The organism is Streptomyces asiaticus, from assembly GCF_018138715.1.
In the GTDB taxonomy this organism is placed as follows: Bacteria; Actinomycetota; Actinomycetes; order Streptomycetales; family Streptomycetaceae; genus Streptomyces; species Streptomyces asiaticus.
Genome location: NZ_JAGSHX010000006.1, coordinates 8916495 through 9147180 on the forward strand (window position 1 = coordinate 8916495; position 230686 = coordinate 9147180).

167 protein-coding genes and 7 pseudogenes (2 of these 174 only partly in view) are annotated in these 230686 nt (G+C 71.6%); 84 read left to right on the forward strand and 90 right to left on the reverse strand.

Annotated elements, in window-relative coordinates:
• Positions 1 to 1399, reverse strand: the 5' portion of a protein-coding gene (locus tag KHP12_RS45625) for a beta-L-arabinofuranosidase domain-containing protein (protein WP_086881568.1). 1001 nt of this gene lie to the left of the window's left edge; the window shows 1399 of its 2400 coding nt (coding positions 1-1399); the start codon lies at positions 1397 to 1399; its stop codon lies beyond the left edge, outside the window.
• A gap of 138 nt (positions 1400 to 1537) precedes the next feature.
• On the opposite strand from KHP12_RS45625, the gene KHP12_RS45630 reads away from it, so the two are divergent.
• A complete protein-coding gene (locus KHP12_RS45630; RefSeq protein ID WP_086881569.1) occupies positions 1538 to 2275 on the forward strand; it encodes a class I SAM-dependent methyltransferase in 738 nt (245 codons plus the stop codon).
• Between the two features lie 134 nt (positions 2276 to 2409).
• Here KHP12_RS45630 and KHP12_RS45635 read toward each other — a convergent pair whose 3' ends face one another.
• Positions 2410 to 3156, reverse strand: coding sequence for an SDR family NAD(P)-dependent oxidoreductase (locus KHP12_RS45635; protein WP_211834579.1), 747 nt, complete (start codon positions 3154 to 3156; stop codon positions 2410 to 2412).
• On the reverse strand, positions 3153 to 3470 hold the full coding sequence (locus tag KHP12_RS45640; protein WP_211834580.1) for a hypothetical protein: 318 nt from the start codon (positions 3468 to 3470) through the stop codon (positions 3153 to 3155). The genes KHP12_RS45635 and KHP12_RS45640 overlap by 4 nt, the downstream gene beginning before the upstream one ends.
• Positions 3471 to 3540: 70 nt before the next feature.
• Here KHP12_RS45640 and KHP12_RS45645 point away from each other — a divergent pair, with 70 nt between their 5' ends.
• Both KHP12_RS45645 and KHP12_RS45650 read left to right on the forward strand, forming a co-directional pair.
• A complete protein-coding gene (locus tag KHP12_RS45645; protein WP_086881572.1) occupies positions 3541 to 4464 on the forward strand; it encodes a LysR family transcriptional regulator in 924 nt (307 codons plus the stop codon).
• Positions 4465 to 4500: 36 nt separating this feature from the next.
• Positions 4501 to 5046 (forward strand): annotated as a pseudogene (locus KHP12_RS45650) (hypothetical protein); the annotation flags it as partial.
• A 47-nt stretch (positions 5047 to 5093) separates the two neighbouring features.
• On the opposite strand, the gene KHP12_RS45655 reads toward KHP12_RS45650, so the two are convergent.
• Positions 5094 to 5489: a hypothetical protein gene (locus KHP12_RS45655; RefSeq protein ID WP_086881573.1), complete on the reverse strand. Its 396-nt coding sequence runs from the start codon at positions 5487 to 5489 to the stop codon at positions 5094 to 5096.
• Here KHP12_RS45655 and KHP12_RS51950 point away from each other — a divergent pair.
• On the forward strand, positions 5484 to 5816 hold the full coding sequence (locus KHP12_RS51950) for a hypothetical protein (RefSeq protein ID WP_086881574.1): 333 nt from the start codon (positions 5484 to 5486) through the stop codon (positions 5814 to 5816). The two genes, KHP12_RS45655 and KHP12_RS51950, sit on opposite strands and share 6 nt — an antisense overlap.
• A gap of 13 nt (positions 5817 to 5829) precedes the next feature.
• Here KHP12_RS51950 and KHP12_RS45665 read toward each other — a convergent pair whose 3' ends face one another.
• Positions 5830 to 7032, reverse strand: coding sequence for an FAD-dependent monooxygenase (locus KHP12_RS45665; protein ID WP_211835000.1), 1203 nt, complete (start codon positions 7030 to 7032; stop codon positions 5830 to 5832).
• Between the two features lie 151 nt (positions 7033 to 7183).
• On the opposite strand from KHP12_RS45665, the gene KHP12_RS45670 reads away from it, so the two are divergent.
• Positions 7184 to 7696: a MarR family winged helix-turn-helix transcriptional regulator gene (locus KHP12_RS45670; protein WP_244202755.1), complete on the forward strand. Its 513-nt coding sequence runs from the start codon at positions 7184 to 7186 to the stop codon at positions 7694 to 7696.
• 40 nt (positions 7697 to 7736) lie between these two features.
• Here the strand turns inward: KHP12_RS45670 and KHP12_RS51955 are convergent, their stop codons facing one another.
• The 3 genes and pseudogenes from KHP12_RS51955 to KHP12_RS51965 form a co-directional block, all read right to left on the reverse strand.
• Positions 7737 to 7997 carry a hypothetical protein gene (locus KHP12_RS51955; protein ID WP_086881575.1) on the reverse strand — a complete coding sequence of 87 codons (261 nt, stop codon included), beginning with the start codon at positions 7995 to 7997 and terminating at the stop codon, positions 7737 to 7739.
• A 275-nt stretch (positions 7998 to 8272) separates the two neighbouring features.
• Positions 8273 to 8854, reverse strand: a pseudogene (locus tag KHP12_RS51960) (FAD-dependent monooxygenase); the annotation flags it as partial.
• Between the two features lie 112 nt (positions 8855 to 8966).
• Positions 8967 to 9143: pseudogene (locus KHP12_RS51965) on the reverse strand (FAD-dependent oxidoreductase); the annotation flags it as partial.
• Between the two features lie 74 nt (positions 9144 to 9217).
• Here KHP12_RS51965 and KHP12_RS45680 point away from each other — a divergent pair.
• Positions 9218 to 9769 carry a TetR/AcrR family transcriptional regulator C-terminal domain-containing protein gene (locus KHP12_RS45680; RefSeq protein WP_210608957.1) on the forward strand — a complete coding sequence of 184 codons (552 nt, stop codon included), beginning with the start codon at positions 9218 to 9220 and terminating at the stop codon, positions 9767 to 9769.
• Positions 9770 to 9781: 12 nt separating this feature from the next.
• On the opposite strand, the gene KHP12_RS45685 is transcribed toward KHP12_RS45680, so the two are convergent.
• The 5 genes from KHP12_RS45685 to KHP12_RS45705 all read right to left on the reverse strand — a co-directional run bounded on the left by KHP12_RS45685 (position 9782) and on the right by KHP12_RS45705 (position 14600).
• Positions 9782 to 10255 (reverse strand): SRPBCC domain-containing protein, encoded by a 474-nt coding sequence (locus tag KHP12_RS45685; protein ID WP_037962286.1) that lies wholly within the window; start codon positions 10253 to 10255, stop codon positions 9782 to 9784.
• A gap of 186 nt (positions 10256 to 10441) precedes the next feature.
• Positions 10442 to 11188 (reverse strand): succinate dehydrogenase/fumarate reductase iron-sulfur subunit, encoded by a 747-nt coding sequence (locus KHP12_RS45690; protein WP_086886482.1) that lies wholly within the window; start codon positions 11186 to 11188, stop codon positions 10442 to 10444.
• Positions 11185 to 13152, reverse strand: a complete 1968-nt coding sequence (locus KHP12_RS45695; RefSeq protein WP_086886481.1) for a fumarate reductase/succinate dehydrogenase flavoprotein subunit — start codon at positions 13150 to 13152, stop codon at positions 11185 to 11187. Before KHP12_RS45695 ends, KHP12_RS45690 begins: the two co-directional genes overlap by 4 nt.
• Positions 13153 to 13154: 2 nt before the next feature.
• Positions 13155 to 13883: a succinate dehydrogenase gene (locus KHP12_RS45700; RefSeq protein ID WP_078559621.1), complete on the reverse strand. Its 729-nt coding sequence runs from the start codon at positions 13881 to 13883 to the stop codon at positions 13155 to 13157.
• Positions 13884 to 14018: 135 nt separating this feature from the next.
• Positions 14019 to 14600: a TetR/AcrR family transcriptional regulator gene (locus KHP12_RS45705; protein ID WP_086886480.1), complete on the reverse strand. Its 582-nt coding sequence runs from the start codon at positions 14598 to 14600 to the stop codon at positions 14019 to 14021.
• Positions 14601 to 14825: 225 nt separating this feature from the next.
• Here KHP12_RS45705 and KHP12_RS45710 point away from each other — a divergent pair, with 225 nt between their 5' ends.
• Positions 14826 to 16652, forward strand: coding sequence for a flavin-containing monooxygenase (locus KHP12_RS45710; protein WP_210608956.1), 1827 nt, complete (start codon positions 14826 to 14828; stop codon positions 16650 to 16652).
• Positions 16653 to 16687: 35 nt separating this feature from the next.
• Complete coding sequence (locus tag KHP12_RS45715) at positions 16688 to 18295, forward strand: NHL repeat-containing protein (protein WP_086879684.1); 1608 nt, start codon at positions 16688 to 16690, stop codon at positions 18293 to 18295.
• A gap of 30 nt (positions 18296 to 18325) precedes the next feature.
• On the opposite strand, the gene KHP12_RS45720 is transcribed toward KHP12_RS45715, so the two are convergent.
• Positions 18326 to 19288 (reverse strand): zinc-dependent alcohol dehydrogenase, encoded by a 963-nt coding sequence (locus tag KHP12_RS45720; protein WP_086879685.1) that lies wholly within the window; start codon positions 19286 to 19288, stop codon positions 18326 to 18328.
• A gap of 235 nt (positions 19289 to 19523) precedes the next feature.
• Here KHP12_RS45720 and KHP12_RS45725 point away from each other — a divergent pair, with 235 nt between their 5' ends.
• Together KHP12_RS45725 and KHP12_RS45730 are read left to right on the forward strand one after the other, a co-directional pair.
• A complete protein-coding gene (locus tag KHP12_RS45725) occupies positions 19524 to 20153 on the forward strand; it encodes a malonic semialdehyde reductase (protein WP_086879686.1) in 630 nt (209 codons plus the stop codon).
• Between the two features lie 601 nt (positions 20154 to 20754).
• Positions 20755 to 23643 (forward strand): helix-turn-helix transcriptional regulator, encoded by a 2889-nt coding sequence (locus tag KHP12_RS45730; protein WP_167442345.1) that lies wholly within the window; start codon positions 20755 to 20757, stop codon positions 23641 to 23643.
• Positions 23644 to 23660: 17 nt separating this feature from the next.
• On the opposite strand, the gene mhpA is transcribed toward KHP12_RS45730, so the two are convergent.
• Positions 23661 to 25259, reverse strand: coding sequence for a bifunctional 3-(3-hydroxy-phenyl)propionate/3-hydroxycinnamic acid hydroxylase MhpA (gene mhpA, locus KHP12_RS45735; RefSeq protein WP_086879688.1), 1599 nt, complete (start codon positions 25257 to 25259; stop codon positions 23661 to 23663).
• Between the two features lie 202 nt (positions 25260 to 25461).
• Here mhpA and KHP12_RS45740 point away from each other — a divergent pair, with 202 nt between their 5' ends.
• The 8 genes from KHP12_RS45740 to KHP12_RS45775 all read left to right on the forward strand — a co-directional run bounded on the left by KHP12_RS45740 (position 25462) and on the right by KHP12_RS45775 (position 72382).
• A complete protein-coding gene (locus tag KHP12_RS45740) occupies positions 25462 to 41820 on the forward strand; it encodes a type I polyketide synthase (protein ID WP_211834581.1) in 16359 nt (5452 codons plus the stop codon).
• A gap of 27 nt (positions 41821 to 41847) precedes the next feature.
• Entirely contained in the window at positions 41848 to 48435 is a 6588-nt protein-coding gene (locus KHP12_RS45745; RefSeq protein ID WP_211834582.1) for a type I polyketide synthase, read from the forward strand.
• A gap of 79 nt (positions 48436 to 48514) precedes the next feature.
• The gene (locus KHP12_RS45750) at positions 48515 to 54043 is read left to right on the forward strand and encodes a type I polyketide synthase (protein ID WP_211834583.1); all 5529 of its coding nucleotides are present in this window, start codon (positions 48515 to 48517) and stop codon (positions 54041 to 54043) included.
• An 18-nt stretch (positions 54044 to 54061) separates the two neighbouring features.
• Complete coding sequence (locus tag KHP12_RS45755) at positions 54062 to 60583, forward strand: type I polyketide synthase (protein WP_211834584.1); 6522 nt, start codon at positions 54062 to 54064, stop codon at positions 60581 to 60583.
• 26 nt (positions 60584 to 60609) lie between these two features.
• Positions 60610 to 69006, forward strand: a complete 8397-nt coding sequence (locus tag KHP12_RS45760; RefSeq protein WP_211834585.1) for a type I polyketide synthase — start codon at positions 60610 to 60612, stop codon at positions 69004 to 69006.
• Between the two features lie 65 nt (positions 69007 to 69071).
• The gene (locus KHP12_RS45765) at positions 69072 to 69830 is read left to right on the forward strand and encodes an arylamine N-acetyltransferase family protein (protein WP_086884454.1); all 759 of its coding nucleotides are present in this window, start codon (positions 69072 to 69074) and stop codon (positions 69828 to 69830) included.
• Positions 69831 to 69875: 45 nt separating this feature from the next.
• A complete protein-coding gene (locus KHP12_RS45770; RefSeq protein WP_086884453.1) occupies positions 69876 to 71102 on the forward strand; it encodes an LLM class flavin-dependent oxidoreductase in 1227 nt (408 codons plus the stop codon).
• Positions 71103 to 71179: 77 nt separating this feature from the next.
• Complete coding sequence (locus KHP12_RS45775; protein WP_086884452.1) at positions 71180 to 72382, forward strand: cytochrome P450; 1203 nt, start codon at positions 71180 to 71182, stop codon at positions 72380 to 72382.
• Here the strand turns inward: KHP12_RS45775 and KHP12_RS45780 are convergent.
• The 6 genes from KHP12_RS45780 to KHP12_RS45805 all read right to left on the reverse strand — a co-directional run bounded on the left by KHP12_RS45780 (position 72358) and on the right by KHP12_RS45805 (position 81833).
• The gene (locus KHP12_RS45780) at positions 72358 to 73056 is read right to left on the reverse strand and encodes an alpha-ketoglutarate-dependent dioxygenase AlkB family protein (protein ID WP_086884451.1); all 699 of its coding nucleotides are present in this window, start codon (positions 73054 to 73056) and stop codon (positions 72358 to 72360) included. The genes KHP12_RS45775 and KHP12_RS45780 overlap by 25 nt on opposite strands.
• A 38-nt stretch (positions 73057 to 73094) precedes the next feature.
• Positions 73095 to 73823 (reverse strand): 2OG-Fe(II) oxygenase, encoded by a 729-nt coding sequence (locus KHP12_RS45785; RefSeq protein WP_037955985.1) that lies wholly within the window; start codon positions 73821 to 73823, stop codon positions 73095 to 73097.
• Positions 73824 to 73925: 102 nt separating this feature from the next.
• A complete protein-coding gene (locus KHP12_RS45790) occupies positions 73926 to 74432 on the reverse strand; it encodes a methylated-DNA--[protein]-cysteine S-methyltransferase (RefSeq protein WP_086884450.1) in 507 nt (168 codons plus the stop codon).
• Positions 74433 to 74599: 167 nt separating this feature from the next.
• Positions 74600 to 78085, reverse strand: a complete 3486-nt coding sequence (locus tag KHP12_RS45795; RefSeq protein WP_308289536.1) for an NACHT domain-containing protein — start codon at positions 78083 to 78085, stop codon at positions 74600 to 74602.
• 310 nt (positions 78086 to 78395) lie between these two features.
• Positions 78396 to 79016 carry a hypothetical protein gene (locus KHP12_RS45800; protein ID WP_143678321.1) on the reverse strand — a complete coding sequence of 207 codons (621 nt, stop codon included), beginning with the start codon at positions 79014 to 79016 and terminating at the stop codon, positions 78396 to 78398.
• 123 nt (positions 79017 to 79139) lie between these two features.
• Positions 79140 to 81833: a SpoIIE family protein phosphatase gene (locus KHP12_RS45805; protein WP_211834587.1), complete on the reverse strand. Its 2694-nt coding sequence runs from the start codon at positions 81831 to 81833 to the stop codon at positions 79140 to 79142.
• A gap of 225 nt (positions 81834 to 82058) precedes the next feature.
• Between KHP12_RS45805 and KHP12_RS45810 the strand changes: the two genes are divergently transcribed.
• Positions 82059 to 82925: a S1 family peptidase gene (locus KHP12_RS45810; RefSeq protein ID WP_308289559.1), complete on the forward strand. Its 867-nt coding sequence runs from the start codon at positions 82059 to 82061 to the stop codon at positions 82923 to 82925.
• 37 nt (positions 82926 to 82962) lie between these two features.
• On the opposite strand, the gene KHP12_RS45815 is transcribed toward KHP12_RS45810, so the two are convergent.
• Both KHP12_RS45815 and KHP12_RS45820 read right to left on the reverse strand, forming a co-directional pair.
• Positions 82963 to 83994 (reverse strand): NAD(P)/FAD-dependent oxidoreductase, encoded by a 1032-nt coding sequence (locus KHP12_RS45815; protein ID WP_208653171.1) that lies wholly within the window; start codon positions 83992 to 83994, stop codon positions 82963 to 82965.
• Between the two features lie 100 nt (positions 83995 to 84094).
• Positions 84095 to 85585: a PepSY-associated TM helix domain-containing protein gene (locus KHP12_RS45820; protein ID WP_086884444.1), complete on the reverse strand. Its 1491-nt coding sequence runs from the start codon at positions 85583 to 85585 to the stop codon at positions 84095 to 84097.
• A 216-nt stretch (positions 85586 to 85801) separates the two neighbouring features.
• On the opposite strand from KHP12_RS45820, the gene KHP12_RS45825 reads away from it, so the two are divergent.
• Together KHP12_RS45825 and KHP12_RS45830 are read left to right on the forward strand one after the other, a co-directional pair.
• On the forward strand, positions 85802 to 86497 hold the full coding sequence (locus KHP12_RS45825) for a hypothetical protein (protein ID WP_244203198.1): 696 nt from the start codon (positions 85802 to 85804) through the stop codon (positions 86495 to 86497).
• A 289-nt stretch (positions 86498 to 86786) separates the two neighbouring features.
• Positions 86787 to 87440, forward strand: a complete 654-nt coding sequence (locus tag KHP12_RS45830) for a sigma-70 family RNA polymerase sigma factor (RefSeq protein ID WP_208653170.1) — start codon at positions 86787 to 86789, stop codon at positions 87438 to 87440.
• 134 nt (positions 87441 to 87574) lie between these two features.
• Here the strand turns inward: KHP12_RS45830 and KHP12_RS45835 are convergent, their stop codons facing one another.
• The 3 genes from KHP12_RS45835 to KHP12_RS45845 form a co-directional block, all read right to left on the reverse strand.
• Positions 87575 to 88258 (reverse strand): HAD-IA family hydrolase, encoded by a 684-nt coding sequence (locus KHP12_RS45835; RefSeq protein ID WP_211834589.1) that lies wholly within the window; start codon positions 88256 to 88258, stop codon positions 87575 to 87577.
• A 139-nt stretch (positions 88259 to 88397) separates the two neighbouring features.
• Entirely contained in the window at positions 88398 to 89528 is a 1131-nt protein-coding gene (locus tag KHP12_RS45840) for a Gfo/Idh/MocA family protein (RefSeq protein WP_211834590.1), read from the reverse strand.
• A complete protein-coding gene (locus KHP12_RS45845) occupies positions 89525 to 90691 on the reverse strand; it encodes a DegT/DnrJ/EryC1/StrS family aminotransferase (RefSeq protein ID WP_037956011.1) in 1167 nt (388 codons plus the stop codon). The genes KHP12_RS45840 and KHP12_RS45845 overlap by 4 nt, the downstream gene beginning before the upstream one ends.
• 227 nt (positions 90692 to 90918) lie before the next feature.
• Here KHP12_RS45845 and KHP12_RS45850 point away from each other — a divergent pair, with 227 nt between their 5' ends.
• The 3 genes from KHP12_RS45850 to KHP12_RS45860 all read left to right on the forward strand — a co-directional run bounded on the left by KHP12_RS45850 (position 90919) and on the right by KHP12_RS45860 (position 93195).
• Positions 90919 to 91353, forward strand: coding sequence for a type II 3-dehydroquinate dehydratase (locus tag KHP12_RS45850; RefSeq protein ID WP_037956014.1), 435 nt, complete (start codon positions 90919 to 90921; stop codon positions 91351 to 91353).
• A gap of 76 nt (positions 91354 to 91429) precedes the next feature.
• Positions 91430 to 92317, forward strand: a complete 888-nt coding sequence (locus KHP12_RS45855; protein ID WP_308017031.1) for an ROK family protein — start codon at positions 91430 to 91432, stop codon at positions 92315 to 92317.
• A 53-nt stretch (positions 92318 to 92370) separates the two neighbouring features.
• Positions 92371 to 93195: a MerR family transcriptional regulator gene (locus KHP12_RS45860; protein WP_086884440.1), complete on the forward strand. Its 825-nt coding sequence runs from the start codon at positions 92371 to 92373 to the stop codon at positions 93193 to 93195.
• A gap of 38 nt (positions 93196 to 93233) precedes the next feature.
• Here KHP12_RS45860 and KHP12_RS45865 read toward each other — a convergent pair whose 3' ends face one another.
• From KHP12_RS45865 to KHP12_RS45880, 4 genes are all read right to left on the reverse strand, one after another.
• A complete protein-coding gene (locus KHP12_RS45865) occupies positions 93234 to 94622 on the reverse strand; it encodes a hypothetical protein (RefSeq protein WP_211834591.1) in 1389 nt (462 codons plus the stop codon).
• 76 nt (positions 94623 to 94698) lie between these two features.
• Entirely contained in the window at positions 94699 to 96225 is a 1527-nt protein-coding gene (locus tag KHP12_RS45870) for a hypothetical protein (RefSeq protein WP_086884438.1), read from the reverse strand.
• Positions 96200 to 96991, reverse strand: coding sequence for a hypothetical protein (locus KHP12_RS45875; RefSeq protein ID WP_086884437.1), 792 nt, complete (start codon positions 96989 to 96991; stop codon positions 96200 to 96202). The genes KHP12_RS45870 and KHP12_RS45875 overlap by 26 nt, the downstream gene beginning before the upstream one ends.
• Positions 96988 to 97674 (reverse strand): hypothetical protein, encoded by a 687-nt coding sequence (locus KHP12_RS45880; protein ID WP_086885651.1) that lies wholly within the window; start codon positions 97672 to 97674, stop codon positions 96988 to 96990. The genes KHP12_RS45875 and KHP12_RS45880 overlap by 4 nt, the downstream gene beginning before the upstream one ends.
• 334 nt (positions 97675 to 98008) lie before the next feature.
• Here KHP12_RS45880 and KHP12_RS45885 point away from each other — a divergent pair, with 334 nt between their 5' ends.
• Positions 98009 to 98716, forward strand: a complete 708-nt coding sequence (locus KHP12_RS45885) for a 4Fe-4S cluster-binding domain-containing protein (protein ID WP_086885654.1) — start codon at positions 98009 to 98011, stop codon at positions 98714 to 98716.
• A gap of 259 nt (positions 98717 to 98975) precedes the next feature.
• Here KHP12_RS45885 and KHP12_RS45890 read toward each other — a convergent pair whose 3' ends face one another.
• Positions 98976 to 100115 (reverse strand): macro domain-containing protein, encoded by a 1140-nt coding sequence (locus KHP12_RS45890; RefSeq protein ID WP_244203364.1) that lies wholly within the window; start codon positions 100113 to 100115, stop codon positions 98976 to 98978.
• 246 nt (positions 100116 to 100361) lie between these two features.
• Here KHP12_RS45890 and KHP12_RS45895 point away from each other — a divergent pair, with 246 nt between their 5' ends.
• The 4 genes from KHP12_RS45895 to KHP12_RS45910 are packed head-to-tail and all read left to right on the forward strand — an operon-like array spanning position 100362 to position 107234.
• On the forward strand, positions 100362 to 102857 hold the full coding sequence (locus KHP12_RS45895; protein ID WP_211834592.1) for a protein kinase domain-containing protein: 2496 nt from the start codon (positions 100362 to 100364) through the stop codon (positions 102855 to 102857).
• Positions 102854 to 104500, forward strand: coding sequence for a hypothetical protein (locus tag KHP12_RS45900; protein WP_086885653.1), 1647 nt, complete (start codon positions 102854 to 102856; stop codon positions 104498 to 104500). The genes KHP12_RS45895 and KHP12_RS45900 overlap by 4 nt, the downstream gene beginning before the upstream one ends.
• The gene (locus KHP12_RS45905; RefSeq protein WP_210608955.1) at positions 104497 to 106569 is read left to right on the forward strand and encodes an AAA family ATPase; all 2073 of its coding nucleotides are present in this window, start codon (positions 104497 to 104499) and stop codon (positions 106567 to 106569) included. The genes KHP12_RS45900 and KHP12_RS45905 overlap by 4 nt, the downstream gene beginning before the upstream one ends.
• The gene (locus KHP12_RS45910; RefSeq protein ID WP_210608954.1) at positions 106566 to 107234 is read left to right on the forward strand and encodes an FHA domain-containing protein; all 669 of its coding nucleotides are present in this window, start codon (positions 106566 to 106568) and stop codon (positions 107232 to 107234) included. Before KHP12_RS45905 ends, KHP12_RS45910 begins: the two co-directional genes overlap by 4 nt.
• Positions 107235 to 107283: 49 nt before the next feature.
• Here KHP12_RS45910 and KHP12_RS45915 read toward each other — a convergent pair whose 3' ends face one another.
• From KHP12_RS45915 to KHP12_RS45930, 4 genes are all read right to left on the reverse strand, one after another.
• On the reverse strand, positions 107284 to 107910 hold the full coding sequence (locus tag KHP12_RS45915) for an RES family NAD+ phosphorylase (protein ID WP_086884349.1): 627 nt from the start codon (positions 107908 to 107910) through the stop codon (positions 107284 to 107286).
• A gap of 26 nt (positions 107911 to 107936) precedes the next feature.
• Complete coding sequence (locus KHP12_RS45920; protein WP_086884350.1) at positions 107937 to 108623, reverse strand: hypothetical protein; 687 nt, start codon at positions 108621 to 108623, stop codon at positions 107937 to 107939.
• Positions 108620 to 112417, reverse strand: a complete 3798-nt coding sequence (locus KHP12_RS45925) for a CHAT domain-containing protein (protein WP_211834593.1) — start codon at positions 112415 to 112417, stop codon at positions 108620 to 108622. Before KHP12_RS45925 ends, KHP12_RS45920 begins: the two co-directional genes overlap by 4 nt.
• 137 nt (positions 112418 to 112554) lie before the next feature.
• Entirely contained in the window at positions 112555 to 112797 is a 243-nt protein-coding gene (locus KHP12_RS45930) for an alpha/beta fold hydrolase (RefSeq protein ID WP_086884352.1), read from the reverse strand.
• Positions 112798 to 112991: 194 nt separating this feature from the next.
• On the opposite strand from KHP12_RS45930, the gene KHP12_RS45935 reads away from it, so the two are divergent.
• Entirely contained in the window at positions 112992 to 113882 is an 891-nt protein-coding gene (locus KHP12_RS45935) for an oxidoreductase (protein WP_208653164.1), read from the forward strand.
• Positions 113883 to 114127: 245 nt separating this feature from the next.
• Positions 114128 to 115090, forward strand: coding sequence for an MHYT domain-containing protein (locus KHP12_RS45940; RefSeq protein WP_211834594.1), 963 nt, complete (start codon positions 114128 to 114130; stop codon positions 115088 to 115090).
• 98 nt (positions 115091 to 115188) lie between these two features.
• On the opposite strand, the gene KHP12_RS45945 is transcribed toward KHP12_RS45940, so the two are convergent.
• Positions 115189 to 116325 (reverse strand): carboxylesterase family protein, encoded by a 1137-nt coding sequence (locus KHP12_RS45945; RefSeq protein ID WP_211834595.1) that lies wholly within the window; start codon positions 116323 to 116325, stop codon positions 115189 to 115191.
• Positions 116316 to 117212 carry an MBL fold metallo-hydrolase gene (locus KHP12_RS45950; protein ID WP_211834596.1) on the reverse strand — a complete coding sequence of 299 codons (897 nt, stop codon included), beginning with the start codon at positions 117210 to 117212 and terminating at the stop codon, positions 116316 to 116318. The genes KHP12_RS45945 and KHP12_RS45950 overlap by 10 nt, the downstream gene beginning before the upstream one ends.
• Before the next feature lie 72 nt (positions 117213 to 117284).
• Between KHP12_RS45950 and KHP12_RS45955 the strand changes: the two genes are divergently transcribed.
• Positions 117285 to 120104, forward strand: coding sequence for a helix-turn-helix transcriptional regulator (locus tag KHP12_RS45955; protein ID WP_244203183.1), 2820 nt, complete (start codon positions 117285 to 117287; stop codon positions 120102 to 120104).
• A gap of 31 nt (positions 120105 to 120135) precedes the next feature.
• Here KHP12_RS45955 and KHP12_RS45960 read toward each other — a convergent pair.
• A pseudogene (locus KHP12_RS45960) lies at positions 120136 to 120846 on the reverse strand (sensor histidine kinase); the annotation flags it as partial.
• Positions 120847 to 121060: 214 nt separating this feature from the next.
• Here KHP12_RS45960 and KHP12_RS45965 point away from each other — a divergent pair.
• Entirely contained in the window at positions 121061 to 121498 is a 438-nt protein-coding gene (locus tag KHP12_RS45965; RefSeq protein ID WP_167442673.1) for a TIGR03618 family F420-dependent PPOX class oxidoreductase, read from the forward strand.
• Positions 121499 to 121674: 176 nt separating this feature from the next.
• Here KHP12_RS45965 and KHP12_RS45970 read toward each other — a convergent pair whose 3' ends face one another.
• From KHP12_RS45970 to KHP12_RS46005, 8 genes are all read right to left on the reverse strand, one after another.
• Positions 121675 to 121890, reverse strand: a complete 216-nt coding sequence (locus KHP12_RS45970) for a hypothetical protein (RefSeq protein ID WP_210608953.1) — start codon at positions 121888 to 121890, stop codon at positions 121675 to 121677.
• A 112-nt stretch (positions 121891 to 122002) separates the two neighbouring features.
• Positions 122003 to 122458, reverse strand: coding sequence for a PaaI family thioesterase (locus tag KHP12_RS45975; protein ID WP_086885600.1), 456 nt, complete (start codon positions 122456 to 122458; stop codon positions 122003 to 122005).
• Between the two features lie 31 nt (positions 122459 to 122489).
• Complete coding sequence (locus KHP12_RS45980; RefSeq protein ID WP_138912705.1) at positions 122490 to 123161, reverse strand: enoyl-CoA hydratase-related protein; 672 nt, start codon at positions 123159 to 123161, stop codon at positions 122490 to 122492.
• A gap of 93 nt (positions 123162 to 123254) precedes the next feature.
• Positions 123255 to 123884 carry a TetR/AcrR family transcriptional regulator gene (locus KHP12_RS45985; protein ID WP_245010024.1) on the reverse strand — a complete coding sequence of 210 codons (630 nt, stop codon included), beginning with the start codon at positions 123882 to 123884 and terminating at the stop codon, positions 123255 to 123257.
• A gap of 95 nt (positions 123885 to 123979) precedes the next feature.
• Positions 123980 to 125035 carry a lipoate-protein ligase LplAB gene (gene lplAB / locus KHP12_RS45990; RefSeq protein ID WP_210608952.1) on the reverse strand — a complete coding sequence of 352 codons (1056 nt, stop codon included), beginning with the start codon at positions 125033 to 125035 and terminating at the stop codon, positions 123980 to 123982.
• Between the two features lie 125 nt (positions 125036 to 125160).
• The gene (locus tag KHP12_RS45995) at positions 125161 to 125628 is read right to left on the reverse strand and encodes a DUF2269 family protein (protein ID WP_086884715.1); all 468 of its coding nucleotides are present in this window, start codon (positions 125626 to 125628) and stop codon (positions 125161 to 125163) included.
• A gap of 185 nt (positions 125629 to 125813) precedes the next feature.
• Positions 125814 to 126200, reverse strand: coding sequence for a tautomerase family protein (locus KHP12_RS46000; RefSeq protein ID WP_086884714.1), 387 nt, complete (start codon positions 126198 to 126200; stop codon positions 125814 to 125816).
• 45 nt (positions 126201 to 126245) lie between these two features.
• The gene (locus tag KHP12_RS46005; RefSeq protein ID WP_086884717.1) at positions 126246 to 126809 is read right to left on the reverse strand and encodes a TetR/AcrR family transcriptional regulator; all 564 of its coding nucleotides are present in this window, start codon (positions 126807 to 126809) and stop codon (positions 126246 to 126248) included.
• Between the two features lie 118 nt (positions 126810 to 126927).
• Here KHP12_RS46005 and KHP12_RS46010 point away from each other — a divergent pair, with 118 nt between their 5' ends.
• The 5 genes from KHP12_RS46010 to KHP12_RS46030 all read left to right on the forward strand — a co-directional run bounded on the left by KHP12_RS46010 (position 126928) and on the right by KHP12_RS46030 (position 130988).
• On the forward strand, positions 126928 to 127488 hold the full coding sequence (locus KHP12_RS46010) for a GNAT family N-acetyltransferase (protein WP_086884713.1): 561 nt from the start codon (positions 126928 to 126930) through the stop codon (positions 127486 to 127488).
• On the forward strand, positions 127488 to 128138 hold the full coding sequence (locus tag KHP12_RS46015) for a hypothetical protein (protein WP_211834597.1): 651 nt from the start codon (positions 127488 to 127490) through the stop codon (positions 128136 to 128138). Before KHP12_RS46010 ends, KHP12_RS46015 begins: the two co-directional genes overlap by 1 nt.
• 19 nt (positions 128139 to 128157) lie before the next feature.
• Positions 128158 to 128631, forward strand: a complete 474-nt coding sequence (locus KHP12_RS46020) for a DUF4186 domain-containing protein (RefSeq protein WP_211834598.1) — start codon at positions 128158 to 128160, stop codon at positions 128629 to 128631.
• A gap of 210 nt (positions 128632 to 128841) precedes the next feature.
• Entirely contained in the window at positions 128842 to 129888 is a 1047-nt protein-coding gene (locus KHP12_RS46025; RefSeq protein ID WP_086884710.1) for a tetratricopeptide repeat protein, read from the forward strand.
• Positions 129885 to 130988 carry a polyprenyl synthetase family protein gene (locus KHP12_RS46030; RefSeq protein ID WP_372455278.1) on the forward strand — a complete coding sequence of 368 codons (1104 nt, stop codon included), beginning with the start codon at positions 129885 to 129887 and terminating at the stop codon, positions 130986 to 130988. Before KHP12_RS46025 ends, KHP12_RS46030 begins: the two co-directional genes overlap by 4 nt.
• A gap of 26 nt (positions 130989 to 131014) precedes the next feature.
• On the opposite strand, the gene KHP12_RS46035 is transcribed toward KHP12_RS46030, so the two are convergent.
• Positions 131015 to 131176: a hypothetical protein gene (locus tag KHP12_RS46035; RefSeq protein WP_211834599.1), complete on the reverse strand. Its 162-nt coding sequence runs from the start codon at positions 131174 to 131176 to the stop codon at positions 131015 to 131017.
• 62 nt (positions 131177 to 131238) lie between these two features.
• Between KHP12_RS46035 and KHP12_RS46040 the strand changes: the two genes are divergently transcribed.
• The 8 genes and pseudogenes from KHP12_RS46040 (at position 131239) to KHP12_RS46075 (ending at position 139227) form a co-directional block, all read left to right on the forward strand.
• The gene (locus KHP12_RS46040; RefSeq protein ID WP_211834600.1) at positions 131239 to 132174 is read left to right on the forward strand and encodes a fumarylacetoacetate hydrolase family protein; all 936 of its coding nucleotides are present in this window, start codon (positions 131239 to 131241) and stop codon (positions 132172 to 132174) included.
• 132 nt (positions 132175 to 132306) lie between these two features.
• Complete coding sequence (locus tag KHP12_RS46045; protein ID WP_086884707.1) at positions 132307 to 132933, forward strand: alpha-ketoglutarate-dependent dioxygenase AlkB; 627 nt, start codon at positions 132307 to 132309, stop codon at positions 132931 to 132933.
• Positions 132934 to 133511: 578 nt separating this feature from the next.
• A pseudogene (locus KHP12_RS46050) lies at positions 133512 to 134056 on the forward strand (chitinase).
• Positions 134057 to 134078: 22 nt separating this feature from the next.
• Positions 134079 to 134876 (forward strand): thaumatin family protein, encoded by a 798-nt coding sequence (locus tag KHP12_RS46055; RefSeq protein ID WP_086884706.1) that lies wholly within the window; start codon positions 134079 to 134081, stop codon positions 134874 to 134876.
• Positions 134877 to 134887: 11 nt separating this feature from the next.
• Positions 134888 to 135700: a glycoside hydrolase family protein gene (locus tag KHP12_RS46060; protein ID WP_241787843.1), complete on the forward strand. Its 813-nt coding sequence runs from the start codon at positions 134888 to 134890 to the stop codon at positions 135698 to 135700.
• An 86-nt stretch (positions 135701 to 135786) separates the two neighbouring features.
• Positions 135787 to 136221, forward strand: a complete 435-nt coding sequence (locus KHP12_RS46065; RefSeq protein ID WP_086884705.1) for a septal ring lytic transglycosylase RlpA family protein — start codon at positions 135787 to 135789, stop codon at positions 136219 to 136221.
• Between the two features lie 214 nt (positions 136222 to 136435).
• The gene (locus KHP12_RS46070) at positions 136436 to 138376 is read left to right on the forward strand and encodes a serine/threonine-protein kinase (RefSeq protein WP_211834601.1); all 1941 of its coding nucleotides are present in this window, start codon (positions 136436 to 136438) and stop codon (positions 138374 to 138376) included.
• Positions 138373 to 139227: an FHA domain-containing protein gene (locus KHP12_RS46075; RefSeq protein WP_245010023.1), complete on the forward strand. Its 855-nt coding sequence runs from the start codon at positions 138373 to 138375 to the stop codon at positions 139225 to 139227. The genes KHP12_RS46070 and KHP12_RS46075 overlap by 4 nt, the downstream gene beginning before the upstream one ends.
• A 144-nt stretch (positions 139228 to 139371) precedes the next feature.
• On the opposite strand, the pseudogene KHP12_RS53085 reads toward KHP12_RS46075, so the two are convergent.
• Together KHP12_RS53085 and KHP12_RS51980 are read right to left on the reverse strand one after the other, a co-directional pair.
• Positions 139372 to 139482, reverse strand: a pseudogene (locus KHP12_RS53085) (hypothetical protein); the annotation flags it as partial.
• A 337-nt stretch (positions 139483 to 139819) separates the two neighbouring features.
• The gene (locus tag KHP12_RS51980; RefSeq protein ID WP_246648905.1) at positions 139820 to 140272 is read right to left on the reverse strand and encodes an ABC transporter permease; all 453 of its coding nucleotides are present in this window, start codon (positions 140270 to 140272) and stop codon (positions 139820 to 139822) included.
• Between the two features lie 262 nt (positions 140273 to 140534).
• Between KHP12_RS51980 and KHP12_RS46085 the strand changes: the two genes are divergently transcribed.
• Both KHP12_RS46085 and KHP12_RS46090 read left to right on the forward strand, forming a co-directional pair.
• Complete coding sequence (locus tag KHP12_RS46085; protein WP_086882348.1) at positions 140535 to 141782, forward strand: sensor histidine kinase; 1248 nt, start codon at positions 140535 to 140537, stop codon at positions 141780 to 141782.
• Positions 141775 to 142500 (forward strand): response regulator transcription factor, encoded by a 726-nt coding sequence (locus KHP12_RS46090; protein ID WP_372455279.1) that lies wholly within the window; start codon positions 141775 to 141777, stop codon positions 142498 to 142500. The genes KHP12_RS46085 and KHP12_RS46090 overlap by 8 nt, the downstream gene beginning before the upstream one ends.
• Before the next feature lie 29 nt (positions 142501 to 142529).
• Here KHP12_RS46090 and KHP12_RS46095 read toward each other — a convergent pair whose 3' ends face one another.
• Positions 142530 to 143486 carry a LysR family transcriptional regulator gene (locus KHP12_RS46095; RefSeq protein WP_086882358.1) on the reverse strand — a complete coding sequence of 319 codons (957 nt, stop codon included), beginning with the start codon at positions 143484 to 143486 and terminating at the stop codon, positions 142530 to 142532.
• 205 nt (positions 143487 to 143691) lie between these two features.
• Between KHP12_RS46095 and KHP12_RS46100 the strand changes: the two genes are divergently transcribed.
• A complete protein-coding gene (locus KHP12_RS46100; protein ID WP_086882350.1) occupies positions 143692 to 144387 on the forward strand; it encodes a type 1 glutamine amidotransferase domain-containing protein in 696 nt (231 codons plus the stop codon).
• A 24-nt stretch (positions 144388 to 144411) separates the two neighbouring features.
• Here KHP12_RS46100 and KHP12_RS46105 read toward each other — a convergent pair whose 3' ends face one another.
• Positions 144412 to 145437, reverse strand: coding sequence for a LacI family DNA-binding transcriptional regulator (locus KHP12_RS46105; protein ID WP_086882359.1), 1026 nt, complete (start codon positions 145435 to 145437; stop codon positions 144412 to 144414).
• A gap of 238 nt (positions 145438 to 145675) precedes the next feature.
• On the opposite strand from KHP12_RS46105, the gene KHP12_RS46110 reads away from it, so the two are divergent.
• From KHP12_RS46110 to KHP12_RS46125, 4 genes are all read left to right on the forward strand, one after another.
• A complete protein-coding gene (locus KHP12_RS46110; RefSeq protein ID WP_086882351.1) occupies positions 145676 to 146458 on the forward strand; it encodes a TIM barrel protein in 783 nt (260 codons plus the stop codon).
• 101 nt (positions 146459 to 146559) lie between these two features.
• Complete coding sequence (locus tag KHP12_RS46115; protein ID WP_211834602.1) at positions 146560 to 147579, forward strand: Gfo/Idh/MocA family oxidoreductase; 1020 nt, start codon at positions 146560 to 146562, stop codon at positions 147577 to 147579.
• 253 nt (positions 147580 to 147832) lie between these two features.
• The gene (locus KHP12_RS46120) at positions 147833 to 150400 is read left to right on the forward strand and encodes an ATP-binding SpoIIE family protein phosphatase (RefSeq protein WP_246643294.1); all 2568 of its coding nucleotides are present in this window, start codon (positions 147833 to 147835) and stop codon (positions 150398 to 150400) included.
• A 110-nt stretch (positions 150401 to 150510) separates the two neighbouring features.
• The gene (locus tag KHP12_RS46125) at positions 150511 to 151608 is read left to right on the forward strand and encodes a LacI family DNA-binding transcriptional regulator (protein ID WP_086882354.1); all 1098 of its coding nucleotides are present in this window, start codon (positions 150511 to 150513) and stop codon (positions 151606 to 151608) included.
• On the opposite strand, the gene KHP12_RS46130 is transcribed toward KHP12_RS46125, so the two are convergent.
• From KHP12_RS46130 to KHP12_RS46180, 11 genes are all read right to left on the reverse strand, one after another.
• Positions 151602 to 152540, reverse strand: a complete 939-nt coding sequence (locus KHP12_RS46130; protein WP_211834604.1) for a carbohydrate ABC transporter permease — start codon at positions 152538 to 152540, stop codon at positions 151602 to 151604. The two genes, KHP12_RS46125 and KHP12_RS46130, sit on opposite strands and share 7 nt — an antisense overlap.
• Positions 152541 to 152547: 7 nt before the next feature.
• On the reverse strand, positions 152548 to 153498 hold the full coding sequence (locus tag KHP12_RS46135) for a carbohydrate ABC transporter permease (protein ID WP_086882355.1): 951 nt from the start codon (positions 153496 to 153498) through the stop codon (positions 152548 to 152550).
• A 34-nt stretch (positions 153499 to 153532) separates the two neighbouring features.
• Positions 153533 to 154840, reverse strand: coding sequence for an extracellular solute-binding protein (locus KHP12_RS46140; RefSeq protein WP_086882356.1), 1308 nt, complete (start codon positions 154838 to 154840; stop codon positions 153533 to 153535).
• A complete protein-coding gene (locus tag KHP12_RS46145; protein WP_211834605.1) occupies positions 154837 to 156750 on the reverse strand; it encodes a glycoside hydrolase family 2 protein in 1914 nt (637 codons plus the stop codon). Before KHP12_RS46145 ends, KHP12_RS46140 begins: the two co-directional genes overlap by 4 nt.
• Before the next feature lie 122 nt (positions 156751 to 156872).
• Positions 156873 to 157106, reverse strand: a complete 234-nt coding sequence (locus KHP12_RS46150; protein ID WP_037956115.1) for a hypothetical protein — start codon at positions 157104 to 157106, stop codon at positions 156873 to 156875.
• 86 nt (positions 157107 to 157192) lie between these two features.
• Positions 157193 to 159577, reverse strand: coding sequence for a family 43 glycosylhydrolase (locus KHP12_RS46155; protein WP_086879659.1), 2385 nt, complete (start codon positions 159575 to 159577; stop codon positions 157193 to 157195).
• On the reverse strand, positions 159578 to 161044 hold the full coding sequence (locus KHP12_RS46160) for a sulfatase family protein (RefSeq protein WP_086879660.1): 1467 nt from the start codon (positions 161042 to 161044) through the stop codon (positions 159578 to 159580). It lies immediately after the preceding gene.
• Positions 161041 to 162021, reverse strand: coding sequence for an aliphatic sulfonate ABC transporter substrate-binding protein (locus KHP12_RS46165; protein ID WP_086879661.1), 981 nt, complete (start codon positions 162019 to 162021; stop codon positions 161041 to 161043). The genes KHP12_RS46160 and KHP12_RS46165 overlap by 4 nt, the downstream gene beginning before the upstream one ends.
• Positions 162022 to 162077: 56 nt before the next feature.
• The gene (locus KHP12_RS46170; RefSeq protein WP_037956125.1) at positions 162078 to 162857 is read right to left on the reverse strand and encodes an ABC transporter ATP-binding protein; all 780 of its coding nucleotides are present in this window, start codon (positions 162855 to 162857) and stop codon (positions 162078 to 162080) included.
• Entirely contained in the window at positions 162854 to 163663 is an 810-nt protein-coding gene (locus KHP12_RS46175; protein WP_086879662.1) for an ABC transporter permease, read from the reverse strand. The genes KHP12_RS46170 and KHP12_RS46175 overlap by 4 nt, the downstream gene beginning before the upstream one ends.
• Before the next feature lie 53 nt (positions 163664 to 163716).
• Positions 163717 to 164907: an ROK family transcriptional regulator gene (locus tag KHP12_RS46180; protein ID WP_211835003.1), complete on the reverse strand. Its 1191-nt coding sequence runs from the start codon at positions 164905 to 164907 to the stop codon at positions 163717 to 163719.
• Between the two features lie 232 nt (positions 164908 to 165139).
• On the opposite strand from KHP12_RS46180, the gene KHP12_RS46185 reads away from it, so the two are divergent.
• Positions 165140 to 165907, forward strand: a complete 768-nt coding sequence (locus KHP12_RS46185; RefSeq protein WP_086879663.1) for an NPP1 family protein — start codon at positions 165140 to 165142, stop codon at positions 165905 to 165907.
• Between the two features lie 84 nt (positions 165908 to 165991).
• Here KHP12_RS46185 and KHP12_RS46190 read toward each other — a convergent pair whose 3' ends face one another.
• The 4 genes from KHP12_RS46190 to KHP12_RS46205 all read right to left on the reverse strand — a co-directional run bounded on the left by KHP12_RS46190 (position 165992) and on the right by KHP12_RS46205 (position 169264).
• Positions 165992 to 166462, reverse strand: a complete 471-nt coding sequence (locus KHP12_RS46190) for a hypothetical protein (RefSeq protein WP_086879664.1) — start codon at positions 166460 to 166462, stop codon at positions 165992 to 165994.
• 58 nt (positions 166463 to 166520) lie between these two features.
• Positions 166521 to 167582, reverse strand: a complete 1062-nt coding sequence (locus KHP12_RS46195) for an alpha/beta fold hydrolase (protein ID WP_211834606.1) — start codon at positions 167580 to 167582, stop codon at positions 166521 to 166523.
• Between the two features lie 209 nt (positions 167583 to 167791).
• Positions 167792 to 168325 carry a DoxX family protein gene (locus KHP12_RS46200; protein ID WP_086879666.1) on the reverse strand — a complete coding sequence of 178 codons (534 nt, stop codon included), beginning with the start codon at positions 168323 to 168325 and terminating at the stop codon, positions 167792 to 167794.
• Positions 168326 to 168400: 75 nt separating this feature from the next.
• Positions 168401 to 169264, reverse strand: a complete 864-nt coding sequence (locus tag KHP12_RS46205) for a polysaccharide deacetylase family protein (RefSeq protein ID WP_211834607.1) — start codon at positions 169262 to 169264, stop codon at positions 168401 to 168403.
• A 173-nt stretch (positions 169265 to 169437) separates the two neighbouring features.
• Between KHP12_RS46205 and KHP12_RS46210 the strand changes: the two genes are divergently transcribed.
• Positions 169438 to 171048, forward strand: a complete 1611-nt coding sequence (locus KHP12_RS46210; protein WP_086879667.1) for an APC family permease — start codon at positions 169438 to 169440, stop codon at positions 171046 to 171048.
• Here the strand turns inward: KHP12_RS46210 and KHP12_RS46215 are convergent.
• Positions 171029 to 173590: a polysaccharide lyase family 8 super-sandwich domain-containing protein gene (locus KHP12_RS46215; protein ID WP_086879668.1), complete on the reverse strand. Its 2562-nt coding sequence runs from the start codon at positions 173588 to 173590 to the stop codon at positions 171029 to 171031. The genes KHP12_RS46210 and KHP12_RS46215 overlap by 20 nt on opposite strands.
• Before the next feature lie 197 nt (positions 173591 to 173787).
• Here KHP12_RS46215 and KHP12_RS46220 point away from each other — a divergent pair, with 197 nt between their 5' ends.
• The gene (locus KHP12_RS46220) at positions 173788 to 174438 is read left to right on the forward strand and encodes a GntR family transcriptional regulator (RefSeq protein WP_086879669.1); all 651 of its coding nucleotides are present in this window, start codon (positions 173788 to 173790) and stop codon (positions 174436 to 174438) included.
• Between the two features lie 57 nt (positions 174439 to 174495).
• Positions 174496 to 174687 (forward strand): annotated as a pseudogene (locus tag KHP12_RS46225) (4-carboxy-4-hydroxy-2-oxoadipate aldolase/oxaloacetate decarboxylase); the annotation flags it as partial.
• A 2-nt stretch (positions 174688 to 174689) separates the two neighbouring features.
• On the opposite strand, the gene KHP12_RS46230 reads toward KHP12_RS46225, so the two are convergent.
• The 3 genes from KHP12_RS46230 to KHP12_RS46240 form a co-directional block, all read right to left on the reverse strand.
• Positions 174690 to 175340, reverse strand: coding sequence for a TetR/AcrR family transcriptional regulator (locus tag KHP12_RS46230; protein WP_211834608.1), 651 nt, complete (start codon positions 175338 to 175340; stop codon positions 174690 to 174692).
• Between the two features lie 170 nt (positions 175341 to 175510).
• Positions 175511 to 175681, reverse strand: a complete 171-nt coding sequence (locus tag KHP12_RS46235; RefSeq protein WP_167442341.1) for a hypothetical protein — start codon at positions 175679 to 175681, stop codon at positions 175511 to 175513.
• An 82-nt stretch (positions 175682 to 175763) separates the two neighbouring features.
• A complete protein-coding gene (locus KHP12_RS46240) occupies positions 175764 to 175973 on the reverse strand; it encodes a hypothetical protein (RefSeq protein WP_211834609.1) in 210 nt (69 codons plus the stop codon).
• A gap of 29 nt (positions 175974 to 176002) precedes the next feature.
• Here KHP12_RS46240 and KHP12_RS46245 point away from each other — a divergent pair, with 29 nt between their 5' ends.
• The 3 genes from KHP12_RS46245 (at position 176003) to KHP12_RS46255 (ending at position 179358) form a co-directional block, all read left to right on the forward strand.
• Positions 176003 to 176545 carry a tetratricopeptide repeat protein gene (locus tag KHP12_RS46245; protein WP_244202508.1) on the forward strand — a complete coding sequence of 181 codons (543 nt, stop codon included), beginning with the start codon at positions 176003 to 176005 and terminating at the stop codon, positions 176543 to 176545.
• A 119-nt stretch (positions 176546 to 176664) separates the two neighbouring features.
• The gene (locus tag KHP12_RS46250; protein ID WP_211834610.1) at positions 176665 to 177873 is read left to right on the forward strand and encodes a glycoside hydrolase family 64 protein; all 1209 of its coding nucleotides are present in this window, start codon (positions 176665 to 176667) and stop codon (positions 177871 to 177873) included.
• An 18-nt stretch (positions 177874 to 177891) separates the two neighbouring features.
• On the forward strand, positions 177892 to 179358 hold the full coding sequence (locus KHP12_RS46255; protein ID WP_086884501.1) for a glycoside hydrolase family 76 protein: 1467 nt from the start codon (positions 177892 to 177894) through the stop codon (positions 179356 to 179358).
• A 73-nt stretch (positions 179359 to 179431) separates the two neighbouring features.
• On the opposite strand, the gene KHP12_RS46260 is transcribed toward KHP12_RS46255, so the two are convergent.
• A complete protein-coding gene (locus KHP12_RS46260) occupies positions 179432 to 180343 on the reverse strand; it encodes an NADP-dependent oxidoreductase (RefSeq protein ID WP_211834611.1) in 912 nt (303 codons plus the stop codon).
• A gap of 156 nt (positions 180344 to 180499) precedes the next feature.
• Between KHP12_RS46260 and KHP12_RS52635 the strand changes: the two genes are divergently transcribed.
• From KHP12_RS52635 to KHP12_RS46275, 3 genes are all read left to right on the forward strand, one after another.
• Positions 180500 to 181792, forward strand: a complete 1293-nt coding sequence (locus KHP12_RS52635; RefSeq protein ID WP_211834612.1) for a helix-turn-helix transcriptional regulator — start codon at positions 180500 to 180502, stop codon at positions 181790 to 181792.
• 95 nt (positions 181793 to 181887) lie between these two features.
• Entirely contained in the window at positions 181888 to 182493 is a 606-nt protein-coding gene (locus KHP12_RS46270) for a GOLPH3/VPS74 family protein (RefSeq protein WP_086884504.1), read from the forward strand.
• 179 nt (positions 182494 to 182672) lie between these two features.
• Positions 182673 to 184250 carry a class I adenylate-forming enzyme family protein gene (locus KHP12_RS46275; RefSeq protein WP_086884505.1) on the forward strand — a complete coding sequence of 526 codons (1578 nt, stop codon included), beginning with the start codon at positions 182673 to 182675 and terminating at the stop codon, positions 184248 to 184250.
• Positions 184251 to 184329: 79 nt separating this feature from the next.
• On the opposite strand, the gene KHP12_RS46280 is transcribed toward KHP12_RS46275, so the two are convergent.
• The 11 genes from KHP12_RS46280 to KHP12_RS46330 all read right to left on the reverse strand — a co-directional run bounded on the left by KHP12_RS46280 (position 184330) and on the right by KHP12_RS46330 (position 196278).
• Positions 184330 to 185607, reverse strand: coding sequence for a cation:proton antiporter (locus KHP12_RS46280; RefSeq protein WP_086884506.1), 1278 nt, complete (start codon positions 185605 to 185607; stop codon positions 184330 to 184332).
• Positions 185608 to 185611: 4 nt separating this feature from the next.
• On the reverse strand, positions 185612 to 187054 hold the full coding sequence (locus KHP12_RS46285) for a cytochrome P450 (protein WP_086884507.1): 1443 nt from the start codon (positions 187052 to 187054) through the stop codon (positions 185612 to 185614).
• The gene (locus KHP12_RS46290) at positions 187051 to 188169 is read right to left on the reverse strand and encodes an alpha-hydroxy acid oxidase (RefSeq protein WP_086884508.1); all 1119 of its coding nucleotides are present in this window, start codon (positions 188167 to 188169) and stop codon (positions 187051 to 187053) included. The genes KHP12_RS46285 and KHP12_RS46290 overlap by 4 nt, the downstream gene beginning before the upstream one ends.
• 9 nt (positions 188170 to 188178) lie before the next feature.
• A complete protein-coding gene (locus tag KHP12_RS46295; RefSeq protein ID WP_086884509.1) occupies positions 188179 to 189783 on the reverse strand; it encodes an NAD(P)-binding domain-containing protein in 1605 nt (534 codons plus the stop codon).
• A gap of 135 nt (positions 189784 to 189918) precedes the next feature.
• Positions 189919 to 190683 (reverse strand): SDR family NAD(P)-dependent oxidoreductase, encoded by a 765-nt coding sequence (locus KHP12_RS46300; RefSeq protein ID WP_208653172.1) that lies wholly within the window; start codon positions 190681 to 190683, stop codon positions 189919 to 189921.
• 162 nt (positions 190684 to 190845) lie between these two features.
• A complete protein-coding gene (locus KHP12_RS46305; RefSeq protein WP_211834613.1) occupies positions 190846 to 191040 on the reverse strand; it encodes a ferredoxin in 195 nt (64 codons plus the stop codon).
• Positions 191041 to 191057: 17 nt separating this feature from the next.
• A complete protein-coding gene (locus tag KHP12_RS46310; protein ID WP_211834614.1) occupies positions 191058 to 192287 on the reverse strand; it encodes a cytochrome P450 in 1230 nt (409 codons plus the stop codon).
• A 126-nt stretch (positions 192288 to 192413) separates the two neighbouring features.
• Positions 192414 to 193058, reverse strand: a complete 645-nt coding sequence (locus KHP12_RS46315) for a TetR/AcrR family transcriptional regulator (RefSeq protein ID WP_086884513.1) — start codon at positions 193056 to 193058, stop codon at positions 192414 to 192416.
• A 2-nt stretch (positions 193059 to 193060) separates the two neighbouring features.
• On the reverse strand, positions 193061 to 194281 hold the full coding sequence (locus KHP12_RS46320; protein WP_211834615.1) for a cytochrome P450: 1221 nt from the start codon (positions 194279 to 194281) through the stop codon (positions 193061 to 193063).
• Positions 194282 to 194412: 131 nt separating this feature from the next.
• Positions 194413 to 195072 carry a response regulator transcription factor gene (locus tag KHP12_RS46325; RefSeq protein ID WP_211834616.1) on the reverse strand — a complete coding sequence of 220 codons (660 nt, stop codon included), beginning with the start codon at positions 195070 to 195072 and terminating at the stop codon, positions 194413 to 194415.
• A gap of 15 nt (positions 195073 to 195087) precedes the next feature.
• On the reverse strand, positions 195088 to 196278 hold the full coding sequence (locus KHP12_RS46330; protein WP_210608951.1) for a sensor histidine kinase: 1191 nt from the start codon (positions 196276 to 196278) through the stop codon (positions 195088 to 195090).
• A 158-nt stretch (positions 196279 to 196436) separates the two neighbouring features.
• On the opposite strand from KHP12_RS46330, the gene KHP12_RS46335 reads away from it, so the two are divergent.
• The gene (locus KHP12_RS46335) at positions 196437 to 196676 is read left to right on the forward strand and encodes a hypothetical protein (protein ID WP_210608950.1); all 240 of its coding nucleotides are present in this window, start codon (positions 196437 to 196439) and stop codon (positions 196674 to 196676) included.
• Positions 196677 to 196720: 44 nt separating this feature from the next.
• On the opposite strand, the gene KHP12_RS46340 is transcribed toward KHP12_RS46335, so the two are convergent.
• Complete coding sequence (locus tag KHP12_RS46340) at positions 196721 to 199297, reverse strand: alpha-L-arabinofuranosidase family protein (protein WP_211834617.1); 2577 nt, start codon at positions 199295 to 199297, stop codon at positions 196721 to 196723.
• 106 nt (positions 199298 to 199403) lie between these two features.
• Complete coding sequence (locus KHP12_RS46345) at positions 199404 to 200411, reverse strand: LacI family DNA-binding transcriptional regulator (RefSeq protein ID WP_211834618.1); 1008 nt, start codon at positions 200409 to 200411, stop codon at positions 199404 to 199406.
• A gap of 111 nt (positions 200412 to 200522) precedes the next feature.
• Between KHP12_RS46345 and KHP12_RS46350 the strand changes: the two genes are divergently transcribed.
• The 4 genes from KHP12_RS46350 (at position 200523) to KHP12_RS46365 (ending at position 204753) form a co-directional block, all read left to right on the forward strand.
• A complete protein-coding gene (locus KHP12_RS46350; protein WP_086880270.1) occupies positions 200523 to 201677 on the forward strand; it encodes a Gfo/Idh/MocA family protein in 1155 nt (384 codons plus the stop codon).
• 128 nt (positions 201678 to 201805) lie between these two features.
• On the forward strand, positions 201806 to 202819 hold the full coding sequence (locus KHP12_RS46355; protein WP_086880269.1) for a permease: 1014 nt from the start codon (positions 201806 to 201808) through the stop codon (positions 202817 to 202819).
• Positions 202816 to 203610: a TIGR03943 family putative permease subunit gene (locus KHP12_RS46360; protein WP_211834619.1), complete on the forward strand. Its 795-nt coding sequence runs from the start codon at positions 202816 to 202818 to the stop codon at positions 203608 to 203610. Before KHP12_RS46355 ends, KHP12_RS46360 begins: the two co-directional genes overlap by 4 nt.
• Before the next feature lie 132 nt (positions 203611 to 203742).
• Entirely contained in the window at positions 203743 to 204753 is a 1011-nt protein-coding gene (locus KHP12_RS46365; RefSeq protein ID WP_086880267.1) for an alpha/beta hydrolase fold domain-containing protein, read from the forward strand.
• 49 nt (positions 204754 to 204802) lie between these two features.
• On the opposite strand, the gene KHP12_RS46370 is transcribed toward KHP12_RS46365, so the two are convergent.
• Positions 204803 to 206467 carry an IlvD/Edd family dehydratase gene (locus tag KHP12_RS46370; RefSeq protein WP_244202581.1) on the reverse strand — a complete coding sequence of 555 codons (1665 nt, stop codon included), beginning with the start codon at positions 206465 to 206467 and terminating at the stop codon, positions 204803 to 204805.
• Between the two features lie 121 nt (positions 206468 to 206588).
• Complete coding sequence (locus KHP12_RS46375) at positions 206589 to 207122, reverse strand: SDR family NAD(P)-dependent oxidoreductase (RefSeq protein ID WP_308036206.1); 534 nt, start codon at positions 207120 to 207122, stop codon at positions 206589 to 206591.
• A 214-nt stretch (positions 207123 to 207336) separates the two neighbouring features.
• Between KHP12_RS46375 and KHP12_RS46380 the strand changes: the two genes are divergently transcribed.
• On the forward strand, positions 207337 to 208077 hold the full coding sequence (locus KHP12_RS46380; RefSeq protein ID WP_086880266.1) for an SDR family NAD(P)-dependent oxidoreductase: 741 nt from the start codon (positions 207337 to 207339) through the stop codon (positions 208075 to 208077).
• A gap of 65 nt (positions 208078 to 208142) precedes the next feature.
• Here the strand turns inward: KHP12_RS46380 and KHP12_RS46385 are convergent, their stop codons facing one another.
• Positions 208143 to 211112 (reverse strand): SpoIIE family protein phosphatase, encoded by a 2970-nt coding sequence (locus KHP12_RS46385; protein ID WP_244202578.1) that lies wholly within the window; start codon positions 211110 to 211112, stop codon positions 208143 to 208145.
• Between the two features lie 160 nt (positions 211113 to 211272).
• On the opposite strand from KHP12_RS46385, the gene KHP12_RS46390 reads away from it, so the two are divergent.
• Both KHP12_RS46390 and KHP12_RS46395 read left to right on the forward strand, forming a co-directional pair.
• Positions 211273 to 212469 (forward strand): acyl-CoA dehydrogenase family protein, encoded by a 1197-nt coding sequence (locus tag KHP12_RS46390; RefSeq protein ID WP_086880273.1) that lies wholly within the window; start codon positions 211273 to 211275, stop codon positions 212467 to 212469.
• A 33-nt stretch (positions 212470 to 212502) separates the two neighbouring features.
• Positions 212503 to 212961 carry an RrF2 family transcriptional regulator gene (locus KHP12_RS46395; protein WP_086880265.1) on the forward strand — a complete coding sequence of 153 codons (459 nt, stop codon included), beginning with the start codon at positions 212503 to 212505 and terminating at the stop codon, positions 212959 to 212961.
• Positions 212962 to 212988: 27 nt separating this feature from the next.
• Here KHP12_RS46395 and KHP12_RS46400 read toward each other — a convergent pair whose 3' ends face one another.
• Positions 212989 to 213735: a TetR/AcrR family transcriptional regulator C-terminal domain-containing protein gene (locus tag KHP12_RS46400; RefSeq protein ID WP_211834620.1), complete on the reverse strand. Its 747-nt coding sequence runs from the start codon at positions 213733 to 213735 to the stop codon at positions 212989 to 212991.
• Positions 213736 to 213945: 210 nt separating this feature from the next.
• Here KHP12_RS46400 and KHP12_RS46405 point away from each other — a divergent pair, with 210 nt between their 5' ends.
• The gene (locus tag KHP12_RS46405; protein WP_246644115.1) at positions 213946 to 215550 is read left to right on the forward strand and encodes a CocE/NonD family hydrolase; all 1605 of its coding nucleotides are present in this window, start codon (positions 213946 to 213948) and stop codon (positions 215548 to 215550) included.
• Positions 215551 to 215614: 64 nt separating this feature from the next.
• Here KHP12_RS46405 and KHP12_RS46410 read toward each other — a convergent pair whose 3' ends face one another.
• A complete protein-coding gene (locus KHP12_RS46410) occupies positions 215615 to 216586 on the reverse strand; it encodes a D-2-hydroxyacid dehydrogenase (RefSeq protein WP_211834622.1) in 972 nt (323 codons plus the stop codon).
• 479 nt (positions 216587 to 217065) lie between these two features.
• Between KHP12_RS46410 and KHP12_RS46415 the strand changes: the two genes are divergently transcribed.
• From KHP12_RS46415 to KHP12_RS46435, 5 genes are all read left to right on the forward strand, one after another.
• Positions 217066 to 218445, forward strand: coding sequence for an MFS transporter (locus KHP12_RS46415; protein ID WP_211834623.1), 1380 nt, complete (start codon positions 217066 to 217068; stop codon positions 218443 to 218445).
• A gap of 39 nt (positions 218446 to 218484) precedes the next feature.
• A complete protein-coding gene (locus KHP12_RS46420; RefSeq protein ID WP_086880260.1) occupies positions 218485 to 219150 on the forward strand; it encodes an HAD-IA family hydrolase in 666 nt (221 codons plus the stop codon).
• Positions 219151 to 219221: 71 nt separating this feature from the next.
• Positions 219222 to 220616 (forward strand): NAD(P)/FAD-dependent oxidoreductase, encoded by a 1395-nt coding sequence (locus KHP12_RS46425; RefSeq protein WP_086881532.1) that lies wholly within the window; start codon positions 219222 to 219224, stop codon positions 220614 to 220616.
• Positions 220617 to 220712: 96 nt separating this feature from the next.
• The gene (locus tag KHP12_RS46430) at positions 220713 to 222317 is read left to right on the forward strand and encodes a PucR family transcriptional regulator (protein WP_086881529.1); all 1605 of its coding nucleotides are present in this window, start codon (positions 220713 to 220715) and stop codon (positions 222315 to 222317) included.
• Positions 222314 to 223120 carry a methyltransferase gene (locus KHP12_RS46435; protein ID WP_372455280.1) on the forward strand — a complete coding sequence of 269 codons (807 nt, stop codon included), beginning with the start codon at positions 222314 to 222316 and terminating at the stop codon, positions 223118 to 223120. Before KHP12_RS46430 ends, KHP12_RS46435 begins: the two co-directional genes overlap by 4 nt.
• Positions 223121 to 223215: 95 nt before the next feature.
• On the opposite strand, the gene KHP12_RS46440 is transcribed toward KHP12_RS46435, so the two are convergent.
• Positions 223216 to 224676 carry a PucR family transcriptional regulator gene (locus tag KHP12_RS46440; protein ID WP_086881527.1) on the reverse strand — a complete coding sequence of 487 codons (1461 nt, stop codon included), beginning with the start codon at positions 224674 to 224676 and terminating at the stop codon, positions 223216 to 223218.
• Positions 224677 to 224786: 110 nt separating this feature from the next.
• Between KHP12_RS46440 and speB the strand changes: the two genes are divergently transcribed.
• The 7 genes from speB to KHP12_RS46475 all read left to right on the forward strand — a co-directional run.
• Positions 224787 to 225749, forward strand: a complete 963-nt coding sequence (speB, locus tag KHP12_RS46445; protein WP_037960149.1) for an agmatinase — start codon at positions 224787 to 224789, stop codon at positions 225747 to 225749.
• Entirely contained in the window at positions 225742 to 227283 is a 1542-nt protein-coding gene (locus KHP12_RS46450; protein ID WP_086881526.1) for a purine-cytosine permease family protein, read from the forward strand. Before speB ends, KHP12_RS46450 begins: the two co-directional genes overlap by 8 nt.
• 7 nt (positions 227284 to 227290) lie before the next feature.
• Positions 227291 to 227935, forward strand: coding sequence for a cyclase family protein (locus tag KHP12_RS46455; RefSeq protein WP_086881531.1), 645 nt, complete (start codon positions 227291 to 227293; stop codon positions 227933 to 227935).
• A 26-nt stretch (positions 227936 to 227961) separates the two neighbouring features.
• Positions 227962 to 228405 (forward strand): YybH family protein, encoded by a 444-nt coding sequence (locus KHP12_RS46460; protein WP_086881525.1) that lies wholly within the window; start codon positions 227962 to 227964, stop codon positions 228403 to 228405.
• Positions 228402 to 229850: a gamma-aminobutyraldehyde dehydrogenase gene (locus tag KHP12_RS46465; protein ID WP_086881524.1), complete on the forward strand. Its 1449-nt coding sequence runs from the start codon at positions 228402 to 228404 to the stop codon at positions 229848 to 229850. The genes KHP12_RS46460 and KHP12_RS46465 overlap by 4 nt, the downstream gene beginning before the upstream one ends.
• 100 nt (positions 229851 to 229950) lie before the next feature.
• On the forward strand, positions 229951 to 230463 hold the full coding sequence (locus KHP12_RS46470) for a GNAT family N-acetyltransferase (RefSeq protein ID WP_086881523.1): 513 nt from the start codon (positions 229951 to 229953) through the stop codon (positions 230461 to 230463).
• Positions 230464 to 230613: 150 nt separating this feature from the next.
• Positions 230614 to 230686 carry the 5' end (the start) of an SGNH/GDSL hydrolase family protein gene (locus KHP12_RS46475; RefSeq protein ID WP_086881522.1) on the forward strand. Its footprint extends 692 nt past the window's final position, so the window shows 73 of its 765 coding nt (coding positions 1-73); its start codon is at positions 230614 to 230616; its stop codon lies beyond the right edge, outside the window.

Here is a 230686-nt window from a genome sequence, read left to right on the forward strand (position 1 = left end):
GCGGGAAGGCCACCTTCTCGGGGGTGGACAGCGTGAGTGTGACGGTCTCGTCGAACGGATAGTCGGTGTCCTCGGTGACGGTGACCGTCGTACCGCCCGCCACCTTCGCGGTCACCTCACAGGCGGCGTACAGGGAGGCGGCGAGCCCCTTGTCGGGCGTGGCCAGCCACAGCTCCTCGCTGAAGTACGGCCAGCCCATGCCGTAGTTGTGCGGACAGCAGCGGTACTGGTCGACGCCCGGCTGGTACGACTGCATCGCGAAGCCGTTCTGGAACTGCCCCTGCGACTTCACCGCGTTGTTGAGATCGATGCTGTTCGCGCTGGTGATGTAGTGGGTGCCGGTGCCCTGGGGGTCGAGTGCGGCGGGCAGCATGTTGAACGCCAGGTCCTCGCAGCGGTCGGCCCACACCGGGTCGCCGGTGATCCGGGTCAGCAGCTCATGGCTGGCCATGAACTCGACGATGCCGCAGGTCTCGAACCCCTGCCGGGGGTCTCCGAAACCCGGGCGGTAGTTCTCGTCCCCGGCGAAGCCACCGCCCGGGAACTGGCCGTATGCGCCGAGCACCGACGCATAGGCGCGGTAGGTCGCCTGTCTGAGCTCGGCGGAGCCGGTCAACTGGGCGTACTGGGCGGGCTCGCGGAAGCCCTGGGCGATATTGACGTTGTGCGGGGTCGGGATGGTGTCGACCCAATTGGCGCCGTACGTGTGCATCTTCCGGACGAGGTCGAGAAGGAACGCCTCGCCGGTGCGGCGGTGGAGCCATATCGCGGTGTCGATTCCGTCGCCCCAGCGGTAGGAGACCCAGCTGGAGTCGAAGGCGCCCGGCCCCTGTGCGTTCATGAAGCGCAGGAAGCGGGTGAGGAAGGGGACGACGCGCTGGTCGCCGGTGAACTCCTCATGGGTGCGCAGAGCCATCAGGAGGGGGAGGAACGGCCAGAAGTCGGGGCCGCCGTTCAGCTTTGTCCGCAGGGAGCGCGGCCCGAAGGAGCCGTCGCTCTGCTGGGTGGCGAGGATGGCGTCGATCCATCGGCGGGCGTTGGCGAGCGCCGCCTGGTCGCGCGTCGCCACCGCCAGCGGGACATAGCCGCGCAGCCAGTAGGGCACCTCCTCCCAGCCGTCCCGGTCCGGGTGGGTCCACCCGGTGGCGTTGATGTCGAGGAAGTGCGAGCGCTCCTCGTACCGGCCGCAGAGGCCGTGGAGTTGGAGGCGCAGCTGCTCGGCCAGCCAGCCGCGCGGGGTGATGCTCCCGGACGGGAGCCGGTCGAAGGCGTCGGGCAGCGGGGCCCTTGGCCGCCGGGCCGGGGATGCGGCGGCGTCCGTGGCCAGGTGCCCGGCGAGCGCGGGGGCGCCGAGGGTGAGGACGCTGGTGCGGAGGAAGCGACGTCGGTCGAGGGGCATCGTGCGGCTCCTGTCGGTGGGGTGCCGAGGAAGACGGGTGGTGCCTGACATCGTTGTCGCGCATCACAGCACGCCATCGGCGCGCTGTCCATAAGTTCGACAGGCCGCCCTGCCCCGGTGGGCTCTATGCTGAGCGCGATGTCCGCACCTCAGGGCCAGGGCCCCACCTTCCCCGAACTCGTCGTCCAGGCGCTGTCCTCCGTCGAGCGCGGCTACGATCTGCTGGCCCCGAAGTTCGACCACACCGCGTACCGGACACCGGCCTCGGTGCTGGACTCCGTGACCGGCGCCCTGCGCCCGCTCGGCCCCTTCGGCAGCGGCCTCGACGTGTGCTGCGGGACCGGCGCGGGCATGGGCGTACTGCGCCAGGTGTGCCGGGAGCGGATCACCGGCGTCGACTTCAGCGCGGGCATGCTGGCCGTGGGCCGGGAGCGTACGCGGACGGTGCCGGACGCCCCGCGCACGGACTGGGTACGCGCCGACGCGCGCGCCCTTCCGTTCGGGCCGGTCTTCGACCTGGCGGTGAGCTTCGGGGCGTTCGGCCACTTCCTGCCGCGCGAGCGGCCCGGGCTCTTCGCCCAGGTCCACTCCGTGCTCCGCCCGGGCGGCCGGTTCGCCTTCCCGATCGTGGCACCGGCCCGCCCGGGGTCCCGGCCCTACTGGTCGCTCCTGGCGTTCGACACCGCGATGCGGGTGCGCAACGCGGTGTGGCGGCCGTCCTTTGTGATGTACTACCGGACCTTTCGGCTCGGGGATGTGTGGAAGGAGCTGCTCGGGGCCGGGTTCGAGGTCGAGCTGCGAGCCCTGGAGGACCTCGGCCGCCGGGCGGACGGCAGCCCGCGCTGCCGGCTGGTGGTGGCCACCCGGCCGGTGTGAGCGGGCCGCACGCCACGGTTGTTGCCCGGCGCGATGTCCAGGCCGTGGGGGAGCCGTCGCACGGCCTGGCCTCCAGGCCGTGCGCGACGGGTCGGAACGCCTCGGTGGCCGTGTGCTCCTCGACCCCGAGGCTCCTATGCCCGGCGCCCGCCGTCGACCGACAGCGCGATCCCGGTGATGTAGGACGCGGCGTCCGAGCAGAGCCAGATCGCCGCGGCCGCGGCCTCCCGAGGGGTGGCCAGCCGGCCGAGTGGTGTGATCGCCTCCTGCGTGGCGAGCATGTCGGTGCCCGCCGCCACCTTTTCGAGCCCGGGTGTGCGGGTCGGGCCGGGGCAGACGGCGTTCACCCGGATGTCGCGCGGCGCGTAGTCGACCGCGGCGACCTTGGTGAGCCCGACGATGCCATGTTTGGCGGCCACGTAGGCGGGAGCGGTCGGGATCGCGTACAGGCCACCGTTGGAAGCGATGTTGACGATCGCGCCACCGCCTTCGAGCAGGGGCAGCTCGTACTTCATGCACAGGAAGGTGCCGGCCAGGTTGACGTGGACCACGCGCTCGAACTCGTCCAGGGGCATCCGGTCGAGCTGCCGGTGGTGCGAGGCCAGACCGGCGTTGTTCACGGCGAAGTCGAGCCCACCGTAGGCCTCGACCGTGCGCTCGACGGCCGCCCGCACGGAGTGTTCGTCGGCGATGTCGACGGCGACGGACAGCGCCTGTCCGCCGTCCTTCCTGATCATCTCGGTGGTCTCGGCCGCCGTGCTCTCGTCGATGTCGAGCACGGCGACCGCGGCGCCGGACCGGGCGAACTCCAGCGCCGTCGCGCGGCCGATCCCACTTCCGGCGCCGGTGACCAGACCCACCTTCCGGGCCATGTCGCTCATACCAGCGGCTCGTGGTTCGCCCAGGCGACCTTGTACGGGTGCCGTGACTGCCAGTGCTCGATGACCTCGTGCATGCCGGGCTCGGCGAACGCCTTCGCCAGCGCCTCGGTGTCCGCCACGGCCACCTGCACGATCGCGGTCGCGATCAGCGCCGGGATGGCCTCCTCGCCGGGGATGGGAAGGTGGCGCCGGGTCACGACCGACCGTACGAGACCGGAGTCGAGCATGACTCGTTCGATGTCCGTGAGGTATCGGTCGAGTTCGGTTTCTGGCAGCGGCTGATCGAAGGAAACGATCATCGTGTGGTAGATCATGCCTCGATTCTTCGGGGCGCACGCCGCCGGTGTCCAAGACCGGTTCGGAATCCGGCGATAACCTGGAGGCATGATCGAACTGGAGACCCGTGAGCTCGAGTACTTCCTGGCGGTCGCCGACGAGTTGCACTTCGGCCGGGCCGCCGTCCGGCTCTCGATCGCCCAGCCGGCGCTGTCGAAGGCGATCCGGCGGATCGAGACCCGGCTCGGTGTCCCGCTGTTCCTCCGCTCCAGCCGGCGCGTCGAGCTCACCCCGGCCGGGGAGTCGCTGCGGGAACACGGGCGGCATGCGCTCAACGCGGTCGGCGCCGCCGTCCGGAACGCCCGGCGCGCCGGGGACACCCAGGCCCATCTGCGGTTCGTGATCAAGCCCGGTGGCGATGCCGGTCTGCTGTCCGGGATCCTGGCCGGGTACGCCCACCAGCCCGACGCACGCCGGGTGGACATCCTGTTCAGCGGCCCCGCCGACCGCTCCGACTTCCTGCGCGACGGCCGGGCCGATGTCGGCCTGCTCTACGCGCCGTTCGACGATCTCGAGGGCCTGGCCCACGAGACGTTGTACACCGAGGACCGCGTGGTCATCGTCCCGTCAGCGCACCGGCTGGCCGGGCGCGCAGAGGTACACCTGTCCGATCTGGAGGGTGAGACGCTGCCGCGCTGGAAGGGGGTTCCCGGAGGCGACGGCACCGGGCCCGAGGTCGCCGACGTGGTCCAGATGCTGCATATGATCAGGGTGAGCCGGATGATCGGGGTGCTGCCCCGCTCGCTGGTCGATCCGGCCCCGGATGGCCTGGTCTGCGTCCCGGTGACCGACGCGCCGCCCAGCCGCCTCCTGCTCGCCTGGAACAAGCAGGACCGCCGGCCGCTGGTCGCGTCGTTCGTGGCCGCCGCGCTCACCGCTCAGGCCCGTTCCGACACTCCCCGAGGGCCGCACACGACTACTCCCCGAGGGCCGTACACTGCGGCAACCGAAGCGGCCGTGGCGGCGACCTGAGGCTGACAACCTGCCAGCTGCTCAAGGGAGTTCACAGTGCGCTCATTCCTCGCGCGCCTGGCCGCCGTGCCGGCCGCCCTGGCCGCACTGGTCGCCGCGCCCGGTGTCGCGACGGCCGCCCCGTCGCGCGTCGCCGACGACTGGAACCCGCCCGCGAACCTCGTACAGCCGCTGGGCGAGGTGTGGAACCACGTCGAGTCGACCTATCCGGACCTCTACGGCTTCCGCAACTACGGCTGGGACCAGGTCATGGCCAACAGGGGAAGCGTCAACTACTGCGTCCGCTGGGAGTCCGACGCCCCGGTCAGCGCCGCGCTGCGCGACCAGATCCACGCCGCGCTGAAGAAGCAGTTCGCCAAGTGGATGGCGGCCATGGTGGAGAACGGCAAGGGCCACAACGCCTGGCCGTACACCAGTGTCCCGGTCAACATCGTCGGCTGGGCGGTGAAGAACCGCTCGACGCTCCAGTGGACCGACAACTCGGTCGACATCTACGCCGGGAACCTCGACAGCGGCGGCGCCCCGCAGTGTTCCCCTGGCTGCGGCCGCTTCTTCCACCAGGACGGCAACTACGCACGCTGCCTCTGAGCGCTTCCCCTGCCCTTGACGGGCAGGGGAAGCCGGCCCGCTCAGAAGTCGCATTCGCCGCGCCAGGTGAGGCTGGTGATGGTGGCGTGGTCACCGATGATCAACTTGTAGTCGCCGGGGCCGGGGTTGAAGTGGAGGCACCTGTCGTACAGCCGGCCGTTGAAGACCCAGGTGGCCTGGATGTGATCGTGGCCCGGCTGACGGGTGCCGTTGTTGAAGATCGTGCTGCCGACGATGCCGGTCTGGTGGGAGCCCCTCCAGTTGCCGGTCGTCTTGATCACGGCCGGACCGTCGGTGCCCACGTTGCTGTCGAACACGCAGACGTTCCCTGCGGGGCAGTCGGGCGGACTGGGCTCGGCCCACGCGGTGGGCGCACTGGCGAGTACGGCGACGAGGGCCGCGGACATGGCTGCCGTGGCGGCGAGGCGCTCGTGCATGGTGTTCCTCCCGGCTTCCGCGGGGCGCCCTCCTGGGCGCCCCTTCCGGCAGACAGGGCACCACAATCCGCGGGGACTGGTCCCGAACCGCCCGTCATCGGCCATCTGGGAGAAAATCGGACCCACCCGGAACCAGTCGAACTCCGCCGCACCGCCCGTGCGTCCCGTCGCCACATCGTCCGTGCCGCCGGTGGCCGCAACGAGAGCGGTGGCACCGCGTTCGACCCGAAGGCGTACTACTCCTACTCCCTCGACCCCGCCGACCGGGTGCCGTCCATCGTGGGCTCCGGCTCGGGCCCCACCTCGGCCATCGGCGCCACCAGCTGACGCGGCACTGTCCTCACGAGGCGTCGTGGCCGTCGTAGCCGGGGAGGGCCAGCGCCGAATGCACGTCCCGGCCGGCACTGCTGAGCACGGCGGACGGCTCGCGCAGCGCCTTGTTGCGCCGGGCCAGGTCCTCGGCGGTGCGAGGGGAGACACCGGCGCTTCCTTCGTCGGCGAGGGCCTGGTTCAGCTCCACGAACGACCGCAGGGTGCGCTCGTACCCCTCGAAGGCGTCGTCGTGGTGGGCGTGTGCGGCCAGTTCACCGGCGAGGACGTACGCGCCGACCAGCGCCAGGCTCGAACCCTGGCCGGAGAAGAACGACGGCGCGTAGGCGGCGTCGCCGACCAGCGCGACCCGGCCCGTGGACCACCGTGGCATATGGATCTGGCTGACCACGTCGAAGAAGAGGTCGTCGCTGTCGCGCATGGCGGCGACCATCCGCGGGACCTCCCATCCGTATCCGGAGAACACCCCGGCCACGAGTTCGCGCTGGGCGGCGGGGTCGCGGAAGGCGGTGAAGGGCGGGTCGGGGCGCAGGAAGCTGAGGAAGGCGTGGACCCGGTCGTCGTCGCGGGGCGCGTAGAGGACGGCGGTCCGGCCCGGGACGTTCCAGCTGAGCCCCTCGTGTGCGAGCCCCAGGTGGTTGGGCATGGTGAATCCGGCGAAGCAGTGATCGAGGTAGCGGTGGTAGCCCTCCTCGGGGCCGAAGGCCAGGCTCCTGGTGTGCGAGTGGATGCCATCGGCGCCGATGACCAGGTCGAAGGTGCGCCGGGCGCCGCCGCGGAAGGTCACGTCCACTCCGCCGTCGTGGTCGTGAAGGGTGGCGATGGAGTCGTTGAAGAGGATCTCGACGTCGTCCCGGATGGCGCCGTAGAGGATCTCGGCCAGCTCTCCGCGCGGGATTTCGAGGTCATGTCCTTCCACACCGCCGGAGATGGCCTCGGGCCGGATGGCGGCTATCGGGTCGCCCTGCTCGTCGAGGAAGGAGATCCGGCGGATGCCGACGTGGGCGTCCCGGAGCCGGGGGAGCACCCCCATCCGCCGGACGACCTCGACGGCGGTGCCGCGGATGTCGATGGGGTAGCCGCCACCGCGCAGCGCGGCCGCCTTCTCGACGAGGGTGACCGCGAAGCCGTACCGGCGGAGCCAGTAGGCCAGCGCGGGACCGGCGATGCTGGCGCCGGAGACCAGGACCGTACGCCGCGGCGTGATGTTCATGGCGCCCATGGGCGCTCCTCTCCGGCCCTCCCGGGGAAGGGCCCGTCGTATACCTAACTCAGGTATCCTTTTTCATGGCGTGAAAAGCCCCGGGGGTTCGGGGTCGATGAGAAGACTATATACCTAACTTAGGTAGATGTGGAGGCCGGGTATGACCGCCGAGGGACCGGAGGCCGGGCAGGGCGGCGGCGGTGAACACGACCTGCTGGCCATGCTGCCCCGTCTGACGCAGCTCAGCGGCGCCGTGAACCGGGGCCGGGTGACCGAGCGCGCCATGGAGGCCGCCGGTGTATCCGTGGACCGCCCCGCGATGTCGGTGCTGGTCGCCCTGCACGTGGCGGGCACCCCACTGCGCGTGGGGGAGATCGCCGCGCGGATGCAGGTGGTCGGGCCCCATGTCACCCGGCAGATCAACGAGTTGGCGCGGCGGGGGCTGGTCCGCCGGGTCACCGATCCGGACGATCAGCGCGCCCGGCTCATCGAGCCGACCGCCGAGGGAGCCGCCGCGACCGACCGTTATATGCGGACCGTACTCGGCTGGTTCAGCGACGCCCTCGCCGGCTGGAGCCCCCAGGACCGCGAGGTCTTCGGCCGCCTGCTCGCGCGCTTCGTGGACGACCTCACCGCCCATCTGAACGGCTTCGACGACGATCGGGCCGGCTGAGCGGAGGCCCGTGACCCGGATGAGCTGGGCTGACACCGGCTTACGGGGCCTGGGGCAGGGCGGGGCGCAGGTAGGCGTCGATGGCTGCCTGATCGTGGGTGCGGATGGCGATGTGCCCGTCGGGGCGGACCAGGGCGCACTCGCCGTCGGTGGCGGCGTACGCCCGCCGGGCGTGGCCGCCGGTGTCGGTGATCTCGCCGCCGATGGCCACGGCGCGGACCGAGGGGTGCGGTGGCCGGGGCCGTACCCCGAATCCGTAGAGGGTCCAGTGACCGCCGCGCTGGAGGTCGAACAGCCGCACCCGCCGCGCTGGAGGTCGGACAGCCGCACCCGCCGCCCGTCGGCCCCGTGGCAGGGGGCGTCGGGTGCGCGGTCCCCGGCGATCGGTCCCTCCGCCTCGGCGGGCCCGGCAGGGGCGAGCGGCCCGCCACGGTAGGTGTGGCCCATCTGTAGCATCCGCTCGGTGTCCTCGCCATGCTCGCCGATGCCCTGTCCCATGAGGCGGGAGGACAGACCGAGTACGGCCGCCGCCACCGGAAGCCGCTCGGCCTGGTAGGTGTCCAGGAGGGACTCGTCGCCGCCGTGGAGCACGGCGGCCAGCTTCCAGCCGATATTGACGGCGTCCTGGACACCGGTGTTCATGCCCTGGCCGTCGGCGGGGGAGTGGATGTGTGCGGCGTCCCCGGCGAGGAAGACCCGGCCCACGCGGTAGTGGTCGACCATGCGGACGTTCAGTCGCCAGCGGGAGAGCCAGGTGGCCTCGCGCAGCCGCACCGCGTACGGCCCGATCAGCGTGTCCACGATGCGCTGGAAGGTCTCGAGGGTCGGTTCGCCGGTGTCGCCGGGGGCGACGGGCGCCTGGATCTGGAAGGTGTCGGTGGCCGGCAGCGGGCACAGCGCGACCGAACCGCCCTGGGGGCCCTGCCAGATGTGCCAGTGGTCGCGGTCCAGGCCGTCCAGCCGGACATCGCCGAGCAGCATCCGCTCGTCCTCGTCGGTCTCGCCGAGGAACGCGACATCCAGAAGGCGCCGGACCGCCCCGGAGCCGCCGTCGGCGCCGATCACATAGCGGGCCGTGGCACGCGCACTGTCGGCGAACACCGCCTCGACATGTCCGGTGTGCCGCACCAGATCGGCGACCGGTCTGTTCCACTCCACCGCTGAGGTCAACGTCCTGGAAGGTGCCGTCGGCGTTGTGGAACCGGACCGGCATTCGGAAGCGGCCGAGGGCGATCAGGCGCCAGGCCACCCCGAGGTTGTCCAGGACTTCCAGGGTGCGTGGTTGCAGACCCTTGCCGCGTGAGCCGTTGAAGGGGGCGGTGGCCTTGTCGACGACGCGGACGCTGACGCCGCGTCGGGCGAGTTCGCAGGCGGCGGTGAGGCCGGTCGGACCGGCGCCCACGACCAGCACATCACAGTCGGGGGCGGGGGCGGTGGTGTTGTCCATGGTGGCGCTCCGGGGGTCGGGGCGGTGCGGGGCCGTGGAGGGCACGCGTCGCCGAGCACATCGGCGCGGGCGCCATGTCTCTCTACCGCTGTGTCGACAGCCGTGACGACGACCCGATCACCCTCATGGTCGACCGGGTCAGCGCCGAGGCCACCGCCCCGCCCCCGACCGGCGACTGGCGTGCCGATCTCACCGAAGCGGCCTACCGAATCCGCCAGGTGACCCTGCGCCACCCTTGGCTGGCCCGACACGCCCTCAACGCCGAGGACTTCGGACCGGGCACGCTGGCGATGACGGAGTCCACCCTGGCCCTCCTGGACGGCCATGGGCTGGACACCGGAGACATGCCTCACGCCTGGCGGACCCTGCTCGCGTTCGTCCAGGGGCATGCCTTCGCCGAGGCCCGCCGGCACGAGGCCCGACAGCGCCGAGCCGACGAGAGCGAGACCGGAGCGCCCGGGCCGTCGTTCTTGGACAAGGCCGCCGAGAGCGGCGAGTACCCGCTCTCCACACGTGCCCTGCGGGAGGCACCCCGGCCCACCGATCCGCGGGACGCCTTCGACCGCCGCCTGGGCCATGTGCTCGACGGTCTGGCCCAGGCGTTCTTCGAGCGCGACCGGCGGTAGCCGCGGGACCTCTTACCGAGGCGCCCGGCCCGTCTCGACCAGCTCGGCCAGCTTGTCCAGGGCCATACGCTGCCCCAGCTCGTTGTCGGCGGCCGGTACGGCGTCGGGGATCCCCTCGTGCAGGAGGTGGACGTCCGTGCCGCCGCCCTCCGCGTCGGTGAGCGTGGTCGTCATCGTCATCGTGGAGCGCAGGGCGGGATCCGCGGTCTCGAACTCGAGCACCTCGACCACCTGCTCGTCCGGCACCAGCCGGGTGAAGCGGCCGTGGTAGGTGTCCGTATGGCCGCCCGACTTGCCGGCGCTCGCCGGGTCGTCGTAGACGAGGGAGATACGGAAGGTGCCCCCTTCGCGGGGGTCGAACTCGTGCACCCGGCTGGTCATGCCCTCGGGCACCCGCCAGGCCGCGACGGCGCTCGCGTCGAGGAGCGCCCGGTAGACGGCGGAGCGCGGGGCGTTCACCCGGCGGGAGAGTCGCATGGTGTACATGCGCTCAACCTAGCGGCCCGGTGGCGGGTATGTGATCCCCTGGCACCGGAGCCACCGCCCCGGATGTGCGGGCGGCGGCGGAGGTCTAGCGTCCGGAAAGACCTCCGCCGCCTGGACACCCCATCCACGGAGCGTTGTCGAGGGGTGCCGTTCTGGGGGAGTGGGGTCAGCCCTTGACCTTGCGGGTCAGCGCTTGACCTTGCGGGTCGCCCGCAGCCACTCCTTGTTCATCGCGGTGATGGAGAACAGCGGGATGCCCTTGGGGCAGGCCGTGGCGCACTCACCGGTGAGGGTGCAGCCGCCGAAGCCCTCGGCGTCCATCTGGGCCACCATGTCCAGCACCCGGGTCTCCCGCTCCGGAGAGCCCTGGGGCAGCACATTGAGGTGGTTGACCTTGGCCGAGGTGAACAGCATCGCAGCGCCGTTGGGGCAGGCCGCCACGCAGGCGCCGCAGCCGATGCACTCGGCGTGCTCGAACGCGTAGTCCGCGTCCGCCTTGGGCACCGGAGTGGCGTGTGCCTCCGGCGCGGCCCCGGTGGGGGCGGTGATGTAGCCACCGGCCTGGATCACCCGGTCGAACGCGGAGCGGTCCACCACCAGGTCCTTGATGACCGGGAAGGCGGAGGCGCGCCACGGCTCGATGTCGATGGTGTCGCCGTCCTGGAAGGACCGCATATGGAGCTGGCAGGTGGTGGTGCGCTCCGGACCGTGGGCGTCACCGTTGATCACCAGGCTGCACGCACCGCAGATGCCCTCACGGCAGTCGTGGTCGAAGGCCACCGGCTCATCGCCCTTGACGATGAGCTCCTCGTTGAGGACGTCGAGCATCTCGAGGAAGGACATGTCCTGGGAGACGCCGTCGAGCTCGTAGGTGGCCATGGCGCCGGGGGTGTCGGGGTTCTTCTGGCGCCAGACGCGCAGGGTGAGCTTCATGCGTAGCTCCGCTGAGTGGGGTGGACGTACTCGAAGGTCAGCTGCTCCTTGTGGAGCACGGGGGCGGCGCCGGTGTCGGTGAACTCCCAGGCCGCCGCGTAGGAGAACTCCTCGTCCCGGCGGGCTGCCTCACCGTCGGGGGTCTGGGACTCCTCGCGGAAGTGGCCGCCGCAGGACTCGGCCCGGTGCAGGGCGTCCAGGCACATCAGCTCGGCCAGCTCCAGATAGTCCACGATCCGGTTGGCCTTCTCCAGCGACTGGTTGAACTCCTCACCGGTGCCCGGCACCTTGAGCCGCCGCCAGAACTCCTCGCGGATCTGCGGGATGCGGTCCAGCGCCTTGCGCAGCCCCTCGTCGGTGCGGGCCATGCCGCAGAACTCCCAGACCAGCTCGCCGATCTCGCGGTGGAAGGAGTCGGGGGTGCGGTCGCCGTCCACGGCCAGCAGCCGGGCCAGCCGGTCCTCGGTCTCGCGCACGGCCTCGACGGCCGCCGGGTGCGAGGCGTCGACCTCGTCCTTGTGCGGGTTGCGGGCCAGATAGTCGTTGATGGTCGACGGCAGGACGAAGTAGCCGTCGGCCAGGCCCTGCATCAGCGCGGAGGCGCCGAGCCGGTTGGCGCCGTGGTCGGAGAAGTTGGCCTCGCCGATCGCGAACAGCCCCGGCACGGTGGTCTGGAGGTCGTAGTCGACCCACAGCCCGCCCATCGTGTAGTGGATCGCGGGGTAGATGCGCATCGGGACCTCGTACGGGTTCTCCGCCGTGATCCGCTCGTACATGTCGAAGAGGTTGCCGTACTTCTCCTCGACCGCCTTGCGCCCCATCCGGGCGATGGCGTCGGCGAAGTCCAGATACACGCCCTGGCCACCGGGGCCGACGCCACGGCCCTCGTCGCAGACGTTCTTCGCGGCGCGGGAGGCGATGTCGCGCGGCACCAGATTGCCGAACGACGGATAGATCCGCTCCAGGTAGTAGTCGCGCTCGTCCTCGGGGATCTCGGCCGCCGGACGGGTGTCGCCCTTCGCCTTGGGCACCCAGATCCGGCCGTCGTTGCGCAGCGACTCGCTCATCAGGGTCAGCTTCGACTGGTGGTCCCCGGAGCGCGGGATGCAGGTCGGGTGGATCTGGGTGAAGCAGGGGTTGGCGAAGTACGCGCCGCGCCGGTGCGCCCGCCAGACGGCGGTCGCGTTGGAGTTCATGGCGTTCGTCGACAGGTAGAAGACGTTGCCGTAGCCACCGCTGGCCAGCACCACCGCGTCGGCGAAGTACGTGGAGATCTTGCCGGTCACCAGATCGCGGGCGACGATGCCGCGCGCCCGCCCGTCGACCACGATCAGGTCCAGCATCTCGGTGCGGGCGTGCATCTCCACATTGCCCGCCGCGATCTGGCGGGACAGCGCCTGGTAGGCGCCGAGCAGCAGCTGCTGGCCCGTCTGGCCGCGGGCGTAGAAGGTGCGGGAGACCTGCACACCGCCGAAGGAGCGGGTGTCCAGCAGACCGCCGTACTCCCGGGCGAAGGGCACGCCCTGGGCCACACACTGGTCGATGATCTCCACCGAGATCTGCGCCAGGCGGTGGACATTGGACTCGCGGGCGCGGAAGTCGCCGCCCTTGACGGTGTCGTAGAACAGCCGGTGGATCGAGTCGCCGTCGTTGCGGTAGTTCTTCGCCGCGTTGATCCCGCCCTGGGCGGCGATGGAGTGGGCCCGGCGCGGCGAGTCCTGGTAGCAGAACTGGACCACGTGGTAGCCCTGCTCGGCCAGGGTGGCGCCGGCGGCGCCACCGGCCAGCCCGGTGCCCACCACGATGATGGTGTGCTTGCGGCGGTTGGCGGGGTTGACCAGCTTGGCCTCGAAGCGGCGGGTGTCCCAGCGCTCGTTGACCGGCCTCGAGGGGGCGCGCTCGTCCTGGATCGGCTCGCCGACGGTGTACTCGGTGTATTCGCTGTACTCGCTGTACGAGGTCATGGTCAGCTCACCACTCCGGTCATGACACCGACGGGTATGGAGATGAACCCGGCGGTGAGAACGACGGCCAGGGCGTTGGCGATGGCCTTGAGGGCACGGTCACGGGTGTGGTTGCCCGCGCCGAGGGTCTGTGCGGCGCTCCAGAAGCCGTGCCGGACGTGCATGCCCATGGCCAGCATCGCCACGATGTAGATGACGTTCCCGTACCAGGTGGAGAAGGTGTCCACCACGTTCTGGTACGGATGGCCCTCCTGGAATCCGCCGGAGTGCGTGGTGCCGGTGGTGAGGTCCAGGATGTGCCAGACGATGAACAGGCCCAGGATCACCCCGCCCCAGCGCATGGTCCGGGTGGCATAGCTCATCCGTGGCTTGGTGTGGACGTACTTCTGCGGGCGGGCCTTGATGTCGCGCCGACTCAGCTGGTAGGCGGACACGGCGTGCAGGACCACCGCGGCCAGGAGGACGAGCCGGGCGATCCACAGGCCCCACTCATGGTGCAGAACGGGGGCTCCCATGACCCGCAGCCAGTGTCCGTAGGCGTTGAACTCCCCGGGGCCGAAGAAGATCTTCATGTTCCCCAGCAGGTGGGCGCAGAGATAGCCGATCATGATCAGACCGGTCACGCCCATGACGATCTTCTTGCCGAGGGTCGATTGCCAGAAATTGAGCGCCATGGACGGCCGCCGCTCCGCCCGCGTCGGACGCTGCTCCGGCCGCGTTGTCAATGCCATGAACACGACGGTAGAGCCGGGCGGGTCAAAAGGGCCAAGATATGATGCTGATCATCTCGATAGGCAATGCCTATCGAAGGCCGCTCGGATCCGGCCATGCTTGCCGTTGTCGCCCGCGCGGCCAGGGAAAACCGGTCAGCGGAAGCCCTCGCGGGTGATGGTGAGCGCCTGCCGGAGGAGGTCCACGACGTCGCGCTCGTGGCGCTCGAGAGCCGTCTGCCCGACGACGCGGAAGGCGGCGAGGAGGGTCGCGGCGAGGATCTGGGCCCGCAGGGGAGTGTCCGGTCCGGCGGGGAGGCGTTCCTCGACGGCCACGGCGAGGTCGCGTTCGGCGGCGGCGTAGGTGGCGACCAGCTCGGGCAGCAGCGCCGGGTGCAGGCGCAGGGTCCGGTAGCGCTCCTCCTGCTCCGGGTCGGCCGCGAACTCGGTGCAGTGCTGCTCGGCGGCGCCGATGACCGCCGCCATCAGGGATTCCCGGGCCGGGCGGGCGCGGATGAGCTCGACCAGCCGGACCGTGCGCGCCCGGTCGTGGTGCAGCAGTGCCTGCTCCTTGCTGGCGAAGTAGTTGGAGAAGGTGCGCCGGGAGACGGTGGCGGCATCGGCGATGGCCTCCACCGTGAGGCTCTCGACGCCGTGCTCGGCGGCGAGGAGCACGGCGGCGTCGTGGAGTGATTGGCGGGTCGCCGCCTTCTTGCGCTCACGCAGACCGGTAGTCATCGCCGCTGAGCATAAGGGAGAAGGCCGATTCCTTCCCGTTGGGCAATCTTGCGCACTGGGAACGTTTCTGTGAGGCTGAGCCCGCGCCGCCGATCAGTCGCCGTCGCCGGACGGTCAGTCGCCGACCGATCAGCCGCCGGTCAACGCCACCCCGGATGGCATCCGAGCTCCGGACGGCATCCGAGCCCCGCACACCTTCCGACGCCAGAGGCCCGAGGACGCCCTATGCCCACCCCCCAACGCCCGCCCACCGCCACCACCTCCATGGACACCGAGGAGCTGGGATTCGACCCGGACGCCTTACGGACGAAGTACCGGGCCGAGCGCGACCGCCGGATCCGCCCCGACGGCAACAAGCAATACCGGCGCATGGCCGGGGAGTTCGGCTCGTACGCACAAGACCCTTACGTGGAGCCGGGGTTCACCCGGGAGCCGCTGCACGACCGGGTCGAGGTGCTGATCATCGGGGGCGGATTCGGCGGTCTGCTCGCCGGTGCGCGGCTGCGGCAGGCCGGTGTGCGGGAGATCCGCGTGATCGAGCAGGGCGGGGACTTCGGCGGGACCTGGTACTGGAACCGCTATCCAGGTGTCCAGTGCGACATCGAGTCCTACGTCTATATGCCCCTGCTCGAGGAGGTCGGCTACGTACCGCGGTGGCGCTATGCGCCCGGCGAGGAGATCAGGCAGCACGCACGGGCGATCGGACGTCACTTCGACCTCTACCGCGATGTCCACTTCCAGACCCAGGTGACCGAACTCCGCTGGGATGACAGCGAGTTGGCGTGGACCGTGCACACCGACCGGGACGACCGCATCCGGGCGCGCTATGTGGTCATCTCCAGCGGAACACTCAGCCGGGCCAAACTCCCCGGCATCCCCGGGATCGAGACCTTCCAGGGGCATACGTTCCACACGAGCCGCTGGGACTACGACTACACCGGCGGCGACGCGAGCGGTGGTCTGCGCAAACTGGCCGACAAGCGCGTGGCCCTCATCGGCACCGGCGCGACCGCCATCCAGGTCGTGCCACATCTGGGGCGTGACGCCGAGCAGCTGTATGTGTTCCAGCGCACGCCGTCCTCGGTCGATGTGCGCGGCAACCGCCCCACCGATGAGGGCTGGGCCGCGTCGCTCACACCCGGCTGGCAGCGGCGCCGCAGGGACAACTTCCTCGCCGTCGTCACCGGTGGCCAGGCGGACGAGGACCTGGTGGGCGACGGCTGGACGAGCACCGCGCGGTTGCAGCAGAAGCTCATCCCGACCGACAGCTACGCCGACCTCCCGCCCCAGGAGCGCGAACGCCTCTACGAGCTCGCCGACTTCCAGAAGATGAACGGGATCCGCGACCGGGTGGACTCCATCGTCGAGAACACGGCGACGGCCGAGGCCCTCAAGCCCTGGTACCGCTATATGTGCAAGCGCCCCACGTTCAGCGACACCTATCTGGACACCTTCAACCGGCCCAATGTCACGCTGGTGGACACCGCCGACCACGGGGGAGTCGAGCGCATCACCGAGAAGGCGGTCGTGGTCGGCGGGACCGAGTACGAGGTCGACTGCGTCATCTTCGCCACCGGCTTCGAGGTCGGTGTCTCCGGGGTCACCTCCGGACTCCTCCCGGTGCACGGCCGGGGCGGTGTCACCCTGACCGAAGCCTGGAGCGGCGGCCCGAAGACACTGCACGGCTTCTACAGCCACGGCTTCCCCAACCTCTTCCAGCTCGGCCCGCTACAGAACGCCAGCTCCGTCAACTATGTGCACATCCTCGATGAGCAGGCGACTCATGTCGCCGAGGTGCTCGCGGAGGCGCGCAAGCGCGGGGCCCGCTATGTCGAGCCGACCGCCGAGGCCGAGTCGGCGTGGCGCGCCACCATCCGTGAGAAGGCGGCGGACCTGTACGCCTTCCATGCCGAGTGCACCCCGGGCTACTACAACAACGAGGGCATGCCGAGGGAGCGCAGCGAGTCCTTCGGCGACGGGCCCATCGCCTTCCATGAACTGCTCAGGCGCTGGCGCGCGGACGGCGGCATGGACGACGTCCTGGTCCCCTGACGCCGATGTGTGCCACTTACCTACAAGGAGCGACGATGCACCCCAGCCGGTTCGACGACACCGGCCGTACGCAGGCCACGAGCGACCGCCTGGAGGTGCGACGACTCACCCGGGCGAACCGGCTGTGGGGTTCCAACGGCGTCACCTTCGGCCCCGACGGGCGGCTGTACGTGGCGCAGTTCCTCGCCGGGCAGATCAGCGCCGTGGACCCGGCCTCGGGTGACATCGAGGTGGTGGTGCCGCTCGACGGTCCGGTGGAGGCCCCGGACGATCTGGCCTTCGGGGCGGACGGCTCGATGTACATCGCCGATCTGACCCCCGGCCGGGTGTGGCGGCGCGGCTCCGAGGGCGAGTACACGCTCGTCTCCGACCAGGTGTCGGTGCCCAACGGCATCACCTGCGTCGGCGACCGCCTCTTCGTCAACGAGATGAGGATGAACGGCCGGCTGATGGAGCTCTTCCCGGACGGCGGCGACCCTGCGGTGCTGACCGACGGCCTCGCCCTGGGCAACGCGATGCAACTCGGCCCGGACGGCTGTCTGTACTACCCGCAGATGATGCGCGACCAGGTCTGGCGGATCCCGCCCGACGGCGGGGTGCCCGAGCTGGTGGCCGAGGAGGTGGACGACCCGGTCGCGGTGCGGTTCGACCGGGGTGGCGTCCTCGTCGTCCTGTCCCGTGGCAGGGCCGGGCTGGTGACCCGTATCGATCTCGACACCGGGGCCCGGTCGGTCGTCGCCACCGGCGTCGTGGGGCTGGACAACGCCGCGTTCGACCACGAGAACCGCATGTTCGTGTCCAGCTTCGCCAGCGGCGGGATCGCGGAGGTGCACACCGACGGCCGGACCCGGGTGGTGGTCCCGCAGGGGTTCGACGGACCCTTCGGCATCACGGTCGACCTCGGTGGCACGGTGTACGCGGCCGACCATTTCCGGCTGGCGAGCCCCGATGCCACCGGCCATGACGGGCAGGAGCCCGGTGTCACCACCCATGAGCTGATGTACGCCGTGCACAACGTCACCGCCGCCGACGGGCTGTTGCACCTCACCTCACAACTCGGCGATGTACGCACCCACGACCCGGTGAGCATGACCACGCGGGTGCGCGCGACCGGGCTGGACCAGCCCACCGGAATCGCCGTAGCGCCGGACGGCGCCCTCGTGGTCGCCGAGACCGCTACCGGCCGCATCCTGCGCATCGATGACACCGACACGGTCAGCGTGCTCGCCGAGGGACTCGGCCACCCCTTGGACATCGCCTTCGACGGCCAAGGGCGCTGCTACGTGAGCGACGACCGGCGTGGTGCGGTGCTCCGGCTGGAGGACGGCGAGGCCGTGGTCGTGGCGGACGGGCTCGGCGAACCGCAGGGGCTGGCCGTGCGTGGCGACGAGCTGTTCACGGTGGAGGTCGCGCACCGGCGGCTGCGGGCGATCTCGCTCGCCACGGGCGACAGCAGGATCGACGCCGAGGATCTGGCGGTCGGCCTGCCGCCCGGGATCACGCGCACCGAACCCGACCCGATTCCCGGAGTCCCCGGCCGTCCGCGCCAGTTCGCCGGGCTCGCCGTCGCACCGGACGGGGCCCTCCTCGTATCGGCCAACGGGGAGGGGAGTGTACTGCGCCTGGACGCGCCTGCCGGGTGAGCCGGCCGGTCCGGCCGCCGCTCGGGCGCCTCAGGACAGATCGACCCACACCTTTCCCGACGCGGTGTACGCCGCGGTGAATGCCTCCTGGACGTCGTCGAGGGGGTAACCGTCGCTGACCACCGCGCCGAGCCGGGGTGGGGTCGGGGACTCCAGGGCGCTGACGGTCTGTGCGAAGTCCACCGGGTGGTCGTAGATCATGCTCCCGATGAGGGTGATCTGGCCTGCCACCAGATCGCGCGGCGAGACCCCGAGCGGGGCGGTGTTCATCCCGATCAGTACGGCGGTGCCGTGTTTGGCGAGCCGTCGCAGCCCCTGCTCGACGACGCCGGGGGCTCCGGAGGTCTCGAAGAGACAGGGGAGTTCGTCCACGTCCGGCGGCAGGGGCGTGGCGCCGAGGGAGCGCGCGCGGTCGAGCCGGGCCTTGTTGGGCTCCTGGACGAACACCGTCACCCCGTGGCCGACCAGCGCCTGGCACAGCAGCAGCCCCTGGGAACCGGCCCCGATCACCAGGCAGCTCTGCCCCGGTGCGATCCCCGACCGCCGCATCGCGGCCCGTGCCACCGTCGCGGGTTCCACACAGACCAGGTCCTCGAGGGGCAGATGCGCGGCGACCGGCCATACGAACGCGGCCGGGGCGACCACGTAGTCACTCAGCAGACCGGGCACGGTCAGTCCCACGGCGGCCCGTCCCGCACAGGCCGACGTCCGCCCGGCGCGGCAGGGTTCGCACGTCAGACAGCAGTAGTCCGGCTCGATGACCACGTCCTGGCCGATGCGCGGACCGCTGACCTCACGGCCCAGCTCGACGATCCGCCCCGTCCCCTCGTGGCCCAGGATCCAGGGCAGACTCGGTGGCCGCCGGCGTCCCGTGTGCACCGCGAGATCGGAGCCGCACAGCCCCGTGCCCCGCATACGGATCAGGACATCCCCCGGTCCGCAGGACGGCTCCGGCACGGACACCACGGACAGCGCGCCGGGCTCGGTCAGCACGGCGGCCCTCAAGGGGCGGCCCTCAAGGGAACGCCTGCTTTCCGATGGGACGCGCAGTCGGCATCATGCCAAGAGCGTGCCACACATGATCCGCGCGGCGGTAGACCACACCACCTGCCCCACACCACCTGGCCCGCGAGACCGGCCCACCTGACCGAGTCCCCGGCCACCGCACACCTCGTACGCGTACGCTGTGGGCGCAATCGCCCTACCCGAGTAAGGAGTTGGAACGGTCATGTCGGACAGCACCCTGGCCCCCGATATCGATCAGGCCCTGTACGCGCTCTCACCCGAGGGGCGGGAACTTCTCTTCACCGAGGCCAAGACGGCCTATGACTTCAGCGACAAGCCGGTGGGCGACGACCGTCTGCGGGCCATCTACGAACTGTTCAAATGGGCCCCGACGTCGGCGAATATCAATCCGCTGCGCATTCTGTACGTACGCACCGAGGAAGGAAAGCAGCGGCTGCTGCCGGGGGTGGCGCAGCCCAATCAGGAGCAGACCGCCTCGGCCCCGGTCACCGCGGTGCTGGCCGCGGACACCCGTTACCCGGAGTATGTGCCGTTCCTCGCGCCGTCCAACCCGCAGTTACAGCAGATGCTGGAGGCCAACCAGGAACTGCGCGAGTCCCACATGGACTTCAACGCGGTACTCCAGGCGGGCTACTTCGTACTGGCCGTCCGCGCGGCGGGGCTGGCGGCCGGGCCGATGAAGGGATTCAACGCCGAGGCGGTGGACAAGGAGTTCTTCCCCGATGGCCGGTGGCGGTCGCTCCTGTTGGTCAACATCGGCTACCCGAGCCCCGAAGCCTTCCGGGACCGGCTGCCGCGCCCCTCGTACGAGCAGGCGGTCCAGCTGGTCTGACACCAGCGGAGTGATGTGAGGCGCCCACCTCCATGGGATCAGGCCACCTCAGCCGCGGTGACCTGATCCCCCTTCGCGCCGGGCGGGGAGCCCGTCCGCACAGGCCGGTCTCGCCCAGCGGCGGCACGCCGACCCCCCGTACGCGGAACCCAGCAAGCACCGTCGACTTTCGGCCCCATCACCGACCCCACCCCCTCGCCCACACCGCCCGTACGGTGCCTTCCCATGGCGACGAGGGCCACGTAGCATCGGCCGAAAAGCGCGGCGTGATCGTTTCGTGATATACAACTCACTCGCTTGACAGTGCGGTGCGCCGGGACCTACGCATAGGACCCGAAAGTGCCCCCTACTCGGTGCATGTCGCCCCCCTACTCGGTGCATGTCACAGCCACCACGCGCTGTTCGCATGCTGTTGAAACACAAGACTCCGGCCGGCTCGCGTCTTTCCCTGATCCATTTCTCTCCCCCTGGCGGTAGGCCATGGGCATCAAGGGTGGACAACGCACCTGTGCCACTGAGGAGTTCTGCCTGCTCGTCATGCGCTTTCGCGCGGGCACGCCCCATGAGCGGCCGCGCGCATGGAGGAATGTCAGAAAGCGGGATGCCTGTGAGCTTGTTGGAATGCCACGATTCCACGGCCGGCGCCGGTCGGTCGGCGATCGGTTTCCGGAGGGACCAGGGGGACCGGGAGAACGAGGGGGACCGCGCGCCCGGCGGGGCGCTCCCCGATGTGGTCGAGCGCGATGACATCCTGGCGGGCCTGAACCGGCTGCTCGCCGATGCCACGAGGGGCAAGGGGCAGCTGGCCGTCGTGGACGGGCCGCTGGGAAGTGGCAAGAGCCGGCTGGTGCACGAGTTCCTCGAGTCCCTCGAACCGGGCGGCGCCCGCGTGCTCAGGGCCACCGCCTCGCTCCGCGAGCACCTACTGCCGTTCGGCGTGGTGACGCAGCTCTTCCACGGCATGACGATTCCGCCGCCCAGCCGGGACCGGGTGCGCGCGCTGCTCGCCTCGGCGGTCGCACACACCGTCATCGACGGGCGGTTAGCCGAGGGCGGCTGGGAGACGCAGGTCGTCGACGTCTTCCAGAAGCTCACCATGGAGCTGGCCCATCTGGCCGAGACCACCCCCTTGGTGATCTGCGTCGACAACGCCCACTACCTGGACCCGCCCTCGCTGCACTTCCTCGCCGGCCTCGTCCCCTGGCTGCATTCCGCCCGCATCCTGGTACTCCTCACCGATGACCACACCCTGCGGTGGCCGCGTTCGCCCCTGCTGGCCGGGCTGCTCTCGCAGAGCCCCAACGCCCACCGGATCGCCGTGCGGCCGCTGAGCCGCAGCGGAGTCGACGCCCTGGCCGTCCGGCTGCTCGGCCCGCACACCGCCTCGCCCCGGCTCACCGCGGAGCTCCATCGCATCAGCGGCGGCAACCCGCTGGCCGTGCAGGCCCTGATCATCGATCAGCAGGCGGGCGGCGCCTGCTATCCCGAAGGCTATGGGCGGGCGCTGCTCGAGCTCGTGGCGCACTCCCGGCCGTCGATGCTGTCCGTGGTGCGCGCCCTCGCCGTGCTCGGCGGTGCGGCGCCGGTGGCGGACGTGGCCCGGCTGGCCAGGGTGGATGCCACGGTGACCGGCTGGGCCCTGCACGCCCTGGTCAGCGCCGGACTGCTCACCGAGGGCCAGGCGTTCCGCCATCCGGTGGCCGCCACCGCCGTACTGGACGACATGCCCGCCGACCGCCGGGCCGCACTGCACCGGGCGGCCGCCGAGCTGCTGCACGAGGCCGGGGCACCCGCGCTGACGGTGGCCGGGCAGTTGCTGAGCGCCGGGGACCCCGGTGTCGACTGCGCCACCGAGGTGCTGATCACGGCCTCCGACGAGGCGCTGGCGACCGGCGATGTGAGCACCGCGCTCAGATGCCTGGACCTCGCCCAGCACACCCGGGCCGACGACCCCACCGCGGCCCGCATCCGCGCCCGGCTCAGCAGGCTGGAATGGCAGCTGAAACCGCAGGTCGCCGTCCGCCATCTCCACCCCCAGCTACGCGACTTCACCGCGGGCCACCTGGACCGCCGGGAGGTCTCGGAACTGGTGCTGGGCCTGGCCGAGGCCGGTGCGCTCGATGAGCTGACCGCCCTGCTGGACGCCCTGCGCACCCGCGCCCACCGGGGCGCCGGATCCGGAACCGAGGACATCCGCCCCCTGACGAACTGGGCGGCGATGGCGTATCCCCTCCACACCGGGCTGCGGAAACTGGCCCACTCGGTGGCCGCCGCCACCCCGGAGGCGGCCCCCTGCCACGACCCATGGCTGCCCTCGGCGGTCACCCTGGCCGAGGACCTGACCCGCGGACGCGACGAGCAGCTGACACACCGCGCCGAACTGCTGCTGCGCACCTTCCACCTCGACCACGGCTCGCTGTGGAACGCCGAATCCGGGGCGCTCGCCCTGCGGGCGCTGCTGTACGCGGGCCGCCTGGAGGAGGTCCTGGCCTGGTGCGAGAAGCTCGAGACCGCGGCCGCCGCCCACCAGGCCGTCGCCTGGCAGGGGAGGTTCCTGGCCATCCGCGCCGAGGCCCATCTGCGGCAGGGGCACCTGATCTCCGCGCACGACCTGGCGGCCCGCGCCATGGCCCTCGTACCGCCCAAGGGCTGGGGAGTCGGCCTGGCCGGAGTGCTGGGCTGCGCCATCCTGGCCGCCACCCGCTCCGGCAGGCTGGAGCAGGCGGAGAAGTATGTGGCGCAGCCGATCCCCGAGCAGGCCCTGCACAGCCGCCACGGCGCGCACTATCTGCACGCCCGGGGCCACTACCGGCTGGCCACCCACCATCCCCAGGCCGCGCTCGCGGACTTCCTGGCCTGCGGCAGATTCGCCGAGACCTGGCAGCCACCCGGCGCCGACGTGGTCCCGTGGCGCACCAGCGCGGCCGAGGCATGGCTGGCACAGGACGACCAGGACCAGGCCAAGCGGCTGGTACGGGAGCAGATGGCCCGGTTGCTCCCGGGGCCCTCGCGGGCCCGCGGGTTGTCCCTGCGCACCCTGGCGGCGGTCAGCCGGGTCACCCGCCGCCCGCAACTGCTCACCGAGGCCGTCGACATGCTCAAGGACAGCGGCGACGACTACGAGCTGGCCCGTGCGCTGATCGACCTCAGCATCGCCTTCAAGGACACCGGCGACCAGCGCAACGCCCGCCGGGTGGCCCATCGCGCCTGGCACCTGGCGAAGCAGACCGGAGCCGAGCACCTGTGCCGGGAAGCCGCGCTCGACCCCATCGACCCCGAGGCCGCGATGTCCGCGGATCAGCGCCAGGACGGGCTGTCCGCGCTCACCACACAGGAGCGGAGGATCGCACTACTGGCGGCCAAGGGCTACACCAACCGCGAGATCGCCGCCAAGCTCTACATCACCGCCAGCACGGTCGAGCAGCACCTCACCCGGGTGTTCCGTAAAGTCAACGTCAAGCGGCGGCAGGATCTGCCGCACTTCCTCTAGCCGTCTTCCCGATCCGGTCACCTCAACAGCCCGGACCTGAACCGGTCCACCAGCGCGGTGAGTTCACGGGAGGTGCGGGCCGCGCCGTAGATGTGGTGGTCCGGGCGCACCAGCAGGAAACGCGCCCGCGCCGCCTTCATGAGCGGCAGATACACCTCGTCGACGTCGACGGCGGCGCCCGGTGCCGCCTCGGCACCCTCCGCCACCAAGTGCACCACACGCGTACCGAGTCCGGTGAGGAAGGTGAGCTGGGACTCCTCCAGCGCCACGGCCGGATCCGCCGACCCCAGCAGCACCAAACCGGTGCCCACGACCTCGTCGAACAGACCGGTCACGCCCTCGTGCCGCACCCGGCCCTGGGGCATCACCTCCCCGGCCGGTGGCACCGGCACCGTGCCGATCCCGGTGTACAGCAGCCCGGTCCGCAGCGGTGGACCCGCGACGCCGTGCTGCCCGCCCCGGCCGGTGTCGGTGCCGCCCGCGAGCAGCGAGGCGTCCCGGCTCGCGGCGGTGGCGGCATCGGTCACACACAGCACTCTGCCCAGCCGTACCGCGGTGTCGATGGCCTCCCGCACATGGTCGACGCGCTCACGCGGATAGGTGTCCAGCAGCGGCTCACCGGCGGCGCCCCGCAGCACCAGATCAAGCTTCCAGGACAGATTGAGCACGTCCCGGATACCCGCGCACATGCCCTGACCGGTGAAGGGCGGCATCAGATGGGCGGCGTCCCCGGCCAGCAGCACCCGCCCCCGCCGCCACTCGTCCGCCCACGCGGCCTGGAAGCTGTAGACGGTGTGCCGGTGCAGGGTGGCGTTCTCCGGGGTGACATCGAAGCGTTCCAGCAGCCGCCAGGCCGTCTCCGCCCGGTTCAGCTCGGCCACGCTCTCCCCGGGCAGCCGCATGAACTCCCAGCGCCGGCGCCCCGGTCCGCTGCCCACCGCCGTCGTCGGCCGGGCCGGATCGCAGTGCTGCACATTGAGCGGGGAGAACACCCGCGGTTCGTGGAGCACCACATCGCACAGCAGCCAGTCGAAGGAGAAGCCGAGATCCGTCCGGCGCACCCCGATGTGGTCGCGGACGAAGCTGTTCGCCCCATCGCACCCGACCACCCAGGAGGCGCCGCACCGCAGCCGCCCGCCCGCCGCATCCGTCGCCGTGAGCTCCACCCCGGTGCCGCTGTCCACCAGGCCCGTCGCCTCGTAACCGCGCAGTACCCGCAGGTTGGGCAGCCGCTCGGCGCGGGCGCACAGCACCGCCTCCAGCGCGGGCTGGTGCATCGTGGTCGTCTCCGGCCAGCCGTGCGCCCCCCGCTCGGCCAGCTCGACCCGCAGCAGGGACCTGCCCTCGGCGTTCCGCCAGTCATAGGCGTCGGCCGGCAGACCGATCTCCGCGAATGAACCGCCCACCCCCAGCGATGCCAGGGTCCTGGCCGTCTCACCGTCGAAGCTGGTCGCCCGCGGCAGTGTGTACGGCTTCTGCCACCGCTCCACGACCAGCACCCGCCACCCCCGGGTGGCCAGCAGGATGGACAGCACCTGACCGATGGGTCCGTAGCCCACGATGAGCACATCCGCGTCCGGCGTGTCCGGCCCCCGCCCAGAGCCCGCAGAGCACATCCGCTCCTCCCTCCTCCGGTGCCGCGAAGCTATCAGCGGCGGCCGAACGGACCGGGACAAAGGGGGTTTGGTGATCACGAAGTAAGGGGGGATGAGGGGGGTGAATCAGGGGATTCTCCTAGTTTTCCGGTGTGAAGCTGGAAGCGGGTGAAGCCGTTGACGCGTCACCTGGAACCCTGACCGCAGGGAGGGGAGAGGTGGCATGCTGCGCGCCGAACTGATCCGCCCGATCCAGGACCTCCTCACCGAACAGAGCCGCCGCTTCGGAACCAAGACCGCCTACGCCGACGCCCGGCGCGCCATCAGCTACGCCGAGCTGGAGGCGCGCACCCGCCGGCTCGCCGGCCATCTGGCCGGGCTGAGCCTGCTGCCGGGCGACCGCGTGGCCATGTACCTCGGCAACCGCGTCGAGATGGTGGAGAGCTACTTCGCCACTGTCCGCGCCGGGGGGATCGGCGTCCCGGTCAATCCGCATGTCTCGCAGGCCGAGCTGGACCATCTGCTCACCGCCAGCGGCAGTCAGGTCGTCATCACGGACTCCGCCCACCTGCCGCTGCTGCGCCGGCTGCGACCCGGGGCGAGCCCACAGACCGTGCTGGTGGTGGGGGAGGACCCGGCACCCGCGGGCAGCCTGTCCTACGAGCGGTTCGCCACCACCGAGCCGGACACACCGGCCCGCGACGACCACGGCCTCGACGACATCGCCTGGATGCTCTTCACCTCCGGCACCACCAGCAAGCCCAAGGGCGTGCTCGCCACCCAGCGCAACTGCCTCTGGTCGGTCGCCGCGTCGTACGTACCCGCGCTCGGCCTCACCGCCGAGGACCGTGTGCTCTGGCCGCTGCCCCTGTTCCACAGCCTCTCCCACATCGTGTGCGTGCTCGCCGTGACCGCCGTCGGGGCGACCGCCCGGATCACCGACGGACACTCCGCCGAAGATGTGCTGGAGCTCTGGGGCCAGGAGCGCTCCACGGTCATCGCGGGAGTCCCCACGCTGTACCACTACCTCGTCCGCGCCTCCAAGGCGCCCGGATCCACCACCCCTGACCTGCGGGTGGGCCTGGTCGGCGGGGCCGTGACCACGGCGGCGCTGCGGCGCTCGGTCGAGGACGTCTTCGGGGCTCCGCTCATCGACGCGTACGGCAGCACCGAGACCTCCGGTTCGATCGCCATCAACTGGCCCACCGGGCCCAGGGTCGAGGGCTCCTGCGGACTCCCCGTCCCCGGCCTCGCCCTGCGGGTGGTCGACCACCGCACCGGCCTGGACGTGCCCGACGGGACCGAGGGCGAGGTGTGGGTCCGCGGCCCGAACATCATGGCGGGCTACCACAACCAGCCCGAAGCCACCGCCGAGGCGCTGCGGGACGGCTGGTTCCACACCGGCGACCTCGCCCGCCGCGACCGGGACGGCTATCTGACGGTCACCGGGCGGCTCAAGGAACTCATCATCCGCGCCGGGGAGAACATCCACCCCGTCGAGGTGGAGGACGTCCTGCGGATGGCGCCCGGCGTGGCCGACGCCGCCGTGGTGGGCAAGCCGCACGACGTCTTCGGCGAAGTCCCGGTGGCCTTCGTCGTCCCCGCACCCGGCGGCTTCGACCCGGCCCAGGCGCTCGCCCTGTGCCGGGAGCGGCTCTCGTACTTCAAGGTGCCCGAGGAGCTGTACGAGATCGAGCGGATCCCGCGCACCGCGACCGGCAAGGTCACCCGGCACCGGCTGCTGGACGGCCCGGCACGGCTGCGTGCGGTCGGCAACGCCCACCATGACGCGCTCTTCCGTACGAGGTGGATCCCACAACCGTCGGCCCCTCAGCCATGGCCCGGCCGCTGGGCCCTGCTCGGACGGCAGGCCCCCGGGCTCGACGGTCCGCTGCGGGCCTCGGGCGGTACCGAGTTGGGCGAGTACATCGACACGGCCGACCTGAGAGCGGCGGTGGCCGCCGGAAGTCCTCCGCCCGCCGTGGCTCTGCTGTCGGCCCTCACGGACACCACCGAGGGTGTCCTGAGGGACGTCGAGGCGTGGCTGGCCTCCGCCGAGCTGTCCGATGCGCTGCTGGTGGTGGCCACCCAAAGCGCCGTGGCGACGACCACGGGCGAGGACGTGCCGAACCCGGAGCGGGCCGCGCTGTGGGGGCTGGTGCGCTCCCTACAGGCCGCTCATCCCGGTCGTATCGCCATCGTCGACCTCGACGAGCCGGGTGACGAGGCGTGCGTGGGCGGACTGTTGGCGGCGGTGGCGTCGGGCGAGCCCCAGAGCGCGGTGCGCTCGGGCGTCGTACTGCTGCCACGGCTTGAACGCGTGGCCTTGGACGTGGGTCTGGGCACGGGGCCGGATGCCGAGCGGGATGCGTCCGTGGCCTTCGACCCCCAGGGCACCGCCGTCGTCACCGGAGTGGACACCCGGCGCGGTGCGGCGATCGCCCGGCATCTGGTGGCCGGTTACGGAGTCCGCCGACTGCTGCTGATCGCCCCGCCCGGGCAGGGTGGCCTGGCCAACGAGCTGTGTACCCAGCTCACCGATGCCGGAGCCGATGTCCGACTGGTCGAATGCGAGCTGGACAACCGCACCAAACTGCGGCGGGCGCTGGCCAAGGCGATCAGGCCCTTGAGCGTGGTCGTCCACGCCTGGGAGGCCGTGGACGAGCCGTCGGACGGGCGCGTGGCCGCCGAGGCCAGGACGCTGTACGAGCTCACCCGGAACGCCGACCTCGCCGCGCTCGTGCTGTCCTCCTCGACCAAGGGGGTGCTGGGCGCGGCGGGGGAGACCACCGAGGCCGCCTCCGCCGCCTTCCTCGACGCCTATGCCCAGCATCTGCGTGTGCGAGGGGTACCGGCTCAGTCCATCGCCTGGGGGCCGTGGGAGGAGGAGACCGACGAGACGGCCGGCGCCCTGAGCTCTCGGGAGTCGCTCGCGGCGCTGGACGCCGCCCTGGCCGTGGACGAGGCCCAACTCGTCGCGATGAAACTCGACCCGACCGCCGTGCCGACCGGGACCGGGACGACCTCCCCGCTGCTCCAGGACCTGATCGACATCCCGGCGCGTACCGCCACCGTGGACGAGGCCGTCACGGTCGCCCTGCGGGAGCGGCTGATGGGCGCGCACGAGGCCGACCGGGACCGGCTGCTCACCGATCTCGTCCGCGAACACCTGGCCGACCTGCTGGGCCTGGCCGACAAACAGGCCGTCGAGCCCGAGCGGGCCTTCACCGACCTGGGCCTGACCTCGGTCACGGTGGTGGAGCTGCGCAACCGGCTGAGCGAGGCCACGGGGCTCCGTCTGCCCGCCACCTCCGCCTTCGACCACCCCACACCGGTGGCGTTGGGGAGCCTGCTGCGGCGGGAACTGCTGGGCGGTACGGGAGTGCCGACCGTCCCGGTTTCGGCCCCGGGCTCCACCCCGGTTTCGGCCCCGGACTCGGCTCTGGGTTCGGCCGTGGTCGCGGGGCCGGGTCTGGTCGATGACCCGATCGCGATCGTCGGGATGGCCTGCCGGTTGCCGGGTGGGGTCGGCTCACCGGAGGAGTTGTGGGAGCTGGTTCTGGCAGGTGGTGAGGGTATCGGGGAGTTCCCGGCGGATCGGGGGTGGGATCTGGAGAACCTCTTCGATCCGGATCCGGATCACGCGGGGACGAGCTATGCGCGTCGGGGCGGGTTTCTGCATGACGCGGGGGAGTTCGACGCGGAGTTCTTCGGGATCTCGCCGCGTGAGGCGTTGGCGATGGATCCGCAGCAGCGGTTGCTGCTGGAGACGTCATGGGAGGCGTTGGAGCGGGCCGGGATCGATCCGGTCTCGTTACGAGGCCAGGACGTGGGCGTCTTCGCCGGGATGATGCATCAGAACTACGGAGTCGGCTCCACCGAGGGGGCAGATGCCCCCGCCGGTCTGGAAGGCCACTTGATGACCGGCACCTCGGCGAGCGTGGTGTCGGGTCGGGTGTCGTATGTGCTGGGGTTCGAGGGTCCTGCGGTGACGGTGGATACGGCGTGTTCGTCGTCGTTGGTGGCGTTGCATTTGGCGGGGCAGGCGTTGCGGGCGGGGGAGTGCTCGATGGCGCTGGCCGGTGGGGTGACGGTGATGGCCGGGCCGGACGCCTTTGTGGAGTTCTCCCGTCAGCGTGGGCTTGCTGCCGATGGGCGGTGCAAGTCGTTCGCGGCCTCGGCGGATGGCACGGGGTGGGCCGAGGGTGTGGGTGTGGTGGTTTTGGAGCGGTTGTCGGATGCGGAGCGGCGTGGGCATCGGGTGTTGGCGGTGGTGCGGGGCAGTGCGGTGAATCAGGATGGTGCGTCGAATGGGTTGACGGCGCCGAACGGTCCGTCGCAGCAGCGTGTGATTCGGCGGGCGTTGGCGGGTGCGGGGCTGGTGGCGGGCGATGTGGATGCGGTGGAGGCCCATGGGACGGGTACGCCGTTGGGTGATCCGATCGAGGCGCAGGCGCTGCTTGAAACGTATGGGCAGGATCGTCCTGAGGGGCGGCCGTTGTGGTTGGGGTCGTTGAAGTCGAATATTGGTCATGCGCAGGCGGCTGCGGGTGTGGCTGGTGTGATCAAGATGGTGTTGGCGTTGCGGTATGGGGTGTTGCCGAGGACGTTGCATGTGGATGAGCCTTCGCCGGAGGTGGATTGGTCGGCGGGTGCGGTGGAGTTGTTGACGGAGGAGCGGGTGTGGCCGGAGGTGGGGCGTCCGCGTCGGGTGGGGGTGTCGGGGTTTGGGGTGAGTGGGACGAATGCGCATGTGATTTTGGAGCAGGCGCCGGAGTCGGCGGTTGATGTGGTGCCGGTGTCGGAGGTTCCGGGTGGTGTGGTGCCGTTGGTGGTGTCGGGGCGTGGTGGTGCGGGGTTGCGGGGGCAGGCGCGGAGGTTGCTGGAGTACGTCCAAGCTCGTCCAGGGTTGGGCGTTGGGGAGCTGGGGGCGGCGCTGGCTTCTGGTCGGGCGGGGTTGTCGGATCGTGCGGTGGTGGTGGCGGGGGGCCGGGAGGAGGCGTTGGCGGGGTTGGCGGCGGTGGTGGAGGGCGGTGGGGTGGGCAAAGCCGATGTTCGGGGTCGGGTGGCGTTTGTTTTTCCTGGTCAGGGGGCGCAGTGGGTGGGGATGGGTGCGGAGTTGTTGGAGTCGAGTGTGGTGTTTGCGGAGGGGCTTCGGGAGTGTGCGGGGGTGTTGGATCCGTTGACGGGGTGGTCGTTGGTGGATGTGGTGCGGGGTGTTGGGGGTGGTGTGTCGTTGGATCGGGTGGATGTGGTGCAGCCGGTGTCGTTTGCGGTGATGGTGGGGTTGGCGCGGGTGTGGTTGGCGGCTGGTGTGGTGCCGTCGGTGGTGGTGGGGCATTCGCAGGGGGAGATTGCGGCGGCGTGTGTGGCGGGTGGGTTGTCGTTGGGGGATGCGGCGCGGGTGGTGGTGTTGCGGAGTCGTGCGATCGCGGCGGGGTTGTCGGGCTTGGGTGGGATGGTGTCGCTGGCTGTGGGTGTGAGCGAGGCGGAGTTGTTGGTGTCCCGTTGGGTCGGTCGGGTTGAGGTTGCGGCGGTCAATGGGCCGTTGTCGGTGGTGGTGGCTGGTGAGCCGGAGGCGTTGGGGGAGTTGGTGGTGGAGTGTGAGGGCGTGGGGGTGCGGGCGCGGTGGGTGGATGTGGATTATGCCTCGCATACGGCGCAGGTGGAGGCGATCGAGGGTGAGCTGGCTCGGTCGTTGTCGCAGGTCCGGCCGGTGTCTTCGCGTATTCCGTTCTTCTCCACGGTGGAGGGGGAGTGGCTGGACACGGCTGAGTTGGATGCCGGGTACTGGTATCGGAATCTGCGGAGCACGGTCCGGTTCGCCCCGTCCATTGAGCGGCTGCTGGAGGAGGGCTTCCGGGCGTTTGTTGAGGTGAGTGCGCATCCGGTGCTGACGATGAGCATGGAGGCGGCGGCGGAGCGGGTGGATGCCGGACCGGTGGTGGTGACCGGGACACTGCGCCGGGACGAGGGTGGTATGCGCCGTGTGCTCACCTCCGTGGCCGAGGCGTATGTACGTGGTGTCCCCGTCGACTGGACCGCCCTGCTTGGCAACGTCCCCGCGCACACCGCGTGTGACCTCCCCACCTACGCCTTCCAACACCAGCACTACTGGCTCAAGAGCGGCCCCCGGAGCGGTGAGGTGACCGCCGTCGGCCTCGCCGGTGCTCAGCATCCTCTGCTGGGCGCTTGGGTGGAACTGCCCGATACGGACGGGGTGTTGTTCACCTCCCGATTGTCGTTGAGCACCCACCCTTGGCTGGCCGACAACACGGTGGCCGGTACGGCCGTCCTCCCCGGATCGGCCTTCGTGGAGCTGGCGGTCCGCGCCGGTGACGAGGTCGGCTGCGGCGCCGTCGACGAGCTGCTGATCGAGGCCCCTCTCGTGCTGCCCCAGGGCAAGAGTGTGCAGCTCCAGGTGGTCGTCGGTGGGGCGGATGAGGCCGGTCGACGACGCCTCACCGTCCACTCCCGCCAGCAGGGCAACGCGTCGCGCGGTACGGACTGGACCCGACACGCCACGGGCATGCTCGCCCAGGCCACCACCGCGCCCGATGTCGACCTCGCGACATGGCCTCCGCCCGGAGCCACCCCCGTCGATGTGGACCAGGTGTACGAGGATCTGGCACGGGCCGGACGTGGCATCGGCCCGGCGTTCCGTCTGCTGCGCTCGGCGTGGGCCCGTGGCACCGACGTGTTCGCCGAGGTGGAGCTGGCCGAAGGCCAGCAGGCCGAAGCCGTGCGCTACACACTCCACCCCGCGTTGCTGGAAGCCGTATGCCACGCCGACACGCACGCCGAGGCAATGGCACTGCCCGTTGCCTACCGCACGGTGTCCCTGTCCGCCACCGGCGCGACCGCACTGCGTACGCGCGTCAGCCCGGACGGCCAGGGCGGCGTGAAGGTGCAGCTGGCGGACTCCACCGGGAGGGCGGTCGGGTCCGTGGGCTCGGTGACGTCGCGGCCGCTTCCGGACGACGTATGGGTGTCGGCAGCCGGGACGGACCCGCAGGACGCGCTGTTCGAGGTGGAGTGGTTTCCCCTCCCTGCCCCCTCCGCCTCCTCGGATCCGCCGGTGGTGACGGTGACGAGCCCGGCCGAGTTGACAACGTTGGCCGACCACGGCGACGTACCGCCCTTCGTACGTGTGGACCTGACGGACACCGCGCACGGCCTCCGAGAGCTCACCTCGCGGGCGCTGGAGTGGGTCCAGGCGTGGCTGGCCGCGCCGGAGATGGACGCGCGGCTGGTCATCGTCACGCGCGAGGTCACCGACCCGATCTGCGCGGCGGTCTGGGGGCTCGTGCGCTCGGCACAGTCCGAGGCCCCGGGCCGGCTGGTCCTGGTGGCGATGGATGAGGACGGCGCCTCCGGCGCGTTGCTGCCCGCCGCCCTGGCCACCGGCGAACCGCAGATCGCCATCACCGCCGGGGCGGCATCCATACCGAGGCTGGTGCGCGCCACGCCGAGCGGGGACGAGCCACCGCGAGCGCTGGACCCGACCGGCACGGTGGTCATCACCGGTGGCACCGGTGCACTGGGCCGGCTGCTCGCCCGGCACCTCGCGGCCGAGCACGGCGTACGCAACCTCCTGCTGGTCAGTCGCCGTGGCCGCGCGGCCGAAGGCGTGGCGGAGCTGGAGTCCGAACTCGGTACGCTGGGCGCGTCCGTACGCACCGTGGCCTGCGACATCGCGGACCGCACCGCAGTGGCGGACCTGCTGGCCTCGCTCCCCGCCGAAGCGCCCCTCACGGCGGTCGTGCACACCGCTGGGGTCCTGGACGACGGCGTGGTCACCGCCATGACACCCGAACGGCTGGACACCGTCCTCCGCCCCAAGGCGGACGCGGCCCTCATCCTGCATGAGCTGACGCGCGACATGGACCTCGCGGCCTTCGTGGTGTTCTCCTCGGCCGCGGGCGTCTTCGGCAACCCCGGACAGGCCAACTACGCCGCGGCCAACGCCTTCCTGGACGCCCTCGCTCAGCGGCGCAGGGCGGAAGGGCTCCCGGCCACCTCCCTCGCCTGGGGCCACTGGGCGCTCAGCAGCGAGATGACCGCGCATCTCACCGCGGCCGACCTGCGGCAGCACACCCGGCGCTTCGGTGTGACCGCCCTGTCGGAGGAGACCGGTCTGGCGCTGTTCGACGCCGGTCTGCGCAGTGCCACGCCCGCGCTGGTGGCGGCCCGGCTGGACCTCGCGGACTTGCGCACCAGCGCGGCCGCCGCTCCGGTCCTCCCTCTGTTGCACAAGTTGGTGCCACCGGGCCGCCGGGTCGTGAGTCGTACGGCAGCGTCGCGGACCGACCTCGTACGGCGGCTGGAGTCGGTGGACGCCGCCGAGCGGGAGCAGACGCTGCTGGACCTGGTCACCCACCACGCTGCCGAGGTGCTCGGACACTCGTCGACGGACGGCATCGCCGCCGAACGGGCCTTCCGGGAGCTAGGGTTCGACTCACTGACATCCGTGGAACTGCGCAACCGGCTCAACGCCGCCACCGGCCTCCGGCTGCCCTCGACCCTGCTCTACGACCACCCCAGCCCACGGGCCCTGACCCGGCATCTGCGCACCGAGCTGCTGGGGTCGCCGAGCGCCCCCGCCGCCCCGGTACCTGCGCGCGGGACTCCGGACGATGGCATCGCCATCGTGGCAATGAGCTGCCGCTTTCCGGGTGGGGTGAACAGCCCCGAGGACTTCTGGCGGCTGATCAGTGAAGGCGGTGACGCCGTCGGCGACTTCCCGGACGACCGTGGCTGGGATCTGTCCGCGCTCTACGATCGCGACCCGGACCACCCCGGTACCTCCTACGTCCGGCACGGCGCCTTCCTGCCCGACGCCGCCGGGTTCGACGCCGAGTTCTTCGGCATCTCGCCGCGTGAGGCGCTGGCGATGGATCCGCAGCAGCGGCTGTTGCTGGAGACCTCATGGGAGGTGTTCGAGCGGGCCGGGATCGACCCGACAACGTTGGCCGGCAGTGCCATCGGTGTGTTCACCGGAATGAACACCCAGGACTACGCGATCCGCCTGCGCCACGTTCCGGACGAGGTCGAGGGGCACCGGATCACCGGGGTCTCCGCGGCCGTCCTGTCCGGACGCGTGGCCTACACCCTGGGGCTGGAAGGACCCGCGGTGACGGTGGACACGGCGTGTTCGTCGTCGTTGGTGGCACTGCATCTGGCCGCGCAGGCCCTGCGGTCGGGGGAGTGCTCGATGGCGCTGGCCGGTGGGGTGACGGTGATGGCCGGGCCCGACGCCTTCGTGGACTTCTCCCGCCAGCGCGGACTGTCGGCCGACGGCCGGTGCAAGCCCTTCGCCGCCTCGGCCGATGGCACGGGGTGGGCCGAAGGCGTGGGTGTGCTGCTCCTGGAGCGGCTGTCGGACGCGGAGCGTAACGGTCACCAGGTGCTGGCGGTGGTGCGGGGCAGCGCCGTGAACCAGGACGGCGCGTCCAACGGGCTGACGGCGCCGAACGGCCCGTCACAGCAGCGTGTCATCCGTCAGGCGCTGGCCGGCGCGGGTGTGTCGGCCGCCGAGGTGGACGTGGTCGAGGCGCATGGCACGGGTACGGCACTGGGCGACCCCATCGAGGCGCAGGCCATCCTCGCCACGTACGGCCAGGACCGTGACCGGCCGCTGTGGCTGGGCTCGGTGAAGTCCAACATCGGTCATGCCCAGGCCGCCGCGGGTGTGGCCGGTGTGATCAAGATGGTCATGGCGATGCGGCACGGTGTGCTGCCGCGGACGCTGCATGTCGACGCCCCCACCCCGGAGGTGGACTGGTCGGCGGGGTCGGTAGAGCTGCTGACTGAAGGGCGTGCGTGGCCGGAGGCGGGGCGTCCGCGCCGGGCCGGGGTGTCCGCGTTCGGCGTCAGCGGCACCAACGCCCATGTGATCGTGGAGCAGGCACCGGCCACCGCCGTCGAGCCCGCCACGGAGGACCCGGACGCGATCCCCGCCGTACCGTGGGTGATCTCGGCCAGGAGTGCCGACGGGCTGTACGGCCAGGCGGCCCGGCTCGCGGAATTCGCCCGCAGCCACCCGGAGCTCGACCCGAGCGACATCGCGCATTCCCTGATCACCACACGGGCCACATTCGACCACCGGGCCGTGGTCGTGGGCTCGGGGCGTGCGGAGCTGCTGAGCGGGCTGGATGCCATCGCCGGGCCGAGCGATGGCCCCGTGGCGCGAGGCGTGACGAGCCCCGGCCGGCTCGCGGTGCTGTTCACCGGGCAGGGCAGCCAGCACCCGGGGATGGGCCGGGAACCGCACGCACGGTATCCCGTGTTCCGCGACGCTTTCGACGCGGCCTGCGCGCAATTGGACCGCCATCTGGTCGACGCGGGGCATGTCGCACACCCCGTCCGGGACATCGTGTTCGCCCAGCCTGGTTCCCCCGAAGCGGAGTTGCTCGACCGCACGGTGTTCGCGCAGGCGGGGCTGTTCGCGCTGGAGACCGCGCTGTTCACGCTGTACGAGTCCTGGGGAGTGCGCCCGGACTTCCTCGCCGGCCACTCCGTGGGTGAGCTGACCGCGGCCCATGTGGCGGGTGTGCTGTCCCTCGAGGACGCGGCCGCGCTGCTGGCCGCGCGGGGGCGGCTGATGCAGGCCCTGCCCGGTGGCACGATGGTGGCGCTCAACGTTCCCGAGTCGGTGGCTCGCTCTCTGCTGGCCGACGCACCGGGCGCCGTGGACATCGCCGCGGTCAATGGGCCCGCCTCCGTCGTCGTCTCCGGCGACCAGGACGCCGTGGTGGCCGTCGAGCGGATATGCGCGAGCAGGGGGCACCGGACCAAGCGCCTGCGCGTGAGCCATGCCTTCCACTCGGCGCACATGGATGGCATGCTCGACGAGTTCCGCGCAATCGCCGCCGGGCTGTCGTACGCGCCTCCGGCGGTCCCGATCGTCTCCAACGTGACGGGCGAGTTGGCCACTGCCGACCAGCTGTGCTCCCCGGACTACTGGGTCGAGCACGCACGCAGGACCGTCCGTTTCCTCGATGGCGTCACCACACTCCACGCCCAGGACGTCACGACCTTCCTCGAACTCGGCCCCGATGGTGTCCTGACCGCCATGGCGCAGGAAGCGCTGGGCGACGGTGCCGACCCGGCCATGTTCGTGCCCACGTTGCACGGCGGCGAACGGTCCGATCCGGTCGCCGCCGTGGCCGCGCTCGCTCGGCTGCATGTCCGTGGTGTCCCGGTCGGCTGGAACGCGCTGCTCCCGGGAGCCTCGCGGCGCGGGGTCGACTTGCCGACGTACGCCTTCCAACACCGGCGGTACTGGCCGGACGTCCCCGTATCGGACGCTCTTGTAGTGGGTGAGCCGGGTCCTCGCCCGCTGCCGGAGCCCACGGCCCCCAAGGGCGGCGGCACGGCCTTCGTCGAACGGCTGATCTCCGGCACCGAGGCCGAGCGGCACCGGCTGGTCCTGGACCTGGTGCTGAGCAGCGTGGCAGCCGTGCTGGGGCACGACGACGCGTCGGCGATCGACGGCGAACGGGCCTTCCAGAGCCTCGGCTTCGACTCCCTGAACGTGGTCCGGCTCCGCAACCGCCTGCGAGACCTGACCGGCGCCGAACTGCCCACCACGCTCGCCTTCGACCATCCGACACCGGCCGCGCTCGCGTCGTTCCTGCACGCCCGGCTGCTCGGACAGGAGACCGGACGAACCGGATCGGCGTGGACGGCGGGCGATCCCACCGAGCCGATCGCGATCGTGGGGATGGCCTGCCGGTTGCCGGGCGGCGTGGCCTCGCCGGAGGACCTGTGGGAACTGGTCCTGGCGGGGGCCGAGGGCATCGGGGAGTTCCCGGTGGACCGTGGCTGGGATCTGGAGAACCTGTTCGACCCGGACCCGGACCACGCGGGGACCAGCTACGCGCGGCGGGGTGGCTTCCTCTACGACGCGGCCGAGTTCGACGCGGAGTTCTTCGGGATCTCGCCGCGTGAGGCGCTGGCGATGGATCCGCAGCAGCGGTTGCTGCTGGAGACGTCATGGGAGGCGTTGGAGCGCGCGGGGCTCGACCCGGCCTCGCTGCGTGGCCAGGACGTCGGTGTCTTCGCGGGAATGGTCAACTACGACTACACCAGCCGTCTCGACACAGTCCCCGACGGTTCCGAGGGCTACCTCATGACCGGCGGCGCGGGCAGTGTGCTGTCGGGTCGGGTGTCGTATGTGCTGGGGTTCGAGGGTCCCGCCGTGACGGTGGACACGGCGTGTTCGTCGTCGTTGGTGGCGTTGCATTTGGCGGGGCAGGCGTTGCGGGCGGGGGAGTGCTCGATGGCGCTGGCCGGTGGAGTGACGGTGATGGCCGGGCCGGACGCCTTTGTCGAGTTCTCCCGCCAGCGTGGGCTCGCCCCTGACGGCCGATCCAAGTCGTTCGCGGCCTCGGCGGACGGCACGGGATGGGCCGAGGGCGCAAGCGTGCTGCTGGTGGAGCGGTTGTCGGATGCGGAGCGCAACGGTCATCGGGTGTTGGCGGTGGTGCGGGGCAGTGCGGTGAATCAGGATGGTGCGTCGAATGGTCTGACGGCGCCGAACGGTCCGTCGCAGCAGCGGGTGATCCGGCGGGCGCTGGCGGGTGCGGGGCTGGTGGCGGGCGATGTGGACGCGGTGGAGGCCCATGGGACGGGTACGCCGCTGGGCGATCCGATCGAGGCGCAGGCGGTGTTGGCCACGTATGGCCAGGACCGTGATCGGCCGTTGCTGATGGGGTCGTTGAAGTCGAACATCGGTCATGCGCAGGCGGCTGCGGGTGTGGCCGGTGTGATCAAGATGGTGCTGGCACTGCGGCATGGGGTGTTGCCGCGGACGTTGCATGTGGATGAGCCTTCGTCGCAGGTGGATTGGTCGGCGGGTGCGGTGGAACTGCTGACGGAGCAGCGGGCGTGGCCCGAGGTGGGGCGTCCGCGCCGGGCCGGGGTGTCCGCGTTCGGAGTGAGCGGCACCAACGCCCACGTCATCCTGGAGCAGCCCTCGGACATCCCCGACCCGGCCCTGCCCGCACCGCAGCAGCCGGGCGGCCTGGCGCTTCTTCCGGTGTCCGCGCGAGGCGAGGGCGCGCTACGTGCTCAGGCGCAGCGGCTGTTGTCCTTCCTGGATCGACGGCCGGACCAGGATCTGGGTGAGTTCGCCCTTGCGTTGGGTGGTGGTCGGGCGGGGTTGTCGGATCGTGCGGTGGTGGTGGCGGGGGATCGTGAGGAGGCTCTGGCGGGGTTGGGTGTGGTGGCGCGGGGTGAGTCGGGTGTGGGGGTGGTGTCGGGTTCGGTGGTGCGTGGTCGGTTGGGGGTGTTGTTCGCTGGTCAGGGGTGTCAGCGGGTGGGGATGGGGCGTGGGTTGTATGAGGTGTTCCCGGTCTTTCGGGATGCCTTCGATGCGGTGTGTGAGGTGTTGGACCGGGAGCTGAACGCCGGGGGTGTATCGGGTTCGGTGCGGGAGGTGGTGTTCGGGGACGGTGAGTTGTTGGAGCGGACGGTGTTTGCTCAGGCCGGGCTGTTCGCGCTGGAGACCGCGTTGTTCCGGTTGGTGGCGTCCTGGGGCGTTGTGCCGGATGTCGTGGGTGGGCATTCGGTGGGTGAGGTGACGGCGGCGCATGTGGCGGGTGTGTTGTCGCTGGAGGATGCGGCGGTGTTGGTGGCGGCGCGGGGTCGGTTGATGGAGGCGTTGCCGGAGGGTGGCGCGATGGTGGCGGTGGGTGCGGGTGAGGAGCAGGTGCGTCCGTTGCTGGTGCCGGGGGTGAATATCGCGGCGGTGAATGGTCCTGCGGCGGTGGTGCTCTCCGGCGATGAGGAGCCGGTGCTGCGGGTGGCGCGGGAGTTGGCGGGGCAGGGGTGTCGGACGAGGCGTCTGGCGGTCTCCCACGCGTTCCACTCCGCTCGGATGGAGCCCATGCTTCAGGAGTTCCAGGAAGCGATCGCCGATCTGTCCTTCGCCGCACCCCTGATCCCTCTGGTCTCCAACGTGACCGGCCGGCTGGTGGACACAGAGGCGGTGCGTTCCCCCGAGTACTGGGTGGAGCACGTGCGCTCCGCCGTGCGCTTCGCGGACGGTGTGCGGGCGCTTGCCGACCACGGCGTGAGCACCTATCTCGAACTGGCTCCGGATGCCGTGCTGTCCGCGATGGTCGGGGACTGTGTGCCGGACGAGACGGCCGAACGGCCCGTGGTCGTGCCGTCGCTACGGCGGGAGGGCAATGAACCCCGCGCGCTGATGTCCGCCGTCGCGCAACTGCATGTGGCGGGCGTACACATCGACTTCAGCGCTCTGTTCGGCGGCGCCCTTCCGCCCGCCCACCTCCCCGATCTGCCCACGTACGCCTTCCAGCGCACGCACTACTGGCTCCATGACACTCGGCCCGCCTCTGACCAGAGCCCCGCCGGTGTCCCCAGCGACACCGAGGCCGTCGACGCCCGGTTCTGGGCCGCGGTCGAACGCGGCGACCTCGGCTCGGTGGCCGAGGCGCTGGACCTGGCCGACGGCGAAGAGAACCGTGCCGCGCTGGACGCCATGGGCGGCGCGCTGGGCGTGCTGTCGGACTGGCGGCGCAAGCGCGGTGAGAAGTCCGCGGCGGACCGGCTGCGCTATCAGGTCACCTGGAAGCCACTCCCCGGCGCCAGCTCCGGCGTACCCGCCGGCACCTGGCTGGTCGTCCTGCCGTACGGCTGCCAGGACGAGGAGTACGCGGCCCAGGTGGCCCCGGTGCTGAATCGCCAGGGTCTGCGCACCACGACCCTGCGGCTCGACGGACCGGAACCACCCGACCGTGCCGCCTTCACCGAAATGCTGCGCGGCGCGCTGGCGGACCACGACGACGTCAGCGGTGTGCTGTCCCTGCTCGCTCTCGACCAGCGCGTACGTCCCGGCTCCGCGACGCTCACCGAGGGGGTCGCGGCCACATTGGCGCTGGTCCAGGCCCTCGGCGACCTGGGCTCGGCAGGTTCGGCTGGCTCGGGACCCCGCCTGTACTGCGCCACCCAAGGCGCGGTGACCGTCGGCGCGGCGGACCGGCTCAGCGCCCCGGAACAGGCGGCGGTGTGGGGGCTCGGTCTGGCCGTGGCGCTGGAGCAGCCGGACCGATGGGGGGCGCTGGTGGACCTCCCGGACGTGTTCGACGACCGGGCCGCCCGGACCCTGCTCGCCGCGCTGGCCGATCCGGGCGATGAGGACCAGCTCGCGATCCGCGCCACGGGCGCGTTCGTACGCAGGCTGCGAGGCCATCCCCTGCCCACCGGCGTGTCCAAGCCGGAGTGGCGGCCGCGTGGCACCGTCCTGGTCACCGGCGGTACGGAGGGTCTCGGCAGGCATGCCGCGCGCTGGCTGGCCGGTGCCGGTGCCGAGCACCTGGTGCTGACCGTCGACTCGGAACCGGAGGCGCCGCATGTGGTGGCCCTGCGGGACGAGCTGAGCGGCCTGGGCGCGAAGGTGACGGTGTGCCCGACCGACCTCACCGACCGGGACGCGGTGGAGCGGCTGCTCACCGGCCCCGCCGCGTACCCCGAGCTCTCCGGTGTCGTCCACACCGCCGACCTGGCACGGATCGCGCAGACCGATGCCACCAGCGCCGATGAACTGGCGGAGACGCTGGCAGCCAAGGTCGACGGTCTGTTGCATCTCGACACGCTCCTCGCCGATCGGGAGCTGGACCTGTTCGTGGTCTTCTCATCGGTCGCCAGCGTGTGGGGCGGTGGTGGCCAGGGGCTGATCGGCGCGGCCAACGCCCAGCTCGACGCCCTGATCGAGCGGCGCCGGGCCAGGGGCCTGGTGGCCACCTCGGTGGCCTGGGGTGTGATCGACGGCTTCGGCGTGGCCGCCGATGCCACGGCCCAGGAGCAGCTGCGCCGTCGTGGTGTGCTGCCCATGGCGCCCGAGGCGGCCATGGCGGCCCTGACACACGCCGTCCGCCATGACGACACCCTCGTGGCCGTGGTGGACATCGACTGGTCGGCGTTTGTCCCGGCGTTCACCTCGCTGCGGCCCAGCCCGCTGATCGGTGATCTGCCGGGCGTTCAGGAGATCGTCGACAGCCTTCGTACGGACGACGCCACCGACGAGTCCGCCTCGGAGTTCCTGCGCGAACTGGCCGCGGGCTCCGACGCCGAGCGGGAACGCGCCCTGATGAAGGTGGTGCGCGAGAACACGGCCATCGCGCTGGGCCACAGCGGTGTCGAGGCCGTCAAACCGCAGCGCGCCTTCCAGGAGATGGGCTTCGACTCCCTCGCGGCCGTGAACCTGCGCAATACCCTCGGCGCCGCTCTGGGCACCCGGCTGCCGGCCACCCTCGTCTTCGACTACCCCACGCCCGCCGCGCTGGTGGAGTACCTGCGCACCGAGCTCCTGGGAGACCAGGGCGACGACGAGGCCACCGAGGCCGATGAGGAGGAGATCCGCCGCGTACTGGCCGCCGTGCCGTTCAGCCGGTTCCGCGAGGCCGGAGTGCTCGCTGCACTGCGGTCACTGGCCAGGACCGAAGCGGCCGCACAGGACGGCAGCCGGCCGTCCGCCGATGAGGAGCTCGACCTGATCGATGGAATGGATATCGCCGGACTGGTCCAACGGGCGTTCGACGGAACCCAGTTGTGAACGCACTCGACGCGGTGGGAGGCAGCCATGAGCAGTAGCCAGAGCGAACAGATCGTCGAAGCCCTGCGCGCCTCGCTGAAGGACAACGCCCGGCTGAAGCACGAGTACGACAAGGCGGTCGCGGCCACCTCCGCCCCCATCGCCATCGTCGGGATGGCCTGCCGGCTGCCGGGCGGGGTGAGCACACCGGAAGACCTGTGGGAGCTGGTGTCCACCGGCGGTGACGGCATCTCCGGCTTTCCGGTGAACCGCGGCTGGGACCTGGACAACCTCTTCCACCCCGATCCGGACCACCCCGGCACCAGCTATGCCACGGAAGGGGGCTTCCTGCACGACGCCGGTGAGTTCGACGCGGGCTTCTTCGGCATCTCGCCCCGGGAGGCCGTGGCGATGGACCCCCAACAGCGGATCATGCTGGAGCTGTCCTGGGAGGTGTTCGAGCGCGCCGGGATCGACCCGACCAGCAAGCGGGGCAAGGACGTCGGCGTCTACTCCGGTATCGCGTTCCACGACTACGGCGCCGGCCTCGCCGAGGTCCCCGAAGGGCTCGAGGGCTTCATCCTCACCGGTGGCGCGGGAAGTGTGCTGTCCGGACGGGTCTCCTACGCACTCGGCCTCGAGGGCCCCGCCGTGACGATCGACACGGCGTGCTCCTCGTCGCTGGTGGCGCTGCATCTGGCGGCGCAGGCGCTGCGGGCGGGTGAGTGCTCGATGGCACTGGCCGGCGGGGTCACCGTGATGGCGGCCTCCGACGCCTTCGTGGGCTTCTCCCGGCAGCGCGGACTGGCCCCCGACGGCCGGTGCAAGGCGTTCGCGGCCTCGGCGGACGGCACCGGGTTCTCCGAAGGCGCCGGTGTGCTTCTGCTGGAGCGCCTGTCCGACGCCGTCGACGCGGGACACCCGGTACTGGCGGTGGTGCGCGGCTCGGCGGTGAACCAGGACGGCGCCTCCAACGGCCTCACCGCGCCCAACGGCCCCTCACAGCGGCGTGTCATCCGCCGGGCACTGAGCGGCGCGCGGCTGTCGGGCGCCGATGTGGACGTGGTGGAGGCACACGGCACGGGTACGGCGCTGGGCGATCCCATCGAGGCCCAGGCCCTGCTGGCCACGTACGGCCGGGACCGCGACCGCCCGCTGTGGCTGGGGTCGGTGAAGTCCAACATCGGCCACACCCAGGCCGCCGCCGGTGCGGCCGGTGTGATCAAGATGGTGATGGCGATGCGGCACGGCGTACTGCCGAAGACGCTGCATGTGGACGCGCCCACGCCCCAGGTGGACTGGTCGGCCGGTGCCGTGGAGCTCCTGACCAGCGAACAGCCGTGGCCGGAGACGGGACGGCCACGCCGGGCCGCCGTATCGGGCTTCGGCATCAGCGGCACCAACGCCCATGTGATCCTCGAAGAGGCCCCGGCCCTCCAGCCCGGCGAAGCCGGCCCCGCGACCGGCTCGACCGACGCATCGGGCGCGGCCGGCGAACCGGCGTCCTCGCCACCGGTACTGGATGACGCCCCGGTGCTCGACGATGCCCGGGTGCTCCACGACGCCCCGGTGCCACTTCTGGTGTCCGGGCGGGGCGAGCCGGGGCTGCGCGCTCAGGCCCAGCGCCTGCTGTCGTTCCTGGACGCACACCCCGACGTGGCCCTGCCTGACCTCGGCTGGTCGCTGGCCTCCGGGCGCGCCGCGCTGGAGCAACGCGGCGTGGTGCTGGCCACCGACCGGGACGCCGCACTGCGCGGCCTGACCGCACTGGCCCAGAACACCCCCGCCCCCGATGTGGTCCGCGGCACCGGCCCGGCCACCGGTCACATCGCCTTCGTCTTCCCCGGACAGGGCTCGCAGTGGCAGGGCATGGCGGCCGAACTGCTGGCCTCCTCACCGGCGTTCGCCGCCCGGTTCGCCGAATGCGACGACGCGTTGGGCCGCCTCCTGGACTGGTCCGTCACCGATGTGATCCAGGGGGTCGACGGCGCGCCTTCCCTGGACCGCATCGAAATCCTGCAACCCGCGCTGTTCGCGGTGCATGTGTCCTTGGCGGCGGTGTGGGCGGCGGCCGGGGTCGAACCGGCGGCGGTGGTCGGCCACAGCCAAGGCGAGATCGCGGCGGCGTACGTGGCGGGGGCGCTGTCGCTGGAGGACGCGGCCAGGATCGTGGTCCTGCGCAGCGCCCTGTTCGCCGAGGAACTGGTGGGCAAGGGCGCGGTGGCCTCCGTGGCGGTGTCGCCCGACGCCGTGGAGAAGCGGCTGGCGGACTGGGGCGAACGGCTGGTGATCGCCGGACGCAACGGCCCCTCGGCGGTGACCGTCGCGGGTGAGGTGGCCGCGCTGGAGGAGTTCGTGGCCGGGTGCAAGGCCGACGGGATCCGGGCGCAGGTCGTGGGCTCGACGGTGGCCTCGCACTGCGCCCAGGTCGATCCGTTGCGGGACCGCATCCTCGCGATGTTCGCCGACATCACGCCGCGCCGTGGCCACATCCCGTTCTACTCGACGGTCACCGGCGGTGTGCTCGACACCGGCGAACTGGACGCCGAGTACTGGTTCCGCAACGCGCGCCACCCGGTCGACTTCGAGGGCGCCGTCCATGAACTCCTCGCCGACGGCTTCGGCTTCTTCGTCGAGTCCAGCGCCCATCCCGTGCTGGTGACGGCCATGCAGCAGATGTTCGAGGACGCCGGGGCCGACGCGGTGGCCGTGGGCTCCCTGCGGCGCGACGAGGGCGGTGCGCGACGGTTCCTGACCTCCCTCGCAGAGGGCCATGTGGGCGGGCTGCCGGTGGACTGGGCCACGGTGTTCGCGGGTTCGGACCCGCGCCGGATCGATCTGCCGACGTACGCCTTCCAACGGCACCACTACTGGCTGGAGTCGACCGACACCTTCGGCGACGCCTCCGGGCTCGGCCTGGAACCGGCCCAGCACCCCCTGCTGGGCGCGGTCACCGAATTCCCCGAGTCCGGCGGGGTGTTGTTCACCTCCCGGCTGTCGCTGCGTACGCATCCGTGGCTGGCCGACCACGCGGCGGCTGGCACCGTGCTGCTGCCCGGGGCCGCGTTCGTGGAGCTGGCGGTGCGCGCCGGTGACGAGGTCGGCTGCGGTGTCGTCGAAGAACTCGTCATCGAGGCACCACTCACCCTGGCCGACGGCGACGGCGCACGCCTCCAGGTGTACGTGGGCGAGGCGGGCGACTCCGGGCGGCGCCCGCTCTCCGTGCGCTCCCGCGCGGAGGGAAGCGGGCCGGGGGCGGCCTGGACACGGCACGCCACCGGTGTCCTCGCACCGGCCGCCGTCGCCACTCCACCCGACACCGGCCTCGCCCAGTGGCCACCGGCCGGCGCGGTCGCGGTGGACGGCGAGCGGGTGTCCGAGGCGTACGAGGACATGGCCGCCGCCGGTTACGGCTACGGACCGGCCTTCCAGGGGCTGCGCGCGGTGTGGACCCGGGGCGATGAGGTGTTCGCCGAGGTCGCACTGGCCGACGACCAAGGACTCTCGGCGGACGGCTTTGGCCTGCACCCGGTGCTGCTCGACTCCGCCATGCACGCGATCGCCTTCCGCGACCTCGGCGCCGCCCAGGCCACGCTGGCGCTGCCGTTCGCCTACCGCGACATCGCCCTGCACGCCGCCGGGGCGTCCGCGCTACGCGTCCACATCACACCGAACGGCCCCGAGGAAGTGACGCTTCGACTGGCGGACACCGGTGGCGCGGCCGTCGCCACCGTCGGCTCCGTGGTGTCCCGGCCGGTGGCCACCGAACTGCTGGACACTGGCACCAGCCCCGCCCGGGAGCGGATGTTCCGCGTCGGCTGGGACGAGCTCCCGGCACCGGCGGCGGACACCACACCGGACACCCCGCACCCCGTACCGGTGGCGACCGCCGAGGACATCCGCGAACTGGTCGAGACGGCCGACCTGGGCGTGCCCGAGGCACTGCTCCTCGACCTGGCCGGCGACGGCCAGGAGCCGAGCGCGAGCGGCGTACGGGAGGTGACCGGCCGGGTGCTGGAACTGCTCCAGACCTGGCTGGCCGCACCCGAACTCGAGGACACCCGGCTGCTCGTGCTCACCCACGGCGCGGTGGCCGTGCACCACGACCGTGAGCTCACCGACCCCGCCGCCGCCGCCGTATGCGGTCTGCTCCGGTCCGTCCAGGCCGAGAACCCCGGGCGGATCACACTGGTGGACACCGACCGGGCCCAGGCGTCCCTGGCCCTGCTGTCCGGCGCGTTCACCGGCGGAGAGCCACAACTCGCCCTGCGCGACGGCATCCGCTACGCCCGCCGCCTCACCCGCGCGGACACCACCGGCGCGCTGGCCCCACCCGCGGGCGCGGCGGCCTGGCGGCTGGAGCCCGGCACCGACGGCACCCTCGAAGGTCTGGCGCTGCGCCCCGCACCCGCCGCGCTGGAGCCGCTGGCCGCCGGTCAGGTCCGGATCGAGGTCCGGGCGGCGGGGCTGAACTTCCTGGACGTCCTGGTGGCGCTGGACATGAACCGGGTCGACGCCACCATCGGCAACGAGGGCTCCGGAGTGGTCACCGAGATCGGCCCCGGAGTGACCGGGCTCACCGTCGGCGACCGGGTGATGGGGCTGTTCCCCGACGCCGTCGGCCCGCTGGCCGTGGCCGACCACCGCACCGTGGTCGGGATCCCGCACGGCTGGTCGTTCCAGCAGGCCGCCACCGTGCCGATGGCGTTCCTCACCGCCTACTACGGACTGCGCGACCTCGCCGGTCTGCGATCCGGTGAGTCCGTACTGATCCACGCCGCCGCCGGCGGTGTCGGCATGGCCGCCGCGCAGCTCGCCCGGCACTGGGGCGCCGAGGTGTTCGCCACCGCCGCCCCCGCCAAATGGGACGCCGTACGCGCCACCGGAATCAGCGAGCAGCGGCTCGACAACTCGCGCACCGTGGACTTCGCAGCACACTTCCTGGACGCCACCCAGGGCCGGGGTGTCGATGTGGTGCTGGACAGCCTGGCCGGGGAGTTCGTGGACGCCTCGCTGCGGCTGCTGCCCCGAGGCGGCCGGTTCCTGGAGATGGGCAAGACCGACCTGCGAAGCCCCGAGGAGGTGGCGACCGCCCATCCCGGCGTCTCCTACCAGGCGTTCTCCCTCTACGAGGCGGGCAACGAACGCATCGGGGAGATGCTCCGCGAACTGGTCGAGCTGTTCGGCCGGGGAGCGCTGCACCCGCTGCCGCTGAACACCTGGGACGTACGCCACGCCCCGGCCGCCTTCCGCTACATGAGCCAGGGACGGCACATCGGCAAGAACGTGTTCACCCTGCCCCGCACCCCCGACGCCACCGGCACCCTCCTGGTCACCGGTGGCACCGGCTCGCTGGGCCGCCTGGTGGCCCGGCGCATGGTCACCGAACACGGAATGCGCAATGTGGTCCTGGCCGGACGACGCGGCAGGGACGCCACGGGGATACCCGAGCTGGAGGACGAGCTCAGCGCGCTGGGCGCCACCGTGCGCACGGTGGCCTGCGACCTCGCCGACCGCGAGGCGGTGGTCGCACTGCTCGGCGCGATCCCCGAGGACACCCCGCTGACCGCCGTGGTGCACACCGCCGGGCTGCTGGACGACGGCGTGATCACCACCCTGACCCCGGAACGCCTGGACACGGTGTTCCGCCCCAAGGTGGACGCGGTGCTCAACCTGCACGAGCTGACCCGCGACCTCGACCTCGCCGCGTTCGTCCTCTTCTCCTCCGGCGCGGGCACCTTCGACTCCCCGGGCCAGGGCAACTACTCCGCCGCCAACGCGTTCCTCGACGCGCTCGCCCGCTACCGCCACGCCAGCGGACTGCCCGCCGTCTCCCTCGCCTGGGGCCTGTGGGGGCAGGTCACCGACATGAGCGCACACCTGGACGACTCCGACCAGCGGCGCATGGCCCAGGGCGGCATGCTCGGCCTCTCCGTACCCGAGGGCATGGAGCTGTTCGACACCGCGGTGCGCGGCCCCGACACCGTCCTGGTCCCCGCCCACATGGACTTCGCCGCCCTGCGCGCCCTGGCTGCCTCCGGCTCGCTGCCCGCACTGCTGCGGGCCCTCGTCCGTACCCCGCGCCGGGCCGTCGACAACGCGGCGGCGGACACGGACGACCTGGTGAGCAGGCTGGTCAGGGCAACCTCCGGCCAGCAGGAGAAGATCCTGCTCGACCTCGTCCAGCAGGAGGCCGCCGCTGTCCTCGGCCACGCCTCGGCCGATCTGATCGAGCCCAACCAGCCCTTCAAGGAGATCGGCTTCGACTCGCTCACCGCCGTGGAGCTGCGCAACCGGCTCTCCCGCCGGGCCGGGGTACGGCTGCCCGCCACACTCATCTTCGACCACCCCGCCCCCGCGTCCCTCGCCCGCTACCTCCTGGCCGAACTGGGCCAGGAGGTCGACACCTCCGAGGTGCTGATGGCCGAGCTCGACACCATGGCCACGACCCTGGCCGAGGTGACCCCCGACCCCACGACCCACGCCACGGTGCTGGCCCGTCTCCACCTGCTGGTCGAGCAGTGGGAGACCACGGCGGGCGCCACAACCGCCGACCAGGACGAGGAGTTCGACGTGGACACCGCGACCGACGAGGCCATGTTCGAGCTCATCGACCGGGAGTTCGGCACCTCGTGACCGCCCGGTCCCGCTACGACTCGCCACATGCCGCCGACCCTCCAGCAGACGCCACCGTTTCCATCGGGAGTGAACACTCATGGCAGATGACGGGAAGCTGCGCGACTACCTCAAGCGCGTGCTGGCGGACGCCCGCCGCTCCCAGAAGCGGGTCCGCGAGCTGGAGGCCGAGAAGACGGAGCCGATCGCGATCGTCGCGATGGCCTGCCGGCTTCCGGGCGAGGTGTCCTCCCCGGAGCAGCTGTGGGAGCTGGTGCTGGACGGGCGGGACGGCATCACCGGCTTCCCCGTGAACCGTGGCTGGGATTTGGCGAACCTCTTCCATCCGGACCCCGACCACCGGGGCACCAGCTATGTCCGGGAGGGCGGATTTCTGCATCACGCCGGGGAGTTCGACCCGGGCTTCTTCGGGATATCCCCGCGCGAGGCGGTCACGATGGATCCGCAGCAGCGCATCATGCTCGAACTCTCCTGGGAGGTGTTCGAACGAGCGGGTATCGACCCGACCACGTGGCGAGGCAAGGACGTCGGTGTCTTCTCCGGCTTCGCGGGCAGCGACTACGGGGCCGGGCTGCCGGAGCTGCCCGAGGCCCTGGAGAGCTATCTGACGACCTCCGACGCCGGAAGTGTGCTCTCCGGCCGGATCTCCTACACCTTCGGGTTCGAGGGCCCCGCCGTCACGGTCGACACCGCCTGCTCCGCGTCCCTGGTCGCCCTCCACTTGGCGGCGCGGGCCCTCCGGGCGGGGGACTGCTCGATGGCGCTGGCCGGTGGCGTCACCGTCCTGGGCACACCACGGGCGTTCATCGGCTTCTCACGCCAGCGCGGACTCGCCGCCGACGCCCGCTGCAAGGCATTCGCCGCGACGGCGGACGGCACCGGCTTCTCCGAGGGCGCGGGGGTGCTCCTGCTGGAGCGGTTGTCGGATGCGGAGCGGAACGGTCATCGGGTGTTGGCGGTGGTGCGGGGCAGTGCGGTGAACCAGGACGGTGCGTCGAATGGATTGACCGCCCCGAACGGTCCGTCGCAGCAACGTGTCATCCGGCAGGCGCTGGCCCATGCGCGCCTTGGCCCGTCCGAGGTGGACGCGGTGGAGGCCCATGGGACGGGGACCGCGCTCGGCGACCCGATCGAGGCGCAGGCGCTGCTCGCCACGTACGGCCAGGGGCGGCCGGAGGACCGCCCGCTGTGGCTGGGCTCCCTCAAGTCCAACATCGGCCATACCCAGGGCGCGGCGGGCGTGGCCGGAGTCATCAAGATGGTGATGGCGCTGCGGCATGGGGTGTTGCCGCAGACGTTGCACGTGGACGAGCCCACGCCGCAGGTGGATTGGTCGGCGGGTGCGGTGGAACTGCTGACCGAGCGGCGGGCGTGGCCGGAGGCGGGGCGTCCGCGTCGGGCGGGGGTGTCGGGTTTCGGGGTGAGCGGGACGAACGCCCACGTGATTCTGGAGCAGGCTCCGGAGACGGCGGTTGACGTGGCGCCGGAGGTTCCGGGTGGTGTGGTGCCGTTGGTGGTGTCGGGGCGTGGCGATGCGGGGTTGCGGGCCCAGGCGCGGCGGCTGCTGGACTTCGCCGAAGGCCACCCGGAGGTGGGGGTGACGGAGCTGGGTTTTGCGTTGGGTGGTGGTCGGGCGGGGTTGTCGGATCGTGCGGTGGTGGTGGCGGGGGATCGTGAGGAGGCTCTGGCGGGGTTGGGTGTGGTGGCGCGGGGTGAGTCGGGTGTGGGGGTGGTGTCGGGTGCGGTGGTGCGTGGTCGGTTGGGGGTGTTGTTCGCTGGTCAGGGGTGTCAGCGGGTGGGGATGGGGCGTGGGTTGTATGAGGTGTTCCCGGTCTTTCGGGATGCCTTCGATGCGGTGTGTGAGGTGTTGGACCGGGAGCTGAACGCCGGGGGTGTATCGGGTTCGGTGCGGGAGGTGGTGTTCGGGGACGGTGAGTTGTTGGAGCGGACGGTGTTTGCTCAGGCGGGGTTGTTCGCGGTGGAGACGGCGTTGTTCCGGTTGGTGGAGTCGTGGGGTGTGGTGCCGGATGTGGTGGGTGGGCATTCGGTGGGTGAGGTGGCGGCGGCGCATGTGGCGGGTGTGTTGTCGCTGGAGGATGCGGCGGTGTTGGTGGCGGCGCGGGGTCGGTTGATGGAGGCGTTGCCGGAGGGTGGCGCGATGGTGGCGGTGGGTGCGGGTGAGGGGCAGGTGCGTCCGTTGCTGGTGCCGGGGGTGGATATCGCGGCGGTGAATGGTCCTGCGGCGGTGGTGCTCTCCGGGGATGAGGAGCCGGTGCTGCGGGTGGCGCGGGAGTTGTCGGGGCAGGGGTGTCGGACGAGGCGTCTGGCGGTTTCGCACGCGTTCCACTCCGCCCGGATGGAGCCGATGCTGGAGGAGTTCCGGCGGGTGGTTGAGGGCCTGTCGTTCGCGGCTCCCGAGATTCCCGTGGTGTCGAACGCAACCGGGGAGTTGGTGGATGCGGAGGTGGTGTGTTCGCCGACGTACTGGGTGGAACATGTGCGTTCGGCGGTGCGGTTCGCGGATGGTGTGCGGGCGCTTGCGGAATACGGGGTGAGTACGTATCTGGAGCTGGGCCCCGATGGCACGCTGTCCGCGATGGGCCGCGAGTGCCTGGACGAGGGGCAGGCCGCCTTCGTACCGGCCCTCCGCCGGGAGGGCGACGAGACCCGGGCCCTTGTCACGGCCCTGGCCACCTGCCATACGCGTGGTGTGCACGTGGACTGGGCGACTGCCATGGGCGGAACGCGTACCGGTTCGGTCGATCTGCCGACGTACGCCTTCCAGCGGGAGCATTACTGGTTGGTGGGGGAGCACCGGGGTGTGGGTGATGTGGCGTCTGCCGGGCTGGCGGGGGTGGAGCATCCGTTGTTGGGTGCGGTGATGGAGGTGCCGGGGTCGGGTGAGGTGGTGTTCACTTCCCGGCTGTCGCTGCGTTCGCATCCGTGGCTGGCTGATCATGTGGCTGCGGGTGCGGTGTTGTTGCCGGGGGCGGCGTTTGTGGAGTTGGTGGTGCGGGCCGGCGATGAGGTCGGTTGCGGTGGGGTGGAGGAGTTGGTGATGGAGGCTCCGCTGGTGTTGGCGGAGGGCGGGGCGGTCCAGGTGCGGGTGAGTGTGGCGGAGGCCGATGAGAGTGGTCGGCGTGTGGTGCGGGTGTATTCGAGGGCGGAGGACGCGGGCGTGGGTGCTGCGTGGGTGCGGCACGCGAGCGGGACGGTGCGTGCCGCGGCGGGGCTCTCCGCTGCTGATGTGGGGCTGTCGGCGTGGCCTCCGCCGGGTGCGGTGGCGGTGGATCCGGGCGACGTGGAGGGCCTGTACGACGGGCTGGAAGAGGTCGGCTACCGGTATGGGCCGGTGTTCCAGGGGGTGCGGGCGGCGTGGCGGCTGGATGGCGCGGTGTACGCGGAGGTGGCGCTGCCGGAGGAGCATCGGGCGCAGGCGGCGGGGTTCGGACTGCATCCGGCACTTCTCGACGCGGCCATGCACGCCGCCGCGTTCCAGCACCGTGCGGAGCGTGCCGACCAGCGGACAGCGTTGCCCTTCGTCTGGCGCGATGTGGCGCTCCACGCCACGGGTGCCACGGCCTTACGGGTACGGGTGATGCCCGTCGGCGAGGACACCCTGACTCTGGAGTTGGCCGATGAGACCGGCGCCCCGGTGGCTTCGGTGGGTTCGATGGTGTCCCGCCCGGTCGAGCCCGGGCAGTTCAAGGCCCCCTCGACACATGACCGTCTGCTCCGCCCGGGATGGGAGAAGACGGCGCTGACGTCGGATGGCACCCCACTGGGCGCGGTGCGGGTGGCCACGGCCGAGGATGTGCGCGCGCTGGCCGAGCGAGGTGACCGGTTCGACGCCGTAACGGTCGAGGTGGCCGAGACCGGTAGTGTGCGCGAGTTGACCAGCCGCGTACTGGAAGTCATCCAGGCGTGGTCGACCGAACCGGCGCTGGACAGCACGCGGATGGTCGTGCTGACCACGGGCGCGGTCGCCGTGGACCCGGGTGAGGCGGTCGACCCCGCCATCGCCGCCGTATGGGGGCTGGTCGGCACCGCGCAGTCGGAGAACACCGGCCGGATCCTCCTGCTGGACGTCGACGACGAACCGTCTTCGTACGCCACGCTGAGCACCCTCGTCCCCGCCCTGTTCGCCGCCGACGAGACCCAGGCCGCGGTCCGCGCGGGTGCGTGTTTCCTACGGCGGCTCATCCGTGTGGTGGAGCCGCCCGAGGCCGAACTGAGCGGTGTGGACGCAGACGGGACGGTGTTGGTGACGGGCGGTACGGGGGCGCTGGGCGGGGTGGTGGCACGGCATCTGGTGGCCGTGCATGGGGTGCGGAGCCTGGTGTTGGCCAGTCGGAGCGGGCCTGGTGCGCACGGTGCTGCCGCATTGGAGGCGGAGCTGGTGGGGGCGGGTGCACGGGTGCGGATCGTCGCGTGTGATGTGGCGGACCGGGGCGAGGTGGCCGAGCTGCTGGATGCCGTTCCGGACGATGCTCCGCTGTCGGCGGTGGTGCATACGGCCGGTGTCCTGGATGACGGTGTGCTGACCGCGTTGACCCCGGAGCGTATGGATGAGGTGTTCCGGCCGAAGGTGGACGGGGCGCTCCATCTGCATGAGCTGACCCGGGACCTGGGCCTGTCGGCCTTCGTCCTGTTCTCCTCGGCCGCCGGTACGTTCGGCAGCTCCGGACAGGGCAACTATGCCGCCGCCAACGCCTACCTCGACGCGCTGGCACAGCACCGGGCCGCCCAAGGGCTTCCCGCGATCTCCCTCGGCTGGGGCATGTGGTCCCAGGACGCGGGGATGACCGCCCAGCTCGGCGACACCGACCACCGACGACTGGCCCGCGACGGACTCGCCGCGCTGACCTCTGCCGAGGGCATGGAGCTCTTCGACACCGCGTTGCGTACCGGCGAACCCACGGTCCTCCCCATCAAACTGGACCTCGGCGCACTGCGGGCCCAGGCCGCCACCGGGGCGGTGCCGCCACTGCTGCGCGGGCTGGTCCCCCAGCCCCGGCGGATCCGGCAGAAGGCCCGGTCGGCGCATGCGCACGACGCCGACGCGCTCACCGAACGACTGGCGGGGGCGGGCCCCGCGGACCGTCAGGCGATCCTGCTCGACCTGGTCCGGCAGGAGGCGGCGTATGTGCTCGGCTACGCCTCGGTCGGCCGTATCGGCCCCGATGCGGCATTCACCGACGTCGGCTTCGACTCGCTCACGGCGATAGAGCTAAGGGACCGGCTCCTCGCCCGTACCGGGCTGCGGCTCCCCGCCACGTTCGCCTTCGACTTCCCCACGCCGCTGACACTGGCGGACCACCTGAACACCCGCCTGGGCACCGAGGCCACGCGGGACCCGGTGCTGGCCGAAGTGGCGAGGCTCGAAGAACTGGTGGCCGCCCGGCCACCGGACACTGCCAAGAACACCGGCGCCGCCGCCCGGCTCCGGGCTCTGGCGGCCAAGCTCGGCACCGATGCCCCCGGGCCGGCCGGAGGCGCCGACATCGAAGCGACGCTCGAGGCGGCGTCGGTCGACGACGTACTGGCCTTCATCGACGACGAGTTCGGAATCGTGGACCCGGCGGATTCCGACCGCGCCTACGAGTGAAGGGGAAGGTGACCTCCGGTGGACAACGACGAGAAGCTGGTCCGATACCTCAAGCGGGTGACCGCCGATCTGCACCAGGCGCGGCAGCGGCTCACCGAGATCGAGGAAGCGCGGTCGGAGCCGATCGCGATCGTGGGGATGGCGTGTCGGTTGCCGGGTGGGGTGACCACGCCGGAGGAGCTGTGGGACCTGGTGGTGTCCGGTGGTGACGCGGTCGGTGGGTTTCCGGAGGACCGTGGCTGGGATCTGGAGAACCTCTTCGACCCGGATCCGGATCACCCGGGTACCAGCTATGTCCGCGAGGGTGGCTTTCTGCGCGATGCGGGGGAGTTCGACGCGGGCTTCTTCGGGATCTCGCCGCGCGAGGCGCTGGCGATGGATCCGCAGCAGCGGCTGTTGCTCGAGACGTCATGGGAGGCGTTGGAGCGCGCCGGGATCGATCCAACGGCCCTGCGTGGCAAGGACATCGGTGTCTACTTCGGCACCCTCAACCAGGACTACGCCACGGACGTGGACACGGTCCCCGAGGGCGTCGAGGGCTATCTGATGACGGGCAGTTCGGCGAGTGTGCTCACTGGCCGGGTGGCCTACGAGCTGGGGTTCGAGGGCCCTGCGATGACGATCGACACGGCGTGCTCCTCCTCCCTGGTGGGCCTGCACCTGGCCGCGCAGGCGCTGCGGTCGGGCGAGTGCTCGATGGCGCTGGCCGGAGGGGCCACCGTCATGTCCACTCCCAGCGCCTTCGTCGGCTTCTCGCGACAGCGCGGCATGGCCGAAGACGGCCGCTGCAAGTCGTTCGCGGCCTCGGCGGATGGCACGGGGTGGGCCGAGGGTGTGGGTGTGCTGGTGGTGGAGCGGCTGTCGGATGCGGAGCGGCGTGGGCATCGGGTGTTGGCGGTGGTGCGGGGTAGTGCGGTGAACCAGGACGGTGCGTCGAATGGTCTGACGGCGCCGAATGGTCCGTCGCAGCAGCGGGTGATTCAGCAGGCGTTGGCGGGTGCCGGGTTGGTGGCGGGCGATGTGGATGCCGTCGAGGGCCATGGCACGGGCACCACGCTGGGTGATCCGATCGAGGTCCAGGCATTGATGGCGACCTACGGCCAGGATCGGCCTGCGGGGCGTCCGTTGTGGTTGGGATCGTTGAAGTCGAATATTGGTCATGCGCAGGCGGCTGCGGGTGTGGCTGGTGTGATCAAGATGGTGTTGGCGTTGCGGCATGGGGTGTTGCCGAGGACGTTGCATGTGGATGAGCCTTCGCCGCAGGTGGATTGGTCGGCGGGTGCGGTGGAGTTGCTGACGGAGGAGCGGGTGTGGCCGGAGGTGGGGCGTCCGCGTCGGGTGGGGGTGTCGGGGTTTGGGGTGAGTGGGACGAACGCTCACGTGATTTTGGAGCAGGCGCCGGAGTCGGCGGTCGAGGTGGTGCCGGTGTCGGAGGTTCCGGGTGGTGTGGTGCCGTTGGTGGTGTCGGGGCGTGGTGGTGCGGGGTTGCGGGGACAGGCACGGCGGCTGCTGGACTTTGTGGAGCGACGGCCGGAAGTGGAACTGGGCCATCTGGCACGTTCCCTGGCGACATCACGGGCAGGGCTGTCGGAACGTGCGGTGGTGCTGGCGGGGGACCGGAGTGAGGCGCTGGCGGGGTTGGCGGCCGTGGCCGGGGGCGAGGTGGTCGGTAGCGATGTGGTGGGACGGGCGGATGCGCAGGGTCGGGTGGCGTTTGTCTTTCCTGGTCAGGGGGCGCAGTGGGTGGGGATGGGTGCGGAGTTGTTGGAGTCGAGTGTGGTGTTTGCGGAGGGGCTTCGGGAGTGTGCGGGGGTGTTGGATCCGTTGACGGGGTGGTCGTTGGTGGATGTGGTGCGGGGTGTTGGGGGTGGTGTGTCGTTGGATCGGGTGGATGTGGTGCAGCCGGTGTCGTTTGCGGTGATGGTGGGGTTGGCGCGGGTGTGGTTGGCGGCTGGTGTGGTGCCGTCGGTGGTGGTGGGGCATTCGCAGGGGGAGATTGCGGCGGCGTGTGTGGCGGGTGGGTTGTCGTTGGGGGATGCGGCGCGGGTGGTGGTGTTGCGGAGTCGTGCGATCGCGGCGGGGTTGTCGGGCTTGGGTGGGATGGTGTCGCTGGCTGTGGGTGTGGAGGAGGCGGGGCGGTTGGTTGAGGGGTGGTCGGGTCGGGTTGAGGTTGCGGCGGTCAATGGGCCGTTGTCGGTGGTGGTGGCTGGTGAGCCGGAGGCGTTGGGGGAGTTGGTGGTGGAGTGTGAGGGCGTGGGGGTGCGGGCGCGGTGGGTGGATGTGGATTATGCCTCGCATACGGCGCAGGTGGAGGCGATCGAGGGTGAGCTGGCCCGGTCGTTGTCGCAGGTCCGGCCGGTGTCTTCACGTATTCCGTTCTTCTCCACGGTGGAGGGGGAGTGGCTGGACACGGCTGAGTTGGATGCCGGGTACTGGTATCGGAATCTGCGGAGCACGGTCCGGTTCGCCCCGTCCATTGAGCGGCTGCTGGAGGAGGGCTTCCGGGCGTTTGTTGAGGTGAGTGCGCATCCGGTGCTGACGATGAGCATTGAGGCGGCGGCGGAGCGGGTGGATGCCGGACCGGTGGTGGTGACCGGGACACTGCGCCGGGGCGAGGGTGGTATGCGCCGTGTGCTCACCTCCCTGGCCGAGGCGTACGTACGTGGTGTCCCCGTCGACTGGACCGCCCTGCTCGGCGACATTCCCGCGCACGTCGCGGTGGATCTGCCGACCTACGCCTTCCAACACCAGCACTACTGGCTGGGACGGCGAGGCGAATCAGTGGACGCGGCCGCGCTCGGGCTTGCGCGGGCCGAGCACCCACTGCTGGGCGCCGTGACCGAACTGCCCGAGTCAGGGGGCTTGTTGTTCACCTCCCGCCTGTCGCTCCGTACGCATCCATGGCTGGCCGACCACGCGGCGGCGGGCACGGTGTTGCTGCCCGGGGCGGCGTTCGTGGAGCTGGCGGTGCGCGCCGGTGACGAAGTCGGCTGTGGTGTCGTCGAAGAGCTCGTCGTCGAAGCACCGCTCACCCTGCCAGAGCGCGACGGTGTGCAGCTGCGGGTGAGCGTCGGCGTGGAGGACGATTCCGGCCGACGCCCCGTGGCAGTGCACTCACGCGGCCAGGACGGCGGCATCGACACCCCCTGGACCCGCCACATCAGCGGCACCCTGGCCCAGGACACCCCCGATGACCTGGACGCGGGCCTGACACAGTGGCCCCCCGCCGGGGCGGTGGCGGTCCCGGAGGAGCGGGTGCTCGGCATCTACGAGGAGCTGGAGGCGAACGGTTACGGATACGGCCCGGCCTTCCGCGGTCTGCGTGCCGCGTGGACGCGGGGCGACGAGATCTACGCCGAGGTGGCCCTGTCGGAGGAGCTGTCGGCCGAAGCCACCGCGTTCGGGCTGCATCCCGCACTGCTCGACGCGGCCCTGCACGCCACCGCGTTCCGCGACCGTACTGATGACCAGGTGGGGCCCGCGTTGCCGTTCGCCTATCGCGGAGTGTCCCTGCACGCTTCCGGCGCTTCGGCACTTCGCGTGCGTATCACACCCAACGGCAAGGATGGCGTGGGCCTTCGGCTGGCTGATCCCAGTGGGGCGGCGGTGGCGGTGGTCGAGTCGTTGGTGTCGCGGCCGATGCCTGCGGCGCTGCTGGACGCCGCCACACAGGCCACGACCGACCAGATGTTCCTCGTAGGGTGGGAGCAGTTGCGGGTCGACGCCGCCGACGTACCGCTTGACACCGTCTCCGTACACACCGCGCAGGACGTACGGCAGTTGGCCACTCGAACCGACGCGTCGGCCGAGTCGCCGCCGGTGCTGCTGTACGAGATCGGCCCCGGTGATGCCGTAAGCGACGACACCGGCGCGGCCCGCGCGCATGAGCTGGCGGGCCAAGTGCTGGACGTGCTCCGGGTGTGGCTGACCGAGCCCACGCTGGAGGACTCGCGTTTGGTGATGCTGACGCGGGGTGCCGTAGGAGTGCGGGACACCGACCCGGTCGATCCGGCGGTCGCCGCGGCCTGGGGGCTGGTCGGCACCGCGCAGTCGGAGAACCCCGGGCGGATCCTGCTCCTCGACGCGGACGACACACCGGCCTCCACTGAGGCCCTGCCCATCCTTCTACCCGCCCTGCTCGCCGGAGACGAACCACAGCTCGCACTACGCGCGGGCGTCTGCCACCAACGCCGTCTGACCCGGGCGACGGCCGATGAGGCGCTGGTGGCGCCCGAGGGAGAACCCGCGTGGCAGCTGGGCACCCGCGGCCCGGGGACACTGGAGGGCCTGGCGCTGCTGCCGTCGCCGGATGCCTTGGCGCCACTGCCACCCGGCCATGTCCGGATCGAGACACGTGCCGCGGGACTCAACTTCCGCGATGTGCTGATGGCGCTGGGCATGTACCCCGGCGAGATCAGCATCGGCAACGAGGGCGCGGGCGTGGTCAGGGAGGTCGGCCCGGGTGTCACCCGCTTCGCTCCGGGCGACCGGGTCATGGGACTCTTCGAGGGCGCGGGCGGCCCCCTCGCCGTCGCCGACTGCCTCACCCTCGTCCACATGCCCGAGGGGTGGTCCTTCGAGCAGGCGGCCGCGGTCCCCTGCGTGTTCCTCACCGCCTACTTCGGGCTGCGGGACCTGGCACGGCTGGAGCGCGGGGAGTCGGTCCTCATCCATGCGGCAGCCGGCGGCGTGGGCATGGCCGCGGTGCAGCTGGCGCGGCATTGGGGCGCCGAGGTCTACGGAACGGCGAGCCCGGCCAAGTGGGACGCCGCACACACCGCCGGTGTCCCGGACGGCCGACTGGCCAACTCCCGGACGCTGGAGTTCGAGCAGCGGTTCTTCGAGATGACCGGTGGCCGTGGCTTCGATGTGGTGCTGGACGCCCTCGCCGGAGACTTCGTGGACGCCTCACTCCGGTTGCTGCCCAGGGGCGGGCGGTTCATCGAGATGGGCAAGAGCGATATCCGGGATGCCGAAGAGGTGGGCACTCAGCACCCCGGCGTTGCCTATCGGGCATTCGACCTGGCCGAAGCCGGCGGCGAGCGCATCCAGCGGATGCTGACCGAGCTGGTCGACCTCTTCGAGAAGGGGGTGCTGACCCCGCCACCGGTGACCGTATGGGACATCCGGCGCGCTCCGGCCGCATTCCGCTTCATGAGCCGGGCACAGCACATCGGTAAGAACGTGTTCACCGTGCCGCGTCGACTCGACCCGGACGGCACTGTGCTCATCACGGGTGGCACCGGATCGCTGGGGAAGGTGGCCGCTCGGCGCCTGGTGACCGAGCACGGCGTACGGAATCTGGTGCTGACCAGCCGGAGCGGACCCCAGGCCGCCGGCGCCGCCGAACTGGAGCGGGAACTGACCTCGCTCGGCGCACGAGTACGGATCGCCGCCTGCGATGTCGCGGACCGCGACGCCCTGGCGGGGTTGCTGTCCTCGCTGCCCGAAGACGCGCCACTGACTGCCGTGGTGCACAGCGCGGGAGCACTGGACGACGGAGTGATCACCGCCTTGACCAGGGAGCGGCTGGACACGGTCTTCGCCCCGAAGGTGGACGCCGCACTCCATCTGCACGAGCTGACCCGGCGGCTGGATCTGGCGGCCTTCGTCCTGTTCTCCTCGGCCGCGGGGACGCTCGGCAGCTCGGGGCAGGGGAGCTATGTGGCGGCCAACGCCTTCCTGGATGCCTTGGCACATCGGCGCCGCGCCGAGGGGCTCCCGGGCATCTCCCTGGGATGGGGGCTCTGGGCACAGGGCGCGGGGGTCGGGCTGACCGGCCACCTCACCGACGCCGACCAGCAGCGCATGGCACGCGGGGGCGTGGCCGGGCTGTCGGAGGGCGAAGGCGGGGCGCTGTTCGACACCGCACTGCGGATGCCCCAGTCGGTGGTGCTTCCGATGAAGCTGGATCTGGGCGCACTGCGAACCCAGGCCGCCACCGGACCGGTGCCACCGTTGCTCCGTGGCCTCGTCCGGCAGAGCCGGCGCATCGCTCGGACGGCCGCCGATCTGGATGCCTTCACCCAGCGCCTGACCAGGGCCACGCCCGAGGAACAGGAGCAGATCCTGCTCGGCCTGGTCTGCCGCGAGGCGGCTCGGGTACTGGGCCACGCCTCCACCCATGCCATCGGGCCGGACCTGGCGTTCAACGAAATCGGCTTCGACTCCCTCACGGCGGTGGAACTGCGCAACCGGCTGGGCAACCACACCGGGATACGGCTCCCGGCCACGCTGGTCTTCGACTATCCGACGCCCATCGCCCTGATGCGCCACTTGCGGACGAAGCTCTGCCCGGACGCGCCACCTGCGCAGAGTCTCGCTGGGAGCGAGGAGGAGCTGCGCCGTGTGCTGGCCGGCACACCGCTGAGCCGCTTCCAGGAGCTGGGCATCCTCGACACCCTCATGGCGCTGGTCCGAGAGCCCGAAGCGGCGCAGCAGGCGGATGGGCAGGCGGCGGACGGGCAACCGGCTGCCGCGATCGCCGATATGGATGTCGCCAGTCTGGTGCAACGAGCCATGAGCAAGGCCGGGAAGTAATGTCGGTTCGGAATGCGGAGGCCGGGATGACCACTCCCGAAGCGAAGGTCGTCGAAGCGCTGCGTGTCACGCTCATGGAGAACGAGCGGCTCGAGCGGGAGAACGCCGACATACGCCGCGGCCTGTCGGAGCCGATCGCGATCGTGGGGATGGCGTGTCGGCTGCCGGGTGGGGTGACCACGCCGGAGGAACTGTGGGACCTGGTGGTGTCCGGCGGTGATGCGATCGGTGGGTTTCCGGAGGACCGTGGCTGGGATCTGGAGAACCTCTTCAACCCGGATCCGGATCACCCGGGCACCAGCTATGTCCGCGAGGGTGGCTTTCTCCACGACGCGGGGGAGTTCGACGCGGGCTTCTTCGGGATCTCGCCGCGCGAGGCGCTGGCGATGGATCCGCAGCAGCGCATCATGCTCGAGACCTCCTGGGAGGCGTTCGAACGCGCCGGAATTGACCCGACCGCGTTGCGGGGCAAGGACATCGGCGTCTTCTCCGGGGTGACCTACCACAGCTACGGTTCCGGAGCGCGGGTCCCCGAGGAACTCGAGGCGGTCATGGGCACGGGCACCTCGGCGAGCGTCCTGGCGGGGCGGGTGTCGTACGCGCTTGGCTTCGAGGGCCCGTCGGTCGCGGTGGATACGGCGTGTTCGTCGTCGTTGGTGGCGTTGCACCTGGCCGTACAGGCGCTGCGGTTGGGCGAGTGCTCGATGGCACTGGCCGGAGGTGTGACCGTCATGGCCAACCCCGGTATCTTCGTCGGCTTCTCGCGCCAGCGCGGGATGTCGAAGGACGGCCGTTGCAGGGCCTTCGCGGCCGCTGCGGACGGCACCGGCTTCTCCGAGGGCGCGGGAGTGCTGCTGGTGGAGCGGTTGTCGGATGCGGAGCGGCGTGGGCATCGGGTGTTGGCGGTGGTGCGGGGCAGTGCGGTGAATCAGGATGGTGCGTCGAATGGGTTGACGGCGCCGAACGGTCCGTCGCAGCAGCGTGTGATTCGGCGGGCGTTGGCGGGTGCGGGGCTGGTGGCGGGCGATGTGGATGCGGTGGAGGCCCATGGGACGGGTACGCCGCTGGGTGATCCGATCGAGGCGCAGGCGCTGCTTGAAACGTATGGGCAGGATCGGCCTGCGGGGCGTCCGTTGTGGTTGGGGTCGTTGAAGTCGAATATTGGTCATGCGCAGGCGGCTGCGGGTGTGGCTGGTGTGATCAAGATGGTGTTGGCGTTGCGGTATGGGGTGTTGCCGCGGACGTTGCATGTGGATGAGCCTTCGCCGGAGGTGGATTGGTCGGCGGGTGCGGTGGAGTTGTTGACGGAGGAGCGGGTGTGGCCGGAGGTGGGGCGTCCGCGTCGGGTGGGGGTGTCGGGGTTTGGGGTGAGTGGGACGAATGCGCATGTGATTTTGGAGCAGGCGCCGGAGTCGGCGGTTGATGTGGTGCCGGTGTCGGAGGTTCCGGGTGGTGTGGTGCCGTTGGTGGTGTCGGGGCGTGGTGGTGCGGGGTTGCGGGGGCAGGCGCGGAGGTTGCTGGAGTACGTCCAAGCTCGTCCAGGGTTGGGCGTTGGGGAGCTGGGGGCGGCGCTGGCTTCTGGTCGGGCGGGGTTGTCGGATCGTGCGGTGGTGGTGGCGGGGGGCCGGGAGGAGGCGTTGGCGGGGTTGGCGGCGGTGGTGGAGGGCGGTGGGGTGGGCAAAGCCGATGTTCGGGGTCGGGTGGCGTTTGTTTTTCCTGGTCAGGGGGCGCAGTGGGTGGGGATGGGTGCGGAGTTGTTGGAGTCGAGTGTGGTGTTTGCGGAGGGGCTTCGGGAGTGTGCGGGGGTGTTGGATCCGTTGACGGGGTGGTCGTTGGTGGATGTGGTGCGGGGTGTTGGGGGTGGTGTGTCGTTGGATCGGGTGGATGTGGTGCAGCCGGTGTCGTTTGCGGTGATGGTGGGGTTGGCGCGGGTGTGGTTGGCGGCTGGTGTGGTGCCGTCGGTGGTGGTGGGGCATTCGCAGGGGGAGATTGCGGCGGCGTGTGTGGCGGGTGGGTTGTCGTTGGGGGATGCGGCGCGGGTGGTGGTGTTGCGGAGTCGTGCGATCGCGGCGGGGTTGTCGGGCTTGGGTGGGATGGTGTCGCTGGCTGTGGGTGTGAGCGAGGCGGAGTTGTTGGTGTCCCGTTGGGTCGGTCGGGTTGAGGTTGCGGCGGTCAATGGGCCGTTGTCGGTGGTGGTGGCTGGTGAGCCGGAGGCGTTGGGGGAGTTGGTGGTGGAGTGTGAGGGCGTGGGGGTGCGGGCGCGGTGGGTGGATGTGGATTATGCCTCGCATACGGCGCAGGTGGAGGCGATCGAGGGTGAGCTGGCTCGGTCGTTGTCGCAGGTCCGGCCGGTGTCTTCACGTATTCCGTTCTTCTCCACGGTGGAGGGGGTGTGGCTGGACACGGCTGAGTTGGATGCCGGGTACTGGTATCGGAATCTGCGGAGCACGGTCCGGTTCGCCCCGTCCATTGAGCGGCTGCTGGAGGAGGGCTTCCGGGCGTTTGTTGAGGTGAGTGCGCATCCGGTGCTGACGATGAGCATGGAGGCGGCGGCGGAGCGGGTGGATGCCGGACCGGTGGTGGTGACCGGGACACTGCGCCGGGGCGAGGGTGGTATGCGCCGTGTGCTCACCTCCGTGGCCGAGGCGTATGTACGTGGTGTCCCCGTCGACTGGACCGCCCTGCTTGGCAACGTCCCCGCGCACACCGCGTGTGACCTCCCCACCTACGCCTTCCAACACCAGCACTACTGGCTCAAGAACTCCGCCCCCGCCGATGCGGGATCCGAAGCCGATCTGCTTCCGGGCATGGCAGAACTGCCCGAGGACACCGGGGCGTTGACCGCTCGCCTTCGTGGGGAGTCCGCACAGGAGCAGGAGCGCATCCTGCTGGAGACCGTCCGCCAGGAGACCGCAGGCGTCTTGGGCCATCCCTCGCTGGATGCCATTGAACCGGACATGGTGTTCAACCAGATCGGGTTCGACTCGGCCACCGCCGTGCAGTTGCGCAACCGTCTGAACGCACTCACCGACCGGACTCTGCCGACCACCCTGCTCTTCGACTACCCCACACCCCTGGTTCTCGCCGACTTTCTCCGTGACGAGCTCATCGGGGACACGGCTGCCCCGGCCCCGGAGGAGCCAGCGGGGCCGACATCAGCGCCTGGGGCCGTGTCGACCGAGCCGGTGGCGATCGTGGGCATGGCGTGTCGACTGCCGGGAGGAGTCTCCACGCCCGACGAGCTGTGGGAGCTGGTGCTTCACGGGCGGGACGGCATCAGCGACTTCCCGGTGAATCGTGGCTGGGACCTGGAGAACCTGTTTCATCCGGACCCGGACCACCCCGGCACCAGCTACGCCCACCAAGGCGGGTTTCTGCACGATGCCGGGGAGTTCGACGCGGGCTTCTTCGGGATCTCGCCGCGTGAGGCGCTGGCCGTGGACCCGCAACAGCGTCTGATGCTGGAGACCTCGTGGGAGGCGCTGGAACGGGCCGGGATCGACCCGACCACCCTGCGGGGCAAGGACGTGGGCGTTTTCTCCGGTGTCACGTACCACAACTACGGCTCGGGCGTAGAGCCGGTGCCCGCCGAGCTCGAGGGCATGCTGGGCCTCGGCGCCTCGGCCAGTGTGCTGTCGGGACGGGTGTCCTATGCGCTTGGCTTCGAGGGCCCGTCGGTCGCGGTGGACACGGCATGCTCCTCGTCCCTGGTGGCGTTGCATCTGGCGGCTCAGGCGCTGCGAGCCGGCGAGTGCTCGATTGCGCTGGCCGGTGGTGTCACGGTGATGCCCACGCCCGGCATCTTCATTGCCTTCTCGCGGCAGCGCGGCATGTCGGCCGATGGCCGATGCAAGTCCTTCGCCGCCTCGGCTGACGGTACGGGGTGGGCCGAGGGCGTGGGTGTGTTGGCGCTGGAGCGGTTGTCGGACGCGGAGCGGAATGGCCATCGGGTGTTGGCGGTGGTGCGGGGTAGTGCGGTGAACCAGGACGGTGCGTCGAATGGTCTGACGGCGCCCAATGGCCCGTCGCAACAGCGTGTCATTCGGCAGGCCCTGGCCAGTGCCGGTGTGTCGGCCGCCGAGGTGGATGTGGTCGAGGCGCATGGCACGGGCACGGCACTGGGCGATCCGATCGAAGCGCAGGCGGTACTGGCCACGTACGGTCAGGGCCGTGATCGGCCGTTGCTGATGGGGTCGTTGAAGTCGAACATCGGCCATGCGCAGGCGGCAGCGGGTGTGGCCGGTGTCATCAAGATGGTGCTGGCGCTGCGGCATGGCATCGCGCCTCGGACATTGCACGTGGAGGAGCCAACGTCGCAGGTGGATTGGTCGGCGGGTGCGGTGGAGCTGCTGACCGAGGAGCGCGTGTGGCCGGAGGTGGGGCGTCCGCGCCGGGCCGGTGTGTCCGCGTTCGGAGTCAGCGGGACCAACGCCCACGTCATCCTGGAGCAAGCGGCGACCGAGGCGAGCAACCCGGCCATGTCGTGGCCGAAGGGCGTTCCTGTGCCGCTGGTGGTGTCCGGGCGGGGGGACGTGGCCTTGCGGGCCCAGGCGCGACGCCTGCGGTCGTTCCTTGCGGACGAGCCGCAGCCGGACGTGAGCGAACTTGGTTTTGCGTTGGGTGGTGGTCGGGCGGGGTTGTCGGATCGTGCGGTGGTGGTGGCGGGGGATCGGGAGGAGGCTCTGGCGGGGTTGGCGGCGGTGGCGCGGGGTGAGTCGGTTCCGGGGGTGGTGTCGGGTTCGGTGGTGCGTGGTCGGTTGGGGGTGTTGTTCGCTGGTCAGGGGTGTCAGCGGGTGGGGATGGGGCGTGGGTTGTATGAGGTGTTCCCGGTCTTTCGGGATGCCTTCGATGCGGTGTGTGAGGCGCTGGATCGGGAGTTGGGCGCGGGCGGGGTCTTTGGTTCGGTGCGGGAGGTGGTGTTCGGGGATGGTGAGTTGTTGGAGCGGACGGTGTTTGCTCAGGCGGGGTTGTTCGCGGTGGAGACGGCGTTGTTCCGGTTGGTGGAGTCGTGGGGTGTGGTGCCGGATGTGGTGGGTGGGCATTCGGTGGGTGAGGTGGCGGCGGCGCATGTGGCGGGTGTGTTGTCGCTGGAGGATGCGGCGGTGTTGGTGGCGGCGCGGGGTCGGTTGATGGAGGCGTTGCCGGAGGGTGGCGCGATGGTGGCGGTGGGTGCGGGTGAGGAGCAGGTGCGTCCGTTGCTGGTGCCGGGGGTGGATATCGCGGCGGTGAACGGTCCTGCGGCGGTGGTGCTCTCAGGCGATGAGGAGCCCGTGCTGCGGGTGGCGCGGGAGTTGTCGGGGCAGGGGTGTCGGACGAGGCGTCTGGCGGTTTCGCACGCGTTCCACTCCGCCCGGATGGAGCCGATGCTGGAGGAGTTCCGACGGGTGGTCGAGGGGCTGTCGTTTGCCGCTCCGGTGATCCCTCTGGTGTCCAACGTGACCGGGCGACTAGCGGACACGGAGACGGTGCGTTCTCCCGAGTACTGGGTGGAGCATGTGCGTTCGGCGGTGCGGTTCGCGGATGGTGTGCGAGCGCTTGCCGACTATGGCGTCAGCACGTATCTGGAGTTGGCGCCGGATGCGGTGCTGTCCGCGATGGTCGGGGACTGTCTGCCGGAGGAGTCGGCCGAAGGGCCCGTGGTCGTGCCGTCGCTGCGGCGGGAGGGCGACGAGCCCCGGGCATTGATCTCCGCCGTCGCTCAACTGCATGTGGCAGGCGTGCGTATCGACTTCGGAGCGCTGTTCGGTGCCACGGCTCTGCCCGCCCACATCTCGGATCTGCCGACGTATGCCTTCCAGCGGGAGCATTACTGGTTGGTGGGGGAGCACCGGGGTGTGGGTGATGTGGCGTCTGCCGGGCTGGCGGGGGTGGAGCATCCGTTGTTGGGTGCGGTGATGGAGGTGCCGGGGTCGGGTGAGGTGGTGTTCACTTCCCGGCTGTCGCTGCGTTCGCATCCGTGGCTGGCTGATCATGTGGCTGCGGGTGCGGTGTTGTTGCCGGGGGCGGCGTTTGTGGAGTTGGTGGTGCGGGCCGGTGATGAGGTCGGTTGCGGTGGGGTGGAGGAGTTGGTGATGGAGGCTCCGCTGGTGTTGGCGGAGGGCGGGGCGGTCCAGGTGCGGGTGAGTGTGGCGGAGGCCGATGAGAGTGGCCGGCGCGGCGTGCGGGTGTATTCGAGGTCGGAGGATGCCGGTCTGGGTGCCGCGTGGGTGCGGCACGCGACCGGGACGTTGTGCCGTGCGGATGAGATCTCCGTTCCCGACACACGGTTGTCGGTATGGCCTCCGGTGGGTGCCGTAGCGGTGGATCCGGGCGACGTGGAGGGCCTGTACGACGGGCTGGAAGAGGTCGGCTACCGGTATGGGCCGGTGTTCCAGGGGGTGCGGGCGGCCTGGCGGCTGGATGGCGCGGTGTACGCGGAGGTGGCGCTGCCGGAGGAGCATCGGGTCCAGGCGGCGGGGTTCGGGCTTCACCCGGCACTCCTCGACGCCGCCATGCACACCATCGCCTTCCACGACCGCGCCGAAGCCGACGCGGAGCTCGTGTTGCCGTTCGCCTATCGAGAGGTGGCGCTGCATGCCTCCGGGGCCTCAGCGCTGCGGGTACGTGTGACACCGTCCGGCCCGAACACCATGTCCCTGGAACTGGCCGATGGGAGCGGCGCCCCCGTGGCTTCGGTGGGTTCGGTGGTGTCCCGCCCGGTCAGCGCCGAGCAGTTCGGCACGGCGGCGACGGTGGACCGGATGTTCCGCGTCGCATGGGAGGAACTGCCGGCTCGGGCGGGCGGTGCGACCGTGGCACCCGTAGCGGTGGGCGACGCCGAGGACGTACACCACCTGGCCACGACGCCGGAGACCGCCCAACCGGACGTGCTGCTGCTGGACCTCGGCGGCGGTACGGCCGATGTGCGGGAGATGACCGGGAGGGTGCTCCGGGTCGTACAGGCGTGGCTGGCCGAGCCGTCACTGGCGTCCAGCCGGCTGGTCGTGGTGACGAGGGGTGCCGTCGCCGTCCGGGAGGCCGATCCGGTCGATCCAGCGGCGACCGCCGTATGGGGCCTGGTGGGGTCCGCACAAGCGGAGAACCCCGGGCGGATTCTCCTCCTCGACATCGACCAAGCGACGATGCCCACCACGTCGCTGTCCGCGCTGCTCGCCGGTGACCAGCGCCAACTGGCCCTACGCGACACCACCTGCTTCGCCCGGCACCTCACCCGTGCCGCTGAGGTGTCCCAAACCAGTCCGGGTGGTTTGGGTTCCGGCGGGACGGTGCTGGTCACGGGTGGTACGGGGGCGTTGGGCGGGGTGGTGGCGCGGCATCTGGTGGCCGTGCATGGGGTGCGGAGTCTGGTGTTGGCCAGTCGAAGCGGGCCCGAGGCCATCGGCGCCGCCGAGTTGGAGGCGGAGCTGGCCAAGGCAGGGGCGCGGATACGGATCGTCGCGTGTGATGTGGCCGACCGGGGCGAGGTGACCGGGCTGCTGGACGCCGTCCCAGAGGATGCTCCGTTGTCGGCGGTGGTGCATACGGCCGGTGTTCTGGATGACGGTGTGCTGACCGCGTTGACCCCGGAGCGTATGGACGAGGTGTTCCGGCCGAAGGTGGACGGGGCGCTCCATCTGCATGAGCTGACCCGGGACCTGGACCTGTCGGCCTTCGTCCTGTTCTCCTCCGCCGCCGGCACCCTGGGCAACGCGGGACAGGGCAACTACGCCGCCGCCAACGCCTACCTCGACGCACTGGCCCATCAGCGCCGGGCCCAGGGGCTGCCCGCCGTGTCCCTGGCCTGGGGCATGTGGCAGCAGGCCGCCGGTACGGGGATGACCGGCCGCCTCGGCGATGCCGACCAGCGCCGTATGACACGCGGCGGTGTCGCCCCCTTGTCCCCGGCCGAGGGCATGGAACTCTTCGACACGGCGCTGCGCACGGCCGAACCCACGGTCCTCCCCATCAAGCTGGACCTCGGCGCGCTCCGCGCCCAGGCCGCCGGTGGGGCGGTCCACCCGCTGCTGCACAGGCTCGCCCCGACCGCCCGCCGAGCCGCTGCCCCTCGGGCCACGGCCGACCAGGGCCTGGTGACCGATCGGCTGGCCGGGGTGACCCCCGAGGAGCGGGAGCGGATCCTGCTGGACATGGTGCAGCAGGAGGCCGCCCGGGTGCTGGGACACTCGGCGGCCGCCACCCTCGACCCCGATGTGCTGTTCACCGAGATCGGTCTGGACTCACTCATGGCGGTGGAACTACGCGACCGCCTGGCCAAGCGCACCGCGCTGCGGCTGCCTCCCAGCTTTGTCTTCGACCACCCGACTCTCCGGATGCTGGCCTGGCAACTGCGGGACGAGCTGGAGAAGGCGGACGCGGACGCTCCCCCCGGATCCGCCCCGGCTCCCGAGGCCGAGGCCCCGGCCCCCGGAGCCGCCGGGGAGTGACTCCGCCCAGCACACCCGGTTCAGCCGGACCGGCACCGACCGAAGCGGCAAGAAAGGGATCGCACATGTTCAGCACGGACACGTACCTGGCGCATCTGGGGTTCTCCCAGCGGCCCGCCCCCACCCTGCCGAACCTGCGGCAGTTGCACCGCAGCCATCTGATGACGGTCCCCTACGACACCAACCACACGCACCGCCTCAGCGCCGAGAACATGGCCGACATCGATATCGACAAGGCGTTCGCGGCCATCGTGCCGACCGGCGACGGTGGCATGTGTCTGGAGCTGAACACCCTCTTCGCCCGGCTGCTCCGCGACCTGGGCTACGACCTGGACGTCATCAGCGGAGGCACATATCTGCCCGGTGACACCTTCGCCCCCGACCCCGAACACATGCTGATGCTCGTCCGTATCGAGGGGCAGGAGTGGCTGGCCGACGTGGGACACGCCGGGCTCTGCTTCACCGAGCCGCTGCGTCTGTCCGAGGAGGAGGTGCAGTGGCAGTACGGCTGCGCGTTCCGGCTGATCCGGCGGGACGGCTATCTCGTGTTGCAGGCCAAGACCCTGGACCACGACTGGCGGACCACCTATCGCTTCACCACCGAGCCCAGGACCTATGACGCCTGGACCGGTGTCGGTGAGGGCAATGGCCCGGCCATCCTGGCGGGGATGCGCCGGCGCAGGCGCGCCATCGACAAGGGGCAGGTCTTCCTCACCAACAACATGTTCACGATCGTGGAGGACGGCCATGAGAAGGTCACCCTCCTCGTCGATCCGGAACAGCGCGCCCAGGTGCTCGACACGTACTGGGACGGCCGCGACTGACCGAGCCCGCCGCCGACGACCAGCAGATGAGAGTGATGAGGGGCCATGAAATTCGGCTTGCTGTACGGGGCCCAGCTGCCCCGCCCCTGGACCCAGGACTCCGAACACCGCCTGTTCAGGGAGATGTTGGAGGAGATCGAGCTGGCCGATCGGCTGGGCTTCGACCATGTGTGGTGCCCTGAGCACCACTTCCTGGAGGAGTACTCGCACATGTCCGCGCCGGAGGTGTTCCTCGGCGCGGTCAGCCAGCGCACCAGCCGCATCCGCATCGGCCACGCGGTCGCCCTGATGCCCCCGGGGTTCAATCCGACGGCACGGGTGGCCGAACGGATCGCCACGCTGGATCTGCTCTCCGACGGACGTGTGGACTTCGGCACGGGCGAGTCCACCACCCCCACCGAACTGGGCGGTTTCGGTGTGGAGCGCTCCGTCAAACGGGACCAGTGGGCGGAGGCGGTGGACGCCGTCGCCCGCATGTTCGTCGAGGAGCCCTTCGCCGGGTGCGAGGGAAAGTACGTGTCCGCTCCCATCCGCAATGTGCTGCCCAAGCCGCGGCAGAAGCCACATCCGCCGATGTGGATGGCCTGCGGAAACCGTGACGCGATCCGCATCGCGGCCACCAAGGGCCTGGGCGCGCTGAACTTCTCCTTCTTCGGACCGGCGGAGACCAAGAAGTGGGTCGACGCCTACTACTCGGGCATCGAGTCGGCGGACTGCGTGCCCGCCGGGTTCGCGGTCAATGCCCAGATCGCCGCGACCATTCCGATGTTCTGCCACGAGGACGAGACCACGGCGGTGGAACGTGCCGTCGACGGCGTCCAGTTCTTCAACTTCGGCCTCGGCTTCTACGCGGGCTTCGGCACCGCCGCACCGGGCCGCACCCGGCTGTGGGAGGAGTTCCAGCGCGACCGCGACAAGCACGGCATGGGCCGCTCCTCCTTCGGCAAGCCCGGTATGCCACTGGGCAATCCGGCCCGGGGCGCGGTGGGCACTCCGCGCCAGATACGCGACTTCCTGCGGCTCCACGAGGAGGCCGGACTGGACCAGGCGATCTTCCTCGTCCAGGGCGGCGGCACCCGGCACGAGCACATCTGCGAGTCGCTGGAGCTCTTCGCCAACGAGGTGATGCCGGAGTTCAAGGAGCGCGACGAGACCGCCGAACGGCTGAAGGCGGCCCGGCTCCGGCCCGCCATCGACGCCGCCATGGCGCGGCGCGAGCCGGCACGGACGGCCGACCCCGACTACATCATCCCCGCCCGGAGCCAAAGCTGACGCCACAGCTGACACCGGCATCGGCATCGGCATCGGCATTGGCATTGGCCCAAGCAGAAGGAGAACGTGGTACTGCCATGGCTGACACCCCCGAAGAAGAACTTCGGATCCTCGACCCGCAGACCGTCGCCCAGGAGTTGCGCAAACACGGCCCGCCGCGGCAGATCACGATGAACGGCACCACGGCGTGGCTCGTCTCCCGCTACGAGGACGTCCGGGACTGTCTCGGACACCCCGGCATGAGCCCGGCCGCCGCCTACGCCGCCTCCCAGGGCCAGACCACTCCGGTGAGCGGGCTGTTCGAGGACACGCTGCCCGGCACCAACCCACCCCAGCACACCCGGCTGCGCAGGCTGCTCGCCAAGGCGTTCACAACACGCAGGGTGGAGAGCCTGCGGCCGCGGGTGCAGGAGATCACCGACACACTGCTGGACCGGATCGCCGTCGACGGCCGGGCCGATCTCGTCACCGCGCTGGCCATCCCGCTGCCCATGCAGGTGATCTGTGAACTCCTCGGCGTGCCCATCGCCGACCGCACCGAATTCCACCAGTGGGCCGATCTGATGCTCATGCCCCCGCTGGACCCGGACACCGCCGCGCGTTCCCAGGACGCCGCCGCCAAGTTGTGGACGTATATGGAGGACCTCGCCGAGGCCCGGCGGCAGGCCCCCGAGGACGACCTGATCAGCGATCTGATGTCCGCACACGAGGACGACCGGCTCAGCCACCGCGAGGTGGTCGCCACCGCCCGGATGATGCTGATCGCCGGATACGAGCTCACCGGCAGCTTCATCAGCAACGCGGTCTTCTCACTGCTGTCCCAGCCGGACCAGATGGAGCTGCTGCGCAAGGACCCCGAGCTGGCCGGGCGCGGCCTGGAGGAGCTGCTCCGGCACGCCGGGCCGGGCATCCTCGTCGTGCGTTTCGCCAACGAGGACGTGGAGATCGGCTCCGTACCCATCCGCGCCGGCGACCAGGTGCTCCTGGACATGGACGCCGCGCACTCCGACCCGGCACACTTCACCGACGGCGAGCGGCTGGACCTGACGAGGGACTCCGCCGTGCATCTCCAGTTCGGCCACGGCATCCACTACTGCATCGGTGCGCCACTGGCCAGGGTGGAGGGTCAGATTGCCCTGGAAAGCCTGGTCCGGCGGTTCCCCGGCCTTCGGCTCGGCGTTCCCGCCTCCGAGATCGGCCACAGCAAGAACCCGTTCATCCGCTCGCTGACCACGCTCCCCGTCGAGTTCGAGGCTCAGCAGCCCGCGGGCGCGGGGTGATCGCTGGACGGCGTCGGACCGGCCAGGCCGGTGACCCGCATGGTGATGTTCAGCCGTCCGGACTTCAGTCCGGTGGCCGGGTCGCCGGTTCCGGGCAGGATCTTGGGGACGGCGTGGTACGCGTAGCGGGAGGCGCCGCCGAAGACGAACAGATCCCCGGAGGCGAGTTCGAGATCGGTGTACGGCTTGGTACGGGTCTCGGTGTTGCCGAAGCGGAAAACGCAGCTGTCGCCGATGGTGAGCGAGACCACCGGGGCGGAGGACCGCTCGTCCTTGTCCTGGTGCATGCCGAGTTTCGCCTCGGCGTCGTAGAAGTTGATGAGTGCGGTGTCGGGGGTGTAACCCTCACCTGCCGTCTCGTCGTCGTATGCGTCGGCCAGGGCGCTGCGGCCCAACTCGACCATCCAGTGCGGGAATTCGGCGACCCGGGCGCCGTTCACGTCGTCGGCGGTGCGGGTGTACGCATAGGGCTGCCAGTGCCAGCCGATGCACACCGTCCGCACCGACATGACGCCCCCGCGCGGCAGCTTGGTGTGCCGGATCGGGACCGGGCCGGTGGCCCAGGCCCGGCAGGCGACGACCAGCTCCCGCTGCTGCTCGAGGCTGAGCCAGCCCGGCACATGGACGGCGCCGGGGGCCACCTCGAGACGTGGGCGGGGGATCAGGGCGTTCATACGGGAATTCTCCGCGGACGAGGAGTGGACACGAGACATCAGGTGGCGTCGTGGAAGACCAGCCCCAGCGCGTGGCGCCGCCCGGACCGCACCGTGCTGACCCCGTGCCGCATCACCCCGGCCGACCAGCCGCGCTTGGTGGCCACGGGACGGTCACGGGTGGTGAAGATCAGGCCGTGGCCCTGCTGGAGGACGGTCGTGGTGCCCCGGGACTGGGCTCGGGGCCGCTGCTCGACCAGCAGGAACTCCCCGCCCGTGTAGTCCGTGCCGTACGCGTCCAGCCCGATCACCACCTGGAGCGGGAAGAGCATGTCGCCGAACACATCGCGGTGCAGTGCGTTCCAGTCGCCGGGGCCGTATCGCAGCAGGATCTGCGCCGAGCGCTCCTGACCGGCCTCATGGCACATGGCCAGCCACTTCTCGAGACTGTCCGGCCAGGGCGCCGGACGGCCGAGCCGCTCCGCCCAGTCACGGGCGATGGTCAGCAGCCGCGGATAGAGCGCGGCGCGCAGCTCGGCGACCGGTTCGGGCAGGTCATGGGTGAAGTAGCGGTACTGACCTGAGCCGAAGCGGTGGCGGGCCATGTCGATCGTGCTCCGGAACTGCTCGTCCCGCTCATAGAGCCCGGCGACACGGGCGCACTGCGCGGGAGTCAGCAGCCGTGGTGTGAGCGCGCACCCGTAGGTGTCCAGCTCCTCGGCCAGCTGTGTCCAGTCGGCCGCGGCCACGCGCTGGTGGAGGCGTGCGGTGTCGGTCGTGGTGCTCATCGGTGTGCTCCGGGTTCTCCGGGTTCTCCGGGATCGGGATCCGGGAAGGGTGCGGTACGGGTCCCCGGCGGCGGGCCCCGGCGGTGGGTGCGAGGCCCGCGCTCAGGCCGACTGGAGGGCGCCTTCGTGGACGAGGAGCCGCTCCTTGCGCTCCAGCCCGCCCGCATAGCCGGTCAGTGCGCCAGTGGCGCCGATGACACGGTGGCAGGGCCGGACGACCAGCAACGGATTGCGGCCGATCGCGGTGCCGACGGAGCGGACCGCCGTGCGCGGGGCGCCGATCTGCCGGGCGATGTCGCCGTAGCTGACGGTGGTGCCGTACGGAATGGACTCCAGCGCCTGCCAGACCTTGCGCTGGAACTCCGTACCTCCCGCGACGCACTCGATGTCGAAGCGGGTGAGCTCGCCGTCGAAGTAGGAACGCAGTTGGGAGACGATCTCGTCGAACGCCTCGGCGTCCTCGCTCCAGCCGTCCTGGACGACGGCTCCGCCCTTCTGCCCGGGCACGGACAGGGAAACGAGCGCGGTACCCCCCGTCGCGGTGGCGGACCTCTCGCCCACCAGCAGCAGCTCGCCGAGCGGGCTGTCGATCGTCGTGTGGACCGTCATGGCGGTGGTCCCTCTCTTCTTCTCGCCGTTCTGTCTTGCGCTGCTCCCAGCATGCATCGTTCGGACCCGGAAAACTGGCGGGATTCGGACATGGCGTTTCGGGCGCACCTTCCCGTACTCCCGCCCGCCGGGTGACGCGTGGCCGGCCGCCCTCGACCAGTCGGCGATCAGAAGACGCGGGGTTCCTGACCAGTGGACTTGCGGTTGCGGTTGGCCATCTGCTCCCAGAAGCCGTGCAGCTCCCTGATGGGGATGCTCACCCACGGAGCCGTGTGGCGGCTGACGGCGGGGGGCCGCCAGCGAAAGCGGCTGTGAAGGAGCGCCTGCTGCTGCCGGCAGAAGGGCTCCTCCATCTCCGTCTGGGTCCTCCCGCCCTTGGGAGGGTAGGGGCACAGGCGGAAGTGGCAGGTGGGCAGGCAGGTGGCCCCGGGCTCATTGCCGTCCGCCCGGCCGATGCTGTGCTCGGGGTGGAGCGGGCTGCGATCATGCGTGAGACAGGGTGGAAGCGTGTCCTTGGTAGCCCTCCTCAGACGTTCTTCGATCTCGTCGGGGTTACCGTTGCGCTCCGTGAGATTGAGCATGACGAGGACGTCGGCGACCAGGCGCTGGGCCCGCGGATGCAGGGTGCTCCAGCCCACCGATGGGGCGATCCACAGATTGTGCTTGCGGTAGCGCTCGGGGTCGGCCGGGCTGGAGCCGACGTTGTAGATGGCCCGGTTCTCATCGATCCACAGGAAGCGCTCGGGATGTCCGGTCTCGAGGGCCAGGGTCACCAGGTCACCGGCCTCGGCGACGAACGGATGCAGAAGCCTGTCGGCCTGGTGTCCGGGATGGGCGCTGGTCGGAGTGGGCGTGTCAAATGCGGTGCCGGCCGTCGAAAGCCAACGGGCCACCGATCGCACGGGGTCGGCCCCTTGGATCGGTGAGCCCGTGTCGCCGTCCGGGACCTGATCCGTGGATGCCGTCCGCGCCTGGCCCTGCCGGTGCCGCTCGGTCGTGTCCGGCCCGGGCGGGCGTCCGATGGCGTCCGGAAGCGACCACAGGCACAAAGCGTGCAACAGGGTGAGTTGCGCATACCAGCAGCGGCTGCGCGTCAGCATCTTCTCGGCCTGCTTGACGAGATAGGCGAGGGTCTCGTCACAGACGTCGGGATGGCGTCGTCTGCGGTTGGCGGCGTTCTTGAAGCCCCGGGCGAGCGCGTTCTCCAGCGAAAGGGGCAGGTCCGGCGCTGTGTGCGGAGCATGAGGCATCACGGGGCTGCGGAGGCGGGTGGCGGGCGCGAGGTGCTGCAACCAGATTTCCAACCGCTCCTTCGCCTCGTCGCGGTACTTCTCGGAGACGGAGCCGACCATCATGGGAAGGAGCCAGGCTCTCAGGGCGAAGTGCCGCCACCATCTGGCCCTGTCATTCTCGTAGTCCGCCACGAATCGGGCGTGCTCCTGTTCTCGCCGCCGCGCTTCGCCGGGGCTGATGGGCTCGTGATCACCGCTTTCCAGCCACTTAGTGTAATCGTCATTCAATTTCCGTTTCGCCTGGCGTGTCTTCCTCAGATACTGCAGTACGGGATCGGTCCCCAAGGGGAAGTGTTTCCGTAGAGCGCTGAAGGCCGTGTCGCCGCCCGAGCTTATTTCCTGAGTAATGGCGATCCGGACCGGATGGGAGGGCTCGTGGGTTCCGATGTCGAAAAACTGGCTGTACGGCAAACGTCGTGACGCCTCGGGCGGTTGTGTGGAGCGCCGGTCCGATCTGCGCCGGCCCGACCTGCGGCGGTCCACTTCGCGGAGGGCCGCTCCGAAGTGGTGCACCAGCTTGAGCTTCGCCTCCTCGACGGTTCGCTGGTCACCTCTGATCGTCAGCCCGGGCCAGGCGGAGAGGAGTTCATCGGCGATCTCGGTCTGCTCGGATTCGGGATCCACGCTGTCGATGTCCAGGGCCGCGGAATAGAGATCGAAGTACTTGGGGTCCTGCCGGCCCTTGGCGGCTTCGCGGAGGATGCTGGAAAGCTTTTCGCGTTCGTTCGTATGGGCATGGGCATGGGCATGGGCATGGGTATGGGCCGGGGTATGGCCGGGAGCGGGGCGCGGTGCGGCAGCCGGCTGGGCGCGGCCGGTCGCCGCCCGATGACGGGAAAGAAGTACCAGCGCGATCAGCAATTCGCGGGCAGGTCCCGGGCTGTGCAGGGCGGGCTCGATGACCTGACGTATCTGATCGTCGTCCATACGGTACAGCAGGCGATATCCCAGATATGCCTGGATGATGCTGTGCGGGAAACGCACCTTGTTCTCGTGGGCCATCACCAGCCCGAGCATCTGTCCATTATTGGCGAACCGGGAAAATTCGGTCTTGCATGCGTTCGGATGTTCTGCGGGTTCGAGCCAATGCGCCGTGTGATCGAACTCGTTGACGAGCGCCTTCCAGATGGCGGCGCGTTGCCTCTCGGAGACCGGCAGACGCCCGTCCCTGGGCTCCCGGCGGCCGTCCTCGTCTTCCGTGCACGTCTCGACCAGCTCGTCAAAGGTCACCTCCAGGCTGTCCCGCACAAGCCCCAGGCAGGCGAGGGCGGAGATCACTCGTATGGTCTCCTGGCGCTCCTGACGGTCCATCACCAGATCGTCGAACAGAAGCCCGTCCTCGACTGCCCTCCGGTAGGTGTCCAGGAGCCAGAGCCTGAGGGTGGCGCAGTCATGGCTACGGGTGTCCAGCCGGTCCGATTCCTCGCGCAGGGTCATGTGTTCCAGCAGCCCGCGTTCCTGGAGCAGCCGGGCGATCTGCAGATAGCTCGGCGAGTCCGACACGTTGGCCGTCTCCACGATCCAGTCCAGACGGCGCTCATCGACCTCGGAGAAGTCTCTCACCAGGTACTCCAGCGCCGCCTCCTCGCTCAGCGGCTCCAAGTCGGCGATCACGGCCCGTGTGCCCTCCAGGGGCGGATGCGGGCGGGAGGCGATGACCAGGGGCAGCTTCTGCCGGGCCGCCCGGTCGATGGCCCGGCGGATGATGTTGTCGCGGTCGTCCCGGTGGTCCTTGTCGAGAAGCGCCTCCTCCAGCCCGTCGGCGATGACGACGGCCTTGTCGTCGAGCCGCAATTGCCGCCAGGTCTTGTCGAACTGGCCGCTGGCCAGTACCCCTTGATCCGCTTCCTCCGCCAGGCGGCGCCGGGCCATCTTCTCGAAGTCCAGATCCCCTTCGGCGTCCATGTCACGAAGGCGTATGGGCACGGGAACGGCAGCCTGCTGGGCCAGCATGTGTGTGAGCTCGACCAGCACCGCGGTCTTGCCCACCCCCACCCCGCCGACGAGCAGATAAGGCCGGCGCGTTCTGCGGTTGCGCAGTGTCTGGGCGATGACCTGGGAGAGCTCCCGGCGCCCGACGATCCGGTCGATGAGCGTTCCCGCGGTGGGGACCAGATCGTGCGGTGCCGATCTCGCCTTGTCGACCAGCGGTTTCTTGGTCTTGTGGTACCAGTAGATCAGGAAGAGCGTCAGGACGAAGGAGGCCGCGAGGAACGGTCCGATGACCCGGGTGGCGGTGGTGAACCACGTGCTCCACTGCATGGTGTGGAACCAGGTTCTCTCCCCGTTGACCGAGTCGTAGATGGCCGCTGCCAGCCACAGGGCCAGGAGAGCCGTCCCGGCATAGGCGTAGGCGCGCACGAGGCGGCCGAAGGTGGGCCGCCATCCGCGCCAACTCCGGTTCGGAAGGATGCTGCGGCTCGCCTCCCGGTTGGTCCTGAAGGCTCGCCAGCGTCTGCCCACGCCGCCGCCGAAGCGGGAGAACGCCCGACGGGGATACAACGTGTACCAAGGAGCGTTGGGCGGACGTACCCTTCCTTCAGGGTTTCGGACGACCTTGCTCATGAGGTTCCGTTCCCAGCTGATACTCGCCGTACGGATGTCTCTCATTCCATGAAACCCACCCCTGGAACAGCACGCAACGTGGCTCGGTGCGCCCCGCGCCCCCGCGTCAGCGGATGCCGATTCGCCCGTTCGAGAAGTGCCCGAGTGCCTGGTTGATGTCGGTGAGGGGCTCGCGGAGGGCGTAGACGGCGAAACCCAGCCGGGTCCGGCCCTTCCAGGTGCGGCGCATGCGTGTGCGGGCCTCGGGCTGGTCCAGGCCGCTGACTCCGGGGGTGGTGGCGGACACGCCGGGGGTGAGGTCGACCCGGACCGAGCTGAGGCCCTGGCCCTTGATCCGCACCTGGGCGATCGCGGACCAGGGGAGGACGACGGGGTCGGGGGCGGCGTCGATGGCGCAGCGCAGGCCGTCGGGGGAGAGGCGCATCGCCACGGGGGATACCTCCTTCACCGCCCAGGTCCGCTTCAGGCGCCGCAGGGCGGCGAACCGGCGCCTGGCGTCGTAGAGGAAGAACACCGCCGGCCAGGCGAACACCAGCACCCAGAGCTGGGAGGCGCTGGGGCCGAGGGTGACGAGGAGGAGGACCATGGCCGCGACGATGACGGCGGCACCGGCCACCCCGGCCCACGCGGCCACCGGCAGGGTGCGCAGCAGGGAGGCCCGCACGCGGGACACCGCCTCGGGGTCGGACGTCACGATGTACTCTCGGCGGCCCTGTCCCTGGTGCATGATCACAGTCTCGATCACCGGGGTGGGGAAAGCCAAGCCCCTACCCGTCGGTTGCCTGCCGGGATTGTCAACTCATCGTCCTCTGCGTGGAGTTGCGGAGGACGCGTGCGTGGTCTGCCGCGCTCAGCGGCCGTCCAGGGGTGTCTCGGCCCAGAGGACCTTGCCGTGCGGGGTGTAGCGGGTGCCCCAGCGCTGGGCGAACTGGGCGACGAGGAACAGTCCGCGCCCGCCCTCGTCGGTGGTCGCGGCGCGGCGCATATGGGGTGCCGTGCTGCTGCCGTCGGAGACCTCGAAGACCAGACCGCGGTCGCGCAGCAGCCGTATGTGCAAGGGAGGGGCGCCATACCGCAGGGCGTTGGTGATCAGTTCGCTGATGATCAGCTTGGCGGTGCACACGGCGTCCTCCAGGCCCCACGCCCGTAGCCGCTGGGCACAGGCGGCGCGCAGCGGGGCGACCGCCGCCGGGTCGAACGGCACATCCCACTCGGCCACGTTCTCCGGGTCGAGCAGGCGGGTGCGGGCCACCAGCAGGGCGACATCGTCGCTCGGGTGAGGTGGCAGAACGGTCTGGAACAGGCTCCCGCAGGTCGCGTCCGGATCGAGGTCCGGCTCGGCCGTGAGGGTGCGGCGCAGCAGGCCAAGCCCGGTGCCGGTGGTCCGGTCGTGGCCTTCGAGGAGACCGTTGGTGTACAGCACCAGGCGGCTTGCGGCCGGCGGCGAGAGGCCGACCGCCTCGAAGCGTTCCCCGCCCAGGCCGAGGGGTGGGGAGACCGGCACCGCGGGGATGTCCACGGTGCCGTCGGGGTGGGCCAGGGCGAGGCCCGGATCGCCGGCCCGGGCCACGGTGCAATGGCCCGACACCGAGTCGTGGATCGCGTACAGGCAGCCGGCGCCGGTGATGCGGATGCCGTGCGCGTCGGCGTCGTGCTCCAGGTCGAGACGGGTGACCAGCTCGTCCATATGGGAGAGGAGCTCATCCGGTGGCACGTCCAGGGCGGTGAAGTTCTGCACCGCCGTGCGCAGCCGGCCCATCGTGGCCGCGGCGTGCAGACCCTGCCCGGCGACCTTCCCGACCACCAGCGCGACCCGGGCGCCGGGAAGGGGAATCACATCGAACCAGCTTCCGCCCGTCCCGCCCGGCGCGGGCAGATAGCGGGCCGCCGCCTCCACGGCGTCCTGATCGGGCAGACCGCCGGGAAGGAGGGTGCGCTGGAGGGCGGTCACCATGGTGTGTTCGCGGGTGTAGCGGCGGGCGTTGTCGACGCAGACGGCGGTGCGCACGGCCAGCTCCCCGGCGATCGCCAGATCCGTTTCGCCGAACGGCGCACGGTGCCGGGCCCGCCAGAAGGTGGCGAGGCCCAGGGTGACACCGCGGAACCGCAGCGGAACGGTGATCAGCGAGCGGATCCCGTGGTCGAGGAGGCGCCGGGCCTCCCCGGTCGGCCACTCGCCGGTACTGGTCGGATCGGCCTGGAGGAGGACGGCGGCTCCGGTCCGCACGGCCCGGCTCTGCGGTGTGGAGGGGGCGTAGACGACCCGCTCGCCCACGCGGAAGAGGGGGGCTTCGGCGGGTGCCCCGCCGACGGCGGTCCGGTGCGGTGCCAGGGGCTCGTACGGCGGTTCGGGCTCCTCGCCGCGCAGTACGGGGTCCAGCAACTCGACGGCGACGATGTCGGCGAACCGGGGGACGGCCACGTCCACCAGCTTCTCGGCGGTGCCCGTCAGCTCCAGGGTGGAGTTGATCCGCACACCGGCGTCGGACAGCAGCTTCAGCCGCTCGCCCGTCTCCACCGCCCGGTCGGAGAGCACCCGCAGCGCGGTGGTGTCCCGCAGCGTCACCACGCTTCCGGCGGGGGTGCCCGCACGGCCCGTGGACCGCATAGTGCCCGTGCACCGCATATTGACCGACAGCAGCCGCTCCCCGCAGGAGTGCACCTCGTCCGTGACGTGCCGTTCCGACGTCAGCAGCGCTGTGAGATGGGGTTCGAGGCCGAGCGCGCCGACATGGCGCCCCTCCGCGTCCGGAGCCAGCCGGAGCAGCTCCCGGGCCTCGTCGTTGACGAGCAGCAGCCGCTTGTCCGCCGTCAGGACCAGCACACCTTCCCGGACCGAGTGCAACACCGCGTCATGGTGTTCGTACATCCGCGTCATCTGCGCGGTGCCCAGGCCGTGGGTCTGCCGCCGCACCCGCCTGTTCAGCAGCGCCGCCCCGCCCGTGGCCAGGGCCAGCGCCCCGGCGCTGCTGCCGATCAGCATCGGCAGCCGGCGGTCCACCGTGCTGTGCACGCTCTGGATCTTGACTCCGACCGACACTCCGCCGAGGAAAGTGCCATCGGCCCTGGTGACGGGGACCGCCGAGACGACGGACGGGCCCTGGCTGGCCCGGAAGGCCTGCGAGATCGTCTTTCCGTGCAGTTCGTCCCGGATCAGCCCGGCGGGTCCGACGATCCGCTTGCCGATCAAGGGGGTTTCGGGGTGGGTGAGGCGGATGCCACGAGCGTCGAACACGACGACGCTGTCGACGCCGGAGCGCTTCCGTGCCGCCTCGGCATGCGACTCCAGCGCCGATGTCGGTTTGTCGCCGCTCATGGCCCGGGCCATGCCGGGAGCGTGCGCGAAGGTCTCGGCGACCGCGAGTGATCGCCGACGGGCGTCGGCCGTGCCATGAGCCCGGGCGTCCGCGACGACGGCCACCACCGCGGCGGTCACCAGAACCAGGATCAGCAGAAGCTGCAGGATGAACGCCTGCCCGGCGACGCTGCGCAGATGCGGCAGGGGCCCCAGCCGCCTCCGGGCCGGACGAGCGTGTCTGCTCATATCGGCATTTATAACACTCCTCCCGTCGTGGTTGGCGGGGAGCCCGCGGCATCGCGTGATCGATCGGTGTGCCGATCAAGGGTGGTCCGCGATGGCGCGGGGCGGTGGGTTACGTGTCCGTCCGGGTACGGGCACAATGAGGCGGCTGGACCAACTACCGCCCCTTTCAAGGAGGTTAGGGTGAGAACAGCGCGCCGTACCAGAAGACGTGGTCGATTCCGGTTGATCGCCGCGGTGTCCGGTCTGTTCGTCACGGCGGCCCTCGCGACGGCCGGCACGAGTGCGGCCGCCTCCTCCGCGTCCACCGCCACGTCCCCGTCCGCGTCAACGCCCGTGTCAGGTGCCGCCTCGGCCGTGGAGTCCCTGGATGTCCCGGGCACCGCCTGGACCGTGGACGAGCGCACCGGAACGCTGCGTGTCCTTGCCGGCTCCACGGTACGGGGCGCCGACCTGGCCAGGCTCGACCGCACCGCCGAGCGGTTCGGCGGCGCCGTCACCGTCGAGCGGCTCGGTGGCCCGCTGCGGACCCTCCTCTCCGGTGGCGACGGGATCTACTCCTCCACGGGGGTGCGCTGCTCCGCGGGGGTCAATGTGCAGAGCGGCGCCACGTACTACTTCGTCACCGCCGGCCATTGCGCCGATACCAACGCCACCTGGTACACCGGCTCCGGTACGGCCACTCCGGTCGGCCCGACGGCCGGCACCAGCTTCCCGGGCGACGACTACGGCGTCGTCCGGTACACCAACACGGCCGTTCCGCACCCCGGGACCGTGGGGACCGTCGACATCACCGGGACCGCCACCGCCCACGTCGGCCAGCAGGTCTGCCGCCGGGGTGCCACCACCGGTGTCCGGTGCGGTGTGGTCACCGCGCTCAACGCGACCGTCAACTACGGCGGCGGTGACATCGTCTACGGCCTCATCCAGACCAATATCTGTGCCGAGCCGGGCGACAGCGGTGGTCCGCTCTACGCGGGCGACAAGATCATCGGCATTCTCTCGGGCGGCTCCGGGGACTGCGCCTCCGGAGGCACCACCTTCTACCAGCCGATCCAGGAGGTGCTGAGCGCCTACGGCCTCACCGTCTACTGACCCCGCCCGGCGGTGGTGGGTGGCCGTACACCGCGTGTCACAGGCCGTGGCGGCGGTCGCCCAACACCGCTTCGCAGACCCGCGACTCCACCTCCGCGGAGAACGCCACCTCGTCGCGGGCCCGGGCCGCGGCGACCGCCTGTCGGGTCTCCTCGGCGATCAGATCCGCGTTGATATGGGCGCCCGCGGTCGCGCCCGCCGCCGCGGCGGCACCCACCTGGGCGGACAGATCGGTGACATTGCCCGCGACCCACACCCCGGGCACATCGGTGCGTCCGGTCGCGTCCGACGGGATGTGCTCACCGGCGCCACTCGGATGTGCCACCGGCCGCAGCCCGATCGCCGCCAGGAAGCCGGTGCGCGCCACCATCCGGGACGCGACGGCCAGGGCCTCGCGCTTGACCACGTCGCCATCGCGCAGGCGCACACCGACGAGACGGTCCTCGACGATCTCCAGGGACGCCACCTCGCCGTCCACCACGCGGATGCCACGGGCGGCCATGTGCTCCGCCTCCTCGCCGGTCGGCACCGGCGAAGTGTGGGAGAAGAAGGTGACGTCGTCGCTCCACTGCCGGAAGAGCATCGCCTGGTGCACCGACAGCGGCCCGCTCCCCAGGACGCCGATGGCCTGGTCGCGGATCTCCCAGCCGTGGCAGTACGGACAGTGCACCACATCCCGGCCCCACCGGGACCGCAGCCCGGGGACGTCCGGCAACTCGTCGACCAGCCCGGTGGCCAGCAGCAGCCGGAGTGCGCGGACGCTCCGGCCGTCGGTCAGGGTCACCTGGAACCCGGACTCCTCCCGGGCCACGGTGCCCACCTCGCCGGACACCACCTGACCGCCGTAGGCGCGGACCTCGGCCCGGCCCCGCTCCACCAGCTCGGCCGGGGGGATCCCGTCCCGGGCCAGCAGTCCGTGCACCCCCGAGGCCGGGGCGTTGCGCGGGGCGCCCGCGTCGATCACGACCACCGAGCGCCGCGCCCGGGCCAGCATCAGCGCCCCGCTCAGCCCCGCGGCGCCGCCGCCGATCACCACCACGTCGTAGGCGTTCTCCAGCTCATCGGTCACCTTGACCACCTCCACGGTCCACCCTGCGAGCCTGCCCTGGAGCGGGGCAAACCAGCTTGCCAAGGTGGCAAACGGCGGCCGGTGACTCGGACCCGTCGGCTCAGGTGGCGGATGTGGTGGTGCCGCGTCGGCGGGCGATCTCGCCCATGAGGATGTCGACGGCCAGGAAGGCGGCGAGCGGGATGCCGAGCAGGGGCAGGTAGTAGCCGATCACGGCGATGACCGTGGCCAGGGGGAGGAGGACATACACCGGCACCCGTCGCCACGCGCCGCGCGGGATCGGGCGCCCGAACGCGGAGGCGCGGCCGCGCTGCCACCACATGCGGTAGCCCCAGACGATCAGGAGGATCAGCGTGAGCGCGAGAGCGGCCAGAGCGATCTGGTTGACGAGGCCGAAGAGGTTTCCGGTGTGGAGGTCGATGCCCCAGCGGGTGAGCTTGGCGAGCACCGGATAGTCGGCGAACCGCTGGACGTCGGTCACCTCGCCCGTGGCCGGATCGATGGCCACCGAGTCCTGCTTCTCGGGCCAGCTGCGCTGGATCTGGCTGACGACATACGCACTGCCCGGCTCGGCGGGCGGCACGATCTCGACGGGGTCGTCCAGGTCCTTGGCGCGGGCGGCCCGCAGAACGGTGTCCAGGCCCACATCGGCGGTGTGCCCGGCCTTCTCGTCCGTACCGCCCATGTCCATCCCCGGCATCGAGCCGGAGCCCATGTGGTGTCCGGCGTGTTCGCCACCGCCGACGGTGGCCGAAACGGTCGGGGTGGTCTGGCCGATGGCGGTGCGCAGGTCCTCCACATGGGCACCCGCGTAGGTGGACCAGGTCAGACCGGTGGCGGACAGGAACACCAGCCCCAGCGCCACCCACAGCCCGGCCGCGCCGTGGAAGGACATGGTGCGCCTGCGGCCGGTGGCGGCGCGCTCGGGCAGGGCGACCGCCCGCAGCGTGCGCTTCTTACGGCGACGGCTGAGCCAGAGCACCACACCACCGAGCGCGATGACCCACAGCCAGCTGGCGGCGAGTTCGCTGTAGAGGCGGCCGGTCTGCCCGAGATGCAGATCGCGGTGGAATTCATCGATCCAGGTACGCAGCGGAAGGGCGCCGCTGGAGCCGTACTGCTCCAGCGCCCCGCACACCTTCCCGGTGTACGGGTCGACGAAGACGGCCAGCGTGTGGTCGGGATCGACACCCTTGACGCCGGAGAGCAGCACCCGGGTGGTGGCGCCGTCCTCGGGGGAGGGGCGTACGGCGCTGATCTCACCCTCCGGGTGGGCCTTGCGTGCGGCTGCCACCTGCTGGGAGACGGGCAGTTCGCGATCGCCCACGGGGACGCGCAGCTCATGTCCGTAGACCAGCTTCTCGGCCTGGAACGATCCGGCGTACAGCAGCCCGGTCACGGCCGCGACCAGCAGGAACGGCGCGACCAGTGCGCCCGCGTAGAAGTGCAGCCGCAGCACCAGCGGCCGCAGGGCGGCCCATACGGAGCCACCCGGCCCGGCCCCGCCGGGTCCGGTGGGGGAGTACTGCTCCTTGCCGGCGGCATCGTCCGGGGAGTCGCCCGTGGCCGGGGCGAGGGGTTCAGCGGACATGGACGACTCCTGGTTCGGGGGCGACGGCGGGAGGCGGCCGCATTGCTGGCAGCGCCGGTTGAGTCGTCGGAGGAACACATGGATGAGTTCCGGGCATCTTCTGTGAGCTGGCTCACGGAGGCCAGGTGGCGGCGGTTCACGGCCACGCTTATCACCCGCGTGATGAAGATTGAGCCACCGTCACGCACGCCGACGGCGGCTGGCACCATGGCTGCCATGTCCGCCGGGCCACCCTTCCGCCTCGCACGAGCCGCCGTGTTCGCGGCGGTGTGCGTCGTGGTGACGGCGCTCGGACACACGCTGATGTCCGGTGACACCCTGCCGGTGTGGGCCGTGGCCGCCGCGTTCGCCGGGACGACGGCCGCCGCGTGGTGGGTCACCGGGCGCGAGCGCGGTGCGCTGGTCGTGACCGGTGCGACGGTGGTCGCGCAACTCGGTCTGCACATGGCGTTCCGGTTCGCGGAGGCGACAGCCGCTCCCGTGGCGGGAGGCGCCACGGGCGGCGGGCGGCCGGGAATGCGGGACATGGGCGCCGCCCCGATGAGCGGCGCCGCCATGGGCCATATGCACCATGGCGCGGACCCGATGTCCGCCACCGCGCCGTCCATGGGCCATCTGTCGTGGCCCTGGGCGGGTCCGGGCGGGCCGGGCATGGCCACGGCCCACCTTCTCGCCGCGCTGATCTGCGGATGGTGGCTGTGGCGCGGTGAGCGGGCCGTGTTCCGGCTCGGCCGTGCGCTCGCGGCCCTGCTGTTCGTCCCGCTCGTCCTCGCCCTGCGCATCCTGGGCGCGGATGCCACTCCGCTGCCCGCGTGGCCGTCCGCACCGGCCGTCGCCCGCCAGTTGCGCGGAGTCCTGCTACGGCACGTCATCCTCCGCAGAGGGCCACCGGCGCGGTTCGCCGTCTGCTGAACCGCCCGTCCTTCCCCTGCTCCGATGTGGGGTCCGCCCCGGTCTGGGGTCTGCCCCGGTCTGGGGTCTGCCCCATGTGGGGCCCTGACGCGATGTGGGGCCCTGATCAGGTCTGAGGGCACCGCCCCGATTCGGGGTGAGCGCCGGTGACGGGCGGAGTAACCGGCGCCTGTCCGGCGTCGGCCCCATCCGTCGGTACCGCCTGCCCCTCGCCGCCCCGCCGCGTCCTCGCGAGCCTCGGTGGCGCATGCCGGTGTGCCGTCCACCGCCTTCCGAAGGACGTTTGACGATGCCTTCCCCTACGCTGTCCGCCGCGCCGAGAAGAGCCGTGCAGCCCGTGCCCGTGCACGGGCACGGCTTCGCCACCGCGGCGAACGACCGCGAGGTCACCGAATGGGCGCTGGCCGCTCGTGACGGCGACCGTGACGCGGTCGACCACTTCATCCGCGCCACCTACCGCGATGTGCGCCGCTTCGTACTCCACCTCAGCGCCGATCCCCACGGCTGTGAGGACCTCGCCCAGGAGACGTATCTGCGGGCGCTGACCGGGCTGTCGCGCTTCGCGGGCCGCTCGTCGGCCCGGACGTGGCTGCTGTCGATCGCCCGCCGTGTGGTCGTCGACCGCTACCGCATGGCCGCCGCCCGTCCCCGCACCCTGGACGCGGAAGACTGGCAGGAGGTGGCCGAACGGGCGCAGCCCATCGGGCTCCCCGGGTTCGACGAGGGGGTCGCCCTCATGGATCTGCTGGCGGCGCTCGCCCCGGCCCGCCGTGAGATGTTCCTCCTGACCAAGGTGCTCGGCCTGCCGTACGCGGACGCCGCCACCGCCACCGGCTGCCCCATCGGCACCGTACGTTCCCGTGTGGCCCGCGCCCGCGAGGACATCAACGCACTGCTGGCCGCGGCGGAAAAGGCCGCGGACCCTGTGCGGTTGGCGGGCTGAGCCCAAGCGATGACGCGGGGCGCGGCGGGTGGCGGCTCATCAGCGGCTGCCCGCCGTGTCCCGTATGTCACCGCCTGCGCGGCTGGTGACGTACGGGACGCGAGTCCTGCGGAACGCGACGAGCCTCGGCGAACCTAGGGAACCGTCAGCGACAGCAGTTCGGACGGCTTGTGCAGGATCACATCGGGCTCCGCCGCGAGCAGGGTCTTCTCATCGGTCTCGCCCCACATCGCGGCCACGGCGGTGATCCCGGCCCCCCGCGCGCTGGCCAGGTCGGTCACCGCGTCCCCGACCATCACGGTCCGGTCGGGGTCCGAGCCCATGACCTCCATCGCCTTCAGCACGATGTCCGGCGCGGGCTTGGGCCTGGCCACCTCGTCGGAGCCGAGGATCACATCGAACTGCCCATCAATTCCCAGGGTGTTGAGCAGCGAGCGCGCCCGCGGGCCGCTCTTCCCGGTGGCCACCGCGAGCCGCAGTCCGCGGTGGCGCAGCTCCGACAGCAGCTCGGGCACACCGTCGAACATCTCCACCAGGTGGGCGAGCCGGTAGCTCTCGCGGACGAACGGGCCCTCCATCTCCAGCGGAAGACCCATGATCCGCATGATGTCGGGGAAGTAGCGGCCCAGATGGCGGTTGTACTCCTCGAAGGGCGGCTCACCGTGGCCGACGACCTCGGCGTAGGCGAGGGTGAACGCCTCGCGCATCACCGCGAAGCTGTTGACGAGAACACCGTCGAGGTCGAAGACCACCGAGGTGATCGGGGCGATACCCGCGCCGGAGGGCGGGCCGTCGTGGCTGATCGGATGGCTGGTCATTGAGCACTCCCGTAGTGCGGGCACGGCTGGTACGGCGGACCGCCGGTCCGGGTCTCGGATGCGGTCCGTGGAACGCGGACCGGAAATGCGGTCCGTGGAAGGAAATGGCGACGGCGGAACCCAGGAGGCGGGGCGCGGTTCACACCGGCGCCGACTCCCGGACCTCCCGGGGGATCCGGGCCGAGGTGTAGACCCGTTCGATGGCGCCGATGGTCCGGCGGACCTCCTCGATCGCCCGCCCGCGCCCCGCCGGGTCGCGCAACTGTGCGGGAAGCATGTCGAGCTGCCGGTCGTACTCGGTGCCGATCGGTTCGGTGGGTACGGCCACCGGGCGGGTCGTACCGTCGACGGTGCGGGTCAGGGTGGACCTCTCGAGGCGGTTCGGGCTGAATCCGAAGGTGCAGCGCAGGGTCGCGCTGCCGCCGCTGCCGTCAATCGTGACCCGGGTGGTGTCCAGCTCCTCGTGCGAGGCCCAGCTCGCGTGCAGTACGACCGAACGGCCGTCGTCGGTGATGAGGAACCCGCGCGCGGTGTCCTCGACATCGGTGGTGCCCTCGGCGGTGCCCGGGAGCGCCGGGCCGCCGTCGTCGCCGCGCCACGCGGCCCGCGAGGACCGCTGGGTGATGAAGTCGGAGGACACGGTGCCGATGGCGTGCCGGAACGCGGCGGTGCCCAGCAGCGGAACCGCGATGTCGAACAGATGCCAGCCCAGGTCGACCAGCGCCCCGCCGCCCGCGAGTGACCGCTGGGTGAACCAGCCGCCCCGGTCGGGTACGCCGCGCGCCCGCACCCAGGCGAGTTCGACATGGCGGATATGGCCCAGCCGGGCGGCGATCCGGTACAGCCCGCTCACATCGGCGCGGTAGCGTGCCGCGCTGCCGGCCAGCAGCACCGCGCCACCGGAGCGCTCCGCGGCGGCCAGCCGCTCGGCCTCCTCCGAGGTCAGGCACACCGGCTTCTCCAGGAACACCGGAATCCCCTTGGCCAGCAGCTCGCCGGCGACCGCGCAGTGCAGATGGTTGGGCACCGCGACCACGGCCAGATCCACCTCGGCGGGATCGAGGTCATGGACCGCCGCCAGCACCGGTAACCGGCTCGTGCCCTCCGCCTCGGCCACGGCCGCGCGGCCGCGCTCGTCGGGATCCACCGCGGCGGTCACGGTGAAGGCGGGGTTGCGGAGGAGCCGGGGCAGCCAGATCGAGCGGGCCGCCCATCCCAGCCCCACCACGGCGGTCCGGATCGGCGTCTCGCCGATATGCGGGCCGCTCATGCGCCCGCGAGCACGTCGGCGACGACGGCGGCCACTTCGTGCATCTGCTCCTCGCTTCCCAGCAGCACTCGGTGGTGCAGCCATATGCAGTCGCGGGTGAGCGCCTCGGAGTGCGGGCAGCGGCGGGCGAGTTCGTCCACCGTCAGATCCGGCGCCGCGACCTCCCAGAAGGCGGCCGTACGGTAGACCGCGCGGAAGGCGACGAACGCGGGCACCCCGCGCTCGATGAGCATGTCGACGACCTTGGCGCGACGCTCCTCGGTGATGCCCGGCACCCGGAACATCGCCATGTAGTGCGGGTTGCGGTCGCCGCGGTCGTCGCGCGACTGCGGTACGACCCCGGGGATCTCGGCGAGCAGCCGGTTCAGCACCGGCCAGCGCTGCTCCCGCGTGGTGATCTGGTCCTCGAGACGGGCGAGTTGGGCGCGCAGCACCGAGGCGGAGAACTCGTTCAGCCGGAAGTTGGAGCCCGAGGTGCGGTGGAAGTAGCCGCGGTCGGTGCGCGGGCGTCCACAGCTGTGCCGGACGAAGCCCTTCTCGTACATCTCGGCGTCGGGGAAGAGCACGGCGCCACCCTCACCCGCGGTCATCAGCTTGCCGTTCTGGAAGCTGAACGCCGCGACCGAGCCCAGCTCACCGACCCTCTTGCCGCGCCATCGCGCCCCGTGGGCGTGGGCCGCGTCCTGGATCAGCGGCACCCCCGAGTCGGCGGACAGCTTGTCCAGGGCGTCCATGTCGCACATCTGACCCGCCATGTGCACCGGCATGATCGCGCGGGTCTTCGGACCGATGGCCGCCTCGACCGCCGACGGATCGATGCAGTACGTGTCCGGGTCCACGTCCACCGGAACGGCCACCGCGCCCAGCCGCTGCGCGGCCTGCGAGGAGGAGATGAAGGTGAACGCGGGAACGATCACCTCGGAGCCGGCGCCGACGCCGAGCACCTCGAGGGCGAGCTCCAGCGCGTGTGTCCCGTTGGTGACCGCCAGGGCGTGCTCGCTGCCATGGGCCGCGGCGAACTCCGCCTCGAAGGCATCGACCTCACCGCCCCCGATGCGCCACCACTGCCCCTGATCCAGGGCCCGGATCAGGGCCTCGCGCTCCTCGTCGCCGTACTGCGGCCATGCGGGCAGCTCGGATCCCAGTCGCACATCATTGCTCATGATTTCCCTACTCCCTTAATGCGTTATGGAGGCAGGTCCGCGGCGGACGCATTAGCACGCTAACCGGACGGCGGGCGAAACGTCATTCCCCCTCAGGGCCCCCCTATAGCCCCCTTAAAAGCGCGGTTGACCAAACTCCCACGCCCAGGCCAAGGGTGCCGTGCTATAAATGGCACTTCCATGATGAGCCGCTGTAATTCAGCCGATCCCACATGGTGAGGTGCGCAGTGAGCAGGCTGTTGTTGGTGAACGGGCCCAATCTCGGCATCCTCGGGAAGCGCCAGCCCGAGATCTATGGCACGGATACGTTGCAGGACATCGAGCGCTGGGTCGGAGAAGAGGTCGCGGAGCGCGGCTGGAAAGTGGATTCCTACCAGTTCGATGGCGAAGCCGAGATCATCCAAACCATTCAGGGGAACTACGACACGGTCGGCGCCATCATCAATCCGGCCGCCCTCATGATGGCCGGATGGGGTCTTAGGGACGCGCTGGCCAACTATCCGCGGCCCTGGATAGAAGTGCATCTGTCGAATGTCTGGGCCCGTGAGCAGTTCCGCCATGAGTCGGTGACCGGACCGCTGGCCGCGGGCGTCATCTTCGGGCTCGGCGCCGTGGGCTATCGGCTCGCCGCACGCGCCCTGCTCGAAAAGGTGCCGGACTGAGCGCCCGCCACGCCGTCACCCCACACCGCGAAGGCTGACGAGCCGGGAGGCGACCATCAGTCATCTGGGAATCGACGTGGGCGGCACCAAAGTGGCGCTGCGCCTCGAACACGACGACCTGAGCATCCGCGAATCCACCTTCCGCTGGGCGGAGCCGGACGGTACGGACGCCATCACATCCGGCGGCGCCACCCGCGACCTGGAGCTGCTGGCGCGGCACATCAGGGAGCTGTGCGAGCCCGAGCGGCTCACCGGCGTCGGAGTCGCGCTGCCCGCCACCCTCGACGCCACCGGCACGGTCACCGCCTGGCCCGGCCGCCCCGGCTGGGCCGGAGTCGAGCTGCGGAGCGCGCTGTCCGCGCTCTTCGGCGAGGCCGAGGTGCGCTGCGCCGACGACGGTGATCTGGCCGCCCTCGCCGAAGCACACGAAGCGGCCTGCCCCGATCTGCTCTACCTCGGCGTCGGCACCGGGATCGGCGGTGGCATCGTGCTGAACGGAAAGCCCGTCCCCGGTGTGGGCCGCGGCTCCTGCGAGGTCGGCCATCTGATCGTGGACCGCGACGGACCGCTGTGCGACTGCGGCCGGCGCGGCTGCGTCCAGGCGGCGGCCTCGGGCCCGGCGACCCTGCGCCGGGCGGCGCGTCGGCGGGGCGAGGAGGTGGCCTTCACCGCGCTGCGCGAGGCCGTGCGGGACGGCAAGCAGTGGGCCGTGGCGGCGCTGCGGGAGAGTGGCCGGGCCCTGGCCACGGCCGTGGCCGGTGTGTGCGAGCTGGTCCGTCCCTCGCTCGTGCTGATCGGCGGAGGGTTCGCCGCGGCGATGCCGGAGCTCGTGGCGATGGTGGCCGAGCGCACGACGGCACTGGAGCGGCCGGGGCATCCGCTGCCACCGGTCCGGGCTGCGACACTGGGCGGGCTGTCGTCACTGCACGGCGCCGTTCTGCTGGCCAGGGGGCTGCCGGACTGATCCGGCCGCCCCTTGACCCTCACACCGTGTCAGGCGCTGAACTCGGAGCCATCATGTTCACCATCGGAGACTTCGCCCGGCACGGCCGCGTCTCGGTCCGGATGCTGCGCCACTACGACGCCACCGGACTGCTGCGCCCGGCCCATGTCGACCCCGCCACCGGATACCGCTCCTACTCGGCCGCCCAGCTCAGCCGGCTGAACCGGATCATCGCGCTGAAAGAGCTCGGCTTCACCCTCCAGCAGGTGCGGGACATCGTGGACGACAAGGTCGGCACCGAGGAGCTGCGCGGCATGCTGCGGCTGCGGCGGGCCGAGCTGGAGGCCACGGTGGCCGCCACGGCGGCACGGCTGGTGCAGGTCGAGGCGAGGCTCCGGTCGATCGAGAGCGAGGGGCACATGCCCACGAACGACGTCGTCATCAAGACCCTCCCCGCGGTGCGGGTCGCGGAGCTCACCGCCACCGCCGCCGGTTTCGACCCCCAGGACATCGGCCCGGTCATCACACCCCTCTACGACGAGCTGTTCCGGCGCCTCGACACGGCGGGCATCACCCCGACGGGCCCCGGTGTCGCGTACTACGAGGACGCCCCGGAAGGCGGTGGCGCCGTGACCGTGCACGCCGCCGTCCAGGTCTCCGCCCCGCTCCGGGACGGTGCGGACCTGAGGATCCTCGATCTGCCGCCCGTCGACCGGGCCGCGACCATCGTGCACCGTGGCCCGATGGACGCGGTGGTGCCCACGGCCCAGGCCCTGGCCCATTGGATCGACGGCAACGGCTACCGGTCGGCCGGCTATCCCCGGGAGATCAACCTGGAGTGCCCGGAGAACCGCGACGAGTGGGTCACGGAACTCCAGGCACCGGTGGTCCAGGCCTGACGGCCGGGGCCGCTCAGCCGGACGGCCGGACGAGGTGGTCAGGAGGCCTGTGAGCGGCTCCTTCTGCGGGGGCGGCCCGCCCCGGGCGACTCGGTGCGCGGGTCCACCCCCAGCTGCTTCAGCTGTTCGAAATCGGCCGTGTCCATCTTCTCCAGGATCTCCAACTGCCGGGCCAGGGCGTCGGTCTGTCCCTCGACATCGTCATGCCGTCTGAGCGCGGCCGCCGTGGTGATGTGGAAGCGGGCCAGGGCCACCTTCAGACTGCGGCTCTCCAGGATCATCCGGTAGCGGGTCTCCTCCGCCAGCGCGTCCTGCACCGACCGGACCGGCCGGGCGAAGAACAACGTGACGATCTGCCCCACCCCGAGCGCGCCGAGCACGGCGGGGCTCTGCCACCCGATACGGTCCGGGAGGAAGACCCCGACGAGCGACAGCAGAAGCGCGCTGGCCAGCAGACAAGTGCCCAGCCCCAGCAGGAACGTGCTGGCGAAGCCCACCGTGTGCTGCGCTCGCCGGAGGCGTTCCGCGGTCTGGATGCGATAGTCCCGCATCCTGGCGTCCTCGTAGGACAGGATGCCCTGCTTGTCCTGGATGTACGAGGAGTAGCCCACGAACTCCGCGTCCCCGCCACGGGACAGCGGCCGGTCGTCGTCCGGCCGCGAGCCCAGGAAACGGGCCAGCTCCGCCAGACCGATCATCACCTCCGTGTGCAGCACACGCTGGCAGAAGTCCAGGGCCATCAGATGGCGCTCCAGGGTCCTGCTGGCGGTGAGCGCGTCCGAGACGACGAGCTGCCGCACGTCGTAGCGGGAGCGGATACCGGTCAGCAGCAGCTGGACCTTGATGTCGGTGAGGACACCGATCACCACGACATGCGTGGTCTCCTGCCGTCCGTCGCCCAGCAGACCGTCCAGCAGCGTCGTCAGCGGCGCCGGTTCGCTGAGGTCGGGACGTCCGCCGGAGCTGTGCTGGAAGTCGAAGAGGGTGTTGGACCGCACATGGTGGACGCGGAGTCTCCCGCCCCAGCCGTCCTCGGCGTCCGCGGGCGCGCGCAGATCCGGGGCCAGCACGTCCGTGAGCCCGTCGACGTACGCCGCCCCCCAGGTGCCGGCCTCGCAATGCGCACCGTACTGCCTGCGCTCCAGGTCGTACGCCTCTCCCGGGACATGCCAGTCACGGATGTTGATCAGATGCAGGACCCCGTCCCCGTGGCCGCGCATCCGGGAGCCCACGGTGGCGTCGAGGAAGCGGGCCAGTGGCGAACGGAGCAGCTCCGCCTCGGACAGAACCCGGCGGTGGCCCTCCGTGCGGAGGGACGCACCGCTCTCGCTGTCCAGCAGCAGCTTGGAGACCGCGCTGTCCGGCAGGGACAACTGGCAGTCCAGATTGAGGAAGAAGTCGTTCTGTAGACACTGTGTGATGAGCACGTACTGCGACGGTGCCGTGGGCTCCATCGCCACCCCCCGTGGGTCTCCGTATGTCTTCTCGGCGTGCCGCACGCCCTCAGCGCGGCAGCAGCGGCCACTGACTGGACAGCCGCATGGCGGCCTCCGTGACCGCGGGATCGCCGGACTCCATGGCCACGCCGTCCAGGTAGGCGTGGGCCGCCGCCTCGTACAGCTCGTCGACCGCGTAGAGCCGCTCCTCATGGGCCGCGCGGCGGGCGCCCGCGCGGGCGCCCACGGTGGCCTCGGCCTCCCTGGCGCGCTCGGAGCCGGCGAGATCCGTCTCGATGTCCCGCTCCAGCTCCCGCAGCCGCTCGGCCGTGGTCCGGTACGCCGCCAGATACGGATGCTCCTCGCCCAGCCCGATCAGGAAGGCGATGCCACCGGAGAGCAGCAGCAGCGCGATGAACATCCAGGACACGCTGTGCGGGTCCAGGTGCAGGGACTCGATGAGGCTCGGGGGATTGCTCACGCTGTCCCCGACATCCGCGGCCACATCGGGCGGCAGATCGAGCGGAGGCTCCTCCCGGAACGCCACCTTGGCCCGCAGATCCCCCAACGCCCAGGCGCCGTACGCCCATATGCCCAGCAGGGCGAGGGCGGGCACGGACGACAGCCGGACCGCGCCGGTGGCCGAGCGCCGCCGCAGCATCCAGCCCGCGATATGCGGGGCGAGGATCATCGCCACCGCCACGGCCACCATGAGGCTGTAGGAGAGCAGATCGGCGAACCGCCCGACACCGTGCAGATTCTCGAACACCGAGTAGTAGACGGGCAGTTCGACCACGATCAGGGCGGCAAGCACCCCGAACTTCATCCAGCGCGGCATACCGGGGCGCGCCGCCGCACCCTCCCACGCCGCCCTGGTGGACAGGGCACGCTGGGCCGCGTCCGCCTCCGCCACCGGATCGTGGTCGGACACCGCCTGCCAGCGGGCGTGGCCACCGGTGGTCTCCGGCTCGTCCTCGGGCCGCGTGGCGCCCGGCCGTTCGGGACCGGTGGTGTCGCCTGCGTCGGCGGGCAGACGGGCACGCAGCCACCGGCGCTCGAAACCGCCCCGTACGGTGTCGCGGAAGGTCTGCCACCGGTCGGCCCGCCGCGCCAGCCGGTCCAGCTGGTCGATGGTCACCGACTGCTGCTGCTCCAGGGCGGCCCGCTGCCGGCCCGCGCGCTCCAGCCGGACTCCGGCGGCGGTGGCGGCCGCCCGCACCCGGCTCGCCTCCAGCGCGCCGTCCTCCTCGGCCCGGGCCTGCTCCTCGGCGAGCCGGTGTCTGACCTTGTTGCGCAGACTGGCCAGCTCGGCGAAGTAGGACACCCGGTCGGGACTGGCCAGCACCCAGGGGTCGAAGACCTTGCGCGAGGCCGCCGAGGCGCCGTGCTTGCGCGCCCGGTCCAGCAGCCAGGCACTGTCACCGGCCCGGATGACATCCGAGGCGACGGGCTCGGGCTGCGGCAGCGCCCCGTCGGGGAACCGCCGCGCGGCGGTCCGCCCGCCGCGCCGCCCGCGGTCCGCGTCGGCCCTGCGGCGGCGCAGCCTCAGCCGCCGCGGTGCCTCGTCGTCACCGGCGGTAGGTGGTGTGGACATGTGCCTTCACCCTCCCCTCCAGAAGCTCCGTCCAGAAGGAGTTGAACTGCTCGTACCGGGAGGTGTCGGTGCCGTACTTCATGCCGTAGCCCACCGGGTAGATGTCGGCGCCGGACAGCTCCGGCCTGCCGTGCGACTTCAGGAAGCCGTCGATGACGGTCCGGCGGCTCGCGGCGGTGGACAGGTCCTGCCGCCCCAGCCGGAAGTCGGTGTCGCCCTGGTCGAAGTCGCTCACCACCAGGACGTCGAACGACGCGTCGTCGCCGGAGGGCTTGGACAGCCCGATGCGCGAAAGCCCCCCGAGCACATCGGAGCCGGGCTCCTCCTTCTGGGCACAGCGCAGCAGCTTCAGGGCGTTGGAGAGGGCCACCGCGCGCATGGTGGTGCGGGTCCGCTCGCGGTCGGCGGTCTTCGAGGTGTTCGGATCCAGATCCAGCGGGCTGACCTGGCACTTGGACGCCTCGGACACCTTGGTGATCGGGGCGAAGGACGTCTTGCGGCACTTCTTGTCCGCCAGGAACCTCTGGAGGGTGGCCTTGAGCTTGGCCTCCGCGTCGAAGCCGGTCCGGGAGGCGGCCGCCGAGCCGGAGCCGTCGACCACGACGCCACATGTCCGGGAGTAGCGTGACGGCTCGTCGGAGCCGCAGGCCGTGCCGCCCGCCGCCAGGGCGAGCGCCAGCGCGGCGGTCAGCGCGCGCCGCCGGTTCCGGCGCAGCCGGGCGTCCGGCGCCACCGGAGCGGGGTTGTGGACGGTTCGGACGGTCATCGCGAGGTCCTCCCGTCGACGCGGTCGGTGTTCTGCCGTTCGAGTATGTGCAGCGCCCGGGAGGTGGCCGTGCGGGCGCTGTCGTCGTCGGCCAGCAGCCAGACGTCGGGCCGGTACCAGGACCCGTCCAACTCCACCCGGCCGGGCAGCCAGTCCCCGGGCGGACGCCGGGGGAGGCGGGAGAGGTGGGGGTGGGTCTCGCGCACCGCGTCCCAGTAGCAGGCCAGTCGCTGGTTGGCCTGGTCGACGACGGCCTGGGCATGCGACCGGCACCGGTCCACGCTGGTGCGCCACTGACCCATCCAGTGGCCGTACCGCGCGAGCGCCGCGGGCCGGGGGTCCTCCCGGACGTCGTACTGGGTGACCACGCGCACCGACTCCGCGCGCAACCGGCTGAGCAGGGCGTGCTCCCGCCCGATGAGAGCGGCGCGCATCTGCTCGGTGGCCCGGCGGACGCCGGTGCGCACCTCCATCACATACGGGGTGATCAGCAGCTCGGGAGCCGGTGGCTCGATGGGCGGCGGGGGCGTCTTGCCCCGCTCCTCCTCGGGCGGCGCCGGGAGCGGGACGCGGGGGACGCCGCGGGCGCCGTCGCGCCGGCCCCGCCACCGGGCCGCGAAGCGGGCGGTACGGCCGAGCCTTCCCCGGCGCACCACCCCGTTGACACTGTCGCTTGTGATCATGGAAATGGATCCCCCGATTTCCCCGGTGCGGAAATGCCCGCTCCGGACAGCCGCATTGCGGACAGTGGAATTCCGCTTTCTCCCGCAAAGGGCTCGCAGTCGATGTGGATGACGATGGCGATGTCGTTGTCGATTCGATTCCCTGTCAGACCGTATCGATGAGGTCGTACCCGGGAATGCTCCCCATAGGACACGATCCTGAAAACGCCCGGAAGTCGACCGGAGAACGCCCTCGTCGATGCCTGACGCCGGGTCATACTGGAACGGTTCCGGGGCCACGCCTCTTTGATCATGAATCTCGGAACACGACCTCGGGGGAATGGGAGATGGGTCGGTGGAGAACGTTCCAGGGTGCGCGGAGCCCACGCTCCGGGTCAGCCAGACGCACTTTCCGGTGGAGACCCTGGGTCCGGGGCGGCGCCTGGGCATCTGGTCCCAGGGGTGCGGGCTGGCGTGCGCCGGCTGTATGTCCCGGCACACCTGGGAGCCGTCGGGCGGCGCCTCCCGTACGGTGTCGTCCCTGCTCGGGCTGTGGCGCGAGGCGCTGGCCCGGGGCGCCGACGGGCTGACGGTCAGCGGCGGCGAACCGCTCGACCAGCCCGGCGCCCTGGAGGCCCTGCTGGCCGGGGCGGTGCGGGCCCGCGCGGAGGCGGTGGCACCGGGCGGCCCGGCGGCGGGCCGCGAGATCGACATCCTCCTGTACACGGGATACGAGGAGGAGGAAGTGGAAGCCGACGCGGCGCGCTCCGCCGCCGTCCGCCACGCCGATGTGCTGGTGACCGGGCGCTACCGGGTGGCCGAGCCCACCGCCCTGGTGTGGCGCGGCTCGGCCAACCAGCGCATGCGGCCGCGTACGGCGCGGGGGCGGGCGCGTTACCAGGAGCATCTGGCCCGTACGGAGAGCGGGCCGCGTCTGCAGATGGTCGAGGGGGACGGCGATGTGCGGCTCTACGGAGTGCCGCGGCGCGGCGAACTGGTCGCGCTGGAGCGTCGGTTGCGGCGGGCGGGAATCGCCCTCACCGCTGCGAGCTGGCGCCCCTGAGCGGGGGCGCCGACCCGGCTGGTACGGCGCGTGGCCGGTGGGTCGGCAGGGTGTGCGGCCGGTCGGTCGACAGGGCACGCGGCCGCTCGGTCGGCGCGGTGTGCGGCGGGTCCGGCGGCTGTGGTCGGGGGCGCGGCGGACCGGGCGGCTGTGGCCAGGGCCGCGGTGGGCCGGGTGGCCGTGGCTGGGGTGGCTGTCGCCGGGGCGGTCGTGGCACCGGCCGCCGTGGCCCGGGGCGCCGTGGCCTCCGCCGCTGTGCTCACAGCGCGCCCACGGCTTCGGCAATCTCCCGGCTGCGGACCACCAGGTGCACCCGCCAGCGGGCGTCCCGGGCGAGTTCATCGCGGATCGCCCAGCGCAGCCAGGTCGCGCTGACCGCCGGTGCCAGTCCGCCCCGGCCCGCGCCGAGCAGCGGAAAGCAGATGGAGGACAGGGCGGGCTCATAGCGGTCGCGCTCGGCCCGGGCGAGCGCGAAGCACGCGCTGACCGCGCGGGCGATGCTCTCCGGGCGGACCTCGTACGTGTCGTCCAGCGGTGTGGCCACCGCGGCGTGGAAGATCCGCCGGACGCCGCGCGCGGCGAGCGCTCCCGGCGAGGTGGGCACCACCGTGCCCGGTCGGATCGGCAGCCCCGGGCGGCCGTGGGTGCGCAGCCACGCGGCCAGTTCGCGGGCGAGCACATCGTCGACGATCTCCCCGGCCGGGTCGCGTACGGCGGCGGCCAGGCGCAGCGCGCCGGAGACGGTGGGGCGGAAGGTCTTGGACATCTCCAGGTAGACGTTCTCCGAGGAGACCAGCACCTCGATGTCCCGCAGCAGTTCGATGGGCGAGACATGGAGGGTGAACGTGCTCTGGGCATCCACCGGAACGCTGTCGACCCGCAGCGGAGGCTCCGGGCCGCTCCGGCCGCCGCGCGCGAGAGTGCTCTGCCCGGCCGCGCTCGGTCCGCCGGGGCGCTGGGCCCCGGCGCCCGGCCCGGGGCCCAGTCCCATCGGGCTCTGTCCGCCGGAGAGGGCCGGCGGCTCGCGCAGGATGGTCAGCACGGCCTCGGCGAGCTGCTGGAGGACCTGCGGTTCCTGGTGCTTGCGGAACCGCTCGGAGGTGACTCCGTACACGGCGGCGGCCGTCTTACGGCGGTCATGGGCGGGCGCGCCCCGGCGGTCGGGGAGCAGTCCGAAGGTGTGGGCCGCGGCCCGGCCCAGCAGATCGCGCTCGCCGAGGCGCCGTACCGCCTCCTTGAGCAGCGCCTCGATACCGGCCGGGGCGTCGTCGGAGCCATCGCAGAAGCCGCCCGCCACGGCCGCGGCGCGCAGCGCCGGCCGATCGATGTTGCGCAGATCTGGCAGTCCGGGTCTGCGTATGCTTTTGAGTTCTTCCAGGAGTTGATCGTATGTGGGCAAATTTGACTCAAATGGCTCCTGACTCATGGTCACCAGGCTAGCGACCGGCCGGGAAAGAAGAAATCGGTCTCCGGCGGCCGTTCCCTGCCGGGCTGCCGGGCATTGTGCCGCCGGTAATTCACGCCGTGCTGGAACAGATTTCCGATTTCCGGGTTCCGCTTTCTTGATCCACGGCCCGGCGGCCCCCGGCCACCCTCGTCGCCGCCATGAATCCGACAACGCCCGCCCGTTCACGAGGTGACCTTTGTGACCCAGCCGCACCAGCAGCCGCCCCCCACGGAATACGAGGACGACGAGGAGTACGGGGCCTCCGGGGAGCCCGAAGAGCGGCGGCGCGCGCACGACGCCGGGCCGCCGCCCACCGAGCACGAGGAGCCGCCCTCGTCGGCGGCCGCCACATCGGCCGGGCCCACCGAGGACGAGATCCCCTCGGCGGCCTCGGCGGCCTCGGCGACCTCGGCGCAGGCCGCGGACGGGGGTCGCGACCTGCGCGGGGACACCGGAGCGCTGCCCGTCTCGCTGCGCGGCCGGTTCCGCCTGAGGGCCGTGCTGCGCCGCCCCGACCATCCGCACCAGGCGGCCGTCTACCGCGTCGAGGACGACCGCGGCAGCCACATCCTGAAGTGGTACCACCGCGGCCACGCCCCGGACCGCCGGGTGTGGGAGCTGCTGCGGGACCGCCCGCGCCGCCACCTCACCCACTTCACCGAGACCAGCGACACCGGGGCCGACGGCCATCCGTACGACCTGGCGCCCTCCTACGGCGAGACCGACCTGGCCGGATATCTGAACGACAATCCGGGCCCGGCCGACCCCGTGCTCATCCACAGCGTCGTACGGCAGTTGCACGAGGCCCTCACCACCCTGCACGAACTGAACATCGTGCACCGGGACCTCAGCCCCGCCAACATCGTGCTCGGCAGCCTCGACCCGGCCGCCCCGGACCTCGTCCTCGTGGACTTCGCCGTCTCCGCCCATGAACCCGCCGAGCGCTACACCCGGGACGAGCGCTGGGTCGGCACCGCCCTCTACATGTCCCCGCAGGCGTCGCTGCGCCACCAGTTGATCCATCCGCCCGCCGACTGGTGGTCGCTCGGCATGATCGTCGCCGAGATGGCCGGCGGACGCCACCCCATCCGGTTCACCGACAACGACTTCGTCCGCGAGGAGATCAGCTCCCGCGCCCCGGATCTGTCCCTGGTCACCGACCACCGGCTGCGGCTGCTGTGCCGGGGGCTGCTCACCCGCGACCCCGACCACCGCTGGGGCACCGACGAGGTGGCGCAGTGGCTGGTGGGCGGTTCGCCACCGGTCGCCCCCTGGGAGACGGGCGCGGCCCCCGGCGCCTCGGACCCGGCGGACGACCCGGACATCGAGCCGTTCGCCTTCCTCGACGAGCGGTACACCCGGCCGAAGCAGCTGGCCAGGGCGTTCAGCGAGAACTGGCGGCCCGCCCGGCAGCTCCTCTCCCGGCGGCGCGGCCGTGGCGAATTCACCCGCTGGCTACGGCAGTTCGAGGGTGTGCCGGGCCGCGACGCCGAGGAGCTGACGGCGCTGCTCGGCCTCCTGGAGCCGCACCACCCCGCCACGCCGCCGCGTGAGCCCAAGCCGGTCACGATGGTGCGGCTGATCTCCTGGCTCGGCCCCACCCTCGACGCCTCCTACCGCGGGGTGCCGCTGGACCACGCGGGGCTCGGCGATCTGCTGCGGGAGGCCGGGCGCGGCGATGAGTTCGCCCTCTCCGTCGTGGCGGACCTGCGGGACCACACCATCCTGCCGCTGCTGGACTCGCGGCCCGGCGGCGAAGGGCTCGCCGAGGTACAGCAGCGCTGGCTGACGGCCCGCTCCCGCTGGCAGCACACCGTGGACGAGGCGCTGCACGCGTCGCCCTGGCTGCGCGACCGCCGAGCCGAGGTGCGCGCCGCCACCCGGCTCGACCGCTCCCGGCTCGCGGCCCTCCTCTCGCTCGCCGCGGCCCCCACCGCGCACCGGCGCAGGCTCCAGGAACGGACCGCCCGGATCCAGGCGGCGTTCCCACAGCCGGTGGCCTGGTACGGCAGGCTGCTGCGCGACCCCGACGACCTGGTGCGGATGCAACTGGCCGAGTGGCTGGCCGGTTTCGCCGAGCAGGAGGCCACCGAGGCGCAGGGCCGGGTGAACGAGGAGCGGGCCCTGCTCCGCCAGCAGCGCGACTTGGACGTGGCCATGCTGTGGGTGCGCAGACAGGACATGCTGCCCACGCTCGGCTGGGCCCTCGGCGGAGCCGTCGGCCTCGTCCTCCCGTGGATCTTCGCGATCGGCCTGGGGGACCTGGTGGGATGGCCCGCTCAGCGGGCGGTGCTGACGGCGTGGATGCTGGTCGTCCCGGCGGCCGCCGCCGTGCTGGCGCTGGAGCTGTGGACGGCGTATCGCATCGGCAGCCCCGGCTACCACCCGGACCGTTCGCTGGCCGGGCTGCTGATCGACCGTGGGTCGCCCGTGGCCCGGTTCATCCGCCGCCCCGGCTCGCGCTTCCCCGTCCAGGGCCTGCTGATCATCCCGGCCATCGCCCTGTTGTGGGCCGCCGTGGCCTACGCCCCCTGGGTGTGGCCGATCGCCACGGTGGCCGTTCTTCTCTGGTGGACCTGGCACCGGACGCGGTGCTGGCGCCGCTATGTGGCGGAGCTGCGCGGCCGGGACGACCGGGTCCGCCCCGGCCGACCGAGGGCGGCGGCCCCGCCCACGTCAGGGAGTGTCACATGAGTTCAGGCCAGGCGATCCCCAGCATCGGCGATGTGATGCCGGATGTGTACTTCCCCCAGCCTCCGGCTGCCGAGACCGTCCAGCACACGTTTCAGAACACGGTCCAGGACACCGTCCAGAACACCGGGGTGCCGCACCAGACGGTCCAGGGCACCGGTCTGTCGGACCACATCGGCACCGGCGTCGGACAGCACATCGGCGACGCCGTGCAGAACGTCGGGGGCCATGCGCTGCACGCCGCCATGGACCAGCTGCACGACCTGATGGTGCCCGCCCTGATCGGCCTCGGCTCGCTCAGCGGGGCGCTGCTCGTCGGCCGCGCCACCATGGCCGGGGCACAGGTGCTCGCGGCCGCCGCCATCCGCGCCGCCGAGTACCAGGCCGAGCTGCGGCAGCGGCAGTTGGACGCCCGGCAGGCCGCCGAGTGCTGGCGGGACGCCGCGTTCGCCGCCGTCCGGGCCAACGCGCGCCTCGACACACTGCGCGCGCGCATCCGGCGGGCCGCCGCGGCAGCCGGACCCGACGGGCCGCCGGAGCCGCCCGACCTGCCGCCGCCGCTGTCCCTGACCGGTATGAGCCTGGACGAGGTGTGGCGACGGCTGGCCGACACCGACCGCCGGCTGCGCCACGCGGAGGCCGCGTACGCACGCGCCACCATGGAGGCCGCCGCCCGCCCGGTGGCCGGAGCGCACCCCGCGGACTCCGGCTGGCACGCCACCCTGCGCGCCCGTCGCGTCAAGGCCCTGGAGGCGTACGAGGAGGCCGCCACCGAGGCCGAGGCGCGCGATGCGCTGCCACAGCCGCCGCCCGCCGCCACCGCGGCCCCGAGCGAGGAGGAGGTGCTGCGGCTGGGCGCGGACCTGTTGGCCACGCTCCCGCGGAACGTGGCGGTGGCCGACTACCGGCTGGTGGAGGAGAAGGTCACCGTCGCCGCGGAAGTGGCCGCCCAGCGGCCCGCCGCGGCCAAGCGCCATCTGCGGGAGGCCGCCCGCTTCGCCGAGCGGGTCTCGCGTGACGCCGAGCGGCGGCAGGAGACCGAGGAGTGGGCCGCCCAGCAGCTCGCCTTCCTCCGCGCCGACCACCCGGGCACCCCCGTTCCGCTGCCCGACGCCGGGGCGGAGATCGCCGTCCTGGAGCGGTTTCTGCACCAGGGCGGGACGCTGGAGGAGGCCGAGCGCGCCCGCGTCGCGGCCCGCGTCGGGGAGCGCGTCGACGCGTACCAGCGGATCTACGCCGCGGAGGTGATCCGCGCGGCGGTCCAGCGCTCGGAGCCCGAGACGGCCGGATACGCCACCTCCGGAGCGGTGCAGTTCATCGACTGGACCCCGCCGGGCTGGGGGGACGACCACTGGCTGCGCATCAGCGTGGACGCCGAGGGCACCGCCCGGGTCTCCACCATGCACCGCGAGCGCGACCCCGCCGAGGAGACCGACGACGATCTGGACCTCGACTGGCAGCGGTGCGTGGAGGCCCCCGACCATCTGCGGGAGCTGCGGAAGCTGGCCGAACGGGCCGGGCTCAGCGTGCCGTTCGAGTTCGACGAGCCGCCCGCGCGGCCGGTCCCGCGCACGGCGGCCCGCCCCGCCCATGACCACCGTACCGGGCCCAAGGTCCGCCACCGTGACCAGGAGACGCAGTCATGACCGAGGCAGCCACGTCGCCGGGCCCCACGTCCCCGGGCCGCGCGGACCGCAGCCTCCCGGCCTTCGCCGAGGAGCTGGTCGGCACGCTCAGCGTCCACTCCCAGTACGTCCTGCACGGCAGCATCCGGGACATCCACCTCGTCCGCCACGACAAGGACCCCGACGAGGGCGGCCCCGAGCGGACGTACGACGCCCACCACACCCTCACCGAGGTGCTGTGGAACGCCCTGTGGCAGGAGGGGTACGAGGCGCTGATCCGCTTCGACATCGCCGACGGCTTCACCGTGGTCGCGGGCCCCGCCGCCAAGGAGGTCCGCGAGCTGCTGCACGGACGGGACGCCACCAGACCCGGCCGCGCCCGGCGCGCCGACACCCCCGTCCACCTGGCCGACGCGGAGCGGACCCTGGGGGACATCGTCAGCGGCTGGAAGCAGCAGGGGCGGCAGCCGAAGACACCGGACGGACGGCCCCGTCCGGACACCGCACAGCGCCAACAGCCCTACCGGGTAGTGCTGTTGATCGACTACGCCGCGCGCATCCCCACCGATGTCACCCGGCTCAGCGACGCGGAGCGGGACTTCTTCCTCAACTGCCTGAAGCTGGCAGAGGATGCGCGGCCGATCTCCTCCCCGGGCAGTGGGAGGCGGCTGTTCAACCCCGTGATCTGGCTCGCCGACGGGGAGCGCGACCTGCCCACCTGGCTGGTGGCGGGCAGCGAGCGGGTCCGCACCATCGGCATCCCGCTGCCCGACCTGGGCAGCAGACGGCGCATGGCCGAGCTGCTGGCCGAGGAGCACACCGCCGCGTCCGCGCCCGAGGACCACGGGGACGACGGGCCGGTGCGGTTCGACAAGCAACGGCGGCCGGACGAGCACGACCTCGACACCTTCGCCCGCGCCACCGCCGGGCTGACCCTGCGCGCGATGCGGGAGAGCGCCCGGATGGCCCTCGACCGCGGGATGTCGTTCGCCGAGATGCGGGACGCGGTCCGGGTCTACCAGCTCGGTGTCAAGGACAACCCGTGGCAGGCGGACTACATCCGCGCGCAGATCAAGAAGGGCGAGGCGGATCTGCGGGCGCGGGTGAAGGGCCAGGAGAAGGCGGTCGGCAAGACCCTCGACATCCTCAAGCGCGCCGCACTGGGCCTGTCCGGCGCCCAGGCGTCCCACCCCGGCAGCCGGCCGCGCGGTGTGCTGTTCTTCGCCGGGCCGACCGGTACCGGCAAGACCGAGCTGGCCAAGTCGGTGGCCAAGCTGCTGTTCGGCACCGAGGACGCCTGTCTGCGCTTCGACATGAGCGAGTTCTCCGCACCGCACTCGGTGGACCGGCTGCTCGGCGCACCGCCGGGATACGTGGGCTACGAGGCGGGTGGCGAGCTGACCACGGCGGTGCGCAACGACCCCTTCCGGGTGGTGCTGTTCGACGAGATCGACAAGGCCGACAAGGGGGTGCTGGACAAGTTCCTCCAGGTGCTCGAGGACGGTCGGCTCACCGACGGGCAGGGGGTCACCACGTACTTCAGCGAATGCGTGCTGATCTTCACCTCCAACCTCGGGGTCAGGAAACGGACCGGCGAGGGCGGGCGCGAAGGGCGGGTGGCGGAGCCCGGTATGCCGTACCACCAGCTCGAGGAGATCATCCTGGCCAATGTGAAGGAACACTTCGTGGAGGGGATCGGCCGGCCGGAGCTGATGAACCGGTTCGGCGGCAATGTGGTGGTCTTCGACTACATCGACGCCAAGGTGGCCGCCGAGATCTTCGACTCCCAGGTGGGCAACATCCAGCGGGTGCTGCGCGAGGATCAGGGGGTGCATCTGCGCCTCTCCGACGAGGCGCATCAGGCGCTGTCCACCTACTGCACGGCGGATGTCGACAACGGCGGCCGGGGCATCGGCATGCTGCTGGAGACACATCTGATCAACCCGCTGGCACGGGCGCTGTTCGACCAGGAGCAACTGTCGGGCACGGCCGTCACCGTCACCGGTGTACGGCCCGCCACGGACGGGACGGTGGCCCTGGACCTGCGGGTGGTACGCACCGGGGCCGCGGGCCCCGGCCCCGGCCGATGAGCGCTGGGGCCGCTCCGGCGGGGTGGTGGCGCGAGCCGGACGACGAGGAGGAGGAAGCACCGGCGGGTCCGGCGGGTCCGGCGGGACCGGCGGAAGCGGACGCGGCGGGGAAGGCGGCCGCGGCGGCTCCGGAGGAGCGGCCCCCGCCCGAACCCCAGCCCGAGCCCCCGCCCGAACCCCAGCCCGAACCCCAGCCCGAGCCCCCGCCCGAACCCCGGCCCGCGCCGCCCCCGGCCGGGGTCGAGGTGTCCGCGCCCTGCTGGAACTGCCGTGCGCCGGTGGCCCCCCGGGACACCCACTGCGCGTCCTGCGGCCGTGCGCGCACCCATGCGCTGCTGGTCTGCACCGACCCCTGTCTGGAGCTCCGCCACGGCCCGGGACCTCCGCTGCGCCTGGGCCGCCACCCGGACTGGGCGCCGCGGACCGCCGCCGCGTTCGCGGGCTGGAACAAGGTCTCCCGCCGTCATGCCTCGATCACGATGGAGCCGGATGGCACCGCCTGGGTCGAGGAGCCCGAGGCGGGCAGCCGCAACGGTACGTATGTGAACGGCGCCCGGATCGCGGCGGGTGTGCGCACCCCCGTCCGCGACGGCGACCAACTGCGGCTCGGGCTGCGGGTCAGCTTCGCCGTACGGCTGTACGGACCGGAGCCCGGCACCGGCTGAGCCGGTGCCGGGCGGGTCGCGGGACGGACCCCCGTGCCGCCCCGCGCGCTCATGCCCGCATACCGGGCGGAATGATGACCGCCCGCAGCGGTGCCAGCAGCTGGTTGGCCTCGCCCGCCCCCTCGAACGTGCCCAGGTTGTGGGCCTGGCCGGGCACCGCCTTCAGCGGCTCCTCCCCGCAGCGGTCGCCGAACAGCACCAGGGCGGGGTGCGGACGGTGCCGCCGCGACTGCCACACCAGCCCCTGCGCGTCCGGCACCTGACGCCGGATCTCCCGCGCCCAGGCGCGGGTCTGCGCGTACTCGTCCGTCTCCAGCAGCCAGGAGGTCTGGAACACCGCGGCCAGGTCCTCCTCCTCGATCAGCCGCACCAGGACCAGGTCCTCGGTCACCCGCACCTTGGACAGCGAGCGGGTGGCCGCCAGCGCCCACGGCACCTGTCGCCGCCCCTCCGGCCCGGTGAACTCCATGTCCCGCAGCATCACCTCGGCGAGGGTGGTGGTCGGAGCCACCGCCGCGTAGAGATATGGATACCGGTCCTCGGTGGTGGCGTCGAAGCGGTTGCCGCCGAAGAAGGAGTGCGCGGGCTTCGGGTTGAACTCGGTGCAGGCGTAGGCCGTGTCATGACACCTCCACAGTTCGGTGCCCGCGCTCAGGACGAACAGGTTCGGGCTCATCCGCGCGCCCTCGGGGGGCGCCTGCCTCACCATCCGCCGTCTCCGATCAGCGCGGCGGCGGCCTCGGTCAGCCGTGCGTCCGGCACCCGCCCCACCAGGGCGGCGGGCGTGTCACGCAGCCAGGTGTTGCCACCGAGCCACCAGTCGGCGGCGCCCCACGGGTCCTGGTCCGACAGCAGCATCCTGTTGATCCGCTGCACCACCGGCCGTGGCTCACCGGTGTCCGGGTCGAACTGGAAGTCCGGGTAGCGGTCGCCGCGTTCGGGATCGGACAGCCGGATCAGCCCGGCCCCGGCGGGATCCTCGGCGGCCGTACCGGTGAGCTGCTCCGGGCCCCGCGCGGGGGCGGTCAGCAGCCGCTGCCGTACGGCCCGGGCGATCTCGGCGCTCTCGGGGTCCAGGGTCGGCCAGTCCACGGAGTCCAGCAGCCGGATCAGCTCGGCCAGCCGGTCGGTGTCCGGCAGGACGGCGGAGGGCGCGGCGCCCCCGGACCGGAACTGGTCCAGCTTTCTGCGCAGTTCCATCTCCCGGGGGAGGGGCAGCAGCGCCAGTCGCACCTGCCGCACCGCGCCGCGCACGGCCCTGGTGTCGTCTCCGGCGGCCCGCAGCCGCAGCACACTGTCCTGGAAGCCGCTGAACTGCGCGGCGGTGAGCGAGGCGCGGATCTCCGGCAGATGCCGGCGCAGCAGCTCCAGGAGATCGTCGGTGGTCATGGCTGTCGTCCTTCCACGGGTGCGTGGGGAGCGGGGTTGCCCTGGTGGATGAATCCGGCCCAGGAGACGGCCCGGGCCAGACTCCCCGCGTCGCTCTGCGTCTCGGCCAGCAGGAGCCCGGTCAGCCCGGGGACGGGATGGCGGTCGTGGTCGAGCATCCACAGCTGGGCGGCGCGCAGGGCGTCCGGCGGAGCCAGCCCGGCGACGGTCAGCTGGTGGTGGAAGACCACCATCAGCGCGGCCGAGGCGCTGTCCGAGACCTTCCACCGCGAACCGACCACATCCGTGGCGCCGCGCGCCAGCAGTGCGGTGGTCGGGGTCAGCGCCTCGTCGTGGTCACGGCTGCTGAGGTCCGTCTCACAGGCGCTGAGCACGATCAGCGGCCCGGTGGCGGCCGGCTCCCCGGCGGGTACGTCGAGGATGCGCGTCACCGTCAGCCTGCCCGGGTCCGGGGCGTCCGCGTGGCCCTGGGGGTCCGCGGTGTCCGGGCCGGCCAGGTGGAGGGCCGAGTCGGTGGGCCGCAGCCCGGCCAGGCCGTGCACCACCAGATGCAGCAGCGAGGCGGCGGGCGCGGCCGGGCCTCCGGGGAGGTGGGAGAGCACGTCATCGGGCGTGCCCAGCGCGTTCTCGGGCGCGTCCTCGTGCCAGCCGTAGAGCAGGGCCTCGGTGTAGTACGCGGTACGCAGGGCCGTCACCTCGTCCTGCGCCCACGTCAGATCCCCGCTGGGGTCGGCCACCAGCACCGCGCGCTCGCTCGCGGGCACCCGGCCGCGCCGGGCGGCCCGCAGGAACTCACCGCCGGACGCGGCGTACGAGATGACCGTGTCCTCGCAGACGTACGCGTACGGACGCCGCGCGTCGGCCCGTTGCCGGGGGAGGCGGGCGGCGTGCCACGGAACGGCACCGAGGTTGCCGCACGGCACGAGGACCAGCCTGACCGGTGCGTCGCGCTCCCCCCGTCCGTCCTCCGCTTTCCCCTGCCCGTCCTTCGCCTTCCCGCGCCCGTCGTCCGCAGCCCGGGCGTCCAGCGCGTCCAGGACGGGGGCGAGGACGGCCGGGCCCGCCCAGTCGCACAGCCCCTCCAGTGCCGCCTCCCAGTCGCGATGCGCCTCGGCGTGGGCGTCCATGCCCTGCTCGGACACGGCGGACCGCCGCGCACCCGCGTCCAGATAGCGCTCCAGTGGCTCGCGGCCGAGCGTGCCGAGCCCCGGCAGGGGCAGCGCCGTCGGCTCGCCGGTGCTCCGCACCAGGACCGCCACGCCATCGGCGGCGCCCTGCCCGGGCACCAGATACACCAGGGCGTCGGCGCCGGTGGCGCGCAGCCCGTCCCGCAACTCCCCGATGGCGGGGGCGCCGAGCAGTCCGCGCAGCGGCGCCTCGCCGCTGTCCCGCCGCAGCACGTCCAGCGCGCGGCGGCGCAGCGTGCTGGGGATCTCGACGCCGGGGGCGGCCCCGGCCGGCATGACCCGCGCGAGCGCGTTCCGGACCTCCTCCGGGGTGCCTCCGATGCTGGGTGCGCCTCCGATACCGGGTGCGCCTCCGATACCGGGTGCGCCGCCGGTGCCGGGCGTGAGTCCGCCGCCGGTCGGCGCGGCCTCGGGCGGGAGGTCCCGTACGGCGGTCCGCCACTGCTCGGCCAGCTCCGCCTCGCCCCGGGCGGCCAGCTGCTCGGGGACCCCGGCGGCCGCGGCCGCGGCGCGCAGCACCAGGCCCCGCCCGTTCTCCAGCGATGTCACGGCCTCCTCGATCCGGCCGTCCACGGCGGCCCAGTGGGCGGCGAGCAGCCCACGGCTGGCCCCCGCCCTCGCCACCTCGAGGCCGTGCTCGGCGCCGAGTTGCAGCAGCACGTCCTCGGCCAGCACCCACAGCGAGGCATGCGCGGTGGCGACGGCCGCCCCTGTGTCATCGCGCTCCCGGTCGGCGCGCAGCCGGTACGCCTCGGCCAGCTCCCACAGCAGCTTCTGCCGGATGTCCGGGCTGGTGCGCTCGGTGAGTTCCCCCCTGGCCCGTTCCAGCTCGCCGAGCGCCTCCTCCAAGTCGGAGGGGTCGCCGGTCGACCTGTGGACGGCGAGCAGCGCCAGCCCGATGCCCTGCCGGATCCACACCCGCTGGTCGGGGGTCGAGGCGGGGCCGTCCAGGGCCCGGCGGGCCCTGGCCACGGCCTCGGAGACCCGCGCGGGATCCGGTTCGATCATCGAGAAGAGGGCGAGCAGGGGCGCGCACTGCGCGTCCATGAGGGGCTGGGCGAAGGTCGGGAGCCTCGGGTGGTTCGCCGCTTCCTCGAAGTAGGCCACAGCGGCCCGCAGCGCGGGGATCCCGCCGTCCAGCGTGGCCAGGCTCAACTGAGCCTGGCCGAGCAGGAAGAGCACCAGGAACTGCCATTCGCTGTTCTCGCCGGCCTCCTCCAGCAGGTCGAGCAGCTCGTCCAGCAGGTTCTCCAGCGTTTCGGTGTTCCGCTCGTCCAGCGCCTCGTTGAGCCGCAGCTGAAGGTGCATGCACCGGGTGCACAGCCGCAGCCCCTCCGCGCCGGGCCCGGTCGCGTGGGCGGATTCGAACACCGCGGAGGCGGGGCCGAAGAGCGTGTCGAGGCGGGCACGCGCCTGGTCGCGGTCGGTGAGGTTGCCGCCCAGGATGTTGGCCGCGGCCAGCAGCCCGGGCGATATGACCCCGGCCATCCAGTCCACCCGGCCGGATCCCGCACCGGCGGCCGTGCCGATCAACTCGGCCGCCTCGGCCAGCCGGTCGGCGTCCCCCGTGCGCATGCCGTGCGCCATGCGGCTCATCGCCGCGCGCATCGCGGTCTCCGCCTCCTCACCGGCCGGCCCCTTGCTCACCTCATTGACCAGGGCCTCCAGATCCTCGGTCCGGATGGTGCCGGGCACTTCGAGCTCCAGCATGAGGGCGGCCTGTGCGAAGGTGAGGGCGGTCTCCTCCTCGGAGGACTCCGCCATGGCCTCGGCCTCATCGCCCTCGCCCGCCTGCCCGGATCCGGAGAATTCGGTGGCCAGGCCGCTCAGGGCCCGCATCAGCTCGGAGTTGCGGCCCGGCAGCCGCTGCGCCATCCGGGCGGCCAGGTCGGCCATCTGCTCGAGGTCCCGGGAGCGTACGACGGCGGGCACCCGTTCGAGGATGTCGGCCGCCCAGAACAGGGATTCGGCGGCGTCTTCGGGCAGGGTCGGCGCCAGGTCGGCCACCAGACCGCGCAACTCGGCCAGATCGGCGGTGAGTTCGGGGTCACCCAACGCCACTCGGCGCCCCATGTCGAAGGACTCCATGAGACGGGACAGTGTGCCGTCCCATCCGGCCGTCATGCCGGGCGTCAGCAGCAACCGCACCAGGTGGAAGGCGGAGGCCCGCTCGTCCCGAGGGTCCAGCGCCTCAGGGGCGCGGGCGGCCCGCAGCACCCGCAGCCCCCTACTCCGGTCGTCGTCCGTGGGATTGCGCCCGTAGCGCTCGGCGTACAGGCCGCCGAGCCGGGCGCGTACGGTGCACAGCAGCGCGTCCTCGTCCGGTACAGCCGCCGCCAACTCGGCTTCCAGGCCGTCCAGTTCGGTGATGCGTTGGTCGAGCAGGGCGGGGTCGGCGGTGGCGGGCGACCGAGTGCCGTCGGGCGTTCGCGTGCCGTCGGGCGCTCGCGTGGCCGCCGGGCCGTCGGACGAGCCGTCCGAACCGGGGCCCTTCGAACCGGGGCCGGCCGCCGGGCCCTCCGGTGGGGGCGGGACGATCCACGCCAGCGCGTCGGCCGCGGCCCGTTCGGCGCGGTCACGTAATGCCGCGAGATCCCTGCCGTGCATGAAACGTCCCCCTTCGTCATGCCGCTCTCATCATCCGCCCATCCGCGCGAGCACAGGAGTCCTTTGATCGCTCTTTCCGGAAACCAACCAGAAGACGTCCGCGAACCGCCCGGTCCACTGGCCGGCGAGGCCTATGATCACGCGCCGACCCGGAAGCGGATCCTGGCGACCGCGTCCGCGAATGCGCCGGGTGCTTCCTGGGGTGGGTTGTGGCCGACGCGAAGGCGTACGTCGTCGATCAGGTCGGGAAAGCGCGCGGCGTGTTCGGCGGTCGGTTTCGGCGCGCGGAGCCCGTCGTCAAGCGCGCTGACAGCGATCGTAGGGGCCTGGATCTGTGGAAGTGGCGCGATGCGGTCCTCGTCGGCTTGGTATTCCGGCACGCCTGCGGCGAGTTGGAACCGGTGCTGGTAGGAGTGGACGGCGACGGCGACGGCGACGAAGTCGGCGTTATGGAGCGAGGGCGCGGTCGCGGCGAACTCCTCGTCCGTGAAGTCCCATCCGGGCGACTCACCGGACGACCCGGGCCCGCTCCCCGGGAAGCGGTCAGGCCCTCGCGGTGAAAAGGGAGATGACGATGTCGATGGAACTAACCGTCGCGGTGGTGGGCCCGGGGGCGATCGGCACGACCGTGGCGGCGGCGCTGCACGAGGCCGGCCGTGCGCCGCGGATCTGTGGCCGCACAGCGCGTGAACGCCTCGAGTTGCACGTGGGCGAAGGCCGCGTCGTCGTGCCGGGGCCCGTGCGGATCGACCCGGCACAGGCTGACGGGGCGGTCGACCTGGTCTTCCTCGCCGTCAAGTCGACGCAGGTCGAGGCGGCGGCACCGTGGTTGACGGCGTTGTGCGGTGCGGACACCGTGGTCTGTGTTCTACAGAACGGCGTCGAGCAGGAATCGATGGTCGCGCCTCACCTCTCCGGCGCCCGGGCCATCCCGTCGGTCGTGTGGTTCCCCGCCCAGGCGCGGTCCGACGGTTCGGTGTGGTTGCGCGGCGAAGCGCGCCTCACCCTGCCGGACACCCCGGCGTCCCGTGTGGTGCTCGAGGCGCTGCGCGGCACCCGGTGTTCGGTCGACCTGGCCACGGACTTCACGTCCGTGGCGTGGCGCAAGCTGTTGCAGAACGCGGTCGCCGGATTGATGGTCCTCACCGGCCGCCGCTCCGGCATGTTTGCCAGGACCGACATCGCCGAGCTGTCCCTGGCCTATCTACGGGAGTGCCTTGAGGTCGCCCGAGCCGAGGGCGCGGCACTGGGCGACGAGGTCCCGCGAGAGATCGTTGAAAGCTTCCGGGCCTACCCGGCCGACATGGGCACCTCCATCCTCGCCGACCGCGAGGCCGACCGGCCGCTCGAATGGAACACCCGCAACGGTGTCGTGCGGCGCCGCGGACGGGTCCACGGCATCCCGACCCCCATCAGCGATCTGGTGGTGCCACTCCTCGCGGCCGCCGGCGATGGACCCGGCTGACTCCTGGCGTCACGCGCCGCCGATGAGCGGACGCGACGGCACGTGCCTCCGGCACAACCCCACCCACCTGCGGCAAAGGGGAAAACGGACATGAGGTGAATCACGTGACATCCCGTCACGCCCGGTGAGACACCTTTATCGATGCGTGACCAAATGTGTGGGTGGCGTGCTCGACCGCGCCCTACCCTCGCCGGTGACCCAACGTTTCTGCACAGGATCCCCGCGGCGAAAAGGGTGGAGCGTACATGTACGGCACGATCGACGGGTTCAACTACGGGGCCGCCACCCCCCTCGCGGCCTACCTCATGGCCTGTCTGGGAGGAGCCCTCGGCTTACGCTGCACCGCCCGGTCGGTGCGTACCCAGCGCTCCTGGAAGGCGGGCTGGCTCGCGCTCGGATCCGCGTCGATCGGCTCGGGCATCTGGACGATGCACTTCATCGCCATGATGGGGTTCCATGTGAAGGAGACCCCGATCGGCTTCGACATACCGATCACCCTTCTCAGCCTGGTCGTGGCGATCGTCGTCGTCGGCATCGGCGCCTTCATGGTCGGCTACCGGGGCACCTCCCCCGGGGTGCTGCTCGCGGCCGGTGTGTTCACCGGACTCGGCGTCGCGGGCATGCACTACATCGGGATGTCCGCGATGCGCATGCAGGGGCACTTGGAGTACTCCGTGCCGACCGTCCTGCTCTCCGTCCTGATCGCGGTCGTGGCCGCGACCGCCGCTCTCTGGGCCGCCGTGACCATCCAGGGCTTCCGCGCCAGCCTGGTGTCGAGCATGGTGATGGGAGTCGCCGTGACCGGGATGCACTACACGGGCATGGCCGCGGTCAGCGTGCGGCTGGACGATGTGCTCAGCGCATCCGTGGGCGGTGAGGCGCCCGCTTCGCTCATCCTCCCCATGCTGATCGGTCCGGTGGTCTTCCTGGTGATCGCGGGGACCATCATCATGTTCGATCCGCTGCTCGTCCTGGGCGAGGGGGAGTGGAACGAGAAGAAGGCGGCCGGTGCGCGCGGGACCCCGCCGCCACCGCCCCGGCCGGTCTGGCCGGTTTGGCCACCGGAGGAGGAGCCCGCTCGGGCCCGGCCTCGGCCACCGGAGGAGCCTGTTCGGGCCCGGCCTCGGCCACCGGAGGCGGAGGCCGCTCGGGCCCGGACGAGGCGCCCGGGCCCGCGCCACGGCCGCCGGGAGTACCGCGAGTGGTGAACCCAGGACCGTTCCGGGGCACGACGAGGCGGCCGTGACCCGCGCGCGGCGCGGACACCGATCCGCCACCACGGCCACCCCGCCGCACCCCGTGCGCCCTAATGGAACCGGTGCGTCCCCGACCAGCCGGGATCCCCGCTCATGGCGAAGCGCACCCACGCGCCGTGCATCTCCGCGGCCAAGGAAGGCGGGATGTCCGGTCCGAGCAGTCCGTTCGCCGTACGGAGCGCGGGCAGTTCGGTGCGGTCGAAGACGAACGGGAGCTCCACGGCGTGGCACGCGCCGAACGCCCCGCCCCGCCAGTCGAAGTCGTAGGTGAACGCCTTGTCGTAGCGGGACACCAGCCGCTCGCGGGCGTCGCGGAACACCGCGTCGATGGCCGCGCTCTGTTCCGGCCGCTGGTAGAGCAGCGACTCCTGGGTGTTCGTGCCCACCAGCAGATCCACCGGATGCGGCGGTGGCGCGTCGTCGAGCCCGTCGAGCACCACACCGAGCGGCGACAGCCTCGGCCCCACCCCGGGCACCTCGGCGAGCGCGGACACCAGGCGCTCGTCGGATGTGTCGGCGAACGCCTCGGCCGTCGCCGGAACGCCCAGCCGGTCCGCCAGGGCCCGGGTCGTCTCCGCCGCCTCCGCGCCGGTCAGGGCGTGGAGCCCACCGCTCTGGCTGATCGCGCCCCGGAACAGCCCGGCGGCCTCGGGCGTCACCAGCAGCGCGCTGATGATCATCGCTCCCGCCGACTGCCCGAACACCGTGACCCGGTCCGGGTCCCCGCCGTAGTCCGCGATGTGGGCACGCACCCATCGCAGCGCCGCGAGCACGTCCAGCAGGCCCCGGTTGCGCGGGGCGCCCGGCAGATCGAGCCAACCCAGCGCGCCGAGGCGGTAGTTGAGGGTGACCAGGACCACGCCGTCGCGGGCGAAGGACGTCCCGTCGTACACCGGTGCCTGGCCGGTGCCGGAGAGGAACGCGCCGCCGTGCACGAAGACCATCACCGGGGCGTCTCCATCGGCGCGTGGCGTCCAGACGTTGAGCGTCAGATAGTCCTCGCCACGCACCCAGCCCGGGCCCATCAGCGGGCTCAGATCCGCCGGGAACCGCCGCTTAGGTGCCGGAGCGGTCGGCCCGGGCCCGTCGGCGCCGGGTACGCCGTCCACCGGGGTCGGCGCGGCGAACCGCGCGGCGCCGGTCGGCCCGGCCGCGTACGGGATGTTCCGGAACACGCTCATCGCCATGCCGCCCACTCCTTCACCGCGAACCGCTCGCCGTCACGCCGCACTTCGGCCGCGCTTGCACCGGGGAAGTGCGCAGGGAACAACAGTGCACCCTCGTCCGCGGCCTCGCCCAGCACCCGGCGCCGGGAGATCCGCGCCCGGGGCTCGTCCTCGTCGAAGCAGGGGCACACGTCCGGCTCCACGATCTGTAGCGGGCTGTGCATCAGATCGCCCACGAAGACCGCCCGATCCGTACCCGACCGCAGCCGCACCACCGACGAGCCGGGGGTGTGGCCGGGGGCGCTCTCGACGCGCAGCCGGCCGTCGACGTCGTAGTGGTCGACCTCCCACAGCACGGTCTGCCCGGCCCGGTGGACGGGGGCGACGCTGTCCTCGAACACATTCGTCATCCGGGGGCCGGAGCGGGTCCGGTGACCGTTCTCCGGGTTCCAGTAGTCGAAGTCGATGCGGGGGATCACATACCGCGCGTTGGGGAAGGTGGGCCGCCACTCGCCGTCCGCCCATGAGGTGTTCCAGCCGACGTGGTCCCCGTGCACATGGGTGCAGATCACCAGGTCCACATCTGCCGGGCGGACCCCGGCCGCGGCCAGCTCCCCGAGGTAGTTCGTATGCAGATGGTGGAAGGGCGGCATGCCAGGCCGCTCCCGGTCGTTGCCGATGCCCGTGTCGATCAGGATCGTCCGGCCCTCGCTGCGGAGCAGCCAGGTCTGGATCATCGTGCGGATCTCATCGGCGGCCGGATCCAGGAATTCGGGGGCCAGCCAGCTCTCGTGCGCGCGCCAGTGCTCCGGGGCCACGTCGGGAAAGACGAAGCCGCGTGGCAGACCCCTCGGGGCCACCTCTACCACCCGGGTGATCTCGACGTTTCCAAGCGTGATGGTGTCCATGCCTCCAGCCTGCGAGTCCGCGGGCTCGGGCGGTATCGGTCAGATGACTGCACCACGGGCTAGAGTCAGAGGATGACCATGGTCGGACGGGAGAGTGAGAGCGCGGCCGTACTCGGTCTGACCAGCGGTGTGCTGATCCTCACGGGTGAACCGGGCGCGGGCAAGAGCACCCTGCTCGGCCTCGCGGCGGATCGCCACCCGGGCCGGGTGCTGCGGATGACGGGCAGCGAGAGCGAGGCGAACCTGACGTTCGCGGGGCTGTACCAGCTGCTGCGGCCGGTGCTGGCGGAGACCGCGCGGCTGCCGGTGCGGCAGCGGTCGGCGCTGCTGGGGGCCATGGGCCTGGGGGACGACTTCGGGGGCGGTGGTTCCGGGCAGGCCGAGCCCGGCGGCGCCCACCTCGGGGAGACCGAACCCGACGGTGCCCATCTCGGGCAGGCCGAACCCGACGATGCCCATCTCGGGCAGGCCGAACCCGACGGTGCCCACCTCGGGGAGGCCGAACCCGACGGCGCCGACACCCGACGCGGCGGCCCGCCCGACCGGCTGTTGCTCGGGGTCGCGCTGCTCACGCTGCTGTCGGACCTCGCCCGGCAGTCGCCCGTCCTCGTGGTCGCCGACGACCTTCAGTGGATCGACGCGGGCTCGCTGGAACTGCTCGCCTTCGCCGCCCGGCGCATCGGCGACGAACCCCTCGCCGTGCTGGCCGGAGCCAGGGACAGGGCGGGGGAAGGCGCCCGGGGCGGGGCCACGGCGCCGTTCTCCGGCTTTCCCCTGCTCACGCTCGACCCGCTGGACGCGACCGCCGCGGGCCTCCTGCTGGACCGGCAGCCGTATCCGCCGACCGGCAGCCGCCGCCTCCGCATCCTCGACCAGGCCGCCGGAAATCCGCTCGCGCTGATCGAACTCGCCCGGGCGAACGGCGCCTGTGGCGCCGACTCGCCCGGTTCCGCCGACGGGGAGCTCCTGCCGCCCACCGACCGCCTGATGCGGGTCTTCGCCGCCGACCTCGAAGCCCTGCCCGAGGCCACCCGGCAGGCACTGCTCCTGGTCGCGGCGGACGACCGGGCGGTGGCGGGCCGGGTCGAGGCGCTGGCCCCGGCCGAGGCCGCCGGACTGCTGCGGATCACCGGCGGCGGGCGCGACGGCTGGCAGGCCCGCTTCCGGCATCCGCTGATCAGGTCCGCCATTTACCACTCCGCACCGCTGGCCGCCCGCCGTCAGGCCCACCGCGACCTCGCCACGCTGCTCGGCGCCGAGCCCGACCGCCGCGCCTGGCATCTGGCCGCCGCGGCGGAAGGACCGGACGAGGAGATCGCCGCCGCGCTCGAGGAGTCGGCGGCCAGGGCCCGGGAGCGTGGCGGATACACCGCCGCCACCACCGCGCTGGAACGGGCCGCCGAGCTGAGCCCCGGGCGGCGCGACCGCGCCCGCCGCCTGGTGGCAGCGGCGGGCGCCGCGGTGTCCACCGGACAGCCGCACTGGGTGCGCCGGCTCGCCGCGCAGGCCGCCGCGCTCACCGACGACCCGGAGCTGTCGGCCGAGGCATCGCTGCGCGTGGGCCAGGTGCTCACGCTGAGCACCGAGCACGACACCGCGATGTCCTTGCTGCTGCGGGCGGCGGAGGACCCCAGGCTGCGCCGGGTCGCTCTCTCCTCGGCGTCGGTGGCGGGCTTCTACTCGGGCGACGAGGAATACCGCCTCGCCGTACGGGCCCGGGCACACGACGACCCCTGGACGCTCGCGGTGACCGACCCCACCGCGCACCGGTCCCAGCGGGTGGCGGCGATCCCGACGCTCGTCGAACGGGCGGACGGCGACCCCGCCCGGCTCATCTCGCTCGGCGCCATGGCCTGGCTGCTCGACGAGACCGCACTCGCGGTACGGATCTTCGACGACGCCCTCCACCGCTGGCGGCTGGGCGGCTCCCTGCCCATCGGTCTCGGCTGCTCGGCCGGGTGGTCGTACCTGGATCACGGCCGGTGGGCACAGGCCCGTACCGCCGCCGTGAACACCAACTCCGCGGGCGCCGGACTGCCGCACCTCGACGCCGCCGCACGGTCGCTCGAGGCCGCCGCGCTCGCGCTGACCGGACGGACCGACGAGGCCCGCACCGCGGGCTCGGCCGCGCTGTCCCTCGTCGACCCGCACCGCAGCCGCGCGGTCGCCGTCCGGGCCCGGTGGGCGCTGGGCATGGCCGCGGTGGCCGACGGCGACCATGTCGGCGCGTACGAGCAGTTCCGCCTGCTGTTCACCGCCGACGGCGACCCCGTCCACTACGCGTGCTCCTACCCCGGGGTCGCCGAGCTGGCCGCCGCGGCCGTCCGCACCGGCCACGGCGCCGAGGCCGCCGCCATCGTGGAGCGCACTGCCGAGCGGCTCGCCGAGGACCCCTCGCCCCGGATGCGCATCCTGATCCACCGCGCCCGCGCACTGCTCGAACCGTCCCGGGCCGAACCGCACTTCACCGCTGCCCTCGCCGAACCGGCGGGCGGCCAATGGCCCTTCGAACGCGCGCAGATCCTGCTGGACCACGCCGAATGGCTGCGCCGCCGCCACCGCATCACCGAGGCGCGCCACCAGCTGAACACCGCGCTGGAAACCTTCCGGCGCCTCGGTGCCCCCTCCTGGATCGACCGCACCCAGGCCGAACTGCGCGCCGCCGGTGTCGAATCCGCCCCCGTCGGCCCCGACGCCCTCACCTCGCTGTCCCCGCAGCAGCAGCACATCATCCGCCTGGCCGCGCAGGGGCTGAGCAACCGCGAGATCGGCGAACGGCTCTTCCTCTCTCCGCGCACCGTCGGCTCGCACCTCTACCGCAGCTTCCCCAAGCTCGGCGTCACCGCCCGCTCCCAGCTGCGGGACCTGATCGAGGCGTCCGGCCGGTCGTAGTGGCGGTGGCCACATGCGCTCCCGGCGATCGCCACCGGCAGGGCAGCGCCACCGCGATGACGGTCGGCCCGCCGCGCGGGCTGGTCACCGTCACCGTTCCATCGAGCGCGGCGACGCGGCGGCGTATCCCGAGCAACCCGAGGCCGTGTCCGGGACCACCCGTCTCCCCCTCCCCGGCGCCGGATCCGTGCGCACCGGAACCGCCGGTGGCGGCCTCGGCACCGCCTCGCCCCTCGTCACGCACCGAGACACACAATCCGCTCGGGGTACGGGCCAGCCGGGCCTCGGCCCGGTCGGAGCCGCTGTGCCCGGCCACGTTCGCCAGCGCCTCCGCCACCACGAAGTACGCGGCCGCCTCGACCGCCGCCGGCGCCCGCGCCCCGTCCTCCAGACCGTCCACCCGCACGGTGACGTCGAGCCCGCTGCTCGCGGCGAGCGCCCGTACCGCCCCGGCCAGGCCACGGTCGGTGAGGATCGGCGGATGCATGCCGCGCACCATATGGCGCAGCTCCGCCAGCGCCTCGTCGGCCAGGTCCTGCGCGTCCTCCAGCATCCTGCGCGCCGCCGTCGGATCCCGGTCGTACGCCCGCTTGGCCAGCCCGATCCGCAGGGACAGGGAGACCAGCCGCGCCTGGGTGCCGTCGTGCAACTCCCGCTCGATACGCCGCAGTTCGGCGCCGTGTGCGGCGACGGCGCCCGCCCGGGTCTCCACCAGCTCCTCCACCCGCCGGGCCAGCCGGGCCGTGGCCCGCGCCGCGTGCCGCATTCGCCTACCCATAGCGACGAGGCTAGAAGACGGGCCGGGCCCACGCGGGAGAGCGAGCCGCCCCTTCGACGGTGGAGCCCGCTACACCCCCGGGCCCCCGCCCGGGACTCACCGGCATGGACGCGTCGGGGTGCGGGTACGGGCCGGGGGAGCCATGGTGGAGGAACCGGTCCGCCCAGAAAGGCATCCGATGACGGATCTTCAGGAAGTGGACCGCATCGCCGCGGCCGACCACCACTTGGCGGTCGTGTCGACGACACGTGCCGACAGCACGGTCCAGGCATCCGTGGTCAACGCCGGGATCGTCGGCCATCCGGTCTCCGGTGACCAGGTGGTCGCGTTCGTCACCTACGGCCCCGCCAAACTCGCCCATCTGCGGGCGCGTCCGCGGGCCACCGTGGTCTTCCGCGCCGGATGGAACTGGGCCGCGGTCGAGGGCCGCACCGAGATCGCCGGGCCCGACGACCCGTTCCCCGGGATCGACCCGGAGCGTCTGCGGCTGTTGCTGCGCGAGATCTTCACCGCCGCGGGCGGCACCCACGACGACTGGGCGGCCTACGACCGCGTCATGGCCGAGCAGCGCCGTGCCGCGGTCTTCGTCCACCCCGAGCGCGTCTACGGCAACTGACCCCCGTGGCGGCGCCGGGGCCACCGGACGGCCCCGGCGCCACCGCGCGGTGGCCGGTCAGAGCAGGTCGAGGAACGAGCCCCACGTGAAGATGGCGGACTGCGACAGCCGTTCGCTGTCGGGCTGTCCCGCTGGGGACCCGTCCCGTAGCCACCGTCATCCCGGCACCGGCCTGGTCAGAAACGGACGCGGCCGTCCCCGTCGACCCTCGTCGTGGGGGCCAGCCCCGGGGAGAGCTCTTCGACCTGCCGCAGGATCCGCCGCGCCGTCGAGGCCGGGGGAATCACCGGCTCGCCGTCGGCGGTGAGCTCGACCGGATGGAGACGCAGCCGGGACGGTCCTTCCCCCGGTCTCCGGGCGACCACCACGTCCCCCACGGCGATCAGCTTCATGTGCCACTTCCCCCACTCGGCCCGGCCCGCGACGGGATCAGGCTACGCGGGGGCCGGGAGCCGTCCGCCAGGGACTTGGGCGAGGTGTCGGCCGGGGCACGGGCGGGGTGGGTCAGCCGTCCGCGTGAAGAATCATGCAGGTGGTGGTCGCGTGGGCGATCAACTTCCCCTGTTCGTCCAGCACCTTGCCCTCGGCGGTGGCGGTGCGGCGACCGGCGTGGAGGACGGTGCCTTCGGCGATGAGGGTCTGCCCGTCGGTGCGGGCCGCGCGGATGTAGTTCACCTTGAGCTCCAGAGTGGTGTAGCCCACCCCGGCCGGGAGAGTGGTGTGAACGGCGCAGCCCATGGCCGAGTCGAGCAGGGTGGCGGCGATACCACCGTGGACGATGCCGAGGGGATTGGCGAAGTCGGGGCAGGTGTCGAGGGAGACGACGACGCGTCCGGCGTCCACCTCGTCGAAGCGCATGCCGAGGAGCCGTCCGATGGAGGGGATGTCGGCGGGGCGCTCGGACTGCACCCATCGCATGAGGTCGAGGCCGGAGAGGGTGGTGAGGTCGGTGGTGGTCACAGGCGGTTCCTTGCGGTCGTGGTGGGGGCTGTCAGCCGAGGGGGTTGTCCTTCGCGCGCAGGGCGGCCAGTGCGGGGGCGTACATCCGGCTCTTGATGGTGCCGAGGGTGTCACCGGCCTTGCCCACCTGCGCCGCCGCGAGCTCGACGGCGGTCGAGCGGACGGAGTCCTCCGCCACCGCGTGGTCGACGATCCCGGCGGCGAGCGCGTCGTGGCCGCCGTAACGACGAGCGGTGACCATGGCCTCGTGGGCGGTGCGCGGGCTCAGCCGGCCCTGGATGAGAGCGGACATGCCCGGGGTGAAGGGGATGTTGATGTCCGCCTCGGGCAGACACCAGAAGCCACGGTCTGCGCGCATCACCCGGACGTCATGGGCCAGGGAGAACATCGCGCCCGCCGCGAAGGTGTGCCCTTGCAGCGCGGCCACGGTCACGAGCGGCAGCGACAGCATCCGGGCCAGGAGTCCGTGGACGGAGGCGACATAGTCCTGGTGCTGGTCGGCGTGTGCCAACAGCCATTCCAGGTCCAGGCCGTTGGAGTAGAACTTGCCGGTGGCGGCCGTCACCAGGGCACGCGCCCCTTCGGCCTTCTCCACCTCGTCCAGGGCGCTGTTGACGGCGGCGAGCCAGTCGGGGTGGAAGCGGTTCTCGCCGTCCCCGAGATCGAGCACGAAGACATTGTCCTGGCGGTCCAGCGTGGGCATGGCTGCTCCTTCACACAGGGCTGAGTCGGCCGACGGGCCCGCGCGCCACTCATCCGGCGGTCCGCGGAGCACGGCGGTGGTTCACCGTGGGCTTCACGGTGGTGGCGCGTCGCGGTCCCCCTCGGGATCCGCCACCGAGGCGGCGGTACGCAGAGCGTGGGCCAGAAGGTCATGGATCTCGGCGGCGGCCGCCTCCAGCGGGGCGGTGCTCCGCTCGGCCCGGCACATGATGACGGCGCCCTCGACCGCCGCGATGACGAACGCGGCCAGCCGCCTTCCCCGCTCCTCCGACAGACCGTGCCGGACGAACAAGGCGGCCAGCGCCTCCTGCCAGCGGGTGAACGCCGCGGCCGCGGAGCGGGCGAGCTGCGGGGCGTCGTCGTTGGTCTCGACGGCCACGGCCACGATGGGGCAGCCGGTCCGGAAGTCGTTTTCGACGAGCCGTCCGCGCCACAGCGTGAAGAACGCGTCGACCGCCACCAGCGGGTCATCGGCCCGCACGCCGGTCTCGATCAGCCCGGCGATGAAGTCACCGGCGAGGGCCACCGCCTCATCGATCAACTGCGCCCGCCCGCCCGGGAAATGGTGGTAGACCGACCCACGCGGGGCTCCGCTGTGCGCGAGCACCCGGTCGATGCTCGTGGCACTCGCACCGTACTCACGCAGCAGCGCCGCGGCGCTCAGCACCATCCGCTCGCGACTGTCGCTCTTGCGCCGGACCATGCCACCCACCACCTCCCTTACGTGTGGGTAACTTATGCTCCATGACATAGAACATGCAAGAGTTGTCGGCGAACAGGTCCGACGGTTGTCCGTTGTTACGGCACCCGCGCTGTCCACTCCTCGTTGCCGTACTTCGCATGGGCCAGTTCCTCGGCGCGTGCCATCTCCTCGTCGGTGACGTGCCCCTCGGCGAGGCCGTAACGGGCGCGGAAGGAGGCGAGCATGCGGTCGATGACCTCGGCTCGGGGCAGGCCGGTCTGGCGGCGCAGTGGGTCGACGCGCTTCTTGGCGCTCTCGGTGCCCTTGTCGGACAGCTTCTCCTTGCCGATGCGCAGCACATCGAGCATCTTGTCCGCGTCGATGTCGTACGCCATCGTCACGTGGTGCAGCACCGCGCCGTCGCCACTGGCCAGGCGCTTCTGGGCGGCACCGGCGATCTTGCCCTCCGCGGAGGCGATGTCGTTGAGGGGCTGGTACCAGGCCTTGACGCCCATGTCGCCGAGCGCGGTCAGGACCCAGTCGTCGAGGTAGGCGTAGGAATCGGCGAACGACAGGCCGGAGACGAGGGAGGCCGGTACCGACAGGGAGTAGGTGATGGTGTTCTCGGCCTCCACGAACATGGCTCCGCCACCGGAGATGCGCCGTACCACGGTGACTCCGTGACGGGCCGCGCCCGCGGGGTCCACTTCGTTGCGGAGGGACTGGAAGCTGCCGATGATGACGGCCGGGCGGCCCCACTCCCACACTCGCAGTGTGGGCGGCCGCCGTCCGGCGGCGACCTCGTCGGTCAATACCTCGTCCAGGGCCATGTGCAGCGCGGGGTCCTGCGGCCCGTCGTGGATCAGCTGCCAGTCGTAGTCCGTCCAGTCGGTGGCACGGGCCAGCGCCCGCCGCACCGCGATGCCGACGGCCTCGGGGGAGAAGCCGAACATCACGGTGTCGGCCGGCAGCCCCGCCCTGACGCGGGCGGCGAGCGCCTGTGCGTCGGCGTCGGCGGGCGCGCCCTCCAGGGCCCGGTCGATGGCGTGCAGCGCCTCGTCCGGTTCCAGGAAGAAGTCGCCCGCCACCCGCACCCCGCGCAGCGCGCCGTCGTGGACCTCCAGATCCACGACGACCAGCTTGCCGCCCGGCACCTTGTACTCACCGTGCATGCCCTGCACCGCCTCCTGTGTCCGCCCGGCGCTCCCGATCATTATCCCGCGCCGATGGCCGGATCCCGCGCGGTGACCGGCTTCAGGCCACAGCGCGGGGGACGGGGCGGGGGACGGGGCGGGGGTCAGGCTCCGGTGGTCGAGCCCGGGCGGACGATCATGAGGATGGTCACCGTCGCCCACAGCAGGTTGAACACGCCTGTGAACATGGCCAGTTGGGCGGTGTCGGACCGCTCCAGGGCCTTGCTCGCACCGAGGCTGTCGAGGAGTTCGCCCTGGCGGGGCAGGACGAAGGCGACCAGGACACCGGCGGCCGCGGCCGTCAGGGCGATCGAGGCGGTGAGCCAGCCGCTGTCGAGGACGCCCATCGCGGCGGCCGTGGCGAAGCCGAAGACGGGCACGGCCAGGCCCATCTTGGCGTAGACGCGGCAGATGCGGTGCAGCAGCCGGACCGTGCCCAGGTCCGCCTGGCCCTCGGCGGCGGACGCGTGGGCGTTGCGGGCCGAGGGCGGGAACATGCTGGCGGCTACGGTGACGGGGCCGATCGCGACAATGGCGGCCAGGACGTGCAGGGAGAGCAGGATCTTGGTCATCGGATGGCGTCCGGCTCCCTTTCGAACGTGGTGGGCACCAGCGTCTCCTTCCGAAGGTGGGGCGGGCCGAAGGTGGGGCGGGTGGTGCCCGCCCCACGCTAGGGAGCCGGGAGAAGATCACCCAGGGGCTGAAACGACAGAAGCCAACGGATTCTCGCCAGGCCGGGCCCGATGGTGACGTCGTCTCATCCCTCGACGTACTGCGCCACCCCGTGTCCGAACGACCAGTCGGCCGACTCGTTCTCGGTCAGGGTGATGAACACGTTCCGCGGCTCGGTCCCCGCGTACTCCTCGGCGAGCTCGGCGATCCGCCGGTACAGCGCCTGCTTCTGTGCCGGTGTCCGCCCCGAACGCATCGTGAGGGCGACGTAGACGATGCCGTCGTCGCGCGGCACACCGAGGTAGTCGTCGTAGCGCAGCATGCCGCTGGTGCCGTCATGGCTGGTCAGCACCTGGAACCGGTCGTTGGGCGGGAAGCCGATGGTCTCCACCAGCGCGTCGTGCACGGCACGGCCGAGCGCGTCGAGCCGCTCGGCGTCGGCGCGCAGTGCGTCAATGCGGACGAAGGGCATGGCAGGGGCTCTCTTTCGGGCGAGGGGGCGGGGAAGGTCGCGGGCTCAGCGGACATGGGCGGTGAGCAGGCCGAGCGCCCCGTCCATCGCCCGGGCGTACACCTCGGCCGAGTCGGCGGCGCGGGCCAGCACATAGCCGCCCTGCAACACCGCGACCAGCGCGGTGGCCGTGGCCACCGGGTCGAGCCCGGCGTCGAGCTCGCCGCTGGCCCGGCCCTCCGAGAGCAGCCCGGCCAGCCGGTCGGTGAGCCAGGCGAAGGTCTCCTCGACCGGTCGGCGCAGCTCCGGATCGGCCATCACATCGGGGTCCTGGGTGAGGCGCCCGACCGGACACCCCTTCAGGGCGTCCCGCTCCCGCCGCAGATAGGCGGTGATCCGCCCGACCACGGTGCCGGGGCCGCCGAACTCGGCCTCCGCCCTGCCCCTCAGCTCCTCGGCGCTGCGGCTGATCGCGGCGAGCGCCAGGTCGGGCTTGCCGCGGAAGTGGTGGTACATGCTGCCCTGGCCCGCTCCGGAGCGCTCCTGGATCGCCTTCGGGCTCGTGCCCACATAGCCGCGCTCCCACAGCAGCTCACGGGTGCTTGCGATGAGTCGTTCCCGGGTGTCCATGAACACGACCCTACATACTAGTAGGTACAAAAGGAAACGCGCGGACCGCCCCCTCGGTGAGAGGATCCCCCCGTACTGCGCGCGCTGGTTCGGACGGTGGAAACGATGGAAGGTGACGATGTACGCGATACCCCTGGGCGATGACGGCGCGGAGCTGCGCCCGCTGGAGCCGTGGCAGGCCGAGGAGTTCCTCGCCCATATGGACCGGGGACGGGAGTTCATCGGGCGGCACATCGCGCTGGCGGACGCCGTGGCCGACCTGGAGTCGGCCCGGGCGTTCCTCCAGGGGTACGCGGACAAGGCGGCGGCCGACGCCGGGCGGATCCACGGCATCTGGACGGACGGCAAGCTGGTCGGCGGGGTCCTCTTCCGCACGATGGACGTCGAACAGCGCACGGCGGAGGCGGGTTGCTGGCTGGAGCCGTCGGCGGTGGGCAGGGGGCTGGTGACCCGCGCCACGCGCCTGATCATCGACTGGGCCGTCGAGGAGCGGGGTATCCACCGCGTGGAGTGGTGGGCGGCGGCCGCGAACGAGGCCAGCATCGCCGTGGCCCGGCGGCTGGGGATGACCAGGGACGGTGTGCTGCGGGAGGGCCGTCTGCACCGGGGCAAGCGGCATGACATGGAGATCTGGTCGGTGCTCGCCCCCGAGTGGCGGGCGGCCCGGCAGCCCTCCTGATGGGAACCTGGACGGACGCCTTCGTCGCGCCCGCCAGGCCGGACCTGCTTCCGCCGGAGTCCTTCGGCCGCCTCGTGGTGGACCTCGCCCGTGAGCGTGTGGTCCGTACGCCGTGGTGGCTCCTGGCGGGCAGGCTCTGTGTCAACGCGAGCCTCAACTGGGTGAGCGTCAGCGGACAGGCGCGCTATGACCACCCCGCCCCGGGGAGCTCGCTGCGCACCGAGCGGCATCCCCTGTGGCAGGAGGACGACGACCCGCCGCCCTGGGGCGATTCCCATGAGGAGGCCAGGCTGCTCGCCACGGGTGAGTCGATACGCCACGTCCTCCCGGCACTCCGGGCGGCTCCCCACGGCCGGGAGGACATCGCGGTCGTCTTTCCCTGTCTGGACTTCCGCCACCGCGCCATCTCCGACTTCCTGATCTGCGAGGACAACCGGACCATGCTGGTGTGCTTCGCCCTCGCCCGTCCGCAGATCCGCCCGCTCGCCACGGATGACACGGCGGAGGCCGGCGGGGAGGTGCATCCGGTGCGGACCTGTGTGGTCCACACCTACAAACTCGCCCGCCGGATCGGCCCGGCCCCGGCCATCACCGCCATCGCGGCCCGCCACTTCGGCCCCGACCTGGTCACCGGCAGAACCTGGGGCTGACGGCCGTACCCCACCGATCGTGTGCCCCGGCCGCGCTCGTCACGGCGCTGACCGTGACTCGTCCGAGCCGTCGCCCGACTCGTCCGAGCCGTCGCCCGACCCGTCCGGTCCGAGTCCCGAATCGCTCGATCAGCGGCTGGCCGCCATCGCGCGCCATCCGTTCCGTGCGAAGTTCCATCTGCGCGGTCGCGAGCGGGCCACGGCCGAGCTGAGCGGGCCGTCGACGTTGCGCTGGCACGCCTACGACCTGATCGCCAAGCGGCTGGCCCCCGCCGAGCCTCACAAGGACGGCAAGCAGACGCCCTATCGCGGCCACCCCGTGTTCGTCGCCCAGCACGCGACCGCCACCTGCTGCCGTACCTGTCTTCAGCGCTGGCACGAGATCCCCAAGGGGCGGGAGTTGAGCCGCGCGGAGCGGGCCTATGTGGTGGATGTGATCTGCCGTTGGATCGAGCGCGAGGTGGCGGAAGCGCGGACCAGGCCGGGTCCATAAGGTTTTTGCCATCGACGGAGCCGGACGGTAAACCTCTCCGGGTCCGATCGCGTCTAGATCGGCAACGGACCCACACAGCACCTGTGACCTTGAAGGGGCCGGTTTCCCGGCTCCTATACACGCCGTGTATACGTAGGGTGCATACATCCCGTGTATGCACCCGGTGTATAGAGGTGTGCGCTCCTGGGAACAACAGACGGAAAGGCATCCATGTACGGCAAGGCATTCGCCCCTGAGTACCAGGGCTCCCTCACCACCCTGTCCGTGAACGCGTCGCTGGTCGAGGTGCTGGCGGCGGGCACCGAGCAGTTGCGGGCGGCCGAGCGCGGCGGCTCCCCGGGCGAGGCGGCCCGCGCGGGGCTCGCGGTCGCCGAGGCACACCGGAGGCTGGGGCAGGTGGGCGAGGCCGACCGCGAGTGGAAGGCCAGCTACCGTGCGGCCCGTGCGGCGGGGGACCTCGGCGCGATGGCATGGGCCCTGTGGAGCGGCGGCACCCTCGCCCGGCAGCGGGGCGCGCTGGCGCTGGCGTGGCGGCTGCTCGGCCTCGCGGCCGACCTGGGCGAGCGCGGCGGGGACATCGTCGTCCGTGGCTACTCACTGGCCGGGATGGCGGAGACCGGCCGCATCCAGGGCGACTACGACGCCGTGGGCACCCTGCACGAGCAGCTCCTGGCCGAGGCACGGAAACGCGGCGAGGCACGCCACACCGTCTGGGCGCTGGAGGGCATCGCCCAGATGCACCGCAACACCGGGTCGTACGACTCGGCCTACGCGATGTTCGAGGAGGCCGCGGAGATAGCCGCGAAGGCCGAGGACCGGCGCGGACACGCATGGGCGCTGCGGGGCATGGCCGACATCGTCTCCGTACGGGACGGGAACGTGGAGCGCGCGCTGGAGCTGCTCTCCGAGGCCGAACTGACCTGCCGCGAGATGAATCTGGTGAGCGCGCTGGCGTACAACCACAAGATGCGCGGCAATGTGCTCTACCGCGCGGGCCGTTACGAGGCGGCCCGCGCCATGTACCAGCAGGCGCTGGACGAGTTCCGCGAGATGAGCGAGCCGCGCGGCGAGGGTCTCGCCCGGCTCGGGCTCATCAAGTCCCTGGCCCGGCTGGGCCGCGACCGTGCCGAAACCGCCGATGACCTGTCCGAACTGGCCGGTGTGCTGGAGCGGATCGGGCTGCGGCACGCCCGCCGGATGGTGGACCGGGCCCGCGAGGAGTTCGGCCTCACGGAGGTCCTGGAGGTGGCGCTGTGACGACGACGTTCCCCGAGCTCCTCGGAGCGGACGAGACCACCGCCACCGCGGACGAGACCACCGCCACCCCGGATGAGATCCTCGGCCGCTGCCGGGAGTTGGTGCGCCCCGCGCTGGCCGACACGGTCGGGCGGCTGCACCCATGGGTGGCCGAGATGGCCGCGTACTCCTTCGGCTGGTGCGATGTGGGCGGTACGCCCGCCGAGGGATCGGGCGGCAAGGGGGTGCGGCAGGCGCTGGCCGTGCTGTGCGCGGAGGCGGCCGGGGCGTCCGGTGGGACGGCGGTCGCCGGGGCGGTGGCGGTCGAGCTGGTGCACACCTTCTCGCTGCTGCACGACGACATCATGGACGGCGACCAGACCCGCCGTACCCGCCCCACCGTGTGGAAGGCGTACGGGACCGGTCCGGCCGTGCTCGCCGGTGACGCCCTGTTCGCACTGGCCGTGGAGGCGCTGGCCGGCGTGGACGGCACCGGAGCCGCGGCCGCCGTGCGGCAGCTGAGCACGGCGCTGGGCGACCTCGTCCGCGGCCAGGCGGACGACCTGCTCTTCGAGTCGCGTCCCTGGACGGGACCCGAGGTGGTGGGGCCGGAGGAGTACCGCACGATGGCCGAGCACAAGACCGGCGCGCTGCTCGGCTGCGCGGCCGCCCTGGGCGCCGCGCTCGCCGGGGCGCCGGAGCCCACCGTGGCCGCCCTGGACCGGGCCGGACGGCATATGGGCGTGGCGTTCCAGGTGGTGGACGATCTGCTGGGCATCTGGGGCGATCCCGCGGTCACCGGCAAACCCGTCCACCGAGATCTGCGACAGCGCAAGAAGACCTTCCCCGTGCTCGCCGCGCTGAGCGCCCGCGGCCCCGGCGCCCCGGCCGCCGAGCGGCTGGCCACGCTGCTGGAGGAGTTCCCGGAGACCCCGGACGACGCCACCACGCGCCGGGCGGCCGCCCTGATCGAGCAGGCCGGTGGCCGCTCCGCGGCCCTGGAGGAGGCCGACCGCCACATCGCGGCCGTGGAGACATGCCTGGAGAGCCTGCCGCTCGCGCCCCGCGCGAGCGCGGAACTGCGCACCCTGCTGGGCTTCCTCGTACGGCGCGACATCTGATCCGCGGAGCGCTCGCCGCCGCGTGGTCAGCGGCGGTCGCGCACCGCGTCCAGCCGGTCGCGGGCCCACAGCTCCACATCGCCCACATGCCGGCCGGCCGCGGTGAACGCGGCGGTGACCGGCTCGGGCGCCACGGGCCTCTGCGCCATCGCCGCCATCGCCGCCATCGTGACGGCCGGAGTGTGCACGGCCACCACCCTCCGCTGGGTAGGAGCACAGACCACACCGTCACGAGAGGAGAGGACGACAGATGACACGCATCGTGCGCTTCGCCGATGAGGCCGGGACGGTCCGGACCGGAGTGGCCGACGACGCCGGCGGGATCCGGGCCTTCCCCGGCGCGCCGCTCATCGCCGAGCTGCTGCGGCTGCCCACGTTGGAGCTGCGGGCCCTGGTGGAGAACACCGCGTCCGGCCCGGCGGCCGCCCATGAGGAGGACGTCGTGCCGCTGCCGCCGCTGGACGGGCTGATGGAGCTGTGGGCGGCGGGCGTGACGTATGAACGCTCGCGCGAGGCCAGGGTGGAGGAGAGCACCGAGCAGTCGGTGTACGAACGGATCTATGACGCCGAGCGCCCGGAGCTGTTCTTCAAATCGCCGCCGTGGCGGGTGGTGACGGACGGCGAGCCGATCGCCGTACGGGACGACTCCGAGCTGAACGTCCCCGAGCCCGAACTGGCACTGGTCCTCAACCGGCACGGCGAGACCGTCGGTTATCTGGTCGCCGACGATGTCAGCTCGCGGTCCATCGAGGGCGAGAACCCGCTCTACCTCCCGCAGGCCAAGATCTACGCCGGAAGCGCCGCCGTGTCCTCGGCCATCGTGCCCGCCTGGGAGATCGACGCGCCCGACGCGCTGGACATCACCATGACGGTGTGGCGCGACGGCGAGGCGGCGTACCAGGCGGCCACCTCCACCGCCGCGTTCCACCGCACCCCGCAGGGGCTGGTGGACCACCTGTGGCGCTCCCAGCCCTTCCCCGACGGCGCCGTGCTGTCCACCGGCACCGGCATCGTGCCCGCGCTCGATTTCACCCTGCGCGCCGGGGACGTGGTGGAGATCTCCATCGAGGGTGTGGGCGTTCTGCGCAATCCGGTACGGGCCCATCAGGCCGCACTGGACTGGCTGGTGGAAGCCATCGCCGAGCCGCTGACCCGCCGCGCCCACCGCAGCCGCTTTCCGGAGTGACCCCGGAAGTGACCTGGAACGTGCCCCGGGGGCCGGCCGCTGACCTGCGGCGTTGTCGCCGAAGCGGCCATGGCCGCATTCCCCGGGGCCGCCAGTAGAACGCTTGCTCGATTACGCGGGTACCCTGCACATATGGGTGCGTATCTCCAGGGCTCGCTCTTCGACCAGACCGATGACATCGGTCTCGGCTCGCTGCGCGGGACGCACCGGACCGAGCTCGGGTCCGGGGCCTGGATCGATCTGCGGCCCGGGTGGCTGAGGGGAGCGGACGACCTGTTCGCCCGGCTCGTCGCCGAGGTCCCCTGGAAGGCCGAGCGGCGGCACATGTACGAGCAGGTGGTGGACGTCCCACGGCTGCTCGCCTACTACAACGCCGAGGACCCGCTGCCGCACCCCGTCCTGGCCGAGGCCCGGGAGGCGCTCTCCGCGTACTACGCCACCGAGCTCGGGGAGCCCTTCACCACGGCCGGGCTGTGCTACTACCGCGACGGCCGGGACAGCGTGGCCTGGCACGGCGACCGCATAGGCCGCGGCAGGACCGAGGACACCATGGTGGCCATCCTGTCCGTGGGCACGCCCCGGGACCTGCTGCTGCGCCCGCGTGGCGGCGGCAAGGCCATGCGGCGGCCGCTCGGCCACGGTGACCTGCTGGTGATGGGCGGCTCCTGTCAGCGGACGTGGGAACACGCCATCCCCAAATCCTCCCGCGTCACCGGCCCCCGCATCAGTATCCAGTTCCGTCCCAGCGGCGTGGGGTGACACCCGCCGACCACTCCGGTGCGTCAGGGGGTCTCATGGCGCGCTGTTGATACGACTGGATTTTGGTACAGACCATTGACATATATGTTCGGGGGCGGTGTCATGGGGCCCGTCAGCTCTTGAGAGTGCCTTGGGTGGATGGTGTCATCCGGGGCCGGACCTCGGAGAGTTCCCCGTGAATGGACGTCCCGTCTCAGGGGTGCCGGCCACTGCCGTGGCCACGCCGTCGCTGGGTCGATTATGGGCGGACCGGGCCGCAGCGCCCGTGTCTGATGCGCAAGGTTGTCATGATCTTGACAATCCTCGTGTGCCCCTCCGGGCCGTGGTGGCGAAGGGCCTGAGTGGGCCGAGTCCCGGTCCACCGGGACAGGGCCACGGCGCATGACCTCTAGTGGATTCACCAGTTTTCCGTAGCACCTTTCCCGCCGCGCCATCACGCGGCACCTTGCCACGGGCCTCCCGCCCCAAGGGCGGCGGCGCGTCGCCCGTGCGTCGCCACGCCCGATGACTGCCCGACATCCCTGTGCGTCGTCGGCGCGGTGGCATCCGGATGTTCCGCCACGAAAGAGAGATGAGACATGCCCATAAGACGTGCACTCGTGGCCACGGCCGCGACGGCGGCGGCCGGTATATCGGCGTTCGCGCTTCCCCCTTCGGCCGCTGACGCGGCCTCCGGCACGACACGGGACTCATCGCGGTCCAGGCCGCCGGCTTCGTGGTGAGCCGCGCCCAGTACCAGCGGATGTTCCCGGACAAGAACGCGTTTTACACGTATGACGCGCTGGTCGGCGCGATGAACCGGTTCCCCGGCTTCGCCAGGACCGGTACGGAGACGGTCAAGAAGCAGGAGGCGGCGGCCTTTCTGGCCAATGTCAGCCATGAGACCGGTGGGCTCCGCCACATCGTGGAGCAGGACACCTCCAACTACCCGAAGTACTGCGACACGGGGCCCGCGCACAAGGCCATGACCACCGGCGCCGGATTCGGCCAGACCATACGCGCCATCAACGGCGCGCTGGAGTGCAACGGGGCCAACCCCGACCAGATGCAGGCCCGGGTCAACCTCTACAAGAAGTTCACCGGCCTCCTCGGCGTCGCCCCCGGCGCCAATCTGACCTGCTGAGCACCCTTCCCACGGAGGAGTCATGCGCAGAATTCTGATCAGTCTGGCCACCGCGGCGCTGGTGGTGCTGGCGGCCCTGCTGCCGACCGCGGGGACGAGTGCGGCCACGAGCGTGGCGATGCCGACCCGCGACGCACCCGTCGCGGTCAAGGCGACACTCGCGGCCAACCACACGGTCACCTTCGTCAATCACACCGGACGGAAGGCGTGGATCGGCAGCGCCGTCAATGCCGATGGCTCCAGGCAATTCGCCGAACTGCCCATCCTGGAACCCGGGCAGTCGGCGTCGGTGACGATCCCCGAGAACGCCGACCCCGGCCACTGGCGCGGCAAGTTCTTCGCCCGTCTGGGATGCACCGGCACCTCGGGCAGCACCTTCCACTGCAAGGTGGGGGACTGCGGGAAGTTCGCCGACCGCTGTGAGCTGGGCGAGCAGCCCGTCAGCCTCGCCGAGTTCAACTTCGACACCAGGGACACGCTCGCTCCCTGGTACAACGTGAGCTACGTCAGCGCGTTCTCCAACCCGATCACGATCGCCCCCAACAACCCCGCCGGCGACGGAGGCTGCGGCACCCAGGGCTGCACACAGAACCTGCTGCCGTTCTGCCCGGCCGCCAACCTCACCCGCTGGTCGGACGGCACACCGATGCTGTGCACCAACCCCAACCGGGACGTCAGGACGCCGTACAGCAACGCGATCGCCTCCCGGTGCCCCAAGGCGTACGCCTACTCCAAGCAGGACCAGGAGCCCGGCAACCAGGTGATGCAGAACTGCGGTAAGTGCAGTGGCTTCACCGTGACCTTCAGCGCGGGGTCGTGACCATGCGGAGGATGCGACTTCTCGCCGTACTGCTGGCGGTGGTGACCCTGCTGACCGCGGGAAGCCAGACGGGCGCCGGCGCGTCCACCGCCGCGGTGAAGAAGAAGGGCGTCAGCGCCTGGAAGTTCAACGGGGTCACGGCGGCGATGTCCGATGCCGAGGTCGGCTGGTTCTACACCTGGGCCTCGGGCAAGCAGCAGATCCAGCCCCCGGCCGGGGTCGAATTCGTGCCCATGATCTGGGGCCCCGGGTCGGTGACCGACGCCGAACTCAACCAGGCCAAGAGCCAGGGCACGACCCTGCTCGGCTTCAATGAACCGGACATGGCGGGCCAGGCCAATATGACCGTCGCCAAGGCGCTCGAGCTGTGGCCCCGGCTCCAGTCGACCGGTATGCGGCTCGGCGCGCCGGCGGTGGCCTATGGCGGCGATGTCGCCGGTGGCTGGCTCGACCGCTTCATGAAGGGCGTCGCCGACCGCAACTACAAGGTCGATTTCATCCCGCTGCACTGGTACGGCGCCGACTTCGACGCCACCCGCGCGACCGAACAGCTGCGTGGCTATCTCCAAGCCACCCACAACCGCTACAACAAGCCGATCTGGCTCACCGAATACGCGCTGATCGACTTCTCGAGCGGTACCCCGAGGTATCCGACCGCGGCCCAGCAGGCCGCGTTCGTGAAGAAGTCCACCGCCATGCTGCAAGGGCTGTCCTTCGTCCAGCGGTACGCGTGGTTCACGCTCTCCGCGGACCGCGGCGGCACCGGTCTCTACAACGGCGCGACGCCCAACCAGATCGGCACCGCCTATCGCGCGGCCGGGTGAGACAAGACCACTCGCCCCCACCGCACACCACTCACACCACACCGCTCGCACACCACACCACGACAACCGAAACGAGGTCCTCCGCCATGCGCAAGGCAACGCTGATCGGCCGACTTGCGGTCGGAGCCGCCGCGCTGACCGCCGTAGTGACCGTCGCTCCGACGAGCACCGCGGCCACCAGCGACACCCCGCCGCCCGGACAGGACTGCTGGGCCACGCACTACGGCTACATACCGCCCGGTGCCTACACCGCCAGCGGCGAACTCTTCGACAACAACGCGAACACCGCCGCCACCTCCCTCAGTCGTAGCCCGCAGCTGCCGTTCGGCACCAAGGTGAAGGTCACCAACGTGGCCAACGGCACGTCACTGGTCGTGCGCGTCAACGACCGCGGCACCTTCGGCTGGACGCCGTCCGTGCCCAAGTGTCTGGACCTGACCGACGGTGCGTACTCCCGGCTCGGCGGAGTCCTCAACCCCGACTCGGGCCACATCGTCGTCAAGGAAGAAATCGTGAGGTGAGAGGGTATTTGGTGAAGGATGTGGAGCACCGGCTCCGGCGCTCCACACCGGCCCCTGACGCCCCGCTCGCGAAGTGAACCGTCGTGCGCCGGAGGCTTCCCTCTTTCCGAGGGCTATCCGCCGGAAGCGCTACCCACCGACCTCGCGGGCACGTACTCTCCGTGGCGACACTGGAACTGACGGGTGATGAAGCGGGGTAGCGGGGGTGCGGGTGATGGCGGAGGCCGGTGACAAGGTCGCCGACCGATATCTCCTCCAGGAGCCCATCGGGAGAGGTGGGATGGGTGTCGTCTGGCGGGCCCACGACGAACTGCTGGACCGCCAGGTCGCAGTGAAGTGCGCCCGTCCGGACGACGACCGCGCGGTGGCGCGCCTGACCAACGAGGCGCGCAACGCCGCACGGCTGCACCATCCGCACATCGTCTCGGTGTTCGACTTCGTGGACGAGGGCGAGATCTGCTGGATCGTCATGGAGTATGTGTCCGGGGGCAGTCTCGCGGACATGGTGCGCGGCCGTGTCGCGCTCCCTCCGGAGGAGGCGGCCTCCATCGGCTGCCAGATCGCCGCCGCGCTGGCGAAGTCGCACGCCGAAGGCGTGGTGCACGGCGATGTCACCCCCGAGAACGTCCTGATCACCGAGGACGGGGTCGCCAAGCTGACCGACTTCGGCATCTCCCGGGCGCTGTGGAGCGAGGCCACCATGACCCAGACGGGCGGGGTGCGCGGCAAACCGCCGTATCTGCCGCCCGAGGTGGCCAGGGGAGAGGTGGCCGACCGCAAGTCCGATGTCTTCTCACTGGGCGCGACCCTCTACGCGGCGATCGAGGGACGGTCCCCGTACGGTGAGGCATCGCATCCCATGGCCTATGTGGCGCGGGCCATCGAGGGCTGTCTCGAGACCCCGCACCACGCCGGTCCGCTGGTGGACGCGCTCAGCAAGCTGCTGGCCCTGGAGCCGAAGCGGCGCCCCGCCGCCGACCAGGCCGTACGGCTGCTGCGGCGGGTCGCCCCGCCGTCCCCTCAGATCGAGGACCTCGAGGACCTCGAGGACCCGCACGACGGCGACACACCGGACCGCACCCCCTTCACGATGCGGCTGGTGCCACCGTCCGTCCGAGGGTCGTGGCGCCGCCCGAGCCGCGGGGTGGTCATCACCGCGACCGCGCTGGGCATCGCCGCGGTCCTGGTGGCATGGGCCACTCTCTTCGGCCCCTGGGGCGACGGGCGCTCCGACGAGAGCGGCGGCTCCGGGAAGGACGGCGGGCGTGGCGCGTCCGGTACGGCCGACTCGGCGGCCCGGTCGGGCCCGGCCGGCACCATAGGCGACTCGCGGACCGCCGACCCCTGCACGTTGCTCAACCCCGCCTCGCTCAGCCGCTTCGGCGAGACCGTGCTCGACCCGGACTACGGCGAGATCGATCGATGCGATGTCCTGCTACAGGGCGAAAGCGGCGATGACATCGCCGACGTCCAGCTCAACTTCAGCGCCGATCCGCCGGAGCCGGGTGGCCATGTGCCCACCAGAAGGGTCGGCAATGTGACCGTCGGCGCGTATCAGCGCGAGGGGGACGAGTGCCTGCGCAACATCGCCTCCGCCGACCGCAAGCAGATCTGGATCATCACCGAGCGGCTCGACACCCCGGCGCCCGACCCCTGTCAACTGGGCGACGCCGCCACCGACTACGTGGTCAGTGTGCTGGACCGCGGCCAGGTCCCCCGGCGCTCCGGGCAGCCGGTGGCGAGCTCCCTGCTCCGGGGACACGCATGCGGGCTGCTGGACAGCGATGAACTCAAGCGGGTCGCCGGTGTCCGGGTGGCGGACCGCGACCCGGGCTTCGGGGACTGGCAGTGCGAGTGGACGGACGGCTCGGGCGACGCGGGGGTGAAGGTGGTGTTCAACCGGGACAACCAGTTCACCACGGACGACGGACAGCCGGCGGTCATCGCCGGCAATCGGAGCTCGGTGTCGCCGAACGAGTGGGACGACGACTCATGCCTGGTCCGGATGTTGCACCGCTCGTACCGCAACTCCCTCGGTGACGACACCGTCGAGTTCATGTCGTTGAACGTCTATGGGCCCAAGTCCACCGGAAAGCTCTGCAAGACCGCCAAGGCGCTCGCCGCCACGGCCGCGAAGAAACTCCCGGCATCATGACCACAACACCTCCCGGCGGCGACCGCCCTGCCATCGGGCGGGCCCCCGCCGCCCGTCGCCCCGCCACCGGCCGTCCCGCCGCAGGCGGCCGCCCGCTGCCCGCCGCCCACGGCAGCCTGGCGCGCGGGGTGACCGCGCCGGTGCCGGGCACCGCGTTCGCGCTCGCCCTGACCGGTGGCATGACCCTCGGCCCCGGCGACGGCCGTGAGCTGCTCTTCGGGCGCAACCGCCCCGAGGTGCACATCTGCGTGGGCGAGGACGACCCCCAGGTCAGCCGCTGCCAGGGCAGACTGACCCATCGCCAAGGCCGCTGGTGGGTCGCCAACAACGGCCGGCTGCCGCTCCGGTTCCCGTCCCGGCTGCTCTTCACGGGCGAGGAGCCACTGCCCCTCGAGACCGGCTACACCCCGCTGTTCGTCCGGGGCTCGCGCGACCGTGAGCATCTGCTGGAGGTGTTCGTCAGCGGCCCCGAGACCGAGCGGCCGGTGGCCCTGCCCGGGGATGTCACCCGCCCGCCCCGGGTATGGGTGCTCACCGACGAGGAGAAGCTCGCGCTCGTCGTCCTCGGCCAGCGGTATCTGCTCCACGAGCCCCGGCCGCAGCCCCTCACCTGGCGGCAGACGGCCTCCCAGCTCGCGGAGTTGCGCTCCGGTGAGAGCTGGAGCGAGAAGCGCGTGGGGCACCTGGTCAACAGGGTCCGTACGATGCTGTCCCGGGACGGAGTGCCCTGGCTGACCCGCGAGGAGGTCGGTGAACCGGTCGGCAACGCGCTCAACGACCATCTGATCCGCGCCCTGATGATGTCGACCACGCTCGTCCCCCCGGACCTGGCCCTGATCGACGCCGCCTGACCGCTCAGCCCGTTCCGACCACTCGGTCACTCGGTGTCCCCGCCGATGCGCGGACACGGTGGCGTGTCCCGCTCCGGAGGCGTCGAACAGGCTGCCCAGCAGATGCGCGGCGCCGACGCCAAGACCGTGGCCGATGGCCGAGGCGACCGTGCCGACCACGGCGGCCTCGGTCAGGACCATTCGCATCACGCGGTTCGTGGCGGCGCCGACCGCCCGCAGCAGGGCGTGTTCCCGGACGCGGGCCGCGCTGAGCATGGTGAAGGTGTTGGCCACCAGGAAGGTGGAGACGAACAGGGCGACCCCGGCGAAGCCGAGCAGCAGTGTGGTGAGCTTGTCCGCGTCCCCGTCGGTGGCGGTACCGGACTCCAGATCCGCGCGGGTGACCGCCCGCAGTCCGGGCGGCAGCAACTTCTGTGCATGCTGGGCGAGTTGGGCATCCGTTGTGCCCTCGGCGGCGGTCAGTGTGATCGCCGAGTAGCCCTTCGGCCCGGGGGCGAAGTGCCGTTGCGCGGTGGCGGTGTCGAATGCGGTGAGCGTGCCACCGGAGTCCACCCGGCTGTCATGGGCGGTGAAGACGCCGGTCAGCCGTGCGTCACGGGCCGTGCCGGCCACGACGATGCGCACCCGGGCGCCGACCCGGTACCCGGCCCGCTCGGCCGGTCCGCCGGTCGACGGCGATCTCGGTGGCGCCACGCGGGCCACGGCCCTCGGCGAGCGGATAGCGGACGTCCTTGCCGCCGCCGTCGGGCACGTAGTTGACGCCCGCGGCCTGGTTCAGATCGCCGACCAGGGTGCCGTCGGAGCCGACGAGGAGGGATCGGCCCTCCACCACACCGCGCGCCGCGGCCGCCGACGGCAGCGCCCGCAGCCGCCGCAGTAGCGTGTCATCGAGCCGGTGCGGCGCGGCGGGGTCCGCGGTGATCGAGACGGACGCGTCGGGCTGGGAGTTGGACCGGGCGCGGTTCACGGCCGCTCTGACGGAGTCGCCGTAGAGCAGCGAACCGGTCACGAAGGCCACGCCGAGCACGACGTCGACGGTGGGCATCGCGAAACGGAGCCGATGGGATCGGAGGGTGCGCAGGGCGGTGCGGAACATCGACGGCCTTCGGAAGAGCTGGCGGGGTAACGGTCGGGCGGGGCGTGGCGGATCAGGCTCGAGCGCACTCCGGTCGCCCCGGATGCCACCCTTCGCGCGGACGTGGCGCGGCGGATCCGCCGGAATACCGAAGCGGACCGTGCCCCCTCGCCGGTTTCCTCGGCCGAAAGTCTGATGTGGCGACGGCGGCCGGACCGTAGCGTGACCTGCCATGATCTCCCAATTCCGGTCCCGTTTCCGCTTCCGGCACCTCCGGCGGGGCCTGGTCGGCGTCGCTCTGGCCGTCCTCGTGGCCCTGGAGGGGCTGAACGCGCCGCATCCGGCGATGGCCGCGGCGACGATGGTGTCCGGGATGCTGTGCCTGGCCGCGCTCGCCGTGCCGGAACGCCTCTTCGCGGGCTACGCCATCGGCGCGGCGGCCGTCTCGTGCGTGCTCACCGTGACGGAAGCGCAGTTGTCCGAGCGTCCCCCGAACACCCCGGGCATGGTGGAACTGGGCGCGCTGCTGCTGCTCACCACCCGCGCGGTGCGGCGCTGCCCGCCACTGCGAGCGGCCGGGCTGGTGGTGGTGTCCTCCGGCGCCGCCGTGGTCCTTCCGCTGCGGATCGAGCTGTGGGACGACCACCTCAAGGAACTGATCACCGTCATCGCGGTCTGCGCCGTGCCGTTCATGGTGGTGGGGCTGTGTCTGCGTCTGTACGACACGCTGCGGGAGCGGGAGCGCGAGGCCATCCGGCAGGTCCAACGCCTGGAACACGCACGGGAGTTGCATGACTTCGTGGCCCACCACGTCACGGCGATCGTCGCGCAGACCAAGGCCGCGCGCTTCACCGCCGCGGCCGGAAACCCCCAGTCCCCGGAGGACCTGGACCGGATGCTCGCCCAGATCGAGCGGGCCGGATCCCAGGCGCTGGGGTCGATGCGCGCCATGGTCACCAGCCTGCGGGACCACGCCACCGCCTCGGCCACGACCCGGCCCACGGGCGATCCGGCGGGTCCTCGCGGACTGCGCGGGCTGCGTGATCTGCGTGCCCTCACCGAGGAGTTCTCCGAGGTGGGGCCGGCCGCCGAGCTGATCCTCGCCCCGGAACTCGCCGACCGGCCGCTGCCGCCCGGCATCGCCACCACCGTCCACCGCGTGGTGCAGGAGTCCCTGACCAACGTCCGCAAACACGCCACCGGGGTCGGCCGGGTGGAGGTGCGGATCGGTGTCCGGCCCGGCGATCCGGAGCGGCTGGAGGTGTCGGTCGTCGACGACGGGCAGGGTGGTGCCTCACCCGCCGCCGAACGGTCGGTCGAGGGGGGTGGCTACGGTCTGGTGGGGCTCGCCGAACGGATCGAGGAGGTCGACGGGCACCTCACGTCAGGGCCACGGGACGGCGGAGGCTGGCACGTCCTGGCGGTCCTGCCGCTGGTCAGGACGGTCACTGAGGAGACGATCGCCTGCGATCATGCGTGATATGACGATCCAGGTACTCATCGCCGACGACCAGGAGATGGTCCGGGCCGCCTTCCGCATGATTCTCGACTCCCAGCCGGACATGCGGGTCGTCGCCCAGGCGGCGAACGGCGTCGAGGCGGTCGAGCAGGCCCGCCGCCTGCGGCCCGATGTCTGCCTCCTGGACATCCGCATGCCCGAGCTGGACGGTCTGGAGGCCACCCGGCTTCTTGCCGGACCCGATGTACCGGATCCCCTCAACGTCCTCATCGCGACCACCTTCGACCTCGACGAATACGTCTACCGGGCGCTGCGCAACGGCGCGTGCGGCTTTCTGCTCAAGGACGGCGCACCCGGACTGCTCACCGAGGCGGTACGGGCCGCGGCGTCGGGCAACTCGCTGATCTCCCCGTCGGTGACCGTCCGCCTGCTCGCGCATATGGCACCCCACCGCGACCGGCCGATCCCCTCCGAGGCCCGTCCGGCCCGCCGGGGGAGGAGCGGGCCCAGGGATCTGATCGAGCCGCTGACCCAGCGTGAGATCGAGGTGGTCCGGCGGGTCGCCCGTGGCCGTACCAACGAGGAGGTGGCAGCGGATCTCCGTGTCACCCTGTCCACCGTCAAGACCCACCTCGGCAACGTCCAGCGCAAGCTGGCCGCCCGCAACCGCGTCGAGATCGCGGCCTGGGCCTGGGAGCACGGCATGGTGGACGAGCCCTCGCCGAACGGCGGAGGCTGACCGCCCGGCGGGTGTCCCCGCCGGGTGCGCTACCAGGTGCGGGCGGCGCGCTGAAGCCGCTCCCGGACCCGGGCGACGTCCGGGTTGGCGTCGGCACCCGGCCGCTGAACGAGGAAGAGCGTGTTGAGCGGCGGCTCTTCGGGCTCATGGAGCAGGACGAGTCCACCGGAGGTGAGTTCGTCCTGGCACAGATAACGGGGGAGCACGCTGTAACCGGCGCCCGCGGCGACGGCCGACACGGCCCCGCGCAGATCCGGCACGGTCACCGCGGCCTCGGCGGTGAGCCGCTTGCCGAAGACATTGCGCCAGTACCGGCGGGCGATGGGCAGGTCCTCCGCGTAGGTGATCAGGGGGACGTCACGGACGGCCGCACACGGCCCGTCGGCTGCCAGCCGCTCCCCGACGCGCCGGGCCCAGCCCGGCGAGGCGACCAGCACATAGTCCTCGTCCGCCAGTGGGAGCGAGGTCAGCGTGCGGCCGCCGGGGCGTCTGGTGGCGATCACGAGGTCGTGGTGTCCCGCGCGCAGCGCCTCCAGCAGCGGATCGGTCAGCCCCATCGTGATCCGCAGCCGCACCCCCTCGGCCACCAGCGGGGCGAGCGCGGGCAGGGCGCGGGCGCACAGCAACTCGGCCGGCCCGGCCAGGTGGACGGGGGTGGTGCGGCCGGTGAGCACGGTGTTCCGGCCGCCGAGGGAGGCGAGGGCGTCGAGTGGCCCGGCGATGTGTCCGGCCAGGTCATGGGCGAGGTGGGTGGGCTCCGCACCGCGCGGGAGCCGGGTGAACAACGCGCGCCCGGTCTGCTGCTCCAGGGCGCGGATCTGGGCGGTGACGGTCGGCTGGGAGAGCCCGAGCAGCGGCGCCGCGGCGGTGAACGAGCCGGAGCGGTAGACGGCCAGGAAGGTGCGCAGCAGATTCAGATCGGCAGGTTGCGTGGGCGCCCCGCCGCCGATGACGATGTCGCCGTCCTGGTGTGTCCGGTCCTCCATGCGGCCCAGCATAGAGAGGCACACGGACTTTCCTTCCATCGGAAACCCGATGGGGTCGATCGACTGATCTATTGGCATTCCGATGCCCAGTGGATCTACCTTCGAGCACGCCGCCAGGACGGCGGCGCCACATCGGGGCGGCGACGACGCCCCAGGAGAATCCAGCGATCACACGCACAGCACGTGATCGCGTCGAGGAGTGAGCATGGCCAAGATCCTGTTTGTGATGACCGGTGCCGACCAGTGGACACTGGCCGACGGTACGAAGCACCCCACCGGCTACTGGGCCGACGAGGCCGTGGTCCCCTATGAGGCGCTCAAGGCCGCGGGCCACGAGATCACCGTGGCCACCCCCGGCGGCGTCGTCCCGCCCGTGGACTCCGCCAGCCTCAGCCCCGAGGCCAACGGCGGCCCGGAGAACGCCGCCAGGGTCAGGAGCGTCACCGAGACCGCCGCGGAGTTCCGCGCCCCCATCGCGCTGAGCGACGTAACGCTGGACGACTACGACGCCGTCCATGTGCCCGGCGGCCACGGCCCCATGGAGGACCTCGCGGCCGACGCCGACTCGGGCAGGATCCTCACCCTCGCGCTGCGCGGTGGCATGCCGGTGAGCGTGGTCTGCCACGGCCCGGCGGCGCTGTTGGCGGCGGTCACGGAGGACGGCACTAACGCGTACGCGGGCTACCGGATCACCGCCTTCACCAACGAGGAGGAGACGATGGCCGGCAACGCCGACAAGGCCAAGTGGCTGTTGCAGGACCGGCTGACCGAGGCGGGCCTGACGGTACGGGCCGGCGACCCCTTCGCACCGCATGTCGAGGTCGACCGCAACGTCATCACCGGCCAGAACCCGGCCTCCTCCGGCCCGCTCGCCGAGGAACTGCTCAAGAAGCTCGGCTGACCTCTCGGCCCTCCCTCCCCCGCCTCAGGCGGGCTCGGCCGTGGTGCCCCGGACGACGAGATGGGGGGCGACCACGGCCTCCCCCTCGGGGATCCGCTCTCCCTCCAGGCGGGCGATGGCCCGGCCGACGGCGAGTTCGGCGAGGCGGGGGATGTTCTGGCCGACGGTGGTGAGGTTGATATGGGCCAGGCGCGCCAAGTGGCTGTCGTCGAAGCCGATGACGGAGATCTCGTCGGGGACGGGAACCCGGGCGCGGAGGAGAGTGTCCAGAACGCCGGTGGCGGAGCGGTCGTTGAAGGCGAGGACGGCGGTGGGCCGGGGAGTGGTGTCGAGGAGGGCGCGGGCGCCCGCGGCGCCGTCCTCCTCGGTGAGGCCGCCGGGCAGGACGCGGACGCGGTCGGCCAGGCCGTGGCGGCTCATGGCGGTGCGATAGCCGCGGCGCCGGTCGGCGGCGCCGGGTGCCCTCCCGCCGTCGATATGGGCGATGTCGCGATGGCCGAGCGCCACCAGGTGGTCCACGGCCTGCCGGGCGCCCTCGTCGTCGGCGGTCCGCACCACCTCCACACCCGGGGCGGACCCGCGCAGCCGACGGGCCACGGAGACCACCGGGAGCTGCGCGGCGAGTTCGGCCAGCCGCGCGGCCGGGGCCTGCGGCCCGAGCAGGATCAGGGCCTCGCAGCGGTCGGCGAGCAGGGTGTCGGTGGCCCGCTGCTCACCACGCCCGGCGGCCACGGCGCTCAGCGCGATCTGGTACCCGGCGGGCTCGGCCACCGCGTAGACGCCCTCCAGCAGATCGGAGTGGAAGGGGTGCTGAAGGCCGAACTGCACCCCGAGGAGATGGGACCGGTGGCTGCGCAGCAGCCGGGCCCGGGCGTCCGGCCGGTAGCCGATCTCCTGTGCCGCCTGGAGGACCCGTTCACGGGTCGCGGCACCGGCGCCCTTGGCATCCCGCATCACGATGGAGACCAGCGCCGTGGACACGCCCGCCCGCGCCGCCACGTCCGCGAGGGTCGGGCGCTTCCCATGGGGGACGGCCGGCGTCGGTGGCACCACTGGTCTCCCTGGTCGAGGTGTCGTCTCCGGGCGGGGATTCGCTTCCGGGCGCGACGATCGTAGCCCAGGGTCAGGCCGAGACGCCCCCACTTCTATAACGTTCTAGTGACTCCGCCGTCCACCCTTGACAGGGATGGGCGACGGCTGGCGTACTGCTGCCCGTTCCCTAGAACGTTCTAGCGACTGGAACGTTCTAGTCGCATTGCCGGGTCCGGAGAGAGGGCGAGCAGTGGCGATGTACACATTGGCGGTCTGCGCCGAGATGGTCTTCCTGGATCTGCCGATCCAGGAGCGGGTGCGACGCATCCACGACGCCGGTTTCCAGGTCGAGATCTGGGACTGGAGCCGGCACGATCCGACCGCCCTCGAGCGGACCGGTGCGGTGTTCTCCTCCATGACCGGCTATCTCCGCGGCAGCCTGACGGACGAGGACGGGGCGGCCGAACTCCTGCGCACGGCCGAGGAGTCGGTCAAGGTGGCCGAGCGGCTCGACTGTCCCCGGCTGAATCTGCACGGCACCGGGCTGGACGGCGACGGCCTGCCGGTGGCGCCGGTGGCGGGGGAGGCCACCGGCCCGATGTGGATCGCCGCCCACCGCACCCTCACCCGCCTCGCCGAGCTGGGCGAGCGCGCCGGGGTCACCTTCACGCTGGAGAACCTCAACACCGTCGTGGACCACCCCGGTGTGCCGTTCGCGAAGGCCGCCGACACCCTGGCCCTGGTTAAGGCCGTGAACCGGCCGGGGTTGCGGATGAACCTGGACCTGTACCACGCGCAGATCGGCGAGGGAAACCTGATCGAGCTCGTTCGGCGGGCCCACGGCCGGGGCCTGATCGGCGAGATCCAGGTGGCCGACGTACCCGGCCGCCGCGAGCCCGGAACGGGAGAGATCAACTACCCGGCCCTCGCCCGAACCCTCACCGACATCGGCTACGAGGGCACCGTCGCCATGGAGGCATGGGCCTCCGGCGACAGCGACCTCGCCCTGGAGCGCTTCCGTTCCGCCTTCACCCGCTGAGGCGCCCGCCCGCGAGGCCGGCCCTGACCGCTGAAGTGTGCCCGCGAGGCCGCCCAGCCCTCATCGCACGCCGCCACCCACCGACCCCACGGAGCATCCGCATGACCACACCACACCCCCTCCCCATCGGCCTCATCGGCGCCGGACGCATGGGCTCCTTCCACGCCGAGACCCTCGCCCGCCGCCTCCCCGGCGTCCGTCTCGCCGCCATCGCCGACCCGGCCCCCGGCGCCGCGCGGGGGCTCGGCGGCCGGCTGGGCGGCGCCACGGCGTACACCGGGATAACCGAGCTGCTCGCCGACCCCGGGGTCGAGGCGGTGGTGATCGCCACCCCGGCCCGCACCCACGCCGGGCTGGTCGAGGCCGCGTCCCGGGCGGGCAAGGCCGTCTACTGCGAGAAGCCCATGGCGGTCACCCTCGAGGAGGCGGACCGCGCCATCGCCGCCGCGGCCGACGCCGGTGTCCCCCTCCAGGTGGGCTTCAACCGCCGTTATGACACCGGCTTCCACGCCGCCCACGAGAAGGTCCGCGCGGGCGCCATCGGCACCCCCCAGCTGCTGCGCTCGCTCACCCGCGACCCCAAGCTGGCCGACCCGGGCCGTATCCCGCCGTGGACGATCTTCCTGGAGACCCTCATCCACGACTTCGACACCCTGCGGTATCTCAACCCCGGCGCCGCACCGGTCGAGGTCTTCGCGTTCGCCGACGCCCTGGTCCGCCCCAACTTCAAGGACCGCGGACTGCTCGACACCGCCGTGGTCACCATCCGCTTCGACAACGGCGCCCTCGCCACCGCCGAGGCGAACTTCCAGGCGGTGTACGGGTACGACGTGCGCGGCGAGGTCTTCGGCTCGGCGGGGATGCTCACCATGGGCGACATCCGCCGCGGCCATCTGACCGCCTACGGCCCGGACGGCGCCGCCGCCGAATGCGTCACCTACGACCAGGACCTCTTCCGCGAAGCCTACGTGGCCGAACTCGCCGACTTCGCCCAATGTGTGCGCACCGGCCGCGCCCCCTCCGTCGCCGGACAGGACGCCCGCGTCGCCCTGTCCGTCGCGCTCGCGGCCATCCGGTCGGTCACCACCGGCGGCCCGGTCCGCGTCGGTGACATCGCGTAGTGGTACCGCCCTTCGGCTCTCGGTGACGGTGTCCGGCGACGTATGCCCGCGTATGCCCACGGCCACGTCCGGATGACGGATGCGTTTCCGGAGAGGCGTTATATTCGGGCTATATGGGACGCGGCTGGCCTGCGATCCGTACGCTATCGGGCTCTCGAGGACGATGACAGGTGACGCCATGGGTGTGGATGAACAACACCCAGACAGTGCGTATACCCGGATCACTCGGTCGGCGCGGACACGGCTTCGGCTGATGGGTTCCGCGGGTGGCCAGCTGAGTGGCACCGGGCCGGTGAGGCTCGCCCTCGGCCAGGCGGTCGCCGAACTCGGCGCCCTGGGCGGCATGATCCATGTGTGTGATCCGCACCAGGGGGTGATGCGCCTGGTCGCCAGCATGGGGTTGCCGGACAACCTGGTGGCGGGGTGGGAGACCCTCACGGACGAGGCCAGCGCGGCCCCCGTGTCGTGTGTGCGCTACGGCACCCAGGTCTGGACGCCGCCACCGCCGGATGTGCCGCACCGGGCGCCCCTCTCGTCGTCCGGCCGCTCCTCCCACGGGGACTTCCCTCCCGGCGCCGGCTCGCTTCCGCCCGGGAGCGGGGTGGCGTCGGTGCCCGTGATCACGGCTGACGGGGAGCCGGTGGGCGCGCTGTCCGCCCTGGTGGAGGATCCGGATGAGCTCGAGGACGCGCAATGTGAGTTCCTGCGGATGGTCGCCGACTGGGTCGCCGTGTATCTGCGGCCCGCCCGCCCCGCCGCCACGGACGTCGAGCATGAGCGGCACCCCCTCGGCGGCGACGCCGTCGGCAGTGCCGTATGGCGGATGAACGACGGCCTGCTCGCCCTCGACAACCAGGCACGGCTGACCTTCGCCAACCCCGCGGCCCTGAAGTTGCTGGGTTCTTCCGCCCAGGAGGCGCTGGGGACGGTGCTGTGGGACCACCCGGTGGTCCGGGACACCGGGATGGCCGCCTGCCACGGGCGGGCCGTGACCACTCGCGCACCGGCCGGATTCGACACCCGGTGGCCCGGCAGACCGGGCTGGTACCACGCGCGCTTCGACCCCGCCCCCGACGGACTGGTCATCCACATCGCGGACATCACCGAACGCCGGATGGAGGAGGCCGAGCAGTCCGCGGCCCAGCGCACCGCGGCCGAGCGGGTCATGCGCATGGGCGAGCTGACCTCGGCGCTAGCCGAGGCGCTGACCGTCCAGGACGTGGTGAAGGCGGTCGCCGACCGCATGCTTCCGCCGTTCGGCGGCACCGGTCTGATCTGCCAGCTGATCGAGAACGGGCGGATGCGGATCGTCGGTTCGGCCGGGTACCCGGAGGAGTTCCTCGAGTTCATCCAGAAGCTGATGGTCTCGGAGATGTCCGCCATCGTCCAGGTGCTCAGCTCCCGCTCCCCGACCTTCCTGTCCACCCCGCGGCAGTACGCCGAACAGCATCCGGACGCCGCCGGGTACCTCCACCGCAGCGGGATGAAGGCGTGGGCGTTCCTCCCCCTCATCGCCTCCGACCAGCAGATCGGCTACTGCGTGGTGGGCTTCTCGCGGCCGCGCCACTTCTCCGAGGAGGACCGTTCCCTGCTCATCGCCCTGAGCGGACTGGTCGCCCAGGCGCTGGAGCGGGCCCGGCTGTACGACGCCGAGCACACCCGCGCCCAGGAGCTCCAGCGCGGACTGCTGCCCCGTACGCTGCCCACCGTATCGGCCGTCACCGCCGAGGCGCGCTATCTGCCCGCCAGCGAGGGCGTGCAGGTCGGCGGCGACTGGTACGACCTCATCCCGCTGTCGGGGGAGCGGGTAGCCCTCGTCATCGGCGATGTGATGGGCCACGGACTGTCCGAGGCCGCGACGATGGGGCGGCTGCGCACGGCCGTGCACACCCTCGCCGATCTCGAACTGCCGCCCGATGAGCTGCTCACCCACCTCAACGATCTGGTCGGCGACCTCGGCGATGACTTCTACGCCACCTGTCTGTACACGGTCTACGACCCGGTCACCAATCGCTGTGCGTTCGCGAGCGCGGGGCACCCACCGCTCGCCATCGTCCACCCCGACGGCACGGCCCACTTCCCGCATGTCGATGCCGACCCACCGCTCGGCGCCGCCAGCCCGCCCTTCGAGACCCATGAGGTCCAGGTGCCCGAGGGCAGCCATCTGGTGCTCTACACCGACGGCCTGGTCGAGTCGTCGGCGGTCGACATCGACGAGGGCATGGCCCGTCTCGCCCAGGCCCTCACCAGGGCCGCCGCACCCGCTGCCGATCCGTCCGGGGCCGCGTGCGCGCCCGCCTCCGCCCCCACCACGCTGCACGACCCCGGCCGCCTGTGCGACGCCGTCATCAGCACGCTGGTGCCGGAGCAGGCCGCGACCCACGACGACGCCGCGCTGCTGATCGCCCGGACGCGGTCGATGGCTCCGGACCGGGTGGTGTCCTGGGCGCTCCCGGACGGCCCCATCGCCGCGGCCGAGGCCCGCCACCATGTCACCGAGCAGCTCTCCGCGTGGCATCTGGACGAGCTGACGATGACGACGGAGCTGCTGGTCAGCGAGCTGGTCGGCAATGTGGTCCGGCATGCCAAGGGCCCTCCGCGGCTGCGCCTGCTCTATGGCCGGACGCTGATCTGCGAGGTCTCCGACGCCAGCCTCACCACCCCGCGGATCCGCCGCGCCGCCGAGACCGATGAGGGCGGGCGCGGGCTGCAACTGGTCGCCGCGCTGTCCGATCGATGGGGCACGCGGTTCTCGGGGACGGGCAAGTGCATCTGGACGGAGCAGGCGCTGCCCTCGCCCGCCCACCCGGCCGCCGCCTGAGGGGCCGGGGCCCGCCGCGCCCTGCGTGGACGGCCCCGCGCCCTGCGTGGACGGGGCCCGCGATGTGCCCGGCGGTGCGGCCCGCCACCGGCACGCTCTAGGATCGGTCGGTGACCGCCGTGAAACAGCAGACCACCAGGGACCAAGCGGCACCGGGGCGGAAGCGCTCGGACGGTGCCGGCCGGAGCGCCACCGTCAAGGACGTGGCGACGCTCGCCGGGGTCTCCCCGAAGACCGTGTCGAATGTGATCAACGGCTTTGTGCATGTGTCCCCGGCGACCCGGGAGCGGGTCCAGCAGGCCATCCGGGAGCTCGGCTACCGGCCCAACCGGGTGGCCCGCAATCTCCGCCGCGGCAGCACCGGCATGATCGGGCTGGTCCTGCCCGAGCTGGACGTCCCGTACTTCGCCGAGCTGGGGCGCCATTTCCTCACCACGGCCGAGGAACACGGCCGCACCCTGCTGATCGAGCAGACCCTCGGCGACCGCGAGCGGGAGGCGGCGGTGATCCACGGCCTCGGCGACCAGGTCGTGGACGGCATGGTGGTGAGCCCGCTCGCCCTGCACGGCAGCGCGCTGGCGAACCACCTCGGCACCGTGCCGCTGGTGCTCATCGGCGAACGTCCCAGCGGCGGCCTCGCCGACCATGTGGTGATCGACAACGTGGCCGCCGCCAAGGAGGCCGTGGCCCATCTGGCGGCCGGCGGCCGCCGCCGGATCGCCGCCATCGGCCTCCAGCCCGAGCCGTACATCGGCACACCGCTGCTGCGCAGGACCGGCTACCGCCAGGCCCTGGAGGAGGCCGGGCTGCCGCTGGACCCCCTCCTGGAGCGCGAGACGCCCCGCTACCACCTGGCCGAGGGCGCCCGGGCGATGGCGGCGCTGCTGGACGGGGCCGAACCCCCGGACGCGGTGTTCTGCTTCAACGACGCACTCGCCCTCGGCGCGCTGCGGACCCTCTACGAGCGCGGACTGCGGGTGCCGGACGACATGGCCGTGATGGGCTTCGACGACATCGAGGCCGCGCGCTACAGCACACCGAGCCTGAGCAGCGTGGCACCGGACAAGAGCGCCATCGCCCGGCACGCCGTCGATCTGCTGCTGGAGCGGATCGGGACACCGGACCGTCCGGCCCAGGAGGTCGTCGTCGGCCACACCCTCCACACCCGCGAGTCCACCGAGGGCGGTATCGCCACTACCGCTCACTGACCTCCCAGACCCGTGGTGGCCACCGACTTCACGATCTGACGCTGGAACAGCATGAAGACGATGAGCAGCGGGACGGAGCCCAGGATGGAGGCGGCCGACTCCTGGGCGTTGCGGAGCCCGGTGGAGTCCTTCACGGTCGACAGCCCCACCGGCAGCGTCATCAGCTGGGGATCGCTCGTGCTGATGAACGGCCAGAGGAAGTTGTTCCAGGTGTTGATGAAGACAAAGATGGCCACGGCCGCGAGGATCGGCCGGGACAGCGGCAGCACCACACTCCAGAACACCCGGAAGCTGCCTGCCCCGTCGATCCGGGCGGCCTCCTCCAGCTCACGCGGAATGCCGTCGAAGAACTTCTTCAGGATGAACACCATCGCGGGCGCCACCACCTGCGGCAGGATCACCGCCGCATAGGTGTCGACGAGGTTCAGCGCGAGCATCTGCCGGAACAGCGGCACGATCAGGATCTGCGGCGGCACCATGATCGAGGCGACGGTGACGGCGAAGAGCACCCGGCGGCCCCGGAAGAGCGTGCGGGAGAAGGCGTACGCCGCCATCGCCGAGATGGCCACGGTGATGGCCGTGACGCACACGGCGATCACCACGCTGTTCACCGCCCACACCGGGAGATTGCCCTGGCCGAAGATGGTCCGGTAGGCGTCGAGGGTGAAGCCCGCCTTGGGGATCCAGTCGGCGCCCGACGCGCTCGCGTCGACCTCCGTCTTGAACGAGGTGTCCACCCCCCAGCCGAACGGCACCAGCCAGACCACCGTCATCAGCGCCAGCGCCAGCAGCGTCAGCACACGGGGGAGGGGGCCGGTCCCGAGCGAGGGGTGCCAGACACGGCCGCTGTAGCGGCGCCGCCTGACCACCTCCCGGGGCATGGTCGACCGGGGCTTTCCGGGGGTACGGGGGGAGAGTGTCTCGGTGGTCATGGCGCGATCAGTCCTCCCTGCGCGAGAAGATCTTGAGCTGGGCGATCGAGAGGATGATGATGAGCCCGAAGAACACATACGACACCGCCGAGGCGTAGCCGAGCCGGTAGTTGGTGAAGCCGGTGTCGTAGATGTACTCCAGGATCGGCCGGGTGGCCCCGTTCGGGCCGCCCTTGGTCAGCAGATAGATCTGGTCGAACACCTTCAGCGACGCCATCACCTGCAACACCGCGATCAGCCCGGTGGTCCGGCGCAGCTGCGGCAGGGTGACCGACCACAGCCGGCGCCACGCCCCGGCGCCGTCCAGCGCGGCCGCCTCGTAGAGGTGGTCGGGGATCGCCTGGAGCGCGGCCAGGTAGAGCAGGAAGTTGAATCCCACGGTCCACCACAGGGTCACCAGCGCGATGGACCACATCGCGTACTTCTCGTCCGTCAGCCAGGCGATGCCGTCGATCCCGAAGATCTTCAGCAGGCCGTTGAGCATCCCCCGGTCCGGCTGGAACAGCATGCTCCAGATCTGGTAGACCACCGCGACCGGCAGCAGATGCGAGGCGAAGAAGGCCAGCCGCCACAGCCACTGCCCCGGCATCCCCGTGTACACCAGCAGGGCCATCACCAGGGCGACGAGCACGAGGGGGACGGTGGTCAGGACGGTGAACCAGACCGTGTTGCCGAGGGTCTGCCACACCTGGCTGTCGCCGAACGCCTCGGCGTAGTTGTCCAGACCGACGAGGGTGCCGTCACCGTGTCCGGTCAGGCTGGCGTTGGTGAAGCTCATCCACAGGCCGATGCCGATCGGCACGATGAGGAAGAGCGTGAAGAACACCAGGAAGGGGGTGGCGAAGAGCCACCCGGCACCGCCCGACCGAGTCCGGTCCGTGGCGGCGGCCCGCCGGAATCCGGCGCGCCGGGAGGATCCGGCCGCGGCCCGCCGGGCGGGCGTGGAGACGGAAGCCATGACATCGCTCCTTTCCTTTGCGACTCCGTCGCGATCAGGCCGGATTCGGCTGGGCCAGCAGGGTGTTGATCTGGGAGACCATCGTGCGCACCGCGCTCCGCGCGGACGACGAGCCGCCGAGCGCGGGATCGAGCGCCTGGCACATCCGGGTCTGGAAGTCCGAGCCGGAGCCCGCGAACCACACCGGCGGGTCGAGCACGAGCTGCTTCGCGGCGCCCGCGTACTCCGACTGCGGGCGCAAGCGTGCGTACTGCGGGGACGAGACGGCCGGTGTGTACGCGGGGATGTGGCCCGCCGTCGCCCAGGTCAGCCCGGACCGGACCAGCTCGGCCACGAACCGGTGGGCGCGCCGCCTGCGCTCCGGATCCGGGTTGTCCTGGTGCGGCAGGACCAGCGCGTGGCTGTCCGAGGCCCCGGCCGGACGGTCGTAGAAGGTGGGGATGGGGGAGCCGCCCAGCTTGTCCTTGAGGGTCGCCTTGTAGGTGGCCATGTCCCACTCGCCCGAGAAGATCATCGGCGAGCGGCCGTTGGCGAAGGCGGCGATGGCCGTCTGGACGTCCATGGTGCGGCTGTCGCGCGTCAGGTCGGCCATGAAGCGCACCACCTCGACGGCGGTGTCCTCGTCGATCTCGGCCCGCTTCCCCGTGAGGTCGAAGGTGGCGCCGGTCTGGCTGAACAGCGTCCAGAACATCCGCCAGCCCATCGCCGCGTCATTGGCGTGGCCGAAGACCGGCCCCAGCGTGCCGCCGGACCGGCGGAGCTTGTCCATCAGCTCCAGGGCGTGTTTCGGCGATTCGAAGGGCACCAGTTGCCCGTCACCGGTGAGCAGCCCCGCCTTGTCCATGACGTCCCGGTCGAAGAAGACGACGAACGGGTGGGTGTCCAGCGGAACGGCGTACGGCTCGCCCTGGTACAGACTCCGCTTGACGAGCGTCTTGTTGAGGTCTTCCTGCTTCAGGCCGAACTCGGCCAGCAGATCCAGGTCCCACGGGTCGAGCAGACCACCGGGGGCGTAGCCCGCCAGCCGGGTCAGGTGCATGATCGCCACATCCGGCGACCGGCCACCGGCCGAGGCCATCGCCAGCTTGGTGTAGTACGGCGGGCCCCAGTCCAGCACCGTCGTCCTGACCTTGAGACCCGGGACCCGCTTCTCCACGTTCCGCGTCATGGTCTTCATCAGTTCGCCGTCGGGGCCGGTGAACAGGGTCCAGTACTCGATCTCGTCCGCGCTCCGCACGCTTCCGGCGATCGAACCGCAGCCGCTGAGCGCGGACGCCGACACCGCGGCCCCCGCCCCGTACACCGCGCCTCTCAGCAGACCACGCCGTGACAGTCCGCTCATCGCCCCTCCTCACCGGCCGGGCGCCCGAAACCGGCCGGGCGCTCGAAGGCGGCGGGGCGCTGCTGCGCCGCGCGCAGCCGCTCCACGTCCAGCTTGCGGCTCCGGTCGAAGCGATAGACGCCGTTCTGCTCCTGGAACACATCGGTGAGCTGGGTGTAGCAGTAGCCGAACATCAGGGGGTCGTCGAGCAGCGCCCCGGTCAGCCCCGCGAAGCGGGTCTGGAACTCCTCCTCGGTCCGCGGCCGCTGCCCGTAGCCCCAGGACACCTCGCGGTCGTCCCCGGCCGCTTCGTTCGCCTCCTCCGGATTCCACCAGATGCCGCCGAACTCACTACAGAAGTAGGGCTGACCGCGGTACGGCAGCGACCACACCGCGTCGGTGTCCTTCCGTCCGGGGTTCCCGCGGCTGTCGGGGTTGAGATACGGATCGTCCTTGTCCAGCCCCGCCATCTGGCGGCGGAACGCCTCCGGGTCCTGCTCATAGCTGTGCGAGTCGTAGACATCGGTCTCGGCCACGCGGTGGGAGTAGCCGGAGGCGTCCAGGACCGGACGCGAGGTGTCGGCGGCCTTCGTGGCCAGGAACATCCCCCGGGTGACATCGTCCAGGACGGTCTGCCGGTCGTGGAGTTCCTGGTGCGTCTCGTTGAGCGGGCACCAGCCCACGATCGACGGATGGGAGTAGTCCCGCTCCACGGCCTCCAGCCACTGGGCGATGAATCCGGCGGTGGGCTGCTGGTTGTCCCGGGTGGTACGCCCGGTACTGGCTCCCCAGTCGCCGAACTCGCCCCAGACGAGATAGCCGAGCCGGTCCGCGTGGTGCAGGAAACGCTCCTCGAACACCTTCTGGTGCAGCCGCGCCCCGTTGAACCCCGCTGCCAGCGACAGCTCGATGTCCCGGACGAGGGCGGCGTCGTCGGGCGCGGTCATCAGCCCGTCCGGGTACCAGCCCTGGTCCAGGACGAGCCGCTGGAAGACCGGGCGGCCGTTGAGCAGCAGCCGCTTGCCGTCGATGGCCACCGACCGCAGCCCGGCGGTGCACTCGGCGCGGTCCACGGTCCCGCCGGCGCCGTCCAGCAGCTCGATCCGCACCCGGTACAGATGGGGGTCCTCCGGAGACCACGGCCGCCGCCGGTCCTCGGGCAGCGCGAGCACCATACGGGGGGCCAGATCCAGGTCGGCCCGTACGCTCGCCTCGGCCACCGTCCGGCCGTCCGCGTCGCTCACCAGGGCCGTGATCCGGTGGCCCGGGCGGTTGGTGCTGAGTGGCAGTTCGAGGTGGAAGGCGCCGGACGCGAGGTCCGGGGTGATCCGCGGCCTGCGCAGATGGACCTCGGGCACCGGCTCCGCCCACACCGTCTGCCAGATGCCGGTGGTGCGGGTGTAGTGGCAGTCGCTGTTGGCGTAGTCGGTGGCCTGCTTGCCGCGCGCCTGGGGGCCGTGGCGGGCGTCCCGGGCCCGTACGACGATCACCACTTCCGCGTCGCCGCCGGCGGCCCCCGCCACCACGCCGAGGTCGGCGGTGAAGGAGGTGAAGCCGCCGCTGTGCCGGGCCACTTCGCGGCCGTCGGCCCATACGGTGGCGTCGTGGTCGACGGCCCCGAAGTGCAGCAGCACCCGCCGGCCGGCCCAGCCCGCGGGTATCCGGACCGTGCGCCGGTACCAGACCGCGGGGTGGAAGTCGGTGTCCCCGATCCCCGACAGCTCGGACTCGGGGCAGAACGGGACCAGGATCCGCCCGTCCAGCTCCTGGTGCACCAGACCGCGCTCGAGTCCGCTGTCGCCGGGGTCGAAGGCGAACTGCCAGGCGCCGTTGAGATTGAGCCAGTCCGCACGGACGAAACTGGGGCGGGGATATTCGGGTCGTGGAACGTCGTTCGACACCTCGGGCGAGGTGATGTCCGGGTGGGCCATGGGATCTCCGGGAGGGCGGGGGATTCGACCGGGCAGGGGTATGCCATCACCCGTTTACATCGATGTAAAGATCCCGCGCAGCAACTTTTGCCACGACCTCGGACGGCCGCCGGTGGGCCTGGCTAGATCTCGCCCTTCTTCACCTTGTACAGCTCGACGTCCTTGTTGGCGAAAAGGTGCACATAGCCGCAGTTCCAGCAGATCAGCCCGGTGGCCGATTCGTTGGCCCAGCCGAACGTGAACAGCTCCATGCCGGTGCTGTTGAGCTTCACCTCGCGATCCCGGAAGAGGTCGCCCTTGCAGAACACACATGTGATCCACACGTCCCCGACAGCCGCACGTACAGGCTTGGCCATGCTTTTTCACCTTTTCCGGCCACCGAAGTGGCCCCCGTCTCGCGTCAACAACGGTGATCAGCTTAGGACGGGGGCCACTCGGCGGGTCAGCCGCGATAGGTGTGCAGGTAGTCGAAGCGCGCGAGCGCGCCCGCGGTGTTCTGCGCGACCAGGCCGATCCTGAGCTTGCTTAACGTCGGCAGGGTCCAGACCCCGGTGTGCACCCAGTGCACACCGTCGGTGCTGGTGGCGGCGCGCACCTCGGTCTCGTCCCGCGCGGTGTCGGCGTGGTACGACAGCCGCATCCACAGCGTGTCCGCGGGCGGGCCACCGAACATCGGCCCGTAGGCCACCGGCGTCGGCGGTGTGGTGGTGGGACGCTCGCCCTCCTTCGCGAACTCGGTGAGATGCGTGGTCTTCCCGTCCGCGTGGCTCACCGGGAGCACCGCGTGCACCAGCTTGTAGTAGCGGTCGTCGTTTCCGTACAGCACCAGCCCGGCCTGCTGATTGGCCCGCCCCGGGGCGAAGCGGAGCCTGGTCTCCACGGTGTAGTCGCCCGGGGGAGCGTCCCGGGTCAGCACCGACGCCGTGTTGGTGCCGAGATAGAGCTCGGCCCCCTGGGTGGGCCAGGACAGGGCGCCGTCGGACATCGTGACCCCGGACGCCGGTCCGCGCACCCAGGCCCAAGGCGAGCCCGCGGTGGTGCCGGGGACGGTGGCGGTGTCGAAGTCATCGCTGTAGGCGGGCAGCAGCGGGCCCGGCTCATGCTCGGGGACGCGGCTGGTGACCGGTGTGAAGAGCGCCGAGGCCCCCACGTTGTCGGCCGCCGCACCGGCGCCCCGGGCGGCCACTCCGACCTTGCCGGAGCGGACCGCCGCCGCGGGCAGCGGCCGCTCCTGGGTGGCCACCGCGTCCCGCAGCCGGTCCGCGCTCACCTCCACGGTCATCCGGTTGCCGTGGATCTCCGCCGCCACGTTGTGCCAGGTGTCCCAGGAGAAGCCGGGCGGCAGCGGGGTCGTACGGGTGCCACGGCTGCGTCCGTCGACCCGTACGTCCGTCACCAGTGCGTCGCGCTGCCGGTCCAGCCACGCCACCACGAAGTCGTCCGGGCCGGAGTAGCCGGCCAGCAGCCCGGCCGCGCCGGTGGCCGAGGTGACCCGCAGATCGGCCTCGGCGCGCCTGGCCGCCGGGGCGGACCGGTCCGAGACCAGGTGGGCGGGGCCGGTGGGATTCCCGCGCGGTGTGACGAAGCCTCGTGCGTCCTGCTCATGGCCGACGCTCCAGCCGCTGGTGCCGGAGCCGCCACCGCTGTGCCACCCCTTCAGCGAGCCGTCGTTGAAGGTGCCGCCCGCGGCCGGGGAGGCCACGGGGGCCCGCTGTGCGCCCTGGGAGGCACCGGCCCCGGCCCGTACCACGGGCCAGCCGTCGATCCAGTCCAGGCGGTCCATCAGCATCGGCCGCTTGGACAGCTTCAACGTGCCGCCCGCGGCCGGTTTCAGATCCGGATCGTCGGAGGAGATGGCGTGGTAGACGAGCCAGTCCTGGCCGGACAGATCGGTCTGGAGGGCGTTGTGCCCGGGGCCGATCCAGCCGTTGCCGTTGGCGGTCAGCACCACACCGCCCTTGCTGGTGGCGGCCGTCAGCGGAACGCCCTGGTCGTCCACGAAGGGCCCGGTCGGGCTGGTCGCCCGGCCGACCTTGACCTGATAGCCGCTGTAGGCGCCGTCGCAGCACCCCGCGTCGGAGTAGAACAGGTAGTAGTGGCCACCGCGCCGGACGACGAACCCGCCCTCCATCCGGCGGCCCTGCGCCACTTCGGTCACCGCGCCCTCGATACGGGTGCGGTCGGCGTTCATCTTCGCCACGCAGATCGTGTCGTAGCTGCCCCAGTACAGATACGGCTGACCGCCCTCGTCCGTGAACTGGGCCTGGTCGATATTGCCGGTGGCGCAGCCGCTCGGCGAGGGCAGTACGGCTCCCCGGTCGGTCCAGGGGCCGGTGGGGGTGGGCGCGGTCGCCACGCCGACGGTGTTCTCGGAGGACACCGAGTAGGAGAGGTTGTAGTGGCCGTTCACATAGCGGATGTCGGGGGCCCACAGCCGGGCGCCCTTGTGCCAGGCGGGTTTGGTCTCCGGGGTGAAGACCTCCCCGGCGTACTCCCAGTGCGCCAGGTCGGCCGAGCGGAGGATGGGCAGCATCCGCTCACCGTCCTCGCCCTTGCTCTGGAACACCGGGTTCTGGGTGCCGTAGGCGTACCACAGGCCGTCCTTGCCCCGGATCATCACCGGGTCGGGGAAGGTGTCGACCACTCCGGCCGTGAGGGGGTTGTGGTAGGTGGTCGCCTGAGGGGTCGTTGTGGCGCGCTCCGCCGCCGGGCGTGCGGCGGCCGTCGCCTGGGCCGCGGGCAACAGCCCGGCCAGCAGCGCGCACAGCAGTGCGGCGACGAGCGTGCCAGGGCTGTGTCGGGGGCTGCGCCTACGGCTTCGTCTCACCTACGCGGTCCCTTCCGGCTCGAAGGAGCTCAGGCTCGGGTCGTAGTCCAGGTCCCCGATGTCGAACATCGGGGTCATCCAGTGGTAGAAGTTGTCGCCGCGCTCCCGCAGCAGGTCGTACAGGCGGCGCATCAGACGCCGGCGCACGGGCAGCAGCTCGGGGTGGTCATAGCGGTTGGTCAGCTCATGGGGGTCGGTGTCCAGGTCGTAGAGCTCGTTGACCGACTCGGGGTTGACGATGAGCTTGTGGCGCTCGTCGCGGATCATCCGCTGCGGATACGGGAAGTGGTGGCCGTGGAACTCGGCGAGCAGCTCGGCGGGCCACCGCGGATGCTCGCCACGCACCAGCGGCACCAGGCTTCGGCTGTCCACGGCCGGTGAGGTGTCGCAGCCCGCGAGGTCCAGGATGGTGGCGGTGCAGTCGGTGAGGCTGACGAACTCCTGGCGCACCTGCGGGGCTTCCCCGGGGATCCGGATGATGCCGGGGATGCGGTAGATGTCCTCGTACATCGCCGGGCCCTTGTCGTGCAGCCGGTGGGCGCCGGTGAACTCGCCGTGGTCGGCGGTGAAGAACACCGAGGTGTCATCGGCAAGACCGAGTTCGTCGAGGCGGGTGAGGATGCGCCCGATCTGCTCGTCGATCAGCGTGACATAGCCCCAGTAGACCGCGATCAGCTTGCGGGTCACCTCGATGGGGATGGTGTCGAAGGTCCAGTGGGCGCTGTAGTTGCGCTGTACCGGTGGCTTTCCCTCGAAGGTCTCGGCGATCGAGGCGGGCAGGTCCACCAGGTCGGGGTCGTAGCGGTCGAAGTAGGCGTCGGGCAGCAGATACGGCAGATGCGGTCCGAAGAAGTGGGTGGCCAGGAAGAACGGCCGCCCGTCCGCGGCGTAGCGCTCCAGCTGCTCGATGGCGCGGGTGGCCAGATAGTGCTCGAAGGTGGCCTCCACCGGCTGGTGCAGCCGCGCCGCCAGCAGATTGCCCGGATTGCCGTTGGGCGTGGTGCCGCGTACGGAATCCGATATCCGGTACGGCGGCAGCCCCCGCTCCTTCAGATAGGCCGCGTAGTCCGGGTGGTCCACGGGGTTGTGCCAGCCGGGCAGATCGGGTCCGTCGAAGCCGTACGAGGCGGCGTTGCGGTGGGTGCCGACATGCCACTTGCCGACCAGGCCGAGCTGGTAGTCGCGCTCGGCCAGGGCACCGGGAAAGGTGAACGCGTCCTCGCGCAGATCCTCCAGATAGCCGACGTTGCGCTCGTAGTTGGCCAGCAGCCGGTGGCGGAAGGGCGCCTGCCCGGTGAGCAGACTGGCGCGGGCCGGGGTGCAGATGGCGGTGGGGGTGTAGAAGCGGTCGAAGCGGGTCCCGGTCGCCGCCAGCCGGTCGAGGTTCGGCGTGGCCACATGCGGATTGCCGTAACAGCCGAGGGTGTCGACGCGGTGCTGATCGGTCATCAGGAACAGCAGATTCATCGGGCGGCTGCCTTCGTGTAGAGGTCACCGGCGTAGAACGAGGACGGGTCGGGGGCCTTCGGCAGCTGCCCGGTCCGGACGAAGAACTGGCTCATGCCGTCCAGCCACTTCTCGACGGTGCCGTCCTTGGTTCTGGCCACCAGCTCGGCGGTCGTCATCGTCTTCACATGCTTCGCGTCCGCCGCGACCTTCGCCTCATCGGCCTTGAGCAGCTTCGCGGCCAGCGCGATGGACTCCTTGGCGTGCGCGGCCCGCCAGTCGTTGGCCTCCTGGAGGACCTTCACGACCTTCTGATCGCGCTCCGGCTTCGCCTTGGCGGCGGAGACGAACGCGGTGGGGAAGGAGGAGCCGGGGAGGTCCTCGGTGCTCGCCACCTCCTTCATCCCCGGCACCTTCTCCTTGATGGTGTCGATGAGCGGATACCAGATCCCGGCGCCGTCGATCTGCCCGGAGGAGAACGCGGAGACCACGGTGGGCGCGTCCATCACCACCTTCGAGATGTCCTTCATCGTCATCCCGGCCTTCTGGAGCGCCAGATTGAGGGCCATCTCACCGGAAGTGCCCTCGGGGACGCCGACCTTCTTCCCTCTCAGGTCCCGGATCGAGCTGATACCGGGCCTGGCGATGACCCGGTCGGCGTAGGTGAGGGTGTCGATGGCCACGATGGTGGCCTTGCCGGAGGCGGGCAGCCACAGGGCGCCAGGACCGATGTAGCCGTAGTCGAGATTGCCGGTGCGCAGGGCCTGGATCTGGACCGGCCCGTTGACGAACACCTTGGGCTCGGCGGTCAGGCCGTGCTTCTTCCACAGGCCCCGCTCCTCGGCGATGGCCAGCAGGCTCGCGCCGTTGTAGTCGGCGATATAGCCGAACCTGACCGCGGAGCCGCCGCCGCTGCCGGAGGACGAACACGCCGCCACCGACAGTGCCGCCCCGGTCGCGGAGAGTGAGATCATGAAGTCGCGTCGGCTCATCCTCATCTCGGGTGAGTCCTTTCGGCAAATAAGTGAAAACTGAGCGCGGTTGGGGAGCGAGGTCAGGCGGCGGAGCCGGCCGGTGACTGGTGGTAGACGTGGGTCCAGACGTCGTTGCGGATGCGCGCGAACTCCGCGGAGAGCCGGATCTCCTCGGTCCGCGGATAGGGGAGGTCCACATCGATGACCCGGTGGATCCGGCCGGGCCTGGCGGCCATCACGACCACCCGCCCGGCCAGATACACCGCCTCGTCGACGTCATGGGTGATGAACAGGACGGTGCGCCGCTCCTGAGTCCAGGTGTCCAGCAGCTGGTCCTGCAACTGCACCCGGGTCAGCGCGTCCAGCGCCCCGAACGGCTCGTCCATCAGCAGGACTTCGGGGTCCACGGCGTAGGCCCGGGCGATGGCGCAGCGCTGTTTCATCCCCCCGGAGAGGGTCTTGGGCAGGGCGTCGGCGAAGTCGGCGAGCCCGACCAGGTCGATGGCGTGATCGGCGCGCCGTCGGCGCTCCGCGGCGGGGACGTGTGCCAGCTTCAGCCCGAACTCGACATTGCCGCGCACCGTCAGCCACGGGAACAGCGCGTACTGCTGGAAGATCACCCCGCGGTCCGGCCCCGGCCCGGTGACCGGCGCGCCGTCCACCGTGACCGTGCCGGAGGTGGGCTCCACCAGCCCGGCCACCATGGACAGCAGGGTGGACTTGCCGCAGCCGGACGGGCCGACGACCGCGACGAACTCCCGGTCCCCGATGTCCAGGGAGACCTGGCCGAGGGCGGTGAAGGTGGTGTTCTTCATCGGGTACGTCTTGACCACGTCCCGGAAAGAGATCTTGGGGCTCATCGGCGCTCCTGCCACGCGGTGAGTCGGCGTTCGGCCAGCAGCAACAGCCGGTCCATGACCAGGCCGATGACACCGATGCTGATCAGACCCACGAAGATCGTGGGAATGTCGTAGTAGGTCTGGGCGTGGACCATCTCGAAGCCGAGACCCTTCTGAGCGCCGATCATCTCGGCCGCCACCACGGTCGCCCAGGCCGCGCCGAGTCCGATGCGCATGCCGACCAGGATGAACGGCGTGGACGCCGGGATGACCACCTTGAGGAAGACGGTCCGGTCCGACGCGCCGAGCACCCGCGCCGCGTCGATCAGCGTCCGGTCCACTCCGGTCACCCCCTGGAAGGCGGCCACCACACAGGACATGAACGCCGCCAGGAAGATGACGAAGATCTTCGGCGTCTCGCCGATGCCCATCAACACGATCACCAGTGGGATCAGCGCGAGTGGCGGGATCGTACGGAAGAACTGGACGTACGGCTCCAGCAGTCCCCGGGCCACCGGATACCAGCCCATCAGAAAGCCCACGGGCACGGCGACCAGGGTGCCGAGCGCGAACCCCAGGAGCACCCGCTGGAGGCTGGCCAGCGCGTCCTCGGTGAGGGTTCCGTCGGAGAGCAGTTCCCGCGCCCGGGAGCTCACGGAGAGCGGTCCGGGGATGTCCGCGAGCCCCGCCGCGGCGGTCAGCGACCAGAGGGCGATGGCCAGGACGAGGGCGATCAGATTGAACACGAGGGGGTGGACGGTGCGTCGTGCGCCGCGTGGCGCTTGTGGTGTCGTGGGGGTCTTCTCGGGCGCGGTGACCACCGTCATGGACGCCTCGCGGGGTACATGGGTCCTCCTCTTCGGCCCGGGACCGGGCCGGATCAGCCCGGACGGGCCGGGTAATGGCTGAGCAGGGGGGATTCACGCAGGACAAGGGCGATACCGCCCAGGGCGCCACCGGCCTCGCCGAGCGTCGCCGGCCTCAGGTCCACACGGTCCCGTGAGATCGGCATGATGTGTGCGCGCAGCGCCCGTTCGACCGGCTCGAAGAGCGGCGGGCCGGCCGCGGCGAGCTCGCCACCGAGCACGATCACCCCGGGGCCGATCGCGTTGCACACCGCCGCCAGCACGGTGCCGATATGGGTGCCGGCCGCCTCCAGCGTGCGCCGCGCCACCGGATCGCCGGCCTCCAGCGCCCCGAGGAGCGCGGCCAGGCCGTCCGCGTGGCCGCCGGAGCGGCGGTAGGCGGCGAGCACGGCGCCCACCGAGGCCACCGTCTCCAGGCAGCCGGTGGCGCCGCACGAACATCGTCCGTCGCCCGACTCGACCGCGATGTGCCCGAACTCGCCGGACAGCCCGTACGCCCCGCGGTGCAGGGCGCCGGCCACCACCAGCCCGCCGCCCACACCGTGCGACAGCCGCAGATACAGCACGTCCTGACCGCCCGCCGCGGCGCCCCAGGTGGCCTCGGCGAGCGCGGCGAGCCGGGTGTTGTTGTCCACCAGCACCGGGGCCTCGAAGCGCTGGCGCAGCAGGGCGGGCAGATCGGCGGAGGGCCACGGTTGCGCGGGCCCCGCGTCGGTGTCCTCGACCGGGCCGACGACACCCACCCCGATGGCGTTCAGCGCGCCCAGCCGCAGGGCGCCGTCGGCGAGCGTGCCGACCAGCCCCTCGGCCAGCGCGATCCGCTCCTCCCAGGGCAGCCCCGGGTCGTGCGGTTCACTGGCCGAACCGATCACCTCGTGGGCGACATTGACCGCGGAGACATGCACCGCCCGGCGGGCGAAGTCGATACCGATGGCCTGGCCCGCGCTGGGGTTGAGCGTCAGCGCCTCCACCGGCCGTCCCCGCCTGCGCGGCGCCGTTCCGGGCGCCGTGGCGACCACGGCGCCGCTCTCGATCAGCTCGGTGACGATATCGCTGAGGGTGGTCCGGGAGAGCCCGCTGTGCCGGCCCAGTTCGGCCCGGCTGAGCGGGCCGTGTTTGCGCAACAGGTCCAGTACCAAGTCTTCGTGGCCCCGCCGAAGCCGGGCCAGCGGGCCGTCCTGATGGGGGTGCATGCCGACCAGCATGCGCACGCCAATGTATTTCGTCAACACCCCGGAATAAAAGAAGGCTCAGGTCCCGCTCGTACCCGGCCCCTCCTTCATCCCGTCCCACCGCACCTGCTATAGCTGTTGGCTGACTCTCCATCACGGCGACATCTCCCGCCGCCGCTCAAGGAATGCGATCATGCTGACCTGAGCATGCCAACCCCCCACCTTCCCGGCGTGCGGCCACGCCGCGGTCGTTCAGGAGGACGCAGTGAAGAAGAGTTCGCGGATCGGCAGAGTGTCCGCCATCCTCGGCAGCGCCATCGTGCTGGTCATGGCCTTCCCGGGCAGTGCGCTCGCGGACCCGCCCACGTCCCTGCCCGCCAACGCGGACGGCACGGAGCAGACGTTCCAGCCGGCGTTCGACTACGACACCGACGGCTGTTACCCCACACCCGCCATCGGCCCCGACGGGACGATCGCGGGCGGGCTCAACCCCAGCGGCGCCCTCAACGGCCAGTGCCGCGACTCCTGGGACCTGGACAACACCAACGGATACTCCCGCTCCAAGTGCAACAACGGCTGGTGCGCGATCATCTACGGCCTGTACTTCGAGAAGGACCAGGCCGTGGCCGGGAGCGGTCTCGGCGGCCACCGCCACGACTGGGAACACGTCGTGGTGTGGGTGCAGAACAACGAGGCCAAGTACGTCGCCACCTCGGCCCACGGCAACTTCAACATCTACAACCGGGACCAGATCCGCTGGGACGGCACCCACCCCAAGGTCGTGTACCACAAGGACGGCCTGAGCACCCACTGCTTCCGCCCGGCGAACTCCAATGACGAGCCGCCGGAGAACCACAAGCACACCTGGCAGTACCCCGCGCTGGTCGGCTGGAACGGCTACCCCGCCGGGCTGCGCGACAAGCTGAGCCAGGCCGACTTCGGCAGTGCCACCCTCGGCCTGAAGGACAGCACGCTCAACTCCCACCTCGCGAAGGCCAAGCCGTCCGACATCCCCTTCGACCCCAACGCGTAAGCGACACCGCCCCGGGAGGCGACATGGCGTCAGCCTCCGCCTCCCGGGGCCGGGCGTAGCCCACCGGCCCGGTCACCGGCTCGGTCAGCGCCGGGGTGGTCCGGCCGGGGGCGGCTCGACCTCGAGGTAGCGGTGGCGGCGCGGCCCCCGGTACTCCAGCGCGTCCCAGCCCAGCCGTCGCAGTACGTCCGCGCAGTTCCGCAGCGCACCCTCCGCCGCGTACCCGGCGCCACTCCCCGGCGGCCCCAGCCACTCGACCCGCACCACCCCGGCCCGTTCCGCCGCGCCGAGGCAGTATCCGGTCGCCGTACGGCGGCCCTCCGCGTCGACGGCCGACGGTGGCACACCGGCCGCCTCCAGCGCCAGGGCCACGGCCCGCACCGGTTGCCGCCGCTCCCACTCGGCGGGCACCCCTTCGGCGTCGCCGGTGTCGGCGTTCATCAGCCGGCGGATCTGGAGCAGCCCCTCGAACGCGGTCCGCACCGCGGCCTCGCGGCCCCGGTCGTCGCCCGTGGGGAGCTCCGCGGCGCCGGTGGCCACCTCGAACTCCGCCATCCCCCTGCCCCCTTCGGACCCTGGCCTGCCATGGCCTCCCGTGGCCCGGCCGCGCCGCTCAGCGCCGTCGCAGACGGTCGGCCTCGACCACGGCATCGGCGAAGGCTTCCGGAGCCTCCTGGGGCACATTGTGGCCGATGCCCTTCAGTGTCCGGTGGGCGTACGGGCCCGAGAACTTGTCCCGGTACGCGGCATCGCCCCCGGCCGGGGCGAACGGATCGCGCCCGCCGTCCAGCGTGACCGTGGGGACGCCGATGACGGGACCCTTGGCCAGGCGCCGTTCCAGACCGTCGTACCGGGGATCGCCCGCCGCGAGCCCCAGCCGCCAGCGGTAGTTGTTTATCACGATGCGCACATAGTCCGGATTCCTGAAGGCGGCGGCGGTGCGCGCGAAGGTGGCGTCGTCGAAATGCCACGTCGGGGAGTTGAACCGCCAGACGAGCCGTGCCAGTTGGCGTCGGTAGTCGGGGTTCTCCAGCCCGAGCACACCCCTCTCGGTGGCGAAGTAGTACTGATACCACCAGGCCCATTCGACCTTCGGCGGCTGTGGCCGCTCGTTCGCCTTCCGGTTGGTGATCAGATAGCCGGCCACCGAGACCAGGGCCTTGCAGCGCTCCGGCCACAGCGCCGCGACGATGTCGGCCGTTCGCGAACCCCAGTCGAATCCGGCGAGGACCGCCCGCTCGATCCGGAGCGCGTCCATCAAAGCGATGAGATCGACGGCGAACACCGACTGCTGGCCGTCGCGGGGCGTCCGGGGCGACAGAAAGCGCGTCGTCCCGTAGCCGCGCAGATGCGGGACGATCACCCGATAGCCCTTGGCGGCCAGCATGGGCGCCACATCGGTATAGCTGTGGATGTCATAGGGCCAGCCGTGCAGCAGGACGACCGCGGGGCCATGGGCCGGACCGGCCTCGGCGTAGCCGACGTTCAGCACCCCGGCCCTGATCTGCCGCGGGGCGGCGAGGGGCGAGTGCGGCCGCGCAACCGGCGTCCCCCGCCCCTCCGAGTCCGCAAGCATCCCCGCGGCCTCCGCCGGGCCGGTGGCGGCCCGGGCGGCGAGCGGTGCCCCGACGGCGCCCGCACCCACGACCTTCCAGAAGCCGCGCCTGCTGAACATCCGCACCCACCCTCCACCAGTGCGAACCGCTCCCCGGACCTGACATCCACCATGGCGCACGAGGCTGCCCCTCGCACGCCGTGCGTCACCTGTCAGAGAGGTGATACGAGGCGGGGTGGATGGGTCTCTCCCCGGGTGGATGGGTCTCTCCTCGGACGTACGGAGTCGCTCCTCGGGTGGACGGGGCTCCACTCGGGCGGGATGGGCCTCTACTCGTAGAGCTCCTCCTCGGCGAGCTCACGCTCCGCGGTCACCGCCATCCTGCGCTTGATCACCGCGGCCGCCGCCAGCGCGCTCGTGGTGAACGCCGTCGCGATCAGCCACGGCCGGTCCAGCACATGGCAGGTGAGGTGGTCCAGGGAGTAGCGGCCGGGCCCCGAGATCCCGAGCGCCGCCGCCGAGCAACCCAGCAGGGCCGGGAACTCATAACCTCCGGACTGGGCGAAGAACCCGGCCGGCGCGTTCACCGACACCGCCCCCGCCATCGTCCCCGCGGCCGCCGCCCCGGCCGCGGGAGTGGCGAACCCGAGCGCGAGCAGCAGCCCGCCGCCCGCCTCGCCCAGCCCGGCCACCACGGCGCTTGCCCGCCCCGGACGGAAGCCCATCGCCTCCATGACCTCGGCGGTACGGGCCAGGCCATCGCCCCCGCACCAGCCGAAGAGCTTCTGCGTGCCGTGTGCGACCAGCACCCCGCCCACGCCGAGGCGCAGGGTGAGCAGTCCGAGGTCCTTGCGGTGGGGCATGGGATCTCCTCCGCTCCGGGGCATGGTGTCTCCTCCGCTCCCGTACGGGCACACCACGGGCGGCCGCCCGGCGTCTCACCCAGTCTCGGTACGCCTCCCGGGCCCCGCCGTCGCTGCTACGCCATCGGAGTGCATCAGCTCCGTCGTGGTGACCGCGCGCAGACCGCGCCGGCGCAGACCGTCGAGGACCGCGGGCAGCGCGGTCAGGGTTCCGGAGTGGCCGAAGTGCAGACTGACCACGGAACCGGCGCGGACCTGGCCGAGGACCGCGTCCCGCACCGCGTCCGGGCCCGGGTCCTGGAAGTCGAGCGAGTCCACGTCGTAGGAGAGGACGTGCGGGTATCCGGCGCGGGCCGCGAGACGGGTCACGAGGTCCGTGGCGGTCCGGGCCTGCGACGGCCGGAACCAGCCGCCGATGGTCCCGGTGAGGCGGCGCAGCCGGTCGGCGCACTCGGTGATCTCCGCGTACGCCTCGTCGGCGGGCAGGGCGCATACGGCGCGGTGCCGCATGGTGTGGTTGCCCAGCTCATGGCCGCCGTCCAGGACCCGCCGGGCCAGTTCCGGGTGTTCGTCCAGCCAGGTGCCGACGGCGAGGACGGTGACCCGGGCGCCCGCCCGTTCGGCCTCGGACAGCAGTGAGCGGGCGAGCTCCGCGTCGCCCTGGCCGTGGAAGGTGAGGGCCACCGCGCTTCCGTCGCGCGGTCCGTGGGCGATCCGCGGTGGCAGCCCGGGGAAGCGCACCGGTCCGCGTGGCGCGCGTCCGGCGGGCGTGGCCCGGTCCGAGGCCGCACCGGAGGAGGGCGGCTCGGTGGGACCGGCCGGCCGGGACGACGAGGAGTCGGTGTGATGGCCGCAGCCGACGCCGCACGTCGTGGCCGCCACGGCACCGCTCGCGGACCGCAGGACATCGCGGCGGGAGGGAGAGGACACCTGAAGCATGAGAACACGTCACCACCCGATATGCGGCGATTCCTCTCCGGTGGAGGGTGTTTTTCCGTCGATCGCCTCGCACGGGCCCGCACCGAGGTCCGGGGAGCGTCGGTGGAGCCCGTCGGCACGCATGGCACGCTGGGGCTTTGCATGTTCGTGCACCACCGAGGAGACGAGCCACCGTGTCGCAGAACCACCCACCGGAGTCCATCGCCGCGCCGGCGGTGCTCGCCGAGGAGCGACGACTCCACAAGGACCTCGGATTCTGGGCCCTGACGGCGATCGGGTTCTCCAACATCCTGGGGTCCGGGTGGCTGTTCGCGGCCCTGTACGCCGCCCAGACCGCCGGCCCGGCCGCCCTGCTGTCCTGGATCGCGGCGGGTGTGCTGTGCGCCCTGATCGCGCTGGTCATGGTGGAGCTCGGCGCCACCCGCCCGGAGGGCGGCGGCACCGTGCGCTGGCCGCTGTACGCCAGCGGACGGCTGGTCGGCACGATGATCGGCTGGTCGGTGCTGCTCTCGGTGGGCGGTACGGCGGCCGAGATCAGCGCCATCATGCAGTACGCCGCCCACTATCTGCCGGGGCTCTACAACGGCGGCACCCTCAGCGCATCCGGCCTCGCCGTGGCCGTCGCGCTCAGTGTCGTACTGACGGCGTGCAACTGGTTCGCGGTGCGGATATTCGCCCGGCTGAACAACCTGATCTCGGTGTTCAAGGTCGTCGTCCCCATCCTCACCATCGTCGCGCTGTTCCTGTCCGGCACCCACTCCGGACGCCTCACCGATCACGGCGGTTTCGCCCCGTACGGCTACGCGGCCTGCCTGACCGCGCTCGCCGGCGGTGGCATCGTGTACTCCGTCAACGGCTTCCAGGCCCCGCTCGACTTCTCCGGTGAGGCCCGCAATCCGCGCCGTACCGTGCCGGCCGCGGTGCTCACCGGGATCGGCCTCGCGGTGCTGGTCTACGTCGGGCTTCAGCTGGCGTTCCTGTACACGGTGCCCGAGTCGCTGCTGGGCCACGGCTGGAAGGGAGTCGACTTCGAGTCGCCCTTCGGGCAGCTCGCCCTGGTGCTCAACCTCCACTGGCTGGCCACGCTGCTCTACGCCGACGCGGTGATCTCACCGGGCGGATCGGCCTATGTGGGCGTGGCCATCGACGCTCGCCATACGTACGCCCTGGCCAAGAACGGTCTGCTGCCCCGCTTCTTCATGCGCATCCACCCCTGGTCCGGAGTGGCGCGCCGGGCGCTGCTGCTCAACCTCGCGGTCATCGTCGTCTTCATGCTGCCGTTCGGCGGCTGGCAGGACATCGTGAGCGTGATGGGCGACATGTATCTGCTGATCTACGCCGCCTCGGCGGTGGCCGTCGCGGCGTTCCGGGCCCATGACCGCGAGCGGGGAGTGGCGCGGGCCGAGGGCCAGGTGCCGGGGGTGCGCTGGATCGCACCGGTGAGCTTCGTGGTGGCCAGTGAGTTCGTCTACTGGTCCGGCTGGCACGATCTGCGGCTCGCGCTGCCCTTCGTCCTGGTCGGCGCCGTGTTGTTCCTGTTGCAGCGTCGCGAGGACGGAGGCGCCCCGCTGGGGGAGGAGCTGCGGCGCGGCGCCTGGCTGGTCTTCCACCTCGCCGCGCTGACCGTGCTGTCGTGGCTGGGCACCTTCGGTGGTTCCGGCCGCCTCCCGGCGCCGTACGACACGGTGGTGGTGGGCGTTCTCGCGCTCGCCGTGTTCGTGTGGGCGGTCCGCGCGGGCGCCCAGCACCTGCGCACCTCGCGGCTCAGCGCAGCGTCGCCGTGAAGCTCCGGCCGTAGGCGTGGCGGGTGGTGACGACGATCCGGGTGCCGCCGGGGACCCGGCCCACCCGGACACCGTCGTCCACCGCGACGGCCCGCATCCTCCGGCCCCGGATGACGACCGAGACCGTGTCGCGCTCGGTGGTCGGATCGGACACCGCGACCGCCACGCCGCCGTCGAGGGTCTCCCGCAGGATCACCGAGCCGGGCCCGCGCACCGACAGCCGTCCGGCGTGGTGGCTGCCGGGGGCGAAGGCGTTGAGGGCGGTGATCCGCAGACCCCGGTGGGCCACGGCCTGGAGCCGGGTGGTGTTGGCCAGGACGGCGAGCGGGTGACGGGCGTAGCCGTCCAGGTGGCGTTCGGTGGCATTCGGGACGAGGGCGTACGCCATCGAGGTGTGGGGCGCGCCAGCCGCCCGCTCGACGGTGACGGCGAAGAGCTGTTTGGTCACCGGTGTGTCGGGGTTGGCGAGGCGGACCGCGCGGCGGCTGCGGGTGACGGTGTCCAGCGTGACGGTGGACGGTGGGCCGTCGAGGAAGACGTACCCGACCGCGGCGGCCCGGGTGGCATTGGCGTAGCGCAGCCATGCGAGCGAGGCCGTGCCGGTGCCGGACCAGGGCGCTCCGCCGCGGAGCCGCCCGGTGAGGGTGAGGGTGTCCGAGGGCGCGGCGATCCGGGTGTCGAGAGTCGTGGTCACCGCGCGGCCGGCGGCGTCGCCGACCCCCGCGGCGAGCACCACGATCTCGTCGTCGAACAGGAACCACGACTTGGTGGCGTCGGCGTCGCGGTACACCACGAAATCCTCGGGCAGGTCGCCCGCCTGCTTCGCGGCGTACGCCACGTCGTCGGACTGGACGAACCCCGCCACCCCGTACGGCCCCAGCGTGGCGCCACCGGAGAACGGGTGGGTGGATCGGGGGAAGTAGACATAGGTGTTCTGCGCCTCCGACGAGGAGGTGAAGCCACGCTCGGGGTTGTCGTACCAGAGCGTGCCGTACAGCTCGGGGATCGTGCGGCGCGTTTCCACGGGGGCGGTGACACCGGCGAGGCGCTGGGGCGGGACGGCGGTGAGGTAGTCGACGCCGAACGCCTGGGTCTGGTCCTGGCCGGACAGATACAGATGGTGGGCGCCGTCCCCCTGGAACCAGGGCAGCAGGTTCTCCCCGCTCATGTACTCGTATCTGCTGATCCTGGATGAGCTCCGGGCCAGGGCGAAGGCGTAGCCGGGGCGCCGGTGGACGGTTCTGTCCATCGCGTTGAACGCCACATGGCGCTCGGCGGGCCCGAGGTCGCTCGCCGGGATCGAGGGGTCGGCGAGGATGTCCGCGTAGGCCGCGATGCTCATCGGGGACACGAACGCCGAAGGGTCGAGCGTGGCCTTCGAGGTCTGCCGCAGATGCGCCACATAGCCCTTGAGCGCCGTGGCGTCGGCGCCGGTGGCATGGGCGGAGAGGCCCACCACGGCCTCCACCACCTCGGCCGCGTCGGCGTACCCCGTGGCCGGCCGGGACATCCCGCGGCCCTTGACGATCTCCATCAGCCAGCCCTCGAAGATCAGCGGCGCGAAGCCGTCCACCACCCACCCCTGGACGACGCCGACCAGCTGGTCGTCGGTCGTGTAGCCGGTGCCGTCGAGCATCTTGACGGTCTGTACGACGCGGGTGAGCAGGCCCTTGCCGTAGGAGCCGGTATAGGCCACGGACGCGTGCTGGATGAAGGAACCGTCGGCGTAGAAGCCGTCGGTGACCCCGTGCCGGAGCTCGTACGGGTCGATGGTGGCCAGGATGGTCAGCTGGTCGGCGAGGGCCTTGGTGATCCGGGTGTCGTCGCCGAGGACGGCGCCCTGGAGGACGCGGTTGGTGGTGATGTCCGCGAGGTTGGCGCCGGTGTGGAAGCGCGAGTCGAGGTCGACGTCGCCGTCCTTGCCGTTGCGCAGATACGCGTCCATCGAGGCCACGTAGGTGGCGGCGAGGTCGGGCCGGTAGGCGGCGAGTTCGTCCGCGAGCAGCGCCAGCATCTTGCTGACGTGGGTGGAGATGCCGATCTCCCAGGTGAACCAGTTGCCGTAGTAGCCCTTCGACTGGTCGCCGTAGTAGTGCTCATGGAGCCATATCAGGCCGTCGATGACGCGCCGCTGGACACCGGTGTCGCCGTGGAGTCCGGACGGTGTGCCGCCGTCCGGGGTGCGGGTGGCGAGGGCGATCTCGTAGAGGTACTGGTACGAGGTGTTCAGGTTGGGGTCGCTGGTGCCCAGGGCGAGGCCCTGGAAGAGCTCGCCCTGTCCGGCGCGGTCCATCGCGGTGAGCCGGGAGCGGGCGGTCGCGACGATGGAGGTGAGTTTGGCGCGCACCTCGGGGCGGGCGTTGGTCTCCCGCGTCCCGGCGAAGACGGCCACGGTGTTGTCGATCAGCCGGGTGTGAGCGGCCCCGGTCGCTTGGCCGACCGTTGCCGGACCTCCCGCGGCCCGTGCGCGCAGTGGCAGGACCATGGCCGCCAGTGCGGCCGCCGGGAGCGTGGAGACGAGAGCACGACGCGAGAGAGGCACGGGCACGCTCCAACGGTCGACGGGGTCCGATGGGGAACCGACCGACCATTGAAGCAACCCCGGCTTCCCCTGTCACGGGGCTGGAAGCAGGGGGGCGTCGGCTCGGTCGCTGTCGCCAATATGGGCAACGAAATCGTTGACAATCTTGTTGGCCTAGATTTACCTGCGACAGGCACTCACTCACGGGAGGGCACGCGATGCCGAAGGAAGCTCGTCCAGGCACCGGAGAGCAGGCCAAGCAGCATGCCTTGGAGCAGCTGCGGCAGGCGATCTCGCGCGGGGAGATGGCACCGGCCCAGCGGCTGGTGGAGAACGAACTCGCCGAGCAGTTCGGTGTGACCCGGGCGAGCATCCGCGCGGCGCTGATCGATCTGGCCTCCGAGGGTCTGGTCGAGCGGATCCGCAACCGTGGCTCGCGGGTGCGGGTGGTGAGCGTGGAGGAGGCCGTGGCCATCACGGAATGCCGCATGGCCCTGGAAGGGCTGTGCGCTGCCAAGGCGGCCGTCGAGGCAAGCGAGGAGCAGCTGACCGAGCTGGCCGACCTGGGCACGGCGATGTCCAAGGCGGTCGCCGATGGCGAACCGCTGACCTACTCCGACCTCAACCACCAACTGCACGCCCGCATCCGGGAGTTCTCCGGTCAGCAGGTGGCGGTGGAGCTGCTGGAGCGGCTCAACGCACAGCTGGTGCGCCATCGTTTCCAGCTCGCGCTGCGGCCGGGGCGTGCCCAGCGGTCCCTGGGTGAACACCTGGCCGTGATCGAGGCGATCAGGGCCAGGGACCCACAGGCGGCCGAAGCGGCCGTCCGTGCCCACCTCACCAGTGTGATCGACGCCTTGGGCGAATGACGCGGAGCTCGCGCCGCGGGGTGGGTCACCGCCCTGTCCAGCAAGGAGATATCAGCAATGACGCACGGTAGCGCGGGTGACGCGCCCGCCGCCGCACGGCCGAGCGGTGTGATCGTCACCGACTCGCCACGCGCCGGGGCCGAGCATGTGGCGGCCCTGCGGGGGTACGGCGTGGCCACGGTGCACGAGGCCATGGGCCGCACCGGGTGCCTCGGCCCCGGGCTGCGCCCCGGACTTCGGGCTTCGGGTGCTTAGTCCTTCGCCGGTGCCGTCAGCCCGTGGCGATGGAGAAAGGCGTCGACGAGCCGGTCGGTGAACTCCGGGCCGACGGGTTCGCCGGTCACCAGCACCCGGTAGTAGACGGGGCCCATGAGCTGGTCGGTCTCGGCCGCCAGATCCAGGCCGGGCGCCAACTCCCCGCGCTCCACCGCCCGTTCCAGCGCAAGCCGGTCGCGGCCGCGCTGGTCGTCGAGGTACCGGGACCGGAAGTCCTCGGCGAACGCCGGATCGTGCTGCGCCTGTGCGATCAGCGCCTTGAAGACGGCACCGGAGTCGGACGCGCTGAGGAACCAGGCCAGATCGCGCAGATAGGCGCGCAGGTCCCGGGCGAGGTCGCCGTGGTCGCGCACGGGCAGGTCCTCGGCCACGTCCTGGAGGAACGCGTCCATGAGGACGTCGGTCTTCGTGCTCCACCAGCGGTAGATGGTCTGCTTGGCGACACCGGCCCGGGTGGCGATGCCCTCCATGGTGACGCCCGCGAAGCCCTTCTCGACCAGCAGGTCGTCGGCCGCGTTCAGCACCGCGAGCCGGGCCTGCTCGCTGCGTCCGTGCCGGTTGCCGTGGTGGCGTGCCACCGGTCGGCCGGTGCCGGGTGTCCCGGTGGTCTGTGTCGCGCGTGCCATCTCGCCTCCCCGGGTCAGGATAGCGACCCGCCGGGCCGCTCCGCCCGGGAGACCCACCCTGGCGCTGACAGTGGCAGGAAGATTCAGCCGCCGCCTCCGAGCCACATGGCTGGGCCCGCCTGCCGGTGGGAGATCACCGGCCCGCGGGCCCGGGTGCCGAGAGGGGGTGACTAGTCCCGTTCCCCTTCGGCCTGTGAGGGAGTCGTCCTCTGTACGTCGGGGTGGCCGGTGTCCATCTCGTCGTCGCGCTCGCCCTCGGCCTGCGAGGGGGTGGTCCACGGCACGTCCGGGTGGCCGGTTTCCCGTTTGCGTTCGATGTGGGAGGGAGCTGCCTCGGTCATCTGATGCCTCCGCTCCTCGTGCCCTCCTGGTGCGGACGCGGCCCATTTTACGCCCGAAAGCGCACGTCGGCGCGGTTGGCGATCATGAGGGCTGGAGCGAGGCCGGGAGCTGCCGGTGCACCAGCGCGGCGTACCGGCCCCCGGCGAGCATCAGGCCGTCGTGACCGCCCCGCTCCGTGAAACGGCCGTCGTTCAGGACGACGATCTCGTCGGCATCCATGATCGTGCTGATCCGGTGCGCGACGACGATCCCGCGCAGGATCCACGGCCCCTGCCCGTAACGGAAGCCCACTCCGCGCAGCTCGATCTCGCCCCGCGCTGGTGGCCAGCCCGGCGATCGGGGTGAGCAGCCCGGCCGCGATCGCGTTGAGCGCGATCATCGAGCCGATGGTCAGCGCACCCGAGCGCACCTGCGCGATGCCCAGCAGCAACAACAGGGCCGCCGTCCAGCGCATCGCCCTCGGCGCGACCCAGCGGCTCGGCGATCCGGCGTGGCAGGCCGGCGCCCACCGCGGCCTGGGCAACTGCCTCACCCGGATGGGCCGTCTCGACGAGGGACACCGCCACTTCCGGCACGCCCTCGACCGCTACGAGCGGCTGGACGATCCCGTCCGTCAGGCACATGTCCACCGTGGCCTGGGCGGGGTCCGCGGCCGGCTGGGCGGCCACCGGGACGCGCTCGGCCACAACGAACGTGCCCTGACGCTCTATCGGCAGGCGGGGCACCGATCGCCCTCGAGATCGGCCATCCGGACACCGACGAGCTCCGTACCAAGCGGGACGATCTCGACCCGGCGGGCTCCGCGGACCTCAGGGCTCCGCATCCGGCCCTGCGCTGATGTCGGCATACGTGAGTATGTCTAGACCAGTGTCATGTTCGCTGCCATGATGTCTCTGCACTTCCGGCACCCCCACCCCCCGCTTCACGAGCGCCCCATTCCCCCCGCTGACGCGGCCCCGCGCGGCCGCGCGAGAGGTGACGTATGTCCAGACGCATCTCCACCCGATTCCGGACCCTGCCCTGCTGGGCGTCGGCCTTACTCCTGGCCCTGGGCATGACCGCACTGGCCCCCGAGGCGTCCGCCCGGCCGGCCGTGCCGAACACGATCCCGCTGAAGTTCACCAACAACTCCGGGCGCGGCGACAAGATCTACGTCTATACGCTCGGCACCCTGCTCTCGACCGGGCAGCAGGGCTGGGCCGACGCCTCCGGGACCTTCCACCCCTGGCCCGCCGGCGGCAACCCGCCCACCCCGGCGCCCGACGCCTCGATCGCCGGACCGGCGGGCGGCCAGTCCATGACGATCCGCATCCCCAAGCTCTCCGGCCGGGTCTACTTCTCCTACGGCCAGAAGATCGACTTCAGGCTCACCACCGGCGGCCTGGTGCAGCCCGCCGTGCAGAACCCCTCGGACCCCAACCGGAACATCCTGTTCAACTGGAGCGAGTTCACCCTCGACGACTCCGGGCTGTACATCAACAGCACCCAGGTCGACATGTTCTCCGCGCCGTACGCGGTGGGGGTGCAGGGCGCCGACGGCAGTACGAAGACCGCCGGGCACCTCAAGCCCGGCGGCTACAACGGCGTGCTCAACGCACTGCGCGCACAGGGCGGCGGCTGGGGCAAGCTCATCCAGACCCGCCCGGACGGCACCGTGCTGCGGGCCCTGTCGCCGGGGCACGGCATCGAGGCGGGCGCCCTGCCCGCGAACGCGATGGACGACTACATCAACCGGGTCTGGCAGAAGTACGCCGGCACCACCCTCACGGTCACGCCCTTCGCCGACCGGCCGAGCGTCAAGTACTTCGGGCGGGTCTCCGGTGACGTCATGAACTTCACCAATGGTTCGGGAGCCGTGGTCACCAGCTTCCAGAAGCCGGACTCCGACTCCGTCTTCGGCTGCTACAAGCGCCTCGACGCACCCAACGACGAGGTGCGCGGCCCCATTTCGCGGACCCTGTGCGCGGGCTACAACCGCACGACCCTGCTCGCCAACCCCAACCAGCCGGACACCGGTGACGCCGGGTTCTACAAGGACGGCGTGACCAACCACTACGCCCGCGTCATCCACGATCAGATGGCCGACGGAAAGGCGTACGCCTTCGCCTTCGACGACGTCGGCCAGCACGAGTCGCTCGTCCACGACGGCAATCCGCAGCAGGCGTCCATCACCCTGGACCCCTTCAACTAGGCCGGGAGGAGGCACGGCATGAGACGCAAGAGACCGCTGCGCACCCGCCTGGGCGCCCTCGCTACCGGAGCGCTCGCCCTGCTGGCCCCGCAACTCCTTCCGGCCACAGCAGAGGCGGCGCCGTCCGCCACCGTGTGCAACAAGTACTGCGACGCCCGCGATCCGGCGCTCGCCCCGCAGAGCCGCACCCCCGTCACGGCCACCGTCTTCTCCCGCTCCATCGCCCTGCACTTCGACGACACCGACGCGATGGGCTGGGCCTCCATCGACAACGGCAGCCCCGGTGACGAGGTGTGGCTGGACCGCTCGTTCGACGGCGGCCGGACCTGGTCCTCGGGCAGCCGCCTCGGCAACACCGCCATCCCCGCCGGGCAGCGCGGCTGGCGCACCCTGATGTACAACGTGGACGACTGGGGCGCCCAGGGCGTCGGCGCGCTGCGGGCCTGTGGCAAGGCCGGTGACCGCGCCGACATCGCCTGTACGCCCTGGGCCCGTACGACCTGGAACGCATGGGACCGCCGCACGGCCGCCGCCACCGCCCAGATGGCGTTCTACTCGAACGGGACCGGGCTGTTCTCCACCACCGGCTGGTGGAACTCGGCCAACGCCCTCACGGCCGTCATCGACAACATCCGCGTCACGGGCATGCGCAGCTATGAGTACGCGATCGCCCGCACCTACGACCTCAACCTCGGCGCCCAGGGCGGGCAGTTCCGCAACGACTACATCGACGACACCGGCTGGTGGGGTCTGGCCTGGGTGGCCGCCTACGACCTCACCGGGGACTCCCGCTATCTGGCCACCGCCCGCGCCGACGCCGACTACATGGCCTCCTACTGGGACTCCACCTGTGGCGGCGGTGTGTGGTGGAGCACGGCGAAGACGTACAAGAATGCGATCGCCAACTCCCTCTACCTCCAGCTGAACGCCGCCCTGCACAACCGGATCCCCGGCGACACCGCCTATCTCCAGCGGGCGAAGGCGGAGTGGACCTGGTTCCAGGGCACCGGCATGGTGAACGCCTCGAACCTCGTCAACGACGGCATCGACCTGGGCACCTGCAAGAACAACGGCAGCGCGGTCTGGTCCTACAACCAGGGTGTGCTGCTCGGCGGCCTGACCGAGCTGCACCGGGCGACCGGCGACGGTTCCGTACTCGACGCGGCCCGTCGCATCGGCACGGCCGCCACCACGTCGTCCCAGCTCAACACGGCCGACGGCATCCTCAGGGACCCCTGCGAGACCGGCGACTGCGGTGCCGACGGCCCGTCGTTCAAGGGTGCCCATGTGCGGGGGCTGGCCAAGCTGAACGCGGCCCTGCCCGACCACCCCTACACGGCCTACCTCAAACGGCAGGCGGACCGCGCCTACGCCGCCGACCGCAATGCCCTGGACCAGTACGGACTGCGTTGGTCAGGACCGCTGGACAAGACCGACGCGGCACGACAGCACAGCGCACTGGACCTGATGAACGCGGCCTCCTAGGCCACGACAGCGGGCACGACAGCGGGCACGACGGCGACCACGACAGTGGCCACGAAAGCGGCCGCGGCAGCGATCACCAGGGCCGCAGGATGAGCTTGCCGCGGCTGTGGCCGGTCTCGCTCTGTACATGGGCCTCGGCGGCGTCGGCGAGCGGGAAGCTCCGCACCACGGGCACCCGCAGCCGGCCCTCCGCGGCGAGCCGGGCGTAGTCGGCGATGGCCTCCACGGAGCGGCTGCCGCCACCCGCGGAGAAGGTGACACCGAGATCGACGGCCGCGGGGTCCGCGATGGTGACGACGCGGTCGGTCGTGCCGCCCCGCAGCTCGATCGACACGGGCAGGGCGCCCTGGCCGGCCGCGTCGTAGACGGCGTCGACACCCTTCGGCGCCACGGCGCGCACCCGGTCGGCCAGGCCCTCGCCATAGGCCACCGGGATCGCGCCGAGCGAGCGCAGATAGTCGTGGTTGGCGGGCGACGCGGTGCCGATGACGGTGGCGCCCCGGGCCACCGCGAGCTGGACACCGACCCCGCCGACCGCACCGGCGGCCCCGTGCAGCAGCAGGGTCTCGCCCTCCTTCAGCCCCAGCAGGTCCAGGACGCGGGCCGAGGTCTCGGTGGCCACGGGCAGCGCCGCGGCCGTCTCCCAGTCGAGTCCGGCCGGCTTGTGGGCGACATCCGTGGCCAGCGCGTACGGGGCGTAGGCCCCGGTGTCCGTCCAGCCCAGCACCTCATCGCCCACCGCCACATCGGTGACCCCTGCACCGACCTCGTCGACGACCCCGGCCGCCTCCCCGCCCGGAATCGCGGGGAACGAGGCGGGGCCCATCTGCGGCATCCAGCCACTGCGGATCTTGTAGTCGAGGGGGTTCACGGCGGCGGCCATGACCTTCAGCCGCACCTGCCCCGGACCCGGATGGGGCTCCTCGATCTCCTTCAGCCGCAGCACCTCGGGGCCGCCGTACTCCTCGTAGACGATCGCCTTCATCACTCTCACTCCCGTCAGCCCCGTCGAGGGGGCTCGTTTGTAGCGACAACGCCATCCTCGGCCGGGGCATGCCCCGCCCCCGCCGTCCCTTCGGCCAGTTCCACCTGGCCGGAGGAACAGCCGGGGTCGCGGGACGGCCCCGTTACGCTGACGGACATGGACCTCACGGCCGCAGTCGATGTGATCCGGGCGCCCCTGGGCGAGATCCTGCCGCGCGTGTCCGCCGCGCTCTCCGAGACGATCGCGCACCGGGCGGTGGCCGAGCTCTCCGGCAACTGCCCGCACTCACCGTTCAAGACCCATGGCGACCCGCCCGGCGGCCCCGGAACCGCCATCACCACCGCCGAGATGGCCGCCCTCGCCCCGATGGCGCGCGCCGAGGGAACCTGGCAGGGCCGGGCGTGGCTGGCCGGGACCGAGGTACCCGTGCTCGCCGTGTACAGCGACGCCACCGCGCGGGGCGCGCTGCTGGTCCTCGTACGGACCGAGGAGACCCGCGTCCCGGCCGAGGCCCTGGCGGCCGCCCGTGCCCTGTGGGACCTGGTGACCGCGCACGGCGACCGGATGGCGGCGGAGGCGGTGCCCGGGGTGCTGGGCCAGTCGCGGGCCGCGGCCGCGGCGCGGGCCACGGCCATCGCCGAGCTCGTCGACGCCCACGGCGCCGCCCTGTCCGCCCTGCTCGGCGTGTTGCGCGGCCGCGATCTGGACGACCGGACCGCCCGGGCCCGCGCGGTGGACCTCGCCGTCGGCGCCCTGGCCGAACTGCGCGCCCGGACCGACCGCGATCAGGCGCTGGTGGAGGAGCCGGCCGGTGACGCCTTCGCCCGGCTCGCCGAATCGCTCCGCCCGGAGCTGCGCGGCCTGTCCGTACGGCTGGACCTCGGCCCGCCCGGCACCGAGGAGGGCGCGGACCGGCTGCTCGCCGCCGACGTGGCCAATACGGCGCGCGCGGTGGTGCGGGCCGTGGTGCACGCCATGCTGAACGAGCAGGGGCCGGGCCAGGACGGCGCGCCGCGCCCGGTGCGCCGCGTACACATCGGCTGGAAGGTCGGCGAGGGCGAGTTGCGCGCCACCGTACGGGACGACGGCCCCGGCGTCCTGAGGCGGACCGCCCTGGACGCCCGCCGGGTCGGGGAGCGGCTGGCCGTACTGGGCGGACGGCTGGACGTGGACGCGGTCCCGGAGTGGGGCACCACGGTGACGGCCACGGTGCCGCTTGGCCCGCCGCAGCCGGCCCGCGAGGATCCGCTGGACGTCCTGGGGGCGCGCGAGCTGGAGGTGCTGGAGCAGCTGGCCCGCGGGCGGCGCAACCGGCAGATCGCCCAGGAGCTGCACATCAGCGAGTCGACGGTGAAGTTCCACGTGGCGAACATCCTGGAGAAGCTGGGTGTCACCTCGCGCGGCGAGGCGGCCGCGCTGGCCCACACCTGGGGGGCCACCGGCTCCTGAGCGGCCGCCGACATGGCGTACCCGGCAGCCACGTCGGCGGACAGCCTTACGCTTCGGAACGTATCGTTGGCGAGGAACGGCGAGCGGAGCGTTTGATGACCACACCGCGGGACCTGCTGATCGTCACTCTGGACGTGGCGCCCATCCGCCCCCTGGAGCGGGGCGACCTGTCGCTCGCGCTCGCGGGAGCCGAGCTGATCGACCTCGTCGGCACCGAGGCGCTCACGATCGAGGACGAGCGGATCGTGCCGGGACTCTGCCCGCCGACCGGGGATCGCATGCTGGACGAGGCCGCGGCGTCCTTCGTCCGCCAGCCGCCCCACGAGCCGGTCGGCGACTGGCTGTGGCGCAGGGGCCGTGGCCTGTCCGCCGCCTATCTGGACGCCCTGGAGGAGGCCGGACAGATCACCCGGCGGCGCCACGGCTGGCTGCCGCTCCGCGCCGGTCAGGCGGTGCCGGTCGACTCGCCCGGCCGCCGCCACGCGACGGACCGCTGGGCCTCGGACGAGCCCGTCCTCGCCACCCTCGCGGCGGCCATCGGCATCCGTGAGGAGCCCGCGGAAGACGCCGCGGGCGCGGTCGGCGACGCGACCGTGACCGTGCTCGCCGCCGTCAACGACGCCGTGATGGAGCTGGAGGCCGAGCGGCAGCGGCGGGCCATCGAGGAAGCGGCCTACGACAACATCTGGCGCGGCCAATGACCGCGTGACCGTGAGGGGGAGTGGCGGATGCCGCCGGGGCGCGGTGCCGCCGGGGCTGGCGAGGTGCCGTTGTGGGCAGCGCGGTGCCGCCCATGATCCGCGTCCGTGGCCGCGGGCGGGCCGTGCCGCCGTATCGTGTCGGGTGATCCATTGGGCACCATCCCCGAACGGAGACGCACATGGACACGTTAGCCGGAGCGTCCGGCCACAGATCCCCACGCCGCGACGCCGAGCCCATCACGGCACCCTTCCCCCAAGCCCTCATCGACGCCTTCCGCGCGCGGCCGGAGCCGCCCGCCTTCGAACACCGCTCGCGCGTCCTCTCGCGCGGCGAGGTGCTGGAGCTGATCGGCCGGTGCGCGGACGGGCTGCGGGCGGCCGGACTCGGCCCGGGCCGTTCGGTGGCGGTGGCCACCGATGTGACGCCCGAGGGCTTCGCGCTGCTGGTGGCGGCCTACGCGCTGGGCTGCCGGGTGACGGGGCTGCGGCCCGGCATGTCGCCGGCCCATCTGGTGTACGTCCTTTCCGACGGAATCGACGTCCTGGTGGCCGACGAGACCGGTGCCACCCCCGAACTGCTGGACGCGGCGGGTGGGATGACCGTGCTGCGGCTGGGCCCGGACCTCCTGGACGCCCACCCGAAGGCCACGGGAGAGCTGACCGCCCAGGGCCGCCCCGACGACATCGCCCTGGTGACGCTGACCAGTGGCAGCACCGGACGCCCCAAGGGCTGTGCGCACAGCTACCGTTCGCTCGCCCTCAACTGGGCGTGGCAGCCCGCCCGTTGGCCCGAGCGGACCGCGCGGCTCGCGGCGGGCTACGAGCGGTATCTGCTCTTCGGCACCCTGAGCAGCGCGGTGATCTTCGAGCATCTCGGGGTCTGCCTGATGGGTGGCGGCACCGCCGTCATCCCCGAACCGCCGTTCGCCTTCCCCCAGGTCTTCGAACGCCACCGGATCACGGCGTGTCTGATGACCGTGCCCCGGCTGCACCAGGTGCTGGACGTGCTGCGCACGGAGCGCGTGGACACCTCCAGCCTCCGGGTGCTGCTGGTGGCCGGGTCCCCGCTCGCCCCGCACCGGCTCGCGGAGGCGGCCCGGCTGCTCGGCCCGGTGGTCCACCAGGGCTACGGGCAGACGGAGACCGGCCTGCTCACCCTGCTCACCCCGGATGAGATGGCCGAGTTTCCGGACCAGGTGTACGACTCGGTGGGCCGGGCGTGGTCCGGGGTGGAGATGGACGTCCGCGACCCGGAGGGGCGGCCGGTGCCCGCCGGGACCACCGGCGAGATATGGGTGCGCACCGACTCGGCGATGGCGGGCTACTGGAAGGACGAGGAGCGGACCCGGGAGGTCCTGCGGGCCGGGTGGGTGCGCACCCGCGACGTAGGACACCTGGACGACCAGGGGTTTCTGCGGCTCACCGGGCGCGCCCGGGACGTGGTCATCATCAACGCGATCGTGCACTACGCCGGGGCGATCGAACGCGCGCTGGCGGCCCATCCCGATGTCGACCAGGCGTATGTGGTGGGCGCGCCCGACGAGCGCACCGGCGAGGCCGCGCACGCCTTCGTCGTTCCGGCCGAGGGCCGTGAACCGGACCTCGACGCCGTGCGCGCGTTCGTCGCGGTGGAGTTGGGGGAGGCGAGTGTCCCCGCCACCGTCACCGTCGTGACCGAGGTGCCGGTGGCGCCGAGCGGGAAGCCGGACAAGCGGGCGCTGCTGTCGCGGATCACCGGGCCGCTGGAGACGGCGTGACGGTGTGGCGTCGCCCGGACTGAGAGGTCCCGGTGTGCCCGCCGGCACACCGGGACCTCTCCCGTGCGGAGGGTGGCGCTCAGCTCCCGGCCGGCACCGCCGCCGCGGTGCCGGCCGGCTCCCCCGCCGCCCGGGACCTGGCGTCCCGGCGGTCCAGCCAGTTGAGCACCGGAACCGTCATCACCGTGGTCACCAGGGCCACCAGGACCAGCGCCGCGAACAGCTCATCACCGACGATCCCGGCCGAGAGCCCGATGTTGAGCGCGATGAGCTGCATCAGCCCGCGCGCGTTCATCAGGGCGCCGACCCGGACCGCCACCGCACCCGGCTCCCCGCACAGCTTGGCGGCCGCCCAGCAGCCGCCGAACTTGCCGACCGACGCGAGCACAACACAGCCCGCGCCGAACGCCATCACGGCCGGGTCCGAGAACACGTCGAAACGCGTGTTGAGACCGGAGTAGGTGAAGAACATCGGCACGAAGATGACCTGGGTCGCTCCCTGAATGGTCTGCACCACCCGCTCGGACGCCTCGTGGCGGGGCATGGACAGGCCGATGCAGAACGCCCCGAAGACCGCGTACAGCTGGATGATGTCGGTGAACCAGGCGCCGCAGAACAGCACCGCGACCGTGAACAGCAGCCGGGACTCGTCGCTCAGCCCCGGCTTGGTCAGGATCCAGGCCAGCAGCCGCCGCCCCACCAGGAGCAGGACGGCCACGAAGAGCAGCGAACCGCCCAGCGCCTTGACGATCGGCCCCGTCTTCTCCGAGGCCACGCTGAGCACCCCGGCGAGCATGAGCCACGCGGCCGCGTCATCGGTGGCCCCCGAGGCGAGGGAGAGCGACCCGTGCCGGGTCCCGGAGATCCCCTGCTCGGTGATGATGCGGGCCAGCATCGGGAACGCGGTGATGGCGAGGGCGACCCCGACGAAGGCCGCCGTCACCCAGACCGAGACCCCGTCGACGAAGATGGGGACATGGCCGTCGGACGCGAAGGTCAGCCCCACGCCCAGCAGCAGCGGCACCAGCACCCCGGCGGCGGAGACCGTCACCGCGGTTCCGGCCAGCCCGCGCCCGGCGTGGGCCCGGAATTCGTACCCCGCGTGGAACATCAGGGCCACCAGGCCGATCTGCCCGGCCACGTACAGCACCGGTTTGAGCTCCGGCGGGAAGACCGCGTCCGACGCGCCAGGCGCCACCAGACCGAAGAGCGACGGGCCGAGCACCACACCGGCGATCATCTCCCCGACCACCGGCGGCTGGCCGAACCGGCCCATCACCAGCACCACCAGACGGCAGGTCAGCAGGATGACCACGGCGGCGATGAAGAAGGCGGGGGCGAGCTCTGTGGGAGTCATCGTCTCACCCTCCTCTTCGGCCGCCGACGACGGCGGGTACGGCGGTGTCACCGGCAGCCGTGGCGAAGTAGTTGCGGCACAGCCCCTGGCGCCGGGCGTCCCACACCATGTAGCCACCGAGCACCAGCTGGGTGAGGCTGCGCGGGATCGCTCCCCACCGGTCGCCCAGCCGCATCCCCGCGAGCCTCGCCGCCCGCGTGGCCGGTCGCCAGGCCGCCGTGGTCCGCCGGGGGGTGTGCGGGATCAGCAGACAGGGGCCGCGGCTGGGCAGCGACCGGGTGTGCTCGGCCGTGGACGCCAGTCGGAAGCGCCGCAGGACCTCCTCGGCCGCCACTCGCATGGTCAGCACGGCGAAACCACGGGCCGGGCAGGGCCGGTTGGCGGTCACGCCGAACGGGATGAAGGCCGAGGGCCGGGTGTCCGCGGACAGCCAGCGGCCGGGGTCGAACCGCTGCGGCCCGGTGGCTCCCGACCGCTGATACTCGGGGTAGTTGAACAGCAGGACCGAGCCCGCCGGTATCGCGGGTCTGCCAGCCCGGGGGATCTCGTCGATGGTGATGCGGTGGGCCACGCCGAACAGCGGGAAGTGCTGGAGCGTCTCGTTGATGACATGGTCCAGGTAGCCGTCCTCCTCCTCGCCGGAGAGCAGCCGGTCCTGGACGCTCTGGTGCGTGGCCAGGGCCAGCAGCAGATGGGCCATCGCCTCCGACGTCTGCACCACGGCGGTGTTGAAGAAGGTGCCCTGGAGGTAGTACGCCTGCTCCCGCCGGCTGAGCAGCGACGGCAGCGGCACCGGCGGGGGATCGCTCGCCAGCCGTTCGCGCAGATACGCGGTGAGCCGGTTCCGCCGGTCCATATGGCGCAGGCTCGTGCACTTCAGGGCGCTGACCACGTCGTTGGCGTTGCCGACGATGAGGTCCCGTACGTGGCGCGGGCACGGTTCGCGGAAGACCACCTCGTAGTAGACCTCGGCCCACACCGGCATCATCAGGTCGCGCAGTCGCACCCGGTGCTCCCGGGCGCCGTATCCGCCGGTCTGTTCGTCGAGTTCATCGAGCACCCGCCGGGTGCAGCGGCCGACCAGTTCGCTCCACCGCTCCCGGGAGAGCCCGGCGAGGATCTGCCGGGTGGTCCTGGCCACGTCGTCGTAGCGCGGGCCGGGTTCCAGATGCTCCTGGTGGACCTCGGGGCCGGGGGAGAGCCAGTACCAGAAGAGGTCGGACAGGGCGGCACCGCGGCTGCGGCCGTTCGCGGCCGGATGCCCGTAGACCTGCTTGAACTCCTCGACGGGCACCTCTCGGCCGGGCGCCGGGATGCCCTCCTCGCCGTTGACCCGCGCGAAGAGGCGCACCCGCAGGGCGATCACCAGCCGGGGCAGCCAGTACGGCAGGCTGGCCGTCAGCGCCACGGCCGCCGCGCCGGTGGCCGTCCGTCCGACGCGGCTCATGAGACCGCTCCGCCGGGCCGGGGGGCGTACGCACCGGTGTCCGGCCATACCGGGGCGCGCACCAGATCCGGGGTGAGATCCCGGACACCGGAGGCGCCGCACAGCGCCAGCGCGTGGTCGACCTCCTCGCCCAGCAGCTCCAGCAGCCGCCGCACACCCTTCTCCCCGCCCTCGGCCAGGGCCCACATCACCGGCCGGCCGATGCCCACGGCGGACGCGCCGAGCGCCAGCGCCTTGACCACATCGGTGCCCCGCCGCACCCCGCCGTCCAGCACGATCGGGATCCGGCCGGCGACCGCCGCGTGGATCTCGGGCAGCAGTTCGATCGTGGCGGGCACGGTGTCCAGCTGACGGCCCCCGTGGTTGGACAGCAGCAGCCCGTCCACACCGTGGCGCACCGCCAGCCGGGCGTCCTCGGGGTGCAGGGCGCCCTTGAGCAGAATGGGCAGTGAGGTGATACCGCGCAGCCAGTCGATGTGCTGCCAGGAGATCTCCGGCGACATGGCGATCGGCCGCACCCGGCCGCCCTCGCGCGGATCGACCATGTGCTCGCAGCGCAGCCCGTCCGGCAGGTCGAGGAAGCCGTTGCGCAGATCGCGCTCGTGCACGCCGCGCACCGGGGAGTCCACGGTGACCACCAGCGCGGCGCACCCCGCGTCGGTGGCCCGCCGCACCAGGGACCGTGTGAACTCCAGGTCCGGCTGGAGGTAGAGCTGGAACCACAAGGGCGCCGGGTCGGCGGTCTCACCGGCGCCACGGGTGGCCTCCGCGATGTCCTCCACCGCGACCGTGGACGCCATGCTCACGATCATGATCGCGCCGACGGCAGCGGCGGCGCGTGCGGTGGCCAACTCCCCCTCCTCGACGAGGAGTTTGTGGAAGGCCGTCGGCGAGAGCAGGACCGGTGTCCGTGCCCGGCCGCCGAGCACGGTGATGTCCAGCGACCGCTCGGCGCTGCCGCGCAGCACCCTGGGCAGCAGCCGCAGCCGCCGGAACGCCTCTTCATTGGCCCGTACGGTGATCTCGTCCCCCGCCCCGCCGGCGATGAAGTCGGCGTGGACGGGATCGAGTCTCCTCCGGGCGGCGGTTTCGAAGTCCTGGACGGTCATCAGCATGGGGCGGTGTCACCGCCCCGCGCCGGTGGGCTGTGCGTCCAGCTCACGCGCGAAGAACTCGACCAGCGGGGCGTGGTGGACCTTCGGGTGGTCCCACTCGTTCTCCAGGTTCTCGGCCATGTGGTGGGTACCGAGGAGCTCACCGCCCCGGAAGTGGCGGATCACCGGATGCAGATAGGAGGCGTCGAAGGCTTCCCCGACCGAGTTCTGCGCCGCCCGGCGCACCGTGATGTCGAAGGGGTCGACCTTGTCGTGGTCGGGGCCGTACTCCAGGGTGACGAGGAAGTAGTCGGCGCCCGCCGTCAGGGCGGATTCATGGGCGTAGGCGACCGGCACCTCCTCGTGGTAGCGGCTCTCGCCGCCGTCCACCGCGACCAGCAGGTCGCCGATCACACCGAACTGCTGCCACAGCGCGGAACTCCGGTTGACCCGCGCCACCACGGCGTCCGCCAGCGCGGACGGCTCGGTGGCCAGCGGCCGGTGCGGCCAGGGCCGGTCGTGATGGCGTTCGTCGAGGATGCGGCTCAACGCCCGTACGCCGTAACGGAATCCGTGGATGAAGCCATTGGTGGAGTGCTTGAAATCGCGCTGCTGGGTGAGGGTGCCGGCGAAGTACAGCCCGGGCACGTTGACCGATTCGTAGGCCGGGGTGAGGGCGGCGAAGCGGTCGTTGATGACGAGGTCGGGGCGGCACTCGGCGTCGAACGGCGAGGCGTCGAAGCGGAAGCCGGTGCACACGATGATCCGGTCGTAGAGCAGTTCCTTCACGACCTCGTTCGCGCGGGAGAAGCTGAACCGGACGCGGTACCGGCCGCCGTCGCCCGGCTCCTTCTCGATCGAGAGCACATTGCCGTCGAGTATGGCGTTCTGCGATTTGAGCTGGTAGGTGTCGAGGAAGTTGTTGTTGACGGCGCGCAGATGGCCCACATAGTGGGTCTTCCACGCCAGCCGCAGGCTGTGCGGTCCGGCCACGTGGATGACGGCGGCCGTCTCGATGAGGTTGTCGGCCGTCTCCAGCGCGGAGTTGCCCTTGCCGAGGATCAGCACACGCTGATCGGTGAAGTCGTCGGGGTCCACCGAGACATCGGAGTAGTTCTCGGCGGTCTCGATGCCCGGCACATCGGGGACGTAGGGGCGGCTCACTCCGGTGGCCATCACCAGCCGGTGGGCGCGGTGGTCGGTGCCGTGCTGATCGGTGACGACGAAGCCGTCGCCGTCGCGGCGGATCCGTACCGCCCGGGTGTCATAGGCAATGTCGAGGTCGAACGCCTCGGCGAAGTCGGCCAGATAGCGCACCAAGTCGTCGGCAGCCGGGAAATAGCGCTTGCTGTAACGGGTGAACAGCAGCTCCGGATCGGGGGACAGCAGGGAGTTCCAGTCCATCCGGAGGTTGAACTCGGGGTCGTCGATTCCGGTGTGCACCTTGTTGCTGGAGATCAGCTGGCGGTGGCGGGGGAATGTGCGGAAGAAGGTGCCCGGTCTGCTTCCGGCTTCCAGGATTCGGTAGCGGTGGCCCGCCGTTGCCAACTGATGTCCGAGCTGGAGGCCGGCGGGGCCGGCACCGATGACAAGGTAGTCAAGAGCCTCGGAAGAGTGGAGAGGTTGGTCGTGCACAGTGCCTTCCTTTCAAGAGCGCAATGCCGTGGGAAAGCTGTGAAATTTCCTTTAAAACTCAACAACCACTTTATTGAGCCGTACTCAACTTCAGCAACATCGAAAACTGGCCAGAGTGATCGGCCCGGCATCGGATCAGACGGCCGACCAGCCGTTGTCCACGGGCAGGATGACGCCGTTGACATTGCTCGCGACGTCGGAGGCCAGGAAGAGGATGGCGGCCGCCTGCTCCTCGGCCGTGGCGATCCTGCCGACGGTCGAGGTATGGGCTCCGATGACGGCCGGGCCATGCTCTCCCGGCCGGGCGTCGACCCGGATGCCGGTCGCGGTGCCGCCCGGGGCGATCGCGTTGGCCCGGATCCCCTGCTCGCGATACATCACCGCGAGGGACTTCACCAGGCCCACCACACCGTGCTTGGAGGCGGTGTAGGCGGCGCCGGCCGTGCTGCCGCGCAGCGACGCCTCCGAGGCGGTGAAGACGATCGCGCCCCGGCCCGCCGCCAGCATGTGCGGCAGCGCGGCCCGGGTGAGCATGAACGGGGCCGTCAGGTTGATCCGCAGCACCCGGTCCCATTCGGTGTCGTCGGTGTCCGCCACCGCCGAGAAGCGGTCCATGATGCCGGCGTTGTTCACCAGGACGTCCAGACCGCCGAACGCCTCCATGGCTGTGGCGACGACCTCGTCCACCACCCGCTGATCGCCGAGGTCGCCGACAACCGCGCGGGCCACTCCGCCCGCCGCCCCTATCGCTGTGACAACCTGTTCGGCGCCGTCCCGGTCGAGGTCCGCGACCAGTACCTTCGCCCCCTCGGCGGCAAACGTCAGGGCCGTGGCCCGGCCGATCCCCGATCCCGCTCCGGTGACGATGACGCCGCGACCCCCAAGACCGGTGCTGCTCACGGTTGTCTTCCCTTCTTCATGATGTCCGAGATCGACGTGTTCTGAGGACCGTGCGCATCCCATCGGGGTGTGCACGGGGTGGCGGCGGTGCGGACGAGGAAAACGCCCGCGCCGCCGCCCGGTTGCGGTCGCACGGTCCGGGACCCGGTCCCGGAACCGGCCCTAGTCCTGGACCTCGATGGCCAGGGCCGGGCACACCGCCGCGGCGTGCCGGACGTCGTCGGCCTGCTCGGCCGGGGGCTCGGCGTTGGGCAGCACCACGATGCCGTCCTCGTCGCGCTGGTCGAAAACCTCCATCGCGGCGACCACACATTGGCCGGACGCGACGCACTTGTCCTGATTGACGGTCACCTTCATCGGGGTTTCCTCCCTTTTCACCAGGTCACGGGCAGTTCGTAGACGCCGTAGACCGATCCGTCGTGTTTGAACGGGATCCGCTCCAGCTCGGTGGCCGGCCGCAGAGTGGGGATACGGCGGTAGAGGGTGCCGTAGACGACCTGGAGCTCCATCCGGGCCAGTGGCTGGCCCAGGCACTGGTGCGCCCCGAAGCCGAAGGCCACATGGCGGCGGGCGTCGCGCCGGAGGTCCAGCCGGTCCGGCTCGGCGAACATCCCGGGGTCCCGGTTGGCGATGTCATTGGCCAGGATCAGCCCCTCGCCCGCGCGGATGACCTCCCCGCCGACCTCGATGTCCTCGACCGCCACCCGGCGCCGTCCGCTGTGGGTGATGTGCAGATAGCGCAGCAGCTCCTCCACCGCCGAGGCGATCAGCCGGCGGTCGTCGGTGTCGCGCAGCAGGGCGAGTTGCCCGGGGTGCTCGAACAGGGCGAGGGTGCCGAGCGCGATCATGTTCGCCGTGGTCTCGTGGCCCGCGATCAGCAGCAGCACACCCATCTGCGCGGCCTCGTTGCGGGACAGTTCGCCCGCCGTGACCCGCTCGGCGAGACCGGACAGCAGATCGTCCACGGGATGGGCGATCTTCTCGCCCATCAGGCCGTCCAGATACTCGATCAGGTTGCCGTGGGCGGCCGAGCGCTGTTCGGGGGTGACGTTCCGGTTGATGATGACCTTGCTGTTGTCCTGGAAGAAGTCGTGGTCGGCGTAGGGCACTCCGAGCAGCTGACAGATGACCAGCGAGGGCACCGGCAGGGCGAACGCCTCCACCAGGTCCACCGGGTTCGGACCGGCCAGCAGCTCGTCGATCAGGTCGTCCACGATCCTCTGCACACCGGGCCGCATGGCCTCCACCCGCTTGATGGCGAACGGAGCCGTCACCATCCGCCGCAGCCGGGCGTGCTCGGGGTCGTCCTTGAGGATGAAGCTGACCCCCGTACCTCCGGGCGGCATCGGGGCCTGGCGGGGGTAGCCGGGCCGGTGGATGTCGGCGCTGACCCTCGGGTCGCCCAGCAACGCCCGCTGATCGGCGTACCGGGTCACCAGCCACGGCGTACTGCCGTCCCACAGGCGGACCCTGGCCAGCGGGCCCTCCTGCTGAAGGTCCCGCAGCGCCGGGGGCGGGTCGAACGGGCAGCCCGCCGCCCTGGCCATCGGAAACTCCGGGGCCCGCGCGGCGCGCTCGTCCACCGGGTTCACTGTGCTGGTCATCGCTCCCTCGATTCGGTTGAGGCATGTGGTGGAACCCCCGTTGTCCCCCGCTGACCCCGTTGTCCCCCGTTGACCCCGTTGTCCCTCGACGGCCCTCGGCGAGCCGCCGGTGTGTGGCGGCCGCGGTCAGCGGGTGACGGGCGCCAGCCACAGCCCGACGATCCCGTCGATCAGGCCGGTGGCGGCGTCGTGCCAGCTGGACCGTGGCGTGGCGGTGTGCTCGGCGAGCGCGCGCTCCCGCTCGGCGCACATGTGCAGGATCAGATGGCGCGCCATGGCCCCGCGCTCGATGTGCACCTCGATCGGCAGCTCGGGGAGGCACCGGTTGAACCCCTCGACGGTCCGCCGCAGCGCCGGAGAGGCCATGGACTCATCGGCCATGATCTCGTGGAGTGCGGGATCGGTCATCACCTGGGCGCAGAACCGCGCGTACCAGGTCGGGCTGGGCAGCTCCGCCAGATGCTCGAGGACCGGACGCACCAGAGCGGCCACCCAGTCCCGTACGTCGGTGGAGTCGCCGATCTCGCCCAGCATCCGCAGGCGCAACCGCTCGACCTGCTCGGCGTGTTGCCGGGCGATGGCCCGCACCAGGTCGGCCTTGGTGCCGAAGTGGTAGCCGACCGCGGCGTTGTTGCCCTGCCCGGCGGCCTCGCTGACCTGGCGGTTGGAGACCGCGTACACCCCGCGCTCGGCGAACAGTCGCTCCGCGGCGGCGAGGATCGCCCCGCGCGTGGCATCGGCCCGCTCGTGCCGTACGGCCCTGCCCGCCATGGTCACCACCGCACCGGAAGGTCGCGCAGCCCACCCACGGCCACGCCCTCCAGCCGCCGCAACTCTGCTACGCGTACGGCGAGTTCAAGGGTGGGGAGGCGGCGCAGCAGCACCTCCAGCACGGCCTGCAACTCGGTGCGGGCCAGCGCCTGGCCCAGGCAGGAGTGCGCCCCGGCGCCGAACGCCAGATGGGGGTTGGGGCTGCGGTCGAGCGTCAGCTCGCCGGCGCCCTCGAAGGTGGTCTCGTCACGGTTGGCGGCGGCCATGCTGCGCACCACGGTGGTGCCGCGCGGCAGCGCGGTGTCGGCCACCTCGGTGTCCTCGCCGATGTACCGGGGCATCCCGAACCCCGGGTTGGCGTCGAACCGCAGCGCCTCCTCCACGGCGGTGCGCACCAGCGAGCGGTCGGCCAGGAGCCGCTCCCAGTGGCTCCGGTCGGCCAGCAGCATGGCCATCATCTTCCCGATCATGTTCGCGGTGGTCTCGTGCCCGGCGACCAGCAGGGCCTGGCCGGTGGCCACCAGCTCCGCGTCGGACATCCGATGGCCGCCGGGATCGGTGGCGGTGATGAGCTCACTGAGCAGATCCTCGCCCGGCCCGGTGCGCTTGGCGGCCACATGGGCGGCCATGTAGTCCGCGAACTCGGCCTGGGCGGTGTCGACTTCGTCCTGCCGGTACCGGGTGAGATTGAGCAGGGTGTCGGACCAGTGGGCGAACCGGTCGCGGTCGCTGTCGGGGACGCCCAGCAGATCGCAGATCACCCACACCGGCAGCGGGAAGGCGAGGTGGGCCTTGAGGTCCGCCGGATGGCCGTGCACCAGCATGTCGTCGATGAGCCGCTCGGCCATCGCCTCGATCCCCGGCCGCAGCGCGTTCATGCGCTTGGCCGTGAACCATTTGGCCACCATCCGTCGCCAGCGCTGATGGCCCTCGCCGCCCTGCGGGAGCGACTGCGCCATCGAGCTGTTGAACACCCCGCCCGATTCGCTGTCCGAGACCCGGGCCGCGTCATCGGCGTTCAGCAGCCGGGTGAACCCCGGGTCGGACAGCACCTGTTTCACATCGTCGTAGCGGGTCAGCAGTGCCGCCTCGTCGCCACTGGGCAGCGCCACCTTCGCCACCGGGCACCGCTGCCGCAGCCGGGCCCACTCGGCGGGCGGTCCCAGCGCCGTATCGCTGGGGATCGGATAGCTGAGTAACTGCTCGCCGTGTCCTGGAGTCACGACGCTCTCCCTCGGTCCGGGGCGGGGCGGTCATCGACAAGATCAGGCAACCCCATGGGCCACACTTAAGTCAAGCGACTGATTTAAAATTACCCGCCATCATTCACCCATCGAGGTGCGAGGAGCGCCGTTCAGCAGTCGTTCGACGCGCCGGCGTCATGGACCAGCAGGGCGATCTGGACGCGGTTGTTGAGATCCAGCCGGGTCAGGATGCGCGACACATGGGCCTTCACCGTCGGCAGCGCCAGATGCAGCTCCCGGGCGATCTCCGCGTTGGAGCGGCCCCGCCCGACCGCGCGGGCCACTTCCCGCTCCCGTTCGCCCAGCAGCGCCAGCCGGGCCCGGGCGGCGGTGGCCCGGTCCTCCTGTCCGCCGCCCGCCACCTGCTCGATGAGCCGGCGGGTGACGGCGGGGGAGAGCACCGGATCCCCGGCGGCCACCGTGCGGATGGCCGTGACGATGTCCCCTGGCGGGGTGTCCTTGAGGAGGAACCCGGCCGCGCCGCCGCGCAGCGCCCGCAGCACATGGCCGTCGGTGTGGAAGGTGGTCAGCACCAGCACCTCCGGGGCGCCGGGCCGGGCCCGGAGCTCCGTGGTGGCGGTCAGCCCGTCCACGCCCGGCATCCGGATGTCCATCAGCACCACATCGGGCCGGTGGGCGGCGACCAGGGGCGGCACCTCCGCCCCGTCGGCGGCATCCGCGACGACGTCGATGTCCGGGGCGCCGCCCAGCATCAGGCGCAGTCCGGCTCGCACGATCGCGTCGTCGTCCACCAGCAGGACATGGATCACCCGCGCCGTCCTCCCTCACCCCTGGGCGGACACCGTGTCCGCCGCGGGCCAGGGTAGCCAGGCGCGCACCCGGAAGCCGCCCTGGGCCGGGCCCGCGCTCAGCTCGCCGCCCGCCAGCCGGGCCCGTTCGGCCAGCCCGATCAGCCCCTGTCCGCCGCCTTCGGCGTGGCTGCCTTCGCCACCGCCGGTGTCCGCGGCCGCCCCGGGCGGCGGCGCGTTGCGGACGTCCACCGTCAGCCGGTCGGCCGGGCCTCCGGACACCCGTACCGTGACCGCCGCGCCGGGCGCGTGTTTGCGCGCGTTGGTCAGCGCCTCCTGGACGATGCGGTACGCCGTGCGCCCCACCACGGGCGGCGGGGCCGGGCCGTCGGGCGGCCCGGTCAGCTCGATCCGGCCGCCCGCCGTCCGGGCCTCCGCCACCAGGCGGGCCAGATCGGCCAGTTCGGGCTGGGGACGCTCGTCCTCCGCCGGTCCCGCGCGCAGCACCCCGATCACCTCACGCAGATCGCTCAGCGCCAGGCGGGCGCTCTCCCGGATCACCCCGGCGGCCTTTCCGATCTCCTCGCGGGGCGCCTTCGTATGGAACTCCAGCGCCCCCGCGTGCAGGCTCAGCAGCGTCAGCCGGTGCCCCAGCACATCGTGCATCTCCCGTGCGATCTCCTCCCGCGCCTCCCGGCGGGCCCGCTCGGCCCGCAACTCCGCGTCCACCTCGGCCAGTTCGGCCCGCGCCCGCAGGGAGGCGATCAGCTGCTGCCGGGACCGCCGGAACAACCCCCATCCGATGGTCCCGGCGATCAGCGCGAAGTACGTCAGCGCCGAGCTCTTCCGGTCCCCGGACACCTCCGGCAGCTGCCACAGGAAGACGGGGAGCGGTACGAAGGCCACCGCCGCCACCCACGCGGTGGCCCGCCCCGGCCGGGTCGCGGCCACCGTGAACAGCGCCACCATCGCGGGACCGGTGAGATAGTGCGAGAGCTCGCTGCCCGCCAGCAGCAGCGCCACCGCCAGCGCCACCGGCCACCGCCGCCGCAACAGGACCGTCGCACACCCCAGCCCGCCGATCACCTGATCGACGGTCAGCCACACCGGATCCATGTTCTCCTCGATCGGTATGGAGTCGGAGCTGGCGGCGGCGAAGCAGGCGGCGAAGAGCATCAGCCCCAGATCGGCTGCCCAGTCCCGGCGGGTGCGGTGGATGCGGCGCATGTCCCGGAAATCTACGTGGACCGGGCGGGCGGGCGGGGACTCGTACCGCGAGCGGATACTTAAGTACCACTCCCCGGTGGCGGGCGGCCTCCTTTGGTCACCGCCGAGCCGCCTTGTGCCCGATCCACCGCCCGGGGCGACCCGCCTAGGTTCGGGCCATGACATCCACCAAGGACACCTCCCCGCTCGCCGCCGTGTCGCATCTGCTCTCCTTCACCCTCGTCGTCGGCGGCGGAAGCGGTCTGCTGCACGAATGGTGGGGCTGGCTCCACTTCATGGGGTTCGTCCGCTTCCTCGTCCCCGACGGCTATGAGGTGTACAGCTATGTCGTGATGGTCGTCCTCGGCCTGGCGGTGGGCGCGGCGGGTGGTGCGTTCAGCGATCGGGGCCGCGGATGAGACCGCGGCCGGTGACCGCTCGGGGCACCGGCCGTGAGCCCGTCTCACTTCCGCGTGGCGATCCGCATGAAGGTGATGGAGTTGGCCGGAAAGGTGTAGCTGAATGTGGTGTCCACCCCGTCGAACGTGGAGCTGTTCGGCTTGATGGGCTGATCGGTGGCGGTGTTCACCGCGTCCGGGGCGCCCTGGAGCGTGGTCAGCCGTGCGGTCCGCCGGGCCCTGACCCCCTGGCCGAGGTCGATCCGGGTGCGGGCGGCGGCGTCCTGGACGTTGACCACCTTGACGATGAGCTCACCGGTGGCCTTGTCGCGGGTCACCACCTGGCGGAACGGCTCGGCCACCTTGTCATCGGTGAACGAACCCCACTTCTTCCCGTCCAGGTACAGCGTCACCTGCCGGCCGCGGACCTCGATCCGCACGTCGTACGCCCGGCCCGTCTCGATCTTCGTGCCGTCCTCGGCCATCGTCTGCTTGGCGCCGTCCGTGGCCTTCTCCACGGCGGACCGGGTGTTGCCCCAGCCGCCGAGGTTCCACCAGTAGTAGTTGCCGGTGTCCTTGACCCCGAAAGCGATGAGGAAGCCCTCGCTGCCCGCGCGCTTGGTGGCCTTCAGCTTCAGGGCGTAGTTCTGCCAGCCGCTGTCGCCCGCGGTGACCATCGTGTTCTCGGCGGCGGTGTCGGACTGGACGTACGCGCCGTCCCGCACCTGCCAGGAGCCGGTCCCGGTGGCCTTCGTCCACTTGCCGTCGCCGCCGGAGAAGTCGTCGCTCAGCAGGGTGGCCCCGTCGGCCGAGGTGACCTGGACATCGTCGTACGCGGCGCTGGTGGCCCAGGTGGACAGACCCACGGCGCCGGTGATCGGGCCGGAGGGGAGGGACGGGGTGGCGGACGCCCGGCTCGGCACCACCTGGTCCCCGACGTTGTTCATGAACAGCCTCTGGGTCTCATAGCTGGTCGAGCCCCAGGCCGCGGCGTTGTCGAACCAGATCAGATCCGGCCGCCACTGGACGTAGTCCTCGTTGGCCAGCAGCGGGGCGTAGGAGGCCATCTTCACCACGTCGGCGTTGCGCTCCAGGCCGGTCATGTACGCGGCCTCGGCGAGGGAGTTGGCGAAGCGGTTGTCCTGCGAGGCGTATTCGCCGAGGAACACCTTCGGGCCCTGGCGGTCGTAGGAGTCATAGCGGTTGTTGTTCTCCAGGAACCACCGCGGGCTGTTGTAGTAGTGCTCGTCGACCATCTTCACCTTGGCCGCGCGGTTCAGCTCCCAGGCGCGGTCGAACGTGACACCCCTGTCGTCGGGCCCGGAGTTGCTGATCACCGTGATCTCCGGGTGCTTGGCCTCGATGGCCTCGCGGAACTCGGTGAAGCGCGCGAAGAAGGCGTCGGGGAGGTTCTCCTCGTTGCCCACCTCCAGGCGGTCCAGGCCGAAGGGTTCCGGATGCCCCATCTGTGCGCGCTTCTTGCCCCAGGTGGAGGTCACCGGCCCATTGGCGAACTCGATCAGGTCGAGGGTGTCCTGGATGTGGCGCTTGAGCAACTCGGGGTCGTCGGTTGCCTTGTTCTGGCCGCAGCCGGTGACGAGGGCGGGCACCACGGGCAGCGGTGCGGCGCCGATGTCCTCGGCGAACTGGAAGTACTCGTAGTAGCCGAGGCCGTAGGACTGGTTGTAGCCCCAGAAGTTGGCGTTGGTGGGCCGCTCCTCGACCGGGCCGACGGTGTCCTTCCACTGGTAGGACCGCTTGCGCTCCCAGCCCGGCGCCTCGTACGCCTGGTGGCTTCCGGTGTTCACCAGACAGCCGCCCGGGAAGCGCAGGAAGCCCGGCTTCAGCGCGGCGATCTTCTTCGCGAGGTCCTTGCGCAGCCCGTTCGGGCGGCCCTTGTAGGTGTCCCGGGGGAAGAGGGAGACCATGTCGAGCCGGAGGGTGCCACCGCCGCCCGCGGTCACCGCGAGCCGTCCGGTGGTGTCCGTGGCGCGCGCGGTGAGCGTCCCGGTGTACTTCGTCCAGCGGTCCCCGCGCACGGTGGCGCGCAGCGGCGTGGCGAGCGCGGTGGAGCCCGAGGCGGTGTGCAGACCGATCGTCAGCGGGGTGCCCGAGGGATTCTCGGTGCGGGCCCACACCGAGAAGTCGTACTTCCTTCCGGCCCGGACGGCGATGCCGGTGTTGTAGCCGGAGTTGGTGACGCCGTACCCCGCTCCGGCGCCGCCGTCCCCGTGGAGGTCCAGCCGCAGGTAGTCGCGGTTGTTCTCATTGAGCCGCGCCGCGTCGTTCACCACGCGCGCGGTGCCGGTGGCGCCGCCGGTCGCGGTCTCGGTCCACGAGGTGAGCGGGGTGTACGAGGCGTTGTCGGCGGTGTCGTACTCGAAGGACCGGTTCTGGACGAGCTCGGCGTACAGCCCGCCGTCCGCCGCGCGGTTGATGTCCTCGTAGAAGACGCCGTACATCGCGTCGTCGATCTCCGGACCCGCGCGGTCCGGATCGACGGTGATCGAGTAGTCGGTCACGGCCGCGGAGGAGGCTCCGGCGGCCGTGGGGTCGGTGAGCAACGCGGCGGCGAGCGAGGTGGTGAGCAGAGCGCTCACGGTGAGGCCGAGGCCCCGTCTGGTGCGTCCCGTTGATCGCATGGCGACTCCTGTACCGCAGAATGTTCGAAATATCGGACACTGCTCAGTACTTCGAACGGACGATAGGCAGGGGACCGACGGGGCGTCAATGGCCGGTGCGCGAAGGTCAGCCCGCCGGACGCGGCGGCGCCGTCGTACCGCGGATCTCGAGGACCGGGACGGTGAGGGTCACCTCGCCGGGGCGGGCCGGGTCGGCGATCCGGTCGAGCAGGCGGCGCGCGGCGCGGCGGCCGATGTCATGACCCGCGTTGTCCACGGTGGTGAGCCACAGATGGCGCAGCCGCGCGAGATAGGTGTTGTCGTAGCCGACGAGGGAGAGGTCGCCCGGCACCCGCAGGCCGAGCTCCTCGGCGGCCGACAGGGCGCCCACCCCGGCCATGTCGTTGAAAGCGAAGACGGCGGTGGGCCGGTGCGGCGCGCCCAGCAGCCGGACCGTGGCCCGGTAGCCGCCCTCCTCGGTCAGATCGCCCTGCTCCACGGTCGCCGACCCGGACAGGCCGTGCTCGCGCATGACCGCCTCGAAGCCACGGCGGCGGAGCTCGCCCACCACGCCCTGCCCGGCGATATGGGCGATGTGCCGGTGGCCCAGGCCGATGAGGTGCTCGGTGGCCAGGCGGGCGCCCAGCTCGTCGTCGCCCGCGACGATGTCCACGTTCGGCAGTACGGGCTCGCGGGTGCCCGCGACCACCGTGGGCACCCGCGCGGCCGCCGTGCGCACCGCCGCCGGGTCCGGGAGCGTGCCCACGGCGATCAGGCCGTCCACCCGCAGCTCGGTGAAGGTGTGGGTGAGGTCCTCGCCGAGCCGCCGGTTGAGCCGTCCGTCGGCCAGCAGGGTGCGCAGACCGCTCGCGTACAGCTCGGAGTTGAGGCCGTCGAGCAGCTCCACGAACCAGGGGTTGCGCAGATCGTTGAGGAGCACTCCGACGGTCCGGGTGCGCCGCTCGCTGAGGCTGCGCGCGGCGGCGTTGGGCCGGTAACCGAGCTCCTCGACGGCGGCCAGGACGGCCCGCCGCTTCTCGGGGCGCACCTGCCGGGAGCCGCGCAGCACCAGGGAGACCAGCGACTTCGACACTCCGGCCCGTTCGGCGACATCGCGGATCGTCGGTGGTCTCATGGTCTGGACCGTTCCACAGAGTGGACACGGTTGTCAAAGGGGTTGACACCTGGGAGGAGGGCTTTCAGTGTGGGCCGGGAGAGATCTGGAACGGTCCAAAGAAGGGCAGTCATGGTGAGTACGCTCGGGGTCGCCGTCGTGGGATTCGGCTGGATGGGACGGGTGCACACCCAGGCGTACGTCCGGCTGCCGCACCACTTCCCGCAGCTGTCCCTACGGCCCGAACTGGTCGCCGTCGCCGACGAGGTGCCCGGCCGGGCCGAGGAGGCCGCCGGGCGGTACGGCTTCGCCACCGCCGCCCGGGACTGGCAGGAGGTGGCCGCCGACCCCCGGGTCCAGGCGGTGAGCATCGCCGCGCCGAACTTCCTGCACCGCGAGATCGGCGTCGCCATGGCCCGGGCGGGCAAGCACATCTGGATCGAGAAGCCGGTCGGGCTCACCGCCGACGACGCCCGCGCGGTCGCCGGGGCCGTGGCCGAGGCCGGGGTCCAGGGCGCGGTCGGGTTCAACTACCGCAACGCACCCGCCGTCCAGACCGCCCGCGCCATGATCGCCGCCGGGGAGATCGGCACCGTCACCCATGCCCGGGTCCGCCTCTTCAGCGACTACGCCGCCCACCCGGAAGGTGCCCTGACCTGGCGGTACGAACGTGCGCGTGGCGGCAGCGGAGTGCTGGGCGACCTCGCCTCGCACGGGGTGGACCTGGCCCGGTTCCTGCTCGGCGAGATCGACGCGCTGACCGCCGACACCGCCGTGTTCGTGCCCGAGCGGGCCCGTCCCACGGGCGCCACCGCCGGCCACACCCGGGCCACCGGCGGCGAGCTGGGCCCGGTGGAGAACGAGGACTACGTCTCCTGTCTGCTGCGCTTCGCCTCCGGCGCCCGCGGGGTGCTGGAGGCGTGCCGGGTCTCGGTCGGCGAACAGAACACCTACGGCTTCGAGATCCACGGCACCAAGGGCGCGGTGTTCTGGGACTTCCGGCGCATGGGCGAACTCGGCGTCAGCCGTGGCACCGCGTACCAGGACCAGCCCGTCTCCACCGTGTACGTCGGCCCCGGGCACGGCGAGTACGCCGCCTTCCAGCCCGGCTCGGCCAACGGCATGGGCTATGACGATCTGAAGGTGATCGAGGGGTACCACTTCCTGCGTTCCATCGCCGAGGGCACCGCCCACGGCGCCACCCTGGACGACGCCGTGCACAGCGCCACCGTGCTGGACGCCATGACCCGCTCCGCCGACCTGGGCACGTGGGTGAGGACCGGCTGAGCGAGGCGGCGGACGCCAGGGTGACTTCCGGCTCATGGTGGCCGCGGTGAGCACACGGGGCCGAACCGGCGTACTGGAGGGGGCGGGGAACCGCGCCACGCACCCTCGACGCCGGAGGTACCTCACCCGTGACCACCACGACCGAAGCGACCTCGACCGAGACCGGCCGCCGCGACGCGGGCGATCCGCGGGGCGGGCGCTTCGATTCCTCCCTCGGCCTCATCATGCTGCTGCTCGTGGTGGTGGTCGCGCAGGGGCCGGTCCGCCGGGCGCTGTCGGCTCCGGTGGCGCAGAGCTGGATGACCGTGTTCACCGCGGTGGTCCTCCAGGCCCTGCCCTTCCTCGTGCTCGGGGTGCTGCTGTCGGCGCTCATCGCGGTGTTCGTCCCGCCGTCGTTCTTCGCCCGCGCGCTGCCACGGCGGCCCGCCGTCGCGGTGCCGGTGGCGGGCATGGCCGGGGCGGTGCTGCCCGGCTGTGAATGCGCCTCCGTACCGGTGGCCGGGGCGCTGGTGCGCCGGGGCGTCACCCCCGCGGCCGCGCTGGCGTTCCTGCTGTCCGCCCCGGCGATCAACCCGATCGTGCTGACCGCCACCGCGGTCGCGTTCCCCCGCCAGCCGCAGATGGTGTTCGCCCGGTTCGTGGCGAGTCTGTTCGTGGCGTGTGCGATGGGCTGGCTGTGGCAGCGGCTGGGGCGGGCCGACTGGCTGCGCCCACCGGACCGCCCCGCCTTCCACGGCCATGGCAAGGGCGCCGCGTTCTGGGCGTCCGTACGCCACGATGTGATGCACGCCGGTGGTTTCCTCGTCGTCGGCGCGATGGCCGCGGCCACCCTCAAGGCCGTGGTCCCGGCGAGCTGGCTGCGCGGCGCGGCCGATGACCCGGTCGTGTCGATCCTCGCCCTGGCGGTCCTCGCGGTGCTCCTGTCGATCTGCTCCGAGGCCGACGCCTTCGTGGCCGCGTCCCTGTCGCAGTTCTCGCTCACCGCCCGGCTGGCGTTCCTCGTCGTCGGGCCGATGATCGACCTGAAGCTGTTCGCCATGCAGACCGGCACGTTCGGCCGCGGATTCGCGCTGCGGTTCGCGCCCGCCACCTTCGTCCTCGCCGTCCTGGTGTCGACCCTGGTCGGGGCGGTGCTGCTGTGAACCGGAAGGCTCAGGCGATCGTGCTGTTCCTGGTCGGCGGGGCGGTGCTGCGGGCCGGATCCACCGACCTCTATCTGCGCTATGTGAAGGCGGGGCTGCGCCCGTTGCTCCTCGCGGCCGGTGTCGTCCTGATGGCGGCCGCCGTCGCCACCGTCTGGTACGAGCGGCGGACGCGCCCGGCCGGTGAGGACGCGGGGGAGGGCGAAGGCGGCCACGGTGAGGTTGAGGGCGGCCACGGTGAGGGCGAAGACGGCCACGGTGAGGGCGAGGGCGGCCACGCCCACCGGGAGCCACGTGTCTCCTGGCTCCTCGTGCTCCCGCTGTTCGCCCTCATCCTGGTGGCGCCGCCCGCGCTCGGCTCGTACACCGCCATGCACACCGGCACGGCGCTGCAACGCCCTTGGGGCTTCCCCACCCTGCCCGCCGGGGACCCGCTGCCGCTCAATGTGGCCGACTACGCCGGGCGCGCGGTGTACGACCACGGGCGCTCCCTGGCGCACCGGAGGGTCGAGATCACCGGCTTTGTCGCCCTCGACGGCCACGGCGCCCCCTACCTCGTCCGGATGGCGCTCAACTGCTGCGCCGCCGACGCCCAGCCCGTCAAGATCGGTCTGACCGGGCGGATCCCCGCGGTGCTGGAACCCGACACCTGGCTCCAGGTCATCGGCACCTACACCCGCAAGCGGACCAAGGACCCGGTGGGCGGTGGCGCCATTCCGTACCTCGAGGTCAGCCGGTCCAGGCCGGTCCCGGCCCCGCGCGACCCGTACGACGAGAGCTGGAACGGCTGATGGCTGACCATTCGTCAAGTCCCCCTTCCGCCGCGCCATCCGGTCGGTAGAATCCGCCGAGCGGCTGCTGATCTTGGGGCGGTGGGCGGCCGACCATAGGAGTTCTTCCTGCCACCACCCTGGGAGCCGACCATGGAGCACACCTCGCCGGACCGGCCGGCCACGGCACCGCTCGGACCACCGCCGCCGTTCGATCCGGAACTCGTCACGGCGCTCGCGGCCATCAATGAACTCCTGCCACCCGGCGGCTCCGGGGCCGATCCGGGTGCGACACCCCCTCAGAACGTGCCCGGGATGGAGCCGGTGACGAACGAGGCCCTGGAGCGTGACGGGGCCTTCCGGGTCGAGGAGCGGTCCGTCCCCGGCCCGGCGGGCGGGCCGGACGTCTCCCTCCTGATCTGCCGCCTGGCGGACGCGGCCACTGAGGTGCCGGTGCTCTACCACATCCACGGCGGCGGCATGACGGTCGGGGACAACCGCACGGGCGTGCCGGAGATGCTCGACCTCGGCCAGGAACTGGGGCTCTCCGTGGTCTCCGTCGAGTACCGCCTGGCGCCGGGGACCCAGCACCCCGGGCCGGTCGAGGACTGCTACGCCGGTCTGGTCTGGACGGCCGAACACGCCACCGAGCTGGGTATCGACCCCGGGCGCGTCATCGTCGTCGGGGGCAGCGCGGGTGGCGGCCTCGCCGCGGCCGTCGCCCTGATGGCCCGGGACCGCGGTGGCCCCGCCCTGTTCGGACAGCTGCTGATGTGCCCCATGCTGGACGACCGCAACGACACGCCCTCCGCCCGGCAGATGACCGGTGTCGGGGTGTGGGACAGGGCCGCCAACGAGGCCGGATGGACGGCACTGCTCGGCGCCGCACGCGGGACCGACGACGTCTCGCCCTACGCCGCACCGGCCCGCGCGACGGATCTGTCGGGTCTGCCTCCCGCGTTCATCGACGTGGGGGCCGCGGAAACCTTCCGCGACGAGGACGTCGACTACGCCTGCCGCATCTGGCGGGCCGGGGGACAGGCCGAACTGCACGTCTGGCCCGGTGCCTTCCACGGATTCTCGGGCATGGCACCGCATGCGGCCGTCTCGGGGGACGCGCGGGAGGCGCGGCTGCGGTGGCTGCGCAGGCTTCTGGCCACCTGACGGCGGCCGCGCGGTGGCCGTACGTGCCACCGCGCGGTGACCGTCAGGATCAGTGGGACTCGCGGGGCACCGGATGTCCGCTGCCGCCGACCAGGAAGTCCAGGTCCAGGCCCTGGTCCGCCTGGAGCACATGCTCGGTGTAGAGCCTGCTCCAGCCCCGGTCGGCGACCGGCGGCGGGGGCTCCCAGGCCGCCCGTCGGCGCTCCAGCTCCGCCTCGCCCACGTCCAGGGTCAGCGTACGCGCCGGGACGTCCAGGGTGATCCAGTCGCCGTCGCGCACCAGCGCCAGCGGGCCGCCGACGGCGGACTCGGGGGACACATGGAGCACCACGGTGCCGAAGCCGGTGCCGGACATCCGGCCGTCACAGATGCGCACCATGTCCTCGACGCCCTTGCGCAGCAGCTTGGGTGGCAGCACCACATTGGACACCTCGGGCATGCCCGGGTAACCGCGCGGGCCGCTGCCCCGGATCACCAGCACGGTGTTCTCGTCCACCGGCAGATCCTCGTCGGCGTGCACGGCGAGGTAGTCCTCCGGGGTGTCGAACACCAGGGCCCGGCCGCGGTGGGTGAGCAGATGGCGCGATGCGGCGGACTGTTTGATCACCGCGCCGTTCGGCGCGAGATTGCCGCGCAGTACGGCGGTGCCGGTGCCCGCCTCCTGGAACGGGTCGTCCAGCGTCCGGATCACCTCGCGGTTCCAGCACTCGGCGTCGGCGACGTTCTCCGCCACCGTTCGGCCGGTCACCGTGGTCGGCTCGGGGTGCAGCAGCGCGCCCAGTTCGCGCATCACCACCGGCAGCCCACCGGCGTAGCAGAAGTCCTCCATCAGGAACCGTCCGGAGGGCTGGAGATCGACCAGCGTGGGCACCTCCCGGGCCAGCGCGTCGAAGTCGTCGAGAGCCAGCGGCACTCCCAGCCGCCCCGCGATGGCCAGCAGATGGATCACCGCGTTGGTGGAGCCGCCGATGGCCGCGTTGACCCGGATCGCGTTCTCGAACGCCTCCCGGGTCATGATCTGCGACGGCCGCAGATCCTCCTCCACCATGGCCACGATCCGCTGCCCGGCGCGCTGTGCCGTCTCGTACCGCCGCGAGTCCACCGCCGGCCAGCTCGCCGAACCGGGCAACTGCATACCGAGCGCCTCGGCCAGCGACGCCATGGTGGACGCGGTGCCCATGGTCATGCAGTGTCCGTTGGACCGGGCCATGCAGCCCTCGGCGAAGTAGCACTCCTCCTGGGTCATCCGACCGGCCGCCAACTCGGCCTCGAACCGCCACACCTGGGTGCCCGAGCCCACATCCCCGCCCCGGTACTTGCCGTTCAGCATCGGGCCGCCGGTGACCATGACGGCCGGGAGATCGACGCTGGAGGCGGCCATCAGCAGACCCGGGGTGGTCTTGTCGCAGCCGGACAGCAGCACCACACCGTCCAGTGGATTGGCCCGCATCAGCTCCTCGGCCTCCATGGCCAGCAGATTGCGGTACAGCATCGCGGTGGGCCGCATCAGCGTCTCGCCCAGCGCCATCGCGGGGAACTCCAGCGGAAAGCCACCGGCCTGCCACACCCCGCGCTTCACCGACTCCGCCACCCGCTGAAGATGACTGTTGCAGGGCGCCAGCTCCGACCACGTCGTGGCGATGCCGATCACCGGGCGGCCGTCGAACACCTCACTGGTATAGCCCTGGTTGCGCATCCAGGACCGGTAGACCATCCCGGACCGGCCCTCCGCACCGAACCAGGCCGCGCTGCGCCGACGGCGGTGTGTTCCCGTGTCAGTCACTTCTGCACTCCCTCTGGCGATCCCTGTCAGCGAAGGGTGATGACGTTTCCGGTCATTGGCCGTGATGCCGAGGTCGGCCGGCTCCGCGGCCGCCGACAGGGCGTAGTCGGTCTGTGCGGCCTTCGCCGCGCCGTAGGACACCTCGCCGGGGAAACCGAGTTCCCCTCCCGACGTCAGGCCCACGATCCGCCCCCAGTCGGCACCGCGTGCCCGGCGGCGGGCCAGTGGACCCCGGGGCGTTGTTGACCAGGATGTCCACCGGGCCCAGGCGGTCCTCGGCGAGGTCGAACAGCCGCTCCGGAACCGCCGGGTCGCCGAGGTCCGCCTCACAGGCCTCGGCCCGCCCTCCGGCCCGGCGGATCTCCGCCGCGTCCTCTTCACCGTCGGTGGATCGCCCGGCGTGGTACGGATCCGGGGTGTCCTCCTGACCGGTGCTTTGAGAGCTCTGTGTGCTTTGTGGCGGGCGCAGACAGGCGCAGAGCACCGCGACCCCGCGGGCCGCCAGCGCTCGTGCCGTCGCGGCGCCGATCCCCTGGTTCGCCCCCGTCACCAGGGCGACATGACTGGTTGACGTTGTTTCCCGCACCCACGCAGTACAGCAAAGACGAGCGCCACACGGAAGATCGTGTCATCGGAGTCATGGGCCAAGCCGAGGTCGGCCCGGCGCCATTCGGCGGCTCCGCGCGGACGTCCGTTCAGCCCCTGGGCGGCGAGCCGTACCGCCCGGTGGGGGTGGGTGCGGTAAGCATCCGGTGCGTGTGGTGTGGAGCGGTGTCCGGCCTACGGTGAGGAGTGTCCGCATGAGTGGTGAGCTGTCCGGTGCCACGGCCCTGGTCACGGGCGCCACGGCGGGGATCGGCCGGGCCGTGGCCCTGCGGCTGGGGGCGCTGGGGGCCGAGGTCGTCGTCCACGGCCGGGACGCGCGTCGGGGTGCGGATGTGGTCCGGGAGGTGTCCGCGGCGGGCGCCACGGCCAGGTTCGTGGCGGCGGATCTGGCCGAGGCCGACGATGTGCGGCGGCTGGCCGCCGAGGCGGGGGACGTGGACATCCTGGTCAACAACGCGGGTGTGTACCGGTTCGCGGACACCGCCGGGACCTCGTCCGAGATGTTCGACGTCCATATGGCCATCAACGCCCGCGCGCCGCTTCTGCTGGTCGGGCGGCTCGCCCCGGGCATGGCCGCCCGGGGCCACGGGACCATCGTCAACCTCAGCACCATCGCCGCCAGTGCCCCCGCCCGCGCCGCCGGGGCGTACGGCGCCTCGAAGGCGGCGCTGGAGCTGCTGACCCGGGTGTGGGCCGATGAGTTCGGCGGCCGGGGAGTCCGGGTCAACGCCGTCCGCTCGGGCCCGGTCCGCACGCCGGGCACCTCCGAGATGGGGGAGGAGGCCCTGCGGACCGTGGCGCGGGCCACGGTTCTGGACCGGCCCGCGGCGCCCGAGGAGATCGCCGAAGCCGTGCTCTTCCTCGTCTCCTCGCGGGCGAGCTACATCACCGGCGCCATCCTGGAGGCCCGGGGCGGCGAGCTCGCCTTCGGCTGACGCGCATCCCGTAGGGCGGCCTTACGACGTAGGGCGGGCGGCCTTACGGCGTAGGGCGCCGGCCCTTACGGTCCTGCGCCGGTCCACGCGATGGGCTGTTCCGTCCAGATGCACTTGCCCTCGGCGGTGTAACGGGTCCCCCAGCGCTGGGAGAGCGCGGAGACCAGTTGCAGCCCCCGGCCTCCCTCGTCCGTCTCGGCGGCCCGGCGGATCCGGGGAGTGGTGGCGCTGGCGTCCGAGACCTCGCAGATCAGCGATCTGCCGCGGATCAGCCGGAGCCGGGTGGGTCCCCTGGCGTGCCGGACGACATTGGCGACGAGCTCGCTGGCCAGCAGTTCGGTGGTCACGACGAGCTCGTCGAGGCCCCATACCTCGAGCTGTTCGCGCACATGGGTGCGGGCGAGACCGGCGGCCACCGGGTCCTCCGGCAGAGACCACCCGGCGGTGTTCCCGGACGCCAGCCCGTGGAGCCGGGCGATCAGCAGGGCGGTGTCGTCGGTGGTCAGCCGCTTCGTGGGCAGCATGGCCCCGACCAGGAGGTCGCACAGCCGGTCGAGCCGGTCGTGGTCGGTTCCGCCGTGCCGGTCGGCCGCCCTGCGGCCGCTCGTACGCGGACGGGGCGGGGGACATGTGAGGAGCCGCCCGTACTCGCTGGTCAGCACCTGGGTGCACTCGGCGATACCGGTGTCGATGTCACGCGCCGCGGACTCCACCAGGCCGTCGGTGTACATCACCAGCAGACTGCCGTCGGGCAACCGCAGATCCACGGTGGAGAACGGAGGCTCCCCGGCGCCCAGCGGCGGATCGGGCGTCGGCTCCAGGCACTCCACACTGCCGTCGGGGCGCACGATCAGGGGCGGCGGATGACCGGCGCGGGCGAGGGAGCAGTACCCCGTGATGGGGTCGTACACCGCGTACAGACAGGTGGCGAAGGAGTCGTCGCCCAGATCGCTGACGACCTCGTTCAGACGGGCCAGGACCTCCTCGGGAGGCAGTTCGAGGTTGGCGAGCGTGTGCACGGCGGTGCGCAGCCGCCCCATGGTGGCGGCCTCCGCCAGACCGTGGCCCATCACATCGCCGATGACGAGGGCCACCCGCTCCGCGGACAGCGGGATCACGTCGTACCAGTCGCCCCCGATGTCCGTACCGCTGCTGGCGGGCAGATAGCGCACGGCGGGGGTGAGGGCGGCCGGGGAGGGCAGGACCCGGGGCAGCAGACCGCGCTGGAGCGCCTGGGCGCGGGCGTGCTCGGTGTCGTAGAGCCGGGCCCTGGCCAGCGCCTGGGCGACCATTCCGCTGAGAGCGGTGAGCAGGGTGCGCTCATCGGGGGACAGACAGTGGGGCTCGTCGAAGGAGACGGTGCAGGTGCCGATGGCGTTGCCCGAGGCGATCAGGGGAAGTACGGCCCAGGCGTTCTTCCGGGCGATGGCGGGGTTGCCGGTGAGATCGGGGAACAGCTGCTCGTACTCCTCGGTCGAGGAGATGAAGCGCGGTCGGCGCGAGCCGAGCACCTCGTTGAGCAGCCGGTAGCCCCCGAACGCCGGGACCCCGTCGACCCTGCTGAGGAAGGCCCGGGGATAGCCCACGGACCCCACCACGTTCAGCCGGCCGCCCTCCAGGCACAGCATCAGCAGACCCGAGGCGTCGAACGGCGGCAGCACATGGGTGGCCATGACCTGGACGACGTCCTCGGTGGTCACCGCATCGGCGAGCGCGTTGCTCAACTCGCTGATCCGGGCGGCCTGTTCGGCGCCGACGCGCTCGGCCTCCGCGCGCCGCGCGGCCTGGGTGCGCCGTTCGGTGACATCGGTGAGATAGGCCGTCAGCCCATCGGGTACCGGGACCAGCCGTATGTGGTACCAGCGGTTGTCGGTGGGCCACCGGATGTCGAACCCGGTCGGCCTGCCGTCGGCGGCGGCGCGCCGGCAGCGGTCCTCCAACTCGGGGGCCGTGCCCGCGGGGCCCTCCCAGAGCGGCCGGCCGAGCACCTCTCCGGCCGGGCCGACCAGGCGCTCGGCCTCGACGTTGAGGAAGGTGATCCGCCAGTCCCGGTTCACCGCGAAGAACGCGTCGCTCATGTACCGCAGCGCCTGCCCCACCGACTCCCGGGCCATCCGGCTCTCGGTGGTGTCCCAGACCTTCCCGAGCATGCGGACCGGCTCGCCGTTCTCGTCGAGCTCGAGATGGGCCCGGCTCTGCACCCAGCCGGTGGTGCCGTCGGGGCGGCGGACCCGGTACTCGGCCTCGTAGCCGCTCCGCTCGCGCAGCGACTTCTCGGTGGCGGCCATCACCCGCGGCATGTCCTCGGGGTGGATGAGGTCGAGCCAGCTCTCGATCCGCCGCTCGTAGCCACCGGGGAGGCCGAGAAGTCTCAGCCCCGCCCGGTCCCAGCGCATCTCACCGGTGTGGATGCCCCACTCCCAGGAGCCGGCCTTGACCGCGTCCAGGGACTGCTGGACCACCGAGCCGCCCGGCCGCTGCTGCCACCAGGGGTGCTCGTCGCAGTCGCCGGCCCCGGCTACCGAGCGCGAGAGGCGGCGCTCCGCCCAGCGTCCCACCGCCTCGAGGAAGGCGGCCTGCTCCGGGGTCGGCTCCCGCGGGCCGGTGAGGACGGACAGCGCGCCCACCGGACCGTCCGGCCCGGTCAGCGGAACGGACGCCACGATGGTCGCGGCCGGGAGACTCCCGGAGGAGGTGCGGCCGCCGGACGACGCCGGTAGCCATACGAAGTGGCCCTCCCGCACGGCTCGGGCGGGGGCGAGCGGGGCCTCGTCCTGGCGGATCTCCTCCCAGCCGCCGAGGGCGGGCAGCGGCAGCCCGCTGGCGAGGACCAGGCGCAGCGTACGGCTCCCGGCCGGGCCGCAGGACCAGTGCACCAGGCCCGCGAGGCCGCCCAGCTCGGAGACCGCCTGGTCCAGGGCGTGCTGCATCACCTCGCGGTCGGTGAGCGCCGTGCCGACCGCCGAGAGGAGGGATAGCCGCTCGCCGCCCCATGAGTGGGAGCGCCCGCCCACCGCGTCTGTTCCGTGCCGCACCACCATCCCAGAACCTCACTCACGGAATAGGGCGTTCCCGGACAAACGTAGCACTGGCATATGCCGGACATCACTCACTGGACGTCCCCGCCGTATTCCCTATTTTCCCTACTGGAAAAATAGGGAATGATGAAGTCCGGCCGGATGGAGGGGAGTGGGCGTGACGGTGGTGGATGCGGCGGCCGAAACACTCGACCGCGCGTGGTGGCTTCAGATCGCCGGCGAGGCGGCGGACGACCTCGCCACGGACGCGGTCGTCCGCGACCAGGCCGGCAAGACGCCGTACGGCGAGATCGCCCGGCTCCGCGAGGCGGGGCTGCTGGCACTGCTGATCCCCGTCGAGCACGGGGGAGGGGGAGCGGGCTGGTCCACGGCCTGTGCGGTCGTACGGAAGATCGCCGCGGCCGACGGCGCGATCGGCCAGGTGCTCGGCTGTCACTACCTGCTGTCCTTCAGCGCCCGCTTCTTCGGCGGGGCCGATCTCGCCGCCCGGGTGGAGCGCGAGTCGGCGGCCGGGCAGTGGTGCTGGGGCGGCGGTCTGACCCCGCGCGAGCCACGGCTGACGCTCACCTCCGGGAGGGACGGCAGGCTGGTGAACGGACGCCAGGGGTACGCCACCGGCGTGCTGGTCGCCGACCGGCTGGCCGTCCGCGTCACCCACGCCGACACCGGCGAACCGCTGGCCGTGCTCGTCGACACCGCCCACCCCGGCGTGGTGTGCGGCGGCGACGACGGGGACACCTTCGGGCAGCGGCTGGCGGCCGGCGGAAGTGTGGAGTTCGACGCGGTGCCGGTCGAGGACGACGCGGTGCTCGGTCCGCTCTCCTGGGACGAGGACACCCTCTCGCCGTTCAGCGGTCTCGCCGCGCCGACCGGCCGTCTGGTCTCGGCGCAGATATGTCTGGGGATCGCGCAGGGGGTGCTCGCCGAGGCCCGCGAGTACACCAGGGCGGTGCACGCGCCCTGGCCGCACACCTCCCCGCGCGATCCGTACGCGCTGACCACCTACGGGGAGCTCACCGTCGCCACCTTCTCCGCCGCCGCCCTCGCCGACCAGGCGCTGGAGGCCCTGGACGGCGGTCTTGCGCGCGGCGAGAACCTGACCGACGACGAATGCGCCGAGATCACCGTGCTGGCCGCCGCGGCCGAGGCCGCCGCATCCCGGGCCGCCCACGACGCCACCGCCCGCGCCCTGGACGTCGTCGGCGCCCGCTCCGCCTCCTCGGCCTACGGATTCGACCGCTTCTGGCGCAACGCGCGCACCCACACCCTCTACGACCCCGTCGCCCACCGGCTCCACGAGGTCGGGGACTACTTCCTCAACGGTGAGCACCCCCCGTTCACCCTGCCCTTCTGACGGCCCGGTGCGTAAGGGGCGGATAATCGGCGCATGCGGATCTCGGCGAAGGCGGACTATGCGGTGCGGGCGGCGTTGGAACTGGCCGTGGCGGGGGAGGACACCTCGGTCAAGGCCGAGGTGATCGCCGGCGCGCAGGGTATCCCGCACAAGTTCCTCGAGGGGATCCTGGGCGATCTGCGCCGGGGCGGCCTGGTGGCCAGCCAGCGCGGTGGCAAGGGCGGCTACCGGCTGGCCCGCCCGGCGGACACGATCAGCATCGCCGAGGTGATCCGGGTGGTGGACGGCCCCCTGGTGTCAGTGCGCGGAGTGCGCCCGCCCGAGCTGTCGTACTGCGGACCGGCGGAGTCGCTGCTGCCGCTGTGGATCGCGGTACGGGCCAACGTGCGCAAGATCCTCGGCGAGGTGACCCTCGCGGAGGTGGCCGCGGCCAAGCTGCCCGGCGACGTGCTGGGTCTCGCCGAGGACCCGGAGGCGTGGACCAACCCCTAGCGCCCGGGCCGGTAGCCCCGGGCCGCCTTACGAGCCGGCGTCCAGGCCGTCGACCATGCGGTCGAGCAGCCGGGTGAACGTGGCGTCGGGGGTGAGCGGGCGTGCCGGGGCGGAGAGGGCCTCGGCGAGCTCCGGATGGTGTCCGTCGGCGGCCACCGCGGCGAGATAGCGCGCTTCGGCGGCGGCCCGCTCGGGTGAGGCGGAGAGCGCGGCCTGGGCGATCTCGTCGGCGACGAGCCTGGCGGCGAAACCCGTGATCAGGCTGAACACCTCCAGCTTCGCGCCGCCGTCCAGCGCGGTGGGCCGCAGGGCGGCGAGCGCGTGTTCCAGGAAGGCCAGGGTGTTGGGCCCGAGGGACCAGCGGCGGTTGAGCAGTGCGGTGGGGAGCCAGGGGTGGCGGAGCATCAGGGCCCGCTGGGCATGGGCGATGGCCTTCAGATCGGCACGCCAGTCGCCGGTCAGCGGGTCGGGCGGTGACAGCTCGCCGCTCACCTGGTCGACCATCAGCTGGAGCAGCGTCTCCTTGTCGGGGGCGTAGCTGTACAGCGACATGACCCCGGCGCCGACCTCCGAGGCCACCCGCCGCATGGTGACCGCGTCGATTCCCTCCGCGTCCGCGAGGGCGACCGCCGCGGCGGTGATCGCCGCCCGGCTGAAGGCGGGTTTGCGCCCCTTGCGGGGGCGGTCGGAGTCCAGCCAGAGCTGCTGGGGGTCGACGCCTCCGGCGTCGGACCCGTCACCGCGCACCACGACCTGATCGCTCCTTCCCCGCATGGCGACTCCCCGCCATGGCGACTCGCCCCGCCATGGCGACTTGCGGAATCCATCCAAGCATCTACTATTCTCGTACGTGGTACGGGATTAGTGGAGGGGGAACGCGGGATGACGCCACACACGCGCGGTGGAGTGTCCGGGGCCACGGACGGCGGGGCCGGCACCACCTGGGTCGCGCCCCCGGGCAAGCCGCCGCTGTCCGCACGGATGATGAGGGCGACCTGGCGCGGTCTGCCGGCCAAGCGGTACGAGGCGGGATGGGAGCCGGACCTCGAGGTCCCGGCAGCCGACGGCAGCCTCCTCCGCACGGACCACTACTTCCCCCGCGCGGAGGGCGACTTCCCCACCCTGCTGGTGCGCTCGCCCTACGGCAGGGGAGTGCCCTGGTCACCCATGTACGGCGTGCTCTTCGCCGAGCAGGGCTTCCATGTCGTCCTCCAGAGCTGCCGCGGCACCGGTGGCTCGGGCGGCGAGTTCCACTTCTGGCGGAACGAGGCCGCGGACGGCCGGGCCACCGTGGACTGGCTGCGCGACCGGCCCTGGTTCAACGGCGCGCTGGGCACCCTCGGGCCGAGCTACCTCGGCTATGTGCAGTGGGCGCTCGCCCTGGACCCGCCGCCGGAGCTGCGGGCGATGGTGGTGCAGGTCGGCCTGCACGACCCGCACGCCCTGTTCCACCGCGGCGGCGCCCTGCAACTGGAGAACGCGCTGCTCGTCGGCTCCGGTATGACCTCCCAGCACCGGGGGTTCGGCCCCTTCCTGCGAGCCACGCTGTGGCTGCGGCGCCACTTCGCGGAGATGACCCGGGCGCTGCCGCTGCGCGGCTCGTACGTCCGCGGGTTCGGGGGAGAAGTGCCCTGGCTGGACGAGGTGATGTCCCACCCGGACGCCGGTGACCCGTTCTGGCAGGGCGCGTCCACGGGCGGCGCCGCGGCCACCTCACGCGTCCCCACCTGTCTGATCGGCGGGTGGCATGACGCGCTGGTGGACCAGACCCTCGAGCAGTACGGCCGGCTGCGCCGGGCGGGCTGCGACACCTCCCTGCTCGTCGGCCCCTGGACCCACACCTCCGCGCTCCAGAAGGGCTGGCCGGAGGTCTTCGCCGAAAGCCTCGCCTGGCTGCGCGCGCATCTGTGCGACGACCCCTCGGGGCTGCGCCCGGCCGGGGTGCGGGTGCACATCGGCGGTCAGGGGCACTGGCGGGACCTCGCCGAGTGGCCGCCGGCCTCGGCTGTCGGCCAGTGGTTCCCCGCGGGGGACGGGCGGCTCATCCGGCAGCCGTCCGAGGCAACCGTCCCGCTCGCCGCCTTCCGCTACGACCCGGCCGACCCCACCCCGTCCATCGGCGGACCACTGCTCTCGCCTGCCGCCGGGAGCCGTGACAACGGCGACCTCGAGGGGCGACCCGATGTGCTGACGTTCACCAGCGAGCCGATGAACGAGCCCATGGACGTCCTCGGCCCGGTGGCCGCACGGCTGCGGATCTCCACGGACACCGGGTACGCCGATGTCTTCGCCCGGCTCTGCGACGTCGACGAGAAGGGCCGCTCCGTCAATGTGTGCGACGGGCTGGTACGGCTGCCCACCACACCCGCGCACCCCCTGGAGGTCACCGTGCCGATGAGCTCCACCGCCCACCGCTTCGCCCCCGGCCACCGGGTCCGTCTCCAGCTCAGCGGCGGCGCCCACCCGCGTTTCGCCCGCAACAGCGGAAGCGGCGAGCCGACGCTCGACGCGACCACCCTCACGCCCGTGCGCATCACCGTGCACGGGGGCTCGGCGCTGGAGCTGCCTCAGGTCCGCGCCGAACGGTGAAACGGTCGCTGGCGCGCGGGGGGCGTCAGCGGCCGTCTCATCCATCCGCCACGTAGCGGCCGTCTCATCCGTCCACCACATAGCCGAGGGCCTTGTCGACCACATTGCGCAGGGGGCGGCCCTCGCGCCGGCGGAGCAGATTGTCGAGGAAGAGTTCGCCCAGGTCGGCGCGCCAGTCCGTGACCTCGCCCGCGGTGTGCGGGGAGATGATGACACCCGGCATCTCCCACAGGGGCGATTCCGTCGGCAGCGGCTCATGGGTGAAGACATCCAGCGCCGCCCCGGCCAGCCTGCCCTGGGCCAGGGCGTCGACGAGGGCCTGCTCGTCGACCAGCGGGCCACGCCCGACGTTGACCAGCCGCGCGCCCCGCTTCATCGCCGCCAGTACGGGCGCGTCGACCATGCCACGGGTGGCGGGCGTGAGCGGGGCGGCCAGGACCACATAGTCCGCCTCGCCCAGCGCCTCGCGCAGACCCGCCGGGCCGTGCACCACACCGAAGTCCGGGTCGGTGGCCCGTGGTGTGCGGCCGGCGCCGCTGACCCGCATGCCGACCGCGCGCAGCAGCCGGGCGACGGCCCGCCCGATGGAGCCGGTGCCCCAGACCAGGACCGTACGGTGGCCGATGCGCTCGCTGTCCGAGGGCCGCCACTCCCGGCGGCGCTGGTGCTCCCAGGTGCCGGGGAAGTCCTTGGCGAGGGAGAGGATCAGCCCCAGGACGTACTCGGCGATGGGCCGGTCGTAGACGCCCCGCGCGTTGGTGAGCACCACCTCGGGGTTGTCGGTCAGCGCGGGGAAGAGGAACGGCTCCACCCCGGCCGCCGCCACATGCACCCAGCGCGGGGCCTTCGCCGGATCGTCCGGCCAGGCGCCGGCCACCGCGGAGGTCAGCGGCCACCACGCGAGCAGGGCGTCCGCGCCGGGGAGGAACAGCGGCAGCTCCTCCTCGGTGGCGTACACCGTCTCGGCGAGGGACTCGATCCGCGCCCGGTTGGGCGGCAGATGGTCCCGGTACAGGACGACCAGCCGGTCAGCCACGTCCAGCTCCCACGGCGGCGGCCGCGGCGGTGGCATCGGTCATGACGGGGCTCCCACGGGCGTGACGGGTACGGGCGGACGTCTCAAGCGTGGCCGAGACCGCGGTGGTGGACAACGGACAGAGTGTCCACCCGATGACGGGGGACGGAACACGGTGGACGTTGACGGTGGCCGACGGCTGAACCAGGGTGAGGGCCAGCCGGAACGCGCCACCGGTCGCTCCGGAGCCCATCCCGTCCCGTCCCCGTCCGGAGCCCGTCCCGTCCCCGTCCGGACCCCATCCCGTCCCGTCCCCGTCCGGAGCCCGTCCCCGTCCCCGGGGCGCACCCCGCCTTGCGGCCGGCGCCCCGTCGTAGGCGTCCGTCCCCACCGCGTACCACGCCGTGCGTGTCCACCGAATGCTTGATCCACGATGCCCGCCACCGCCCCGGCATCGGCCCGCGCCGCAGCGGCCCTCCTCGTCCCCAGGAGATGCAAGCATGTCCCTTCCCAGAACCTCCCGCGATCCCTCCCGAGAGCCCGTCCAGGGCTCCGTCGCCACCCTGGACAATGCCCCCGTCACCGCCTTCCACCGCAGAATGGTCGCCGTCGCCATGGGTGGTCCGTTCTGCGACGGCTATCTGCTCGGCATCATGGGGGTGGCGCTCAGCCTGATCACCCCGGCCCTGGACCTGGACACGATGTGGACCGGGCTGGTGGCGGCCTCCGTCCTCGTCGGTGTCTTCCTCGGCGGTGTGGTGTTCGGCCCGATCACCGACCGGGTGGGCCGCCATCTGATGTATGTGCTCAATCTGGTCGCGTTCGTGATCGGCTCCGCGCTTCAGTTCTTCGTCACCGAGGCGTGGCAGCTGGTGGTGCTGCGGCTGTTCATCGGCATCGCGATCGGCGCCGACTACCCGATCGCCTCGGCCCTCACCACCGAACTGGTGCCCCGCCGGATGCGCGGCCCCGCCCTGTCCGGGCTGGTCCTGGCCTGGTGGGTGGGGTACGGGGTCAGCTTCTGGGCCGGCTGGCTGCTGCTGGGCACCGGCGACGACGACTGGCGCTGGATGCTCGCCTCAGGCGCGGTCCCCGCCGTGCTCTTCCTGCTCCTGCGGGCGGGCGTGCCCGAGTCGCCGCGCTGGCTGGCGTCGCGGGGACGGGTGGAGGAGGCCAGGGAGGTGGTACGCCGCCACCTCGGCCAGGAGGTCAGCGCCGAGGAGCTGCTGGCGGAGGTCCGCCAGGACCGGCGCGGCGGCTCCGGGCTCGGCAACCTCGCCGAGATGTTCCGCCGTGGCTATGGGATCCCCGCGCTGTTCTGCTCGCTGTTCTGGATCTGTCAGGTGGCGCCGGCCTTCGCGGTGCGGTCCTTCCAGCCGCAGATGCTGGAGTCCTTCGGGGTGACCGGCACCTTCGGCGCCAGCGCGCTGATCACCACGCTCGCGGTCGCCGGAACGGGCCTGGGACTGGTCGTGGTCAACCGCATCGGCAGGCGTCCGCTGCTCATCGGCAGCTTCCTGTGCGTCAACATCTCCCTGATCGCGCTCACCGTGCTGCCACTGCACTACGCGGCCCTGGTGGTGGGCCTCTTCGCCGCCTTCCAGTTCTTCGAGGCCGCGGGCAGCGGACTGCAATTCGTCTACCCCAGCGAGCTGTTCCCCACCGATCTGCGGGCCACCGGCGTCGGCGTCGCCACCGCCATGAGCCGGGTGGGCTCCGCCTCCAGCACCTTCCTGCTCCCGATGGCCACCGCCGACCTCGGGGTCCGCGGCACCCTCGCCATCGGGGTGGCCATCACGCTCATCGGCCTGGTGGTGTCCGTCGTCCTCGCCCCCGAGACCAAGAACCTCGGCCTGGCCGAAGCCAGCAGCCGCGCCTGACGCCCCGTCAAAGCTCGTTCTCCGGAAAGGACTAAGCCCATGCGCAAGCTGGTCTCCTTCGACTGCTACCGCACGCTCATCAACTTCGACACCCGCACCGCCACCCACGAAATCGTCAAGGACCGGCTCGCCGAACTCGGTGTGGACCCCGATCAGTTCCACCACGACGCGTATGTGATGCGCTTCCAGGGCGTCCTGGACGAGTACCTGCCGTACCGGGAAGTCGTCCGCCGCACCCTGCGCAATGTCATGACGCTGCACGGCCTGGAGTACCGGGACGAGGACGGCGAGGCGCTGATCGAGGCCATCAAGAAGTTCACCCCCTTCCGCGAGGTCCCCGACGCGCTGCGCCGCCTCAAGGGCGAGTACGACATCGCGATCCTCTCCAACAGCGAGGACGATCTGATCAGCTACGCCGTCGAGGCGCTGGGCGTGGACTTCGACTACGTGCTCACCGCGGAGCAGGCCGGTGCCTACAAGCCGCTGCCGCAGGCGTTCGAGTACCTCATGACGGCCACCGGCCGCGGCCCCGAGGACATCATCCACACCGCCCAGGGCTGGGAGTACGACATCATGCCGACCAAGCGGTACCCGGGCATGCGGCGGATCTGGGTGAACCGCTACGGCTTCCCCGGCTCGGAGGCCTTCCAGCCGTACGAGGAGATCAAGGACTTGTCCGGGCTGCCCCCGCTGCTCGGCGTCTGACCCTCGCCCCCGGCCCCACCGCCATCCACTTCACCGCCACCACCCACCGCTCTTCGCCGCGAAGGGAATCCATGACCGCCACCACGGCCGGCCGTCCGGCACCGGTCAACGGCCGCGTCGCCCACTGGTTCGCCGAACTCCCCACCCCCCGCCCGGCGTTGCCCGGCGACCGCGACGCGGATGTGTGCGTCGTCGGCGCCGGACTGACCGGGCTGTGGACCGCGTACTACCTCAAACACGCCGACCCCGGTCTCCGGATCACCGTCCTGGAGGCCGAGTTCGCCGGATTCGGCGCCTCGGGCCGTAACGGCGGCTGGGCCTCCGGGCTGATCCCGGGCGCCCGCGACCGGATGGCCAGGGCCTACGGCAGGCCCGCGGTCCTGGACTGGCAGCGGGCCATGAACGAGGCGGTGGACGAGGTGATCGACGTGGCGGCCCGCGAGGGCATCGACGCGGGCATCGTCAAGGGCGGCACCCTGCGCGTCGCCCGCACCCCGGCTCAGGCCACCCGGCTGCGCCACAAGGTCGAGCAGGACCATGAGTGGGGGGTGGCCGACTCGGTGCTGCTCACCCCCGCCGAATCCGCGGCGCGCATCCGTATCGACGGGGTCACCGCCGCCGCCTTCACCCCGCACTGCGCCCGGTTGCAGCCCGCCGCCCTGGTCCGCGGCCTCGCCGACACCGTCGAGCGGCTCGGTGTCACCATCCATGAGAAGTCCCCGGTCACCGCCATCGAACCGGGCCGTGCGATCACCGCGCACGGCACCGTACGGGCCCCCGTCGTGCTCCGGGCCACCGAGGGGTTCACCGCGTCCCTCAAGGGGCAGCGGCGCACCTGGCTGCCCATGAACAGCTCCATGATCGTCACCGAGCCGCTGCCCGCCCGGATCTGGCGGGAGATCGGCTGGGAGGGCCGGGAGACCCTCGGGGACACCGCCCACGGCCATATGTACGCCCAGCGCACCGCCGACGACCGGATCGCGATCGGCGGGCGCGGAGTGCCCTACCGCTTCGGCTCGCGCACCGACAATGAGGGGCGGGTCGGTGAGCGCACGATCGGCCAGCTCACCGGGACCCTGGAGCGGATGCTGCCGCAGACGGCCGGGGCCCGGGTGGACCACGCCTGGTGCGGGGTGCTGGCCGTGCCCCGCGACTGGTCCGCCACGGTCGGCCTGGACCGGGCCACCGGGCTCGGCTGGGCCGGTGGGTACGTCGGGCACGGCGTCACCTCCACCAATCTGGCCGCCCGCACCCTCACCGATCTGGTCCTGGCCCGCGACACCCGGCTCACCCGGCTGCCGTGGACCGGCCACGCCCCGGGCACCTGGGAGCCCGAGCCGTTCCGCTGGCTGGGGGTGCGCGGCCTGTACACCGCCTACCGCCTCGCCGACCGCCACGAGGCGGGCGGACGTGTCCGCACCTCACCCATCGCCACCGTCGCCGACCTCATCGCACGCCGTCCGTGAGGCCGGGTGCCGCCGCGCCCGGGCCCGGTCCGACGGCCCTGGGCGCGGCGGCCCGGCTCTGCGATGATGAGCGGTATCCGGAGGGAGTCCGTCCAGATGCCGTTGCTCACGGTTGCCGACGTCCTGCGTCTTCCCGTCATCGTCGCGGGACTTCCCCGTGTGATGGCCGGTGAGGAACAGCTGACCCGTGCGGTCCGCTGGGTGCACGTCACCGAGCTGCTCGACCCCGCCTCGTTCCTGGAAGGCGGGGAGCTGGTGTTGACCACCGGCATGCCCCAGCCCAACGACCCCAGCCGGCTGCGCGGCTATGTGGACCAGCTGGCCGACATCGGCGCCGCGGGGCTCGTGGTGGAGCTCGGCCGCCGTTACCAGCAGGCGCCACCGGACCTGGTGGCCGCCTGCCGCGCCCGGGACCTCCCCCTGATCGTCCTGTCCCGTGGCATTCGCTTCATCGAGGTGACCCAGACCGTCCACGCGCTGATCCTCGATGCACAGGGCGAGTTGCTGCGCCGCTCCCAGCAGGTGCATGAGATCTTCACCGGGCTGACGCTGCGCAACGCCGAGCCGAAGGAGCTGGTGCGCGCCGCCGCCGATCTGATGGGCCGCCCGGTGGTCCTGGAGAACCTGCTGCACCACGCGGTGTTCTCCGGTACGGCGGGCGGCACGGCCGGCCAGATCCTGGAGGCGTGGCAGCGCCGCTCCCGCGCCACGCCGACCCCCGACACCACGCAGACCAGCGGCCCCGAGGGCTGGCTGGTGGCCCCCGTCGAGCACAACGGCCGGCGCTGGGGGCGGCTGGTGGCGGTGCCGAACGCGGCCGCCCCCGTGGCCGACCCGGAACACACCATGATCCTGGGACGCGCCGCCACCGCCCTCACCCTGGCCCGGCTGACCGGCCACACCCAGTGGGACCGCCAGGCCCACACCTGCGCCCTGCTGGAGCTGCTGCGCTGGAGCTACCGCGGCCGCACCGAGGCACGCATCCGCGTCGAGGCCCTCGGCATACCGGTCGTCGGCCACCGCCTCATCGCCCTCGCCATCGGCCACCACGGCGCCACCGCCGACGGGACGGGCCTGGACGACCGGCTCGCCGACGCCCTCCAGGGCTCCGGCATCCGGGCCCTGGTGGGACGGCTCTCCCCGGACCGGACCGGCGTGCTGCTCGCCCTGGCCCGGGCCAGCGCCTGGCAGCCGGTGGTGGAGCGGGTCAGCCGGCTCACCGAGGAGACACTGGGCGCGCCGGCGGTGGTGGCCGTCGGGCCGGGGGTGACCGAGATCGACCAGGTGGCGAGGGGGTTCCGGGAGGCCGAGGAGGTCGTGGACGCCGTCGGCCCCGGGACCCCGCACCGGCCGTTCCACGTGCCCTCCGACGTCGGACTGCCCGAGCTGCTGTACGCGCTCCGCGACGACATCCGTGTGCAAAGGTATGTCGAGCACCAGCTGGGCAGGCTGATCGAGTACGACGAGCGCCACGCGGGCGATCTGCTGACCACGCTGCGCCACTACCTCGCCGCGGGCAACAAGTCCATCGCCGCCAAACAGATCGGCCTGTCCCGCCAGGCGTTCTACCAGCGGCTGCACACCATCGAACGGCTCCTCGGCCGCGACCTGGAGTCCGGTGTGCAGCGCACCCAGCTCCATGTCGCCGTCACCGCCCTGGACACGCTGACGGCGGCCGGCGCGGGAGGATGGGGCGCATGACATCCGAGACCGGCTATCTGCTGGACAACCGGCAGCGCGAGGCCGGCCGGCGCTTCGACGCGCTGGCCGAGCTCTTCGACCCCTGGACCCTGGGCCACCTCGACCAGCTCGGCCTGGCGACCGGATGGCGCTGCTGGGAGGTGGGAGCGGGCGGGCCCTCGGTGCCCAGCGCCCTCGCCGAGCGGGTCGGGCCCACCGGGCGGGTGCTGGTGACCGACATCGACACCTCCTGGCTGACGCGGCTGTCCGGCCCGGCCACCGGACCGATCGAGGTGCGGCGCCATGACGTGGCCCGCGACGAGCCGCCGGGCGACGGCTTCGACCTCGTCCACGTCCGGCTGGTGCTGGTGCACCTGCCCGACCGGGCCGAGGCGCTGCGGCGGATGACCGGGGCGGTGCGGCCGGGCGGATGGCTGGTCGTGGAGGACGCGGACCCGGCGCTCCAGCCCCTGGCCTGCCCCGATGAGCGCGGCCCGGCGGAGGAGCTGGCCAACCGGATCCGCCGTGGGTTCCGCGCGCTGCTCGCCGAGCGCGGTGTGGACCTCGCCTTCGGCCGCACCCTGCCCGCCCTGCTGCGCGGCGCCGGGCTGCACGACGTACGCGCCGAGGGCTGCTTCCCGCTGACCTCCCCGGCCTGCCGGGAGCTGGAGGCGGCCACCGTGCGTCAGCTGCGCGGGCGGCTGGTGGCGGGCGGCCTGGCCACCGAGGAGGAGATCGAGCGCCATCTGGACCATCTGCGCGGCGAGGGCATGGAGGTCACCACCGCCCCGCTCATCACCTGCTGGGGCCGGCGCCCGCGCTGAGCGCCGAACGTGCCGAGGAGCCACGCTCAGTCGAGCCGAGGAGCCACGCTCAGTCGAGCCGAGGAGCCACCCTCAGTCGAGCCGAGGAGCCACGCTCAGTCGAGCAGACCGAGTTGGCTCGCCGCCCGGATCGCCAGCCAGACCTCGGCGAACGCGCCGGTGGTGGACAGATCGCGGCCGGTCAGCTCGCTGAAGCGGCGCAGCCGGTAGGCGAGCGTATTGGGGTGCACATGGAGCGCCGCCGCCGCCTCGTCCGTACGGCGGTCGCGCTCCATCCACGTGCGCACCGACGTCAGCAGCCGTGAGCCGTGGCCGGTGTCGTAGCGCAGCGCCTCGCCCAGCACATGCTCGACCAGATCGGTGAGCGCGGCCGGGTCGTCGGGCAGCCAGCGGCCGGTGACATCGTCGCCGTACCGCACGAGGGCACGGCCGGACGCGACGGCGTGGGAGGCCGCCCACAGCGCCTCGCGCTGGGCGATCCGCAGCGGGGAGCCGGGGCTGAACGGGCGGCTCATCCCGGCGGCCACACCCTGCAGGGACTCGACCGCCTCCCCCAGGCCGGGCGCACCGAGCAGATAGCGGTCCTCGCCGCGCTTGAGCAGCAGACACGGCTGATCCTCCAGCGCGCGCAGCACGGCATCCTCGGTGACGCCCCTGACCACTGCCAGCACGGTCTCGCCCTCGATGGAGTGGCGCAGCAGATGGCGCCGCGCCACCGCGGGTTCGAGGGCGCCCTGGAGCAGCTCGGCGAGGATCTCCGCGCCCTCGCGGCGCAGTGTCTCCCGCTCGGTGCGGACCATGGCGAGCTGGAGGGCGGCCACCGTGGCGATGTGCTGCACCACGGCGAGCCCCGCCGGGCGCGCGCCTTCCCGTTCGAAGGCGATGAGGAAACCCGCCGGGCCACCGGGGGAGGGGACCGGGAGGGCGAAGCCACCGGGGATGGTCGGCGGGGCGTCCGCCGAGCCGGGGATCACCGACGTGTCGGGCGCGGGCACACCCGGCAGCAGCGGCCGGCCCTGGGTCGTGCACAGATAGATGTCGTAGCCGGACAGCTTCTCCAGCCGGCCGAACAGCGTCGCGGTGTCCAGGTTCTCCGAGGTCAGCCAGCGCAGCGCGCCGAACACCTGTAGCTGGGCGCCCAGCCGGTGGCGGGCGTCCTCCTGGACGGCGGCGGCCACCTCCTGTGCCACCGCCATGAACGGCACCGCCAGCGGGATCTCCAGGACCGGCATCCCCCGCTCCTCGGCGGCGTCGAAGAACGCGCGGCGCAGCGGGGGCATCCGCAGCTGGGCGGAGACCGCCAGGGCCGCCACCCCGGCGTCGTCCAGCCGCTCCAGATAGGCGCGCTGCCCGGCCGCCGAGCGGGGCAGCGCTATCCCCGTCGTCATGATCATCTCGGAGCCGAGCAGCCAGGGCGTGGGGTCGTCCAGCTCGCTCACATGCGCCCAGGACACCGAGCGGTGCAGCCCCGCGCCACCCGCGATCAACCGCAGTTGCAGGGCCGGATACGACAGCAGATCGTCGACCGTCACACCCTGCTCTTTGTTGTTCACCACAAATTGAGCCTAACTCTTTGTCTCAGCAACGATTGTCGCGCGGTTCCTCCGCTGTGCAGACTCGCTCGACCGGACCCCACCGGCGCACGTCAAGAAGGGACTGCAACACCATGACCGAACCCCGAGGGCCCGTCGACTCCTCCCGGGTCCCGCGCTTCGCCGGCCCGGCCACCTTCGCCAGGCTGCCCCGCCTCGACGAGGTCGCGGGGGCCGACGTGGCGGTGGTGGGCGTCCCGTTCGACGGCGGTGTCTCCTACCGCCCCGGCGCCCGCTTCGGGCCCGCCGCGGTCCGCGAGGCCAGCCGGCTGCTGCGCCCCTACCACCCGGGCCTGGACGTGTCCCCGTTCGCCACCCAGCAGGTGGCCGACGCCGGTGACATCGCCGTCAACCCCTTCGACATCGGCGAGGCCATCGAGACCATCCAGGACGCCGCGAGCGGACTCCAGGCCGAAGGAACCCGCCTGGTCACCATCGGCGGGGACCACACCATCGCGCTCCCGCTGCTGCGCGCCGCCGCCCGGCGCCACGGCCCGGTCGCGGTGCTCCACTTCGACGCCCACCTGGACACCTGGGACACCTACTTCGGCGCCGAGCACACCCACGGCACCCCGTTCCGCCGGGCCGTGGAGGAGGGCATCGTCGACACCTCCGCCCTCTCGCACGTCGGCACCCGCGGCCCGCTGTACGGCAAGCAGGACCTCACCGAGGACGAGAAGCTGGGCTTCGGCATCGTCACCTCCGCCGATGTCTACCGGCGCGGCGCCGACGAGGTGGCCGACCAGCTGCGCCAGCGCATCGGCGACCGGCCGCTGTACATCTCCATCGACATCGACTGCCTCGACCCGGCCCACGCCCCCGGCACCGGCACCCCCGAGGCGGGCGGCCTGACCTCCCGCGAGCTCCTGGAGATCCTGCGCGGCCTGGCCGGATGCCGGCTGATCGGCGCGGATGTGGTGGAGGTGGCGCCCGCCTACGACCACGCCGAGATCACCTCGGTCGCGGCCTCCCACGTCGCCTACGACCTGATCAGCCTGCTCGCACTGCAAGGGAAGCGGGAGAAGACGGATGAGTGAATCCCCGGCACTGACCGAGGTCGAGAGCTACGGTGTCGAGCGCATCCCCGACGCGGACCGCACCGCGACCCCCTTCGACCTGTTCCGCGTCGCGTTCGGCGGCGCCAACACCTTCGCCACCTGTGTGCTCGGCGCCTTTCCGGTCCTCTTCGGGCTCTCCTTCTGGCAGGGCCTGGCGGCCACACTGCTCGGCGTGGTGGGCGGCTCCCTGATCCTCGCCCCGCTCGCGGTGTTCGGCCCGTGCAACGGCACCAACAACGCGGTCTCCTCCTCGGCACACCTGGGGGTGCACGGGCGGATCGTCGGCTCGTTCCTGTCGCTGCTCACCGCCATCGCGTTCTTCTCCATCTCGGTGTGGTCCTCCGGTGACGCGCTGGTCGGCGGCGCCCACCGGCTGATGGGCATGCCACAGAACGACGGGGTGTTTGCGCTCGCCTACGGCGTCTTCGGGGCGCTGGTGCTGACGGTGTGCGTGTACGGCTTCCGGTTCATGCTCTTCGTCAACAAGATCGCGGTGGTGGCGGCCTCGACGCTGTTCGTCCTCGGCTTCTTCGCCTTCGTGGGGGACTTCGACCCCGGCTACCAGGGGGTGTTCCCCTCGACGGCCACGGCCGGGTTCTGGCCCGCGTTCATCGGCTCGGCGCTGATCGTGCTGTCCAACCCCGTGTCCTTCGGCGCCTTCCTCGGCGACTGGGCGCGCTACATCCCCGCCGACACCTCGCGCCGCAAGGTCGTCACGGCGGCGTTCGCCTCGCAGATCGCCACCGTCCTGCCGTTCTTCTTCGGCCTGGCCACCGCCTCGATCATCGCCAAGAAGGCCGCGCCGTACATGGACGCCGGGGCGCCGAACTACGTCGGCGGACTGCTGGCCATCTCGCCCGGCTGGTACTTCCTGCCGGTGTGCCTGCTCGCCCTCATCGGCGGCCTGTCCACCGGCACCACCTCGCTCTACGGCACCGGCCTGGACTTCTCCAGCGTGTTCACCCGGTTCAGCCGGGTGCAGGCCACGCTGTTCGTCGGGGTGCTCTCGATCGGGTTCATCTTCCTGGGCCGGTTCGCCGCCAATCTGTCCCAGTCCATCTCCACCTTCGCCACGCTGATCATCACTTGCACCGCCCCCTGGATGATCATCATGGTGCTCGGCTATGTGACCCGGCGCGGCTGGTACGACCCCGACTCGCTCCAGGTGTTCAACCGGCGCCAGCGCGGCGGCCGCTACTGGTTCCACCACGGCTGGAACTGGCGTGGCATGGGCGCCTGGCTGACCGCGGCGGTGCTCGCCCTGCTCTTCGTCAACGTCCCCGGCCAGTTCGTCGGGCCGCTCGGCGATCTGGCCGGCGGCGCGGACATCTCGCTGCCGGTGGGCCTCGCCACCGCCTCGCTCCTCTATCTGTCGCTGCTGTGGCTCTTCCCCGAGCCGCGCGAGGTGTACGGGCCCGCCGGGCCGCGGCTGGTCCGCGCCTCGGACGCGCCCGTACCGCCGATCACCACGGAGGCCGGTGCGCCCGTGCCCGCGGTGGCGGAAGGGGCGTGAGACCACCGTGCGCCTCATCGACCTCTCCGTACCCCTGGCCACGGGCATGCCGGTCTACCCCGGCGATCCGCGGGTGACCATCGCCCCCGCGCTGAGCGTCGCCACCGACGGAGTGAACGTGCTGCACCTCGACATGGGGTCGCAGTCCGGCACCCATGTCGACGCCCCGTTCCACATCGACGACGCGCTGCCCACCCTGGACCGGCTGCCCCTGGAGCGCTTCTGGGGGCGGGCGGTGGTGGTGGACGCCCGTGGCGCGGAGCCCCGGACACCGCTCGGGCCGTCCCTGTTCGAGGGCCGGCTGCGGGCCGGGGCCATCGTGCTGGTGGCCACCGGCTGGTCGCGGCACTGGGGCCACGACGACTACCTCGCCCATCCGTATCTCACCCCGGAGGCCGCCGAACTCCTGGTGGACGCCGGGATCCGCACCGTCGGCATCGACGCGCTGAGCGTCGATGCCACCCCCGCCGACGACCTCCCCGCCCACCGGATCCTGTGCGGCGCCCACGCCGTCATCGCCGAGAACCTCACCGGTCTCGACCCCCTGCTCGACGCGCAGACGGCGGGAGAGCCCATCGAGGTCTCCCTGCTGCCGCTGCGGCTCCCCGCCGCCGACGGCGCCCCGGTACGGGCCGTGGCTCGCGTCGGCTGAACCACCCACGCAAGGAGCACCACCCCATGAACGACGAGGTTCTGCGGGCCGCCGACGCCCTGGTGGCGGCGTTCGGCGAAGGCCGCCTCGACGACTACTTCGCGGCGTTCGCGCCCGACGCCACATTCGTCTTCCACACCACCTCCGAACGCCTCAGCTCCACCGCGGACTACCGGGCCCTGTGGGACCGCTGGGTCGCGGAGGACGACTTCCGCGTCCTGTCCTGCGTCTCCACCGACCGGCTAATCCAACTCCTCGGCGACACCGCGGTGTTCACCCACCTGGTGGAGACCACGGTGAGCACCACGGCCGGTGTGGAGACCACCCACGAGCGCGAGACCATCGTCTTCCGCCGTCAGACCCACGGCCACTGGCTGGCCGTGCACGAACACCTCTCGGCAGCGCCCGGCACGACGACGGCCACGGCCACGGCTACGACGACGGCCACGATCACGGAAACGGAACGATGAGCGAGCTTCTCGTACTGCGCAACCACATCGACGGCGAGTACACCGACGCGGCCGACGGCCGCCGCCTGGAGGTCACCGACCCCGTCACCGGCGAGGTGTACGCCACCTCGCCCCGGTCCGGCGCCGCCGACGTCGACGCCGCGATGGCCGCCGCCGCGGCGGCCTTCCCCGTCTGGCGCGACGCCACCCCGGCCACCCGGCAGAGGCTGCTGCTGAAGATCGCGGACGCCGTCGAGGCGCGGGCGGAGGAGATCGCGGAGGCGGAGTGCCGCAACACCGGAAAGCCGCGCGCCCTCACCCTCACCGAGGAGATCGCCCCGATCGTCGACCAGATCCGGTTCTTCGCCGGAGCCGCGCGTCTGCTGGAGGGCCGGTCGGCGGGCGAGTACATGGAGGGCCTGACCTCGATCGTCCGGCGGGAGCCGATCGGGGTGTGCGCCCAGGTCGCGCCGTGGAACTACCCGCTGATGATGGGCGTGTGGAAGTTCGCCCCGGCCCTCGCCGCGGGCAACACCGTCGTCCTCAAGCCGTCGGACACCACCCCCGCGTCCACCGTGCTGCTCGCGGGCATCATCGGCGGCATCCTCGAGGAGCTGGGCCTCCCGGCCGGCATCTTCAACGTGGTGTGCGGCGACCGCGAAACCGGCCGGCTGATGGTCGAGCACCCCACCCCGGCGATGGCGGCCATCACCGGCTCGGTGCGCGCGGGCATGCAGGTCGCCGCGTCGGCGGCGAAGGACATCAAGCGGGTCCACCTCGAACTGGGCGGCAAGGCCCCGGCGGCGGTCTTCGAGGACGCCGATATCGCGGCGGCCGTCGAGGGCATCTCCCTCGCCGGATTCTTCAACGCCGGACAGGACTGCACCGCGGCCACGCGTGTCCTCGTCCACGAGTCGGTCCACGACGCGTTCGTGAGCGCGCTGGCCAAGGCCGCCGCCGCGATCAGGACCGGCGGTGGCATCGACGACGAGGACGTGCTGTACGGGCCGTTGAACAACGCCAACCAGCTGGCCCAGGTCACCGGCTTCATCGACCGGCTGCCCGCGCACGCCACCGTGCAGACGGGTGGCCACCGGGTCGGTGACAAGGGCTTCTTCTACGCGCCCACCGTGGTCTCCGGGCTCGAGCAGGATGACGAGATCGTCCAGAACGAGGTCTTCGGCCCGGTCATCACCGTGCAGTCCTTCCGCGACGAGGCCGAGGCCGTCACGTACGCCAACGGCGTGGAGTACGCGCTGGCGTCCTCGGTGTGGACCAAGGACCACGCCCGCGCGATGCGGATGTCCAAGGCCCTGGACTTCGGCTGCGTCTGGATCAACACCCATATAATCCTCGCCGCCGAGATGCCGCACGGCGGCTTCAAGAAGTCCGGCTACGGCAAGGACCTGTCCGCGTACGGCTTCGAGGACTACACCCGCGTCAAGCACGTCATGACGGCCCTCTGAACAACCGCCGCCACTCCGGCCCGTCATCACCGCGCCGCCGGCCCGGCGCGGTGATGACACACCCCACACCCGGTGGCGTACGTGCGTAGCCTGTTGCGACATGAGCGAGATGACACTGCGCCGGGCCCATGTCTCCGACCACGGGACGATCGTCGAGTGCGTGCGGGAGTGGTGGGGCGACTCACGCACCCCGGATCAGGCGCGTGAGCTTTCCATGCTGCTGCCCAGGCTGTTTCTCCAGTTCTTCGCCGGCACCAGCCTGGTCCTGGAGGACGGCGACGGCATCAAGGCGTTCCTCGTGGGCTTTCACGCCGCGGACAACGACCACGAGGCGTACATCCACTTCGTCGGGGTGGCACCCGAGCTGCGCGGGCAGGGCGTGGGCCGCAGGCTCTACACGGCGTTCTTCCAGCGTGCCGCCGAGGCGGGCCGCCGTGAGGTGCACGCCATCACCTCGCCCCTGAACACCGGGTCCGTGGCCTTCCACCGGGCCATGGGGTTCATGCTCGAGGAGGGCGACCGTCAGGTCAACGGCCTTCCCGTGCACGGCGATTACGACGGACCCGGGCAGCACCGGGTGTGCTTCCGCCGGCAGATCGCCGTCCATCCCTGAGGACGAGAGGGCTTGACGGTGGTGGTGCGCTGCTCTACACCGGTATGGGAGCGCTCCCATGGCTCCCATGATGTGTTCCGCACCAAGGCGTCCGCACCGTTCCGCGGGCGCCCACGGACCGAACCTCATGGACCGCCGAAAGGAAAGCGCATGGCACGCACCAGACATCCGCTCGCCGTCCTGATCCCCTTGGTCGCGTTTCTCGCCGTTCTCGTCCCGCTCG

Coding starts and splice junctions, on each gene's coding strand:
- KHP12_RS45630 (WP_086881569.1), top strand. CDS start 1,538: ATGTCCGCACCTCAGGGCCAGGGCCCCACCTTCCCCGAACTCGTCGTC.
- KHP12_RS45635 (WP_211834579.1), bottom strand. CDS start 3,156: ATGAGCGACATGGCCCGGAAGGTGGGTCTGGTCACCGGCGCCGGAAGT.
- KHP12_RS45640 (WP_211834580.1), bottom strand. CDS start 3,470: ATGATCTACCACACGATGATCGTTTCCTTCGATCAGCCGCTGCCAGAA.
- KHP12_RS45645 (WP_086881572.1), top strand. CDS start 3,541: ATGATCGAACTGGAGACCCGTGAGCTCGAGTACTTCCTGGCGGTCGCC.
- KHP12_RS45655 (WP_086881573.1), bottom strand. CDS start 5,489: ATGCACGAGCGCCTCGCCGCCACGGCAGCCATGTCCGCGGCCCTCGTC.
- KHP12_RS45665 (WP_211835000.1), bottom strand. CDS start 7,032: ATGAACATCACGCCGCGGCGTACGGTCCTGGTCTCCGGCGCCAGCATC.
- KHP12_RS45670 (WP_244202755.1), top strand. CDS start 7,184: ATGACCGCCGAGGGACCGGAGGCCGGGCAGGGCGGCGGCGGTGAACAC.
- KHP12_RS45680 (WP_210608957.1), top strand. CDS start 9,218: ATGTCTCTCTACCGCTGTGTCGACAGCCGTGACGACGACCCGATCACC.
- KHP12_RS45685 (WP_037962286.1), bottom strand. CDS start 10,255: ATGTACACCATGCGACTCTCCCGCCGGGTGAACGCCCCGCGCTCCGCC.
- KHP12_RS45690 (WP_086886482.1), bottom strand. CDS start 11,188: ATGAAGCTCACCCTGCGCGTCTGGCGCCAGAAGAACCCCGACACCCCC.
- KHP12_RS45695 (WP_086886481.1), bottom strand. CDS start 13,152: ATGACCTCGTACAGCGAGTACAGCGAATACACCGAGTACACCGTCGGC.
- KHP12_RS45700 (WP_078559621.1), bottom strand. CDS start 13,883: ATGGCATTGACAACGCGGCCGGAGCAGCGTCCGACGCGGGCGGAGCGG.
- KHP12_RS45705 (WP_086886480.1), bottom strand. CDS start 14,600: ATGACTACCGGTCTGCGTGAGCGCAAGAAGGCGGCGACCCGCCAATCA.
- KHP12_RS45710 (WP_210608956.1), top strand. CDS start 14,826: ATGCCCACCCCCCAACGCCCGCCCACCGCCACCACCTCCATGGACACC.
- KHP12_RS45715 (WP_086879684.1), top strand. CDS start 16,688: ATGCACCCCAGCCGGTTCGACGACACCGGCCGTACGCAGGCCACGAGC.
- KHP12_RS45725 (WP_086879686.1), top strand. CDS start 19,524: ATGTCGGACAGCACCCTGGCCCCCGATATCGATCAGGCCCTGTACGCG.
- KHP12_RS45730 (WP_167442345.1), top strand. CDS start 20,755: ATGCCTGTGAGCTTGTTGGAATGCCACGATTCCACGGCCGGCGCCGGT.
- mhpA (WP_086879688.1), bottom strand. CDS start 25,259: ATGTGCTCTGCGGGCTCTGGGCGGGGGCCGGACACGCCGGACGCGGAT.
- KHP12_RS45740 (WP_211834581.1), top strand. CDS start 25,462: ATGCTGCGCGCCGAACTGATCCGCCCGATCCAGGACCTCCTCACCGAA.
- KHP12_RS45745 (WP_211834582.1), top strand. CDS start 41,848: ATGAGCAGTAGCCAGAGCGAACAGATCGTCGAAGCCCTGCGCGCCTCG.
- KHP12_RS45750 (WP_211834583.1), top strand. CDS start 48,515: ATGGCAGATGACGGGAAGCTGCGCGACTACCTCAAGCGCGTGCTGGCG.
- KHP12_RS45760 (WP_211834585.1), top strand. CDS start 60,610: ATGACCACTCCCGAAGCGAAGGTCGTCGAAGCGCTGCGTGTCACGCTC.
- KHP12_RS45765 (WP_086884454.1), top strand. CDS start 69,072: ATGTTCAGCACGGACACGTACCTGGCGCATCTGGGGTTCTCCCAGCGG.
- KHP12_RS45770 (WP_086884453.1), top strand. CDS start 69,876: ATGAAATTCGGCTTGCTGTACGGGGCCCAGCTGCCCCGCCCCTGGACC.
- KHP12_RS45775 (WP_086884452.1), top strand. CDS start 71,180: ATGGCTGACACCCCCGAAGAAGAACTTCGGATCCTCGACCCGCAGACC.
- KHP12_RS45780 (WP_086884451.1), bottom strand. CDS start 73,056: ATGAACGCCCTGATCCCCCGCCCACGTCTCGAGGTGGCCCCCGGCGCC.
- KHP12_RS45785 (WP_037955985.1), bottom strand. CDS start 73,823: ATGAGCACCACGACCGACACCGCACGCCTCCACCAGCGCGTGGCCGCG.
- KHP12_RS45790 (WP_086884450.1), bottom strand. CDS start 74,432: ATGACGGTCCACACGACGATCGACAGCCCGCTCGGCGAGCTGCTGCTG.
- KHP12_RS45800 (WP_143678321.1), bottom strand. CDS start 79,016: ATGCACCAGGGACAGGGCCGCCGAGAGTACATCGTGACGTCCGACCCC.
- KHP12_RS45805 (WP_211834587.1), bottom strand. CDS start 81,833: ATGAGCAGACACGCTCGTCCGGCCCGGAGGCGGCTGGGGCCCCTGCCG.
- KHP12_RS45820 (WP_086884444.1), bottom strand. CDS start 85,585: ATGTCCGCTGAACCCCTCGCCCCGGCCACGGGCGACTCCCCGGACGAT.
- KHP12_RS45825 (WP_244203198.1), top strand. CDS start 85,802: ATGTCCGCCGGGCCACCCTTCCGCCTCGCACGAGCCGCCGTGTTCGCG.
- KHP12_RS45830 (WP_208653170.1), top strand. CDS start 86,787: ATGCCTTCCCCTACGCTGTCCGCCGCGCCGAGAAGAGCCGTGCAGCCC.
- KHP12_RS45835 (WP_211834589.1), bottom strand. CDS start 88,258: ATGACCAGCCATCCGATCAGCCACGACGGCCCGCCCTCCGGCGCGGGT.
- KHP12_RS45840 (WP_211834590.1), bottom strand. CDS start 89,528: ATGAGCGGCCCGCATATCGGCGAGACGCCGATCCGGACCGCCGTGGTG.
- KHP12_RS45845 (WP_037956011.1), bottom strand. CDS start 90,691: ATGAGCAATGATGTGCGACTGGGATCCGAGCTGCCCGCATGGCCGCAG.
- KHP12_RS45860 (WP_086884440.1), top strand. CDS start 92,371: ATGTTCACCATCGGAGACTTCGCCCGGCACGGCCGCGTCTCGGTCCGG.
- KHP12_RS45870 (WP_086884438.1), bottom strand. CDS start 96,225: ATGTCCACACCACCTACCGCCGGTGACGACGAGGCACCGCGGCGGCTG.
- KHP12_RS45875 (WP_086884437.1), bottom strand. CDS start 96,991: ATGACCGTCCGAACCGTCCACAACCCCGCTCCGGTGGCGCCGGACGCC.
- KHP12_RS45880 (WP_086885651.1), bottom strand. CDS start 97,674: ATGATCACAAGCGACAGTGTCAACGGGGTGGTGCGCCGGGGAAGGCTC.
- KHP12_RS45900 (WP_086885653.1), top strand. CDS start 102,854: ATGAGTTCAGGCCAGGCGATCCCCAGCATCGGCGATGTGATGCCGGAT.
- KHP12_RS45905 (WP_210608955.1), top strand. CDS start 104,497: ATGACCGAGGCAGCCACGTCGCCGGGCCCCACGTCCCCGGGCCGCGCG.
- KHP12_RS45910 (WP_210608954.1), top strand. CDS start 106,566: ATGAGCGCTGGGGCCGCTCCGGCGGGGTGGTGGCGCGAGCCGGACGAC.
- KHP12_RS45915 (WP_086884349.1), bottom strand. CDS start 107,910: ATGAGCCCGAACCTGTTCGTCCTGAGCGCGGGCACCGAACTGTGGAGG.
- KHP12_RS45920 (WP_086884350.1), bottom strand. CDS start 108,623: ATGACCACCGACGATCTCCTGGAGCTGCTGCGCCGGCATCTGCCGGAG.
- KHP12_RS45925 (WP_211834593.1), bottom strand. CDS start 112,417: ATGCACGGCAGGGATCTCGCGGCATTACGTGACCGCGCCGAACGGGCC.
- KHP12_RS45935 (WP_208653164.1), top strand. CDS start 112,992: ATGTCGATGGAACTAACCGTCGCGGTGGTGGGCCCGGGGGCGATCGGC.
- KHP12_RS45940 (WP_211834594.1), top strand. CDS start 114,128: ATGTACGGCACGATCGACGGGTTCAACTACGGGGCCGCCACCCCCCTC.
- KHP12_RS45945 (WP_211834595.1), bottom strand. CDS start 116,325: ATGGCGATGAGCGTGTTCCGGAACATCCCGTACGCGGCCGGGCCGACC.
- KHP12_RS45950 (WP_211834596.1), bottom strand. CDS start 117,212: ATGGACACCATCACGCTTGGAAACGTCGAGATCACCCGGGTGGTAGAG.
- KHP12_RS45955 (WP_244203183.1), top strand. CDS start 117,285: ATGACCATGGTCGGACGGGAGAGTGAGAGCGCGGCCGTACTCGGTCTG.
- KHP12_RS45965 (WP_167442673.1), top strand. CDS start 121,061: ATGACGGATCTTCAGGAAGTGGACCGCATCGCCGCGGCCGACCACCAC.
- KHP12_RS45970 (WP_210608953.1), bottom strand. CDS start 121,890: ATGAAGCTGATCGCCGTGGGGGACGTGGTGGTCGCCCGGAGACCGGGG.
- KHP12_RS45980 (WP_138912705.1), bottom strand. CDS start 123,161: ATGCCCACGCTGGACCGCCAGGACAATGTCTTCGTGCTCGATCTCGGG.
- KHP12_RS45985 (WP_245010024.1), bottom strand. CDS start 123,884: ATGGTCCGGCGCAAGAGCGACAGTCGCGAGCGGATGGTGCTGAGCGCC.
- lplAB (WP_210608952.1), bottom strand. CDS start 125,035: ATGCACGGTGAGTACAAGGTGCCGGGCGGCAAGCTGGTCGTCGTGGAT.
- KHP12_RS45995 (WP_086884715.1), bottom strand. CDS start 125,628: ATGACCAAGATCCTGCTCTCCCTGCACGTCCTGGCCGCCATTGTCGCG.
- KHP12_RS46000 (WP_086884714.1), bottom strand. CDS start 126,200: ATGCCCTTCGTCCGCATTGACGCACTGCGCGCCGACGCCGAGCGGCTC.
- KHP12_RS46005 (WP_086884717.1), bottom strand. CDS start 126,809: ATGGACACCCGGGAACGACTCATCGCAAGCACCCGTGAGCTGCTGTGG.
- KHP12_RS46010 (WP_086884713.1), top strand. CDS start 126,928: ATGTACGCGATACCCCTGGGCGATGACGGCGCGGAGCTGCGCCCGCTG.
- KHP12_RS46015 (WP_211834597.1), top strand. CDS start 127,488: ATGGGAACCTGGACGGACGCCTTCGTCGCGCCCGCCAGGCCGGACCTG.
- KHP12_RS46025 (WP_086884710.1), top strand. CDS start 128,842: ATGTACGGCAAGGCATTCGCCCCTGAGTACCAGGGCTCCCTCACCACC.
- KHP12_RS46040 (WP_211834600.1), top strand. CDS start 131,239: ATGACACGCATCGTGCGCTTCGCCGATGAGGCCGGGACGGTCCGGACC.
- KHP12_RS46045 (WP_086884707.1), top strand. CDS start 132,307: ATGGGTGCGTATCTCCAGGGCTCGCTCTTCGACCAGACCGATGACATC.
- KHP12_RS46055 (WP_086884706.1), top strand. CDS start 134,079: ATGCGCAGAATTCTGATCAGTCTGGCCACCGCGGCGCTGGTGGTGCTG.
- KHP12_RS46060 (WP_241787843.1), top strand. CDS start 134,888: ATGCGACTTCTCGCCGTACTGCTGGCGGTGGTGACCCTGCTGACCGCG.
- KHP12_RS46065 (WP_086884705.1), top strand. CDS start 135,787: ATGCGCAAGGCAACGCTGATCGGCCGACTTGCGGTCGGAGCCGCCGCG.
- KHP12_RS46070 (WP_211834601.1), top strand. CDS start 136,436: ATGGCGGAGGCCGGTGACAAGGTCGCCGACCGATATCTCCTCCAGGAG.
- KHP12_RS46075 (WP_245010023.1), top strand. CDS start 138,373: ATGACCACAACACCTCCCGGCGGCGACCGCCCTGCCATCGGGCGGGCC.
- KHP12_RS51980 (WP_246648905.1), bottom strand. CDS start 140,272: ATGCCCACCGTCGACGTCGTGCTCGGCGTGGCCTTCGTGACCGGTTCG.
- KHP12_RS46085 (WP_086882348.1), top strand. CDS start 140,535: ATGATCTCCCAATTCCGGTCCCGTTTCCGCTTCCGGCACCTCCGGCGG.
- KHP12_RS46090 (WP_372455279.1), top strand. CDS start 141,775: ATGCGTGATATGACGATCCAGGTACTCATCGCCGACGACCAGGAGATG.
- KHP12_RS46095 (WP_086882358.1), bottom strand. CDS start 143,486: ATGGAGGACCGGACACACCAGGACGGCGACATCGTCATCGGCGGCGGG.
- KHP12_RS46100 (WP_086882350.1), top strand. CDS start 143,692: ATGGCCAAGATCCTGTTTGTGATGACCGGTGCCGACCAGTGGACACTG.
- KHP12_RS46110 (WP_086882351.1), top strand. CDS start 145,676: ATGTACACATTGGCGGTCTGCGCCGAGATGGTCTTCCTGGATCTGCCG.
- KHP12_RS46115 (WP_211834602.1), top strand. CDS start 146,560: ATGACCACACCACACCCCCTCCCCATCGGCCTCATCGGCGCCGGACGC.
- KHP12_RS46120 (WP_246643294.1), top strand. CDS start 147,833: ATGGGTTCCGCGGGTGGCCAGCTGAGTGGCACCGGGCCGGTGAGGCTC.
- KHP12_RS46130 (WP_211834604.1), bottom strand. CDS start 152,540: ATGACCACCGAGACACTCTCCCCCCGTACCCCCGGAAAGCCCCGGTCG.
- KHP12_RS46135 (WP_086882355.1), bottom strand. CDS start 153,498: ATGGCTTCCGTCTCCACGCCCGCCCGGCGGGCCGCGGCCGGATCCTCC.
- KHP12_RS46140 (WP_086882356.1), bottom strand. CDS start 154,840: ATGAGCGGACTGTCACGGCGTGGTCTGCTGAGAGGCGCGGTGTACGGG.
- KHP12_RS46145 (WP_211834605.1), bottom strand. CDS start 156,750: ATGGCCCACCCGGACATCACCTCGCCCGAGGTGTCGAACGACGTTCCA.
- KHP12_RS46150 (WP_037956115.1), bottom strand. CDS start 157,106: ATGGCCAAGCCTGTACGTGCGGCTGTCGGGGACGTGTGGATCACATGT.
- KHP12_RS46160 (WP_086879660.1), bottom strand. CDS start 161,044: ATGAATCTGCTGTTCCTGATGACCGATCAGCACCGCGTCGACACCCTC.
- KHP12_RS46165 (WP_086879661.1), bottom strand. CDS start 162,021: ATGAGGATGAGCCGACGCGACTTCATGATCTCACTCTCCGCGACCGGG.
- KHP12_RS46170 (WP_037956125.1), bottom strand. CDS start 162,857: ATGAGCCCCAAGATCTCTTTCCGGGACGTGGTCAAGACGTACCCGATG.
- KHP12_RS46175 (WP_086879662.1), bottom strand. CDS start 163,663: ATGACGGTGGTCACCGCGCCCGAGAAGACCCCCACGACACCACAAGCG.
- KHP12_RS46180 (WP_211835003.1), bottom strand. CDS start 164,907: ATGCTGGTCGGCATGCACCCCCATCAGGACGGCCCGCTGGCCCGGCTT.
- KHP12_RS46190 (WP_086879664.1), bottom strand. CDS start 166,462: ATGGCGGAGTTCGAGGTGGCCACCGGCGCCGCGGAGCTCCCCACGGGC.
- KHP12_RS46195 (WP_211834606.1), bottom strand. CDS start 167,582: ATGTTCAGCAGGCGCGGCTTCTGGAAGGTCGTGGGTGCGGGCGCCGTC.
- KHP12_RS46200 (WP_086879666.1), bottom strand. CDS start 168,325: ATGCCCCACCGCAAGGACCTCGGACTGCTCACCCTGCGCCTCGGCGTG.
- KHP12_RS46205 (WP_211834607.1), bottom strand. CDS start 169,264: ATGCTTCAGGTGTCCTCTCCCTCCCGCCGCGATGTCCTGCGGTCCGCG.
- KHP12_RS46220 (WP_086879669.1), top strand. CDS start 173,788: ATGCCGAAGGAAGCTCGTCCAGGCACCGGAGAGCAGGCCAAGCAGCAT.
- KHP12_RS46230 (WP_211834608.1), bottom strand. CDS start 175,340: ATGGCACGCGCGACACAGACCACCGGGACACCCGGCACCGGCCGACCG.
- KHP12_RS46235 (WP_167442341.1), bottom strand. CDS start 175,681: ATGACCGAGGCAGCTCCCTCCCACATCGAACGCAAACGGGAAACCGGC.
- KHP12_RS46250 (WP_211834610.1), top strand. CDS start 176,665: ATGTCCAGACGCATCTCCACCCGATTCCGGACCCTGCCCTGCTGGGCG.
- KHP12_RS46255 (WP_086884501.1), top strand. CDS start 177,892: ATGAGACGCAAGAGACCGCTGCGCACCCGCCTGGGCGCCCTCGCTACC.
- KHP12_RS46260 (WP_211834611.1), bottom strand. CDS start 180,343: ATGAAGGCGATCGTCTACGAGGAGTACGGCGGCCCCGAGGTGCTGCGG.
- KHP12_RS52635 (WP_211834612.1), top strand. CDS start 180,500: ATGGACCTCACGGCCGCAGTCGATGTGATCCGGGCGCCCCTGGGCGAG.
- KHP12_RS46270 (WP_086884504.1), top strand. CDS start 181,888: ATGACCACACCGCGGGACCTGCTGATCGTCACTCTGGACGTGGCGCCC.
- KHP12_RS46275 (WP_086884505.1), top strand. CDS start 182,673: ATGGACACGTTAGCCGGAGCGTCCGGCCACAGATCCCCACGCCGCGAC.
- KHP12_RS46280 (WP_086884506.1), bottom strand. CDS start 185,607: ATGACTCCCACAGAGCTCGCCCCCGCCTTCTTCATCGCCGCCGTGGTC.
- KHP12_RS46285 (WP_086884507.1), bottom strand. CDS start 187,054: ATGAGCCGCGTCGGACGGACGGCCACCGGCGCGGCGGCCGTGGCGCTG.
- KHP12_RS46290 (WP_086884508.1), bottom strand. CDS start 188,169: ATGCTGATGACCGTCCAGGACTTCGAAACCGCCGCCCGGAGGAGACTC.
- KHP12_RS46305 (WP_211834613.1), bottom strand. CDS start 191,040: ATGAAGGTGACCGTCAATCAGGACAAGTGCGTCGCGTCCGGCCAATGT.
- KHP12_RS46310 (WP_211834614.1), bottom strand. CDS start 192,287: ATGACCAGCACAGTGAACCCGGTGGACGAGCGCGCCGCGCGGGCCCCG.
- KHP12_RS46315 (WP_086884513.1), bottom strand. CDS start 193,058: ATGGCGGGCAGGGCCGTACGGCACGAGCGGGCCGATGCCACGCGCGGG.
- KHP12_RS46330 (WP_210608951.1), bottom strand. CDS start 196,278: ATGCGCCGCATCCACCGCACCCGCCGGGACTGGGCAGCCGATCTGGGG.
- KHP12_RS46335 (WP_210608950.1), top strand. CDS start 196,437: ATGACATCCACCAAGGACACCTCCCCGCTCGCCGCCGTGTCGCATCTG.
- KHP12_RS46340 (WP_211834617.1), bottom strand. CDS start 199,297: ATGCGATCAACGGGACGCACCAGACGGGGCCTCGGCCTCACCGTGAGC.
- KHP12_RS46345 (WP_211834618.1), bottom strand. CDS start 200,411: ATGAGACCACCGACGATCCGCGATGTCGCCGAACGGGCCGGAGTGTCG.
- KHP12_RS46350 (WP_086880270.1), top strand. CDS start 200,523: ATGGTGAGTACGCTCGGGGTCGCCGTCGTGGGATTCGGCTGGATGGGA.
- KHP12_RS46365 (WP_086880267.1), top strand. CDS start 203,743: ATGGAGCACACCTCGCCGGACCGGCCGGCCACGGCACCGCTCGGACCA.
- KHP12_RS46370 (WP_244202581.1), bottom strand. CDS start 206,467: ATGGTCTACCGGTCCTGGATGCGCAACCAGGGCTATACCAGTGAGGTG.
- KHP12_RS46380 (WP_086880266.1), top strand. CDS start 207,337: ATGAGTGGTGAGCTGTCCGGTGCCACGGCCCTGGTCACGGGCGCCACG.
- KHP12_RS46395 (WP_086880265.1), top strand. CDS start 212,503: ATGCGGATCTCGGCGAAGGCGGACTATGCGGTGCGGGCGGCGTTGGAA.
- KHP12_RS46400 (WP_211834620.1), bottom strand. CDS start 213,735: ATGCGGGGAAGGAGCGATCAGGTCGTGGTGCGCGGTGACGGGTCCGAC.
- KHP12_RS46405 (WP_246644115.1), top strand. CDS start 213,946: ATGAGGGCGACCTGGCGCGGTCTGCCGGCCAAGCGGTACGAGGCGGGA.
- KHP12_RS46415 (WP_211834623.1), top strand. CDS start 217,066: ATGTCCCTTCCCAGAACCTCCCGCGATCCCTCCCGAGAGCCCGTCCAG.
- KHP12_RS46420 (WP_086880260.1), top strand. CDS start 218,485: ATGCGCAAGCTGGTCTCCTTCGACTGCTACCGCACGCTCATCAACTTC.
- KHP12_RS46425 (WP_086881532.1), top strand. CDS start 219,222: ATGACCGCCACCACGGCCGGCCGTCCGGCACCGGTCAACGGCCGCGTC.
- KHP12_RS46430 (WP_086881529.1), top strand. CDS start 220,713: ATGCCGTTGCTCACGGTTGCCGACGTCCTGCGTCTTCCCGTCATCGTC.
- KHP12_RS46435 (WP_372455280.1), top strand. CDS start 222,314: ATGACATCCGAGACCGGCTATCTGCTGGACAACCGGCAGCGCGAGGCC.
- speB (WP_037960149.1), top strand. CDS start 224,787: ATGACCGAACCCCGAGGGCCCGTCGACTCCTCCCGGGTCCCGCGCTTC.
- KHP12_RS46450 (WP_086881526.1), top strand. CDS start 225,742: ATGAGTGAATCCCCGGCACTGACCGAGGTCGAGAGCTACGGTGTCGAG.
- KHP12_RS46460 (WP_086881525.1), top strand. CDS start 227,962: ATGAACGACGAGGTTCTGCGGGCCGCCGACGCCCTGGTGGCGGCGTTC.
- KHP12_RS46465 (WP_086881524.1), top strand. CDS start 228,402: ATGAGCGAGCTTCTCGTACTGCGCAACCACATCGACGGCGAGTACACC.
- KHP12_RS46470 (WP_086881523.1), top strand. CDS start 229,951: ATGAGCGAGATGACACTGCGCCGGGCCCATGTCTCCGACCACGGGACG.